Raw genomic sequence first — 230,686 nt, 5'->3', positions numbered from 1 at the left:
AGAAGGAAATCATTGGGTGCAAATTTCGAACTATTGCGGAACTGCTTCTGATACCATCAATTTTAGAGTTTCTGTGGTTCCCGTCGTTAACTTGGGATCCGACACTATATTGTGTGGAAATTTTGCATTGACTTTAGATGCCGGAAACCCTGGATTGGAATATTTGTGGATGCCTTATGGCGAAACTACTCAAAAAATTGTTGCCAAAGACCAGATTACCTATTCGGTTATAGTCACCAATGCGGATGGCTGCGAGGCTGGCGATGATTATTTTATTAGTGATAAATGTGTGAGTTTTTATCACATACCAACTTCTTTTAGTCCAAACAATGATGGATTGAATGATGAGTTTAAACCCACACTGGTAAATTTCGAAAAGTATAGCTTATCTATTTACAACCGCTGGGGAGAAGAGCTTTTTGCCACCGAAGATGCTAACACTGCTTGGAATGGAAGCTACAACGACAAACCTGTTCCTCCGGGTGTTTACATGTACACCATGCGATTTATCACCACAGAAAACGGCAAGTTTATTAGTGTAAATGGTTTAATTCATGTGGTGAGGTAAGCGGATATATATATTTATATATATTATTACGTTTTTGTGACACATTGAGTGGCATAATATTTTTGCGATACCATTTTTAAGAACTAAATTTGTTCGACAAGTAAACTAATATGAAATCAAAAAAAATCATTCTAGCTGGCTTTGGTGTATTAAGCATTGCTTTGTTAATATCATCATTTGTAAATGAAAGTAGTAGTTCACAGACATTAAACCAATATTCTGATGACCCGCCATTGGTTAAACGAGTTACTATTCAAAAGTTACCTATTATTAATCCAGATAGTACAAATCTTATTATTAGGGTTATGTATGATTACTACGAACCATTGCCAGAAACTCTTGAAGTATTTTCTTCTGGAACCAAATTTTTGCTCCACGACGATGGCCAATTAGGCGACTATTTGTCTGGTGATATGGAGTACGCTTGCTATGCAAGAGTCAATTTAAACGATTTGGTTGCCAAACTAAATGGTTATGAAAATCAAATTATATCCGATGGCTATGTAATGTATTTTGATGGACATGACGGATTTCAAGAGATAAACGTTTTACCTTTTAATGAAATAGATTTTCTTAACGGCATGGAGGTAGAGGTTGATCAACGCCTTATTCTTGCAAAGGATTGTGATAATGAGTTAATAAAGCATCAATCACTATTTATAACCGATTTATCAGTTGTTGAAGACCCGGCAAGAACCTTTAATTGTATATCAGAAACCGGAAATCCTGTTGGGTTATATACCTTTGGAAACCTAATGAAGAATATGGCCAATCAAAGTTCAACATCCGTTACTGCCAAAAATTTTGTTAAAAGCTGGCTAAAGCCATATACTCAAGATGTATATGATCCCTCATCGTATTTTTTGCACTGGAAACGCGAATTTGTACTCAAATTTCTCATTGCTCCATGGATTAGCAAAGCCGACGGACAGACAGAAGTAGACAATACAATTAACTTAGGCAATTGGGAATCTCGATGGGATGCTCAACAGGAATCAGATTTATTAAAATATGCACCTTTTAAATTAACGGCAATCGTCAATCGACTGGATCTTCGCGGGAATATGGGTTATTCATCAGCCTTAGGCAAAGCAGGTGAAACACGATTCATCTACTCACTTGTTAATATATATCAAGTTGATGCATCTGAGGATCCTGATTCAAGGGGGAGAGGAAATATTGGAGAACCGACATCAAATATGCTGCATGGTGGGTCGTCAGATTTTTTAGATTGGCAAGGTATGAATGTGATTTTTGAGTATCGAAACGTTCAGACTAGTAAATGTGCATTGCAACAGTATGCACAAGATTGGCTTGATTTGAGTGAATTAGCCATGGGAACAGAGACATATAATGCAGCTCTCGAAGACATTACCGAGACAGTAATTAATGCCAATGCCACACCCTCTAAGCCAAACGGAAGTGCAATAGGGAGAATTCGCTCCAACGAAAAAATTCTCTTTAAAACACTGGATAAGAACATATCCAGTGGGTCCTTTTCGGTAACTTGGGGGCAATCCAATTGGCAATTCAGACAATTTGAGATAAATAATTTAACACATCTGTTAGAGGAAGTATCTCTTAACAACACCCCAACACTGGAATTCTATAACTCTCCGAGAATAATAGATAGAGTTTCTCTTACGAATGGTGTGACACAAGACGTAACAGCAATGATTGCTACAGGGGGGTACAACTTTTACATTTCCAAAAACTTGACAAGTTGGGCATTTGACCCCAAAAACAAATTTCAAATATTGAGAGAAAGACATCGAATGCCCAGAACTTATGCCGGAGAGAGACTTTTAGATATAGGAGGCGAAACATTTCTTGAATACAATCATTATTTGGATTTGGATTACGGTGATGCAACATCGAACATACCGAACTTTAATTATTCTAATGAGGCAAATGGAAACAACCAAATGGCAAGAGATTTACGGCACAAACTGTCGCTAAACACCTGCCAAGGATGTCATTGTGGCGAAACCAAAACTGCATTTACCCAAGTAGCTCCTTTGGGCTATGGCCAATCGGCCAACTATTGGGGTTCGGTACCCGATTACAAAACCGGTAAAATTGATGCCGTAGGTAGAAGTCAGGTATCTGCATTACCCAATACCGGAAAAACCCTTGAAGGAGACGGAACAACTATATCCGATAATTATCCCGTTCCATCCGGCAGTAGAAACTTTGTAAATGTTTCTGCCTTTATTACCGGAAGAACCTACAATTCAGGATCGTTTCAGGATGATTTGGACAAGACAAAGAATAATAATAACTTGGTATCGACCGAGGATGACCAGTTGGATAATACTCTTGGCGGACTATACAAAGTAAACGATCCTTCCAATGCTTATCAGGCCAATATATTACAGAATCTTTTTGGCTTTGATGACCGTAAAAATGGGTTTAACGAGCTGGAAAGAAGAAAGCAGGATATGTGTAAATTGCTTCGTTCAAATTGCAATCTTATTTTTGATGATGACGAAGCACAGCTAATGGACTTTGTATTGTTCTTAGATGAAATTACCAAAAATGTGGTTGTTGAATAATCTGTTTCGAAATATTGCTTTTTTTTTGCTATTCTTTTGTCTCAATTCTCAGGCAAATTCTCAAGTATGGGAAAAGGCTTTCTTTTTTGAAACAGAATGTTCAGGGGTTACTGTTTCTGTATTGGATGCTGATGAAAATATTTATGTAGCTGGTGAATATTGTGGCAGATTGACCATCCAAAATCAGCTCATAGAGAGCAAAGGTCAAACTGATTTATTTGTTGCTAAGTTCGATAAAGACTTAAATTTAAAATCGTTGGTTTCATTTGGAGATACTGGAGTGGAGATAATAGGAAAAATTGCTTTAGACCTTGATGGCAATATACTGCTATCAGGGTATTTTACACATCAGTTGATTATTGATACACTTAACCTTTTATCGTATGGTGGATCCGATTATTTTGTAGCTAAGTTTGATACGCTATTCAAGTCCTATTGGGCCTTGTCGTTTGGAACAAAAAACGATGACGCTAAAGTAGCCGCCTTTGGTGGATTAGCAGTAGATTCAAAAAACAATATAATTTGCACTTCACAATTCACGGTCATATCAGAAACCGATACTTTGAAGGTGGCGGATACAGTTCTTTTCGGCAAATTAGAAAAAGATGCATTTTTAGCAAGTATTACACTAGATGGAAAAGTACGTTGGGCTTCAGTTTTTTCTGGTAAAGGTTATGAACATACGACTTCGGTGGATTTGGATATGGAAAATAACATCTTTTTGGCCATCGATGCAACTGGTAGAATTTATTACGACAATCAACAATACGATAATCCCCATATAGGTGAACAAAACGTGGTGTTTAAAATTGATGGAAGTACAGGAAAGGTAATTTGGCATTGGGGCTTTTATGAAAAGGAATTTGGTAGTTTATATATGCCAGGGCCTTCGCTTGATTCCTTTGGCAACGTATATGTAGTGGGTGGTTACTACTGCCGAGTGGTAGATGTGGGTGGGGTAATATTAAGCGAGCCTTTTGACCCTGGCGATTTTAAGACATTTGTGGCAAAAATTGGCTCGTCGGGAAAAACGCATTGGGTAAAGCAAATAGTAGGACACAATCCGGGAGTCGATTATGTATTTTCCAAGAACAGCAACGAAATCTTTGTATCCGGCAATTACTATGATATATGTATATATGAAGGTGATACTGTTGGGTATCTGGGGCAAAGAATTTATCAAGGCTATTTGCTTAAAATTGATTCTTTAGGCAAGCCACAATATTTTGGAACAACTTCGGGAACGGCATCGGCTAACATTTCACAGGTGTCATCCTTCCAAAACGGGGATATTTTTATTCTTGGTTCCGCCCGCAAAGGCAATTTGGCTTTCAACAATGCAACACAATTAATGATGTCATCAGACTACAATGTGTTTATTGCAGTTGGTAACACGGATAGCATTGAAGCGTCAATTAGTTCAGAAATTATAGAAAAAAATGCAAACATTTACCCGAATCCGTGCAATAATGAGTTAATAGTTGATTTTGCTCAACCATTTGGGGAAGTAGCATTTTACAACATTGTTGGACATAAAATATTAGAGACAAAGCTAAAATTTGGTAAGAACCGAATCGATACAAGTTTACTACTCAATGGAGTTTATCAAGTTGAAATTAAAGACATAGCGAATAGAATATCACATTTTTCAATCATTAAATTATGAAAACACCAATACTTTTTTTAGCCTTTTTACATTGTTCCCTTAGGTTATTCAGTCAAACAAATACTAAACCATCCCTTTGCCATTATACAATTGATGACATTGGGTATTTAGCATTAAGGGACTTCGAACCTAATTCAACTGTTAGAGCCTTTTCCAAACCCACTGGTGGCGAGTTCATTTTTTCAGAAATTGTAGATCATAGAGGGAGTAAACAAATAAAAATTAACCAAAACGAAGTTATCCCAGCCTTCGTTCTGAATACCACAAACAAAGCTATATTTAAACAACCTAATTCTTTTTCGGCATATAAATTCCCAAGTCAAAAATATGATTCGTATGGTAAAATAGGGCTAAATGTCATTAATCATCGAAAGGAGAATCTTGTTATTAGCTTTTCAGAAAGTATAGATGGGATAAATTATTTTCGAACTAAGGTAGATAGCATTTTTGGTAATGAAAGTAGAATCTCAACTTGCAACACTCAAAAAAATGTTGAGCAAATCTGGATAAAATACACTTTGACAACGGGATCAGGCATCTTGCTTTACGAAAGTGAGACTACCCGTTTCGATTTTGAAGAATTTCAAGTTTTTCCGACTTTACCAAATGATTTTGTAAAAATAACGTCTAAATATTTTCAGCACAACCTACCTGTTGTAATAAAAAATTCATCTGGTCAAGAGGTTAAAAGTTTTGATTTTTTTGGGAAGGAGTACGATTTATTCGTAAATGATTTACCAAAGGGTACATATTTCGTTCATGTTCCGAGTAAGGAGTGGGTTGATACAAGGATTTTTATCATAAATTGAGGAAATTTTACCAAACGTTATTAAAATGATACCTTCGCCCTAAAAAAGATTGCCGCTCAAAACCTTACAGCATTACTGGGGATATTCAGAATTTAGGCCACCGCAAGCCGAAATTATAGATTCGATTTTAAAAGGAAATAACACCTTAGCCTTATTGCCAACCGGGGGTGGAAAATCCATTTGCTATCAAATTCCGGCTCTACTTTTAGAGGGGGTGTGTCTTGTTGTTTCGCCATTGATTGCATTGATGCGGGATCAGGTGGAACAACTTAAAAGAAGAGGCATTAGCAGCACATTTCTGCACAGCGGACAAAGCCGAAACGAAATAAACATAGAGCTTGAAAACATAAGAAACGGAAAGTATAAGTTGGTATATGTTTCACCCGAAAGAATTCATTCACAGGCGTTTATAGAAACATTTAAACAGACCAAAATTAGCTTTTTGGCAGTAGATGAGGCTCACTGCATTTCACAATGGGGTTTTGATTTTAGGCCGGAGTATCGAAATATTGCTTCGCTGAAAGAACATCTACCAAACCTCAAAATGATGGCCTTAACAGCCTCCGCAACGCCAAAAGTAAAGGCTGATATTATTGAGCAATTACAAATTGAAAATGTACAGGTTTTTACCAAGAGTTTTCATCGCGAAAATTTGCACTACCATGTGGTTTTTGAAGAAGATAAACGTCGAAGGCTTTTGCGTTTGTGTCAAAGTCAAAAAGGTTCGGGCGTGGTTTATGTCCGCAATCGACGAAAAACGGTAGAGCTGAGTAATTATCTAAAAAGTCAAAATGTTTCTTGCGATTTTTATCATGCAGGACTTACCTCAGAACAACGCAATCAAAAGCAAGACAGCTGGGCAAGCGGTGCAACCAAAATTATTATATCCACCAACGCTTTTGGCATGGGAATAGACAAAGCGGATGTGCGGTTTGTTGCACACTATGATTTGCCAGAAAGTTTAGAAGCATATTATCAAGAAGCCGGAAGAGCAGGACGTGACGAACAAAAAGCGTGGTGCATTCTTTTTTATAACAATGCAGATTTAATAGACGTAAAAACGCAACTGCACAGCCGTTTTCCTGAGTTGCCACGAATAAACAAGATATACGAAAACCTTTGTAATTATTTCCAATTAGCCTTTCATTCAGGTTTGCACACCCGCTTCGATTTCGATTTGGCCGATTTTGTTAAAAAATTTGAAAACAATCCGATAGAAAGTTTTGCTGCTATAAAATTGTTGGAGCAACTGGGTTATTTAAGTCTATCGGAGGGGGTTTATACCCCTTCAAAAGTTAAGGTTGAAATGGATGCCACATCACTGTATGATTTTCAATTAAAAAATCCGAAGTTGGATCCGACTATAAAAATTTTACTTCGTTCATACAGCGGCATTTTTGAGCATTATGTTTCGATAAAAGAAAAGCTATTGGCATCTAAACTAAAGATAACAGAGCAACAATTTGTAGCAAATTTAAAACGCCTAAGTTCCTTAAAAATAATAGATTATGTGGAGCAATCAGACAAGCCGTATATTCTCTTTTTACGGCATAGAGTCAATGAAATTATGGATGCCGACAATATGTTGGAAAAAAATAAAACCCGAACTACAGATAGGCTTTTGGCTATGATACAATATGTGGAAGCCGAAACCTGCAGAGCAAAGATAATTTGTGATTATTTTGGTGAGCAACTACACGATGATTGTGGCCACTGCGATGTTTGCAGACTAAAACAGCGGTACGCATTTTCAGCCAAAAAATTTACGGAAATCGAAAATTTTGTTTTTCAAACTATTGATAGAGAGAATCTTGTGTTGGATGATTTATTGCATAAAAACCATACTTTTGAATTTTCGGATATAAAAAATGTTATTCGATGGCTGATGGACGATGAAAAACTCAAAATAGATGCTTCGGGATATTTGAAAAAGAGGAATTGAGCAAAATTTGTTGCACCGTTACAAACGATTTGAATTTCGATCAACGTATGATTCGAATATGTTCATCGTTGCAAAAAGCCGGAAATTCGGTAGAATTGGTCGGCCGAACCCTGCCCCAAAGTACATCTATTGCACCTCAAAATTTTAAGCAAAACCGCCTTAATTGTCGGTTTCTAAAAGGACCTTTGTTTTATTTGGAGTATAACTACCGATTGCTACAATATTTCATCAAAACTAAACCGGATGTCATAAATTCGGTGGACTTGGATACGGTAATAGCTGCCTATTTATATCGATTTTTGACCAAGTTTGTCTGGGTTTTTGATGCACACGAGCATTTTACGGAAGTGCCGGAGGTAACAGACAGGAAGTTTGTGAAATGGATTTGGCAACAAGTGGAGGTTTTGGTTTTCAGAAATGCCCAAAAATTTTATACGGTTAGTGCCTCAATATCAAATTTGTATCACAAAAAATATAAAAAGGAGGTAGAGGTGGTAAGAAATGTTCCTTTTTTGCGTTCTTTGGATGTCGTAAAACCTCGATCGGATTTTTCTGAAAGGTTTATTATTTATCAGGGTGCCTTAAACGAAGGGCGTTGCATTGAGTATTACATCAAGGCAATGAAACACATTGATGCCCATCTTTGGATAGTGGGAGAAGGAGATTTGAGCAACGAACTCCGAATTCTGGCTGCCGGAGAAGGTGTAGAGCAAAAGGTGACTTTTAAAGGAAGGGTGGCACCTGATGAATTGCGGCATTTGACACAATTGGCGTATATGGGTTTAAATGTTTTAGAAAATAGGGGGCTTAGTTATTATTACTCTTTGAGCAATAAATGCTTTGACTACGTTCAGGCCGGATTGCCCTCAATTAGCAGTAATTTTCCTGAGTATCAGTTGCTTAATGCAGAGTTTGAAACCATGATGTTGATTGAACCAACTTTAGAAAATGTTATTTTAGCCATAAACGAGCTACTGCAAAACACCTCCAAATACAACCAATTAAAAGAAAATTGCACACCTGCAGCGTTGGCTTGGAATTGGCAAAGGGAAGAACAAAAACTTTTAGCTATATATGAATAAGAGACAAAAACATATTCATGTAATTGCATTTGATGTGCCCTATCCGGCAAACTACGGCGGTGTTATTGATATTTTTTATAAACTTTCGGCATTGCACGAAAATGGGATAAAAGTGCATTTGCACTGCTATCAATACGGCCGCCCGGAAAGTGCCATGCTAAAATCTATTTGTTATAAAGTGCATTATTATCAGCGAAAGATTTTTAGAAACCCAATTTACAATTCAAAGCCCTATATAGTAGCCTCCCGCAATACAAAAGCATTGATAGAGAATTTGCTGAAAGACCAATATCCTATTTTGTTTGAAGGGTTGCACTCTACCTATTATTTGGATGACGAACGTTTGAAAAACCGATACAAAATAGTTAGAACGCACAATGTAGAACACGACTATTACAAACATTTGGAAAATGTAGAAACCAATCTTTTTAAGAAATACTTTTTTAAAGTTGAGTCTGACCGACTTCGTAAATACGAGAAAATTCTAAAATATGCTGATGCCATAGCGGCTATTTCGCCAAACGATGCAAACTATTTTGACAAAAAATATGGCAATACCTTTCAGTTACCTCCTTTTCATGTCAATCAATCCGTGAGCATAAAGCAGGGCAGGGGCAATTTTATCCTTTATCACGGCAATTTGTCGGTGGGCGAAAACAATGAAGCTGCACTTTTTTTGCTAAAAAATGTGTTGAACGATGGAAAATATCCGGTAATAATTGCAGGAAACGATCCTTCTAAAGAATTGGAGGAACTTGTAAAAAGTACTTCCAACGTTACTTTAAAGAGTAAAATTACCTCTGAAGAAATAAATCATTTGATAGCCGATGCACAAATAAATGTGTTGTTTACCAATCAGGCCACCGGAATAAAATTAAAACTGCTCAACTCGCTTTTTATGGGAAGGCATTGCATTGCCAACAGTAAAATGATTGAAAATACAGAACTGGAAGAGTTGTGCATTGAGGCCAATAAACCTAATGAGTTTAGGAAAAACATTGATTATTACTGGAATATTGAAATTTCTGAAACAGAAATAGAACAACGAAGCAAGGTCTTGAATATTCGGTTTAATAATTTAGCCAATATCGACAAACTCATTCATCGGGTTTTTGCACCCAATGAAAATATGGTTGATGAGATGAACCAGAAATAGCCTTTCGGTACATATCTTTGAGGTGGTGGTTTGGATGAAGAAATACGGAACGGTTATAAAAAGGGTATTGTTTGCCCTGGTACTTTTGGTGTTGCTTTTTGAAATTATTAGAGATAGCCAACGCCAGGGTGATTTTATGGGTTATGTAAATGCAGGAAACGCCGTGTTAAACCAAACCCCCATCTATGCTGATTATCTAAACACATGGCCACCATTTTTTTCAATTGTCAGCATACCAATTGCGGTTTTGCATAACTTCAATTTTCTGTTTGTCAGGGTTTTATGGTTGGTTTCCATCGTTGTGGTGTGGTTTTTTATTCTCAAGGTTTCTGTCAAGATGCTTTATAAATTGAATCTGGTTTTTAAAAGAAACGGAAGCAACGACATAGAACTAACTGATTGGAGGGTTTTTCTTCCTTTTATTTTGACTTTCCGATTTTTGATAGAAGAGATGCAAAACATTCAAATCAATAGTTTTTTGCTACTTATTTGTCTTTACTCCATTTATTTTTTGTTAAACAAACGACCCATATTAAGCGGAATATTGATTGGTTTGGCTGTTTCCATTAAAGTTTACCCCATATTTCTATTGCTGTTTTTTGTGTGGCAACGGCAGTTTAAATCGGTTGTAATTGGTCTAATAACCATCGGTGTGTCTGTGGGTTTATGCTTTCTTGTATTTGGTTTCAATACAACCATACAATATCATTCTGATTGGCTAACCCACAAGGCCATGGGTCAAACAATTTTTAATTTTAAAAACCAATCGGCTTGGCCGTGGTTGCAGGCTTTTTTTACCCACGAATCAAGAGGTTTGAACATCTACTACAATATTTTTGACCTTGGTTTAGAAAGGTCAAAAAAAGTAACCATGCTTCTAATTGCCGTGGCATCTATTTATCCTTTGGCAAAGTTGTTTTTACCTAAAAAATCAGCACCAATATTTTCTGATTTTGCCTTCGTTTTGGCGGCCACACCCATTTTATCTCCTTTGGCATGGAAATATTACTTTGTATTTCTGTTTCCGTTAATCCTTGTTTTGCACAAACAACTATTTAGTGATGAGACTGCCAAAAGCGTCAAGTATATTTATTATGTCGCCTTGTCGTTGCTGATTCTTTCTACAGAAGGTTTGATAGGCAAAACAGCCAGTGACATTGCCGAAATATTTGGGGCTGTAACGATTGGAACTCTGTTGCTGCTGGGTATTTTTCTACAATTTAAAAGCTCACAAAATTGACAAAAAAAAGGCCGTTGGCAAATGCAAACGGCTCCCTTTTTTTTGCTAATTTTCTCAAGTTAGCAAATGCGAACATGTGTATTATTCAAATTTTACAAATCTTTTAAAATGTTCTCGTTTATTTTCGGTAACACATACCATGTAGATTCCCTGATCGAAATTGGTTACATCCACCGAAGTTTGTTCCATAATGCTTTCACCCTCTGATGTCCAAACAACCTGTCCTAAAACGGATATAATTTCAATTTTTATAGGTTTTACTGTTTTGTCCCAGGTTACATTCAATAGGTTATTTGCAGGATTTGGGGATAAAACAATTCCTTTATTATTAGTATTTGAAACCGCAATTACATCAGTGTATTCATAGTTTCCATTGTAATCTATCTGCTTAATGCGATAGTAAAGATTGGATTGAAAGGCAGTATTATCCAGAAAGCTATATTCAATTATTCTGCTCGAATTTCCATTGCCCGAAACTGAACCTATGTCCACAAAATTTTGACCATTTTCCGAACGTTGAATTTCAAAATAATTGTTTTCAATTTCGCCTGCTGTGGCCCAATTTAACATTACAACATTGTCCGACAATCGTTTTCCATTTATAAATACAAACTCAACTGGAAGCGAATTTATTTCAGGTTGACAATCGCAACCATCAGCGTCAACCATAGAGGTATATCCAACCAAGGTAGCCGAAGCAGATGAAGTGTTAATTTTTATCCAGGCATTTTTGTTTGAAGAACTTTTTCCGGTTAGTGCGAATAGTTGCCCTGAATTATCAAAACACAAAGACTCTACGTCAGAAATTGAAATTGTACCAATAACAGTGCAATTTCCAGTATTCTTATCGATTGCTATTAATTGATTTAACCGTTCTAAAACTCCATACATTTTGCCACTTGTGGGATGTATTGCAATGTCGTCCACCCGATTGAAACTGAATTTTGTTATTTCAATGAAATCTTTATTCGTTCCAAAAGCATTTCTAATAACGCTACCATCCATTGGATTAATTTTAAAAAGCAATTCTGGTTCAAGTGAGCCGGTTCGAGAGATAGCATACATTACTTTTTCAGTGTTATCATAATACATGCCTTCTGGATAAAGACTTTCCGTTTTTAAACTTGTGCCTATATATCCTTTTCCTGATAAATTTCCTGAAAGTTTGTAATAGGAATTTTCAGATATGTCATAATAACCGAACTCGCTGTCATTTCCCACATAAATAATATTTGTATCGGTGGCAAATGCAATACATTCTATGCTTGATATGCCAGAAAATGTATATAGCAGGCTGTCTCTTCCCGTTAGTTTATCAACTTCCTTCATTGTATTTCTGTCATCGTCGTATCCAAAACAACGATACTGAGCATAAGATTGGAAGGATAAGAAAACCAGTAAATGGAATACCACTACTTTTCGAACATAATAAGAATTAGCTCGAATAAAATTAAGATAAAATTCTTTCATACACTACTATTGTATATTTCAATGGGCAAAACGTATTCCAATAAGGTAAGAAATTATTGTAGTTTAGTTATCGAAGTATCAAGTAGTTATATGAATTATCGAAACCCAAAACGACGACAAATTATATCAACTTTTATCAATCTCTAATTCCAAATTTTAGACACTTTTTAGTATTTTTTGGAAAACATTGACACGAATTTGTATCAAATAACAAAAAAAAAAGCTGCCCGTTTAACCGAGCAGCCCATAGTATAGCAATTAAGAAGTAGTTTTGTATTATTCAGATTTTATAAATCGATGAAATTGTGCGATTCCGTTCTTTTGTGTAATTTTTACTATATAAATGCCATGGCCGAAGTCGTCTAAATTTATTGAAACATGGTGAAGATTTTCTGAATTATCTGTTGACCAAATAACCTGACCATGAGTCGAAACTATTTCTATTGACTCTGTTTGTATGGCCTTATCCCAAGTTATGTTCAAAACCTTGTCCGCAGGGTTGGGGAATAAAACAACTTCATTACTAACTGATTGACTAACCGTGATTACATCGGTATATTCAAAATTGCCATTAAAGTCTATTTGCTTAATTCTATAGAACAAGTTGGGTTGATAAGCAAAATTATCCAAGAAGCTATATTCAAGAATTTGTTGTGAATTGCCATTTCCTAAAACAGTACCAATTTCTTCAAAATCAGTTCCATTTTCTGAACGCTCAATCACAAAACGGTCGTTTTCTATTTCGTTGGCAGTAGCCCAATTAATGGACACGGTATTTTCGCTAATTCTTCTTCCGTTGGCATAGACAAATTCTACCGGAAGTGGGTTGATAGAACACCAGTCTAATTCAGATATACCAATATCCAATGCATAGCTCGCATTGATGCCATTATTTCGTCGATAGATAACCACTTTTTTTGCCATTAAACCGGATTTCAAGGAAATGTCTATATCGCACCCATTGGTAGCGTAAGATTCGTTGCTGGTTATGCTATAAAAAACTTGCCCTTTTAAACCTACTCCGGGGTGTGCGGTATAATCAAAATCATCTAAATTGTATTTTGTGCCGTTTGCGGCATACATCACCACAAAAACCGAATCCATATATGAGCTACCGTTTTTGTCTAAATCTCTGATAGAAAAAGAAATATTTGACACATCACCGTTGAAAATTATCCATGCAGAGTCCCATGTCATATTGGCAAATTTTGACCATTTAACACATGTGTCGCCACCTCGAGGAAAATTTAATGTGCCACCAAGATTATGAAAACTATTTCCTGATGCTGCGGCACTTCTTCCAAATGTAGCCGTTGTTCCGGCTCCATCCGTAAATGTATAACCATTCATGTTTGTTCCCAAAGTAAGATTTCCAATTTTGGTAAAAGATGGATAGCAAGGGGCATTGAAAATAGAAATGTTGTGAGTATCACTTTTTTCACAATAACCATTGTTTACTTTGGCTTCAATTACGTAATCACCTGAGTTTGGCCACGAAATACCAACAGAATTGCCGGAACCGGTAATGCTTCCACCATCGGGTAGCCACGTGTATGATGCACCCGTTACGGTGTTCACACTAAATGTTTCTGAAACACCTGCATAAGCCGTAGTTGGACCTGTTATAGTCGGTGTTGAAAAATTGCTTCCAATTGATATCGATTTTGTTGCATTAGAATTAGAACACCCTGATTTGGATGTAGTTAACGAAATGGTTTTTGTTCCAGTAGTTGAATAAGTTACATTATGAGGGCCGATACCAGAAGCCGTTGTAGGGCTTGCACCCGATCCAAAATTCCAGGTATAAGTCACTCCAGTGCCTTGATAAACCGCAGTAATAGAGGTTGCAAGGCTAAGGCAGTTTGATGTTGGGGCAGTGATAACCGCCGTTGGACATGCCTGCACCACGTTTATTACTTGAGGACACTCTTCGCTGCAACCATTGTAGGTAACTGTAAGTGTAACATTTTTTGCCCCAGCAGTTGACCATTTAACACTGCCACTTGAAGAAGTGCTGGTTTGAGGAGTAGCATCCGAGCCAAAATCCCAAAAATAGGTAGAACCGGCAGGTGCCACTCCGGTGGCGTTGTATGTAATGTTGGTATTAGTGTTTACCGTTGTGCTTGAATAGGATACACCATTACAGTCCATAAAATCCTTTTTAACAGTATAACTCACGGCTGTGGCTTCACCACGACATTGTGTAGAAGGGTCATAGTAATAGGCATACATCGTTTTGGTTACGTCGAAACTGGTAAAGTTTGTTTCTGTATAATCAATGGTATTTCCTGTGTATTCGCCACCAATGCCACTTCCCATTCCGCAAATTTGGGCAGTTGACCATTTTGTACTATAACCAGATGGAGGAGTATTTGCACTTAAAGTAATATTACTGCCACTGCAAACCGGATCTGGTGTAGCCGTTAATCCAGAAGGTTTTCCTGTGGGTCGAGTATTAATGGTAAAACTATAAGCCAAAGAAGATGATGATAATTGACAACCTCCCGCACCCAATACAAATACATAATAATTAGAACTGGTGGCAGGAATTGGAATATAGCCACTATAAAAAGAAGCACTTCCTGTAAAGGTTGCAACCGGCGTACCAGTTCCGGTACTGTTGTCGTATATTTTAACCCCCGTTGCGGTGCCGTTTAGAGCAATCGTAAACCAAGTGGTTTGGCCAGGACAGTAACTCGTATTTTCGCAGAAAGTAGTGTTGCACGTGTAACTATTTACTGCCAGTGGAGAACATTGTGACATTCCAATCAGCGACATTCCAGTAAACATTAGGGTGAAAGCAATTCGGAAAAAGTTGTTGCTAAAAAAGTTCATAATACTATTACTTAATACTGTTGTTCGGTAATGGGCAATTAACATACCTAATATTTGTCAAAACCAACAATTGTTTGGTTATATATTTTAAGTGTATGATTGTTTTTGTAAGTGTTAATTGCAAACTTGTAACTGTGGTTAAAGTTGTAGGGAAACTAATCTAAAACGTTTTAATATTGTTTTCAAATTTGGAAAGCTATTCTAAAGTTTGGAATTTCAGTTGCAAACCATCTTTTTTGATAAGCACTGAGCCATTGGAATTGAGCCTTCTTTTTAAAAGGTGTTCAGTAGAATTTATTATCCAAATTTTTTTAATGGAATGATTTTGGTCGAGAAGCTCTGTTGCTATTGATGAGATATTATTTAAGACTTTGGGTTGTATTATTTACCTTTTTTACTTCAAAAGGGTATAGCCAGATTGCCTATAACTTTGATTTGAATGCTGGTTTTCCGAGTTTAAACATCTACGACATTTGTTTGGATAATAACAATGTTGTTTGGTTGGCCTCCGATAATGGGGTTTGCTCTTTTAACGGTTACAACGTCGAGAAATTTTCTGTAGAAAATAACGATGTGTTGTTTATTATGCACGACAACGAAAACAGGCTTTGGGGTGTCAATTCTTCGGCTCAACCTTTTTATATTAAGGACGGAAAAACTTACGACCATCACAATACCCTATGGATACCCCAAAAGCTATCGTCTATTGTGGCTTTTATGGTGGTTTACAACGAAAAGCTATACGTGGGGCACGGTGGCAATTTAATGTATTTAGAAGGCAACGTTTTCAAACAAATTGATTTGAAATTGGTAAACAGATCTGTTTGCGACATGTGGGTATCTGACAACAATTTATATGTAGTTGTAAACGAGAGTCTTTTTAAAATTAATAGTCAAAATCAGGTTCAAGAACTTCCCGAACCAAATTTTTTGGAGATGATAAGTAAGTTTGAGGTTGGTGATTCTCGAATCTATATGAATGAATCCGGAATTTACCTCCATAAAAAGAGCAACCAATCATCGAAACAATTGATGATTTTTGACGACAATATTTCATTTAGCGATGCCGAAATATTCAGAACTCAAAATGAGATGTTTGTGTTTGTAAACCAAAAACTGTATAAATATGATTTTGCAACAGAACAACTGAAAGTGTTTTTCGATGAAAAAACGAAGGTAACCAACGTTGTTAAAGATGCCTTTTCCAACTATTGGGTTACTACATTCGAAACCGGACTATTCCTTATCCCATCAAGGTTTCAGAATATTAAGTGCATCGATAAATTTGATGTTTCTCAAAAACCCGCCATAAGTTTTTTTAAGGGTAAGGCCGATATTGTTGGGTTAAATGATGGATCATTTGTATTAAACAACCAGTTGATAAAATACAATTCGCGAAATAGGTGTCTTATACGAGATTATTTGGAGGATGAAAAAGGCTGCTATATAGCCAGCGATGGAGGATTGTACAGAATAGATTATCAAACAAAAAAAACATACATGGTAATCAATGCTGCCATCAAAGATTTATCAAAAGGGGATGACGGAATATTTGTGGCCACCAATCATGGAGTTTATCACAAAGCATTGAATGATGAGAGCCACCATTTTCAGCTCATTTATTCAAGGCGGGTCTATTGTTTGTCAAATAATTTAAACGGACTGATGCTGGGCAGCGGACTTGATGGGTTGATAATTTATGAACACAATCAAATGAAACCTGTGCAAAACCTGGATGTTTTAAAAAATAAGCCACTAATGTTTATGCACTTGTTGCCTGATAATAAACTAATTACCGTTTCGAATTCAAACGAGTTGAATATTGTAGATATAAAAACAGACAAAATAATTGGGCATTATATGTTGGATGCCGATTTTAGGATAAATCATGTTACCTATAATAAAAATCAACTAATAATCTCTTCACTGAAGGGAATTCTTATCCTGACCATTAATGCCGACTTCTCTATTAAAAAAAATCAAATCTATTTTAACGACAAGATTTTTAACTCAAACATTCGGTATTTGCAGGTAATAGACAATGATATTTATTTCATTAATGATATTGGTATTTATGTTTTTCAATTAAAAAATATACCAGAACAACAATTGGTAAAACCTATTGTTTATGCGGTAAAAACCCCTGATAGCGTCTATCGAAATTTGGACAATTTGAAACTCAAATCGAAATATTCCGAAATAGTTTTTACCATATTCGACCCAAGTTATTCTTATGGCAATTTTTTGTACAAAGCCGAAAATTCGTCAAAAGATTGGTTTCAATTATCTACCAATACCGTCCGATTTCACAAGCCTGGGGTGGGTAAATATTCGCTATTTTTTGCCCAATCAGTTGGTGATAAACTGTCTCCAACAGAAGGTTTAGGTTTTTTGGTTGTCGGGCCGCTGCATGAGTATCTTTGGTTTCAATTAATCATTTCTATCATTATTTTAGGCTTAATTACCTATGCATTTTTTAGATCGTATAGGCTTCGAATGTCTGAAAAGCATTTGCAAAGAGAAGTAGAGTTGATTGATGCCAATCATAAAATTATAAGTCTTCAATCTCAGATGAATCCACATTTCTTAAGAAACTGTATGAGTTCTATCCAATCCCTAATTTATCAAGGGCAAAGGGAGTCGGCCAACAAGTATCTCAATCAGTTTACCAGTGTTATTGAGCAATTCATTGATCACTCAAAAGACAGTTTTGTGCCGCTGGATGTGGAATTAAAAAACATTGAAGATTTTGTAAAATTGGAGCAACTCCGCTTCCCAAATAAGTTTGAGTATCAATTAATTTTGCCTTCAAACGTTTCTACACATCACGAAATTCCTACTATGTTTTTGCAGCCTTTGGTAGAAAATGCCATTGAGCATGGATTAATAAGGCAAAACATTTCTCATCCAATGTTGCAAATTTCGTTAAGCGAAATAAACCAAACTCTTGTCATAAAAGTGATTGATAATGGGGTTGGAATTGACACTTCGTTGATATCAAAATCTGACTCAATAGCTTTGGGGAATATCAAAAAAAAGAATAGATGCCATCAACAGATTGGAAGAAATAAGTGTGGAATTGGATATTACCAATAATGAAATCCAAGTTGATAGCGAGTTTAAAACCGGAACCACCTGTGTATTAAAAATTACCTATAAATAGAAAGATATGAATGCGTATATTATTGAAGATGAGGCCAAAAGCATGTTATATTTAAGTGATTTACTTCGCACAAATCACCCAGAAATTAACATTGTGGGCTATGCCGACAAACTGGGAGATGCCGCATCAGATTTGCAACAACTGAAAGTGGACATTCTTTTTTGCGACATAAAGGTGCAGGGGCTGAATAGCATCAATTTTTTGGAAACATTAGAGTTGGTAAAAACAAACATAATCTTTACCACTGCCTACAAGGATTTTGCAATTAGAGCTTTTCGACTAAATGCAGTAGATTATTTGTTAAAACCCATCGACCCCGACGAATTAAGGGAAGCCATAAACAGGGTAAAGATAGAGAAAGATGCCAACCCCGAAGAAGGTTCTGAAAAAGATGAAAATGCCCTCAAGGATAAACTTATTATATCCGAAACAGGGAGTAAAATCATAATAAAAGTGGAGGATATACTGTATTTAATGGCTTCAGGTACCTACACAAAAATTCATTTGGTTGATGGAGCCTGCCATATTTCATCAAAAAATCTAAGACATTATGAGTTATGTTTGAAAGACAATCATTTTTTTAGAATTCATCATGGCACACTTGTTCAACTCGGAAAAGTGAAACAATTTGAAACAAAAAAAAATGAATTAATCTTAGAAAATGGCGATGCTCTTGTTGTTTCATACCGCAAAAAACCTGCTTTTATCGAAGCGTTGTCTAAATTTGGACTGAGATGATATTTAGAAATTTATCCGATCACGAATGGTGCCATCTTTTCGATGAATAATAACCGATGATTGATAATTTTTGGCAATTTCTTTTGCTCTGTCAATGGCATCTTCCTGATAGTTATACGAAGCGGTAATTCGCTCATTTCCTTCGCCCCGAACAGCCCAACCGTCTTCAAAAGGCACAACATGTTGATTGTGTGTTTGTTTGGTGGTAGAAATCCCTTTTCTTCTTAAAATTGATTTGAATATTTTTTTAAGAAGGTCAAGCCAAAAGGAAGAAGTTCTAATATCTGCCATTGTATAATTTTTAGACAACAAATTTAAAAGACCCCTTAGATTTTACGGGGGTAAAATAAGGGTTAAATAAAAAATCAATAGATTTGACTTTTAAAATTACAGTTATTATGAAGTCTAACATCAAATTTTTTTCTGGATTATCGCTTGGTCTTTTGATAGGATTCATGGTGTTTAATGCTCCGAAAATTATTTCTAAAAATAATGAAGCATTACCAAAAACAACGGAAACTCAAAGTTCAAACGATCCTTCAAAAGAGGGTGAATTTATTACGACGGAAGCCGCCAATGCCCTCATATCGGCCTATAAAACTGGGTTTGTGGATAAAAATGGATTGCCCTCAAACACTACCATTGGAGGAGTAATTAGTAAAAGTAATCTGAACAAAGTATGTGGTCTGGGGGCTGATGATTTGATAAAATTTAGGTTCTATCTTACGCAAAGTACCGAGGGTGCTGATCAAATCGGAGTTATATTTTACAAAAAAAGTGATGCCACAGAAGCATTGAGAACGGGAAGTGCCTCGTTTTGTCCAGTGATGTGCAATTAGCCTATTTTCATGAGATATAATCAAAGTGGTTTTATGCTTTTTGCTCGGCAAAATACATTCCTATGTTACCACGGTTTTTCATCGTTATTTTACCACGCGATTCAAATTCAAAATCATCTTGGATGAGTTGGTAGGTCTTTTCAGACACGTTTATCCGACCCGGAACTCCATTTTCTTCCATTCTTGCGGCTATATTAACGGCATCGCCCCAAATGTCGAATGCATATTTTACGCTACCTACCACTCCTGAAACCACATCGCCTGTGTGTATCCCAAATCTAAATTCAAAATGACAGCCGAACCTATTTTGCATCTCAATTTTAGATTCATCAACCGCTTTTAGCATCTGCATTGATGCTTTTACCGCATTGTGAGCATCGTTTTGGCCTCCACGAGCAAGACCGACCACGAACATATAAGCATCACCAATGGTCTTAATTTTTTCTATCGAGCCGTGATAAGATTTTATTATATCATCAAATTTGCCGAAATAAGAATCGAGCATTTTTACCAAAACTTCCGGTTTTAATGTGCTGGCTATTTTGGTAAAACTGTTTACATCGGCAAAAACGATGGTAACATTGCTATGGGCTTTTGCTCCGGCAAAACCATTTAGTTTAAGCTCTTTGGCCGTATCTTCAGGCAAAATATTGTGCAACAAATCATCCGACCTCTTGCGTTCTCTGACAATACTCTTTCTGGACACAAAAATGATTGCACCTCCAATAAAAAATGCAATGGTAAGAATCAAAAAAATGAATTGCTGTTTACTCTTGAGCAGTATTTTGGCATTGTAGTCAGCCTCTTTTTTATCAAATTCGAAATCAGCCATGAGTAATACCACGTCCGTGTTAGCGTTTTCAGCATTGGTTTGTTTTTTAAGGTCTTTCAACTCAAGCATGTGAGTGGCGGCATTTTTATAGTCTCCAATTTTGTATTCAGATTCTATAACTATATCGTAAATGGATTGTAAAGGAAAATTCATTTCAAGTTGTTGAGCCAGATTTAATGATTGAAGTGCAACTTGAACGGCCTTTTGTGTTTCGCCAAATTTGAGAAGTGCCCTGGCTTTTCCCTCTAAGGTATAACATACACCTACTTTTTCGTTGGCTTTTTGAAACCTTGTTAAAAGGGTATCATACACGGTCAGTACATTTTTATCCAGATTTTCTATCGAAGAAATATTATTTAGGTAAAGCTGCGTTTCTGAAACACGCCCCCAGTCGTTATTTTTTTTTGCAAAATGTTGCACTTTTTCCAGCATTTGCTTTGATTTTTCAAGTTCATTTTGTCTAAAAAAGCAAAGTGCTAAAAGGTATTCCTGTGTTGATGAACCAATTTGATTTTTCTGTTTTGGGTTAAAGTTGAGTGACAATTCAAAATTGGAAATAGCCTCTTCCCATTTGTTTAAGTTATACATTACTAAACCTAAACCCAAATAGGCGTTTGATTCGCTGGTCGAATCTTTCAGGTTATGAGACTCTCTCATGGAGGCGTAAAAATATTTGGTGGCATTTGCGTTGTCAGAAAGAGATAAATATACTTTACCGAGTTCGTAGGTGGATATGATAATTCCTTGGTTGTAAATGTGTTGAGTAGATAATTCGTTGGCTTTTTTCAAGAGTTTGATGGTTTCCTGTAAAGAATTTTCGTTATCAAAAAGTTGCTTTGCGGTTTTTATTTTTTCATCAATTTGCGATTTAACTTTTGGCGAAACTTTTTCTGATTTTACGGATTTTAAAAGTGGTTTGTCGCCAAAACTTCTGCCGCAGGCCACAAAAAAACAACTTGCAATGATCCATCCAATTTGTTTTAAATTCACATCACAAATAACGCATTATTTTATAACTGTGTGAAATAATGCCTTCAAGGATAGGTGATAAGGCCGGAATATGAAGAACACATTGATAGGTTTGACATTATAATTATGAAAGAAAAATGGATAAATGATAAACTAACTACCATGCCTCTTTATCAAAGTATGTCATTCAAGAGCTGAATCTGCGGACTAAAAATCTTGTTCCAAAAAATGTTGTAAAAAGAATTCAAAATGATAATTTTGCACTCCTTTTTCGGCGAGGTAGCTCAGCTGGTTAGAGCGTCGGATTCATAACCCGGAGGTCGGCAGTTCGATCCTGCTCCTCGCTACTGGTAAAAAGCCCTGCCTTTGAGTGGGGCTTTTTGTTTTTACTCAAACGAATATTGAATTTGAGACGCTTCAATCAGATGGTTTCAATCTGAAAACGCTTAAAATAATTTTTAATTTTCGTAAAGGCTTAAAAGTGCATACATTTGTTACCCATTGATTTCTATAGCTTTAGAGAGTCGAGTTAACAAAAATGAAATAATTTAAACAAATAATTACATGTTAATAACCATCAAAAATGCCGTGTTTATTGCGTTTATGTGCATCTTATCGGCTATGGCTTTTGGCCAAAAATATGATTTGAATCATTTTCAAGCAAGGTATCAGGAATACAAAGGGTTTAATCTTGATTTTGATCTAACATCTGCTGGTAAGGGGGTCGATTTTACAAGAAGCATTAATCAAAGCAGCAAAACCAATAGGTTTGGACTACATCCATCTTATTTTGTTCTAATGAATACGGATTTGGTGCAACGAAATATGAATCTTTTGGTTTTTCAGGATTTTTCAAAACACAATACCGTAATTAATAATCTAAAGGGCAATTCCGATATAACTAATTCTTCAACATTTGGAATATTAACCGACACAAGAAAATACAGAGAAAAGCGGTTTAAATATCGTGAGATTAATTTAGTATCAACATATAATTGGAGCGGTTTTGAAAATTTGGAACCACTACATATTTACTATACTTCTTATACAATCGCAATGCCCATGAGTTTTGCGTTTGGTTTTGGTAATGGACGTTTAAATATGGTTACCGATGCTGTGCAGGCCATGTTTATTTTGGAAAATTTAAAATCTAATAAGGATTTTGATTATTCAAATGAACAGATTGAATCAGTGGCAAAAGGAATTACCGAAATTAGAAATGCTCGATATCTTGATTCGAGAATAGGACTTAAAAAACAGATAAAAGCTTTGGACAGTATATTGTCGGTAAATGGAATTTCAGCTGACAAAAACATCGACTACTATTCTATTTTGTATGATAACTGGCAATTTGCAAACAGATTTTACAGATATTCGGGAAGTAGGTGGACACATTATTCTCAAATGTATGGTTATTACCAACGCAAAATAGATAATGTTTTAACTTATTCAGACACGGGCAAAGTATATTCCTATAGTGCCGAACAAAATGTTATCCCTTCATATTTTATACATTCAAAATATGAATCTTCAAGCCAAAGATCGTTGTATGAACAGTTCGGTTATTTCTTTCACTTTCAAGGTGGTGTAAACTTTCCTTTTCGAAGTAGTGATAATGTTACTCAAACTGCCCCAATACGTAAAATAGATAAAAGACTAGATGAGGATTTCTCGAATTTTTATATCGAAACAAATTTCGGTACAGGTTTTAATTATCTATTTCAACCCAATACCAGAAATATTTTTACTTCGCAAATCAGTCTTGATTTAAACCACAAGCGAATAGAAACCTTAAAATTAAGTTCAATATTTCCGAGGTTTACTTCAGTGTATTATCATTGGTTTTCGCCCCAATTAAATATAAACGCAACGGCAAGTTTCGAAACCATAATTCAAATGCTTGGCCCAGTAAAAGCCTTGAAAAAAGCATCAGACAATTACTATTACAACATCCATATTGGCCTAAGCTACCAATTATTTTAACCACTATTTCCAAATAATATACCTTTGTTCGGTATGAACAAAAACGAATTGTTTTCGGAACTCATTTGGGTATTGGGTATCTTTATTTTATGTATTGGGGTGGTTTTTACGGTAAATATTCCTACATCATATCAACTGCACGATACCTACATCGTTTTGACAAAATCTACTTTGGTAGGTTATGGTTTTATAGTTGCTACTTTTTTTGTTTTTCTAATAAAATCGGCTCTAAAATTGTTTCGTGGGGTGGAGCAAAACATCATTCTAATCTTGTTTTTTATTCTTTTCTTGGCAAGGTTTGAATTTATTCTTGATTTTGTTTCTGGGTTTTTTCCTCTTTCCAAACCCAGTAGCGGTGGTTGGACAATGTACCCACCACTTGATGCTTCCGAACAATTATATTCTCCCGAACCGTACCACCAAACCGGCGTAGTTTTTTACATAAAATTGGTTTCATATCTCGGTTTGGCTATCCTTTCTTTTTATACCGGCAGGCAAACAAAATAGGGCATTTTTTAGTTGTAATGACTTATGAATAGAAAAAAGTTTATTGCTTTAATGGCGGGAGTTCCAATAACGTTTTTTGGAATAAAAAAATTGATAGATGCCTGGAGTAATGAACCATTGGCACGCAATTCTATCATAGATACCAGTGGTGTGCAAATAGATACCATAATGGCAAATCAACCAATCATTAAAACAGACTCAACTATTCATGAAAAACAAGAACAAAAAGCAAAAAAGAACAGTATGTCTGAAAAATTGATGCCGGCTCTTTTTTTGGGTCATGGCAGCCCAATGAACGCTATTGAAGAAAATGATTTTGTGAAAACCTTTCGCTCCATTGGTCAATCGTTGCCAAAACCTAAAGCAATTTTATGTGTTTCGGCACATTGGGAAACAAAAGGAACGTTGGTTACTGCCATGCCCACACCCCGAACAATACATGATTTTGGTGGTTTCCCCAAAGAGCTTTATGAGATAAACTATCCTGCACCCGGTAGCCCTGAGTGTGCCGAAAAGGTAAAGCAAGAAGTACAGAAAACAGAAATTGGCCTCGACTATCAATGGGGGTTAGACCACGGGGCGTGGACGGTAATAAAACATCTTTATCCGATGGCGGATGTTCCGGTTTTTCAAATGAGCATTGATTATTCAAAACCCGCACAATACCATTATGAGTTGGCTACGGAGTTGCAACAGTTTAGAAAACGAGGTGTACTGATTATTGGTAGCGGCAACATGGTGCATAATTTAGGCATGGTGGCTTGGAACAAATTGCAGGAGCCTGAATATGGCTATGACTGGGCGTTGGAAGCCAACGAAAAAATGAAATCGTTCATTAAAACCAGTAATCATGCATCTTTAATCAATTTTAAAGCACAAGGAAAAGCGTTTGAACTTTCCATTCCAACACCGGAGCATTATTTACCACTTCTCTATGTTTTGGGTTTGAAAAATGACAAAGACGATGTCAAAATCTTTAACGACAAGGCCATCGGCGGCTCACTTACCATGACATCTGTGGGGGTGGGAGAGCTGTCTGTTTAGCCCAAACGGTTATTTGATGCTATCCGTAACGTCATACATTTTGTATGGTTTATCCCAATTGCTAAAAAAAGCCCGATCTTCATCTAATTCATAGTTTCCATCGAAATATTTGTTTAGCACTACTTTAAATGAATTTACAGGGCTAATACTGTCATACAGCATCGAGTAATCTTGGTCGGGGAAATAGTAGGCATTCAAAATGGAAAAACGCTCTTTAAAATCGTTGTTTTCAAAACCCAAATAATTCCTCAATTCCGAGCAACTGCCGTGGTCGCCTTGAATAATGATGATAGACGGACGCGACTTGTTGGCCAATATTTCATCAATGGCTTTCATTAGCTTTTTGTTGACAAATTTTAATTGACCAATATAGCCTTTTTTGTATTCGGCATTGTCAGAATCAGGTTTTAGTGGCTTCCATATACGATAGCTGTAGTCTATTTCTTGTGCATTGCCGTTTTCGTCAAACAAAAATGGCTGGTGAGGTGCCAAAACATGGGCATGCACAAAATGTGGTTTGTCCGATTTTGACAGCATTTCTATCTTTTCAAATGCGTTTAAAATCTTTTTTCGGTGAAAATCTTCCGGATTACCAATGGTTTTTGCTTTTTGCTTTTTATCTTTAAAAGCGGTAAGAATGGAGTTGTTTAATAACTCAACCGAAAACATGCTAAATTCGGTTCCGGGGGTGTTTATGAATTTATCAACCGAGGTAAGAAAAACCACGTCAAACATGGCGGCATCAAAGGCCACAGATTTATATCCCTGTGATTTTAAGGTGCAAAGCACTTTGTTGTTTTGCAAATAGTCGTTTATGGCCCACCTATCTTCAAAATCTTCGCCAAATGCGTTGGCTATAGAATCTAAATAACTCATATTGAGTGAAGACGGCAAGCTCAAAAACGTTTGACCATAATTTGAAATAGATTTATCTGCTAGATAAAATCCCTTTTGTTTTAAATAATCGGTAAAGGCCGAATTGTCGAAATTGAAATATTCTTTTAAAACATCGTTTCGGGTGTAGGCATCCATTACAAAATAATAAATGGTGGGTCGCAATGTTTTAACATTCTCTTTTTCAATAATTTGAGGTACATTTTGAATTGTTTGTATGGAATGTTTTTTGGAATGATATTGGATAATTTCGAAAAAAGAGAAAGAAATAAGTACCAACGAAACAATGTTTAGCAGGCCATTTATGTTTTTCAAATCAGATTTGGTTTTGTATAATCGCCATACTACTACGCAAAAAATGCCGAGGCTTGCCCATTTGTAAAAATTATAATCAAAACGAATTGAACCTGTAAAAAAGGGAATACTGAGAGTATGCAATTTTTCGTGATATAGCCCATAACTGAGCAACAAAAGTGCAGTAATTGATGCCAAGATGCCCGCTTTTATTCGGTTTTTAAAAAATAAAAAGAAAACAAATGCAACAACTGCGGTTCCCAATAAAACGAGAGTCAAAGGTTTAATTATTTCTTTTGATTTTACAATCTCTACATTGTGTGCATACAAAAACAAAACCGGATAAGCGGCAAAAAAAAGTGTATGCCACGGAAATTTTTTAAACATGTTTCTTTCTCATCAGATAGAGGGTTCGGTGCGAGTCTCCGACCTTATTTTTTTCTAAAATCTCAAAATAATTATTAAATGAATTTTCAAATCCGGTTTCATGATAATGTTCAAAAATATCCGTGCGGGTGGCAAGTAATTTTTGCACTTGAGAGTCTTGTTTTGGCACAAACTCAATAATCAAAAAATGTCCTAAAGTAGAAAAGTATTTTGCAACCATTTCTAACGAAACGTTGTTGCTAATGGCAATATGATGAATCAATGCCAATGCCATAACCACATCCGCCATACCTCTGGTGGCAAGGTTGTCTCGTTCAATGTTTGCCCAACCCAATGCCGGACTCGGATTGGTAAGATCTTGCAGCAAAGGCAGCATGGGCTTTTTTGTTTTTTTGCCTTGCATATAGTTTTTTTCAACGGCAATAGGGTCAATGTCGAAGGCAATGGTAGCAATGGCTTTATCGGCTGCAATGCGGCTGAATGTTCCATCGTTTGCACCCATATCCCACAGGCTTTTTGCATTTGTTTGGTCAATATATTTTTCTACCAATTGCTTCTTTGCATCAAAGCTATTGTCGGTATAATTGGTAAATGTATAATACTCGCCCCACTCAGTTCCTTTGGGTTTCCATTGCAACGATTTAATGCCGTTGGCTAGGTTGTCAATCAAACCAAGCATGGCCATTTTGCTCACGCCACGGCCTTTGTGTTGGTTGGTTTGTTTGTCGGCATATTTCAATTGTGATTTTGCATGCAGATGTATATGTGTGGCCAACGAAAATTTGAACTTCGTTTTTACCGGTAAAAGTTTTGATGCCAAATCAAGCGGAATGCCGTCTATATAGTTCTTTAAAAGTTGCAAACATCGAATATCAACATAAGAAGCCAAGGCAAGGGGTGCCAAAAAATGCTGACAGAATTGTTTGTATCCCACCCAGGGTTTGCCCTCTTGGTAAGGCTCAAAAGACAATGTATCAATAAAAATGGGGATACCATTGGCAAATTGAACATTATAGGCCGAGGCATCTTTCAAACTCATACCTTTTTGAATGCTTTCTTTTTGTATGTTTAAAGTCAATAAAGCTGCATCTTTAAGCATACTAAACGACCACTCGTATGGGTATGAAATAAAGCTAATTTGCTCAGGTTTTATGACCGCCGTAGTGCCATTTCGTTCCGTTTCTTCGTGCCGAACAAGATACTTTTTTTTTGCAAGTTGTTCGTAAAGACCATTTTGCATAAAACGGTCGTAGTTTTCAATGCCCGACTTGCTTATATGTCTATAAACAAAGTCATCTTTTTTAAAAACATATCCTGAAGGGTCGCGAAACGACGACGATAGTTTAATCATTTTCTACTTCTTCCGAGCTGTCATCAGTGGTTGATGATTTTCCTCTAAAAAAATTAAGAATTCGATGCCAGTATATTTTGATGGCATAGGCACCGCCTATCAATCCGGCAACAAGCATTTGTAAAATTTGACTGCCACTGCCCGGATCGAGGTAGGCATAAGCTGAATTTGTGATGCAGAATAGCAAAACAAATGTGAAATAAGAGTATTTAAACTTCACTGATTTCTAATCTATTTTGTTGCGGCAAATATAGATTTAATTAACAAAACGATAATTTTTGGGTAATACTGCCTCTTTTCAATCAAGGAAAAGAGCCCGAATAATGTCAACTTTACTTCCTATCTTTTTCCCAATTTCTTGAAATGCAGCCTTCCCTGTTTTCCGTTGTCCAATGATGCTTTGTAGCCAGTTTTATCAGTTGTTTTCTCATTTTTCTTGGGTAAAATATTTTCATATAATTTTTTCGATGACTGTATGATTTTACGATGTCAATTTGGCCTAAAATTTCGTATGCCGCCGCCCCACATCTTGTTCCAAAAAATGCGTAATCGTAGGGTGTTTTGGCCAAATATTTTTCACTAATTTTTGATAATTCTTCTTTTTGGCTGTTTGAAATAGGTATGCTCACAATCAAATATTTGCAACTGTCAGAATCTCCACCCATGATACTGTAAAAGTTATCTATGTTGTGAATGGCAAACCGACTATGTCGTTGTTTTGAGTGGGCAAAAACGTGAAATTTTCCTGAGGGCAAAAAGTTAAGAATTTTGTTGCTGTCAATCTCTATTCCTACATGTCCACCCAGTTTTCCTCCAAACCATTTCGACTCGACTTTTTCATACCCTTTGGCAGGTTTTGAGCCATACAAAAAATGCACTTTAATAAATGACGAATCTTGGGCAAACAATTGTTGGCTAAATAAAAATAGGAAAAACAGCACGGATATGTTTTTTATATTCATTTTCTTGGGTTTTGGTTAAAACGACAATTCTCAAAGTATATTACGACAGCATGAGGTGTAATGTGCCTGATTCAATTATACGATACTGGCCTTCGTCTTGTCAAAAAAATGATGATTGACGGGTATTTGCGGTGTTTAAAATAATGGTTCTAACCTGATTAAAACTATTTTTGCCGAAATGATTATTCGAAGCAAAGCTCCTTTACGTATTGGTTTGGCAGGTGGTGGCACAGACGTAAGCCCGTTTGCCGACATTTATGGTGGAAATATTTTGAATGCAACCATCAACCTTTATGCACATGCCACAATTATCCCCACTCATCAAAATCAAATAGAGTTAATTGCCAAAGACAGAAAAGAGGAACTTGTTTGTTCGTTTGACCAGTATTTGCCAATAAATGGCAAGTTGGACATTTTAAAAGGAGTATATAACCGAATTGTCAAAGATTTCGGCGAAGTGCCTTCGGGTTTTAAATTAATAACGTATGTTGATGCCCCTCCGGGTTCGGGTTTGGGCTCGTCTTCTACTTTGGTAGTGGCCATTTTGGGTGCTTTCACGCATTGGTTAAAATTGCCGTTGGGAGAATATGACATTGCACATTTGGCCTATGAAATAGAACGATTAGACCTAAAACTTGCCGGTGGAAGACAAGACCAATATGCGGCCACTTTTGGCGGTTTTAATTTTATGGAGTTTTATAAAGATGACAAGGTTATTGTTAACCCGCTCCGAATACGCCAAAAATATGTGGCAGAGTTGCAGAATAACATTGTTTTATTTTATACCGGAACCAGCAGAGAATCGGCAGAAATCATTGAAAAACAGGTAAAGGCGGTCAATAAAAATGCCACAGAACAAATTGAGGCTACGTTGATTGTAAAAGAACAAAGCATAAAAATGAAAGAAGCCTTGCTGCGAGGAGAATTGCATAAAATAGGCGAAATTTTGCATCGAGGTTGGGAAAGTAAAAAGAAAATGGCCACAGGAATTAGCAATTCTGAAATAGAAAAACTGTACGAAACGGCAATGCGAGCAGGAGCCAATGGAGGCAAAATTTCGGGTGCTGGAGGTGGCGGTTTTATGTTCTTTTATTGCCCAGAAAATACTCGATACGATGTAATAGAGGCTATTTCAAAGTTGGATGGAAGGGTCACCCCGTATGAGTTTGCAATGAACGGTTTATACAGTTATTCTATCCAAGAATGATGCAAGAGGCGGTTATATTGGCCGGTGGTAAAGGCACTCGTTTGCAATCGGTTATTAAAGATGTGCCAAAGCCAATGGCCATTGTGGCAGAAAGGCCATTTCTTACCTATTTGTTGGAAAAACTCAGCAAAAATGGCGTGCAAAAGGTTGTACTGAGCGTTGGGTATAAATATGAGGTAATCTTGGATTATTTTGGTCAAAGATATAAAAACATAACCATAGAATATGCGGTAGAAGAAACTCCATTAGGCACAGGAGGGGGCATTAAATTGGCCATGAAAAAGTGTGATACCCCCAACATTCTTGTGCTGAACGGTGATACTTTTTTTGATGTTTCTCTCAAAGATTTTTGTACGTTTCATGAAAGCCAAAATTTTGATGTTTCCATTGCTTTAAAACAAATGGAAAACCCTTCAAGATACGGCACGGTGAAGCTGGAACAAAATCATATTTCGGAATTCAAGGAAAAAGATGAGACATTGAAAATGGGGCATATCAACGCCGGAGTTTACTGTTTCAAAAAGGATTTTTTTCTAAAAAATACGCCCAACGGAAGTTTTTCGCTCGAAGAGCAGTTTTTGCAAAAGGAAGTTGCCAAATCCGGCTTTGGGGGGTATGCCGAGGAGGCCTATTTTATTGACATAGGAATACCTGAAGATTATCAAAAAGCAAATCAATATTTTGAGCAAATTAAATTTTAAAATAGATAAAACTTGGACGCTCTTTTTGGATAGAGATGGGGTAATAAACAAGCGTTTGATTGATGATTACGTAAAATCTGTTGACGAGTTCAAATTTTTGTATGGAGCCAAAAAAGCAATTGCCGCTTTTAGTCAAATTTTTGGCCGAATCATCGTTGTTACAAACCAGCAAGGCATTGGCAAAGGTTTAATGTCGGTAAATGATTTAGAGCAAATTCATCAAAAAATGAAAAATGCCATTGAAAAATCAGGAGGTCGAATAGACAAAATCTACCATTGTCCGCAATTAAAAACCGTAAAAAATAATTGTAGAAAACCCAACAATACCATGGGTTTAATGGCCAAAAAAGATTTTCCGGAAATTGATTTTAAAAAAAGTTTGATGATTGGTGATAGTATCTCTGATTTGAAGTTTGCTCAAAATTTGGGCATGCAGTCTATTTTTATCAAAACAAAAAAGGAAGAATCTGAACAAAAAATTACCAAGTTTGAGGCAACAAGTTTATACAGTTTAGCGTCATACTTCTGACAAGTTTTGACAAAGCAAAACACCAAAGTCGAATAATTTTGTTGTACTTTGTACCGTGATTGAAGATTGAGAGTTAAGTTAAGATATATTATCGTCAATTTGTTGCTCATTGCAACTTTGTCTGTTCCTGTTAGGGCTACGCACCTTATTGGGGGCTATATGAGTTATCAATTTTTAAGAACAGAAGCCAACAATAACAAGACGTTCAAAATTTCGCTTACCATGTTTAGAGACTTGGAGCAAAGCTCGGTGGATTTTGATGATGAGATAGAAATTGGTATTTATCTTAATAATACAGATCGCTCTCGAAACCAAGTGCTTAAAGCTCCACTTTTAAAAAGGCAATTGGTAAAACCTCCGGGTAGCGAGCAATGTGATTATTATGCCAATAAGCGAATAGAAATGGGGTATTATGAAAAAACTGTTACCTTAGCTCCTTATCCGCAAGGCTATCATGTATATTTTGTTAGGTGTTGCAGAAATATTCAAAACAACATAACCAGTGGTTCTGACGGACCCGATCAGGGGCAAACCTATTACTGCTTTATTCCCAATCCTGCATTAGAAAACAGCAGTCCTTTTTTTTCGGGTGTGCCAAGTCCGTATATGTGTAACAACGACACGAATTCGTTTTTGAATAGAGCTATAGATATTGACGGAGATTCTCTGGTATATCGCTTTGTTCATCCTTTTCAAGGAGGTAGCCCTGATTTGAATGGTTCTGCACCCTCTCCACCACAATACATGCCCTGGCCTATTGTTACAGTAGATTACCAAAGCGGTTATGGCACCTCGTATCCTTTTGGAGTTTCGGGATATACAAATATTAATCCTTCAAATGGCCTAACCACACTGATGGCCAGAACCCCAGGAAGCTACATTATTGCCATAGAAGTATTGGAATATCGAAACGGAGTTTTGCTGAGTTCCGTTCGGCTTGATATGCAAATATTGGTTTTGGATTGTCCGCCAAACCGCAAACCCAAATTGAGTAATACGGGAGGAAAATACTTTGAAGTAGAGGCGGGTAATAAGCTCTGTTTTACCGTTACAGGTAAGGATTTTGATGTTTCTCCGGTTCAAAATGTTACCGTTTTTGCCACCGGCGATATCCTAACTGGAGAAAATGGCATAAAACCGCCATTGGCTAAAATGACCAAATCAACCGCTCCTGGAACAGTGAGTACTGATTTTTGTTGGACTCCATCGTGCGAACAATATAGAGATAAACCCTATTTGGTTACTTTATCTGTGCAGGATGACGGTTGCCCACCGAAATACGAGAATTATAACATTGAAATTAAAGTAAACAAATTTAAAGGGGCTGACAAAATTACTGGCCCCAAACGCGTGTGTACGGGCGAGGGTTATGAGTATGAATATCGTGCTGAGGTACCTTCCGGCAAAGGAACATTTTTTTGGGCTGTAAATAAGGGCGAAATTATTGGTCGAAAAGATTCGAGCGTTGTGAAATTAAGATTTGACGGAATCAACAAAGCTCAAATAAAAATGGTAGAAATTAGCCAATTTGGTTGCCCGGGCGATACCGTGATTTATGATGTAGATTTGGTTCAATCGCCGCAACTACCTATTATTTCTGGAGAAGATACCGTTTGTTTGGGATCAATTGGAAAAAATTATACGGCTATAAATCATGCCGGATCTACCTATAATTGGTTTATTTCCGACCCCACGTTAAATCATTCAAACGGAAATGGAAATACTTTTACAACAGACTGGACAAAACTTGGTGATTTTCGAATTTCTGTAATTGAAACTAATACCGATGGTTGCAGCAGTGATACAGCCGAGTTTGACGTGAATGTCAGAAAACCCAACCCTGGGTTGGTTGGTTCTATTACGGTATGTCCAAATGCGGAAAAAATTGTTTATGTAGCAACAGGTGGCTCTGGCTCAACATACAATTGGAATGTGGTTGGTGGCACGCAGGTTTCTGGAAACAATTCAGCAAAAATTGAAATAACTTGGGGTGAAGAAGGTCTTGGTTTTGTTAAATTAATAGAGACTGATAAGTGGGGTTGTGTTAGCGATTTAATTCAAATTCCGGTCAAGAAAACCTATAATTTGGATGGATCAAAAGCCATTGGCGATACAAATGTTTGCGAGTTTGATGCCGGAGTTCCATATTATGTGATTTATTCAAGCGGCTCAGTTTATCGTTGGTCGATAAATGGAGGCATACAGGCCAGCGGAGATTCTACCTCAAAAATAACCATAAATTGGGGTGCTTTCGGCCTTGGCCGAATTGGAGTTCAGCAGTGGGCTTTTGATAAAGTGAATAATCGAGAATGTATAAGCCCTGTCGTGTATGTGAATGTTAAAATTAACCCAATACCCACAGCTAACACTATAAATGGCGATTTTGAAATGTGTCAAACCACCCAGTTGCAGACATATTCGGTCAATGGTTTTGTTGGCTCAACCTATCATTGGGAAATAAATGGAAGTGATAAAAACATCGTCGGTCAAGGAACCAATCAAATACAAGTGGCTTGGCCTCTGCCCGGAACGTATAGTATAAGGGTAACCGAGCTTTCAAAAGATTCATGCCCGGGGCAGCCAATAGACACGGTTATGATAGTGAGACCCAAGCCAACGGCAGGTCTAATTGAAGGAGAGCCAATTGTCTGTTTTCCGAATAATAATCAGATAAAATACAAATTGATGGGTTTCCCAAATTCAACCTATCAGTGGTTTGTAACAGGCGGTAGCTCCAGTGGCGGAAATGTAGATTCTATCATCATAGATTTTAATAATCAGGGATATGCGGAGGTTGCAGTTGTTGAAACTTCGGAGTATGGATGCGTTGGAGATACCATTAAATTACCGGTATATATTAATAATTTACAACTCGATTTAGACAGAGTGAGTGTTGGTTTTCCTGACGATAAAATGCACATTGAATGGAGAAATGTAACCAACGATTTAACTTCTACTGATTACAGTGTGTGGAGAAGAGCATACAACAGCGAAATTCTTTGGTCTCCGGTAGTTTCTACTAATTTTGAAAATTATCTTGAGAAACCAATAAACACGGATGAGTTTGCTTATGAATATCAAATTGAAAGCACAGACATGTGTGGCAACAAAATTTTGTCCGAAATTCACAGAAGCATTCTTTTAGAGGGCGTTCAGGATAGCAAAAACTCCAAAATTACACTCCAATTTTCGCCATACGTTGGTTGGGATAATGGTGTGGAGCGATATGAACTTTATAGAAGTTTGAACGAAGATAAAACACTTTATTTTAGCCATACCGTAGCCGAACAAGCTGATATTTTGGTTGATGTTGATAATCAAAACTACAGACAGTGCTTTAGAATAAAGGCCTACGAATTGGCTGGACAAAACAAAGTTTCTTGGAGCAACGAAATATGCTTTTTCTTTAGTCCTGACGTGTTTGTTCCAACGGCCTTTAGCCCAAATAAAGACGGACTTAATGAAACCTTCCTACCTGTTACCTTAGCGGTTAAAGATTTTGAAATGAAGATTTACAATCGGTGGGGGGAGCATATTTTTACAACCACAAATCCTGCTATTGGTTGGGATGGAACGTACAAAGGAGTTGAATCTCCATTGGGTGTCTATGCCTTCATTGTCACATTTACCGATTCCGAAAACAACTCCTATCAGCGAACAGGCACTTTCCATTTGATGAGATAGGTATAAAGCCCGATTAAATATTTGCAGCTCTTTTATTTCTTGTTTTGATGTCAAAGGTCAGGGTGCTTTAAGATTTATTATAGTTGAGTACTTTTCAACAAATTATTTGACTTTACACCTAAACCTTATTTTTGCCGAACGAAAAAAATCGCATGAAAACAGTAGTTAGCGGCATTCGCCCAACGGGCAAACTTCATTTGGGCAATTATTTCGGTGCTGTGCAGAGCTTTTTGCACATGCAGGAAAATTATAATGCCTATTTTTTTATTGCAGATATTCACTCGTTAACCACTCATCCAACACCCGAGGATTTGCACGGAAGTGTGAAACAAGTTTTGGTGGAATATTTAGCCATGGGTCTGGATCCTGAAAAATCGACCCTTTTTATTCAGAGCGATGTTCCGCAGATTTCGGAACTATATACCTATATGAACATGAATGCCTACGTTGGTGAGCTTCAACGTTCCACTTCATTCAAAGAAAAAATAAGAAAGCATCCTGACAATGTAAATGCCGGATTGTTAACCTATCCAGTGCTTATGGCGGTTGATATTTTGATTCATCATGCTGATTTTGTTCCGGTGGGAAAAGACCAGCTGCAACATTTGGAAATGACCCGTCAGTTTGCAAATCGGTTCAATCATCTATACAAAACAGCGTATTTTAAAGAACCCGAAGCATTTAGTTATTCTGGTAAATTGGTAAAGGTGCCCGGACTTACAAACAACGGGAAAATGAGCAAAAGTGGGGGAGGAGGAGAGGCCGATGCCATCTATTTTGATGATGATGAGAAGATTACGTCAAAAAAAATAATGCGTGCCGTGACCGATTCGGGGCCCGAAAAAGAAAATCAAACCAAACCGGAAGCAATACAAAACCTGTTTGACATCATGGATTTGGTGAGCGACAAATCGACTGTTGAGCATTTCGATTCGCTTTATAATTCGTGCAATATCCGATATGGAGACTTTAAGAAACAATTATCAGAAGATGTTTTGAAATTTGTAAAACCCATTAAGGAGCGAATAGATGAGATAAAATCTGATGAGACCATGTTGCAAAATGTGGCACGAAAAGGAGCTGAGAAGGCTCGGGAAAGTGCCGAGAAAACACTTAAAGAAGTCCGCCAAATAATTGGATTTAGAAAGTTTTATTGAATAGATTTGAAAAGTATAAAAAGTCGTACCTAAAATTAATAACTTGAAATGCATATTGCTGTAGCAGGAAATATTGGAGCAGGAAAAACTACCTTAACAGGATTGCTGGCCAAACATTACAGTTGGGAGCCACACTACGAATCATTAGATAATAACCCGTATATATCTGATTTTTATGAAGATATGCAGCGATGGTCGTTCAATCTGCAAGTGTTTTTCTTAAACAGCCGTTTTGCCGGAGTACAAAACATTAGAAGAAGAGGGGAGACCGTTATTCAGGACAGAACCATATATGAAGATGCTTACATTTTTGCACCCAACCTTCATTCTATGGGGCTTATGAGTACTCGCGACTTTGACACCTATCAGCAGCTTTTTAGCAGTATCCGATCAATGATAGAACCGCCTGACTTGATGATTTATCTAAGAGCAAGCATTTCTGCATTGGTAAATAGAATTCAGAAAAGGGGTAGAGATTACGAAGACAGTATAAGGCTTGATTATCTAAAAAGACTCAACGAACGATACGAAGCATGGATAAGTACCTACAATGATGGGAAACTGCTTATTATTGATGTTGACGATTTAGACTTTGAACACAATGCCGAAGATTTAGGTAAAATAATCAGCAAAATAGATTCGGAGGTACATGGCTTATTTTAATTTAAAGTATATGAAAAAGGTAATATTAATCGCATTTATGTCGGCAATGGTGTTGGCATGCAACAAAAATTCATCAAATAACGTATCTGAAGATACTAACACGACGGATAGTGTTCAAATCTCAACGTATGAATATCAACCGGACTCGACCAAATTGACTTGGACGGCTTATAAAACCACCGTGAAACTGCCGGTAAACGGCACTTTTAAGGAAATTGTGGTTACCCCGGGCAAACCCTCTGGAACAGTTAAAGAATTGATGAACCAGCTTGTTTTTGACATAGTTTCTTCGTCAATTTCTTCAAATAATGAAGAACGAGATGGAAAATTGGTAAAAACATTTTTTGGCTCAATGACCAATAGCGAAAAGATTTCAGGCAAGATAACAAGTGTTAATGGCACAGATACTTCCGGTAAGGCTCGAATCTCCATAAAAATGAATGACATTGAGCATGAAGTGGATGCAGAATATGCCATAAGTGGAAATATTTTAGAAGTAAAAACTATGCTTCATCTTGGTGATTGGAAAGCCGAGCCAAGCATTAAAGCTCTAAACAATGTGTGCCACGACTTGCACAAAGGAGAGGACGGCGTAAGTAAATTATGGCCTGAAATTCAAGTAGTTATATCAACAGAATTGAAAAATCTTTGATAAGAAAATCCACTTTTTTTCTCGTTTCGCTTTGTCTTATGGTTGGGTGTTCGTCCTCAAATTCTGAAACGGGTTCAAAAAATAATGATGCGACAACAACAAAGAAGTATGACCCACGGGTGCGAAAAATCTTAAAGAAAAAAACATGTTTGGGCTGCCATACTTTGGATAAAAAACTCAAAGGCCCATCCTTTATGGATATTTCAAAGAAGGGCTATTCGCAAGCAGAGATGGTAGAATTGATTAGAAATCCTGTTCAAGAAAACTGGCCGGACTACCCACCAATGACTCCAATAGATATTTCAGATAAGGAGGGAAAAATTATTTATGATTGGATAAGCGGTCTTGCAAAGGCAGACTCTACGAAATAAGCTCCATTCCCAAACCTTCACGCACTATGTAGGGTTCTTTTTCTGTACAATCTATAACTGTACTACCCTGATTTTTTCCGGCTCCTGCCGCTATCACAACATCCACTTTATGTTGCCATTTGTCATAGATTTCTTCGGGGTCGGTAATATATTCCAGTATCTCATCTTCAGAGTGCAAAGAACTGCTGATGATTGGGTTGCCAAGTTCCTCAATCAGTCTTTGAACAATTTCGTTGTCGGGTACCCTGATACCAACGGTTTTTTTATTGGTTTTAAAAATCTTTGAAACCTCATTTGTGGCCGTTAAAATGAAAGTAAAAGGACCCGGCAATACAGTTTTCATCAACTTAAAAACCGAATTTTGAATGGGCTTGCAATATTCGGAAAGGTGCGATAAATCTCGGCACAAAAGCGACAGGTTTGCTTTATTTACCTTTTTGCCAATCAGCCTTGAAATGGTTTCTATGCCATCCCGACTATACATATCGCACGAAATGGCATAAATGCTGTCGGTGGGAATAATGATGATTTTGCCTGCCTTATAGGCCGCCGCTATTTCCCTGATTTTTCGCATATCAGGGGTGTTCTTATGTAGCTCTATATACTCGGCAGGCATATTTAGGTTTAGGAAAGTACTTCCTTTACAGCATCGGCGGCTTGTTGCAATAATATAGCCGATTTTACTTTTAGGCCACTTTCATCGATAATCTTTTTAGCCTCTTCGGCATTGGTGCCTTGCAATCGCACAATGATTGGTACTGGAATATTTCCAATGTTTTTATAGGCATCCACAACGCCCTGTGCCACACGGTCGCATCGCACAATACCACCAAAAATATTAATCAAAATGGCTTTTACATTTGGGTCTTTCAAAATGATTCTAAAGCCAGCTTCAACCGTTTCTGCACTGGCTGTTCCGCCAACATCAAGAAAATTGGCAGGTTCGCCACCACTCAGTTTTATTATATCCATGGTGGCCATGGCCAATCCGGCACCATTTACCATACAACCCACGTTGCCGTCAAGTTTTACATAGTTTAGGTTAAATTTTTTGGCTTCTACTTCAGTTGGGTCTTCTTCACTTTCGTCACGTAATTCTAAAAAGTCTTTATGACGATATAATGCGTTGTCGTCCAAGTTCACTTTGGCATCAACGGCAATTATTCTATTGTCGGAGGTTTTTAACACGGGGTTAATTTCAAACATCGATGAATCGGTGTCGTTATATGCTTGGTAAAGGGCATTGACAAATTTTACCATTTCTTTCAGGGCTTGTCCTTCTAAACCAAGATTAAAGGCAATTTTTCGAGCCTGAAAAGGCATCAATCCGGTGGCTGGGTCAACCCATTCTTTATGAATTTTTTCAGGATGCGTTTCGGCCACTTCTTCAATATCCATGCCGCCTTCGGTGGTATAAATTATCACGTTTTTGCCCAAACCCCTGTCAAGCAAAACACTCATATAAAATTCTTTTGGTTCGCTTTCGCCCGGGTAGTAAACATCTTGGGCAATCAACACCTTATTTACTTGTTTCCCGGCAGGCCCTGTTTGTGGTGTGACCAGTTGCATACCCAAAATATTGTTTACATGCATTTTGGCATCGTCCATGTTTTTGGCAAGTTTCACCCCGCCGCCTTTTCCACGGCCTCCGGCATGTATTTGAGCTTTTACCACCACCCAGTCGGTACCGGTTTGAGCTTGAAGTTGTTTAACAGCGTTTTCGGTTTCGTTTTTATTGTCAAGCACCACGCCCTCTTGTATGGCTACACCATACGATTTTAGAATCTGTTTTGCTTGATATTCGTGAATATTCATACGTTCTATAATTTGCGGCAAAAATAAGATTTTCGGTTACTCGACAGTCCTAAAATAATCAACAGTTTGAGACAGGCCGGAGTTCTGAAATGGATTTTTGGGGAAATAAGTTGTGCCTTAAGCGTCGTTTTATCCTTGAATTGCTTTTTTTGTTTACTACAAAGTTTAATCATATTTGTGTTAAGTTGCGGCAGTATGTATTTCACCCCTCGTTTTACACTTTTGCAGAGTACCCAGTTTTTGTGATGTGAGGGTGGAGGAAATTTGCACAACACGCGGGTATATAGCTGCTTGACATAATTCTAAGACACAACACGAACAAGAAAAATATAAAATGGTTGACTTTACCTAAAGTATAAACATAGAACCGCAAACTGCTGATAACAAAATTAAAACACCAAATGATGGGACTTTTGGACTTTATTTTCGGAAAACAAATAAAACTTAAAAATGAATTCTTTGGGACTATGTTATTTCTCGAGGATAAAAATGATTCACTTAAAAGTTACTTTGAGTGCAGGCGACATTTTAAACCTTCTAACGAAATAATAGAGATTGGACTAGAGGGAGAAAAAATAGGGCCAACACAAAAGCAAATTGACTTTTTCAAAAGCATTGAGAATAATTACTCGAGAATTACGAAAGCAATTTCACCTTTAATTGAAGATGAATTTGGAAATTGGCAAGAGGGTTTTAAAATCGATAACTTTCGAAAAGAGTTCGAACCAGTTTACCTGAAACTTCCGAGATGTGAAATAAAACCAGTAGTATGGGAAATATCTTTTGAAAGCCAACATGACCGAAATTATACCATTACCTTATTTATGTCGGACTTTGACCCAAATGAAATATCAATCGATGGATAAAAATTACCGATTTTAAATCAGATTTTTCGGTGGGTAGGATGCCGTACAATCCAGATTACTTTTGAGATTGGGCGTTGTGCTTCTTGTCAGTTATGAATTGGTTAACAGAGGATTGCAAATCGACACCTTGAATAGTTGTAAAAAAATTACAGTAAGACCCGGACGACCAACGATAATATGACCAAAAGGATACAAAATATCTTTCCATTATATGATAGCCATTTTTAGAGGTATCAGAACTGATTTAATGTCCAAAAGCGAAAATTTTGACTCCTCGGAATTTGTCCTCCTTCCTTTTTGATATTAATTTCATTCTTCCCAAAACAAGACTCATTTTTCCGTTATTTGGAAAAATGACATAAAATTTCTTGTTTTTTTCTTTTCCATTTCTATTTTTGTCTTGATGAAAATTATTACTGCTACCGCGTGCCTTAGTGTGCTTTCTTTTTTTGGATTTTCTCAATCCATCCCCAATCAACTCATTACAAATTGGAAATCAATAAGTTATAAACATAATATTGTTGCCGATTCTTTTATAGATGTTTCTAAATTGGGTGCCGATTTATCGGGAAATGAACCCGCCGATAAATATGTTCAATTGGCTTTGGATAAAACCAAACAAAACGGAGCTGTCATTTATTTTCCGGAAGGAACTTATTTGCTTAATAACCCAATCGAACTTTCGTCAAATCAATTTTTGGTGGGCGATGGCAGTGGCTTAACGACTCTTCGGTTTAACCTAAACGAACAAAAAAACCTTATTTCGGCCGTGGGCGAAACAGCCTCAGATTGGGTGAAAATTGATAACGAAGCTCAGAAAAACGACAAAAAGTTGTTGGCAAAAATGGATTATTTGAATCCTGGAGATTTGATACATATTGTTGTGGATGGTAATGATAAAATAACCTCAGGTTGGGCTGCGGGCACTATTGGTCAGTTGGTAGAAGTGCAAAGCTGTGATGGAAAAAACATTGTTTTAAAAGACGATTTGAGATTGGATTTGACCGCAATGGACAATCCAAGATTGGCCAAAGTAAACCCAAAAGAAAATTTGGGGGTAATGAACATGAGAATTGTTCGCAACGATGCCACCACTGCTCAAACCGACAACATTTTATTCAAATATACCAGAAATGCTCTTGTTAGCGGAGTACACAGCGATTCATGCAATTTTTCGCATGTCAATAATATGTGTGCCTTTGTTTCCAAAATAGAAGGCTCATTGTTTACCAATGCATTTGCCTATGGCAGCGGGGGGCAGGGATATGGTATTGTTCTGGGATTTACTTCCGGAAATTGTGTTGTTGAAAATAACATATTCGACAGACTGCGGCACGCGGTTCTTTTTCAGGCCGGAAGCAACGGAAATGTGGTTTCGTATAATTACTCCAAAAGCACTTTTTGGACAGGGGTATTTAGCCCATCCGACTTTTCGGGAGATATTGTGATGCATGGCAATTATCCTTTTTTTAATTTGGTAGAAGGCAACATTATTCAGAATTTGATTATTGACGATTCGCACGGAAAAAATGGACCCGGCAATGTTTTTTTGAGAAATCGAATTGAAAACGCCGGTATTTTTATGAACAACAATCCGGCTTCTGACAATCAGGTTTTTATTGGAAATGAAGTTACCGGAAATGGAACTTCTTCCAACGGTTATGCCAATTTTCCAAAAGGATTGTATGTTTTGAACGGAAATGGACATTATCAATATGGAAATAATGCCAACGGAACATTTATTCCAGAGGCCGTGAGTGCCATGATTAATACACTCTACATTACAGCCAAACCTGCTTTTCTTTCAAATTCAAATCTTCCGTTAATCGGATTTCCAAATACGTTTAATCAAACTTCCATTCCGGCATCTGAAAGGTTTACTCAAAAAGTAAAAACCGTTGATTATCAATTCGGCAATTCGCTTCGGGTAAAGTTTGAAAAACTAAATGCTGTCAAAAAGTCATCCAGTATTTTGGTTGTTTGGAAAACCGATGATATTAGCCATTGTCAGAACTATGCGGTATATCGAAAATCGGATGGAAATGATGAAAAACAAGTAGCCTCTTTGAACTGTGGCAGCAAAATAAACACCGATGAATATAGTTTTGAAGATTTTAACTACCCGAGTTCGTCCAAAATCATAACTTATTATATTGAGCAAATGGATGACAACGGTAGAAAGACTACCTCAGAAGAATTGACGGTTTCATTAAGCGGCAATTTGGCATCAATAAGCACTGATGGTAATGGCTTAGTAGTTTGTTCAGAAATATTTAACCACATTAACGTTTATTCATTTTCGGGTAAATTGATTTATGAAAGTGACCAAATTTCTGGCTACAACCATCAGTTGAGTGGGCAAGTTGCAAAAGGAATTTATGTTGTCGAACTTGAAGGAAATGGTAATGTTTATCGCGGAAAAATCTGTAAGAATTAAGTTGTTTCGGTTGTTTGGCGAGATACTTTTACTCGTTTAACTCGTCTTCTATCAGCACTCTCCACCAAAAAAGTAAACTCTTCAAACTCAATTAAATCGCCACGTTTGGGTATGCCTTGATGAATTTCCATGAGCATACCGGCCAATGTGTCTGCCTCGCCCCGTGCGTCGTCAAAATAATCGGAGCTAAGTTCAAAAATCTTTGAAATATCGGTTAACATGGCCTTTCCTTCAAAAATATAATTGTGGTCGTCTAATTTGGAATATACCAGTTCGTCTTCGTCAAATTCATCTCTGATGTCGCCAAATATTTCTTCCAAAATATCTTCCATTGTAACAATGCCCAGCGAACCACCATATTCATCCACCACAATGGCCATGTGTATTCGTTTTTCCTGAAATTCTTCCAGCAAATCGTCAATTTTTTTGAAAGCCGGAACAAAAAATGGGTCACGCATAAATGACTGCCACTTCTTCTTGCTCTTATTGGTAAGCACTGGAAGCAAATCTTTGATATACAAAACACCAACAATTTTATCGAAGCTGCCCTCATATACCGGAACCCGTGAATATCCCCACTCTTTGATTAGGTCAATTAATTCTTGCTGCTCGGTCTCAATGTCCACCGCAGAAACATCCATACGGGGTTTCATAATTTGTTTTACGGAGATGTTTCCGTAGTTAACCAAACCTTTTAAAATGTTTTTTTCTTCAATATTGTCATCGACCGAGGCAATATCGATGGCCTGATTTAACTCTTCGAGCGATACATTTGATTGTTTTTTTGCCAGCCTTTTGTCTATTGCCACAGTGCTTTTGGCCAGCAGCCAAACAAAGGGCTGTAAAAATTTTTGGGAATAAAAAATAAATGGCGAAGTAAAGTTGACCAAAGAAAGGTTGTTTTGGGTGGCATAGATTTTAGGAATAATTTCTCCAAAAAGAACCAACAAAAAAGTAATAAAAACCACCTCGAGCGTAAATTGAAGCCATTCGGCAAGGTGTAATAAAGGCCATAAATCTTTGAATAATAACGTCATTAAAACGATTATAGAAATGTTTATGAAGTTATTCATTATCAATATGGTAGCCAGCAAATTGCGTGTGGCTGAAACCCTATCGGGATGATTAATAAGTTTTAATGCAAACTTTGAGCCGCCTGAATTTTTCTCTTCCAAATCGGCCACATCTCCTGGCGATAGGCTGAAAAAAGCATTTTCGGAACCCGACACTAAGGCCGATAAAAAAACCAAAACGAGTACTACAAAAGCAATCGAAATCTTGGGTAAAAGTGCAACAGAAACAAATACTTGTTTCAGTAGAAATAGACTGTTAAAAATCTGTTCAGGGTCTCCTTCCAAAATGTATATCTTTAAAATGGAAGATCATCCATATCGGATGTATCTTCAATCACGGTAGAATTGTCGTTGTTGGGCGGCAAATTTACATTGTTGGAAGCAACATTTCCAGAATTTTCTTCACGGCCACCCAACATTTGAAATGTTAATACCCGAATGCGGGTAGTGTTTCGCTCTATTCCCTCTTTATCTGTCCACTTGTCGGTCTTCAATTTGCCTTCCACATATATCTGCCTGCCTTTGGTTAGGTATTTTTCAGCCACTTTTGCCAAGCTATCCCATAGCTCTAACCTATGCCATTCGGTTTGCTCAATTTTGTTGCCTTGTTTATCAACATAGCTTTCATTGGTGGCTATATTAAAATTGGCCACTGTCCGGCCTCCGTCCAAATGCCTTACTTCGGGGTCGGAGCCCAAATGCCCGATAAGAATTACTTTATTTATTGACATAACTATAAGTTTTTGAATGATTTAAGATATTTTTCTATCAAAACTGAAACAGCATACTTTTGTTTCAGCTCATTAAAATCGACTTCAAATGTATCTGAAATTTGGAGATTTTTGAACGATGCAACCTTAACATTCCAAAATTGTGCATATATTTCTTGATGAGAGAGGATATGTTTTGTCTCCAAATCCTTTTGCAATTCAAAATTTTGAAGGTCATAGATGCTTTTTAAGTGGTCGAAAATGGAAGTAAATGGCAATTTTTTTTCTGATTCCAAAAGTGGAAATTCATACAAACCTTGCCATACATCCTTTTTTGTCCGTTGTTGTATAATGGTACTCTGATGTGGTGTTTCAAATACCAAATAGGCCAAAAAACGTTTCTTTTTTGGTTTTGCCGAAAGTTTAACGGGAAATTTTGAAACCATATTGGTTCTATTGGCCATGCAGGTTTCTGTAAGCGGACACAAAGCACAATTTGGATTGGCCGGACGGCATTGCAATGCACCAAATTCCATAATTGATTGGTTGTGGGTTGCGGCATTATCCTTGTCCAATATTTCTTCGGCCAAGGATTTAAAAATTTTGAGTGACGCGGTTGAATTTATCGGCTCTTCAATACCAAAGTAGCGTGACAAAAATCGAAAGACATTTCCATCGATAACGGCATTAGGATGGTTTTTGGCAAAGGAGGAAATAGCCGAAGCAGTATAATCTCCAATGCCTGGCAGTTTTATCAATACCTCATATTCTGTCGGAAAAATGCCATTATGGCAATCTCGCACCGTAGCGGCACATTTATGCATGTTTCTGCATCTGGAGTAATAGCCCAAACCCTGCCAATTCTTTAATAAATCGTCAATATCGGCATTGGCAAATTGCAAAACACTGGGGTAAGTTTCAAGAAATTTAGTGAAATAGGGCATTCCCTGCTCCACCCTTGTTTGTTGCAAAATAATCTCACTGAGCCATATAGTATATGCATCTTTTGTACCCCGCCACGGGAGGTCTCTTTTATTTTGAATATACCATTGCTGCAAAACAGCAGAAATATGGGGTGTTTTATATTTTTTTACCAAAACATTGCTAATGTAGTTGTTATACAGAATAAATAGCTATTATTGCAAGACAATTTTTTGACTGGCAAAGATTATTAATTCTTTTAAAATGACTAAAGCAGAAGTAATTAACGAAATAGCTGAGAAAACCGGAATAGAAAGGGCAGAAGTTCAACAAACAGTTGAAACCTTTTTTAAGGTGGTAAAAAGTTCTATGGCAGAAGGAAACAATCTTTATTTCAGAGGTTTTGGTAGTTTTATTTTGAAAAAAAGAGCAAAAAAAGTGGCTCGAAATATTTCAAAAAATACCCAAATCACTATTCCTGAGCATTTTATACCAAAATTTAAACCGGCCAAAACTTTTGTCGAGAAGATAAAAGGAAACGTTAAGTAAACGTCAAAAAAAGTAGTTCAAATGAAAATTAGCAAGGCCTTGCTTGTTGCTTTGGTTGTTGGCCTTGTGGCTATAGTTTTTCTTATTAAAATAAGTTCTTCAAAAAAAAGTGTCGAAATACCAGTAAATAAATCGGATAATTCTCTTGAGATAATTGCCAGTTTGATGGCCAAAAACAATTTGTCGGCAGAGGAACAGTCAGCTTTAAATAATGCTTTTGCAAATGCCTATCAAAAAAAAATACTTACCAAAGAACTTCTGTTTGAATATGGAAAGCAACAACTCAACAATCCAGAGCTTCGGCCAATGGTGGGCATAGGTATTATCCGCGATGAAGTGCTTGGTTTAGATTCAAACTACATTCCGGCCATCGAATTTTTAGCCGAAAAATCTGTTCAGAGCGGTCAATTTGACAAAGCGATACTCAGATATAAAAAATTATTATCTTTGCAGCCCGAAAACGAAAAATTCAAGCATCAACTTGATGAAGTTTTAAAAATGGAGTCTGGCAGTGCCATAAACTCGAAACAATAGGATTAAGATTAATTAAAAATATTTAGATATGCCTAGCGGTAAAAAAAGAAAACGTCACAAAATTTCTACTCACAAGAGAAAGAAAAGACTTAGAAAAAATCGTCATAAAAAGAAATAATAGTCCGTGGCAAATGAGTTGATTATCGATTTCAGCTCGGCGGGTGAGAGAATTGCACTACTTCAAGACAAAAAATTGGTTGAATTGCACGAAGAAATTCAGTCAACCAAGTTTTCTGCGGGAGATATTTATCTGGGGGTAGTAAAAAAATTTAAGCAGGAACTTAATGCTGCTTTTGTTGACGTAGGGTATCATAGAGATGCATTCCTACACTATCAGGATTTAGGACCAAAGGTTCGTTCTATAATAAAGTTAACAAAAATTGCAACACAAGGAGGAATAAAATCGGGCGACTTATCTACTTTTGGAGTAGAACCCGATACCCTTAAAACAGGAAAAATAAGCGATTTTCTGCGAAAGGGTCAAAAAATTCTTGTGCAAGTGGCTAAAGAGCCTATCTCGTCCAAAGGGCCGAAACTCAGCACAGAAATATCTATTCCGGGCAAGTATTTCATATTTGTTCCGTTTGTGGATACTATAACGATTTCAAAAAAGATTGAATCGCATGAGGAGCGTGTGCGTCTAAAAAACCTGACCCAAAGCCTGAAAGGTGCCAATTATGGTTTAATTTGCCGAACTGCCGCCGAAGGTAAATCTGTCCAAGAACTTCACAAAGACCTTCAACTGCTGTTGGATAAATGGGATTCTGTCATTAAAAATCTTAAAACGGCCAAGCCCGGAGATTTAATATTGGGAGAAGATAACCGAAGTCAGCTTGTTCTTCGAGATTTATTGAGTCAAGATTTTACGGCTATTGTTACAAACGACAATGATTTTCATGGCGAACTAAAGAAATATCTTTCGGCCATTTCGCCCGAATTGGTTAAGGTGCTAAAACTATATAAGGGTAAAGAACCCATTTTTAGCCAGTTCGGAATTGACAAACAAATAAAAATGTCGTTTGGCAAAAATGTGGCAATGCAGGGTGGCCCCTATCTTATTATTGAGCATACCGAAGCACTGCACGTGATAGACGTGAATAGCGGAAACCGACAGAAAAAAAGTGAAGAAGCTGCCGATTATGCCTTGACCGTAAATATTGAATCTGCCAAAGAAATTGCCAGACAACTGCGGCTCAGAGATATGGGAGGAATTATCGTAATTGACTTTATTGACTTGCGAAATCCTGAACATAAAAAGAAACTTTTGACCGAATTAAGAAATGCCATGGCCAATGACAGAGCCAAACACACCATACTGCCAATGAGCAAGTTTGGTTTGGTTCAAATAACCCGTCAACGCGTTCGGCCAGAGACAAACATCACCACTGCCGAGGATTGCCCAATGTGTAAAGGAGAAGGAAAGGTAGAGGCCTCCATTCTTATAACAGATGAAATTGAACACAAAATCAATCAAATTCTAAGTTATTCAAAACCCAAAAGAATAGATGTTGTAGCCCACCCTTTTGTGCATGCATATCTTACAAAGGGTTTCATAAACAAGCCAATGAAATGGTTTTTAAAACACCGAATCAAGGTAAAGGTTACACCAGACAAGAATTATCATTATGGCGAATACCATTTTTTTGATTCTAATGAGGAGGAAATCATAGTTTAACATTGGCCATTAAGGTATTCTGCATCGGGAAAACGGCACATAAGCTGTATAGAGAAGAAATAAACCATTATTTGGATAGGCTTGGTAAATATGCCCGTGTTTCGTGGATTGAGCTTGCAGATGCTAAAAGGAAAAACAACGCAACCGTTGATGACATCAGAAAGATGGAAGCCGAATTGGTTCTAAAAGATTTAAAACCTAACACTTTTTTGATAGGGTTGGATGAAAAAGGAAAAGAAATGAGTAGCCGGAATTTTTCTGAAAAATTGAATTACTGGACTGCCAACGAACCTGAAGTGGCTTTTTTGATTGGCGGTGCGTATGGTTTTCATGATAAAATGTATCATCGGATGAACGAAAAATTGGCATTGTCTCAAATGACCTTGTCTCATCAAATGGTACGATTGTTGTTAGCCGAGCAATTGTATAGAGCCTATTCAATATTGAATGGAGAACCTTACCATAACGATTGATTAAAAAATGGGTATAAATAACCCTTTGTTTTTTTGCAAACAATTATATGTTTGCATGGTTAAAAGAAATATTTAGAATGCTGTATTAGTATCAGCTATGGCGGAGAAAAAGAAAAAACAAGGAAGGCCGGCCACCAAACCGGTTGAGAAGAGAAAGGCTTATTATGTCATGGTAAAAGTTCATAACTCAATGAACAATACCAGTACAAACGTTTTGATTAGTAGAGATACTAAAGCCGAAATCAAATTGCTAATGCGAAATTCTAGCCAAAAGGTTGAGTTTTTGGGCTATTGGAATGGCAAACAGTATGAAAAAGTAAATTTGAATTAGTGAAAAAATTGGAAGATACTTCTCAAAAAAGGAGGGCACTCATAAAGGTGCCCTCTTTTTTTTCTAAATCATCAGAATTTGGCACACAATTTTGGTTGGTGTGCCTCATTACTTTTGTGTATTTTTTTGCATTTAATATGATTTTGCCAAGACTTTCACCCTATTTAGAAAGTTTGGGCGGTAAAGAATATCTTGGGTTAGTTATTACTGTTTTTGCGGCTGCCGCACTCATAACCAGACCTTTTAGCGGTAAACTTGTTGATGAAATTGGACGAAAGCCAATCGTTGTTTTTGGAATAATTGTTTCCATTGTTATTAGTTTTTTATACTCCTTTTCTAATGGAGTGATGATGTTCTTATTTCTCCGATTCATGCACGGTTTTTCTGCCGGATGCACCCCAACAGGCACTACCGCAATTTGCTCTGACGTTGTTTCGAAAAACAAACGTGGGGAAGCAATGGGGTGGGTTGGGCTGTGCAGCAATATCGGTATGGGGTTGGGGCCGGCGGTTGGCAGCGAATTGTCTGCATATTATGGAAATGATTATGTGGTATTTGTTGTTTCTGCCTTTTCGGCAGTAATTGCATTATTGCTCACTTTTAAACTGAAAGAAAGTTTGTCCGAAACTTCAACACTAACCCTAAAATCTTTCAACATTAAATGGAATGAAATTATCGAAAAATCCGTTCTGCCTCAGGGTTTTATTATGCTGCTTACAGTTTGCACTTTTGGGGCAATTTTGACTTTGATGGAAGACTATGTAGAAGTTTTCGGAATCAAAAAGTCAGGTTATTTCTTTACGGTTTTTACGGTTGTATCTATTGCTGTTCGATTTTTTAGCAGGAAACACAGCGATAAATATGGTCGGGTACTTATGATGATTTGGGGTGTATCGTTTCTTATTTTAGCTAACTTTTTTATTGCTTTCGCATCAAATGCCCCACTTTTATTTTTTGGTGGAGCTTTGTTTGGTGTTTCTACCGGTATCAATTCACCCACAATATTTGCGTGGGCTGTCGATAAAAGCAATCCGAAATTGGTTGGCAGAGGGGTGTCCACATTGTTTATATTTTTAGAAATAGGTGTGATGGTTGGTGCTTTTTTCTCTGCTCTTATTTACAGTCATAAACCAGAAAACTTTAGATGGGCATTTGTCTTTACCGGAATTTGTGCTATTTGTGCTTTGCTATTTGTGGTTTTTGAATATCGGAAAGAGCGAGTTTAATCTTTGATAAAATTCAAATGAGTTGTATGGAATGATTCTAAATAAAATATTCGTCAGTTTTTGAAGTTTAGTGTTCTGACAAACAAACGATTGTGTTAAAAACCTTGTGATTAAAATTTTGTACCAACTATTTCTACGTATTATCAAAATACTAATTTTGCCCCGTTTTGCAGAAGATGCGTTGCAATGAGTAAAGTTATAAAGATAAAAAAAGGTAAGGACATCAATTTGGTTGGAGTTGCTCAAAAAAGCACCACCAAAGTTAGTTCGCCTACCTATGCCGTTAAACCTACTGATTTCAAGAACTTTGTTCCTAAATTGGAAGTAAAGGCAGGGGCTGAAGTAAAGGCTGGAGATGTTCTTTTTCACGACAAAACAAACGAGGCAATTAAATTTACAAGCCCTGTAAGTGGGGAGGTTGCCGAAATTGTCAGAGGTGATAGACGAGCAGTTTTAGAGGTTCGTATATTGGCCGATTCAGAAATGAAGTATAAGTCATTTAACATTCCGACAACATTAAATGCAGAGAATGTTAAAGCGATTTTGTTATCATCGGGTTTATGGCCATTTATTATTCAAAGACCTTTTGGCATCATTGCCCACCCAGATGCAACACCAAAATCAATACACATTTCTTGTTTTGATTCTGCTCCATTGGCGGCTGATTTTGATTATACATTGGCCAATGAAGCTGACAGCTTTGCAAAAGGTGTAGAGGTATTAAAGAATCTTACAAGTGGAAAAATTCACTTAAATGTGAGTTCAAAAAATTCAAAACCAAGTTTTATTTCAAAAACACAGGGCGTTGAGATTACTGAATTTTCGGGGCCGCATCCTGCTGGTTTAGTTGGAGTACAGATTCATCATATCGACCCAATAAATAAGGGTGATGTGGTTTGGACATTGAATCCTCAGCACGTTGTTTTTATTGGAAGATTATTCGCCACCGGAAAAGTGGATTTACGTCAAATAATTGCCGTTGCCGGAAGTGATGTTTCAAAACCTGCTTATGTGGAGGTTATTTCTGGTACAAGCCTTGAACCGGTTTTAAAGGGAAATTTATCAGGAAACAACAGCAGAATTATTAGCGGAAACGTTTTGACTGGTACTAAAATTTCGGCTAATAGCCACTTAGGCTTTTTTGATAATCTTGTAACAGCAATTCCAGAAGGAGACGAATACGAGTTTATGGGATGGTTGCTGCCAACCTATCCGCGACCAACCATTAGTAATTCTCTGCCAATTTCAAAATTCCTAAAGAAAACGTTTAAAGTAAATACCAATTATCACGGTGAAGAACGGGCTTATGTGGTAACTGGTCAATACGAAAAGGTTTTGCCTATGGATATTTTGCCTGTATATCTTATTAAAGCAATAATGGCTCAAGACTTGGAAGCCATGGAAAATCTTGGTATTTATGAGGTTATAGAAGAAGATTTGGCACTTTGTGAATTCGTTTGTACTTCAAAAATGGAAGTTCAAAAAATATTGAGCGAAGGATTAACTATAATGGCGGAAGAAGGGTAATGTCAGAAGGTTGAAGGTATAAGGTTGAAGGTTTATTAAAAAATGGCGAGGACAGAAAATATATTTGTAAATGAGTTTAAAAATAGGACAAAGCGTTTTGCTATTGAGACTCTAAAACTTTGCGATGAATTGCCATTTAATCAAAATTCAACCCGAATTATAGCAAGCCAGTTAGGACGCTCGGCAAGCAGCACTGCTGCTAATTATAGGGCGGCTTGTGTTTCACGTTCGGCAAAGGAGTTTGTCGCTAAAATGAGTATTTCTTTAGAAGAATCTGATGAGAGTTCATTTTGGCTTGAATTATTAGATGAGGGTGATTTTTACACTAATAAAGAAAGAATAAAAAATTTGTTGGGAGAATCGGAGCAATTGACAAAAATTATAGGTAAGGCTCGGTTTACAGCCTCAAACAACCTAAATAATGGCATTAATTCCTTAAACCCTAAAAATTAGTACTTAACACTAAATGAAATTTTTAAGAAATACATTAGATAAGTTAAAACCCAATTTTGAAAAGGGCGGTAAACTTCATTTCTTACATTCCACATTTGATGGAATCGAGACTTTTCTATTTGTTCCAAATAAAACGACATCGCATGGTGCTCACATTCGAGATGGTATCGACTTAAAACGTACCATGTTTACGGTGGTTATTGCATTAATGCCGGCTTTGTTGTTTGGTATGTGGAACATTGGTTTGCAATATCACAATGCTATTGGGGCAACAGATGCAAGCCTAATGAGCAATTTCCTTTATGGTTTGTGGCAAACACTTCCCATCATTGCCGTTTCCTATATTGTTGGTTTGGGCATTGAGTTTATGTTTTGCCAAATAAAAGGTCACCCAATCAACGAAGGTTTTTTGGTTTCGGGTCTTTTAATACCAATGGTTATGCCTCCAGATGTTCCGTTGTGGATGGTTGCATTGGCCACAGCATTTGCTGTGGTTATTGGTAAAGAAGTATTTGGAGGAACGGGTATGAACTTGTTAAACCCTGCATTGTTGGCTCGTATGTTCTTATACATTGGCTATACGCCCTATATGAGTGGAAACTCTGTATGGGTGGCTATGAAAGAGGGAGCAAAACAAGTTGACGGATTTTCTGGAGCTACCTCACTTGGCAATATTTACGATGCCTCAATAGATGCAAATTATGCCGGTTGGTCGGATAAATTTTTATTCAACGGCAGCATAATGGATAGTATCATCGGTACTGTTCCAGGTTCTATTGGAGAAACCTCCGTTATAGCTATTTTAATTGGAGCTGCCATTCTTATCCTTTCCGGAATTGGAAGTTGGAAAATAATGCTAAGCACTGTTTTAGGTGGTTTATTTATGGGCTGGATAATGAACATTAGCGGAAGCGGAAACGCCTGGATGGATATGCCAGCTTGGTATCATTTGGTAATTGGTGGTTTTATGTTTGGAGCTGTGTTTATGGCAACCGACCCTGTATCCGCCGCCCAAACGGAACGTGGAAAATGGATTTACGGATTTTTTATTGGAGTTATAACGGTGCTGATTCGTATTTTCAACCCGGGTTATCCAGAGGGAATTATGATGGCTATACTTCTTATGAACGTATTTGCCCCATTGATTGATTATTACGTAGTACAAGGAAACATTAAAAGAAGATTGAAACGTGTCAAAGTTTAATAAAAATTCAAACGGATATATACTGACGTATGCCATCATTATGACGGTGGTGTTCGGTATTTTGTTGGCCTTTGTTTCGTTGGTTTTAAAGCCTAATCAAGACTTTAACCGATTGTTGGAAAAACGGGACTTCATACTCAGAGCCGCTTTGGGCGAAAAAGCCCTAGAGGGAATTGAAAAACAAGAAATCTCGGAGTTGTACGAAAAAACGGTAAAGGTGGAAGTTGTGAACTCTAAAGGCGAAAAAATGGATGTTGATGAGTCCAAAATAAGTATTTTTAAAGAATATAAAAAACCTGTGGCCGAAAGAGAATTGCCGGTTTACATTGTATATAATAAAACCGACAACAGCAAAATTGAATCCTATGTTTTTCCGCTTTATGGAAATGGTTTGTGGGATAACATTTGGGGATATTTGGCCGTTGCCGGAGATTTAGAGACAGTGAAAGGAGTGGTTTTTGACCACAAAGGCGAAACCCCAGGGTTGGGTGCCAGAATTACAGAACCTGCTGTTCAGGCAAGATTTGTAGGCAAAAAAATAGTAAATGCTTCAGGTCAAATCGAAGCTCCTCATTTTCAAAAAGGTGAGGGAAACAATTACGATAATCAACCACTTAAAGTGGATGGCATGAGTGGAGCAACCATTACAGGAAAAGGTGTTAACTCCATGCTTGATAGTTATTTAGAATTGTATAAACCTTTTATTGAAGCGAAAAAGAGATGAGTACAGAAACAATAGAAAAAACAAAAGAGGTAAAAGCAAAAGAGCCTTTTTTAACCAAAAAGGATAGAAAGTTAGTTACAAATCCTCTGGACAGCGATAACCCGATAACGGTGCAAGTATTGGGTGTATGCTCGGCGTTGGCCGTTACGGTGGCTATGAAACCAACCTTGGTAATGGCTCTTGCCGTAACCTTTGTGGTGGTTATGGCAAACGTGGTTATTTCTATGCTCAGAAAAACCATTCCAAACCGAATCCGGATTATTGTGCAATTGGTGGTTGTAGCCTCATTGGTGGCCGTGGTTGACCAAGTGTTGCAAGCGTATGTTTATGATGTTTCAAAACAACTTTCGGTTTTTGTGGGATTGATTATTACAAACTGTATTGTTATGGGGCGTTTGGAAGCATTTGCGTTGGGTAATCCTCCAAAACAATCGGCACTTGATGGCTTGGGTAATAGTATGGGATATGCTTGGATAATTCTTACAATTTCATTTTTTAGAGAATTGTTCGGCAGTGGAAAATTATTTGGAGCCACGGTTTTAAGCAAAGATTGGTATATCCCAAATGGCGTGTTGATGACTCCTGCGGGTGCATGTATCTTGTTGGGTATTTTAATTTGGGTGGTTAGAAGCCGAAACGGAATAGTGGAGGATTAATGATTAAAATGGAGAAACGTGGCTCAAGGCACGTTTAACTCATTTAACAAAAAAGAAAAAGACAAATGGAAAATTTATTACATATATTCATCAAGTCGATATTCATCGACAACATGATTTTCGCCTATTTCTTGGGAATGTGTTCCTACTTGGCGGTTTCCAAAAAATATAAAACAGCCGCAGGATTGGGTATGGCGGTAATTTTCGTGTTAGGTATCACCGTGCCATTAAACTGGTTGGCATACACTTATCTCATAAAAGAAGGGGCTTTAAAGTGGTTGAGTCCTGAGTTGGCAGGTGTTGATTTAGAGGTGTTGAAATTTATCGTGTTCATTGCCATTGTTGCCGCATTTGTTCAGCTTACAGAGATGGCCGTTGAGAAATTCTCACCTTCTTTGTACAACTCTTTAGGTATTTTCTTGCCATTGATAGCTGTAAACTGCTCCATTTTAGGAGCTGCGTTGTTCTTGCCAACACGAGATTATGAATTTGCCGAAGCCACTGTTTTTGGAATAGGTTCGGGAGTAGGTTGGTTTTTGGCCGTAGTTACTTTGGCTGCCATACGCGAGAAAATGGCTTATTCTGATGTACCAAAACCATTAAGAGGTTTGGGTATTACCTTTATTATAGTTGGTCTCATGGCTTTCGGCTTTATGAGTTTTTCAGGGTTTAAACTTCCATTTGGACAATAGACATGATTTTATTAGCAGTTAGCAATTCATCCATTATCAGCCTTTCGGCTGTTGTGTTTACCATCGTAATTATACTGTTGGTTACCATGCTTTTGGTAGCCGCAAAAAGGTTGGTAAAACAGGGTAATGTAAAGATATTAATTAACGGAGAACGTGAGGCAGAAGTAGCTGCCGGAGGTACGCTTCTATCTGCACTTCAAGGGCAAAACTTATTTCTTCCATCAGCTTGCGGCGGTGGTGGCACATGTGCCATGTGCAAGTGCCAGGTGATGGAAGGTGGAGGCGATATTTTGCCTACCGAAACAGGACATATTAAACGCAAGGATCAAAAAGACCATTGGAGATTGGCCTGTCAGGTAAAGGTAAAAGAGGACATGAAAGTGCATATACCTGAAGAGGTATTTGGTATTAAAAAATGGGATTGCGAGGTTATTCGTAATTACAATGTGGCTTCATTTATTAAAGAATTTGTGGTTCAATTGCCTCCCGGCGAAACATTGCATTTTGAGGCCGGAGGGTATATTCAAATAGACGTTCCACCCGTTACGGTTGACTTTAAAACCATTGACATTACAGCACACCCAGAGTTGGTGGCAGAGGGCAGAGACCCAATGGATTTTAAATCAGAGTGGGATAAATATGGTTTGTGGAATTTGAAAATGGTAAATGAAGAACCTATTTTCAGGGCGTATTCTATGGCCAATCACCCAGCAGAGGGCAATATTATTATGCTAAATATTCGTATTGCAACTCCGCCGTGGGATAGAAAAAACAATAAATGGATGGACGTAAATCCTGGAATTTGTTCGAGCTATGTATTTAGTAGAAAACCCGGCGACAAAGTAACTATTTCCGGCCCCTACGGAGAGTTCTTTATTAAGGAAACGGGTGCCGAAATGATTTATGTGGGCGGTGGTGCAGGCATGGCACCGATGCGTTCGCATTTGTTCCATTTGTTTCATACCGTTAAAACAGGTAGAAAGGTAACCTACTGGTATGGTGGTCGTTCTCGACGAGAGTTATTCTACCTCGATCATTTCCGTCAAATAGAAAAAGACTTCCCGAACTTTAAGTTTTTTGTGGTCTTATCTGAACCGTTACCGGAAGATAATTGGAAGCCCAAAACCGATGTAAACGATTCGGTTGGAGATGGATTTACAGGATTTGTGCACCAAGCTGTGATTGACCAATATTTGAGCAAACACGATGCACCAGAAGATATAGAATTTTATTTCTGTGGACCACCAATGATGAATCAAGCGGTTATAAAAATGTGCGATGATTGGGGTGTTCCGCCAGAAAACGTGAGCTTCGACGATTTTGGAGGATAATTTTATTACTTCGAATAAATTTAAAAAGTCCGGCAGAATTGCCGGACTTTTTTTTGTTTGAATTTTTCCGGTCAACATTCACAACCAAACATTTACTACATTTGCTCAATCATGAAAGTAGAAGAACCTATATACGAATATGGAAAGTTAGACCTAAGCGAGTCGTACACCTATTTAGACTACTTAAAATTTAGGTTTAAAGAGCGGGTAGAACTCATTAAAGGAGCTATTTATAAAATGGCACCGGCACCAAATCGTTGGCATCAGGAAACATCCATGAATCTTACTATAAGAGTAGCCAAATCATTTAAAGGAATACCGTGCAAAATGTATGTAGCTCCATTCGATGTTAGGCTGCCCATACCCAACAAAACTAGACCAAATACAGTGGTGCAGCCCGATTTGTGCATCGTTTGCGACCAAACGAAGTTGGATGATGCCGGCTGCAACGGCGTGCCTGATTTGATTGTTGAAATACTTTCCCCGGGCAATACAGAGCATGACTTAACCACTAAATTCAATTTGTACCAAGAAGTGCAACTTCCTGAATACTGGATTGTAAACCCATGGGATAAAACGGTAATTATCTATACATTAAGAGATGAAATATTTATTGGCTCAAAAATATATTCGATAAGCGAAACAGCCGAAAGCCGCATTTTTACTGAACTTAAAGTGGCATTGGAAGATATTTTTGAGGGAGTGGAGTAAATAAGTATTCATAGAGATGCAAGACCAAAGACCTTTGACAGGCCGAAAACTCATAATGGGAAAATCGAATAGTTGTCCCACAATTAATTAAACACACAAAATATGAACAAGAAAAAACATTATTTACTCGCATTCTGCATTTTAATCAGCGGAAACCTATTAGCACAAAATGAAATTGAAAAACCAACTACTGTTTCGATTGATTTTGGAAGTAATTATCGGCATTTGGGTGTACAATTCGACCGAGTTTATAAGCAGCAGGATAAAATTTCTTTTTCCTATGGTTTTGGTGGAACAATGTACAATTCTTTTAGCTGGGGTCGAAAACCTCAGGTTTCAAGTAGTTGGAGATTGCTTTTCTCCAAAAATAGAACTACACATTTTGAGCTTGGTTTCAATGGAGCAATAAGACCAGAAAATCGTATTAATTTGTCCGGTGATATTGGGTTTAGATATCAAAATCTTAGGCAGAATGGTCTGATTATGAGATACTATGTTACACTAATTAGTGTTGACGGTGATGGTTTCGGGGATTCTGATTTTTATCCCGGTTTTTCCATCGGATATACCATCAAATAAACATAAAGTCTTACAAAAATTTATTTCCAACTCCGCCGAATTTTAAGGCGGAGTTTTTTGTTTAATTTCGCAACATGAAACGAATAGTCTTTATTCTGCTTGTTGTTGCTTCTGTTATTTACGTCGGATGCAACGACGAAACAAAACCTGCCGCCAATTGTGAAATTGATGATTTAACGGTGAGCGTAGATAGTTGCACCTCCGACAGCACCTACAGTTTAACCATTAATTTTAAACCTGTAAATGCAACAGGAGATAGTTTTGATATGTACATCCGAAATTCTGTAAAAATGGGTACGTATCACAAAAATGTGTTGCCGGTTACCATTCCAAATTTCAAACGTTCTGGGTTGAGTAATGACTATATAAAAGTTTGCATGAAAGGTGGCGATTGCTGCAAAGCCATTGAGTTTGCCCCACCAAGCTGCGACACAAGCACCGACCCATGCGAAATTTATGACCTCGTGGCGGATGTTGGAGCTTGTACTTCAGATAGCACATATAAACTTACGGTAAATTTTAAAACAAAAAATCCAACCCATAGTTCATTTGATTTGAAGGTGAGAAATGGTGTAAACATTGGCTACTACAAACTTACCACGTTGCCGTTGGTTATTGAAAATTTTAAGCGAAGCGGTTACGATTACGACTTTATCAAGGTTTGTATAAACGACAATGCCGATTGTTGCAAAGCCATCGAATTTAAGCCTCCAACCTGCGAAACTTGCGAAATTTATGACTTGGTTTTGTCCAACGAGGGCTGCACCTCCGACTCCACCTACAAACTAAAAATTGATTTTAAAACCAAAAATCCGGGTAACGCTTATTTTGATGTGTATGTAAGAAATGGGGTAAATATTGGCTATTATAAAATAGCCGATTTGCCTATCATCATCAACAATTTTAAGAAAAGTGGAAAGGACTACGATTTCGTTAAAGTATGCGTTAACGACAAAGCTGATTGTTGTAAAGCCGCTGAAATTTTATCTCCAAGTTGCAAGTAACACGGTTTCTTTTTCCTGTTCTATTTTTGGGTTTGGTAATAGGTTGTACCAAGCAAAAAATTACATACGCTAAAATAGAAGGCAATGCTCTGGGTACAACATACCACATTGTTTATTCCGATAAAATAGAAGGATTGGAGCGGGCTGTAGATTCCATTTTGACTGGATTTAACCACGCTCTATCTACCTATCAAACCAATTCTATGATTACCGCTTTCAACACCAATTCAAACGAAATTTGGAACAATCCCGAAGATTTGAAATTTGCCAAAAATGACATGATACTGTTTGGCAGAATGGTGCAACAATCAAAACTAATTTGGCAACAAACCAATGGAGCTTTCGACCCGGCGGCGGCCAGTTTGTTCGAATATTATAACCAATGCAAAAAGCAAGGTGTTTTGATGGATACTGTAAAAACCAAAAACATATTGCTGCATTGTGGTATGGCTAAAATTTATATTGATGAAAGCGGCTTTCCGTCAAAAATAGATACCTTGACAACACTTAATTTTAATGCCATTGCCAAAGGTTTTTTTGTGGATATATTGGCAGAATACCTCGAAAACGAAGGGGTTGAAAACTATATGGTAGAAGTGGGAGGAGAGGTGCGAACCAAAGGAAAAAACCAACAGCAGCAAGTTTGGCAAATCGGAGTAAACCGTCCGTTAGTTGGGGCTTCGGCCACTGATTATTTTGAGGTAATCGGGCTTGAAACCAATGCCATGGCCACAAGCGGCAATTATCAGAATTTTTATTTTGTAGATAGTGTTTTAATTGGTCATACCATCGACCCCAGAACCGGAAAACCGGTTATTTCTGACCTAAAAAGTGCAACAGTAGTGCATAAAAGTTGTGCAGTGGCCGATGCCTATGCCACAGCTTGTATGGTGTTGGGCTACGAAAAATCAAAACAACTCATCGAACAAAACAACGAACTCTCGGCCTATTTTATAATCGAAAAAAATGGCAAGCTGGAAGGTGTTTTTGTGGATTGAAAAAAAACCTTAGGAATCACAAAAAATAATTGAAAGGATTATTTTTGTTGAAATCATTTATTAAGTCATGATAAAAACGGTCAACTTTTTAACAATTCTTTTATTTACAATTTTTAGTTCATGTTCGCTGTACATGAAAATGAAATACCACACTGCTCAGCCCAAAAATCAAAGCCTAATTGGGCAGAAAAGGTATTTGTTGAAGCATGGAATTGATACAAACTATATGTTCAGTTTGTCAGATTCTTTCATGCAACAATTTGCAATGGCCGAATATCCCCTTTTCCTCCATGATACCGGCGTTTTTCGCCCCATACAGTTACGATCTTTTGATTCGTTGGGCAAAACGGATTACAATTGGTCGATTTGTTATGGATTTGTTGATGACTTTATAAAAAATTGTCAAATTGGAGGAAGATACCCTTTTGATGTGGACTCTACCTTGACACTTCAGGACTTGGGCAAAATGGTAAATGAGCCGCAAAAATTTCAAAAAGAGATTATGGAAGCCGATAATGTCGATTTGTATGTGGTTACTTTTTGGGCAAAATATTTGGGTACACCTGCGGTTTGGACATTACAGTCCGTAGAATCTTTTTCGGATACTTGTCAAAAAAATGTTAGGCACATCAAATTAAATCTGGGCAAATTTTGAAAAATGTTTTAAAGCCTTCATAATGAGAAAAATAACTACATTATTTATTTGCTTGATTGGAGCAATTTTAACCCATGGTCAGTCGGCCAAAAAACTATTTGAAGAAGTAAAAAAGGCAAATACAAGCCTCTCAGACTACGATGATTCAACGATGTATATTCAATATGAGTTTGTGAACCGATTTACTGACGAGAAGACTGAATCGTCAGGAAGTTTTTTGTTTTACCAGAAAAATCATCCATATCTTTTTTTAGGAGCAGATATTTATTCGTTTAAAATCTTCAAGGCCGATTCTGTTTTTATTGTGAATAAAAATGGCGATACCACCAACAGATTTGAACCAACAACTCCTTTCGAATTTGACAAATCAAATCCCAATGGCCTTTATTGGTTGTTAACAAAAATTCCAACCGAAAAAAGGGGAAGTTTTTCAAAAAAAGAATACTCCAAACCGATGCTGGTTTACAACAATAAGGACACTTTTGCCATTGCACGAATAGATAAAAAATGGGGTAATGTACACACTTTCTATTTTACTAAAAGCCACCGAATTTTTAGATATGAAGTAGTCAATGATAATCCGGAAAGACCTGATTCTTCGTGGATATACAACTTTAACTATTTTAAACACAATTGTTTTGATAGCTTAAATCAACGTTTGCACTATGGCGAAACACCAAGGCCTCCTTATCCCCCGATAGACAACCGAAAAGATTCGCTTACCTACAACAAACACGACACCGTTTTTTTGCTCAATGACAGCATACTTACCAATTTTTCGGGTAAATTTATCCTATTTGATTATTGGTATCTTAGCTGTCATCCATGCCTGCAAATGATGCCTTTTATGAATCAACTGCATCAGGAAATAGATACTTCCAAGTTGATAATAATCGGGGTAAATCCGTATGACGACCAAGAGCATATAAATAGATATTTGGAACGGAAAGGATATCATGTGTTGCAGATGAATGCAAAAAAGATGAAACCATTCCATCACATAGACTCATTTCCGACATTAATACTTTTGGATGCGGATTTTAATGAAGTGAAGCAACAGGTAGGTTATGGTGGAACTTTTTCAGACAAGGAAATCCGCCAAATGCTGAAGGAATATGGTTTGATAAGGTAGTTAGTAGAGTAATATGAAAAAATTTAGCCCGCGTTTTTATTTGTACATCGTTCTTTTGATTGGCACCATGGTTGGGGTTTTAATAGAAATTAAGCCAATTCATAGGCCTTTGGCTTTATCAGTTTTGGTAGCGATAATGCTTCTGGTTGTTTATTTTGAGGTTAGAAAAAGAAATGTATGAAATGTCATTCAAATAGGCTAAAAATGAGCTAATATGAATGTTATATCATTCGAAGTGAGCTATTGGGAGTATTTAATTTTTTGAATTTTTTAAAGAAACAAATCATGAAAAATGCTGTGGAAGTCAAAAAGTATGTTCTTCGCAAATCATTTTTGGTCAATCCCATAGTTCGTTTTAATTTTCGCCATTCAAAACGTTTAATATGACAGACACAGCAAAAAATATTGCAGAACGCTTTATGCGATATGTGCAAATAGATACGCAAAGCGACCCATTTAGCACGTCATTTCCATCAACAGATAAACAGAAAAATTTATCCAAATTGTTGGTGGAAGAGCTAAAATACATTGGACTTGTCGATGCACAACTTGATGAACACGGCTATGTTTTTGCTACCATTCCCGGCAATTCGTCTAAAAATAATATTGAAACGGTATGTTTTTGTTCGCATGTTGATACTGCCCCCGATTGCAGTGGAAAGGATGTAAATCCCATTTTGCACAATAATTTTGATGGTAATGATATGGTGCTTCCGGATGATACATCACAAATTATTAGCACGCAAAACCACCCTTATTTAAAAGAGAGAATTGGAGACGATATTATAACTGCTTCGGGCAAAACGTTGCTGGGTGCGGACGATAAAGCTGGAGTAGCCATTATTATGGAGCTGGCAAACTATCTGACACAACATCCGGAAATTATACACGGCAACATACGAATTTTGTTTACTCCTGATGAAGAAGTGGGGCGTGGTGTGGAGAAATTGGATATGAAAAAACTCAATGCCGATGTGGGTTATACACTCGATGGTGGCGAGCGTGGCTCGCTGGAAGGTGATACTTTTTCGGCCAATGCCATGACCGTTACCTTTAGAGGAATAAGTTCGCATCCGGGCTACGCCAAAGGCAAAATGGTAAACAGTATGAAAGTTTTGGCTCACTTTATGAGTCTTTTGCCTACCGAAAATCTTTGTCCGGAAAACACTTCTGGCAATCAAGGTTTTGTGCACCCAACGGGTATAAAAGGTGATTTAGAAACCTCTTCGGTTGATTTTTTAATTCGGGATTTTACCACAGCAAATTTGGAGAAACATCAACAAGTACTCGTCGGTTTGGCTGAGCAGACAATGGCAAAATATCGCGGTGCCAAATATGAATTTGTGGTAAAAGAGCAGTACCGAAATATGCGAGAAGTGCTTAATAAACACCCGCACATTGAGGCAAACGCAGTTGAGGCAATGCAACGGGCAGGAGTGGAGCCACGGCAAGATTTGGTAAGAGGTGGCACTGATGGGTCACGACTTTCGTTTATGGGTTTGCCATGCCCCAATATTTTTACGGGCGAAATGGGTATTCACAGCAAACATGAATATGTGAGCGTTCAGGATATGGAAGCGGCAATGAAAACGCTGGTGGAGTTGGTTCAGATTTACGAAGAAAAGGCCTAAAAAATTAGTTCTCGCTTTTGCAAACCTCGCCGGGTTTGGCACCACAGGTGCTGCAAGTAACGCCTTCTTTGTTCAGCATGGGGTTTTTACCGGCACAGCCCGAACGCATTTCTCCGTTTTTTACCAATAATAGGCGTACGGCCATGCCTAAAATAGCTATTGCCAAAATTCCGAATATTAACATGAGTTTTGCCATTGTCGTGCTTTTTATAAAGCAACAAAGGTAATATGTAATTGTTTAAGGTTTAAGGTTTAGGGTTTGAGGTTTGGGGTTTGGGGTTTGAGGTTTGGGGTTTTCATTCAATATCTAAAGAAACACGAATTAACGCAAGCAAACGAACATTCATCCCCCAAATGGGGGGTTTTATCCAAAACTTTTTCGTTGTAACTTTTTTCGATTAACTTCGTACAAACTTTCAAACAGCACGAATGTTGTAGATAATACTTCTGACGTGATAAAATTTGAAAAATATGAAACGAATAATAGTAAACGCTCGACAAAAAACTTCAATTGTAATTATCTCTTTGTTGCTTTTGGCCAATTTGTTTGCGTTTGGGGTGGCTTCGAAGTTTCTAAAAAAATCTTCTTCACCCGATGTTTCTACTCAGGTTGAAAATACAACTGAGTCTGGCTGGCAAGTATTGGGCTGGGGGGCATCTATTCTCGAATATTTTACTTTCGATCCACAAAACTAAGGGGTTATATGCAGGTTGCCAATTCTGTAGCCTATCGGAAATTTACTCAATACAACCTTCATCATGTGGCATTTTGGGTGGTCTATTTTATATTTTGGGTTCTATTTTACGATTCCAGAATTTCTACACCCAAGGCAATTGTAAATGCTTTTGTAACCATTTCCGTTCACGCACTTACTGTTTATTTCAATATATATTTCCTTTTTAATCAGTTATTTAGGCAAAAGTTATATTTAAGCTATGTAATCAGCCTTTTGCTTACTGTTTTGCTTGCTTCGGTGGTTTGGATACTTGCCCTGTATTCGGCAGACGTTGTAACTCATCAAGGAGATTTAAAGGACCCATGGGAGATACGGATTTTTATAGCCAGTGCTACCAGTATAATTTATACCTTGGCCATTACCATGTCATTAAAAATGGTAAAGCAATGGTATGAACGCGAACGATTAACTGAAAACCTCGAAAGAATTAACATGGAAACAGAGTTGAAATATTTGAAAACTCAAATAAATCCACACTTTTTGTTCAATAGTTTAAACAGTTTGTATGCTCTTACACTTCAAAAATCGGATAGAGCTCCTGAATTGGTACTTCGTTTGTCAGAAATTTTACGATATGTGCTTTACGAAGGTAGTGAGAAGTGGGTTTCTTTAGAAAAGGAGATTAGTTATTTGAAAAGTTATTTAGAGTTGGAAAAGGCTAGAAATGGCGAAAGGCTTAATTTGGAATTTGTTATAAATGGTAATACAGGCGGAAAACAAATTGCTCCCATGATGTTCCTAACTTTTTTGGAGAATAGTTTTAAGCATGGCATCAACCAAAAGGCAGATGGCGGTTTTGTAAGAATTGAAATGAACATAACAGATAATCTGCTCAATTTTAACATACGCAACAGCAAACCCGAAGAAAAAGAGCAACGTTTGAACGGAAAATCTGGGGGAATTGGCCTTGATAACATAAAAAAAAGATTAGAATTGCTCTATCCAAATAAACATAAACTGATAATGGAAGACGATGGAAAAGAATATTGCGTAAACTTAGATTTAATGTTAAATTGATATGAGCAAAATGAAATGTTTGATAGTAGATGATGAGCCGCTGGCCATAGATGTTATAAAAAGTCACATATCACAATCGGTTGATTTGGAGTTGATTGGGAGCTGCAATAATGCTATTCAGGCTTCCGAAATTTTAAAAAGCCAAAAGATTGATTTGATGTTTTTAGATATTCAAATGCCCGAAATTACCGGAATTGATTTCCTAAAATCGCTTGAAAACCCGCCACTTGTGGTTTTTACCACCGCCTATGCAGAATATGCCATTGAGGGTTTTGAACTAAATGCCATTGATTATTTGTTAAAACCCATCTCGAAAGAACGATTTGACAAAGCGATTGCCAAAGCAAATGAATACTTTAAACTAAAACACAGTGATGAAGTGGATAGCACGGAGTTAGAGGATGACCATATTTTTGTAAAAGCCAATCAAAAACTAATAAAAGTGAGTTATGACGACATTTTGTACATAGAGGCCTTTGCTGATTATGTGAAAATATTTATCCCTGAAAAACGAATTGTTACCCTTCAAACGATGAAGAGAATGGAGAAAAAGCTTCCGGAGGATAAATTTTGTAGAATTCACAGATCCTATATTGTTGGGCTGAAACATATTGAATCGTATAATACAACAGAGGTGGAAATAAATCATACCAAATTGCCTATTGGCAAAAACTACAAAGATCAGTTTATGGATTTAATGAAAGATAACAGAGTGTTGTAAGAATTGGAGATATGGATGAACGACTGATTGCTTTTAAGCGATTGCTGGATATTATGGATGATTTGCGGGCTAAATGTCCGTGGGACAAGGAACAAACCATAGCCAGCATACGGCACTTGACTATTGAAGAAACCTACGAATTATCGGATGCCATTCTAAAAAATGATATGAATGAAATTGCCAAAGAACTTGGCGATTTGGCCTTGCACATTGTTTTTTATTCAAAAATTGCTTCCGAAACGAATGAATTTGATATAACCACTGTGTTGAACGGCATCTGCGAGAAATTGATTCGCCGGCATCCGCATATTTATGGCAATGTGGTGGCCTATGATGCAGCAACTGTTAAACAAAATTGGGAACAGATAAAACAAAAGGAAAGCAAGGGAGAAAAATCTGTTCTTGATGGTGTGCCCAACTCAATGCCCAGTTTGGTGAAGGCTCTTCGAATGCAGGAAAAAGCAGCCCAAGTTGGTTTTGACTGGCCAAATAAAAATCTGGTTTGGGACAAAGTGGAGGAGGAGTTAAACGAATTTAAGCAAGCCACCGCCAACGAAAAAAGTGACGAATTTGGAGACTTACTTTTTAGTTTGGTAAACTATGCCCGTTGGCAAAATATCAATCCGGATGATGCATTAGAGTCAACCAATAAAAAATTTAAGCACCGATTTGAAGCCATCGAAAATTACGCAAAGCACAACAACTTGCAACTAAAGCAAATGACTTTGGAACAGATGGAGGAGGTTTGGCAAAAAGCCAAATAGGAAAATTCTAAGATTTTATTCCAAATTGAAAGCCGTGCGGATAATCATTTTTCCATCGCTCCAAATTTCAGCAACATGATTTCCAGCCTTAAAGGCTTCATCTTGTTTGTATTTCATTTTGAATTTTTGAGAAGTTCCATCGTAGTTGAAATTTAATTTCTCAGTAAACAAACCATCCGAATCGGCCAAAACGCTATTATCTGCACCAAGCACTTCTCCTTTTGTTCCAACAATACGAAGCAAAAGCTCTTTTTCTCCTTCCTTAATTAATGGCGATTCGAGAATGGTAAAACTTACTTCAATCTGATCTACTTTAGAACTTTTGGTGGTAGGCTCTAAACCTTTCTTACGCTGTTGTTGTGGCACCGCTTTTAAATCAGATATCTTAAAAGTGGCTTGAGAAATTTTATCCTCAAGTTCACGATTTGTCTTTTCGGCATTATTCTTTTGCTCCTCAAGAGCTTTGTTTTGCTCTTTTGCTAATTCTATTTCTTTTCCGCTGTCCGCTATTGTTTGGTCAAGTTTTACCTGATATTCTACCAATTCTTTTTTCAACTTTTCATTTTCCTCACGAAGTTTTAACAAAGCACGTGGGTCGCCGTTAGACTGCGATAAAAGTTGTCGAACTCTTAGTTTTAATTGGTCAATCTCCTTGTCTTTTTCAGACATAGTAATATTGTTGTTTTCAGCATTTTGTTTTAATATGTCATACTCAAGCAGAAGTTTGTCATATTCTTCCTGCAAAGAGTCTTTTGAAAAACTCGTTTTTTCTATAACTTCCAAAAGGCGTTTATTTTCCTCTTTTAAGCTAACACCGTTTTTGAAGTTGCTTTTATAATAATTGTATGCCAAATAAGCATTGGCAAGAAGTGATAGAATCAGTAAAATCAACAATAATGGCGATCTCTTTCTATCTTCGTTTTCTGTAGAAAAATTGTAGTTTTCGTTTTCGATTTCTGACATAAATAGAATTTTGTAGTGCAATGATAATGAATATGCTAAAAACAAAAAACTCGACCAAAGTTATTTGATCGAGTTTTGTATAAAACGAATTTAAAAAAACTATCGTTTGTCGTATTTTTTCCAGTCAATCTTGCCCATAAACTCCTCTTCCAAGCAAGTCCAAGTTGTTCTATTTCTCCAAAAACCTCTTCCGTAGGCAAACCGAGCTTTTTCCCAACTATGGTATTTATCGTAATAAAATTTAAGACAGTGAATGCCGACAATCAAGTAGTTTTCTCGTGTTTTGCCACCTTCCAGTTCTAAAAAATTATACCAATGGTTAAATGTTTCGTCAATAACCTGCAAATCGCCATAATCAGAGCCACCGGAAATGGACTTGATGCAACGCCATCCGCTCTCATTTTGCCCAATTTCTCTTACCAATTCAGCCGGAATATTCAAAGAATGACAAATAGAATCTGACATTTCGAGAATTAAATCTCGCTCTGATTTCACTTTTTTCAAAAATTTTTCTGAAAATGCTTTGTTATTTGTTTGGTCATCATTAGCTTTACCGCTGTTTCTCGTGGTAAAGGCCAAAAGTACCGTTACCGAAAGGAACAAAAGGTACGTCGGGATTTTTCCTATTTTAAACTTCATTAAACCATTTAATTTAGTACGTCGTCTCGAAATAAGCGGCAATTATCGCCTTTTATTTTAAAAAAATCAAATTTATTAACAACCAATTGTCTGATAAATGCCTGATTTTAGTAACATTTTAGCCACATTTATTTTAAAGTAGAGTTCTATTCAAAGATTTTTGAACCTATACGAACCATGGTGCTACCTTGTTCAATGGCAATTTTGTAATCGCTACTCATACCCATGCTTAACTCATTAAATATTTCATTATTAGGCATTTGTGGTTTTATTTCGTCAAAAAGAGATTTTAAGGTTTTAAATTCTTGAGTTATTTGTTCAATGCTATTTGTATTGGTGGCCATGGTCATCAAACCCAAAATGTTTACATAATTATATAAGGAAAGTTGATGGCTTTGAATGATGATTCTCAATTCTTCCGGAGCAAACCCAAACTTGGTTTCCTCTTGTGCGATATGAATTTGTAACAGAATGTTAGTTTTAATTCCGTTTATTTCGGACTGTCGGTTTATTTCTTCCAACAATTTGAGACTATCAACCGAGTGTACTAAATCCACCTTTCCAACAATTGATTTGACTTTATTGGTTTGAAGGTGGCCAATAAGGTGCCAACTAATATCTTGCGGGAGTTCAGCTTTTTTCTTTAATAATTCCTGAACTCGGTTTTCCGCAAATATTCGTTGACCAGTTTTATACAGTTCTGTCAATTCTGCAAAGCTTCTGAATTTTGAAACAGCAACAAGTTTGCAATTTCTTAGCTCTTTCTTTATCGAATCAATGTTTTCTTTAATCATTGTTCTGTATTTATTCTGAAATCGGTTCAAAATTAGCCGTTGTTAATGTGTTATTTTGCATTCTATTTTACTGAAATGTATTTTAAGTTTATAAAAGTGTTGTTTTTGGTTTTGATTTTGGGGGCTTGCAAAAAAGGCTTTTCGCCCGTGCCCTCAAAAGTGATTAAACCATCAAAATTTACGGATATAATGGTGGATTTGCGTTTGGCTGAGTCTAACATGAAACAATTGAACCAAAATCATTATCGATACAACAATTTAATAGATAGCAGCTACCAGTTGGTTTATTATTTGCACAATGTTACCGCTGATAAATACGAGGAAAGCCTCCAGTTCTATATCGATCATCCGGAATGGATGGAGAAAATTTCCAACGAAGTAACTGAAAAACTCAATCAACTTACCGAATGATTTTTCCGGAAGATATAGAAGAAAAAATTGGCTTTTCGGATATAAGATCCTTAATTTTAAATGGTTGTAGAACAATCAATGGAAAGAAATTAGCCAAAAAAATGGCCTTTTCCAATAATTTTAGCGTTGTCCAAATTTGGTTAAAGCAAGTTGCAGAGTTCAAAAATTTGATTGAAAACGGAAGTCAACCAAAACTTTCGGCCACAGAAATAGGAACTCAAATAGAAAAGTTGTCTGTAAAACACTCGGTGCTAACAGTTGACGACATCTTGGAAATTCGTTCGTTGGCATTGGATGTGGTTGAACTCATTGATTTTTTTCAAACAACAAAATTGGAAGTGGTTGAGCTTAAAAAACTCATTGAGGGGATGCAGCCCCCCGAAGAACTTGTGCAAAGTATCAACAGAGTGTTTGACGATTTTGGTAATTGGCATAAAAATGCTACACCCCGATTAAGTGAACTTTTGGACGAAATTGAGGTACATCAAAAGGTAGCCCTGAGTACAGTAAAAAGAATCTATAGTCAGGCACTGGCCAAACTTTGGGTGGCAGACACAGAGGTTACCATTAAAAATGGCCGTTATGTTTTACCTGTTTTTGCCGAACACAAAAGAAAAATGAATGGAATTATTCATGATGAGTCGGGCGGGGGAAAAATATTGTATGTAGAACCCATCGAAGTGATGGAAGCCTCCAATCAACTCAAAGAATTGGAGTTGGAACGCGATAGAGAAATTCACAAAATTCTCCTGGCTTTAACCAAAGAAATTCAATTTTATTTATCTGATTTAAAGTTGTTTAGCACCAAAATCGGAATTTTTGATTTTATACGCTCGAAAGCCCAATTGGCCACAAAAATAAATGCCACATTGCCCCAACTAAAATCACAAACCGACTGCGAAATTAAAGATATGTATCATCCGGTTTTACTTTTGGCTCACAATGCCAAAAACAAAGAAACCATACCAATGAGTGTTGGATTTAGCCAAAATAACCGTTTAATCATTGTTAGTGGGCCAAATGCAGGCGGCAAATCCGTGTCGATTAAAACACTTGCACTCAATCAATATATGCTGCAATTGGGCGTATTGCCGAGTTGTTCAGAGCAATCCGTTTTTGGTTTTTTCAAGAATATTATGGTTGATATTGGCGACAATCAATCCATTGACAATGATTTGAGCTCATACAGCAGCCATTTGTCGGCCATGAAATTGTTTTTGGAAAAAGGGAACAACCAAAGCCTAATTTTTATTGATGAAATTGGAAGCGGAACCGACCCCAATTTTGGAGGGGCAATGGCCGAAGCAATTCTGATTGAGCTGAATAGAAAAAGCGTTTATGGTATGGTAACTACGCATTTTGGTAATGTAAAAAACCTTGCTGAGAAACAGGAGGGAATGGAAAATGCCAGTATGTTGTATGATACCAAAAACCTGAAACCGCTTTATCAATTTATGATGGGCAAGCCTGGCAGCTCGTTTGCTTTGGAGGTAGCCCAAAATATTGGCATCAATAAAAAAATTATTGATGCTGCCCGAAAACGATCGAATATTAAACAACAAAAAACTGACGAGTTGCTTGCCACTCTTGAGATTGAGCGAAAAGAGTTGCATGAGCAAAAACTACTATTGGATAGAGAAATTGAATATTTATCATCGGTAAAAGAAGAATATCAAAGCCTGAAAAAATCCGTAGAAAGCACCAAAAAAGATATTATAAAAGAGGCTCAACAAAAGGCCCTGCAATTGCTCGAAAATGCAAATTCAAATATTGAATCAACCATTAAAACCATTGTTGAATCGAATGCAGACAAGGGCAAAACCAAATATGCACGAGAGGGTTTGGAAAGGGCAAAGAGCGGTTTGAAAAAGGAACTTGGGTTAGTTTCTGAAAGACCCAAAATGAAGGAAAAACCTACATTGCAAGTTGGTTCTTTTGTTAAAATTCCTAACTCCAACATGACAGGAGAGGTGGTGGAATTGCGTAAAAATAAGGCCATGGTGGTGGCAGGCATTATCAAATCGAGCTACAATATTGCTGATTTGGTGGTTTTGCCCAAACCCAAAGAAAAACAAAAACAAAAAGTCAGCATTGGTTTTGTTCATAGGCAACAGCATTTTTCGATGGAAAAAGATGTGCGTGGTTTGCGACCCGAGGAGGCGATTAAAGAAATTGACCAATGGATTGATGATGCAATAATTATTGGTATCCAAAATTTAAGACTGATTCATGGCAAGGGTAATGGGGTTTTGAAAAAAATAATCCATGATTATTATAGAGGAAGAAATTACATCAAACGTATTGTTTATGAGGATGTAAGGCTTGGCGGAGAGGGTGTTAGTTTAATAGAATTGAATTGAAAAGTATTTTTGAAATAGGTGATAAAAAGGCATTTGAAAAATTGGTAACAACTGCTGATGTTGCTCAATTTGAGGCAGGGATGGTGCATCCTTTTTATGCAACTTTTGCACTGGGCCGCGATGCAGAATGGGCAGGTAGATTGTTTGTTCTGGAAATGTTGGAAAAAGACGAAGAGGGAATTGGCACATTTTTAACCATTGAACATAAATCTCCGGCTTTGGTGGGACAAACCGTTAGAATAACAGCCGAAATTTATGAATTGGTTGGTAATAGTATAAACTGCAAATTTGAAGCTGCGGTGGGCAATCGGTTAATTGCAACAGGCACCACTGGACAAAAAATTTTGAAAAAAGAGTTGGTTAAAATCATCGAACAGAAAGCAAATGGCTAAAATGCAAAAAGAAATACGAATAAAGAATCGAAAGGCTCATTTTGAGTATTTTGTTGAGCAAGAATTTACTGCCGGAATTATGCTAACAGGGGCCGAGGTGAAATCTGTTCGCGAGGGTAAAGCCTCCATTTCTGAGGCTTATTGCTATTTGTCTGCCACAGGAATTATGGTAAAAGGGATGCACATTGCCGAATTTAAAAATGCCGGATACCTGGCTCAAGAACCGCACAGAGAGCGGCAATTATTACTAAATAAAACGGAGCTTAAAAAGCTGAATACCAAGCTAAAAGATCAGGGTTATACCATTATTCCTTTAGAATTATTTTTTGCTGAATCGGGCTATGCCAAGCTGTTAATTGGGTTGTGTAGAGGTAAGAAAAACTTTGATAAACGGGAAGATTTAAAGTCGAAAGACTTAAAGAGAGAGTTGGAAAGGTTTGGCTAAAAGTTTTGGGAGAATTTTGCTCCAGCCATGAGCCAAAATGATGAAATTGCCCAACACATAAACCTGAACGGGTGGATAGTATAAAACAACCGGAGCGGACATTAGCAATATGAATATCAGGTGGTTATAAAGTTTGAAATATAGAAATGCCGCAATTGATAGTATTCCTAAAATAAACGAAATCAATCGAGGCAATAAACCAAAATCGTTCAAATAACCAACACTAAATGAGTTGATTATATTCAAAAAAGCATTTCTAAAAAATCGGTATGGCTGGGCTTTAAACTCATTTTGAACTTCGATAAAAAGCAAATTCGACATTTGGTTTTGTATGGTATCGTTGTAATAATTTCCGGAAATGTTGGCAGAATTCATCTCTTTACCTGTTTTTGCTTCGAAAAAAACCAATGCTTCTGCGTCTTCCATTGTGTTAAGTATGTCATTGTCGTAAGCTCCCATGCCTAAAAAGGCGGTGTATCTAAAATTTTTGTGAGATTGTGAATAGGTAAGAAAGAAAACAATTACAAAGGTTAGTGCAATGGGAAGAAACTTTTTGAATCTTTGAATTTGGTAAATAAGATAAAGACTAAAAAATGTTGCCAAAGCCGCTGTTTGCCTCAAATTGGTGGCCCAAGCAATAAGCATGACAAAAAACAAAAGCTGAAGGGTGGTTAGTTTTTGGTTGGAAAGCATCAAAAAAACGAATGAAACCAAAATCAAACCAAAATAGTAATATGGAAACGAAACAAAATAAATAATAAAAGGATTTGCGGCGTAAAGTGCTATAAATAAGTATTTTGAAATGAAATTATCAAAAAGAGAAAGTATAAAAATGGACATTATTAAATGCAAAATCATTTGAAACCAAACTAATTTTTGGTCGGTTTCCGATTCCCAAAATATAAGTTTTGAAGCAGCAACAAAAAAGATAAAAGCTACATTGTTGTGATGATACGTTTTGGTTTGTTGGGTTGAATTTTTTGGGTACAAAGTCTTCCCATCCACATAATCTTGAACGGAATTGGCATCAATTTGAAAACGAGTATTAAAGTTGGTAAAATAGTTACGGTCAAAGTGAATATTTTGATAACCCGAATGAAACGCTCCCAAAAATTGAGGTGGCATTTTGTTGGGATTTTTAAATGAAAAAAAGCTCAAAAAGCCCAACGCAACTGTCAGAAAATAAATGAAATAGCTGTTTTTAAATAAAGTTGTCATTTATTTGAAATAACAAAATCATACCATTTCTTGAGAACCACATCCGGATGCCAATGTTGCATTGCCCAATTGAAGCCAGTTTCTCCAATTTGTCGAGCCTCAGTTGTGTTTTCCTTAACCCAAATTATCGCATCCAGAAGCTGCTTTTCATTTTCAGGTTCTATTAAAATTAGCTCCTTTTTGTGTGCAAATAAATCAGGTATCTCTGATGATTTTGAGGCAATAATGGGTTTTTTGGTCATAAAATATTCGGTAAATTTAGAGGGGAAACCATAATCGGAATAGTCATTTTTTTCTCGAATAGCAATCAATACATCACATTTGCTTAGTTCTGAAACAATTTGATGATTTTCAATTTCTCCGAACAAAACAATGTTTTCATTCTTAAAGGTAACATTTCGTACACCGCCTACTAAATGAAGTTTTGAACTGGGAATTTGTTTTTGAAGTTTCTGGAAAACGTTTATTAATCGCTGAGTGTCGTCTTTTTTTGCAAAAGTTCCAAAATATCCAATGGTAAAATCTTGATTGTTAGTTGTTTGTGATTGTATATTTTGAAGAGCATGGTATGGAATAAAAGCTCCAATTTTGAACACTTTCTTAACCTTTGTTTGGTAATATGAAGCTAATTTAGAACTAATAACCATCAGTTTATTTGTGAAAAATGGTGAAATCAATTCATCCAGTTTATAAAGTATATGATTTACGTAGTCCTTTTTGTTTTCCAAAGGTTTTATAGAGTCCAGTTCGGTTTTTTCAATTACAAGTTCAATCCTCCGAATTTTGCAGACCAAGTAAAGACCAAAAAACAAAAAGTTGGGAGAATAAACATAAACGCATTTTGGTCTGGAACCCCAAAGCAATCTTAGGCTAAAATAAAACGGGAACTTATTAACTTTCCATCGAAATGAACTGTTTTCAATGTTAGATTTCTTCAAAAAACAAAAGCAAGGCATTAAACCTTGCTTTTGTATATAATCGTAATATCCAAGCAGTCTTGGGTTGCTACCTTTAGTTATGCAGTCGGCATAAGAAACAAGCCAAATATTTGACATTCAATTTATTGAGCAGCCTGATAGATTCGTTCGATAATATCAACTACTTTCAAACCTTCTAAGGCATTGGCTGTAATGGTATCTTTTCCGTTAAGCGTATTTACCACATTTTCAATTACATAATGATGGTTGGCGGCACTTCCCTTAAATGGGCCATAATCGTTAGGCGGATTAGTAGGAGGGAGGTCTGGTTTGGCATAGCCCTCGATGTGACAGTATTCAATTTCATTCATATATTGGCCACCGATTTTTAGGCTTCCTTTTGAACCCACAACTGTAATAGAACTTTCCATATTGGTATCCCAAACACTTGTAGAAAAATTAATACATCCCAAACCACCATTGATAAATTCAAATATGGAATTTCCACTGTCGTGAAATTCTGTATTATGCTGATGATTAAAGTTTTGCAAGTTGGTTTTTATATTTTTAATATCTCCAAACACCCAAAACATAATATCGATAAAATGACTAAATTGAGTGAATAACACACCGCCGTCCAAATTTTTCGTTCCCTTCCAGCCACCAGATTTATAGTAACGATCATCTCTGTTCCAATAGCAATTGAGTTGAACCATATACACATCGCCAATAATTTTTTGCTCAACCACTTCTTTCAGCCACTTGCTTGGCGGGCTATATCTGTTTTGTTTAACTACAAAAACTTGTCTGTTTACATTTAGTGCTTTGTGAACAAGCTGCTCGCATGCAACTTTAGATATTCCCATGGGTTTTTCAATAATAACATGATTTTTATGATTTAATGCGGTTTCAGCCAATTCAATATGAGTGCCATTTGGTGTGGCAATTACCAACACATCCAAATCTGTTTGTGATAAATAGAACTCATTAATATTTTCAAAGAATGGTATGGAAGTTGGATATAATTCATTGTCTGTGACCGATTTATCCGTGTCAATAATTGCCACCAATTCCGTGTTTTCAAAGTTTTGAATAATCACAGAATGGCGTTTGCCAATGTGGCCAAATCCACAAATAGCAAATTTTATTTTAGTCATTTCGAGATAAAAACTTAAGTTGCCCTAAATAATGTTTAACAATTACATATACCATTATTAAAACTATTAGACAAACAAAGAACAGCATACTTCCATTTTCCTCGGAATTGAAATACAAGGTGTTAATGATAATTTGAAGTACTGCATAAGTTAAGGCCACTTTATGATGTCCCCAACCTCTAATATGCACCAAATCTTGATATAAATGATTTCGGTGTGCTTCAAATATGTTTTCTCTTCGCAACAATCGGATAAATATTGTTCCAACACTGTCAACCCCATAAACCACGACCAAGGACAAAACCGACCATCCTTTTTCATTAATACCTAAATTTATTAGGGTTAATACTACCAACAAACCAAGGGAAACGCTGCCGGAATCTCCCAAAAATGCAAGTGCTTGATTTCGATAATTGAAAAAGCCGAATGAAACTAAAAAGATAAGGGCAACACAAAGACCATATTCCAAAGGTGTAAGTCTGTCGAATTCAATCCAATTGGTATATCTATTAAACAAAACTGATACAATAAAAACGATGATGTAATATCCGGTAATGCCATTTATTCCATCCATAAAGTTAATGGTATTGATAATTCCAACACCCACCAAAATTACAGGCAATAACCAAAATGGGGCTATCTCTGAATTTGTATAGTATTGAAAACCAGCAAGAATTAGAGAAAAAATGTATAAAGTTAAACGGATATTTGATTTGATTGTAAATCGGTCGTCTAAATAACCAATAATACCTGCAACTTGAAGCCCCAAGAATAAATTCCAATTTGTTGGAAATATGAAATAAAGTGGAAATAACAAAACACAAAACACAATGCCCATGCCTCGCACAGGAGTGTGTGTATGTGAGCTACGCTCGTTTGGCCTGTCAATAATTTGTTTCTTTTTTGCCCAAACATAGTACGCATAGCAAAGCAAAAAAGAAGAAAAAATGATGAGGAGTAAGATATACATTAATTTATTCGAAAGGTTTTTTCAAAGGATTCTTTGGTTTCATAGGGCATTTTATTCCAATTCAATGCCTTTAACAATTTCATATTATCAACCTCCAAACTTCCCAAAACCTTATCAAGTATGTTTTTTACTTTGTTGGGGGATATGCTTCTAACAAACCGAATCAAGCCATTGGGAATACTCACAAGATGGGGTTTTTTATTAATCCCATTTCCGATATATTGAAGCATTTGTGTGGTGGAAATTGGTGAATCGTCCGAAATAAAATAAGTTCCTGATTCGCCTTGGTTGTCAATAAGTTTTTTTATGCAAAAGGTTAAATTTTTTACATACAAAACCGAACGCTTATTGTCCCATTTCCCAAAAGGGTAGGGGATACCTTTATTTACAATAGTTTCCAAAGCTTTTAAATTCCCTTTTTGCCCTTTTCCATAAATCATTACCGGTCTTAGTATAATTTTTGTACCATTGAAATTAGATTTTTCGATGGCTCTTTCGGCCGCAAGTTTCGACCTACCGTAAACACCTTTGGCTGTACTTTTTGAGTCTTCATCTAATACATCATCAGAAGTTGAGTCAACCACGGCTTTTACACTGCTTAAGTATATAAAAGTTCTTACCTGCCAACGTGTGCAATGAGAGAGCAGTTTTTTTGTAAGTCCTTCATTTACATCAAAATAGTCTTGTTCATCACGTTTATTTTGCGTATCATGAGCAAGACCCGCAAGATGTATTACGGCATCAAATGTGCGATTAATTTTATCTAACTCATCCCAACTAAACACTTCGTCTACACCATCTATCGCTTTAACTGAAGAACTTAACGCAAATACATTTTGTGAAGAAAATTCTTCAAGAACATGTTTGCCCACAAAACCCGTAGCTCCTGTGATGAGGATGTTTTTTTTCAAAATTATCTCCTTAAAAATTCCAAAATCCTACTCGGATATTTCGAGTATATTTTCAAGTAATTAGTGGGATAATTATTTGATTTACAAATTTCTAAAATTTCTTTATTAATCAAAAAATTAGATTTCAATCCATCGGTACTTGCTCCACCCAACCGCATACAAGTGGTTGTTATTGGAACATATTTCAACTCAAATGATTTATCTAACGCTACCCTTAATATTTGGTCGTAATCAGCTGCTATTTTGTACTTTATGTTAAATGGATATTTGGTATAAATTTCTTTTTTAGCAAAAAATGAAGGATGAGCTGGCATTTTACCAATTTTCATTTTTTCCAACTTCCAATTTTTTGATGAATACCGACGAATAATTTTTTGATCATCGTTTACAAACACGATGTCTCCATAAATGGCATCTATTTCAGGGTATTTGAGAAAGGCGTCAGCAATTTTTTCAACCACCTCATTATCAAAGAAATAATCATCAGAATGCAACAAACCTAACACATCTCCTGATGCCTTGGAATATCCTTTGTTCAGTGCATCATATATTCCTTTGTCGGGTTCAGAAATAAAAAAAGCTACATGTGGGTAGCTTTTAATTATATTTTGAGTTCCATCCTTCGAATTTCCATCAATTACAATATGTTCAATGTTTGGATAAGTCTGCTTGCATACACTTTCCAACGTATCCTTAATTGTTTTTGACGAGTTGTATGTTGCAGTAATTATGGAGATTTTCATTTTAGTCATTTTGTCGATCAGACAGTTGGTCAATTTGTCGTTTAGTCAATTAGTCAATTGGTTAGTTCGTCAATTAGTCAATTAGTCAGTTAGTTTGTTAGCTTAATTGGCTAAATCGTCAAACTGACTAAGTGACTAATTGACTATATAGTCAAATTGTTTAACCTGACTTTAACAAACTACGCTGATACTTGATTAAGCCATTTAACATTTTCGATATTTCTATTGATTTCTTTCTTAATCTTTCAAATTCTTCGTCGGAAATTCTTTCCAATTCAAATAATATTTTCAGTAAAGTTATTACTTCGAAAATCGATCCACGCGAGTAATATAAAAACTGGAGAAATTCTTTTTTCGAGTTTCTACCTTTGCCTTCGGCAATGTTCATTGCAATTGAAGTTGAAGCACTTTCTAATTGTTCAACAAGTCTGAATGATTTAGAGTTAACTTTAAGTTTTTCAGAAAATTGAATTACTTCTTTTGAAAACTCAACTGCTTTTTGCCATACTTCTAAATTTTCAAAATCGAAATAACTTTCCATGATTTTTTTACGTCAGTTAGTCAGTTGGTCAGTTAGACTAATCGTCTAACTGTCTAAATCGTCTAACTGTCTAAATTGTCCAACTGTCTAAACCGTCCAACTGTCTGAATCGTCCAACTGTCTGAATCGTCAAACCGTCTACTTATCTTTCTACAACACAATTTTCTAAAACCAACACGTCCATGCTGGTACGTAAATAACAATCTAAGGCATGTTCTGGAGAATTTACAATTGGTTCATTCTCATTAAATGAAGTATTTAATAAAATGGGTACTCCCGTTTTTTTTCTAAAAGCTTCAATGAGTCCGTAATACCTTAACGACACTTCTTTATCAACACTTTGCAACCGACCGGTTCCATCTGCATGAGTAACGGCTGGGATTTTTTCTTGCATTTCTTTTTTTATCGGAAATACTTTTTCCATAAATGGAACAGTTTCATTTACCTCAAACCAATCTCCAACATATTCTTTTAAAATTGATGGGGCAAAAGGTCTAAAACTCTCTCTTCGCTTGATTTTAGCATTGAGCAAATCCTTAGCATCATTACGTCGAGGGTCTGCTAAAATGCTTCTTGCACCCAATGCCCTTGGCCCAAATTCTGCTCTTCCATTAAAAAAGCCAATGACTCCTGAATCAATTAATCGGTCAGATACATAATCAAATAACGCCTCATCTTCCATCTTTTTATACTCGATATTTCGTGACTTTAAGTAAGCCTCAATTTCGTCATTGCTAAACTTACTGCCTGTATAAGCAGAATAAACTGCTTGGCCTCTTGGCTGATTTAACGTATGGTTGTATGCATATAAAGCCGCACCCATACTAATACCTGCGTCATGACCAGCCGATGGAATATATACATTTTTGAATGGTGTATTTCGAGTAATTTTTCCGTTAGCTACTGAGTTTTGAGCTACCCCACCCGCGATAGAAATATTTTCTAATCCTGTCTTTTTGTGTAAATGAGTGAGGATATGAAAAACTAATTCTTCGGTAATTCGTTGGGCACTGCTCGCCATATCTTTATGGTATTGGGTAAGTTCTTCCCCTTTTTCTCTAACTTTTCCAAGTTTTTCTACCATATAATCAGATGGTAGATGAGCCACGTTTGGTATATGGTCGTCACCATAATTAATAATACCTAACAAGTTCTTGGTAAAGTATTTTAGATTGAGTTCAAAAAGTCCATTTTCTTTGAAAATCAAAATATCTCTGAGTTTATCAACATATTTTGGCGAACCATAAGGAGCTAATCCCATTACCTTATATTCATCGCCATAATATGGGAAACCCAATAGTTGCGTAATGGCCGTATAGAAAATTCCAACTGAATGTGGAAAATCGACTGAATCAAAAACTTCAATTTTATTTCCTTTACCCACTCCAATCATCGTGGTGCTAAAATCTCCAGAACCATCTATCGAAAGCAGTGCACTTTCATTAAAAGGTGAAGCAAAAAAAGCAGAGGCTAAATGACTTCTGTGGTGTTCAACCTGATGTATTTTTGATTGAATATCAGACTTAGAAACACTTCCATCAATCTTAAATAACTCATCTTCGATACTCATTACCTTACTGGCATTTTTAATCCGTTCGCCAATGGCTTTTAAACTGCTTCCGGGATATTTAGCCAAATATTGAATTTTTTTCATTCGTTTAGCCTTTGGATCACGACCAATGGCTATATGGTCTAATTCGGATAAGGAAATCCCAGCTTCCTTTAAACAAAATTCAACGGCTTTGGTAGGGAAGCCAGCCCAATGCTTCACTCTTGTAAAGCGTTCTTCTTCTGTTGCGGCTATCATTACCCCATCTTTAAAAATGGCTGCTGACGAATCAGCATGGTAAGCATTTATTCCTAAAATGTACATTTATTAACTATTTATCAAATTGTTATAAATTGGTGTGATTATTTCTTTATATCTTTCAAACGAAAATTGTTCTGCCAACGCTTTAGCTTGCTTTTTTCGTTCAATTAAATACTTGGTGTCGGTAATAAGACGGGTGATTTCGCTACTTAAACTATCCAAATTACCAGGTTCAATCAGATTTGTTATTCCTGAAAAAAACTCGCTGTTAGCACCCACATTTGTAGTCACTATGGCATTGCCAGCTTCCAAAGCATCTAAAATAGTAAGCGGCATTCCCTCACCATAACTTGGAAGAACCATTACATCAGCTGATTCCATTATTTCGGATTTTTTAGGTTCTTCAACATAACCATGAAAAATAACTTTGTCATCGATTTTGTTTTGAATGATTTGGGTCATTATATCAGCTCGAAAAGAATCATCAATAAAGTTTCCTGCAACATGCAAAATCCAATTTTTTTGGTTCAGTGTGGCAAGAACTTTTATTAAATCTTCAAAACCTTTATGACGAGTAATTGCCCCAATAAATATAAGTTTAATTAATGCACCATGTGCAATTGATTGAGCAGCAACTTGCTGGGTATGAAAATTTTGTATAGATTGAATTTTGGATGAATCAATTCCCAAACCAACCAAATGAGATTTTACCTTTTCGCTCAAAACTAAAATTTTGTCTGCTCCTTTGTCCAAAAGTTTTAGCTGAAACTTAACTAATCTGCGTGAAGCATAAAATTCATTGGGTTCGGCATAATGAATGTGAATTATATTTTTTGTTTGAAAAAGTTTTTTATAAAGATATGCCGACAGATATTCTTTGAGCTGGGATAGTTGAATGGAGGTGTGAATGTGTAGAATCTTTAAATTTCTTTTCCTGATAATTTTAAATGATCGAAATAGGAAAATCAAGTAATTAAAAATATTTGACACATTGAGTTTTCCTGTACTTTTATCACCTCTGTTGATATGACATGTGTTAATGAATTGAAAATCAATATTGTCTGATTCCCATTTATCCATATGGTTTAATACATTTTGCGAAAAAACTGTAATCCCACCTTTATATCTACCCTCAGGAATTGGAGCAATAAATCCTATGGTTGTAGGTTTAGTAAAAAGTCTCGTATAATTCTCCTTAAAATTTTGATTTTCAAGAAATTCCAGTGCGTAGTTTCGAGCACTTTCACTCCAAATATTGAACTCCTGTTCGCCCATTGAAGCAAAATATTCTATTGCAGTTACAAATGCTTCAGGTTCGGCCAATGATAAATCAAACCCCACTTTTTTAGGTGCTAAATCTCTCCAAGGCGTTTGATCAGAAATAATAACGGGCAAACCAGCCGATAAAGCCTCAAAAATAGAATGGCCAAAGTTTTCTCCTTGAGTGGGGAGAATATAAACGTGATACTTCTTGAGCGTGTCAAATACCTCATCAAATTTTAAGTCACCAAGAAATTGAACGTGGTTTTTCTGTGAAGTTTTGTTTATCAGATCTTTAAGTTCACTTTTATAATTGCTTTCTTCAGGGCCATATATGTCTAAACTTATTTTTAAATTAGAATCACTTTTAAGGATTACCTCCAATGCAGCCTTAAGATTTTTTTTTGCACTAATTCTAGCCACATAAATTAGCTTTAATTCGGTCTTTTCTTTTTTTGTGTCTTTTTTAAAATCTGAATTTGGAACACTTGGAATGTTAGATATTACTTGAATTCTGTTTTCTGGAACACCAAGATAAATCATACAATCTCGTTTTTCTTGGGCATCAGTGGCATGTATCCAGATATTTTTATAAATACCAAAGAATTTTAAGATTTTAATAACCGCAACTTTTTTTTTGAATTTTATGTTAATCGCCCCCTCTTGCAACATTCCTCTTGGAGCAATAATTACCTTATGTTTTTTTATAAAGAATGATTCAATGAACAAGGGATAGATTGAAAACCAAAAGGAAAAAATGCTATTAATATAAAGACAAGAAGCGGTGGAGTTTTTTAATTCTTTTATTATTTTGAAGAACATCAAAAAGTTCAAATTCAGATATAAAACCGGGGTCTCTCCGTTTTGAACCCATTTGTTGTTTACCACTTCTAATTCACTGTTTTTGCCGAAATCTTTGTTAGAGGTTACAATGTAAAAGTGATTCGACTTAAAAAAAGAAATCAAATTTACTATACTTTTTATGGGACCTCCAGCTTTATAAGCTGGCTTGTACCAGTCAATGGTAATCAGTACTTTGCTTTTTGCTGTTTTAATTTTTGTTTAAGATTTGATTGTAAATCTCTTTGTACTGATTGGCAATTGAATCGGCGTTGAACCTTTTAACATTTTCAAAACCATTTTCTATCAACTTATTCCTGAAACTTTCGTCATGAATCAATTTATTGATGCCTTCCTCTATTTCTGAATAATTATTGGCATTGCATAATAATGCCGCATTGCCAGCAACTTCGGGCATGGAGGAGTTGTTGCCAGTAATCACGGCTCTTCCAACAGCATTTGCCTCCAATATAGGCATGCCAAATCCTTCAAAGGTCGAAACGAAAAACAATAAATCGCAGAGTATGTATTCTTCAATAACCTGTTCGCTCGATATTCCAATTTTGTTTTCGTAATCAATGTTGTATTTCTCTAATAGGTTTTTGTTTTGCTCATTGATACTGCCGATGATGGATAGTTTACAATCAATGTTCTTAACTGCCTCTATTAAACCTATCAAATTCTTGTTATGAGCTCCGCCAATTTGAAGTATCCGTGGTTTTTGCTGGTTGAAAGGTCGTTCCACCCTTTTAAAGTCTTCACTTATTGGAACATATATGACTTTTATTTTTTCTTCAGGGCAATTGGTTACTTCCAGCAAATGTTTTTTTGTGTATTTGGATATAGCAGTAACGTAGGCAGATCGTGCCACAGGCATTTTAAACCAAATATTTACCAAAAGCCATCGTTTTAGACCTTCTGTTCGCAACAAAATTCCACAATCCAACATGGTCAAAATGGTTCTATTTTTTTTCATAAAAAGGTTAATGTAATTCACATCGCCCGTTATATGATTTACTTTACCCTGATTGAAGCACCCATGAACTATATTGGCAAACCTTCTTAAAACACCGGAGCTCACAAACGGACAGATAATGGTTTTAACCGAATAATCTTTTTTTATTCGCTCTCTCAAATCAGCAAAAATTTGTTCTAAACTATAATTTTTCCCGTCTCGCGGTTTTCGCTGAAAAAAGTGTATTTCACTTTGCATAGAAGTTCTTTTCGTATTCAACAGTTATCTCTTCAATTACATCAAAAAAACTTCGGTCATATTTCCAACCAAGACGTTCTTTGGCTTTGTTATTATCTCCATAAATATTTTCAATTTCAGATGGTCTATATAGCTCTGGGTCAATCACAATTTTGTCCATTGAAATATTTAGAAACCGAAATATATGTTCCACAATAGACCGAAGTGTGATTGATTTGCCGCTGCATATCATATAATCGCCCGGTTCATCTTGTTCCAACATTTTAACAATGGCCTCTATATAGTCTGGTGCATAACCAAAATCTCTTTTTATTTCAATATTGCCCAGTTTAAGCATTTCTTGTTTTCTGTTCAAAATATCAAGAGCCGATTTAATCAATTTCATGATAAAGAAGTTCTCTCTGCGAAGCACAGACTCATGATTAAACAATATTCCACTGCTGGCATGAATTTGATAAGCCTCGCGATAATTTTTAATTAAATAATGGCAAGCGGCTTTTGAAATGGCATACGGACTTTGAGGATTTAACAGTGTATTTTCATTTATAGGCAAGTTTCTTACATCTCCATACATTTCACTACTGGTGGCCTGATATATTTTTGTGTGAGGCGAAACTTTTTTTACCGACTCTAAAATGTTCAGTGTTGACTGAACATTGAATTGCATAGTTAAAAATGGATTTTTAAATGACTCAGCAACCGAACTCTGTGCCGCTAAATTATAGATTTGGTCGTATTGATGCTTTTTTATATTTTTTTCTATACTGGATCTATCTGCCAAATCTACTTTTTCAAACTCTATCTCTTTTTCAATATTCAAATATTTTAGTCCGTCAATGTTGCTGTTCTCATTTCTAATGATTCCTCGTATATCATTTCCCTGTTCTAAAAGTCTTTTAGAGAGGTACGCTCCGTCTTGTCCGCTTATGCCTGTAATGAGTATTTTCATTAAAACTGAAGGTTTACCATTTTGCCCAATCGAAAACTAATGAATATGAAGAAAATGCCTTTGAGTGCTGCGTTAAACGTTGTAACGACACTTGTTTCTACTTTTAACAGCATCAAAAAAACGATTGGGAGCCAAAGTATAATGCTCAAATTTCCATTTAAACCCGAACTAATCATCCAACGAAGCAAACCGGCATTCGCCAATCCATATAAAAAAAGAAATAGGATTCCGTAGCCATAACCAAAATTAGCCCAGGCATCGCCTATTTGGCCAATATCCATGGCCGTATTGCCATACGGTTCATAGCCCCCAAATCTTCTAATATTTTCAAAACCTCCGGCTACCGGTTTATTGGGCCACAAAAATCTAGGAACAAATGATCCAAGCAAAGAGCCAAAAATTGTTTCTCCATTGGCAAATGGTTCTTTTTTGGGAACATGCTTCAAAACCAAGGAGACTAAATACGCTTGATTGACTCTAAAAACAGCCAATTTAAATGCAGGGTTGCTTCTTGATTGATTGGTGTTTGTAAGTGCCTTGAGGGTAACATGTCCTAAAGCATGAAAACTTCCCATTTCTTGCTTATTCTTTCTCCACATAATTTGTCTGTATCCAATTTTTATGGTTTGTAGAAATGAAATGGAGAAAACAGCCAATATGATGAGCATTGATTTTTTCAAAAAACTCCAATCCCGCATCAGCATAAAATAAATGGCAAGCACAAGTCCCCACCATACCAAATCACCAAACATTCCACTAGATGCAACGGAAATGAGGGTCAAAAATCCTGCTCCCCAATATATCCATTTTTTATAAGTGTATTTTCCAAAAAAACAATACAACACCGCGATAAATACAAGTTGCGATGCCAGATAGAAGAAAAATTTTAAAGCCGAAGGCAGGAATGGTCCAATAATATATGAAAATGCCCCAATGGCAAACATTTGTAGGGGTATTTGTGTCCCTGTTTTTTCAGAAATATGTTTTTTTAATCTTTCGGTAAGTTCTTTCATGTTAATCTCCATGGGTTTTATTAGATACAAACCCAATACCATGGACAAGGTGGCAGGAATGGCAAAATGGTAGTATTCTTCTCGTTTAATGGCCAATCCATCTACGCCAAAGAGATTATAAGGAAGCAGTTTGTTAATTTCTAATTCCCAAACAAGAAGTGGGGTAGTGAGCCAAAACGTTACCGCAGAGAAGGCAATGAATTCGAGAAAAACAAATGACTTTCCGATTCGAGAAATTAAATTGACCAGAATGGCTATATCCATCGCATAAATCATTATGTCGCGAGAATCATATTTTGTAAAATACGACATCGCACCATAGGAGAGTGCATAGAGAAAGATAAGTTTAATTATTTCTTTAAACTGTATCAAGACATTCAATCATTAAATCAAGCATTTGATGTGCTTTGTCTTTGTAAGTATATGCGGAAGAAGCGGATCTCTTGATGGCAGCATCCCTTACTGAATTCGCTTCTGATTCTGACAGGTTGAGTATATAGTTACATTTATCGAGGCATTCTTTGAAGTTTTCATAGTAGAAGGCTTCCTTATCGGTTTCGAAATAGATGGAGTGTTCATCTGTTTTCGGAGCCAACATAATACCCCCAACTGCGGGAACTTCGAATGAACGCATGTTGTGGCTATTGGTATTGTGAGATCTAAAAAGGTTGAGTTGAATTCTATATTTGCGAAGCACTTCCCAAAACTGCTGACCATGAACTCGATCATGGACTTCTATCTGGCAATCCTTATCAAAAAAATCTTTCCAATTGAGTCCATAAACCGAAACTGGAATACCCTTTTTGCTGAGCTTACATAAAAAATCCGCTCGAAGGCTATCCGGATTGCCCAAAAAGCAGAGCCGATTTATTTCGCTTGCCTTTATTGAATTTTGAAGCAATTCTTCGGTGATTTCATATCCAAACGGAACCACACCGGCTTTGACTCCGTATTTGTTTTCTACATCAGTTGCAATTTTATAGCTATATGTCAAATACAAATGGTAAAAGGGTATGCTGCCACGCACAAATTTGTTGCCCGAGCCAATACCGTGAAACTCAAACGGGTGATCGGGATTGTAATTAATAAGTTTAGATCCGATTTGATGCAATGCCTTTACTGTTTCAGGAAAAATTTCCATTCCCTTAAAAATCAAAATAATATCGGCAGGATTTTTTTTTACAAAATCTAGTATTTTTTTATTTATACCGGACAAACTGAATTTTGGGAGTAGTTTGAATAAAACTTTGTTCAGTACACTTTTTTGATGCCACTCCAAAAACAAGGTGTGGTTTGCAAAAAGGTTAACCTCGTGCCCTGCTTCAATGAAATATTTAATATAGTGGTTTTCAATAGACCAAATATTGTTTGAACCAAGTACAGTTATTCTTAGTTTTTTCAATTTAGTGTTGAAAGTTTCTTAAGAATTGTATCAATCTGAGCAGCCTGTTTATTGGTCGAAAGGTTTTTTCGGGCATATTCCGCAGCTTCCAATCCGATTTTCTGGTAATCTTCAAAATCTTCAACAATTGATTTTAGCTTTGAACCCAAAGAGATTTCGTCTGCTTCCTCCGTAATAATGCCATGTGTTTGAACCAAGTCGGGTAGTGCACCGCTGTTAGAAACAATCACAATTTTTCCACATGCCATGGCCTCAGGAGCAACACGTCCGTATTGCTCCACCCATTTTTTTGTTGAAACAGAAGGCAATACCACCACATCGGCAGCATTCATAAAGGTTGCAACCTCGCTATGGTCGGCTTCAAAATATCGAACTTTATCTTCAATTTCTGCAGATTTAATCAATTGGATTATTTCTTCTTGATATGGAGTTATTTGATTGCTAAATTTATCTAATAATAAAATCCAATTCGAATTATCTTTAAGGTAAGTCAAACTGTTTATTAAATGGTGGACACCTTTTTCAGGAACCATTCTTCCAATGTAAGAGATGACAACCATATTTTCAGAAATATCAAGTTGATTTCGTCCATTTTCTCGCTTTTTTCTGTCTGGATTAAAAATGTTTGGATCAAAACCGAGCACTATCATTGAAACTGATTTAAACCCAAGAGCTTTGAATAAACCATTTCCGGCACTGTTTATTGTAAATACATGACTTACCAATTTTTTAGAAAATAAGGTCAGAATATTTTTGAAAATGGAAGTCGGAATTCCCCGAAGGCCAAGTCTTTTTAATGATTCAGACATGCCAAAACTGAGATTCTCGCACGACAAACAAATAAGCTTACTGTTATTTTTTTTTGCCCATTTTCCAATTTTTATTGCCTGCAAACTCACTGGGTCGTTGTCGAGATATATTACTTTGGGGTTGTATTGGTTTAGTATTTTTTCGGTTTCTTCAAATTGGTAAACTCTCGGATTAGACTTTGTTAATGCTTTGAAAATTACGTCAACATCCCCATTTAGCACTTTGTCGTGTTTTTGAGACATTCCTTCAACGTTCAAAACACTTGGGGCAACAATTTTAATGGTGTAACCATATTCTTTGTTTAATTGATTAAAAACCAATCGATTAACTCTTTTTAGACAGGCATGTGAAAAAACGAGTATATCAATCATTTTCAATGCAATATTGTAGAAGTCCTAAAATTTCTTCATTCAAGTCACTTTCTAATGGTATTCCTAAATTTTTGGTTTTCTCATTTACAATTTCAGGAAATTTGGAAAGTGCAGAATAGGGTGTTTGAAAAATGACCTCAGCATTTTTAGAATAGGTTTGATTATATAGTTTGACGATTTGATTAGTCAGTTCCCCGATTTCCGTGTTAATTCCAGATGAAATATTATAAACACCACTGTCAATGTTATTTTTTTTAGTAATAAAAGATTTAACCGTTTTGCAAACCGATTTTATAGAAATAAAATCTCTTGCCGTTGCAGGATTGCTCTTTAAATAAAACACATTTTTTTTGACCAAATTTTGGCAAATATCAGGTACTAATAAATGCCATTGAGTCATTTTTCTCGCCGGATATCCGACGGCGTTCGATAGCCTGAAAACATACGTTTTGAAGTTACCCGAAGAATTGGTCAAAACGAAATCTTCAGCCGCTTTATGTGTTATGGAGTAGGGGTGATTTGGTTTTGTGCAGGTTTCTTCATTAATAAACAAAATGTTCGGTTGGTTGCCATAAACATGTATGGTAGAGAAATATATAAAATTCGAAACACCTGCCTTTTTTGAGGCTTCAATCCATTTGGTTGTTCCGATAATGTTAACGTTTATTGCTTGTTCAATTTCATTTTGACAAGTTGGTGCATCAACCGCAGCTAAGTGGATTACTACATCAAAATCTTTAATAATTTTTTCTAAGTTTGGAGTGTTTTGGTGGGCTTCAATAACTTTTATTACTTTATTATTTTTTGGGTTTCTAGATGCGATAGTAACTTCAAATTCTTCAATTTCGTTCAGGTATTCACTTATCCTACCACCTAAATATCCCGTTCCACCGGTAATCAATATGCGGGTTCTTTTGGTCAAAAACGGTAATCAATAAGCTCCGAATGAATTGGCTCATTGATGCATTCAGCCGGATCATGTTCAATGCTTGCGATGTTTAACAACATATTGGGCTCATCGCTCAATCCTTGAAAAGCCATCCATAGTCTTGGGTGTATGGTGAGTCTGTTATAATTGGATTCTGAAAGGATTATTTCGTTGAACATGCCTTTGGTTTGACTATCTTCTCTATCGTCAAAAATGACAAATTTTATTTTACCTGATATAACTATAAGATTTGAAATCATTTGGGTATGCTTTTTCCAGCCCTTAATAATTCCCCCGTTGACCGTAGAAAAATAAGCTTCACCAAATTGGTGAAATTGACTTTCAGAACATTTTAACCCGTGCCTGACGCTGCCACTCTCATTGGAAATTATTTTGAGTGGTGTTAGTTCAACCCCCTCGATTAATTTGTCCATGGGTTTTTGCGTTCTTCAGCCTTTCTAATATAATCTGATATTTGTTTGGTAGTCAAATCAAGCATATCGGCATTTGATTGATGATAAAAAGTGTCATACCATCTTGCCGTAAATTCTACTGTTTCATCAAAATGAAGTGTTGGTTTCCACTGAAGATAATGCAAAGCCCTGTCACAGTTGAGTTTTAACAATCCAGCTTCATGAAACGATGTATTTGATTCTACATTATACAAATCAAATTGTTCGGTTTTAGTAATGTGTTTTCCAATTTCGACCAATAGATCCAAAACAGTTTTATTTTGGTCAGAATTTGGACCAAAATTGAATGCCAAGCCGTTTAAACTTTTGTCTTTATACAAGGCTTCCCCATTTCTCAAATAACCAGAAAGAGGTTCCAAAACATGTTGCCATGGGCGAGTGGAATAGGGGCTTCGGATGGTTACCGTTTGTTGTTTCGACCAAGATCGAAACATATCAGGAACCAATCGGCTTGCTGCCCAATCGCCGCCGCCTATTACATTCCCGGCCCGCACCGAGTTAACCCGTATCCGTGAATCAGCATGTTTAAAATAGGAATCGTAATACGTTTTTACCATTAATTCGGCGGCACCTTTCGACGCACTGTAGGGATCCTTGCCTCCAAGTGCATCGGTTTCGCGGTAACCCCATTCCCATTCCACATTGTCGTAACATTTGTCGCTGGTAATGATTATGGCCGTACACTCAAAATCGGCACAGCGAAGGCTTTCCAAAATGTTAGCCGTACCAATCACATTGGTTGTCATGGTATCAATGGGGTTTACGTACGATTCCTTAACAATGGGCTGTGCAGCGAGGTGAAACAAAAAATCAGGTTTTATCTCACCAATCAATTTTTTCATGTTTTCAAGGTTGCGGATATCCTCAAACGTGTGGTTTACCACTTTATCCAAATGTGCAATTTCAAACAACGAAGGGTTGGTCGGTATTTCGTTGGATATGCCATAAACATCGGCACCCAGTGTGTGAAGCCAAATGCTCAACCACGAACCTTTAAAACCGGTGTTTCCGGTTACCAGTACTTTTTTACCTTTATAAACTTCTGAAAACATAGTTACCATTTTTTCCATTGTGCCTTACCGCTTTCCCACATTTCATTCAAATACGTTTTATCACGCAGGGTGTCCATGCACTGCCAGAAACCCTGATGTTTATATGCGTACAGTTCACCTTCTTTTGCCAGATTTTCCAATGGCTCACGTTCAAAAATGGTATGATCACCATTTATAAAATTCATTACTTCCGGCTGGCACACAAAAAAGCCACCGTTTATCCAATTGCCGTCACCATGTGGTTTTTCAATAAAGGAAGAAACCTGGTTACCGTCGCCAATGGAAAGAGCTCCAAATCTGCCTGCAGGTTGCACCGAAGTCATGGTCAAAGCTTTCCCGTGATTTTTATGAAATTCAACCGATTTGGCAATATCAATATCAGCTACACCGTCGCCGTAGGTAACCAAAAAGGGCTGGTTGTCAATAAATCGTTCTGCACGTTTTATCCTTCCGCCGGTCATAGTGTTTTCGCCGGTATCAAGCAATGTTACTTTCCACGGCTCAGAAGCATTGTTCAAAATCTCAAGCTTGTTATTGGCCAAATCAATGGTTACATCACTTTGATGAAGGAAATAGTTTGAAAAATATTCCTTGATGTAATAGCCTTTGTAGCCCAATAAAATGACAAATTCATTAAAGCCGTAATGGGAGTAAATTTTCATGATGTGCCACAAAATGGGCTTTCCCCCGATTTCTACCATTGGTTTGGGTTTAAGGGCGGTTTCTTCCGAAATTCGGGTACCAAAACCACCGGCGAGGATTAAAACTTTCATGCTGATTTTATTAAGTTGTAAAGAAAATGGTGATACCGCTCACCGTATGAATTCCAGGTTAAATTGGGTATGGTTTTTTTTAAATCGGATACCATTTTTTTGTAAATGACAGGATGGTGATACAAATACTCAATGCAATTGGCAATGGCTTGCGAATCGCGAATTGGAACGATAAAGCCGTTTTCTTTATCTGTTATCAAATCCTCACCACCTGTGTTGGTTGTTGATATAACCGGAACTTCGCACGCCATGATTTGTGGAATAACGGTACTCAAACCTTCTTCCAGCGACGGATGCACAGCCACATGTGTTTTTGCAATTAATTCCGCCACCTCATAGTGATTTACATGTCCCCAAAACTTCCAGTTGGTTTTGTCAAATGATTTGAGTTTCTCATTCAACACCTCGTCCGAAATTGAGCCGACGAACCAAACCTCATAATCTGTAGCCGGAATATTCAGTTTATTCAAGGCTTCGAACATGTAAATAAGCCCTTTGCGAACCGATAAACTGCCCAGGTAAAGTATGGTAAACTTATCGTTTTTTGGTTGGTCTTTCGGCGGCGAAAAATAACCGCTCACACCGTAATTGTTAAGAACCAGCTTGGCGGGGTTTACACCTTTTTCAATGAATGAGTTTTTAACAAAAAGTGATGGGATACTGATGTAATCCACTTCTGCGTATTCCGCTTCTTCTTTTTTAATTACTCTTGGGTTGATGGAAAAATCAATATCAAATTTTTGGTATTCGGCACTCAATATTTCGTTTTGATAGGATATGTGCGACGAACCTCTTTCCAAAATGGTTATCATGCCTTTCTTTTTGGCAGCCCTCAACGAGTGAAGACTCATTCCGCTCCAACCAATAAAAATGCTGGCATCACTTCTTTTGATTTTCCGAGCCACCCAGCGGTCGAATAACGTATTCCAAAAGTGGCTGTAGTTGGGAAGAGCTTTTATAAAAACAGCTAACAGAATATGGGTTTTAAACCTTTGGGCATCAATGTTTTCCTTGTCAACTCGTTTGGCAATTTTTCGGAACCCGGTATTTTTTTGATAGGCGTACGAAGTGAAAAAGGTTTGTAAAACACCAAAACGATTAAGTTGTTCGCCCAACGCAAACGCGTGGAACTTGGTGGAGCAGGAAATAACGACCTTAACTTTATTCAACCAGTGATTGGAATATGGCTTCAAACGCCGCGTTACAACTCAATTCAGTTTTAAAACTTTCGATAGCTTTATGCGTAAGGCTTTGGTAGCTGGTTACAAGATGGGTGACATTTTTGAGCAGGGAATCCTGGTCGATATCGGTTGCTACCGCCCAATCGTATTCCTCAAAATTGGTTTTAAAACCATTACTCATCAGCACGGGTAAACCTTCGGCAATGTATTGAAACACTTTCCCGCTGCCACCTTTTCCCATGGTTTTTGAAATAATGTCGGCTTTGTGAAAAATGTGAATTCCAATGTGAGCAGTTCGGAGTATTTCAGGCACTTCACGCCACGGCCCGGCAGGAATAAAAGTAACTTTATCCTGTACATTGTTTTCTTTTACCAGGGCTTCCAATGATTCTTTGTAATGATCCTTTACAAAACCTTTCAGTATCAAATGGATTTCGCGACCGTCAATGGTTTTTTGTGTAAGTTTTATTAATTCTTCCAACGTATTTCCCTCACTAATTACGCCGGAGAAAATAAGTTTAACAGGCTCGTTAGCATTTAATTTTCGCTCCTCTCCGCCGTGTAACTCAATGGCGGGATAGTTGGGCAAAATGTGATATGGTTTTTTTAACAACTCAATGGGGAAAAACCGATTTCGTTTTTCCTCGGAATGTGTGAACAAATCAATGGTTGGAAACACATTATTCATAGCTTTTAGGGCAAACCATTGCTGTGAGTATTTTTTGATGGTTTCACTGTTCAACGGGTCGTAATTGTGATACCATATTTTGGTTTTTTCAGGAACAAAAGCTTTTATAATGCGATACGAAAGCAGGGCAGGAGGGTTGAATAAAACAACCAAATCATACTTGTTTTTTCGTATTAGCTTAAGCATGAGTCGGGTGTATTTGAGAAAATACATCCATTTAATATGCACCGGTTTTGCGTAAATGGTATCCCATGGAATAATTTCTTGTCGGTCGGTAATTAACCGTACGTTGTCCGGAAATTTCCAGGTGGTTTCCATTACGTTGGAGTAAAGAATATCAACTTCCGAACAATACTTGGCCAATAATTCATTGTGGTAAATGCCCGGGCCATGGGTTTCGTGGTGAGCGTAAACCGTTGATAACGCTTTTATTTTCTTCAACTTATGTAGTTATTTTTTTGAAAATTTAGATTCGATGGCGTTGGTAAGAGCGGCTTTTTTGGAGTTTGGAACCATAATGTAATCACAAGCCGTAATGTCGCCGTGAATGCCTATGTCGTCTATTTCAACGACATCAACCAATATGTTTTGTGGTTTGGAAACTTTAAAAATGCTGTAATCACATTCCTTAAAAATGCGAACTATTTCATTTTGGCGGTCGAGACGGAAAGTGTTGCCGGCCTCGTAAACAGGTAAAATCTCAATGAGTACAATTGGTTTTTGGTTTACAAATTCTTTCTGAAAGCTTTTAACCACTTCCAGTCGGCTCCTTCAACGTCAATTTTTACAACAGAGATTTCCGACAAATCAAGGGTTTTCTTCAAATCATCCACCGAAAAAAGCGGAATGTATTGCCGCCCAACCACTTTTTGTTCAGGTCTGAACTCTTCAAGAATGGAAGCCGTGTCATCGGCATCTTTGGTGTCGTAAAACTTCAATTCGCCTAACATGGTTCTATCTGCAAGCCCAACAGGAACAAGTCGGGCATTTGCAATGCCATTGCGTTTAATAAGTTTGTTCACATAATCAACGCAGGTGGGGTTTGGTTCAAAACCGATGTAATCAATTTCGGGTGAAACACTTTTGAGTTTAAGAAGTGTTTGACCCACGTTTACACCAATATCCAAAAACCGTTTGTTTTCGATGGATAGCACCAATTTCATTACGTCAATCATCCAGGGCTCTGAAATGTAGAAATTGGGCATGCCAACACCTTTCAGCAGCGGAATGTTATACGTTCTGTTGTTCAATGTTAATGTACTTGCAGTACTAACCTTGTTTACCAAACCCAAACGGTTCAGTGCTCTGACAAAAAATCTATTCATTATGGAAGTAATTGTTTAACCGCAACGGTTAAAAGCTTTTGTAAAAGTCAAAATCCGGTTCAAACTGTTCGTTTTTTTGAAGAACGATTAAACCGGAGCTGTTTTTAAACTGAAATTTCCAATGGTAAGAAGAGAATATCAAAGCGGGGTACTTGTACATCCGCCAAAGAAAGAATTTAAGTGTGGTTATTTTGGATTCGTTTCCACGCACCAGGTATTTTTTAGCAATGCTGTACTTGCGATGGCTGAGAATAAACCTAAGCACTTTTTGTTTTGAGGGAGCATACATATCGTGAAAAGCCACGTAACCACCCGGTTTTAACATTTTGTCGATCATAAAAAAATCGATTAACGTGTAGTCGAATGTATGCCAGCCGTCCACAAATGCAAAATCAAGCGTTTCTCCGCGTTCAATCAATTTGGGTATCATTATGTGACTGGGACCCTCCAGCAATTCAAATTCATTTCCATATCCGGCCTGAGTAAGGTTATAAACAGCGGCTTGGCCATACACCGAAGTTTGATTCGGATCAATGCCAAAGTGTTTGTTTTGAGCCGACGTGCTTTTACCGCCGCAAATGGCCAGGGCAGAGCCACCGTAAGCAAGACCGGTTTCAAGTGTTGTTTTAGCTTCTGTTTCTTCAACAATCCTGTTTAAAAGCTTTGCTTCATCCAGTGAAACATTGTCTGAAAATTTTCGAACCTGCAAATTTGAGTCGGTAATTTCTCCCGAATCGTAAATGAGTTGAAGAAGAGTTGGTACCACGCAGCAATTTTATATTTCCTTAAACAATTCGGCCAGTTTAGCGGCCAAATTTAATCGAGAATATGTATTCAAATATTCAGTGTCAGGAATAAATTTTTTTGTGGAAGAAAGGAAGGTAAGCAACTCATTAACAGATGTTTCTAAATTGTCTGGATCAAAGGTTACGCCTAAGCCGCTTTTATTGATAAACTCCTTTTGAATGCCTTCGGTTACAAAACCAACAATGGGTTTTTCAAGCCCAGGGTAGTCGAACAATTTAGAAGGCAAACAGTAATGTTCCTTGCCAACAATTTTCTCTGAAGTGGCCAGTACCAAATCAAAATTTTGCTGCCGTTCAAGCACCTCCGTTTTGGGTAAAAAGCCGGAAATAATAACTTTATCTGTTAAATCAAATTCGGATATCATTTCAGGTAACCATGCCGGAACGTTGCCAATAAATTCAACTTCAATTTTGGCATATACTTCCGGTGAAACATTCTTTAACATGCTCAGACACTTCAGGAAATAATAGGGTGACCGATATTTCCAGTCTTCATCTACCGGGCTGTAATGTAACTTTCGGTGTCCTTTTCGTTTCCACCAGGCAAGATTCCTGTCGTCGTTGTTTTCAGGGTAATAGTAAAAAGCACCTGTGTAACCAATCCGTATTTTATCCTTAAAAGGTGAAAATTCGAACGGTGACAAATGTTCGGTGGAGGAGTCAAAGCCGTTTTGGATAAGCCTGAATTTACTTTCTGGAAGGTTGTGGGTTGATTTGAAAATGTCAACCACCTGCGGTGTTACTGTTGTTACAAACCTGGCGTGTTTAAACAGTTTGTATTCGTTTTTTCGGGTTAAACTGTGATGGAAATAGGTGGGAAATGGCGATGTTCCGAGCATTGCCCACAAATCCCTCATATCCAACACAAACGGAATGTTGTATTTTTTTGATAGTTGATAAGCCAGTTCTCCGGCACTGAATGGTGGAACCGACGTGTAAATAATATCGGGTTTGTGTTTTTTTATTACTGAATCAACTGAGCGAAAAAAGTTGTGTTTCCAGTTTTCAGCAATTCTGTCCTTAATACTAAAAAATATTTTGAGGAAAGCGATTACCTTATTTTTAGCCGGTTTCCATTGATCGAGTTTAAAACGATAAACGGGTACCGAAGGGCTGATTTCGTCATTTAATGCCGTGTCAATTTTAGCATTGAACACAACACTTGCCTCCTGTTCATCAATAGAAACCACCACAGGTTTTACCCCAAATTGAGGCAGGTATTTAATAAATTTTATGCTTCGGAATGCACCCGTGGTATTTACAGGAGCAAACTCCATGAAAATGCATAATACCGTTGGGTGTTTCGGGTTTTCATCAACCATTTAGTAGTAAAGCTTTTTAATTGTTTCGGCCATTGTAATTCCTGATTTTCCATCGCCATACAAAGGCTTCCACGTGTTTAACGTTGGTTTTGCTGCAAAATCCTCAACCAGTTTGTTGTCTAAAATGGGGGAGAGTTTGTTCCAGTTGTTGTGCAGGGTTTCAACCCATTCGGTTTGTTCACGAATGGTAATGCACGGTTTTTTAAGCCAATAGGCTTCTTTTTGCATTCCACCGGAATCGGTTATTACACTTTCACACGCATTCAGCACTGTAAGCATTTCCAGGTACGAAAAAGGCTCACAAAGCGTGAGATTCGGCGGGATGTTATAATCCCGAATACTTTTATTGTTTCGTGGATGAACAGGCCAAATGAATGACCCATCTAGTTGAGATATCATCTCCAAAAACAAATTCATTTTTTCCGGGTGGTCTGTATTTTCAGGTCGGTGAACCGTAATAAGGTTATACTTGCTCAAACCGGTTAAGCTTTTAGTATCGTAATTTTTTGATAAGGCAATGGGTAAAAAGGTGTTTACCGCATCCTGCATTATGTCGCCAACGTCGTAAACATGATTGGTCAAACCTTCCCTGGCAAGATTTTCAACACCGGTTTCGCTACTGCAAAACAGTGCGGCAGAGAGATGGTCGGTTAAAACCCGGTTCACTTCCTCGGGCATCAGCCGATTGTAACTTCTCAGGCCGGCTTCCACATGAATTACGGGTATGTGCAATTTGGCCGCGACTAATGCTCCCGCAATGGTGCTGTTGGTGTCGCCATAAACCAATACCGCTTTTACCTGCTCATACTGTTCCAGCAAAAATTGCTCAATGGCCATCATCATTCTGCCGGTTTGTTCACCATGATTGCCGGAGCCAACGTGGAGGTTTTTTTCAACTCCCGGAAGGCCGAGTTCCGTAAAAAACACGGAGCTCATTTTATCATCATAGTGCTGACCGGTGTGGATGATTTTTTCTTTTATACCCAATTGTGAAAGAGCTCTTGACAAAACGGCTGCTTTAACAAATTGAGGTCGGGCACCAAAAACGGAAACGATCATTTATTTACGAAATAGTTTTTTATATGCTTTGGTTAACGGTTTTATGCTACGCATAATGTTGTAATAGGTTTCACGCTGGCGTTCGTCGGTTCCGTAAAATTCATGTTTTACATTGGGAAGATTCAGCACCTTGTGGAACTCCTCAACGCTGAAGCCAAGTTTTTTGGCAACAAACTCAAAATCCTGCTGAATCATTTTTGGATCGTATGGAGGCTCTTTCATTATTTCAGTCGCTTTTTCCTTGGTCATTTGTCCACCAAAAACCAGCGTTGAAAGATGTGCTTTTCGCTTGTCGATTAAAAATTTTTCGGGAAGAATGTAACCTTGATAAAACCGGGTAAAAACCGACTCCTGATGTTTGCCACCGTAATCTTTCCAGCCAAGTTCGCGGGTAATAATTTCGATTACCTCATCGCGGTTGTATTCCTGCCAGTTGAGCAACGGAACTTTTTCGATGTTTCGCACCAACTGGTAATAGGCATGTTGCCAAAGACCTAATGCAGGAAGATGCTTGAGCGGTGTATTTTCAAATTTTCGGTGAATGTTTTTAAGGTTCACCAAATCAAACTTGTTGTAGTTCCATGATTTGGGAAGTGTATGCTCAGTCCACACGTTGTTACCGCTCAACACAAATTTAAGGTTGAACTTTAGGGCCGTTTTATACAGAGCTCCGAAAATCATGTGATCGGCAGGTACGTCAAGGTCAAGCACCGAAGCTTTGAAATAGGAGCGTTGCAGGTTTTTAAACTCGGTCCAGTCCATCACCACGGTGTACAAATCAAAACCGGTTGCTTTTACCGCATTCTCTACATTTTTAGTGGCAATTTCCGAATTCCATCCGTAGTCGAAATGCACCAACAACGGGTTAAGTCCGAGTTTTTTTGCAAGAAAGGCGAGGTACGTGCTATCTGCTCCGCCACTTAATCCCAAAATGCAGTTGTATCCGTTTTTACCGGGTCTTGACTTTATGCGTTCTGCCCAAAAGCGTTGAAGATTTTCTCCTTCTTCCCCTCTTTTGGTATCCGATTTTTCGGCTTCCAGGTATTCATAGTAATAGTTGGAAATGCCTTTTTCATCGAACGTAATGTCGGGGTCGGCAATGGTATCCATTATACTAACGCCACATTGTTGGTAAGGCCGGTTAAGGTTGGCCTCCGGGTTAGACATTAGTGCAGCAGGATTATATTTTTTATACATCATAACTAATCAAAACAGCGTTGTGAGGTCGTTGAAAAACAAACATACTTCCGGCGGCCATGGCTGAAGAACCGCTTTTTTCGGCACTTGAAAAATCAGCTTTGGAGGAAGCTCCACCACAGGCAATAAGAGGAACGGAAACGGCAGCCGAAACGGCCTGGATCAGTTCCAGATCATAACCCGAGTAAGTTCCGTCGCGATCAACGGAATTCAACATTATTTCGCCGGCACCTTTGCTCTCACACAGCCTGGCAAACTCGGTTATGCTTTCCATTTTGTGTGAAACGGAAGCATGCGAAAACACTTTTTTCTTTCCAAGCAGCGATTTTTTTACATCAATGGATGCCACCACACTTTGAGCCCCGTACTTGGCAGATATTTCTTCAACCAACCCAAAACCTTTGAGTAAAACGGTGTTAAGTACTACTTTTTCAACGCCGTTGTAAAACAGCTTTTCGGCGTGCCGCAGTTGGGTTACGCCACCGCCGTAAGCAATGGGCATAAAGGCTTCGCTTACAATGTCGGTGATTAACCCAAAATCGGGTTCCTGATTTTTTTTCGATGCATCGATATCCAGCAGAATCAATTCATCAACCTCTTTATCGTTGAAAATTTTTACGGCATTTATCGGGTCACCCACATAAACAGGTTTTTGAAATCGCACGGTTTTGTACAATTGACCTTTGTGGAGTAGCAGAACAGGTATTATTCTTTTTCGGAAACTGATCATAAACGAACAAAATTTTCCATGAGTTTCATACCGAATTTGTGACTTTTTTCGGGGTGAAACTGGCAAGCATATAAATTGTCTTTTTGATACGCCACACAAAACTCGTATCCGTAGTTGGTGGTAAGCCACACATGGGCAGGGTTGTGCATTTTTAAATGGAAGGAATGCACAAAGTAAAACCGGGGTTGCTCGGGCATATCGGCCATAAGCGGGCAATCTTTTTTAACGGTAACATAGTTCCACCCCATGTGTGGTATTTTGTAACCAGCCGGTAACGCTGCATTATCAAAGAAAACGGTTTCACCATCAATCCAGCCAAGGCCTTTTTCAGTGCCTTCATCGCTGCGTTGCGTCATAAGCTGAGCCCCAAGGCAAATACCCAAAATGGGCTTTTTGTCGGTGAGAGCATGTTTTTCAATGGCGGTTATCAAACCACTTTCTTTAAGCTTGCTCATGCCGTAATCAAAGTGTCCTACACCGGGAAGAATAAGCTTATCGGCCAGTGCAATTTCCGTCGGGTCACCAGAGATTATAACGTCCGTTTCACCTGCTTTTTTAAGCATGTTTTTAACGGAGGTTACGTTACCAATGTGGTAGTCTATTATTACTATTTTAGACATTCAGGTAGGTTTTTCGGTAGTTTTCAAACTGTGAGGATTGAATGTAGCCGTTGTACTCATAGGGGCTGGTATGGAAAACAACTTGTTCTTTATCCAACTCCTTTAATACTTTGGCCGGGTTGCCGCCAATGACACAATAGCCTGAGGTAAACGATTTGGTAACTACTGACCCGGCGGCAACAATGGTATAATCGCCAAGGGAAGTTCCCGGAAGAATAATCGAATTCATACCAATCCAACAGTATTTTCCAATGCACACGTCCTTAACTACATGCTTTCGGTTATCGTATAAATCGTGATTGCCTGTGATTATTCCAACATTTGACGCTATTTGTGTGTAATCGCCGATGTAAATTTTTCCAAAAGCCTGAATGTAATTCCCTGGACTGTAACCTGGCGAGGTTTCAATGCCGCAGTAAACATTTTCAAAATTTATTACGGTGCTGCTTGTGTGTACAGGCCAGTAACAATTGCCGGAATGTCCAAGAACTTTTTGGTTATACCACATGGTAAACGTTATGGGAACCTGCGTGGAGGCCGTTTCTTTCAAAAACCGAAAACGCCTCATTCGGGGAAGCACTCGTATTAAAATCCAATTGGGAATTATCCGAAATACCAATCTTTCTGCCCTGCTGAGTCTCATAAATGTGATTTATCCTGTACCGAAAAATTGTAGCTCCTGAAAATATAGATCAAATAAATGGAAGCGTAGTTGAGAGCGAATGCCAAAAGCACACTGTTTATCGGGTACTCAAGACTAAACATAAACCAAAAAATGAACAGGTTGGAAACCAGCATCCAAACATGCCATATAAAGTCTTCCATCATTTTGTGAGCAATGAAGAAAGTATAAGACAATGGGCTAACAATGAGTTTGCCGGCAAACATTATGATAAGGATTCGGGCAAATTCCCCGGCCATACGCCATTCGTTGCCAAAAACAAAGGCGAACAAATCAGGCCCTGTAAACAATATTACCAATGTTGGAATAATGGCAATCACGCTCAATAGTTTCAAGGTTTTGATAAAAACAGGCCGGCAGCTACCGGTTGCATGGTATTCTTCGCTGGCGTTTTGTTTAAACACTTCTGTAATTGCTCCGGTAATTAAATTTATGGGCATGGCTAACATTCGGGTGCATAAGTTGTAAACCCCAACCATTCCTGGATTCAGATACCGACTAATCATAAAAACCGGAAGCTGGTTGGTAAAGTTATTGATAAATTCCGACGGAAGCACAAAGGCAGGATATCTCCAGTTTTTTTTGGCAAGCTTTTTAATTATCGAAAAATCAAAATGCCTGCTGTTAATGCCATAACGTTTACCCAACACAAATAATAAAATAACTGAAGGCAAAACCTGACTGGCCAACAAGGCAATAAAAAGCCCTAAAATATCATTGCGAACTAACCCGATGCTAATGGATAAAAAAGGAACTAAAAGCGATATTAAAACGGTGTTTGTGGTTAACAGGTTGTACTCTTTTTTTCGATTTGCATACACCCTCATTATCTCGTTTTGGCCGTTAAAAAAAACGGAAATGGGAACCAGCAAAAGCCAGGGTTTTAAGGATTCGTTGTTCAGCAAGGAGCAAATAAAATCACCCAGCAAAAGCACCAACAAAAGTGAGAATAAGCTAATACCAATGTTCAACAATCTGTTAAGCCACAGTGCCACATGGGAATCGGTATCATTTTTTTCGAGTAAAATGGTTTGGTTGTACTGCAGTGTGCTGAAAACACCAATGGTGCCAACAATAGCCATATACAATCCCAAAGTGCCATAGTGCTCTTTGCTGTAAATGCGGTAGGTAATAGGTGCACTTACAATGGCCATTACCTGTGCGATAGTGCTTCCTGTTGCCAGTTTAAAGACATTCTTGAAGTAATCATTTCGTATAATGGATTTTAGCTGCACCGAATTGGTTTTTAAGGGAGAACGTGTTAATCCAGGATGTTGACAAGCCTGTTTTTGTACTTGCCCCAACCCAATGCCAATAAAACCAGTGTTCCCAGTGTTATTGCAATTTTATATGAAACGTCGATGTCTTTAATAAGGAAAACGGTTATGGTTAGCAGCACAATGGCCGCCAACCATTTGATTTGATGATAGTTTACGTCGTTAAGCTTTTTGTAGGCTTTTACGTAGTATCCTGAAACACCCACGTACATTAAGCAGCAAAATGTGGTGACACAAGCGGCTATCGGGCCGAAAAACGGAATAAATATGATATTGAGAATCACATTTGCTATACCCGGGACAAAGGCTATTTTCCAAAGTGACGTTGTTTGGCCCGAATAGTAGAGCTTGTTTATGCTTCCCCAGTACAACGGGAAATACACATAGCTCATAAAAATGATGGTAGAAAACACATACGCATCTTTAAAAGCACTGTTGCGGTAAAGAACCGGTATTATTTCCCGGGACCACATGGCAAGTAAAAATCCGACAGATAAAAACAGTATCTGAAACAAAAAAACAAGACTTCGTATTTTGAGTTTGGAATCCTGTTCATTTTGAAACCAAAGCTTAGCCATGATAGGGCCTTGAGCCATTCCAATGGCAGTTCCGAAAAAACTGAAGTATGATCCGAATGAATAACCCACCTGATAATTACCCAATGATTGTATAGGCACATCAAGCCTGTCCATTACCATTCGGTCAGAACTATCCAAAATATACGTTGAATAATTGTGCGGTATGGTAGGAACGGCCGGTTTTAATTGGCGTTTCAGGTATTTAAGGTTAAAGTGAAACGACGGGATGACCTTATACCGCCTCACTAAGGGAACCAGGTAAAATACAAAGGTCAGAAAACTCCCGATAAAGCCTGAATAGTACCAGCCCATAAAACCCATTTTCAGGTATTTTATGGTGTACAGGTTGGCCGCAATGGTAACCAACCCCACGGTTATAGTGGTTGTGCTTATGTAAGCCGGTTTTTGCAACATCTGAAATAACCTGGCTCCAACAATGGTAGTTGCGGCAAACAACGATGACTGCAAAAAGAGAATGGTAATGATGGTGTTACGCTGTGCGGCTGCTTCCTTGGGCATTACTGCAAATATGAGTACGGCCAACAGGATGGCAAACAGTACTGACCACAACGTTAGAAACCCATAAATTTTATTCCAATGAAACTTCCATTTATCACCGGTTTGGTACTTGTAAAATGTGTTTATCAAAATGATGGATAATCCCATTTCGGTTAAGCCTGATAACAAACCGCTATACGATGTTAATACGCCGCTAATTCCATAATCGGTGGCGGTTAGGTAAGGTGTAATGAGCGGCAGAACCAGAATGCTTGCAATTTTTGAAATTTGTGGTCCAATAGCGTAAAGAACCGAGTGTGAAAGGATTTTTTTTAACAAATTTCTTTTTTAGTGCAAGGTTTCAAAGGTTTGCCAACCGGTTTCATAAACTTCGGACGAACTCACTCCAGCGATCATTCTTCAGGTATAAAAAGAAGTTGTCGGCATGGTTGCCGGTTGTATTGGTTTTATACTTCAAAAATTTTTCTTCAAGCTCTTTAACCGATCGTACATGATAAAGGCCTTCATAATCTTTTTCCATGGATGAGTCCTGATAGGAGCCAATCATGCGGAAAACCGGCCGCTCAGCAACCGCCGATTCCATGAAAACCGTCGATATTCCACTCACAAAAATTACTTCGGATGCCAGTATGTCGTCGTAAATGTTCAGTTCTTCACTCACCGTGTAGGAGTTGTTTTCCAAATTTTCTTCAAGTTCCTGCATGGTAACACCGCGAATCGGGTGATTTCGTATGGCTATTTTATACTCTGGATGTGTTGTGTTGATCGACTTTATGTAAGGAAGTTCAAGGAAAAAGAATTCTTTGTTGCTAATGCACCACAACAACCTTTTGGGTGAAGCGGAAACCACCGGCAGGTTTTGCTTTTTTCGGATAAATTGCGGATTTCCCAACGTAAGACAGCTTGCGTCGTCAGCATTGTTTTTAAGGTAAATGTTTTTAAAGTAATCACCCCAAACAACAAAATAGGTTGGTTTTGGCAAACCGTCGGTTGCCGAATTTAACGGCTGCATTTCGTTGGTGGAAATGTTGTAAACGGTATGCACATCGGTAAACTGACCATGCTGGTGGCCGATACCTTTAACTTCTTTGTGTTTAGCAATCACGTGTGAAATACATCTTCCGGTTATGTAAAACTCATCTTCATAAAAGATGACCGTTGGTTTGTTTCTTTTCCTCAAAAAATTATCCATCCATTTCATCAGAATGAGATCTGAAACCAACCCTGGAATGGAAAGCAGCATTTGTTTTTTTATAATGCCGGTGTTGAGGTAAACATTATGAACTGTGCGGTTTTCCGGTTTTATTAGCAACACCTGTAAAAAGGTTGTAATACATTGTAAACCAATGGTTATAAGTTGAAATATACCCGGTTTTGACTGTAAATATTCCTCTGAGATTTTAAAATCGGGAACTTGTGCTTGTTGAACCCAAATTCGTTGCGGAAGCATACTTAGTCTTGTGTTACGCTCTTTCTCTACAAAATGGTTAATGTCATCCACCCTTGCCACTTCATATTTTGAGTCGCTGTCAATTACAGGAAAGGAGTAAAAGAAATTTCCATCACTTTTCTCAATGTTCTCCGTATTTATGGATGAAATACGGAATTTCATAACGTCCATAACGTTTTTGGTGTAAAGCTTAATAAACGATGTAAACTTTCGGAAAGCAAAAAGTGATTGGTTGGGGGCGATAAACTCCAGTTTGTGAGCCTCGCTGCCAATGTGTTGTTTTATGGTGTCCTGAAGCTCAGGGCAATTTTCCGGCAGAGCAATTACAATTTTGTTGTACCCGCTGTAGTCCTGTTTATCTACTTTCAAATAGCTCAGCAACAAAAAGAAATTTCTGAAATGAAATTTGTACGGAAACTTAACGCCCAAGGGTGTTACCCAATAAAGCGGGAGACCATCAATTTTAACATCTCTGAAAAATTTTCGACTGTTAAATTTTTCTCTTGAAAGTTCACCTGAAAACTCAAGGTAATGCCTGGTACCCAGCTCCAGTATTTTTTCCGAATGGTTCAGATTTTTCAAGGCATCAAGCTTTATGTTATCATTGTTTAGCAAACCGCTAAAGTCAATAATCCTTTTTATGGATTTCTGATTGGTTTTAATGAAGCTGTGTAAATTTTCGGTAGGGTAATGAATATTAATTAATAGCATGGAATATGTTAGCCTGAAAACAGGGAATAATTATACAAATACGTTCCTTTTCCGATTAGGTTTTGGTTGTTGTAGCCATAAAAGGCAATGTCGTTATCAACCGATGCTTCAAAGTCATTGATCGAATCACCTATCAGCACGGTTTCATTTTTATTGTATCCTTCGTTATCAATAAGGTTTTTCACCAAGGTGTTTTTAGGCGTGGGCGAGCCCCAAATAGACTTGAAGTAGTGATCAATGTCAAGTTCCTTGCATAAAAAGCGGAGTTCGTTTTGGTCGGAGCCGGAAACGATGTGAAATATGTAATTTTTATGGTTGTTTTTAATAAAGGCCAATGTTTCCTCTATTAAATTTTCCTTATTGGTGAGTAACGATCGCATAATCACGGAATACGCGTTGGCGTACTCCATAATCTGATCTTCGGTTGTTTTCTCGCCGCGTATTTGTTCAAAAAAATGTCTGATCTTTACAAATCGCGACCAACCGCCATTGGACAAATGAAAATCTATCAATTGTTCAACTTCCTGCTGCGGAAACTGCTCAAATATCCGTCTAAAACCCTCTGTTCTGGTGGTCATCGAATCAAGGATAACGCCATCAAAGTCGAACAGTATGTTTTTGATATTTAATGTCATTGATTAACTAATTCACCGATAAAGCAGCCTCCACTTTGGCCACGTCTTCCGGAATGTCAACTGCCAGCGAAGCCTTTTGCAGTTCCACCATTTTTATGGGAATACCCAGGTCGAAGAATCGAAGAATTTCAATGTCTTCAAACTTTTCGTATTCAGCCTTTTGTGTACAATTTCCAAATGCTTCCAGTTCATGGCGATTAAAGGCATAAATGCAAATCTGTTTTTTATACTGTGGTGTTCCGGTTTTCTCCGATTTTATTCCCGGAACTGCCAGCCTCGACATATAAATGAGGTCATTGTGTTTGTTAACCAACACTTTGGGAATGTTTACATTAGCAGGGTCTTCATCTGCAAGTAAATTGCCCATTCCATTCACCACACACCCTGGGTTTTCCTTTTTGATGTTCAGTATTTTCAGAATGTCGTTTGGGTCAACCATGGGCTCGTCACCCTGAACATTAACGTAAACATCTGCCGGAATTTTTTGAGCCACTTCCCAAAGCCTGTCGGTTCCCGTTAAGTGGTTGCTGTGGGTCATAACCACTTGGTAGCCATGGCTTTCCACCAATTCTTTAATGCGGTTGTCGTCGGTAGCAACGTAAGTATTTTCTTTTCCCAGTGCTGCTTCCACCTTTTCCGCCACATGAATAATCAAGGCTTTGCCTGCAATTAATACGATTGGTTTGCCGGGAAATCGCGATGACTCGTAACGAGCGGGTATTACACCAATGCACTTCATTAAAACTTATTGCTCGTTGAGGTAGGTGAAAATATTGGACGCAATGATGTTTTTGTAACGGGTAGGAGTGAGTGAAATAAGTTGAACATCCTCGTTTTTTTGTTCGTAGTACTTGTTCACCGATTTAAAAAAACGATCCATGTTGGCATTTCGCGTTTCATCCATTAAACCATCAAAACCAATTAAAAATATTTTTTTGGCACCCATTCGCAAGGCTAAGCCAACGGCATACATTCCAGCATCATAATCCGGTATTGAAATATCCTTCCCGGTTAATTCAAATTGCCCCAAATGATAGGGCTGATGAAACAGGTTATCGTGTGGTTTAGTGTTTTCAATAAATTGCTCACCGGTGATAACACGGTGTTGTTTCTTTTGATTTTTTGCAAGGTAACCATCCAGTTTAAGTTTGTTGAGTATAACAATTTTCCGATTTATGTTTTCGGCAAGTAACCCCGAATCATTACACTCCAGTACCGCTCGGTGTTTTTGGGATAAAAAATGTTCGATAAAAAGATTGTAATTCTTTGAGCCTTTTCCTCCGCCGATTATCACAACTTCCTCCGATTTTTCCATTGGGTAAAGCGGAATTGGGGTTACTTCTCCATTTTCGGGTGCAGTGGTAACTTCAAGACAATTGTGGATAGCGTCATCCAATATCTGAGGTTTGTATGACTGTCTTTTATCATCCGGGATATTGCTTAGAATGCTGTAAATCTGCTTAGGAGTAAAACGGTTGCTGGTTTTCAGCGTTTGACAGTACATTTGATGAATGTTGTTTGCTCCACTAAACATGTAGGAGTAGGTATAACCCCATGAGTAGGTTTGTTTTAGTGGCAAAAAGTATTCGTTCATCACTTCAAGCAGTGCATCGGGAACCAGATTTGTCATGCCGTAATGCTCTTTTAAGCCTAGAAGAAATTGCTCCAGCCTCAGGTTACCTGCTCCACGTCCCATACCGGTGAGTGTACCGTCAATGATGTCAACCTCTTCTTCCATGGCCACAATGGCATTAGCATAGTCATGCAAGTGAATTCCTATTTGGCCGGTGAAATGAGCCTTAATAAGCCTGAGCAGGTGTTTAATGTCTTTAGGATAAAACGAACCGAATGAATCCGCAATGTAAAAAACATCCAATTTGGTTTCGTTTATGGCTTTTATGGATGATACCAAATCATCGTCGCTCAACAACGAGCCGCCCATAAGGTTGAAACAAACTTTATATCCTTTCTCCTTAAAGTAATGAATAAGCTGCGTACTGCGTTGCACATCACGCAAATGACTGGCAATTCGCACCCAGCTAAAAACGGAGTCTTCCTGTTTTTTAATAAGGCTGTTCAAAGATTCATGATCCAATCCGTCAGGAGTAATGAACTCACTTGCATCAACCATGAAAGCAAACTCCATTCTGTCATAATCATTCAGAAATTGCAAAAATTCTTCAGGGCAATATTTAAAACTGCCATAGAATCCTTTTTTTACTTTCGATTTGTAACCAACTTCAACTATGTCAACACCGGCGGTGTTTAGCGAGGCAATAAATTCTTTAGCCAATTCAAGGTCAAAATCCCAGTCGTTGTAGTAACCGCCGTCACGTAACGTGCAGTCCAAAATTTTAAATGGTTTTTCCATAAATAATACGTTTTAGTAGATAAAGCAATAGATCAGGTGGTTATAAGCTGCGTGGATACTGGCTTTTGGCTGTGAATCCTTGAGTGTAATGCAGCGTTATTTCTACGATCTGAGCAGAGGGGTGGAGCTCAGAAATTCATTTTGGTAAATGGCTTCTATACCATCTTTTAAATTTATTTTTTGGTTCCAGCCAAGTGCGTTCAACTTGCTGTTATCCATGAGTTTTCGTGGTGTTCCATCCGGTTTTTCGGTGTTAAATGTGAGTTCACCCTGGTAACCCACAATGTCTTTGATAAGTATCGCGAGGTCTTTAATACTTATTTCTGAGCCACTACCTACGTTTAGAAAGGCCGGACTGTTGTAGTTTTCCATAACAAAAACGCAGGCTTCTGCCAAATCGTCCACGTGCAAAAACTCGCGAAGCGGACTGCCGGTACCCCAAATTTCAACACTTGGTGAATGGTTAATCTTTGCTTCGTGGAATTTGCGAAGCAAGGCCGGTAATACGTGCGAATTATTGAGGTCGTAATTATCGTTCGGGCCATACAAATTGGTTGGCATTACCGAGGTAAAGTTGCAACCGTACTGCCGTGCATAATTTTCAACCATTTTTATTCCGGTGATTTTGGCAATGGCATAAGGCTCGTTGGTTTCTTCAAGATAACCGCTTAACAAAGCTTCTTCTTTCATGGGCTGCTCGGCAAATTTGGGATAAATGCAGGACGACCCTAAAAACAACAGCTTTTTAACGTTATTCAAATAGCTGTGATGAATAACGTTGTTTTGAATCATAAGGTTATCGTATAAAAACTCAGCCCGATAAATGTTGTTTGCCTGAATACCTCCAACCTTAGCTGCGGCTAAAAAAACATATTCAGGTTTTTCTGTTTCAAAGAAATGTGCTACTTGTTGCTGGTTTCGTAAGTCTAGCTCTTTACTAGATCGAAGAATTAGGTTTGAATATCCTTCACTTTTCAATCTACGAACGATGGCAGACCCAACCATGCCGTTGTGACCTGCAATGTAGATTTTAGAGGATGAATTCATTAGCGTTTTGTATTCCTATTCCTAATTGCATTATTCAAACTCCTTTCTCACGCTAAATCCTTCACGTCTTAAAAGCTCGTCTCTGCGGAAAAGCTCGAGGTCGGCTTCAATCATTTCGCTGCAAAGACCGGCAACATTGTATTTTGGTTTCCAGCCTAATTTAGTGTTGGCTTTAGTAGGGTCGCCTAATAATAAATCTACTTCTGTAGGTCTAAAATATTTTGGGTCTATGGACATAACCTCCTTGCCCACAGGTAAGTTAAATCTTCCATCGGAGGATTTAATTAATGCCTTCTCATTAATGCCTTTGCCTCTAAATTCAACTTCAACGCCAATGTTTTCAAAAGCCATTCTAATAAATTCTCTTATCTCCGTGGTTTGCCCGGTTGCCAACACATAGTCTTCCGCTTTGTCCTGCTGCAAAATAAGATACATGCCTTCAACATAATCTTTTGCATGTCCCCAATCACGTTTGGAATCAATGTTTCCCATCCAAATTTTGTCCTGCAAACCTAACGCGATTTTAGCAACACCACGGGTAATTTTACGTGTCACAAAAGTTTCACCCCTAAGCGGTGATTCGTGGTTAAATAAAATACCATTGCAAGCATACATATTGTAGGCCTCACGGTAGTTTACAGTTATCCAATAGGCATAAAGTTTTGCTACAGCATAAGGTGAACGAGGGTAAAACGGAGTAGTTTCAGACTGTGGCACCGCTTGAACCAATCCATATAATTCTGAGGTAGAAGCCTGATAAATGCGAGTTTTATTTTGAAGACCTAAAATACGAACCGCTTCCAAAATTCGTAATGTTCCTATTCCATCTACATCAGCAGAGTATTCGGGTTCCTCGAAGCTAACATGAACATGGCTCATTGCACCAAGGTTGTAAATCTCATCAGGTTGAACTTCCTGAATGATGCGAATAATGTTTGTGCTGTCGCTTAAATCTCCGTGATGCAAAATAAAGTTCCTACCTTCGATGTGAGGGTCCTCGTATATGTCATCAATTCTGGAGGTATTAAATAGTGAGGCTCTGCGTTTTATGCCATGTACTTCATATCCTTTTTTAAGTAAAAAGTGAGATAGATAAGCTCCATCTTGTCCTGTTACACCAGTTATTAATGTTTTTTTAGCCATTGAGTTGTTTTTCTTTTTCCAATTTTTCAAGAAACCAAAATCTGCCAATTATACCACCTAAAGCTAGTAATCCGCCAATAACTCCGCCCATTACTAAAGCCTTTGCCCTTGATTTCCCGATCGGTTGATACGGACCCACAGGACGGTCGATTACCTGAAAGTAAGGGGTTGCACTTTTTAATAAAAATTCAGCTTTCTCCTGATTTTTAACGGCCTCACCATACATGATATATAACATTTCTATTTTTCGGGTTAATTGTTGCTTAGGCAATTGGTCAACGTTTAATATTATGTTGTGCGATTGATCATTACGTCGAGCCAAAGATGACTCTCTCGAACGCAGTTCGGCATAAATTGAATCCGTTTTTTTCTTTACATGGTCGTAGGTAGCCTTGTGTTTGCCAATGGTATTTTGAATATAAAATTGACTTAAAACATCGTACTCTGTATTGGCAATTGTAGTACTTAAACTAGGAAATTCAGTTTTTGCCGTGATATTCATAAAGGTGGTTTCATCATCAAATTCTACCGATAAAATACCTTCTTTACCCTTTTGTTGATCGCCTTTTAATAGCTTTGCAAGATTAGCAATAACTTGAGATTCAATATCTTCGGTCGAAGACTTTTCGGTAAATCTGAAATTTGATACGTTTTTACTATTTATCTTTATTTCGGGTTTTAAAGAATCTAACAAAAAGTTTCCCAAAAAATCTCTCTTACCGTTTACATCTACTTTGGTTTTTAGACATTGACCCAAGATAAGTCTCGATGTTGACAATTCTACAATTTTTTCATAGTTGTGTTTACCACCTCCACCACCTTTAAAGCCCAATTCGCCTAATATGGCTCCAACACCCGAAACGCCACCGGATTCATCATTTATTGTAAAGGTTAGCGGTGCAGCATATTTTTTTGGAGTAAGCCAAGCTTGAGTTAACATTAATGCAGAAACCAAAATTCCAATGATTACTACCCACCATTTTCTCTTCCAAACTTCCTTCCAATAAACTTTTACAAGTTCAAGTAATTTGGAAATATTAAAACCTTCTTCGTTGGCCATTATTGTTTTAATTCTCTGATAATGGTTATTGTTGAGAGTGTCAGGGTCATCAAGGATGTCGATATGGTTGCCATTGTTTGTAATTCCGTCAATCTATCTATTGCAGATTTTTTCTCTTTCTTTGGTGTGTCAAATCCATTTTTGGTTTTTGTAGAGTCTTTCTCTAAATATTTATCCTTCAACACAACATGCACTTCGGATCCTTTTTTAACTTTTGGATAATTCTTGAGAAATAAGAATGTTCGAGTTTTTTTTATGTGTCCATTGGCATGTTTTACATACGTTTTGCTGCGTTTTGCTTTTTTATCAAAACCTCCGGCAAACTGGTTTACATACCATTTTGCACTTCTGTTATAGTAGGTAACCACAATATTTAAGTTTTCGCCCTTTAATTGGTTTTCTGAGTATATTTCTTCAGCATTTGTACCAGTTTTTGAAATACTCACATGGTCGATTATTTTTGGGATTGTTATTATGTCACCGTCTTTTAAAACCAAATTGTATTTTGAATAATTCCCCCTTTTTAGGGCCAAATCAATTCTTGTAACTACATTACCCAAATTATCCTCAGTTCTTAAATAAGTTCCAGCCTCTGGAAAGGCTTCTTTTGTTAGCCCACCAGCTCGTTCAATAACGCTTGAAATCCGCTCATTCGGATACATTATTGCGTACTCTCCCGGATATTTTACTTCACCTTTTAAGGTTATAAATTCAATAGGTCCCCAATCAGGTGTTGTTCTAACAACGATATGGTCATAGGGTTTCAGTATAAAGTTGATGTTATCTTGCAGAGGGTTTAACTCATGATCAATTTCAATGGTGGTGGCATACGTTTCGGTAGGTTCATTATTTTCGACTTTTAGCCTAAATATGTCAATCTTGTTGCTGGCGGCCTCCATTTTTAGTCCTCCTGCCATTACCAAAATATCTTTAATAGAAAGTGTAGAATCGTAAACAAACTCACCGGGTTTTCGTACTGCACCACTTACAGAAACAAATAATTGATCTTGATATTGGGTCATGCTTGGCACCACAATTTGATCGTTAGGTTTCAGAACGATGTTTGCAGCCGATTCTGGGTTGTTAAATGCTGTTCGTAAATCAACAACCAAATACTCTTTTTTATACGGGTTGTTTGGAGGCGAACTGATGATATATCCAAAATCTGTGGCTACATTTTGCATTCCTTGCGACATGACTAACGCATCATAAAGTGTTATGCTTTTTGAAGGATCCCAAAAATGCTCTCCAGGATTACGGACTGCACCAGAAATTCGGAACGAATAACGGTCAGTGAACTGTGCAACTGTATAAAGTCCTACTTTATCTTCATTCTTCAATAAAAAGTTGTTGGGAGAGTTTGGATTTTTTAAAATGTCATCCACATAAACTCTTTTTAACTGATAGGTGCCATCAATATTTTTTCGGGTCAAATAGGCCATATTGGCATAAGCTTCTTTTTCCACCTTTGCCTTACTCAAAAGGTCTGAAAGACGCATACTATCTTTCAATTCAAAATTGCCACTAAAACGCACAGCTCCCGAAATATTGACATAATTCTCGTACGGTTTAAGGCTGCTATGCAGAATGAACATATCACCATCAGACGGAATTGGGTTTATTCTTTTAATCTCTTCAAGATTATAGTCTTTTATTTTTTGTTGCCCGTCTTCTTTATAAATATGCTGCACTAACCCATCGTACATTGTAGAGCTGTAGCCTCCAGCCCACTTTATTACATCCTTAAAACTCTCTTTTTCAGTAAGTTCATAAGTTGCACTTCTTCTTATTCCTCCACCATTTACCGATACCCTTTTTTGATATTTTGGAACAAAAATTACATCGTTGTTATGTAGATAAAAATCGTATTGTTTTTTCGGATCTACCATGAATTGGTAAACATCAATCGTTTTATCGCCAGATGAGGACATTAATCGGATGTTTCTTAAACTTGCTTCTTCCGTTGGGCCGCCGGAAACCATCAATGCACTTAAACCGTGATTTAGAGCCGATATGGTGTAGCTACCAGGGTTGGCCACGTCTCCATAAATATGCACTGTAATGGTTCGAGCTGTTCTAAGGCTTACTTCAAATTGTTCATCACTAAACATAAAACTTTGGCTAAAACGGCTTCTCAACAAAACCTTGGCCTTGTCAATAGTTAATCCTTTAAGGTATATTTTTTGTAATCTTGATGCCCGAGACGGCCTGATAAATCCATCTTCTTCAATTTCATAAACCAGGTCGGCTTGCGATGCTCCAAAAATGTTAATAGCAATAATGTCTCCTACATCCAAAACATAGTTGCCGGGGGTGGTGGCCGGTGTTCCGTTTCGGTAAAAATCAAGAGAGTTGTTGAAGAAAATGTCCATTCCATAGACATTGCTTCTTGCCTGATAATTGTCTTGCTCTTCTTCGGTAAGTTGGTCGTAAATGGCTTCGTCAAGTGTAGCTCCATTTTTTATTCGTTCCCGAATGCGGTCGGCAGCTTCTTTGCTCATTTTTTGCATCTCCGCCTCCGAGACTTTTTTTATCGAATCTTTGGATGAAGTATTTACACCTTTTGATGTTGTTGATTTTGTTGTTTGAGCATTTTTATTTTTGGTTTGATCATCATTTTCTTCTAAAGTCTCCGATTTGGTTTCGGCGTTTACATCTTCATCTTCCAAACCATCCGTTTCTTGTTCAGCCTTCATCTCCTCAACGGTGGCCTTAATTTCTCTTTCTAATGATGGAAGCTGGTCAGGTCGGATATTATCCAAATCTATACCTTTGGCTTTCAATCTTACTTTCAGTTCGTCTTCATCAACGCCCGCTTCTGATAGTGCACTTTGGGCGGCTTCAATTTCAGCATCACTATAGGTTTGAGCCATAGTATTCTTTACATTGAAAAGAAGAAACAAGCCAAGTAATACAACTCTTATTTTATCAGAAATTCCTAACATATTATTCAGTTAAATAATTGTGATTATAATCGTCCATCCACCTCCGATTTATCCAATATGGATTTTACATCGAAAAGGATGGACTCACTTTCAAGGATTGATTTGAAGTTTAGGTTCAAAAACTCAGTGTGCGAAACCGCGAGAATAATGGCTCTATATTTTTTTTGGGGTAAAGAATTGACAATATCAATGCCGTATTCATGTTTTACTTCTTTGGCATCTGCCCAGGGGTCATATACAGTAACGTTGCCACCAAATCCCTCAAGTTCTGTAACAATGTCAATGACACGGGAATTGCGAATATCTGGGCAATTTTCTTTAAAAGTAATTCCCAAAACCAGCATGTCTGAATTTTTGATTGGAATATTTTTCCCAATCATCAATTTAATCACTTTATTGGCCACAAAAGCCCCAATGTGCTCATTTACTCTTCTGCCAGACAAAATTACCTCAGGATAATAGCCCAATTGCTCTGCTTTGTGAACCAAATAGTATGGGTCAACACCAATGCAATGTCCGCCAACTAACCCGGGTTTGTATTTCAAAAAGTTCCATTTTGTGCCCGCGGCATCTATCACATCATTGGTGTCAATGCCCACTTTGTCACAGATAAGAGCTAACTCATTAACAAAAGAAATGTTTAAATCTCGCTGACAATTTTCTACTACTTTGGCGGCCTCTGCCACTTTCATAGAGGGAGCTTTGTGGGTTCCTTTTTCTAAAATGGTATTGTATAATTGGTCAACCTGTTCGGCAATTTCAGGAGTTGAACCTGATGTAATTTTTAATATTTTGGTTAAGGTATTTACCTTGTCTCCTGGATTAATTCTCTCTGGAGAGTAGCCGCAGAAAAAATCTTGGTTAAATTTTAGACCACTGCCTTTCTCTAAAATGGGCACACATATTTCTTCCGTACATCCCGGGAATGTGGTTGATTCGTAAATGACAATATCCCCTTTTTTAAGGTATTGCGAAATAGTTTCACTTGATTTTTCCAAAGGAGTTAAATCAGGCTTTTTAAAATTATCAATAGGAGTGGGGACGGTTACAATATAGACGGTATTTTCTCTAAGTTCTTCTTTATTGGAAGTGCAGAACAACCCTTTTGAGCCATCGTTATTGGTTTTTAAAACCGATTTCAATTCATGCTCGTCCATTTCAAGGGTATGGTCTTTACCGGCCATAAGTTCAGAAATTCTTTCTTGATTGATGTCAAATCCCAAAACGGCGTACTTTTTTCCGAACTCCACAGCTAAAGGAAGCCCTACATAACCCAAACCAATAATACATATTTTATAGTCTCTCATATTTCCTTCGACCAAAGAATTAGCCCTTGATTAACCTTATCATCTTTTGACAAAAAAGAAATAGAAAGTTGGTTTGATTTCATGTTGTTATTAAGTTTCTTGGTAACTTGAGTTACAAAATCTTTGTTTACCCCTTGTCCAATTATTTTTAAATTTATCAGTACTCCCTTTTCATTAATAGATTCCATTTTTTGATCTAACACGACTTGGTCAACATCTCCACTCATCTTTGAAATGGACTCAATCAAATCTTCAATTCCGGAAGTTTTTAAAAGAATGTTGTTTATGTCACCATATAATGGATGGTTCTTATTGGCTCTATATTCTTTTCTCATACCAGAATCAACAGATACCAACAACCCAAAATCAACCATACGATTTAGCTCTGTTCTAATCGAATTTGTACTCTCTCCAAATTCATTGGCCAACCCGCGTAAATGCCCGCTGCTATCAGGATTTAAGAATAACTTATAGAGCAATTTAATTCGAGTTTTTGATGTAATTAACGAATCGAGCATTGGTTATTTTACACAGCTTCGCCACCTCAGTCACATATATTTGACATGAGTAAGATTTCTACTCGCAAAAGTATGACAAGTTAATTTTATGAAAAACAGTTTATTACATTTTTTTTCACAAGTGTTGAACATAAAAAAAGGAGAAAAAAAGCCACCCTTTTAAGGTGGCTTTTAAAATATTTTTTAGTCGGGTTATTTTACATCGCCCATGAGTTTTCTTACCATCGGAGAGATTACAATGATAACTATGCCAGCAATCAAAGCATACATCGCGAATTGGGTATATCCGCTGGAATAAACTTCCAATTTTTCAATTGCTGAGGCATTTTTATCTGGCGAAATAGCCGCACCGAAAAGTCCGGCAATGTATTGACCGTAGGCACTTGCCAAAAACCACATGCCCATCATAAAGCCTTGAAGTCTTGGAGTAGCTAATTTGGTCATTAACGACAATCCAATTGGCGAAAGTGCAATCTCGCCAAACGTGATTACCAACCACCCTAAGATGAAAATATCTTGTGGAGCAATTCCCTGATTGGCAAACATTTTGTTTACACCAAAAATATAGAAACCTGCCGCCAACATTAAAAAACCTATTCCAAATTTTACAACACTATTGGGTTCGATTTTCTTTTTGTTTGCCCACAACCAAAGCAGCCCAACAAGAGGAGCGAAAACAATAACAAAGAGCGAATTGGCGGAGTTGTTTACCATATTGGGGTCGGCACCTAATGTTCCTTTGTCCAAATGTTCGGCTGCATAAAGACTTAGAGAGCCACCAGCCTGTTCAAAAATTGCCCAAAACAATGATGAGAATACTATAAATACCAAAGCCGCAACCAATTTTAGATTAGCCGCTCTATCTAATTTGGTCATTTCAAAAATCAAATAGGCTAGACTGAAAGGGCCAATGAAATACATGAAATAATCTGTGTAAACGGTATTTGATACCATTTTAACAATAATTGGCACGCAAGCCAAAGCACCAATATAAACAGCATACATATACCATTTTTGGTTCGGATTTTTGTCATAATCAATTGGAGTGTTGCCAATTGATCCCAAATGGTTTCTTGTGAAGGTAAATATCAACAAGCTGATAAGCATGGCAACTGCAACCAAAGCAAAGGCTACGTTCCATCTCAAATTTTCAGGTACGACCGATGATAAAATTGTTCCTTTTCCGATACCAATCATTAAGATGCCACCCAAAAAAGCACCCATATTTATGCCTGAATAAAATAGGGAGAATCCCGCGTCTCTTCTGTTATCGCCGTCTTTATAGAGTTGCCCAACCATCGATGAAATGTTAGGTTTGAAAAATCCGGTTCCAACTATCAGGAAACTAATTCCAAGAAAAAACCATGCACTTGGGTTGATGGTTAAAATAACACTTCCGGTTATCATAAGAATACCTCCCCAAAACAATGATTTTTTGAATCCCAGAATTTTGTCGGCAAACATTCCTCCAATAAAGGTAAAGGCATAAACCCATGCCTGAGTAGCCCCATATTGAAGATTTGCGGCCTCCTTTTCCATGCCCATTCGATAAACCATAAAAAAAGTGAGCATGCCACGCATGCCATAAAAGCAAAACCGCTCCCACATTTCAGAGAAAAACAAATACCACAACTGTTTTGGGTATTTTCCTTCAAAGTTTTGAATTATAGCGAGTTCAGCATCGTAATTGCCCTTTATTATATCAGAATCCAATGGATCTCCATTGGCAAATGACTTTTCGTTATTTGTACTCATTATTTAATTTTAACTAATTCCTTTCTCAACCATTACTTTATTTAGTCGTTTTACCAATGAAAACATAATGGAAGTTGCTATAATCAAGAGCAGAAAATTTACAAGGAAGAAATTAGATTTGTCCTCGTATTTATCCCACATACTTGCGAGCACACCACTCAATTTATTCCCAATTGCCGTAGCCAAAAACCACCCACCCATCATTAGACCTGTAATTTTGGCAGGACTAAGTTTTGATACAAGCGAAAGACCCATTGGACTTAGAAAAAGTTCACCAATTGTGATAACTCCATAGTTGCAAATCAACCACCAAACACTTACTTTAAACTGTCCATTATGCCCAGCTTTAACCGCGGCAACCATTATTAATACAGATAAGGCCGATAACAACAAACCCAATGCAATTTTCATTGGAGTGCTTGGTTCTTTTTTCTTTCTTCTTAAAAAAGTAAAAAATGCAACCACAAGAGGTGTAAGCAAAATTACCCAACCAGGATTTATCGACTGACTTAAGTTTGTGGCCCAAACAGTAACTGTGCTTCCTTCTGTGGGGAGTTTGGCTGGTTCTACATTTCTAAAATATACCGGATAATTAAATTCTTTTAATGGCACACCATTGTTTTTTTGAATTCTAAAATACTCATCATATTTAACTACAGAATCTTGTTTATACTCCATATTTTGGGCTAATTGAAGCGAATTGAACACTTTTTCTGTATTTCCGGTTAATTGACGGTCGGTATATCTATCGGCCCAAGTGTTTAAAGCTGAACCGTTTAACTTGAAAACAGCCCAAAATAAAATTACAACAGAAAAAATGGTCAATAATGCACCAATTGGTCTTTTATCAATTGAATTTGCCGTAAAATAAAGCCGACCATAAAAAAACACGATGGGAATGCTGGCAAAAATAAATGCATCTGTGCTATCCGTGCCAAATATTGAACTTGTGGTGTTTGTGGCACTGGCTACTCCGTTTATAAACCAGCCTATTACTCCAAACGCCAAAGAGGGGAGTAGGATATAAAGTGCAATTTTTGAAAATGGAAAATCTCCTTCCTGAATGCCCTTTTTTTCATCAAACCCTTTGAAATGTTTTGTGCCAATATAAAAAATAACAACTCCCACAAACATTCCTATTCCAGCTGCAATAAATGCGGCATTCCATCCAATAAGTGTGTATAATACGGCACCAAAAAAATTGCAAATAAAAGCTCCAATATTAATGCCCATATAGAAAATATTATAGCCTTCATCTTTTTTCTGAATATACTTTTCTTGATTATAAACATTTCCCAATAAGGTTGAAATATTTGGTTTGAAAAATCCATTACCAATAATAACCAAGGTCATAGCCAAATACAAAATAGGCAAGCTATGAACACTCATAAGAATATAGCCAATACCCATTAAGACACCGCCAAACATGATGGATTTTGAGTAACCAAAATAGCGATCGGCCAGCATACCACCAATAAAGGGCGTTAAATATACAAGTGCTATAAAAGTACCATATAAATCTGCCGATTCTTTTTCGGTCATTGCAAAGCCCTGTTTTACATCTTTGAGATAAAGTGTAAAAATTCCGAGCATAAGATAGAACCCAAATCTTTCCCACATTTCGGATAGGAAAAGAAAGGGTAAAGCCTTTGGATGCTTTTTCATATCCTTAAGAATTTGGTGCGGTTTCGGCGGTATTCATCATTTTTTGAAGCCATCTACTAAGGAAAAATAAAATTCCTGCAGCTGTGCCCGTCATTATAATAAATAGCATGAAAAACTGATAAAGATTGGTTATTTCCATTCCTAAAAAAGAGGGATATTCGGTTACTGCTGATGCATCTACATTTGTTGGTGGGATGAGTGAGCTTAAAGTACCCGCAAATTTGTTAGCTGCAGCGTTAGCTAAAAACCATGTGCCCATTAACAAAGAAGATAATCTTAATGGAGCAAGTTTAGATACCATGGACAAACCTATTGGAGAAAGGCATAATTCGCCCATTGTATGTATAACGTATAGACCAACTAACCACCACATACTCACTTTCTCGCCCATTCCAAGACCTTTAACTGCAATTGCAATAACCGCATAGCCCACAGCAATAAGAGCAAGACCCCATGCCATTTTGGTCGGAGAGGAAGGTTCTTTTCCTCTTTTATGAAGTACACCCCACAAAATGGTAAATAACGGAGCTAAACTTATAACTGCCAATGGGTTTATTGCTTGAAAATATTCGGCGGGCATTGTCCAATCTCCTATTGTTCTGTCAGTCTGACGGTCGGCAAAAAGAGTCAGTGAGGCTCCTGCTTGTTCAAATGCTCCCCAAAAGAATATTACGAAAAATGCCAAAACAAAAATTACAATAATCCTATTCATTTCGGCTTTGGTAAGACTTTTGTCACTTAAAATTAATGCAGGTACGGCAATCATGGAGCCGTAAATGAAATAGCTAATAATGTCGGTATCAGAGTTAAACCATTGTTTGAAGTTAAGCATAAAGAAAACTATGGCAATTGAACCAACGGTGAGTAAAATACTCTGCAAATCCATCTTTTTCACGGAAAGACCAATTTCATTTCCTTCTTCAGAAATAAGATATTTCTTTTGGTAAAGAACAAAAGTTACTAGGCCAATAAGCATTCCAATGCAAGCCGCTAGGAAACCCCATTTGTATTCTGAAAATGAACTACAAACCAGAGGTGAGAAAAAAGCCCCAATATTGATTCCCATATAAAAAATGGTGAATGCACTATCAATTCTGCGGTCATCTTTTGGGTAAAGCTGCCCGACCATAGTTGAGATATTTGGTTTAAAAAAGCCGTTTCCAATTATAAGTGCCGTCAATCCCATCCACATGAGTGCAATCCCATCGCTACCCGCACTGGCACTTAAAAACATAAAAAATTGGCCTAAGGCCATGAGTAAACCTCCAATTACAATACTTCTTCTGTTGCCCAAAAACTTATCACACAAATACCCTCCAAGCAACGGTGTTAAGTAAACGAGTCCAGTGTAGCTACCATAAATTTGCGATGCCTCTTGATCGTTTATCAAAAGAATTTTAGTCATGAACAATATGAAAATTGCCCGCATTCCATAATAGCTAAAACGCTCCCACATTTCTGTGAAAAATAGGAAATACAGCCCTTTTGGATGACCCGATTTTGGAGCAGACATATTACTGTCTATTATTACATCTTTACTCATAAATTTCTGTTTTTTAATTTCGGTAAAAATAGATTTTTTAACTGAAAAACAAATTCTTACAGTTTTTCTAATATATAATTTGTCATTCGTGTATATAGGTGCAAACGGGTATAACCACCGCTGATTCCATGGTTTTTATTGGGATAGTATTCCGAATCGAATGGAATATTTTTCATAATCATTTTATTTACCATTTCCGCTGAGTTCTGAAAATGTACGTTATCATCAGCAGTTCCATGTATGATTAAATAATTTCCTTTCAGATTATCCACAAAATTGATGGGAGAGTTTTCGTCGTATCCCGAGGCATTTTCTTGGGGCGTTTGCATAAAACGCTCTGTATATACGTTGTCGTAATATCGCCAATTGGTAACTGGGGCTACGGCAATGGCTGTTTTAAACACATCTGCACCTTTTGTAATGCACAAACTGCTCATGTATCCGCCAAAACTCCACCCCCAAATGCCAATTCTACTTTCGTCGATATAAGACATATTGCCAAAAAATTTTGCGGCTGCTATTTGATCTTCGGTCTCATATTTTCCCAATTGCTTATACGTCATTTTTTTAAACTCTGCTCCCCGAGCTCCAGTTCCACGATTGTCAACGCAGGCAATGATATAGCCATATTGGTTGGCCAACATTTGATGATAAAAATAGTTGCTCCAAAGCCATTGGTCTTGCACTTGTTGAGAACCAGGGCCTCCGTAAACAAACATCAACAAAGGATATTTTTTATTCGGGTCAAAATCATTTGGTTTAATGGTATAGGAGTTTAGCGAAACGCCGTTTTCAAGTTTTATTTGTTCAAAAACAAGGGGAGAAATATTATAAGAATTCAGCAATTCTCTGTGTTTTGCATTGTCTTCTAACATTCTTACCAATTCGCCGTTGCTGTTTTTTATAGAGTATTGAAACGGTGTTGAGGCCGAATTATAGGTGTGAAAAAACAACGAAAAGTCGGTGGTAAATACTCCGGTATGAGTGCCTTTTTCGGTGGTAAGTTTTTTCTTGTTTTTGCCGTCAAAATCAACCACATATATATGCCGTTCCAGCGGACTAACTTCGGTTGAAGTGTAGTAAACTTTTCCATTTTTTTCATCAACTCCCAACAAACTTTCAACTTCCCAATTTCCTTTTGTGATAGTAAAAACTTCAGGGCCGTCCAATTTGTGCATGTACAAATGCCAGTATCCACTTCGTTCGCTTTTTATGATAAAGTGCTCATTATCATTTAGAAATATCAAATCGTCGTTTATGTCGATGTAATAATTGTCCGTTTCGTCAAGGCTTACAGACACACTTCTTGATTTGGCATCCACCATTAATAATTCCCAATGGTTTTGATGTCTGTTCAGACGTTGAACGCTCAATTTATTTGGGTTTTTGGTCCATTTAATTCGGGGCAAATATTGGTCATTTTCCGAACCAAGTTCTATTTTTTTACCCTTGTTTTTAAGGTTGGTTATATATACATCCACCACCGAATTTTGTTCGCCGGCTTTTGGATATTTGAATCGGTCATGTTCTGGATATAGACTTCCATAAATGGTCATATCCCATTCTTTTACACGGCTTTCGTCAAACCGATAGTAGGCAATCATGGTTCCATCGGCATTCCACTCAAAACCTCGACTCATGCTAAACTCTTCTTCATACACCCAATCAACAGCACCGTTAATAATGCTATTTTTTGCACCATCAGTTGTTAATTGCTTCGTTTTATTTTTGACTAAATCCTTGACATATAAATTATTATCCAACACATAGGCCACTTTATTCGCTTGTGGATTAAAGGTGGCATACATGATTTTTTTGTCTGAAACCTTCGATAATCGGTTCGTTGTTTTATCCCAAACATAAAAGATAGATTGTGTTGAATGTCGGTAAATGCCCTCGGTCTCTAATGGAATTAAGGCTTTAGTTTCATCTTCCGACAAATTAAACGAACCAAAAGCAAATTTTCCCAAACCATTTGCGGCGGCTATTGCTTTTCCATCAATCAAAACACTTGTTTTTGCTCCGGTTTCGTAATTGTATTGCACCACTTCCGTATTTCCTTCGGCTGATTGCTCAATCTTGCAATATGTTTTTCCATCTTTTAGGTTAACAAAACCGCTAATCATTTTTGGGTAAAATACTCCCGAAGCCCAAATATCATTAAGAGCTATTGGCTTTTTTTCTTGCGAGAACGCTTGAAAAATGACCATTAATGCTATAAAAAAGGATATACTCTTCTTCATTCTTTTAATCTTTTGCGTTCAATATTAATAATTTGATTGTAGAAACAAACTTTATCATTGGTAGATTCGGATAAATGTGAGAAACTTTGGATAAAATGCCGAGAGGTGTTTTCTTACTTTCGTATCGATTATGAATTTGATTGAAGATTTAACGCAAATTGTTGGTTCGAATCAAGTTTTTGCCGATTCGGAAACCAAACAAAAATACGGTAGAGACATGACGGAAGATTTCGTTTTTGAACCGGATGTGGTAGTAAAACCTATGTCAGTAGAGCAGGTTTCGGAACTATTGAAATATTGTAACCAGCATAAAATTGTGGTAACCCCACGCGGAGCAGGAACAGGTTTGAGTGGGGCTGCGTTGCCTATAAATAAAGGCATTTTGCTGTCTATGGAGCATTTCAACAAAATTTTAGAGATGGACGAAGCCAATATGCAGGTAACGGTGGAATGTGGCGTTATTAACGAGGTTTTGCGTAATGCAGTAGAGGAAAAAGGGTTGTTTTACCCGCCCGACCCGGCCAGCAAGGGTTCTTGTTTTATTGGTGGGAACATTGCCCACAACAGCGGTGGCCCGAAAGCCGTAAAATATGGAGTTACAAGAGATTATGTGCTGAATTTAGAAGTGGTTTTGCCCAATGGCGAAATTATTTGGACGGGTTCAAATACGCTCAAAAACTCCACTGGGTATAGTCTAACTCATATATTTATTGGCAGTGAGGGAACTCTTGGAGTGGTAACAAAAGCTGTTTTGCGGTTGGTGGCAAAGCCTAAACACAACTTGTTATTGTGGGCCAACGTTTCAAAAGCGACAACTGCATGCAACGCAGTTTCACAAATAATGCTTTCGGGTGTTGTTCCGTCAGGTTTGGAGCTAATGGAAAGAAAGGGAATTGATTTAGCTTGCAATCAGTTGGGTTTATCAAACCCAATAAGCACGGAGTTTGAGGCCTCTCTTTTGATAGAAGTTGACGGCGATGATATGGAAAAACTCTTAACAGATTGCGGGCAAATTGGAGAAATTCTTTCAGGATTTGGAATCACAGAGGTGTTATTTGCCGACAGTGCCGACCAAAAGGAGCATTGGTGGAAAATACGAAGAAGCATTGGTGAGGTGGTGAAAAATCATTCGGTATATAAGGAGGAAGACACGGTGGTGAAACGCAGTCACTTAGCGGATTTAATGGCCGGAGTAAAAGAAATAGGAGTGAGGTATGGGTTTGAGTCAGTATGCTATGGCCATGCCGGAGATGGCAATTTGCATGTAAATATTTTGAAGAATGACTTAACCGATGAGCAATGGAATGGCAGGCATTTGGAACGTGGTATTCGGGAGATTTTTCAGCTCTGCAAAAAATATGGTGGCACAATAAGCGGTGAACACGGCATTGGTTATGTTCAAAAAAAATATATGAACGAACTGTTTTCCGAGACCCATATCGGTTTGATGAAATCCATAAAACAAGCCTTCGACCCCAATGGGATAATGAATCCGGGAAAGATTTTTTGAAATAAAAAAAGGCCGCAGATGCGGCCTTTTTTGTGCACTCGAGAGGATTCGAACCCCTAACCCTCGGAGCCGAAATCCGATATTCTATCCAGTTGAACTACGAGTGCTTTTGAGGGCTGCAAATATAAAGTTTTACATTTATTGAAAATCGGTTAATTGATAAAAACAAAAAAGGCCGGATTGCTCCGGCCTCCCATTCCAATTAACTAACCAATTAATTCAAATTTACCCATTCAAATAACCCAATATTCTTAATTTTATTTTTGGAAGTAAAAAAAATGACAATTGTAATTTTACCGTCATCGAATTGGTTTGGTCAAATCAACAAACTATTTGTAAATTCATATTTCTTGTATTTTCGCGGCATAATTTTACAAAATGGAATTAAAAGACGTTGTATCTATCGGTGGAAAACCTGGCTTACATCAAATTGTAGGCAAAAGACAAAATGGATTGATTGTGGAATCGATTGATGATAAAAAGAAAAGAAGTCCAACTTCTTTAACCAGCAAAGTTTCTATTTTGGATGATATTGCCATTTATACAACGGATGAAGACGTGCCTTTGAGAGAGGTGCTTAAATCGCTCGACGAAAAAGTAAAAGGTGGTTTAGAATTGGTAACCAAAAAAGATGGTGGAGAGGTAATTAGAGATTTCTTTAGAAAAATACTTCCAAATTTTGATGAAGAACAAGTTTACACATCAGATATTGTGAAAATCTGCAATTGGTATGAAACCTTAAAAGAGCATATCGATTTTCAAAAAGTTTCGGAGGAAACCGAAGGAAAGGCCGAAGAGACAAAGGCCGATGATGAAAAGTCTGTAAAAAAATCAAAACCTAAAACGGCAAAATCAGCTGCTGTGAAGAAAACAGCCACCAAAGCTGCTCCGGCAAAAGCCCCAAAGGTTACCCAACGGAAAATGAGTTAGGATTTACTCCTCATTTTTCGCGGTTGCTTTTTTACTAATTGTAAATTTTAGTGATTCAGTTGATTTGTCTAAATCAACTTTTATGGTATCCCCATCTTGAATTTCTTGTTTTAAAATTTCTTCAGCCAAGGGATCTTCCAGATATTTTTGTATAGCCCTATTCAAAGGTCTGGCACCAAAATCTTTGTCGTATCCTTTTTCGGCCAAAAATTCGCGAGCGGCTTTTGTAAGTTTAATATTAAATCCAACACTTTCAATTCTACTCACCAATTTCAATACGTTCAATTCGAGTATTTCGGCAATGTGTTCTTTGTTTAAATTGTTGAATACGATCACATCATCGATTCTATTTAAGAATTCGGGAGAGAAAAATTTCTTCAATGCATTCTCAATAACGCCTTTCGATTCTTTGGCAATGGCATCAATTTTAGCTCCGGTACTAAAACCCATTCCGGTGCCAAAATCTTTGAGCTGACGAGAGCCGATGTTTGATGTCATGATGATAATCGTATTTCTGAAATCAATCTTTCTTCCCAAACTATCGGTCAAAAAGCCTTCATCCAAAATTTGAAGCATCATGTTAAATACATCGGGGTGTGCTTTTTCGATTTCGTCGAAAAGAACCACCGAATAAGGCTTGCGTCTAACTTTTTCGGTTAACAAGCCGCCTTCTTCGTAGCCCACGTATCCAGGAGGAGCTCCAACCAAGCGGCTCACGGCAAATTTTTCCATGTATTCACTCATATCTATACGAATGAGTGCATCTTTATTGTCAAACAAATACTTGGCTAATGCCTTTGCCATTTCTGTTTTTCCGACACCTGTAGAACCGAGGAAAATAAAGGATCCGATAGGTTTGTTGGGGTCCTTAAGTCCAGCACGCGTACGTTGAATGGCTTTCGACAATTTCACAATTGCATCGTCTTGCCCAATTACTGCCTTCTTCAAGTCCTCGCTCATATTGAGAAGTTTTGTTCCTTCGCTTTGAGCAATTCTTTTGGTTGGAACACCCGTTATCATGGCTACTACTTCTGAAACGTCATCTTCCGATACAGTATAACGTTGGTTTTTCGTATCCTCTTCCCATGTAGCTTTGGCTATTTCAAGTTGCTCAAGCAATGTTTTTTCTTTGTCTCTCAACTTGGCAGCTTCTTCATATCGTTGACTTTTTACAACTCTGTTTTTTTCTTCTTTTATTTCCTCTATCTTTTCTTCGAGTTCCAAAATATCTTTCGGCACATGAATGTTTGAAAGATGTACACGAGCTCCAACCTCATCCAAAATGTCTATGGCCTTATCTGGTAGATGTCTGTCTGTAATGTACCGAACGCTCAGTTTTACAGCTGCCTCAATGGCTTCATCTGTGTAAGTTACGGAGTGGTGATCTTCATATTTTTCTTTGATATTTTTTAATATCTGAATCGTTTCCTCTGGAGTTGTAGGCTCAACGATTACTGGTTGAAATCTTCGCTCTAACGCTCCATCTTTTTCTATGTATTGTCGATACTCGTCCAAGGTGGTTGCTCCAACACACTGCACTTCGCCACGGGCTAAAGCAGGCTTAAACATGTTGCTGGCATCTAAGCTGCCAGAGGCACCACCCGCACCCACAATGGTGTGAATTTCATCAATAAACAAAATAACATCTTTCGATTTTTCAAGCTCGTTCATCACTGCTTTCATTCGTTCTTCAAACTGGCCTCGATATTTCGTGCCAGCCACCAAAGAGGCCAAATCCAGCGTAACCACCCTTTTGTTAAAAAGCACTCTCGATACTTTTCGTTGAACAATTCTAAGAGCCAAACCCTCAGCAATCGCCGTTTTACCTACGCCAGGTTCTCCAATCAATACGGGGTTGTTTTTCTTTCTTCTGCTTAAAATCTGACTTACCCGTTCTATTTCTTTTTCTCTGCCCACAATGGGGTCGAGTTTATCTTGTTCTGCAAGTTTTGTTAGGTCACGGCCAAAATTGTCCAACACAGGTGTTTTGCTTTTTGAGGCAGATGTTCGTTTGGCATCCGAACTTCGTTTTTCTTCCTGGTAAAAATCCTCAGGAGAATCGGTGGACATATCCGATTTTATGCTTGGGGTAATATTTTCTACTGCTGATTTAAAAATGTCGTAATCCACGCCGTACTGATGCAATATAGAGCTTGCAATGTTATCCTCTTCTCTCAAAATAGAAAGCAATAAATGTTCGGTACCAATAATGTCTGCTTTAAAAATTTTTGCCTCTAAATAAGTGATTTTCAGAGCCTTTTCTGCTTGTTTGGTTAAAGGAATATTGCCAAGATTGCCACTTTTTGACGCAGTTTCTTTGATGCTGTCTTCTATCGATTTTTTTAATCTTAACAAATCTATTCCCATGCTTTTTAGGTGCAGAAGTGCTTTTCCTTCTCCCTCCCGAATAATTCCCAATAGTAAATGCTCGGTGCCTATATAACCGTGTCCAAGCCTTATGGCCTCTTCTCGGCTAAACTGAATTACTTCTTTTACTCTTGGCGAAAATTTTGCTTCCATACAAAGTTTTTAACGTATCAATCTACTGAACAAATATAAAGGCATTTTGGATTGTCCTGCATCTGCAAACTTAACATCACAAAAATTTGACCAATAAATTGGATGTGTCAATTTGTCGGGCATAGGCAAAATATCAACTTTTTAGCCGCCTTTATGTCGCAAAAATTAAAATTTTGTGGAAATTGGGTGTCTCATTTTCAGCCAATTATTTAATAAATAGATAAGTTATTAAGGATTTATTAACAGCCATCAAGATTGCGGTAAAACTTTTATCTCCCTTTAATTTTTAAGATTTATAATTTCGTGCGTTGTAAAAAAACAATGGCTTTTAGAAACGATAGTAGGACAAAATTGGATAAAAAAGGGTTAACTGTTTCTGACGAAACAAGTTTGGGGCGAAAACCGCCTCAGGCATTGGAGTTGGAAGAAGCGGTTTTGGGAGCTATGCTTTTAGAAAAAAATGCTCCAATGAGGGTGTTGGATGTTCTTATTCCTCAGGTTTTTTACCACGATTCGCACCAACTTATTTTTGGGGCTATCAAGCGTTTATTTGACGAGGGAGAACCTGTTGACTTGTTAACGGTTACTGAAAATTTGCGTAAAAATGCTGAACTCGAGGCTTCGGGTGGTGCATATTATATTACTCAGCTAACTAACAAGGTTGCCTCTTCGGCCAATTTGGAGTTTCATGCCAAAATTCTTCTTGAAAAATATATTCAGCGTGAACTAATTCGCATATCTGCTCAGATAAGTAAGGATGCTTTTGAAGTTACCTCGGATGCTTTTCAACTATTGGATGATGCCGAAAAAAAATTGTATGCCATTAAAAATGATACCATTAAGAAAAATTATGACTCGATTGATGACCTAATTCATAAAGCTATAAAGCAAATTGAGGCCATGAAAGAACAGGGGAGTGGCCTTACAGGAATACCCTCCGGTTTTACAAGCATTGACAGAATAACCAATGGTTGGCAACGCTCAGATTTGCTTATTTTGGCCGGAAGACCGGGTATGGGTAAAACGGCATTTGTGCTTAGCATTGCCAGAAATGCAGCCGTAGAACACAAAAAACCAGTAGCAATTTTCTCATTAGAAATGTCCTCTTTGCAATTGGTAACCCGTCTGATTTCGGGCGAAACAGAACTGCCCGGTGAAAAGTTTAGAAGTGGCAAATTGGCCGACTATGAGTGGGAACAACTCAACGCCAGAGTTCAAAATTTGAGTGATGCACCTATTTATATTGATGACACTCCACAGTTAAGCATTTTCGATTTAAGAGCAAAAGCCCGACGACTAAAATCGAATAAGGGCATTGAAATGATTATTATTGACTACTTGCAACTCATGCGTGCCGACGAAAGCAATTCAAAAGGAAATCGGGAGCAGGAAATAAGCTATATATCGAGGTCTTTAAAATCGTTGGCCAAAGAATTGGATATTCCGGTAATAGCATTGGCACAATTAAGTCGTGCGGTAGAACAGCGGCAGGATAAAATCCCTATTCTATCCGACCTTCGGGAGTCCGGTTCTATTGAGCAGGATGCCGACTTGGTAGGCTTTTTATATCGTGCCGATTATTATGGTTTTACTCAAGATGCCGAAGGGAATGATTTGACAGGGTTAGCCGATTTTATTATTGCCAAACATCGACATGGAAGCACCGGAAAATGTAGAATTCGATTTAAACATGAATTTGCAAAGTTTGTGGATGTTGAATATTTTGACGATGCGGACGATGATAGTGGTATGGGAAGTGTGACCATTGGGAGCAAACTCAATGACGATATTACCAATATTGCTCCAGACGAAGACGACTTTGATTTTTAAAATCTTATTGAATTAGCCCCATAAAAATATTTTTTATACATTTGTTCATTTAAAACTTATTTAAGTTGAACAAAATTCAAAACTTCTTTACTATTAATGACTTAGAAAACCTTTCTGGGGTAAAAGCTCATACTATTCGCATTTGGGAGAAAAGATACAATCTTTTATCTCCTTCAAGAACCGAAGGAAATATAAGGACATATGACATTGAGGCTCTTCAAAAGCTCCTAAATGTTGCGGCTTTAAACGAAATCGGATATAAAATTTCAAGAATTTCTGAATTAAAGGCAAACGAATTGGGAAGTAAGGTTATTTCTGAGACCTCAAATTCAAGTGGAATCGAGCATTACATTAACAAGTTCAAAATGGCCATGGTTACCTTTAATCAGAGCATTTTTGAGCAAACCTACAGCCAATTGTTGGCCGGTTTTTCTTTTCGTCAAATCTTTCTCGACATACTTATTCCTTTTTTGCATCGGGTGGGATTAGAATGGCAAAGTCAAAACATAACACCTGCTCATGAGCATTTTATCTCGAATTTAGTTAAGCAAAAATTACACATCAATATTGAAAGAGTTCAGTTTTTGCAGCCCCAAAACGGAGTTGATAACGTTTATGTTAACTTTTTGCCTGATGGCGAAATGCACGAATTGGCACTGCTTTACATACATTACGAGGCATCGGTAAAAGGATATAGATCCATTTTTTTAGGCCAAAGTGTGCCAATGCAGGATATAGTCCACATATCAAAATTGTTTAACAAAATAACTTTTGTATCTCATTTTACGGTTGAACCGGTAGAGTTGAATTCTTACTTAACGGAGTTTGATAAAGAAGTTTTGGTTAACTCGAATCATAGTTTATGGGTTTCAGGCCGAAAAGTTAAAACTTTTGAGACATCAATCTCTCCAAAAATTATTTTGTTTAACGAAATTTTAGAAATTATCAACAAAATATAATTTCCGCTTGCAATTTTGTTTAACTAAAATTAGTTTTGCTTAAACAAAATGCGAAAAGTTAATATCATTGGTTCCGGTTTTGCCTCATTGTCGGCTGCTTGTTATCTATCTCAGGCGGGTTTTGATGTAAGCGTATTTGAAAAGAATGACCAATTAGGAGGTCGGGCCAAACTGTGGAAACACGAAGGTTTTACCTTTGATATGGGGCCAAGTTGGTATTGGATGCCCGATATTTTTGAACGTTTTTTTGGGGACTTCGGCCACAAAGCTGTCCATTTTTATGAGCTTGTTCGCCTTAATCCATCCTATCGGGTGTTTTTTGAGGATAAACCCAACGTTAGTTTACCAGCCAATTATCAAGAGATTCTTAATCTATTTGAATCAATAGAAAAGGGTGCATCGGCAAAACTGCATTCCTTTTTAGAGCGGTGCAAAGAAAACTACCATGTGTCGATGCAATCTTTGGTTTACAAGCCCGGAAAATCTCCTTTTGAGCTGGTAACCAAAGAAACAGCGTTGAAACTTCAAGAATTTGTAAAAACCGTTGGTGCAGATGTTAGAAAGCAATTTAAAGATGAAAGATTGCGGCAGATTCTTGAATTTCCGGTTCTTTTTTTGGGGGCAAAACCGGCAAACACCCCATCTTTCTACAACCTTATGAACTATGCTGATATGGTGCTCGGCACATGGTATCCTATGGGTGGTATGTATGAAATAGTGAAAGCCATGGTCGCTATCGCCGAAAATAATGGTGTCAAATTTCATACGAACGCCTCTGTTGAGAGTATCAAGGTTATTGCCAACAAAACAATTGGAATTGTTTCCAACGGATTTTTTTATGAGTCGGATTATGTTTTAAGCGGAGCTGACTACCGACATACGGAACAGCTATTAGAAAAGCAATACCGATATTATTCAGATGAATATTGGAGAGGTTTAACTTTTGCTCCATCGGCATTGGTTTATTATGTGGGATTTGATAAAAAACTGCAAAACCTCGAACACCACAATCTTTTCTTTGATGCCAATTTTGAGATCCATTCGGCAGAAATTTATGATAACCCCAAGTGGCCTTCAAAACCCCTTTTTTACGCCAGTTTTCCCAGTTTAACGGACACTTCGGTTGCTCCCATGGGCAAAGAACTTGGGTTTTTTCTAATACCTATTGCCACAAAAATTGACGATACGCCAGAAATGAGAGAACGGTATTTCGAACAAATATTGAACAGAATAGAACTGCATACTAAACAAAATTTGAAAGATTCTATACTTTTTCAAAGGAGTTATTGTATAAACGATTTTAAGCAAGACTACAACGCAGCCTTTGGCAACGCCTACGGCTTGGCAAATACACTAAAACAAACTGCCTTTTTACGCCCCAAAATCAAAAGCAAAATGGTTGAAAATTTATTTTTTACTGGTCAGTTAACGGTTCCCGGACCGGGTGTTCCTCCGGCCTTAATAAGCGGAAAAATTGCCTCAAACGAGATTATTAAAACCCATAAGAAAAGTAACTATGCAACTATATAATTCGATTTCTGAACAAACGAGTAGAGCCATAACAAATGTTTATAGTACATCATTTGCCTCGGCAGTAAAAATGCTTCATTCATCCATTCGGCAAGATATATATAATATTTATGGATTTGTTCGGGTGGCAGATGAGATTGTAGATACGTTTCACGAATACGATAAAGAATTTTTGTTGAACCACTTTGAGTCGGATTTTTATTATGCTGTTGAACATGGGATAAGCGTAAATCCGGTAGTGCAAGCGTTTATTTCAACATTAAAAAAGTATTCGATAGATGTGGAGTTGGTTGAATCTTTTCTAAAAAGCATGCGGATGGATTTGTATAAAAGCAATTACCTTTCAAAAAAAGAATATGAAGAATATATCTATGGCTCTGCCGATGTGGTTGGGCTTATGTGCCTCAAAGTTTTTGTAAATGGCGATGAAGATTTATACCAAAGGTTAAAACCATCCGCCATGAAATTGGGCTCTGCTTTTCAAAAAGTTAATTTTTTAAGAGATTTGAAATCCGATACAGATATTTTGAACAGAAGTTATTTTCCGAACATTGATTTCGGAAACTTGAATGAAAATTCGATGAATGAAATAATGAAAGAAATTGAAATGGATTTTGAACAAGCTTTTGATGGAATTATCCGATTGCCAGAAACGGCCAGATTTGGCGTTTATACTGCGTATCGCTACTATAAACAATTGCTGAAAAAGCTAAAACGAACGCATCACTCAAAGATTCTTCAAAGCCGCATTCGAGTAAATGACTATGTGAAAATGGCTTTGATGATGCGTTCCTATATAAACATAAAGCTCAATTTGTTATGAAGGCGAAATTTCTAATGCTTATTTTACCTTTCCTTTTGGCTTTCACAAGTGGCACCGATGTTCGCTCCACTTTTCATGCCTCTATGCATACCGAAAATGGCCTAAAATCATTTTATGAATCAAACAAAAATGCATCGGATGCTATAACGATGGCATACGCAGGATTAGGGCGTGCCATGATGGCTGAATATGCCACTTGGCCGTCAACGAAACTCTCTTATTTCAACGAAGGCAAAGATTTAATTGAGAAATCAATTAAGCAAAGTCAGCAGCAAGTGGAGTCGAGATATTGCAGATTAATGGTGCAATTAAATATTCCTTCTATTCTAAACTATGACGGAAACATTGCTTCTGACATCGATTTTTTTATAGCCAAAATGCCTTCGGCTTCTATGCCTTTGGATTGGAAAAAAAAGTTGACAACCAATGTTATGAATACAAGCCATATTTCAAGCTCCCAAAAAAGTCGTCTTTCAACATTGTTAAACTCATTAAAATAGTCTGATGATTCTAATAGCAATACTTACATTTTTTCTGATGGAATTTGTTGCCTGGTTTATGCACAAATTTGTTATGCACGGATTTTTATGGAATCTGCATGAAGACCATCATACGCACACCAACAGTGGTTTTTTTGAAAAAAATGACTCGTTTTTTTTGATTTTTGCCATTCCGGCCATGCTACTTTTTGCTGGTGGAACCTTCTATCACATTAAGGTATTTTATCCCGTTGCCATCGGCATTTCATTGTATGGATTGTGTTATTTTTTGGTTCATGATGTGTTTATTCATCAACGATTCAAATGGCTCCGCAACTCCAACAACTTTTATTTTAGGGCTATACGGCGGGCTCATAAAATGCACCATAAACACTTGGGCAAAGAGCATGGCGAATGTTTTGGAATGCTGTTGGTGCCTCTTAAATATTTCAAAGAAAGAGGCCGTTAATGAGGTTTTATTATTTCATTTTGCTGGCCATAACCCTTACAGGGCCACTGCTCTACAGCTTCAATAAAAAACTTAAATTTTATAAAAAATGGCCATTAGTTTTGATGGCAAATGCCGGTATGATGCTGCTTTTTATACCGTGGGATGTATTTTTTACAAAACAGCATATCTGGTGGTTTGGGGCAAAATATTGCTGCGGAATCCAATTTTTAAACTTGCCCATCGAAGAGTGGCTTTTTTTTCTACTAATACCCTTTTCATGTATCTTTATCTACGAAATTTTAAAGCATTATTGGTTTCCACAAAAAGGGAGCACACTTGCATTATTGGTATTTTTAGTTTTAGTTGCAGGCATTCTTATTTTGGTAGGTATTAAGAATTCTGAACGATACTACACCATGTCTTCTTTTCTTTTGGCAGGATTATTTATCATTCTTTTGGTGCTTTTTAGGCCAACTTTTTTAAATCATTTTCTAATGATGTACGCCATCAGCTTGCTTCCATTTTTCTTTATTAATGGAGCTTTGACCGGAATGTTCAGCAGCCAGCCAGTAGTTTGTTATAATGAATCACATATTTTAGGTATCCGATTGGTAACCATACCATTAGAAGATGCTTTTTACAGTTTTTCGATGCTTTTAACCAGTGTTTACATTTATGAAAAATTAAACAAACAGGCAAAAACAGGTTGAGCTATTGGTTAAAAAAAATGATTGATTTGGTGTATTGATTATTAAACTTTTTGTGTTGCTTTGCTCAATAAAAATTTGAATGTATGAAAAACAATATGGGTTTTACCGATAAACTAATCAGAATAATGGCCGCAATACTATTTGCACTTTTAATCATCACAAAACAAGTTCATGGCACATGGGCGTGGGTTTTGGGGTTGTTTGCCGTAGTATTTTTGGCAACCTCCGTTATCAGCTTTTGCCCGTTGTATTTACCTTTTGGCATCAATACTTGCTCTAAAAAAGGAAAGTAAGAAAGGTAAATTTCTGCCACAAATAATGCCATGAAATCAAATTTTTTGCTTTTGGGATTTTTTGTCCTGATTGGCTTGCATTCAACTGCACAAGTCTCATTTTTAGGGAAATATGGGGTTGAAAAACTTCGTGAACCGCAATTGAAGTCACTTTCTAAGTTGGAGCTTGGCTTTGATTTTCAGCTTAACGACAAATGGGTTTTGGGGTTGGGTTATGGATTATCGCAACCCAAAACAGTTTATGGAAATAAAGATTTTTATTACTGCGATTCTTTTGAATACATCGGTTTTGGACAACCTATATGTGTTGGAAACGATTCAACGGTAAACAGCGATTATTCCATACGTTATAAAAAGTCGGACTTTTTTGTTTCTGTCGTAAGAATGAAGGAAATAGAAAAGCACCGATTCTATGCGGGATTAGGCATTGGTGTTGACCGTTTTACAAGAGAAGAAAAGGTATTTGACCCACTGTTAAATAGATATAAAAAAGAGGAAGCATGGGCATTTCAAACCCAGTTTTTATTTAGATATCAGCACAAATTTTTTAAAACCGAATTTTTATCGGCCTTTGCCGAGCTGCGATTGAGTTTTTTCTATTCTCCGCAACCCAATTGTGAAGATGCCGACTGCGATAATTTCTTAACCTATGCGTTTAATTCTCAATTTAATTTCATGGTTGGTTTGGCTTTAAAAGTCAATTAGAGTTGCTTATGATGTTCTACACCGCTCATAAAAGTTATCTTTTTTCGGTTTATGTCAATCACATTTACCTTGATGTTCTTTCCCACTGAATCATTTACAAAATCCTCAATAGCTAAGAAAATATCGTGGTCTATAAAGTCAACGTTTTGGCCGTCAAGTGTCAACTCATCGCCCGCTTTTAAACCACTGAAAATTTTCATCAGCTCCGCACGATTGTAAAAGAAAACATCTTTCTTAAAATCAACAATAGTGTGGTTTCCGCTCTTTTCTGCTTTAATTGTTGATTTGAAATTGGTATAAATCACATAGATAATTCCTACCAACAAACCGATAGAAACTCCAACCAACAAATCTGTAAAATATATGGCTGCAACAGTTACAATGAAAGGGATAAACTGATCTTGTCCTTCCACAAACATTTTCTTAAAAAGTGTAGGTTTTGCCAGTTTGTAACCAACCACAATCAGTATGGCAGCCAATGCCGCCTCTGGTATAGAATTCAGTATATTTGGAATAAACAGCACGCAAGCCATCAATAAAATGCCATGGACTATTGCCGAAATTTTGGTCTGTCCTCCGGCATTAATATTTGCCGAACTCCGAACAATTACCTGAGTTACAGGCAGGCCTCCAATTAATCCCGACACCACATTGCCTGTGCCTTGTGCAATAAGTTCTCTGTTGGTTGGTGTTATGTTCTTTTTGGGGTCGAGCCTATCTGTGGCTTCTACACAAAGAAGTGTTTCAAGGCTGGCAACTACGGCTATCACGATTCCGATTTTTAAAACTTCCCAATTGGTTATGGCAGAAAATTTTGGAAAGGTTAAGATACTCGAAGCTCCATCGGAAGCCGAAAAAACGGGAAGCTGAACCATGTGTTCAGAACCAAGTGCCAAATGGGGAGGAAAAAATTTGTTCATAAAAAAACCAACCAAAACGGCCAAAAGTGGTGCCGGAATGTTGGCCAATATTTTTCTCTTTTTTATATATTTTGTTTCCCAAATAAGCAAAACAGCAAAACAGGAAAGGCCAATAATCACCGCACCAAGAATCATGTGGTCAAGATTTAAAAGTTCGGTAAATGTGTTTTCGCCGTCTGGTTGGTCAAAAGATGATTCACCAACCGGGTCTTTATCTATACCAAAAAGGTGCGGAATCTCTTTTAAAATAATGATGATTCCAATGGCGGCGAGCATTCCTTTTATTACCGAAGATGGAAAATAATAGGCAATTTTTCCGGCACCAATTACCCCCAAAATAATCTGGATTATTCCGGCCACAACAACGGCCACCAAGAATATTTCGAATGCACCCAAATCTTTAATGGCCGTGCCTATAATTGAAGCTAGCCCTGCCGCAGGGCCACTCACACCCAAATTGCTTCCGCTAATGGCACCAACCACAATTCCGCCGATTACCCCCGAAATAATGCCAGCCATAGGTGGGGCATCTGAGGCGTGGGCTATACCTAAACAAAGTGGCAAAGCCACCAAAAAAACAACTAATCCGGCTGAAAAATCTTTGCCGAAATAGCTAAAATTGAATCGTTGATTCATGTCGAATTTTAATTTTTTAATTACTACAATAAATGGGAAATACTTGGCTTTCGTAGAAATTAATAAAATTCGGGAGGGGGAGTGTTAACGTTTAGAATACAAGAATTGTAACTCAATTTGGGTTCTGTGTTTTTCCAAGTTTGCTCTGTTTTGTCAAAAAAAAAGGCATCAAAATAAATCTGAATAGCATACTCAGACTCATTCTCGTTAAATTTAATTTTACCATCTTTCTCTGTTTCAGTTTCGCTGTCGGTTTCATAAATGTAAAGGTTTTCTTCCCATTTAAAAAAGGAGTTGACACGCATGGAAGAAAACAGACATATAATAGATATGCACGAGAGTAAGATATGTAAGTTGCCTTTTTTCAATGAAGATGTTTGTGCAAAACAACGAATTTAATTTTGAATTTGTTTGGATGTTCGCTAAAAGTATCCATTCTATTTAAACTGAAACGCAACTTTATACACCAGAGCTATCTATTTCAAATTCTACCTCTATCGGCTGTTTTTCTGGTGTTTGTTTAGAGCTACTCTGTTTAAGAACATACATTATCATTACGATTAAAATTAACCCGACAACCGCTGTAACTGTATGATTTGCAGTATTTTTCTTTTTACTCATTGTGGGCAAATTTAAATTCAAGTTTAATTAATTTCGCACCGTGAAACGATTGTTTGGATTGACGCTACTTTTTGTTGTGCTTTTTGGAAGTACATCGTTTTCCGAAATTTTTCGACTTCCGGCTTTGATTAATCATTATCAAGAGCATGCCTTGTTAGACAACGATTCCTCCATTCTCGATTTTTTAACCAAGCATTATCTAAACAAAGAAAATCATGAGAACGAGCATCCTGCCGATCATGACGAACTGCCTTTTTGCGGCCACTCGTTTCATATAGCTATTTCTTTTTCCACCCACAATCAACCTCCGTTTGCTATGGGTTCTGAAAGGGGAGGTAACAAAAAAAGAATGGACTATGAACCCAAAATGTTTTCTGCTGATGTTTTCAATAACGTTTGGCAGCCCCCGCGGGTGGTCTAACTTTTACTGAGCTTTTGGCTTTCTTTCTGGCATTGCCTCAACAATTAGTTGCTATTTTTTAATCATTAAAATTTAATTTTAAATGCTTTCACGGATTATTCATTTTTCCATAAAAAACAAGTTTATTGTTGCCATATTAACCGTTACATTGCTGGTTTATGGCATATACGAAACAAGCCGATTACCAATAGATGCGGTTCCCGACATTACGAATAATCAGGTTCAGGTAATAACCGTAGCTTCAGCCTTGGGAGCAGGAGATATTGAACGGTTGATTACTTTTCCGATAGAACAGGGTTTGCAAGGCACTCCCGAAATTAAAGAACTACGAAGTTTTTCTCGATTCGGTTTGTCGGTGGTCACTGTCGTTTTTGAAGATAATATCAATATTTATTGGGCTCGACAGCAAATTTCGGAACGGCTGCAACAAATGAGCCACGAAATTCCCAAAGAATTTGGTACACCATTTCTTGCTCCGGTTTCTACCGGTTTGGGCGAGATTTATCAATATACTGTTCGACCCAAAAAAGGATACGAACAAAAGTATAATGCAATGGATTTAAGAACCATTCAGGACTGGATTATAAAAAGGCAGCTTTTGGGTGTAGAAGGTGTGGCAGAGGTTAGCAGTTTTGGAGGAAGGCTCAAGCAATATGAGATTGTTATTGACCCTGCCAAGCTAAAATCTTATCAGGTCAGTGTTTCGGAGATTTTTTCGGCTCTCGAAAAAAACAATCAAAACATTGGAGGGTCGTATATCGAAAAAGGACCTATTGTGCTGTTTATAAGAACCGAGGGGCTTGCAAAAAGCAATCAAGACATTGAGCAGATGGTGGTAAAAATGTTGCCCGGAGGGATACCTTTACATATTAGTGATGTGGCTAAAGTAGAAATTGGAAATGCTACTCGTTTTGGAGCAATGACCTACAACGGAACTCAGGAGGTATCTGGTGCGGTGGTAATGATGCTTAAAGATGCAAACAGTAATACAGTTATCAAAAACATCAAAAAACGCATAAAGGAAATACGAAAAACACTCCCGGAGGGCATCGAAATAGACCCATTTTTGGATAGGTCGAAAATGGTAAACAATGCCATTGGCACGGTTTCTAAAAACCTGATAGAAGGAGCTTTAATCGTCATTTTTGTGCTTGTTTTGTTTTTAGGAAATGTTCGTGCCGGATTGTTGGTGGCATCCGTTATTCCGCTCTCCATGCTTTTTGCCATTATTTTAATGAACATTTTTGGTATCAGCGGAAATTTAATGAGCCTCGGGGCAATAGATTTTGGACTTATAGTGGATGGAGCGGTGATTATTGTGGAAGCTGTGGTGCACCGATTTTCGAAATTAAATTCCTCCGAAATGTATGCCTCAATGCCTCAATCTCGTATGGATGAAGAGGTAAAACACACTTCTTCACGAATGATGAATAGTGCGGTATTTGGTCAAATAATCATTGTGTTGGTTTATCTACCCATTTTTTCAATGAAAGGAATAGAGGGTAAAATGTTTAAACCTATGGCTCAAACAGTAGCTTTTGCCTTGCTCGGAGCTTTTGTGCTGTCACTGACTTATGTGCCTATGATGAGTGCCTGGATATTGGGAAAACAAAGAACTTCAAAAAACAATTTGTCTGACCGAATAATGGGAAAAGTGGAGACAGCCTACCACAAACAATTACTTCGATCGTTTCGCAACAAATATGTTGTTATATCAAGCGTTTTGGTATTACTTGTAATAACGCTGTTTCTTTCTACAAGGTTGGGTGGCGAGTTTATTCCCAACTTGCCCGAAGGAGATTTTGCCGTAGAAACAAGGGTTTTAACCGGAAGCAATATCAACACATCGGTAGATGGAGCCTCCAAGGCATCAAAATTACTGTTGTCAAAATTCCCAGAAATAGAAAAAATTGTTACCAAAACTGGTACAAGCGAAGTGCCTACAGACCCCATGCCTTTGGACGCATCGGACATGGTAATTGTGCTAAAAGACCGAAAAGACTGGACTTCGGCAAGCTCCTATGCCGATTTAGAGGCAAAAATGATTGAAGTGCTTGATGAGATTCCGGGGGTTACGTTTGGGTTTCAATATCCGGTGGCCATGCGGTTTAACGAACTTATTTCGGGAGCCAGGCAAGATGTGGTTTGCAAAATATTTGGTGAGAATATGGATACTTTAGAGCATTATGCCCAAAAGTTTGGTGCTATATGCAAATCGGTAAAGGGTAGCAGTGGCGTATATGTTGAGGCGGTTGCGGGAATGCCCCAAATTGTTATTTCCTATAATCGTCAGATTATATCGCAATATGGATTAGCCATTGAGGATATAAATAGTATGGTAAACGCTGCTTTTGCCGGTAGAAATTGCGGGGTGATATATGAAGGGGAAAAGCGATTTGACCTTGTTGTAAAATTGGAAAAAAGCCAACGGAGTGATGTTTCGGATGTTCAAAATCTGCTTATTGAAACTCCCAATGGTAACCACGTTCCGCTCAGTCTTTTGGCCGACGTGCAAGTAAGCAGCGGATACAATCAAATTCAACGCGAAAATTCGCAACGAAGAATTGTGGTTGGCTTCAACGTTAGAGGAAAAGATGTGCAGTCGGTGGTGCAGGAAATGCAACAAAAAGTGGAAAAACAAATAAAACTTCCGCCCGGCTATTTTATTACCTACGGCGGAGCATTTGAAAATTTAGAAGCTGCCAAATCGAGGTTGTCTATTGCCACGCCCATTGTGCTTTTTGTGGTATTTCTTATGTTATATTTTGCTTTTGGGTCATTAAAACAGAGTTTACTTATTTATACAGCCATTCCGCTTTCGGCCATTGGCGGTGTGTTGGCACTGGTGGTGCGAGGTTTGCCATTTAGCATATCTGCCGGCATTGGTTTTATTGCCTTGTTCGGTGTGGCAGTTTTAAATGGAATTGTTCTTATTTCTGAATTTAACAGACACAAACAACTCGGCTTTATAAACAATAATCGCATAGCCATTACCGCATCAAAACTACGGTTGAGGCCGGTATTAATGACGGCGTTCGTGGCCTCTTTGGGCTTTATACCCATGGCTCTGAGCACTGGCGAGGGAGCCGAGGTGCAAAGGCCTTTAGCAACAGTGGTTATTGGAGGCTTGTTGGTTTCTACTTTTTTAACCCTATTTGTATTGCCTATTCTTTACTCTTCTGTCGAGAAATCTTGGAGACCAAAAGTTAAAAAAAGTGCCTCTGTTTTGCTGCTATTGTTTGCGGTTGCCTCAACACAAGCTCAATCGCCAATAAGTTTAAAGCAGGCCATTGATACCGCTATCAAAAACAATAATTTTCTAAAAATAGAAAGGCTCAAACAAGAATACAATCATCAAATGATTGCCACAAAACGAACACTCAGCCCTACTCAGTTTTCGGTAGAGGCCGGACAAATAAACAGTTTCTATTTTGATAAGAATGTTGGTGTTTCTCAAAATTTTGCACTTCCAAACGTTTATTTGGCAAAAGGCCGTTGGCTTACTGCTGAGTGGGAGAGCAGTGTATTGCAAACTAAAGTTGAGGAAAAAATACTCGCCAAAAATGTTTCGGCAGTCTATTTTGAGCTTGTTTATCTCATAGAAAAACAAAAGACTTTGATTCGGTTAGATTCAATGTTTTCAAAATTGGTGGATGTGACTCGACAGAGATTTGAGGCCGGAGATTGTGATGCAATAGAAAAAGCGTTGGCCGAAAATCAATCGGCAAAAATGAATTTGCAATTGTTGAATATAAGCCAGAGCATTCATTTTCTTAAAAGTCAATTTCAATTGCTTCTTAATTCTGAAACAAAGTTTGAGTTGACAGATAAAATGCCTCAAAGAGCGGCGTTTAATAATTCTGACTCACTTTCAGTTTATGGGCATCCAGAAATGCAGTGGTATGAGCAGCAATTAAAAACTGCTGAACTCAACACTCAAAATGAACGTTTAAAAATGCAGCCGGAGCTGTCGCTTGGATATAATTTAATGAGTATGCAGGGATATGGTTCAAACAATCAACTATACGATAGCAAAATGCAGTTTCAGTCTGTGCAGGTAGGTGTGGGGGTGCCCATTTTTGCATCTGGTCAACGCACTCAGATAAAAGCCGCTGTTCTAAACGAAAAAATTGTTGAGCAACAATTTGTAGCCAAACAAAACCAGATGATGGTTGAGCTGCAACAAGCATTTTGGAATTATCAAAACTCGGAGGAACAATTGGCAAAATACGAACGAAATTTCAACAACAATTTCGATAAGATAATTGATTTGAGTCAAAAGCAACTAAAAGAGGGAGGGATAAGGTATGTTGAGTGGATTTGGCAAATGAATGAGGCATTAAACATCGAATTGGAATTTTTAGAATTACAGAAAAATCGAAACCAGGCAATCGTAGAGTTAAATTATTTGATAGAAAAATAGCAGTAAGAAAAATATGAAAAATATTATTATAATAACTTGTTTATCAATGCTTTTCATTTCATGTAAACGAGAAAATAAACAAGAAGAAGTACCAACAGAAAGTGAAGCGAATGTACTTGAATTGACGGCAAAACAGATAGAAAACGCCCACGTTAAACTTGGCAAATTGGAATCAAAAAAGCTTCATTCAAAAATTATATCGAATGGCAAATTGATATCTCCTGCCAAAAACAAACTATCGGTATGTATGGCCTATGCCGGTTATCTTACCAAAATGAATTTGTTTGTCGGAAAATCGGTTAAAAAAGGGCAGGTTTTGGCCGAAATTGAAGCACCTCACTATGTACAGTTGCAAGAAGATTATTTGGTGGCAAAAGTGCAGCTTGGCATGTTGCAAAAGGAGTATGTGCGACAAAAGGAACTCAACTCAACGCAGGCTTCCAGCAACAAAGCATTTGAGCAAGCTGAAACTGCATATCGCACTCAACAAATTGCCGCCAAATCATTGGAAGAAAAGTTGAAAATATTAGGTTTAAATCCACAAAATCTTTCGGTAGATAATATCTCAAAAACCATCAGTTTGCGGGCATCATCCGATGGTTTTGTTACCAAAATCAATGCGAACCCGGGTAGCTATTTTAATCCGGAGGATGTATTGTTTGAATTGATTACAGCCAATAGTTCGTATCTATCGTTATCAGTTTTTGAAAAAGATTTAGATAGAATATCCGAAGGTGTTTTGGTGATGGCCTATACCAACAATAACACTCAAAAAAAATATTCGGGAAAGGTGTTTTCTATTAACAAAACCCTTTCTGATCAGGGTGTTGCGGAGGTGCTTTGCGAGCTTCAAAACTCAAACGAACTCACACCCGGAACCTTTATGAATGCCGAAATAGAATCTGGATATGATAATGCATTTGTATTGCCGGAGCAGGCGGTGGTTTTTTATGAAGGCAAACATTACATTTTTGAAAATCAAGGTAATAACCAATTTAAAATGATTGAAATTCAAATCGGGAGTACTTCTGATGGTAAAATTCAGATAATCAATGGTCAACAGTTGATAGATAAGGAGTTTGCCGTAGAAGGAGCGTATGATTTGCTGATGGCTCTAAACAACAGCGATGAAGAATAAAAGGAAGTAATATTCCTTTTTGGTATTGTAAGATTGCTATGGTTATTTTCGCCGCAAAAAATAAAAAGTATGAAAATAGTTGGTGTAATAGGTTCGGGAACAATGGGAAATGGCATTGCACATGTTTTTGCTCAAAATGGGTATCAGGTTAATTTAATTGATATCAAAGATTCGGCATTAGAAAAAGCATTGGCCACCATTGGCAAAAATCTCGACCGACAAATAGCCAAAGGCGTTTTGACAGAGGGTCAAAAAAATGAAACACTTGGAAGAATAACCACTTTTACCAATATGGTGGATGGGGTAAGCAACTGCGATTTGGTGGTGGAAGCGGCCACCGAACAGTTGGAGTTAAAGCTCAAAATTTTTAAAGAAATGGACGATAATTGTCCGGCAGATTGCATTTTGGCTTCCAATACCTCTTCAATTTCTATCACTCAATTGGCAGCCGTTACAAAAAGACCCGAAAAGGTTATTGGAATGCACTTTATGAATCCGGTTCCGGTGATGAAATTGGTAGAAGTTATCAATGGCTACAGCACATCGAAAGAGGTAACAGAAAGCATCATTACCCTTTCAAAAAACATTGGTAAAGTGCCTGCTATGTCCAATGATTATCCTGGTTTTATTGCCAACCGCATTTTGATGCCCATGATTAATGAGGCTATTTACACCTTGTATGAAGGTGTTGGTGGGGTAGAAGAGATAGATACGGTTATGAAATTAGGTATGGCCCACCCAATGGGGCCTTTGCAGTTGGCCGATTTTATTGGTCTTGACGTGTGCAAAGCCATTTTGGAAGTGCTTTACAATGGGTTTGGAAATCAAAAATATGCTCCATGTCCGTTGTTGGTTAATATGGTAAATGCTGGAAAATTAGGCGTAAAATCAGGCGAAGGTTTTTACAATTGGACTCACGGCACCAAAGATTTGGTGGTTAGTCACAGTTTTTGTAAGCCATCGCTTGTAAGTGCCTGTAGATAGAGCCTCACAGAATTAGGGTTATTTTGGAAGTGAAAATACATACTTCAGATTTGCAGAGAATTTGAAGTATGTATTTTAAAGTGAAATAATAGCAATTCTAATGCGGTATTGGCGAATGCTTCTGGTTTTAACTCTTACTTTTCTTCGCAAAATGCCTATGCGTTTTTCTTGTGATATACTCGTTACAGAAACTCCATGATTGTTAAAACTCCAATGGCAACGTGTTGAATATTCATTGCCGTTAATCACATAGTGAAGCCCAATAACGCTGGTATCTCTATTAGGGTTAATGGTTTTTACGTATGCCGACCTGTAAAGTTTTGCTCGGATAGAATCGTTTGTCTGCTTTAATCGATAATACTCTATTCCGGTTTTTAGTGAATCAAAAGAGTTATTGGCAATCATTTCAAAACGATTGATTATCAATGTGTCAGATTTGAGCGAATGAATTTTTTGTATTTCAAGATAGCTACCATTACCGTCATAATCAAATTGTAATACGGAAGAATCGGAAGAGATTTCAAGTGCGAAAGTCATTTGGTAAACCGGATTGGAATAGCAGTAATAGGAAGCTTCTGAAGGAGTATCTTGATGGGTGACTTTTACGTAAAAAAAATCTTTTTGCGAGCCAATAAATGTATCAATAATAACCACCAAATTTCTGCTCTGCGAAAAACCTTTCAAACCAATGCCCGGAGTAATAATTAGAAAGAAGACCAAGTGGATTTTTAAGACTACCAAAATCAATGTGTGATTTGAAAACAATTTAACCGGATAGTCTTGTGTTGAATTCACTAAATTTGCCGCTTCTTCAAAAAAACGAAGATACAACATGACAAATTCATTATCCAAAAATAAAATTTACGGCGAATACAAAGGCTTTGATTTGCCTGCATTTGAAAAAGAAGTTTCAGAATATTGGGCTAAAAATAACATTTTTGAGAAGAGCATTTCCAATAGAAATGGAGCCAAACCGTATGTTTTTTTTGAAGGTCCGCCATCGGCCAATGGTATGCCTGGCATTCATCACGTTATGGCCAGAACCATCAAAGATATCTTTTGTCGATACAAAACGTTGCAAGGTTTTCAGGTACACCGAAAAGCCGGATGGGATACGCACGGTTTGCCCGTAGAATTGGGTGTTGAAAAAGAATTGGGCATAACCAAAGAAGACATTGGCAAAAAAATAACGGTAGAAGAATACAACGAAGCCTGCAAAAAGGCCGTAATGCGATATACCGATATTTGGAATAATTTAACCAAACAAATGGGCTATTGGGTAGATATGGAGCATCCCTATATTACCTATGAACCCAAATATATGGAGAGCGTTTGGTGGTTGCTCAAACAAATTTATGATAAAGGATTGATATATAAAGGATACACCATACAGCCATATTCTCCAAAGGCCGGAACAGGGTTGAGCAGCCATGAGCTAAATCAACCCGGAACGTATCAGGATGTGACCGATACCACCATTGTTGCCCAGTTCAAATACGAAAAAAGAGAAGGAATAAATCCTCCATGGAAAGAAACAAGTGGAGATGTTTTCTTTTTGGCCTGGACAACCACACCGTGGACATTGCCCAGCAATACTGCCTTAACCGTTGGAGAAAATATTGATTATGTACTGGTAAAAACGTTTAATCAATATACCAAACTCCCAATTAAAGTGGTTTTGGCAAAAACATTGGTTGCCAGTCAGTTTTCGGGTGGATTTGAAAAGGTAGAAAATGAAGTTGATTTTGAATCGACTTCGGTAAATAACAAAAAGATACCATATCTAATTCTTGATGAATTTAAAGGTAAAGATTTGGTAGGTTTGCGTTACGAACAATTGCTCAAATATGCTCAACCCTATCAAAAGGCCGAAAATGCCTTTAGAGTAATTTCGGGTGATTTTGTAACTACCGCAGATGGAACGGGAATTGTACACACCGCCCCAACCTTTGGTGCTGATGATGCTAAAGCCGCCAAAAATGCAAAGCCCGAAGTGCCGCCAATGTTGGTGTTGGATGACAATGGAAACCCAATTCCGTTGGTTGATTTGCAAGGAAAATTTACCAAACATGTCGGAGAACATGCAGGGAAGTATGTCAAAAATGAATACTACAACGAGGGCGAAGTTCCAGAAAAATCGGTGGACGTAGAAATTGCTATCCACCTGAAAGAAGAAAATAGAGCCTTTAAAGTTGAGAAATACAAACACAGCTACCCAAATTGTTGGCGGACTGATAAACCTATTTTGTATTATCCACTCGATTCATGGTTTATTAAGGTAACCGATGTGCGGGATAGAATGTATGATTTAAACCAAACCATCAATTGGAAACCGAAAGCAACAGGGGAGGGGCGGTTTGGCAATTGGCTAATAAATGCAAATGATTGGAATTTGTCCCGATCAAGATACTGGGGCATACCGCTACCTATTTGGCGAACAGAGGATGGTTCGGAAGAAATTATAATCGGTTCGGTAGAAGAATTAGTCGGTCAAATCAACAAATCCATTGAGCTTGGAAATATGACTAGCAATCCGTTTGCCCATTTTGAGGTTGGCAATATGAGCGAGGCAAACTATCAGAAAATTGATTTACACAAAAATGTGGTTGACAAAATAGTCTTAACCTCATCTACCGGAAAACCAATGCATCGCGAAAGTGATTTGATAGACGTTTGGTTTGACAGTGGCTCTATGCCTTATGCTCAGTGGCATTATCCATTCGAGAATAAAGAAAAAATTGATCAAAACACCGCTTTTCCTGCCGACTATATTGCCGAAGGAGTTGACCAAACCCGCGGTTGGTTTTATACGCTTCATGCCATCGGCACCATGGTTTTTGATTCGGTGGCATATAAAAATGTTGTTTCTAACGGCTTGGTGCTTGATAAAAACGGCAATAAAATGTCGAAACGCTTGGGCAATACAGTTGACCCATTTAAAACGATGGACTCATTTGGGGCCGATATTGTGAGGTGGTATATGCTTACAAATGCCTCGCCATGGGACAATTTGAAATTTGATGAAGCCGGGTTGGATGAAACCAAAAGGAAGTTTTTTGGAACCCTTTATAACGTTTATTCATTCTTTGCTTTGTATGCCAATATTGATGGATTTAAGGCCAATGAAAAAATTGAATCAACAGATTGGCAGGAAATTGACCGATGGATTATTTCAAAACTCAACAGCTTGATAGCCGAAGTGCAGGATGCAATGGATGATTATGAACCTACAAAGGCCACCAGAGCTATTGAAGAATTTGTGACAGACCATTTGAGCAACTGGTACATTCGGCTTTGCAGAAAACGATTTTGGAAAAACGACAATCCAAAAGACAAAGAAGCAGCCTACCAAGTTTTATATACCTGTTTACATGATATTTCGGTTTTAATGGCTTCTTTTTCACCGTTTTATGCAGATAAACTTTATGTAGATTTGACAGGGGGTAAAGAAAAAGAGTCAGTTCATTTAGCAGATTTTCCGGTGTTTACCACGGCACTCATAAACAAAGATTTGGAGCAAAAAATGCTACTCGCTCAAAGATTAACCTCCATGGTATTGGCCATTCGCAAAAAAGAAATGGTTAAAGTACGTCAACCCCTTCAAAAACTGCTTATTCCGATACAAAATGATGAGATTAAAAATCAAATTTTGTCTGTAACGGAAATAATAAAACAAGAAGTTAATATCAAAGAAATTGAGTTTTTGACAGCCGATAGCTCAATTCAGATTGTGCAAGAAGCCAAGCCTAATTTTAAACAACTTGGTCCCAAAGCCGGAGCCAACATGAAATTTATCGCAGAAGCCTGCAAGGCATTATCGCAAGAAGATATAGCCGCTCTTCAGGGTAATGGTTCAATAGAACTGCATCTATCCAATGGCAGCACATTTGAGCTGGCTTTGGAAGATGTTCAAATTGCATCTACAGACATGCCGGGTTGGCAGGTGGTGAGCGAAAATGGGTTAACTGTGGCGTTAGACATGACCATTACCGAACAACTTGAGCTGGAAGGTTTGGCCAGAGAATTGGTAAATAAAATTCAAAACCTCCGTAAAATCAAAGACTTACAGGTTACGGATAAAATTGTGGTGGAGCTCCAATCGATGCCTAAAATTAATATGGCAATCGATGAGTTTAATGATTATATTCGCGGCGAAATTTTAGCTGCCTCTATTGAGGTTTTTGATGTAGTGCAGAGCGAGGACGAAGTTGAAATTAATGAATTTAAGTTACGAGTAAATATTCATAAGGCTTAATAAACTGTTATGAGTGAACAAGAAAAAACAAGATACTCTGATGCGGAATTGGAAGAATTCAAAGAGTTAATCGAAAAAAAATTAGCCGATGCGAAAGAAGAGTTGAACAACCTTATTAAATCTTTGCAAAGCGAAAACGAAAATGGCACCGATGATACAGGTAGTTCTTACAAAACTATGGAAGACGGTTCATCTACCTTGCAAAAAGAGAGTATATCGCAAATGGCAGCTCGATTGAAAAAATATGTATTCAATTTAGAGGCGGCATTAGTACGAATTAAAAATCGGACTTATGGAATTTGTCGCGTTACTGGAAACCTTATTTCAAAAGAGCGATTAAAAGCAGTGCCTCATACCACACAAAGTATGGCCGCCAAAGTAAATCAATACAGATAATTGGAACAAGAAATAAAAAAAGGTCTTTTTGGCAAATTTGTTCTTGCCATTTTTGTGGTTCTTCTAATATTAAGTGCAGACCAGTTTTTAAAATTTTGGGTAAAAACCAATATGGTTTTGGGAGAAAATGGAGAAATACCAGTTATAGCCAATTGGTTTAAACTACATTTTACCGAAAACGATGGTATGGCTTTTGGGCTAACCTTTGGCAGACCGGATGGAAAAGGAAAACTTTTTCTAACTCTTTTTCGGTTAGTTGCAGTTTCTGGTATCATTTATTACCTTATTCATCAAATTAGAAATGGAGCAAAAAAGGGAACCATTATTCTAATTGCACTCATCCTTGCCGGAGCATTAGGCAATATTATTGACAGCGTTTTCTACGGTTTGTGGTTTACCCAAAGTCATGTGTTTGGCCTACCCGCAGAGTGGGCCGTTGATGGAAACAATTATGGAAAACTGTTTTACGGAAAAGTGGTAGATATGTTTTATTTCCCCCTTTTTCAAGGCACCTACCCAAGTTGGTTTCCTGTGGTTGGCGGGCAGCCTTTTACTTTTTTTAGTGCTATATTTAATCTGGCAGATGCTTCCATAAGCATTGGACTTATATCTATTCTTGTTTTTAAACGAGAATTGTTTGGAAATTCTTCCATTGTTCTTAATTCTGAATCAAAAGATACCGAAATGGAAGAATTTGGACAGGATACATTGACCGAGGAAACAAAATAATTAAAAATTAATCCATTAAGTTTTTGAAGTACGTTGGGTATTTATAAATTTGCCCCATACTTATAAAAAGTAGTAATATTTAAAAAAAAGATCGAAATGAGAAAACTTTCACTATTAATTGCCGCTTTTGCTTTATCGTTTGGTATGGCAAACGCACAGAACGGATTGCCTGCTAATGCAACACCGGGTAAGTGTTACGCAAAGTGTTACATTCCAGATCAGTGGAAAACTGAAACGGAAAGAGTTATGGTTAAAGAAGCTAGTACAAAACAAGTTGCTGTTCCTGCAAAATTTGAAACAAGAACAGAAAGAGTTTTAGTAAAAGAAGCTTCTAAAAAATTAACTGTAATTCCAGCTAAATACGAAACTAGAACAGAGCGTATTTTGGTAAAAGAAGCTTCTAAAAAAATTCAAACAATTCCTGCTCGTTACGAAACAAGAACTGAGCGTGTTTTGGTAGAAGAAGCTACAACAAAATGGGAAAAACAAAAAGATGCAATGTGTCGCTCAGAAAATACTGACGATTGTATCGTTTGGTGTATGGTAGAAGTTCCTGCTCAGTACAAAACGGTTACAAAACAAGTATTGGTTGAAGCTGCTAAAACAGTTGAAGTTGAAATTCCTGCCGAGTACAAAACTGTTACAAAACAAGTAATGGTAGAAGCCGCTAAAACAGTAGAAGTTGAAATTCCTGCTGAGTACAGCACTATTACAAAACAAGTTCAAGTTTCTGCTGCGACTGTTAGCACTGTAGAAGTTCCTGCCGAATACTCTACTGTAACTAAAAGAGTTTTGGTTAAAGCTGGAGGTATGGACGAATACAGAGAAGTTGTTTGTAATAAAAACATTACCAATGATTTGGTTCGTCAGGTGCAAATGGCTCTTATGGCCAAAGGTTATGATGTAGGTCCAGCAAGAGCTGACAACATCATGGGTAAAGACACAAAAAATGCTTTGATTAAATATCAGCAAGACAACGGGTTGCCAGTTGGAAACCTTAACAAAGAAACCTTGAAACATTTAGGTATTGCTGAAAGATACTGGAACTAATTACTATTGGTTCTTCAAAAAAAAAAACACCGATTTATTCGGTGTTTTTTTTTGCTTCTTTTTAAGAATTTTTTTTCCGCTTCCAACGCTTGTGCGTCCAAAGCCAATATTCTGGTAAATCTTTAATCTGTTTTTCCAACATTGAGGTATGTTTTTGGGTTATGAATTCTAGAGGTTCTACAGATGGATTATCGCTAATTAAATCCATTTTAAAAGAATAATAACCTCTTTTAACCTTACTAATGGCACCAAAAATTACCGGATAGTTATACAGCTTGGCAAATCGTTCGGTGCCCGTGGCCACCGCAGTTTCTTGATTTAAAAAGTCCATCCAATATACCGTTTTGCTATGCGTCGGACTTTGGTCGGCACCAAAAATGGTTACCGTATTCTTATGACTTTCGTTCAAAAAGTAACTCGAAGTTTCGCGAGTTGAAACAAGCCTTAGACCATATTTTCCGCGAGATTGAAGCATGATTCTATTAAAGAAATCGTTTTTAAGTTTGGAATACAATCCAACAGCTTGAAGTTCAATTTGCTGGCTAATTCCCACCGCCAAAATTTCCCAGTTATTGTAATGACCACCAACCAAAATAACAGATTGATTGTTGCGGGCATACTGATTTATTAACTCCGGATTTTGGATAGTAAAACGTTTATTTATTTCTTTTTTGGAAATGCTGAATAGTTTTACGCTTTCCACAATCAAGTCGCAAAAATGGCGATAGAATTTTTTTTCGATGCTTCTACGTTCTTGTTGATTTTTTGCTGGAAATGAATTGCACAAATTGGTTCGAACCACTTTTTTTCGATAGCCAACCAAATAGTAAATTACAAAATAAAGAATATCCGATAATCGATAAAGCACCCAAAACGGCATAAACGAAATCGGCTTGATTATAAAATAGTATAAAATCTTACTGAGCATTAGGCAGCCAATCTACACCGCATTTACAAATCAAGCAAACCTTCCGGCAAATTCATGGTAAGTATTTTTGATTTATGATCAAACGAATGGATAAATTCTTCCACCAATGGTATCAGGCACTCTTTTGATTGATATTCCAATTTTAAAATGGGATGTGCCGGATTTTCTATGACTTCTTCAATAATACCAATTTTGCCCTTTTCTACATCTACCACAGCATATCCCTCTACAAAAAGAGCCTCATTCTGATCTTCGGTTCCGGTCATAAATAGTTGCTGCCCTTGAATAAGCTGTGCTTCTTCAAATGTGTTTACATCATAGAATTTTACTACATACGGGTTAGAACCTGAAATGGATTCAATAAAAAAAGGAACCGGTTTTTGATTGATTAACAAAAACAACGGTTCCTTAAAATCTATTTCTTCGATAAATTCTACTCTCAACAAACCTTCATAGCTGTGGGTTTTGTTGATTTTACCCACCAACATAAGTGGATGAGCAGAAAATATCATTTAATGTAAATTATTCCTCAGTTGAAGTTTCTTCAGACGAAGTCTCTGGGGCAGTTTCTTCGGCTGTATCTTCTACAACTTCTTCGGTGGTTTCTTCTGCTACTTCCTCTGCAAGAGGTGAATTTTTTGCCAAAATAGCTTTTTCACGCTCTTCCCGAACTTTTGCCTCACGATCTAAAGCTTCTTTTTTAGCAGCCTCTTTAGCGTCCGCCAATCGGTCACGTTTTCCTTGAATGCGGCCTTCTTTTTGGTCTAACCAATCTTGAAATTTTGTTTCAACTTCTTCAACCGGAAATGCACCTATGGCAGCTCCTTTTAATAGGTGATGTTTATACAACACACCTCTGTAGCTCAAAATGGCTCTAACCGTGTCTGTTGGTTGAGCACCGTTTTGCAGCCATTGCACTGATTTGTCAAGGTCAAGGTCGATTGTTGCCGGGTTGGTGTTCGGATTGTACGAACCAACTCTTTCAATAAATCTACCGTCTCTTGGAGCACGTGCATCCGCCGCCACAATGTAGTAAAAAGGCTTTGATTTTCGCCCTTTTCTAACTAATCTTAATTTTACTGACATAAATCTTTTATTAATTCCCGGAGTCTCCAAATCCGGGGCGGCAAAAGTCGTTTTTTTGTTTTAGAAAAACAAGGATTGTTTTGGCTTAAATAGGAGAGAAGTATTATTGGTACTCGAATTTTGGGAAAGCAACTATCCGATTGTTTTTTGTATCGAAAAGAACAACCGAAATGTAATGCGTGCTTTCATTTTTTATTTCCACTCCATTTTTCGTAGCATTCATTTTATCGGATGAGTTTGGTTTTAACTCAAAAATAGTCTTGAATAATGACAAACTGTCGTTAATATTTAGTTCCCACTCGTTAAAACTATGGTTTGAATAATCTTTGGGTTGAATTTAACCTTTGGCTGAACGGGAGTGAATATATGCTTTAAGTTATCGGAAATGTATAGGTGATTGAAAACCTCCAATGTATCTCCATACTGAACAGCAGAAGTAGAACCAGGGGAAGCAAAGCGAGGTGTCGTTCTTTCGAAACTATCAATTAATTTTTGGTTATGAAAAACTTTAATTTTGCAGACATTAAAGGTTTCGCAATCAAAATCAATTTCGTAAAGTTCTTTAGAAAATACTTTAAACTGTTCCGAAAAAAAGAAAGTATCGCCTAAAGAGTATCTTCTAATTGTTGTATGTGCAATAAGCCTTATTCCGTTGCTGCTTAGTGCTACACAATTTCCATATTTTAGTTTTCTACCTAAATCTTTGTTTTTCAGTGGTTTAAAACCGTTGTACCTCAAATAAATACAAGTATCTGAGTTGCCAACTACGGTGTACGAGCCTGGTATTTTAATTATTTCGCCTGTTTTTTTATTGATTATTAATGACTTATGGCTTGGAATATACACATTAATAAATACAAAATACTTGGCATTTGTGTAGTCGGCTCGCAGAAAAGTATCGGTAAAAATCAGTTGTGAATCGGCATTGTTTTTAATTTCTAAATAGCAATTACGATTAAGAAAATTTTCTGTAAAAATAGCCGTTTTGTCAAAAATAAAAAACTCTTTTTTCACAATAAAATCCGGTTGATGCAACTTGTTGGTGTCAATTTTTAAGAAATAATTGCCCAATGAATCAGAAACCAAGTCCACCATGTCGCTGTAGAAATCAACTTCGTTTAGAAACTCAGGTTTTGGTTGCATGTAAGCCTCTTCCCAAGAACACTGCCCAAACAGATTTAATTGACCAACAAGTAAAGATAAAATAGCCAGCGTTTTAGTTAGATTCATATTTTTTGGTTTTCTAAGATTACCTTCAACAACATTTCCAACGCCAAATTCGCTGAGCGTTCGATGTTTTGTATGCGGTCGCCACCAAGATGATGCACTTTGCTGATAATCTCATTTTGGGTAGCCACGGCCATCCAAACCGTGCCAACAGGCTTATCCTCGGTGCCGCCACTTGGACCGGCAATACCCGAAATGGCTACGCCGTACGTCGCATTCATTTTTTGTCGTACCGATGCGGCCATTTTTTCAACCACTTCCTGGCTTACAGCTCCTTGTTTCCAAAGCATATCACTATCAACGCCCAATTGTTCGGTTTTATTTTCGTACGAATAGGTTACCACCGAACCCGGAAAATAAGTAGAACTGCCCGGAACGGAGGTAATTAAATGTGCCAAATAACCTCCGGTACAACTTTCGGCAAGGGATACGGTTTCGCCGTTATCCCTGAGCATCCTACCAACAACTTCTGCCACAGTTTCGCCTTCATCAGAAATTATAGCATCGCCCAAAATGTTCTTTATTTTATTGGCAGCCATTTTTACTTCGCTTTGTAAATGCTTTTCGTTGTTGCCTTTGGCAGTAATTCTCAGCCGAACAGAGCGGTAATGCGGCAAGTAGGCTAATTTTAATTCGTTAGGCAAATTGTCCTCAATGTCGCTTATTTGTTGGCTTATTTCTGATTCGGGAAAGCCCAACACCATCAATGTTTTGTGCAAAACCACATCGTTCGATAAATTGTTGATTTTGGGAAAAACCTGATTGGTTAAAATTTCTTTCATTTCGTAAGGCACTCCGGGCAAACTGATCAAAATGCCTCGCGGGGTATCAAACCACATTCCTGGGGCTGTTCCAAATGTATTGAAAAGCGGTATGCAATTGGCCGGAACATAAGCCTGCAACTTGTTTACCTCCGAAACCTCTCGGTTTAGCCTTTTAAAAATTTTGGAAACGTGCTGAAATGTTGGCTCATGAAAAACCAATTCTGTGCTGAAATAGGTACAAAGTGTGTGTTTGGTAATATCGTCTTTTGTGGGTCCCAAACCTCCGGTCATTATTACCAAATCAGCTCGGTTGAGCGATTCGTCTATGGCCGAAATAATTTCAGATTTCGAGTCGGAAATACTGATTATTCGATTTATTTCCCAACCATGCATATTTAGGTTTTGACCTATCCATGCGGAGTTGGTGTCAACTATTTGACCAATTAAAATTTCGTCGCCAATGGTAATTATTTCTGCTTTCAAACCGATGCAAAGATAGGTTGATGGAGCAAGAAATGTTATCAGACTTTATATTTGCCAAAAATTAATATTGATGCGAAAACTCATTTTTGTTTCGGTTCTTTTGGCGGTAATTTCTTGCGGAAATTCCTATAAGAAAGTCATTAAATCGTTGGATTTAGAAAAAGGTTTATATGCCGAACTGATGACTTCCAAAGGAAATATTTACATAAAATTAGAACCTGAACTTGCACCGGTAACCACCGCAAATTTTGTAGGATTGGCCGAAGGTAGTATCGAAAATACCATCAAAAAACTGGGTGAACCATTTTTTGACGGACTTACTTTTCATCGGGTGGTTCCGGGTTTTGTTATTCAAGGCGGAGACCCTCTTGGCAATGGAGCGGGGGGGCCGGGGTATCGATTTGGCACAGAAGTTTCGCCAAAATTAAAGCATTACAAAGAAGGAACCGTGGCCATGGCCAACAGCGGTGTGAACACCAACGGCAGCCAATTTTATATAACCATGGGAGCAACCGAGCATTTGGACGGGGCGTACAATGTATTTGGATATGTTATAAAGGGAATGGATGTGGTAAAAAGCATTACAGTGGGTGATAAGATAGAAAAGGTAAACATCATCAGAGTGGGTAAAACAGCAAAAAAATTTGATGCTGCAAGTCAAATGATTAAACTTCCATAATCTTGATTTTTAAAGAAGAAATTAGCATAAAAGGCTCAGGCAAACGTCCAATAACGTTTGATGTGAACTATAATCCGGAAATGCGAAATATGCCCATCGCATTGTTTTGTCATGGCTTTAAAGGTTTTAAAGATTGGGGAGCTTGGAATTTGGTTGCCGAAAAAATGGCAGAGGCTGGCATTTTTTTCATCAAAATGAATTTTTCTCACAATGGAGTGTCTGTCAAAAATCTTAACGATATTTCGGATGCAGAGGCTTTTGCCGAAAATACCTTCAGCCTTGAGTTGGATGATTTAGGCCTTGTGTTGGATTGGATTTGCAAAGACAATGAGGAGTATAAGTATTATTTTAATCCCGAAAACATTAGTGTGATTGGCCACAGTCGTGGGGCACCTATATGTTTGCTAAAATCCATTGAGGATGATAGAATTGGAAAGGTAATTACATGGGCAGGTGCTTTCAATCTCGGCAAATTTGTTGAAATGGAAGACGATGCCGCTTGGCAAGAAAGGGGTTTTGTAGAAGTAAAAAATGCACGAACAGGTGATGTGTACCCAATAAATTATTCATTCCGAAAAGATTATCTCGACCATGCGGAAAGGCTGAATTTGGCTAAACGAATTGCTGATTTTGATCAAGAATTAATGCTTATACACGGCAAAGATGACGAGACTGCACCAATATCGAACAGTCGAAAGATTCATGAATTTGTAAAGCATTCGGTTTATTTAGAAACCAACGGTAATCATACGTTCGGTTCGAGTCATCCGTGGACTTCCGAAAATTTACCAACCGATTTGTTAAAAGTGATGGACGAAACTTCAGAATTTGTGCTGCTGGAGTGATGAATTGATAATCGTGGGATTTAGATCTCGGTTTATGTCGAAATTCTCAGTTGGTTTCCATATTCGACTGTTTATCGGGAGTAAATATCATAATAAGATTTTGTGCTATAATGATATTTTTTCAAAAAGCATAATAACAACTTTTACCATTATGATATTTACAAATTAATCATAATTAGGCCATTCCCTATTGTAAATATTGGTTTCATATAAAACCCTCGATAAGTTTTAAGTTTTCGTACAATATTTCTAACTAATAAATGATATCCGTTTCGTAAATTCGACTTTCAATGGAAAACCCCAGATATATATCACATTCCCAATTTGCTTTTTATTTAGTTTATTTCATTTCAATGCTCTCATTGGGATTGTTAGCCATTGAAACAGTTAAAGATGAGAAATTTTGGATAATGAACTCAGGATTAATGCTAATAGAAATTTTATTCTTTTATCTCTGGTTGGATTCTGATGCGGGCGTTTATTTAAAATTTTTAGAAAAAAATAAATACAAATCGTTTGAAATTTTGGATAGCAATAATAAACCGAGTAAGAAATTTCCGATGTGGATTTACTTGATTATCAATTTTTTGTATATTATTTCTATTTGGAATTTTGGTTCGGATAACGGAAACGACCTTCGGTTAATTTTTAGCTTTAATGCTTCATTCTTCTTTGTCCCGCTTGCCTCAATGAAGCTCATTGAATTAAAATACGGGCATCAGTTCTCGGACAAGTTTATCATCGCAGAAAAATTTTGTTACATTCACTTAAATCGAACTAAGCATAAATTCATCATGGTATCAATCAATCGCGATGCTAAAAATTATACGGCAACAATAGAAAATAAAAAAACTGGAAAGAAACATATTTGCTTGCTCAACCAAAAAGAAATGGAACGGTTTATGGCACGTATTGTTGAATGCGATATAACCTACAGTTTCCCAAATCAATAAAACTGATTCCAACCAATTATTTATTAAACAACAAGTTGAAATAAAACTTGGGGTCTTTAAACTTTTTTCGGAGATCAACATTTTCAAACATCGAGGTTAAAAGTTCTCTAAAAGCAGCACTTTTATGCCCCTTGTTTGCCACAAAATTGAATAACCATGGGTATTTTACCATCTTTTGAAGTTGATGACTAATGTTTAGCTCCGGCCCCAAATGTTTGTAAACCAATTGGGTATATTCGTTTAAGTTTTCTATAGAAAAATCATTTCTCACAATGGCTTTGGCTGCCACGTCGGTGGCATATTTGGCACTAATCATGGCATTGCCAATACCTTCTCCGGTAAATGGGTCAATCAAAGATGCAGCGTCTCCGCAAAACAAAATCCGGTTGTGGGCAAGTTCTCTTTTCTTTGAGCCCAACGGAAGCCCCCAACCTTTTACCGACTCTAATGGTTTAGCATTTTTAAACCGTTTGCTTATTTCAGGGTGGTTTTCAATAATGTTTTTTAATTCGCTTTTTAGGTTGATTTTGTTTTTGGAAACGGCATCTGTCAACATGCCTATGCCCACATTAGCACGGTTGTTGGTCATCGGAAAAATCCAGAAATAGCCGGGCAAAACATTTTTTATAAAATGCAATTCAATATACCCTTCCTCGCTCAATCCGGCCACATTTTCGTAGTATTGTCTTAGTCCCGCACAGTGGTGTTTATGCTCCAATTCAAAGCCAAAATTTCGGGCAATGGGAGAGTGGGCTCCGCTGCAATCAACAATCAGGTCGGCGGTTATTGATTGGCCATTTTTTAAATTAATGGTACAATTATCTGTAATTTCAATTTTCTCTACCTCTGTGTCAAACAATGGTGTGCAATGGTTTGATTTTGTGTTTTCTACCAATAAATTATCGAAATCAAAGCGGGTAGAAATAAACCCTGGGGGGTATTGAATTTTTTCTTTGTTGGTTGTGAAAGGAATGTTTAGTCTCTTTCCGTTAGGGGCAATAAAACTTATTCCCCAGCTTGGCAAAAAGGTTTTGGATGTTTCTGCAATTTGTTTTACCACGTCAGGTTTTACTCGGTTGAGTGCATAAACCACTTTTCCGCTAAGTGCATCGCCACATATCTTGTCACGCGGAAAAGTAGCCTTGTCAATCAAAATATGATTGATTTTTTTTGAGGTAAGCCCCATGGAAACAGTCGCTCCCGCAGGGCCGGCACCAAGTATTGCAATAGGGTAATGATTAAAACTCACTATTCGCTCTCACTTTTTTTGAGCGGCAAAGTTGCGAGTTTTTTACAAATGGTTTTAGTCAATTTTAACAAGTTTTGCCATCAAACTTTCGTTTTTGGTTGCTACTTGCACTATGTAAATGCCATTGCTCAGCACACTCAAATCTACATCCAGCATAGGATTAATGTCGTTTTGGTAGATAAGTTGACCGTTGAGCGTGAAAACGTTTAAGTGAGCATTTGTTTCGCTTATGCCGTCAAAATGCACCAAGCCCGTGGTAGGATTTGGATATAGATTGAGGTATTTTTTTACCAAACCAAAACCGAGGCCCAAATTGCAGTTGCCCTCAGCATAAGCCACTTGAAACCCTCCTCGGTCGCTGCCGACAATCATATCCATTTTGCCATCGCCGTTCAAATCGCCAAAGGCAGGTTTTACGTTGGCTCCAAAACGATAATTGTAGCATTGTTGGCCAAAAGCATCCATGTAATTTATTGATTCAAGGGGAGTGAAGTTGCTAAACGACGTTTTATTTACATTTCTGTTTACATAAATTCTTCCTTTCGAATCGCCAAAAATAAACTCTGGATCTCCGTTTCCGTCAAGGTCGGCCATGGTTGGGAAAACGCCATAAGTAGGTTGAAAAAAGGTGTCTAATTTGGGGTTTTCAGGGTCTTTTGGGTCAAAAACATAGTTTATTCGCATATAACCGGGCAAAACATTACCAAACGTATCTTGTTTCAACTCAAAATTTGGGGTGGAGGTGCTGCTGGTATTTTCATAATATTGAGTGTTTCCGTTGTATGAACCCACCAACAAATCAATGTTTCCATCCAAATTTACATCTGCCAACACCGGTGCACTTGCTTCTGATACCTGAATGCCAAAGGCGTTATCTTCTATGAGTGTGGCAGTAGCATTTTTGCCTGTCCCGTTTATTTCATACAGCTTCAAGTTGCCATAAGAACTGCCGACAAGCAACTCCGATTTTCCATCTTTATCTATATCTCCAAAAGTGTAATAAATGTTGCGGATAGAGTCTTTTCTCAAACCCAAATAGTCCAATTTAGCAAACTGAAATATCGGGTTTGTTTTAGTACCAATATTTTCATACAGGTTAAGATAATCAGTAAATTCTTGGGTAATGTAGTTGTCGCCATTAGTACCCAAAATCAAGTCCAAATCGCCATCGCCATCATAATCGAACAAAACAGGGGCGGCATAACCACCGTGGTCGGCCATTTTGGAAGTGATGAAAGTGCTGTCTTTAAAAATAAAATTGGGTTTATTGTTTTTTCCCTGATTTTCGTAATACAAAATGTTTCCGGTTTCTCTAAAAATGTAACTGTTTTTGTCGAACGTATTTACTGCCACAATAAGGTCTTTAATGCCATCTCCATTCACATCCTGATAATATGCAGCCGGAAAATTATTGACCGCTACCGGACGACTTGCCGGATACATGGTGTCGTTGGAAATCATGGAATCCAATTTGAGGCCAAACTCCGATTTACCGTTTTTTAACAAATTGAGATGTCGTAGTGCAACGTTGCCCATCAGCAAGTCCATGTCGCCATCTTCATCGTTATCTAACAGCAGCAAACTAGAACCTCCTGCATGTTTTTTCTTGTATTGGTAATATTTAAAACAGTACTGTGGACGGCCAAAAAATATGCGGTTATCCTCAGCAGATTCCTGAAAATCGCCCCAACAAAAATCTACTCTTTCAAAGCTTGGTTTTGTTATTGGTTGCCCATTTTCAACACAATTATTCAAAAAACAAGTTACACCAAAACCATTGGCTTGCAAGGTCAAAAAGTCAATGTCGCCATCGCCATCCACATCTTCAATGGCCGGAATATTGGTGGTGCTGCAAAACAAACTTGTGCTGTCTATGGCAAACGAATCTAGTGCGAAGTTGATAAATACGTTTAGTTTATCACTGTATTTTTGAAATTTGGCGTATTTATCTCCGGCTTTAGTTATGTTGGTGTAAAGCGAAACCCCACTTTCTTCGGTGTTGTAAAACCACAAATCGGGTTTGTTGTCGGCATTATAATCTTTAAAAACAACCCAATGTTCAAAATTTACCGGATAAATCTGGTCGTATTCGGGTTTGTAGGTAAAGTTCCCGCTACCGTCATTAATCAACGATACAACTTTAGAACCATTTCTATCAAATACAAATAGGTCTAATTTTCCATCATTGTCGATATCAAGATTGTAAAACTGAGGCTGGTTTAACCCTCCAATGGCCGAAAAAGGTAGGCTATTTCCGAGGCTGTCCCTCACATCTACATTTGTTGCAACCTTAAACGAAACGCTCTGAGCTTGGCATAAAATGGCCGCCAAAAAAACCGCGAAAAAAGTAATGGCTCTATTCATTATGATTCAATCATTTTTCTAATAGATTCAAATGTACGTATAAATGTTGCATGGTTGAAAATTTGATTCTCCAATAAGTAGAATTCAAACAGAATTTTGGTTTTTCTTTGCTCCAATGCAACTTTTATCGTTCTACAAACTTTTTCTGCAACAGCAGCAGCGGTTTACCACCGACACAAGAAATATCAACCAGGGTGATGTATTTTTTGCCCTGAAGGGAGCCAATTTTAATGGCAATTTGTTTGCCGAAAAAGCTCTGCAATTGGGGGCATCTTATGTGGTGGTGGACGAAGAAACCGGCCAGAACGATGAGCGGATTGTGCAAGTGCCGGATGTGTTGTCGTTTATGCAGCAGTTGGCCACTCATCACCGAAAACAATTTAATATTCCGATAGTAGCCATTGCCGGGAGCAACGGAAAAACCACAACGAAAGAATTGTTAATTAGTGTGTTGCAAACCAAATTTAAGGTGCATGCCACCAAAGGAAATTTGAACAACCACATTGGAGTGCCAATGACTTTGCTCTCGATGAAACCCGAAACCGAGATGGCCCTGATAGAAATAGGCACGAACAATTTTGGTGAAATTGCCTTTTTGTGCAGTCTTCTTCAGCCAAATTATGGTTTGATAACCAACATTGGCAAAGAACATTTAGAAGGTTTTGGCGACCTTGAAGGTGTGGCCAAAGAGGAAAGCGAACTATATCAATTTCTGCTAAAAAACAACGGATTGGCTTTTGTCAATCACGATGATTTTTATTTGAATCGGATGAGCCATCGGTTATCAAAAAAAGTGGGTTATTCGGTTTTTGATAGGTCAATTGGCGTTTATTTGGTGGTAAAAAGTTTTTCTCCCAGTTTAGAATTGATGTTTGCCGATACCGAATTTTATTCTGTTTTAAACGGAAATCATAATGCCCAAAACATTGCGGCGGCTGTGGCCGTTGGCCATCATTTTGGCTTAACCAATCAACAACTAAAAGCCGGTATTGAAAGCTACGTTCCCTCCAACAATCGCTCGGAGATTAAACATATTGGCAGCAATCATTTTTTGTTGGATGCCTATAATGCCAACCCCAGCAGCATGGAAGCAGCCATCGACTCTTTTGCGGCTCTGAAATCAGACAAAAAAATCATTTTATTGGGCGATATGTTTGAATTGGGCGAGACGGCTTTTGAGGAACATCAGGCCATTGCTCAAAAAGCTCTGAGTGTGCCTCATTGCCAATGTTTTTTTGCTGGAGAAACGTTTAATAAGGTAATCAACAATGCAAATCAGGCATTTAAAACGACTTCCGAATTATCCGCGTATCTAAAAAATCAACACATCGAAAACACGTGGTTTTTGATAAAAGGCAGCCGTGGCATGAAGATGGAGCAGGTGCTTGAGGTTTTTTAACACCTTAATTTGCCTTCTTTTTTGCTCGCTTTAAATCCGGAATATTCAGCGGATTGTTTTCAAGATTTGAAATAGAATGACTCAGTAGTCGCATACTTTGGTCGTAAAACAAAATAATTACAGGTGATTCTTCCAAAATCATTTTGTCCATTTCTTCATATAGTTTAATCCGTTTTGGCTCATTTACTTCGGCCAATGATTTTTCATAGGTTTTGTCGAACAATTCATTTTTAAAGTGGGTGTAATTGGGGCCCGACGGACAGAAATTTTTGCTGTAAAAGCACGATAGGTAGTTTTCAGCATCGGGATAGTCCAAAATCCAGCTGGCACGGAAAAAGGATAACTCTGCATTGCGTTTTTTTTCTTTTAATTCTGACGATGGCAGCACATCGATGGTGCAATTGATTCCAATATCTTTAAGTTGTTTTTGTATGTATATGCAGAGGTCTAAATAATCTTTGGTAGTAGCCACAGTTATGGTTTTCGGGCTACTCAGGTAGCCGCTTTTTGCCAAATTTTCTTGGGCTTTTTTTAGGTCAAAGTGGTAGTGATACGATTGTTTTTCGGTGTGACCGCTCAATCCGGCAGGAATAAAGCCACCGTATGCCGGAATGCCGATGCTGTTTCGGAGGTTTTTTAGCATTTTTTCACGGTCGATGGCAAAGTTTATGGCCTTCCGAAAGTAGCTATTATTCAATGGTTCTAATGCATTTTCGCCAATATTTATGGCCAGATATTCGGTGTTCAAAAATGGTTTTTTCTCCAACACACATTTTTCTTTGATGTCGGGTTTTAGTTGGCCGTTTTTGTCTAAAACCACGTCTTTTACGCTGCTGCTTAGGCCATTAAACATGTCTAAATTTCCTTGCAAAAAGTGCAGCAACGCCATTTGCTTGTTGGCAATAAAAGAAATGTTTATGGCATCTAAATAAGGCAATTTTTGCCCGTTTTCGGTTTCAAAATAATGTTCATTTTTGTGCAAAATCAGGTTTACATCCTGTTCCCAAAAGGCCAATTGAAACGGGCCCGTACCCACCGGATTTTGAGCGAACGATTTTTGATAATATTCCACCGCTTCGTGTGGCACAACAGCACAATATGGCATAGATAAAATGCCAATAAAGGGAGAAAAAGGTTGGGTAAGTTCTATTTGAAATGTGCTGTCGTTAAGGGCTTTAAATCCATTTTTTACCACTTTGTCGTTAAAAATCCATGCACCGGGCGAAGCGGTTTTAGGGTCGATTATCCGGTTAAAACTATACACAAAGTCGTTGGCGGTTACCTTTCGTTTTGCAGTTTTGAAACATTTGTTCTCATGAAAATAAACATCGTTACGCAGCAAAAATGTGTATATCTTTCCGCTGCTGTCGATAACCCAAGATTGGGCAATTGCGGGCTGTGTTTTCAACTCTTTGTCAAGTTGAATAAGGCCGTTAAACAATTGATTTACAGCCCAAATGTTGTCTTGTGATGAAGCAAATGCAGGATCCAAAGAAGTGATTCCATTTTCAGAATTATAACGAAAAACGGTTTTCGGAAGACGTTTATTTGATGGATTGCAGCTTATTAACAGCCAAGTCATGTGAATAATTACCACTATCCTGTTCATTTATCCAATCTATTAACTCTTAGTTTTGAGGCTGAAATATAAGTAAAACGTGGCAAAAGTAACGTATTTGGGTCATTCGTGTTTTCTGATAGAAATGGGCGGAAAGGTGTTTCTTACCGACCCGTTTATTAGCGGAAATCCGTTGGCAAAGCATATTGACATAGCGTCTCTTCAGGCAGATTATATTTTGGTTTCGCATGGTCATGGCGACCATGTGGCTGATTTGGTGGCTTTGGCTAACCAAACCAAAGCAGAAGTGATTTGCAACTTCGAAATCTATTTGTGGCTCGAAAAACAAGGCTACCTAAATGTGAGACCCATAAATATTGGTGGGTCATGTCAGTTGGAAAATACAAAAGTAAAAGCAGTAGTGGCCATACATAGCAGCGTTTTGCCGGATGGTTCAAATGGCGGAAACCCACTGGGATTTGTTCTTTCAAACGGTCAAAAAACCATTTATTTCGCAGGGGATACGGCGTTAACCTACGACATGAAACTAATAGCGGATGAATATGCGGTGGATATGGTCATTTTACCCATTGGCGACACGTTTACCATGGGGGTAGAAGATGCTGCCAAAGCCGCAGAATTTTGCAACACTGCTCAGGTGGTGGGCATGCACTACGACACATTTGAACCCATAAAAATTGATAAAAACCGAGCCATAGAAACATTTGACAAAAAAGGTGTGAAACTTACTTTAATGCAAATAGGGCAAACACTCGATTATTGATATTAACAAGAATAAAAAATGACAAAAACGATTTGCATAGCTAATCAAAAAGGGGGAGTGGGCAAAACCACCACAGCCATTAATTTGGCTTACAGTCTTGCCATTTTGGAGTACAAAGTTCTTTTGGTAGATGCCGACCCGCAAGCCAACAGCACATCCGGTATGGGTTTTGACCCTAAAAACATCAAAATAGGATTGTATGAGGCCTTGGTGCAGGATATTTCTCCAGAAGATATTGTGTTGGAAACCATCAACAAAAATCTGACGCTGTTGCCTTCAAATATTGATTTGGTGGGAGCAGAGATAGAAATGATTGACCAACCAAACCGTGAAAAATTGATGAAACGTATTTTGAGCAAAATCGAAAATCAATACGATTTTATCATTATTGATTGTTCGCCATCGTTGGGGTTGATAACTACCAACGCACTTGCTGCGGCCAATTCGATTATTATTCCAGTACAATGCGAATATTTTGCCTTAGAGGGTTTGGGCAAATTGCTTAATACCATCAAAATTGTGCAACGAAGCATCAACCCAAATCTCGAAATTGAGGGTCTTTTGCTAACTATGTACGACAGCCGTTTGCGTCTGTCTAACCAAGTGGTGGACGAGGTAAAACTTCATTTTCAGGAGCTGGCTTTTGATACCATCATACAGCGAAATACTAAATTGAGTGAAGCCCCAAGTTTTGGATTGCCAGTGTTGGAGCATGATTCAGCCGCTAAAGGGAGTGTGAATTATTTGGATTTGGCTCGTGAAATATTGCAGAAAAACGGCCTTACAAAAATGGCAACCGCTGAAAAAGTAATGAGCTAATGGCAAAAAGAAATGCACTGGGAAAAGGGTTAGGGGCGTTATTAACCGATGATGAAAACGCAGCTGAAGGAATAAATGAGTTGTCGCCGAGTTCGGTGGCCATGATTCCGCTGACCAACATTGTTGCCAACCCATTTCAACCTCGTTTAGAGTTTGAAGACGAATCGTTGACGGAGCTGGCCGAGTCAATTTTGGTTCACGGCGTTATACAACCCATTACCGTTAGAAAAGTAGGCTATGATAAGTTTGAGCTTATCAGTGGTGAGCGACGAACCCGGGCGAGCATCATTGCTGGTTTGGACAAAATTCCGGCTTACGTTCGATTGGCAAACGATCAAGAAATGCTCGAAATGGCTCTCATTGAAAACATTCAACGGGAAGATTTAAATGCCATCGAAATTTCGCTTAGCTACAAACGTTTATTGGATGAATGTGGGCTAAAACAAGAAGAGTTGGGGGAGAGGGTAGGCAAAAAAAGAAGTACGGTAAATAATTATTTGCGGTTGCTGAAATTGCCGGAAGGCATTCAACGGGCATTGCAACACAATGAAATATCCATGGGGCATGCTCGGGCATTAATTACCATTGAAGATGAAGATGTTCAACTGTTTATTGCCAAAAAAATAGCTGCCGAAGATTTATCGGTAAGAAAGGTGGAAGATATGGTGAAACAATATCAAAGCACCGGAAGTTTGGATGGGGTAGAAGTGGTATCAAAAAATATTGGTACAAAAGCTCAAAAAGCTACTTTTAAGGAGTTTAAGCCATACCGAGATTTATTGGTAGAAAAATTGGATGCCCGAATAGAATTTAAAGCAACCGACGGCGAAAGCGGAAAGCTCCTCATTCATTTCGACGACAAACACCATCTTACAGACATACTCGAAAAACTACGACATATATAGTTTCTGAATTGGTAACCGAAAGATTATTTTGACAAAATGCTCACGGTCAATTTAAAAAAAAGCCGTTGATTTGCCTTGTGAAACCTGTCATAGTTTTAGGATGCTTAATGATGTTGTTGTCTTTTCAATCAAAGGCACAGCTCTACTTTAAGTCAGTGCAGCAAAGCAGCTATGGTTTCACGTCAAATGTTTTACCACTAAAAGATTCAAACGAGGTACACAGCCCTAAAAAGGCGGCAATTATGTCGGCGGTTATACCGGGTCTTGGTCAAATTTACAACGAAAAATATTGGAAAGCAGGGTTGCTTTATGCGGCCATTGGTGGCATGGGATATGGTTTGAAATGGAACATCGACCGATACAAAATCTATCAGCAAGCCTACTTATCAAGAATTGACAACGACAGCACCAACGATGCCCTGTATTTTCCGGGTATTTCGGATGGAAAACTGAAAAGCGATAGAAACTACTACCGTGAAAACCGAGATAGACTTATTTTGGGGCTGGGCGTTTTGTATGCCCTTCAAATCATTGATGCACATGTAGATGCCCATCTTCGGGAGTTTGATATTAATGAGGATTTAGCCTTTAAACCCGCAATTGGTTTTCAAACATTTCAAAATCAATCCTATACAACAGTAGGCGTTCGGTTGAGGTTTCGGTAGTAGCAGAAGGATAAAACACATGTGGGAGAAGGTTATCAGCTTCGAAGGCGTTGGGTATTTTTGTCAACAATGCTTCTTGGCAGGAGACGTAAATTGGGATCAATGTTAATTGCCTGCTACCCACTATTTACCATTCTTTCGGTGCATATCTAATAAATATAATTCCGCACGAAATTCATGTTTTTTATATTTGGAAATATTGGGAGCTACTGGGAACATATAAACTAAAAAATAATATGGATTCATATAGTCTCTTACCCCATCTCGATACATGCATAGAACTTCAAAACGTTTATCATTCGTTCCCGAATTTATATAATGAATTTGAATTGATAACCAATTGGTGTCCAAGAAAACTTCGTATGTCAAATATCCTCCGCTTAGCCCCAGTTCATAGTGTCCATTCCTCCGCAATTCAAATTTATACCCACAATATGTGCTACCGACAATTTGATGTAGAGAATCGCCGTTTTGAAAACGTTCTGACAAAGTATTAAGCATTTTAAAAATAACAGTATCCTCCTGAATTTTCTTTTTGGAATACCTTTTCTTAGATGCCTGATAGTAATACTTATCAAGATTATTACAGTTCGTATCAAAGCCACTGCCAAAAATTGAATCGTACTTTACTTTGTAAATATCATTTTGGGCATTCAACCTATAATTAAAAGATCCCAAAAGAAAAATGAGAAATAAAATCTGTTTTATCATGTCGAAAAAAAATCAAATAATCCCACGTTGGTGCGAGCTTCCTCCGAGGCGGACACCTGCTGCTCGTACCTTTACGTTACCCCTCAGAGTCACTCGATAGAGGACTCTGATGACAAATTTAAAAAATTTCCTAGTTGTACTAACAAACAAAAGAAGATTAACAACGCAGTTTTTTGTTTGGTGTTGAGGCTTTTTCTCCCTCTACGTCTCCCGATAGGGGACGTGGAGGTGGTTAAAACTAAGGCAACATTCTGGAGGATCAGTAAAGTCTGATAATATGAGCATAGTTGGATTAAATGAATCATTCAAAAAGATTTATTTTTAAATTTGTCATCAACGTCTCTTGACGGGAGACATTGATGGAGAGTAAATGTGGCTGCAACGCCTTTTTTGCTCGATATTTAATTCTATGGCGAAAGGCTATCAATAGACAACATCCAAAATTTTGGATGTCGGCTATTGATACATCTACAACTTTCAATGCTGGTGGAATCTCTATAATAATCACGCAGTTTCACTTTGTACTGATTTTTTGAACTAATCGGCAAATCATTTAACCAATCAGGACATGAAATACAGAGTATTACGGAATCTCCCTGCGATATTGCATAATTACTATCTAGTGCGACGGCATCAAGACATAAAACAATGCTAAAAATACCACATCCAACATTGTCTTTTGGAATATTCTTTATCACAACCGAAATACTGTCAAATTCTTCTACATTGTAATCTGTTATGGTATTCTTTCTTGAAAGACAACATAACAATGGTACAGTAAGACAAAAAAGATATAAAAATTTATTCATAATCAAATGCTTTTATCCGCAACAATGTCCCTTGCAGGAGGGGTTGCAGGAGAGAAAATTGTATGCCGACTCATAGGATAAGAATGTGCTTCACCAATGCCATAGTTTGTATCTATTACAATGCATATAGTACCTTCTGTTAAGCCAGTTACTGTTAATTTTTTGGACTATCGTCCTGATTCCCGTTTTTTTTCTTCCCCTCAGAGTCACTCGACAGAGGACTCTGATGACAAATTTAAAAAAATTTCATAGTTGAACTAACAAACAAAAGAAGATTAACAACGCAGTTTTTTATATTGTGCAGCTGCTGGGGTCAACGGTGTAACCTATGGGGTAAATCTGTTGGGATTAAAATCATTTGAATTGTCCTATTTTTGAGGAGGACTTTTTAGAAAAGTTGTTCCGGTGCAAAGTTGTGTTAGATTAAATTGGGATTAGGAATATGAAAAGATATTTAGTTTTTCTTGTGCTATTAAAATTAACGTTTAGGGTTAGTGCACAGTTTACTGGAAGTGGATTTATTGGGTTTTATTATTTCAGATATGAAATTACCCCAGCTCATTTGCAATTATCTGATTATTTAAATAGGGAACGAATCAGAAAAAGTAAAATAAAAAGCATGGAATTATTTAAAACCAACAATCCAAATGATTCGGTTAAAGATCCATTTTTAATATTTGAGTTTGATACTACAGGATTTCGAACAGAAGAAATCTCAACCATTGATAATAGAAAAATAAGGGCTGATTACACCCAAACAAATGAGTATATTATAGGTAGTTCAGATAAATGGCGTGATTCGATGGAAAAAGTAAAACAAACCTACTTTTTAAAACGACCTAGTTCGTTGAGAGGCTTAACATGGGAAGGAATGGGTACATTTTATTTTGATACTGCCGGAAGATTTCAGTATTCTAGTATAGATGGCACAAAGGGTAATAAAGTGGTTTGCTATTTAAAACCTGGGATGTATCCCGACTCTTTTGTTTATACGTTCGATTCTATCGATCAGTTGATAGGAATTGATGGATATTATTCGAAAATAAATCAACTGGTTTATAAAAAAATGAGAATTGCTACTAAGGATTCATTCGAATCCGTTTTTGTGGGCTATCAAGAATTTTATACTTGGACAAAAAGGGTAATTTATGACTCCCTTGGTTATGAAATCTATAGAGAAGACTTGTATCACAATTTTCAAAATAGTAAACAGGCCGAAAAATATTTTAGGATATACCCAAGGCCAATTTCAAAGAGAACTGTAAGGCAGTTCGACGAAAATTACAACCCAATTTCAGTTACAGAAACTTTGGAAAACGGTGAAATACAATACAAGGAGCTATGTGATTACGATGAATATGGAAATCTAGTAAAATTTGTTGTTTTTGAAGATGGTGAAACTACTTTTTATCATTACCGATATACTTATTACTAGGCAATTACCAAAAGGTTGAGGAAGTAAGTATCGACTTTTTAAATGAAAATACATTCCTAAATTGGGTATAGTCCTTATTCTTCATTTCTGGCCATCTTCTTTTACAAGACCCATTTGTAATTATCTGCTCTCCTTGAACTTTATAAAAAACAAAGTAGTATCTCAGATATGGCTCAAAAGTTTCGGTTTTTACCATGCTATCATTTACTACATAATAACCATACTTCCCGTAATTAAGATTATTTAAGTCATCACTACTAGGAGGGCTGCAATAGGCACAGCTAAAATACACTCTACCATTCGCAAAAAATCTTAAAAATCGATACCTTCTTTGTCCATTTAATTCCGATTCCAAAATATAAACACCATCAACTCTAACTTTAGTCGTATCTATTTTTAAACCTTCTTTCTTTAAGAGTTTAAATTTATACTTAGTCCTTTTGTTACAATATTCTGGGCATTCTTGACTCATCAACTTTAATGAGCCTAACAACAGAAAGATTAAATATAGCTTTTTCATATTTCCAATATTAATTACCAAGTCCTCCACTTAAGGTTGTTTCAAATCCATTATCCTGTCTTTTCTACCCCTCAAAATCACTCATAAGAGGACTCTTCTAACAAAATTAGACATTCTTTACCAACTAAGGCGGGCAGGTCGTTCGGTTGTACTGATTTTTGCTCTCTCCACTTCTCCCGCTAAGGGGGCGTGGAGGTGGCTTAAACTAAGGCTTCATTCTGAAGAATCAGTAAAGACGTATTATCTCAGCATAGTTGGATTAAATGAATTATTCAAAAAGATTTATTTTTACATTTGTCATCAACGTCCCCTGACGGGAGACATTGATTGAGAGTAAAAAAGAAGAAGACGAAAAATTTGACAAATATTTAGAAGAAATTCTTAAAGGTAAATCTCAATGAAATACTTGTTCCATATCTTTTTTTGTACAATTTATTTAGGGTGCGGGACATTAATGTCCATTCATCACCCATTTCTGACGGAAAAAGAAAAACTTCCAATGAATACGTCCGTATTTGATACTTTGTTCTTTCCAATAGATTTTATAGAAGGTGAAATTTATAATGTTTCAGAATTGAAAATTAGAGGGTCTGAAATTAATCAAGAAATTTCGCAGTTTTTATTTCAAAATATGGATACAATTGGCTTTGACGTGCATTTTAGATTTGACATATCAAATACCAAAAAATATCTTCTTTCAAGATTTTATACAGTTGACCAGCAATTTGAAATAATCTTAGCACTTGTTGAGATGAAAAATTACAAAGCCATTTATTGGTTTTCTTTTCTTGCAAAAGATACATCTTTTAGCACTTTCGACGAAGAAGAAAAACTAAATAAAGGCTATTTGACAAATCAAGGGCCACTTTCCGTGGAATATTCAAGTGATTCGGTCTTTTATAAAAGTTATACGGAATTTGTTTCCGAAAGCACCATAGTGAAAACCGAGATAATCGATGAAAATAAATTCAAAATCAAAGATTCAATAGTGCATTACCAAGAGTTATTGTACCATCCCTTTAACGATGGATTTGTCGCTAGGGAATTTGGAATATTGCATTTTCAAAATGGTGAATTAATATACAAATATGATGATTAACTAATCCCCCAAGCTGGTGCACGTTTCCACCATACTATTTGCCTCTTAAGTGTTGCAAAAAAATATCCTTAAGATTAATATAATTTGTATCTAACTGCATATCTTTCAGCGTATATTTTTTTAAATAAAAATTAGATTCATAGAGTAGATTTTGAATAATATTTGAAATATTTTTCATGTCCATTAGTTCATTTGGGTCGTCCAAATTATATATTCTTTTTTCTTCTCCTTTTCTAACATATATTTCATAACTGAAATGGGAAGTGTTGGGCAAAGTATATAGTACTCCCCAAAAAAAGGACAATTCAAAAGATTAATAAATTTGAATTGGAAAATGAGCAAAAAGCGTAGAAAATTTAGTTCGGGATTTAAGGCCAAAGTGGTCATTGAAGCCCTTCAAGAACGTCAGACATTGCAAGAACTGGCCAGTAAGTATGAGCTGCATAGCACCCAGATTGTATCTTGGAAAAAGGAGTTTTTGGAGAATGCCTCGGAAGTATTTGAGTCAAAGTCGACCAAAGAAAAAGGGTCTGAAGACACCGAGAAATTGTACAACAAAATCGGTCATATGCAAATGCAGATTGATTTTTTAAAGAAAGTCTTGGGCAAATGAGTTTGACAGAAAAACGGCAGCGAGCTGTACAAACGCGTTCAAGACTACCCTTAATGGAGCGTTGCAAATTAATGGGCATCAATAGATCTGGTGTTTATTACAAGCCCAAGATAACCAGTGCATTAAACGAGCAGTTGATGCGAACCATAGACCAATGTTTTATGGCACATCCATACTATGGTGTGGCTCGAATGACGACCTATCTCAAAGAAGACTTGGGTTATCAAATCAACGAAAAACGTGTTCGCAGACTATATCGTCAAATGCGTCTAAAAACCATTTATGCCAAGCCCAAAACCACCCTTAGAGACAAGGCAAACTGTCATTATCCCTATCTGCTTGGTGGACTCAAAGTAGAACACCCAAACCACGTTTGGCAAACAGATATAACGTATATTCCAATGTTTAGAGGCCATATGTTTATGGCAGCTATCATTGATGTGTATAGCAGAAAAATAGTGGGCTGGAGTCTGTCTAACACGATGACCGCACAGTGGTGTGCAGACTTGCTCACAGATACCATAAAACTACACGGAAAACCTCACATTCACAACTCCGATCAAGGCTCGCAATACACCAGCGAAATTTATCTAAACATTCTAAAACAAAACAACATACAAATCTCTATGGACGGCAAAGGAAGGGCTACAGACAACATTTACATCGAACGTTTTTGGCGTTCATTAAAGCAAGAAAAAATCTATCTAAACCCTCCCAACGGGGGCTTGGAATTATACCAACAAATCAACCAATACATCCAATTTTACAACACAAAAAGAAGGCATAGCTCTATAGGGAATTTAACCCCATTACAGAAATATTTTAACCCAAATAAATCAGAAAAAGTTAATTATAAGTACCTTTGATTTTGTCCTAACTTTGGGGTGTAGTTAAAATTTTCCATATTATTAACATAATAGGAGCCAGACAAATAAATATTATATTTAGATTATCTCGGAAAAATATATATCCAGATTCAAAGCTAACGACTAGTTTAAATACTATTACTAATCTAACAAATCCGATAATTTGGATAGTAGTCATAATATATTCATCCATTTTACTTCTGGACTTTCCAAAAAGAACATATGTTGTATAAAATACGTACTTCATTTTCTTTCCTTCAGAGTCTATCCTTAGAGGACTCTGAAAACAAATTTAACGAAAAACCCAAACTATTCTTACCAACAAAAAAGACCGCCAAAGCAGTCTTTTGTTTTGTGGAGAGGAAGGGCAGTATGTCAAACATGTATTCATCTTGGCCTTTTATTTTACTTGACTGAATATCCGCAAAACCATACTTTTGTTATTTCCTGAAAAATTTATGAGTCATAAAATTTTGAAATTGAGAACACTAGTGGTTAAATCCTTTCTTTTGACTTTGATCATTTGCTCGGTAACTTCCAACTTATTTGCTCAAAAAGAGGGAAATATTTGGTTTTTTGGAGATAGTGCGGCAGTTGATTTTAACTCTGGAGTTCCTATTGCTTTGGTAGGTTCCAATATGCATACCTATGAAGGTTGTGCCACAGCTTGCGATGAAAATGGAAAACTTTTGTTTTATTCAAATGGCGAGAAAATATGGAATCGAAATCATGTTGTAATGCCTAATGGGGTAGAATTGGGTGGCAATCATAGTTCAACACAATCGGTATTAATCGTAAAAAAACCTTATTCTAAAAATATCTTTTATGTATTCACAACCATAGATAAAGGGGAACAAAACGGGCTTAGATATTCCATTCTGGACATGTCCCTACAAAATGGACAAGGGGATGTTACCTCTTCCAAAAGTATTTCCATGCAAACCCCTGTTTGCGAGAAATTAACCGCAATTAAACACTCAAATGGAAGAAGTTTTTGGATTATAACACATGGCTTTCATTCTGATGAGTTCTTTTCTTATTTATTGGACTCAACCGGATTAGATTTGAACCCTGTGATAAGTAAAATTGGTCCGATAATCACTGGAGAGTATTTCAATAGTTTTGGTTATCTCAAATGCTCACCTAATGGAGAGTATCTTGCAATGGCTAATAATTACACCCAAACAGCAGACCTTTTCAAATTCAGTACAAGTTCTGGTCAAGTAAGCCAATTTCTAACAACACTTGATACCTTTTATAATGGGTCAAGAATCTTTCCTTATGGTATTGAGTTCTCAACCAATAGCCGTTACCTTTATGTTTCGGATAGAGATGGCCCTGCGTCCCATGCAGTGTACCAATTCGACTTGGGATTACAGCAAATTGACTTGATTCGAGCATCAAGTATCGAAATTGCCCAAAATATCGGTGGGGCTATACAACTGGGTCCTGATGGTAAAATCTACGTTGCTCGGCCTCAAACCCATTACCTTGCAGTAATTAATCGACCAAATGAACGGGGCGGCCTTTGTGGTTATCAAGAAGACGGAGTGTTTCTGGGAACAGGAAAACCTCTTTTAGGTCTTCCGTCATACCCGAACACAATTTATAACATAAAAATCGAAAGCCTAAACACTTGTTTGAATGATACAACAACCTTTATTGCTCATTACGCACTTGATCCAGATTCAGTATTATGGAACTTTGACGATATTGAAAGTGGATCCAATACGTCAACCCTTGATTCATCAATCCACACATTCTCTGATACCGGTACTTTCAATGTAAAGTTAATAGTATACCGAGGCGGTAGTATTGATACTGTTAGTCATTTAGTAAAAATTCATGAACCCCCTTTGGCATACATTGGGGGAGATACCACCATGTGTTTTGGAGAGCAATTAATTTTACAACCGCAACCACTTGAAAATTACATCTGGCAAGATGGCACAATGGCTCCTAGCCTGATAGCATCTCAATCCGGCTCATATTCCATTAGGCTTCATGGTTGTAATCAGGTCTTATCAGAGATAAACTTGGCTTTCAAGGATTGCTCATGTAAATTGTATTTTCCAAATGCCTTTAGCCCCAACGACCGTCCTCCTAACGAGGTATTTAAACCAACCGGATCATGTCTTGTTACCGAATATCGACTTAGCATCTATAATCGATGGGGAGAACTCCTTTTCCAAACAGAAGACATTGAAAGTGGGTGGGATGGAAAATACTCGGGCAAAGACGTTCAATCTGGCGGTTATCTCTGGCTATCTCAATATTCTGTTTCATTGGAGGATGGGAGAAAGCGTCGGTTGTATGACAATGGGATAATTACTATTGTTCGCTAGCTTAAGCTTGGCCAGCAACAGATTAAGTATTGACATACAATATCATCTTTTCACCACTTTGATTCATTTACATAATTAACCCAAAGGGAGTCGAACCCTAACTACCGGATTATCAAACCATATTAAAAACTCTTAAAAAAACAAAACTCCCTGATAATCAGGGAGTTTTTAGAATCTGTGGAGCTGCCGGGAGTCGAACCCGGGTCCGAAGAAGGAATTGAATCACGCTTTCTACATGTTTATTGTCTATTGTTTTGGTGGTAAATAGGGTTAGACAAGCACCTTTTTTTACCCTTAGCCTGCTTTGTAAACCATCGGCTAACAGACATTACCGACAATTATTCGGGCTTTTCGACCGCCTGAACTCTGCCGCAGCCCAAACATAGCAACAGCAGGCGGATGGCAATTGCTATAATCTCCTAGGATTAGGCAGCCATGGCGTAGTTATACTCGCCGTTTATATTGTTGAAGGTTTTGATTTAAGAGCAATTCCTACAACGCTCTACATGCTTACCTGTCAATTGGCCCTCCCGTCAAATCCAGTCAGCCCCTTTGAGGTTTGTTATTTCTCTGCAAAATTAGTGCCTTTGATGCAGTTTCTTTAAGCCTTTCATCAATATTGCTGTAATTTTGTCATTCGTTTAATGTATATAAATGAAAAAACTGTGCTTGGGTCTTTTGGCATTTTCGCTTTTCTTCTCAGCTCACTCATGTAAAAACAGAGGTAGCAAAAAGGATGATTCGGCAAAACCCGTGGTAAGCTACGGAAGTTTTGGCGGGTTTACCGGAGCCGAAAACCGAATTGACATTTTTAAAAATGGAGATATTTATAGAAACAGCAGCTTGTCTGGAAAATCAGAACTGGCTGGAACCATCAAAAAAGGAGAAGTTAAAAACGTATTAAAAGAAGCCAAAAAATTAAACTTCGACACACTAAGCATAAACCAACCAGGCAACATGAGTTATTTTATAAAAATTGGCGAAAATAAGGTGGTTTGGGGAAAAAACGGAGCCAATCCTCCCGAACAGGTATCCTCTATCAACACCATGTTACAAACTATTTTAGACAACATCAACACTTCAGAAAATAATGAATAACCGTTTTTTACTCTCTTCGCTAATCCTTTTTTGGGGAGGAAATTTGTTTGCACAAAATGCATTTACCGCCCGCAGTCAGAAAGACTCATCGGGCAAAAAAGCAACTTTTGCATATTCAGAAACTCGTTATGGCGGCAGTCAAAATCAAATCAACCAAATCTTTGTAAAACCCGATTCAAAATATCTGATTCAATTTGACAATAATCAAACTGTTATTCAGGTTTCGGGAAAAACAGAAAACCACGCCAAGGCCCAAATTCCGTCTCAATCAGCCATGCAGTTTATTACTTCCATATCTAATGATTTGGGAATTGCAGCTTCTGATAAGTTCACTGCTGTTTATTCGAACGTTGATGAATTGGCCATTTCGCATACCAAGGTAAACCGTCTTATTAACAACATTCCGGTTTTTTGTGGTGAAATAATTGTTCATCAATATACGGATGGAAACATCACTGCTCAAGGCATGCTTTTGCCCACGCCTAATGAAAACCCAGCCGCCCTTGTTTCAGCAGAAATTGCTATTCATTCTGCCGAAAGTTTGGTTGTTGAAAACGAACATATAGCTGCCAACAGCGAACTTTGGCAATTCTCTGCCGGAAAAGAAACGGTGGCCAATCTGTATTACGTAAACATAAACGGTGTACTGCAAAAAGTTTTTGTGGTTGATTATTTCCCTAACCATATCCATTGGTGGCGTGTTTGGGTAGATGCCTATTCTGGAAAGGTGCTAAATGCTTATGAAAAAACCTGCTCCATTGACGGCCCAAGAACTGCCACAGCTACAGACTTGAACGGAAAAAGTCAAACCATAAACACCTATCAGGTGGGGGCAACATACATGTTGATTGACGCAACTAAACCTATGTTCAATTCTGGCAGAGGCAGCATACCCAATGACCCATACGGAGCCATTTGGACCATTGACGCAAAAAATACCAATGGCAGCAGTTTAAGCCAAATTACCTCAAGCAGCAATACTTGGACGGATAAATCGGCTGTTTCAGCCCATTATCATGCCGGTTTGGTTTATGATTATTACAAATCGGTTCACAACCGAAACTCTATCAACGGAAATGGTGGAACCATGATTTCGGTGGTTAATGTTACCGAAAACGGAGCAGGTTTGGACAATGCTTATTGGAACGGGCAGGCAATGTTTTATGGCAATGGCAAAACGGCGTTTAAACCCTTGGCCGGAAGTCTTGACGTGGCCGGACACGAAATAACGCATGGCGTAATTTCAAGTACCGCCAATTTGGAATATCAAGGGCAATCGGGAGCCATAAACGAGTCAATGGCCGATGTGTTTGGCGTTTTGATAGACCGTGATGATTGGCGATTGGGAGAAGACGTTGTTAAAACTTCTGTTTTTCCAAGCGGTGCTTTGCGAGATGTAAGCAATCCGCACAATGGCCGCACATCGTTGGGGCAGAATGGATATCAGCCCATGAAAATGTCGGAAGCCTACAAAGGCACCGATGACAATGGTGGTGTACACATCAACAGTGGCATTCCAAACCATGCATTTTATTTGATTGCAAATACCGTTGGCAAAAACGATGCTGAAAAAATCTATTACCGAGCATTAACCAATTACCTAACCTCCAGTTCCAACTTTTTAGCTTTGCGATATGCCATTGTTCAAGCTGCCACCGATCTTTTTGGAGCCAATAGCACACACGTTGCCAAAGCCAAAGAGGCATTTGACACCGTAGAGATATTTGACCCCAATGCGGGCAGCACTGGCGGCGGAACCGGAAGCGAGGAAAAAGATTTGCCAAAAAACACCGGAACCGAAAATATTTTGAGCATTGATATTGACCCATTTAATAGCAACACCTTGTACCGAAGTTCTACGGCTGGAGACAATTTTAAGGCTTTTAGTCAAACAGATTTTCTCAGAAAACCATCGGTGCTTGATGATGGAAGTGTTTGTGTTTTTGTGGCGGATGACAACAATATTCACTCCGTTGACTTGAAGGGAACAAATGGCGAAAGTGTTTTAACAAGCGATGCTTTTTGGAGCAACGTGGCCGTATCGAGAGATGGAAAACGACTGGCTGGTGTGAGCACCGAAATAGATTCTGCCATTTATGTATATGATTTTACAACTAAAAAGTGGAATAAATTTACCCTCTACAATCCAACGTTTTCGGGTGTGTCTGCGGGCGGGGTTTTGTATGCCGATGCTATTGAGTTTGATTATAGTGGCGAGTACATTTTATACGATTCCCGAAATTTGATAAACAGCACCAGCGGTACGTTAGATTATTGGGACATAGGTATTATAAGAGTTTGGGATAACCAAAGCAACAACTGGGGTAATGGTAAAGTAGAAAAATTGTTTAGCCAATTGCCCTCAGATGTCAGTATTGGCAACCCAACTTATTCTAAAAATTCACCCTACATCATTGCTTTTGACTATATTGATGAATTTGCAGACGATTATGCTCTATTGGCTCTAAACACCAGTTCAGGCAAGGTTTCTACCGTATTTGATAACGTTAAGTTGAGTTTTCCAAATTACTCAAACGATGATGCCAAAATCATTTTTGACGCACAATCGAGCGGCAATGATGTGATAGGAATCATTTCTATGAAAACGGATAAAATAACTCCATCTGGCTCTGCCTCTTTACTTATAAATGATGCTAAATGGGGAGTATGGTATGCCAACGGAACGCGTAGTTTGTTTAGCAGCGAAAAAGATTTGTTGAGTTTTGCATTTCCAGCAGTGCAGGGTGCTTCAAAGGCCGTTTTTAGTGGAACAAACATTAATGTAACAGTGCCGGACAGTGTGGACGTAAAAAGCCTTATTCCAACCTTTACTCACTCGCCTAAATCAACTGTTTTGGTGGCTACAGAAGAACAGATAAGCGGTGCAAATGCCAAGAATTTCACGACCACCGTGGTTTATACAGTAAAAGCGGAAGATGGTTCGACCAAAAATTACAATGTGATTGTGACCAAAGAGATAGTGAACATTGATGACATTCTTTCGCAAAACATACTGGTTTATCCAAATCCGGCAAATGAAGTGTTGTTCGTTTCCGGAGTAAATCCTTTCAGTAAGTTTGATTTAATCGATACTAAAGGTTGCATGGTAAAATCAGGCAATATGAATAAATCTCAAATTTCATTAACTGACGTATCAGCCGGAACTTATTTCTTGATTATCCCACAACCACAAGGTTTGATAAGAAAACTCATTTTGATAGAATAGTTAATTTCTGATTAATAAAAAGCCCGCTGGCCTTTGGCCAGCGGGCTTTTGTTTTATAAAACGATTCTTTTTAAACCATCTCCATATAGTCGGTGTGGCAATAGCCTTCCACCGGATTTCCATCAATGCCCGTGCCTCTAACTATGTTCCAAGAGCTATTTACTCGTTTCACCAAAAGCAACTCGCTGTCTTTGGCAAATTTTCCGACAATTTCATCTTCTGTGCTTGCCCCTGCACGCACATTCAAGTTGCTCGATTTGGTTGCCACTTTGCATTTTATACCTTGTGAGCTAATATCGGCTACTTCGATGTTGTTAAACACATTGCTAACCGATGGTTGAGAACTCAAAAAAGCATTTACTTTTTCAAGAATCGCCCCATCTTCAACGCTGCCCGTAACAGTTACATTGCCACCGTTGTTTTGAACTTGCATATTGTGAATATTGAAGCCTGCATTTTGCATGGCTCCGTAAAGCGGATTTATTTCCTCGCTTTTTTCTTCTACTTTCTTTTTGAATGCATCAAATAATCCCATTTTTTTCTTCTTTAAATTGTTAAAAATTAATTAGCAGATAGTGTCATTTTTGCTCCGCTTCCATTGGTCAAAGTCATCCCCGTTTCAGATAACCCTGAAATTGACAGGTTGTCAGTAGTGCCATTTTCTGTCGTTTTAATGGTTGTTGCGGTTTCATCAATCTCAAATGTGCCTTCACTTTTTTTACCGGCAACGGTTGAAATCATTTTTCCTTTTTTGGTAAACTCTACCATATACCCTTCGCTGATTGTGGCTTGGATAGCAGATGCATCCATATTTGGATCTTCCATGGCTGTCACCTTCCATGCCTTGTACACCATGTTTCGTGGGTCGTTTTTCTTTTTGCAACTTGTGGCCAACACCACCAAAGAAACAAACAACACCGGAATTAATACTCTTAGTTTTCTCATTTTCTATTTTTTTGCGGCTAAATTACTTTTTTTGAGTGAAATAGTAGTTAATTACTCTCATTTTATCTGAGTTTTTGTAACACAAAACAATTTTATTTACCAATTCGTTGTTAATCAGATAAATTTGCCCAAATGCGAAATTTTTTTCTATTATTCTTTTTGGCTTTAAACCTTGTCGGTTTTGCACAAGACACCGATGAGGAGTTGGCTGCTCAATATTTTAACAACGAAGAATATGACAAAGCCGAAATACTGTATCAACGGCTTCACAAAAAAAACAGCGAATCGGTTTATATTTATCAAAACTACCTTAACTGTCTTTTAAAGCTAAACAACCTTTCGGAAGCTGAAAAAATGGTTTCGAGGCAGGTAAAAAAATATCCCGACAAACCCCTTTATGTGGTTGACTTGGGCTACCTATTTAAGGAAACCGGAAAAACAAAAGAGGCTGACGAATTGTATGAAAACGCCATTTCAAAAGCGGTTTCCTCTCTAAAAAGAGATGCCAGCACCGTAGAAGTTGAGCAACTTGCGGGTGCATTGGTAAAAAGAGATGAATATGATTTTGCCAAAAAAGCATTGCTGGAAGGACGAAAAGCAAGCGGATATTCTATCCTTTTTTCACAAAACTTAATGGACATTTACAAAGCCAAAGGCCAGTCGGAAGCGTTGGTAAACGAATGTTTGGATGTATTGGCCGAAGCACCTTCCGACTTGGAACGAGTCAAATCAAATCTCGTTTTTTTGGTTGACCGCGACATAAAAATGGACTATTTGCAAGAAAAAGCGGCTTTGTATATTCAAAAACACCCACAAAACACGTCGTTCGACGATTTGTTGATGTGGATTTTTGTTCAACAAAAGAAGTTTAACTCTGCCCTGCGGCAAGCAGCCGCCATGGATAAACGAAACAAAACGGATGGCAGAACGCTGATAGAACTTGCCGAAACCTGCCTTTCGAACGATGAGTTTGAGGTGGCCGAAAAATGTTTCGACAAGGTGCTGGAATTTGGCAATGATGGCTACTACTATCTTGTGGCAAAAGCAGGAAAACTTGAAACGGCCTATCGCAGAATAACAACCAGTCAAAACTTTTCGGAGCAGGATGTAAATAATCTTGTCGGTCAGTATGAAAACATGATTGCCACCTACGGAAAAGACCAGCACACGGCACCCAGCATTAAAGAATTGTCCGACATCTATATTTTTTACAAACACGATGCAGGCAAGGGCATTGAATTGCTCGAGGGGCTTTTGACTATTCCATATTTGCCTAGAAATGATTTGGGTGAGTACAAACTTGCCCTGGGCGATGCCTATTTGATTAAAGGAGATATTTGGGAAGCCACGTTGCTGTATGGCCAAGTGGATAAAGAATTTAAAGAGGATGCACTTGGGCAGGAGGCAAAGTTTAGAAATGCCCGATTGAGTTATTTTAAGGGAGATTTTGACTGGGCAAAAGAACAATTAGACGTGCTAAAAACGGCCACATCACAACTTATTTCAAACAATGCCATTGAGCTGACATTGCTTATTAAAGACAACACCGGACTGGACAGCAACACCGATGCAATGAAGGCATTTGCCACCTCTCAACTGTTGCTTTTTCAAAACAAATTAGATGAAAGCCTTTCTATACTCAACAAACTTCCGCTGGCCTATCCAAACCATGCCTTAGAGGATGAAATATACCTTGCAAAGGCACAAATTTTCTTTAAGCAAGGATTGTATGAAAAAGCGGAAGAATATTACCAAAACATCATTAACTATTTTGCTGATGATATTTTGGCCGACAACGCACTTTTTGCATTGGCCAAGCTATACGAACACCAGTTGAACAATCCGGAAAAAGCCATTGAAATGTACGAAAAAATCATTTTTAACTACCCGGGAAGTTTATTTGTGGTAGATGCCCGAAAACGCTACAACAAACTAAAATCAAACATTGCACCACAGTAAGGTTTGGCTTTGGTTGTTTTGCAATCTTGACGGGGAGTTTCCATGAACCCCTGAATTAACATATAGGAACGCCTTATTCTGCCAATACCCGCAAGGACGGTCAGGGTGTACTTTCTCAAACCCTTTGTTTATGCAGTCCCGATAGCTATCGGGCACCTTTTAAAGTAGCCCCTAGTATCCTTATATCGAACATTGGAATTAGCTAATGTATTGTTTTTCAATATTTTGTATTTTTGATGCCCTTGAATTTTGTGTTCGTTATTTAGAACGCACTTTTTCAAAAAAAATGTCTCAATTATATGAAACATCGAAATTCGTATCATTCAACTATCAAACTTGCTTTTGCATTAGATATTCATAAACAATGGTTACCGGATTCATTTATCAAATCTATTCCTCGATCGACTTCTTGGGCTTGGAAATTTGATACAACCGAGAAGTTTGTAGGTCATCAATATGCTATTGATATAAACGATAATGTGGAAGAACTCAAATTGTTGTATGATGATAAATTGAAGCGTGAGAAACAATTGCTCATTGCCTATGCCCGGATTAAAATCATCATACTCGAATTTTTTGGTAAAAACCAGTACAAAACTTTTCTCAAAGAAAACTTCAGAGAAATACTCCGATTCATTTATGCCTCAAAAAATACATTCGATGGGGGAGTGAGGTCAATGTGCAGATTCCTTGAAATACATCCAAGTACTTTTGCTTATTGGAGAAAATCTTTAGAAGTACACTGTGTTAATTCTCCCATTGGTGTATGTTTAAAGAAAGTTCCAAATCAGGTAACTTTAAAAGAACTTCAAACCATTAGAAGTCTTTTGAACAGAAAACGATTTCTCCATTGGCCAATTGCTTCTGTTTGGGCTTATGCCGTTCGAAACAACCATGTAAACCTTTCATTATCTTCGTGGTATGCCTACAATAAGAAGTATCATTTTCGAACACGAAAACCCAAGTTTAATAAATACAAGGATTATGATCCTTTGAGAGCCCAAAGACCCAATCATACATGGCATGCCGATGTGACTGTTGTAAAAACCCTTGACGGGTTGAAAAACTATGTTTATCTCATTGTCGATAATTTCTCTAAGTTTATCATCAACTGGAAGGTTTCTGATAAATGTAATGGTGCCATTCGCACTAAATCTATCAAAGAAGCAGTTAAACAACAATTTAGTGATGATTTGGAGGTTACTAAATCCATTGACTTAATCGTCGATGGAGGAAGTGAAAACAACAACCAAACCGTTGAAGCCTATATCAGGAAATCTCACATAGATATTACCAAAAAAGTAGCTCTTAAGGATATTGTACAATCCAACTCAATGGTAGAAGCCAGCAACAAAATCCTCAAGCACCAGTATCTTTTTAAACAACCTATTGCCAACATTAATCACTTAAGGGAGCATCTCAACGAGGCGGTGTTCGATTTTAACCATCAGAGACCGCATTGTGTTCTTGGATTATATACTCCTGCTGAAGTTCATTACAACAACAAACCTCGGATTGACAAAGACAAAATCAAGAAAGAAGTCAAAGAACGCATTAAATTAAACCTAAACAATGGTTGCGGATCAGGATGTTAATAAAATGAACCAAAATCAATTCATTTCAATCAAACAAGGGTAATCCTTTCCATTTTCAAATTCGTTTTCTTCTCAAAAGTATTTCAATTCTCTTTTTTCAAAACCAAAATTAAAAACAAGGTCATCAAAACACTTGTGTTTCTAAGTGTCTGATAATCAATATTGCCGTCCCGATAGCTATCGGGATAACGAACGACCTATTCTGCTAATACATACATTTCCAAACCCTTTGTTTATGTAGAGTTTCAATTTCATTTCTTGTTTCCGGTTTCGTATTCTAATCTTCTACCCCCATCCTAGTTGCCGGAGATTGCTTATTTCATATACTTTTTGGCCACGTATAACCTCCGTCACCTCCGGCTCTTCTGGGTTGGGTGGCGGTGTGCTGCCTATTACTAGGTTGGGCATATATTGACCCAATCGGCTGCTGCCGTATATGGGGGCTGTTTCCCACACCAAGGTGCTGCTTTCTTCTATATAGGTGCTCATTATGTTGCTGGAGGCATCACGAATATACCACGTTTTTTTGTTTGTTAGCAATGCCTTTGTTTATGAAGGGTTTTGATTTTATTTCTTGTTTCTTTGTTTTGTATTCTCGTCTCGTACTCCTGTGTTAATTGCCTCGCAGCCCCGGAGAGTACTATATTCATATATTAGAAACAAAATTAGTCCACTTATTTTTATCCTCAACCTTCATTTTCTTTCTCCATTCTACCCAAGGTTCTTCGGCTGAAACTAACTTTAGTAATTCTTCATTAAGATTGCTCTCGGTTATCGAATAAAAAATCATATTTGCTACCCAATCTTTAGATTCATCATCAAACCACTTTAAAATTGTTTTCAAAGATTCTTTACTTAATTGTGGGCTGTAAAAATTAGAAAAACTTGAACAAGAAACTACAATAACGTATGTATATACATATGTACTATCATTTATTTCGACATTCCGAGGACGACTCACTTTATAATTGATATTGTAATTGGTAATGTTATTCAGACAATCTATCGTTAAACTGTCATTATTTATTTCTATGGTCTCAACATCCTTGATGTGAGCACCAAAACTTCCAATACCTTGAACACTAAACAAAAATGCAATCAAGGTAGTAAAGGTACAGATTGGACGAACACTCTTACTCATTTCCTTTAGTAATATTGTCGTAGTTGCTTTCATATATTGCTTTTATTTCAGGATTCTGGGTCTCAATGAATGAAGCAATTAGATTTAAGCAACCTTTCCGGTCAACTATGTGTCCTTCATACTCCCCTCCCTCTTTGTACAATTTAAAAATATGCTTTATCCCTTCATAACTTCCATCATCCGCTTCAGGATTTTCATGCTGAAACTCCAAAACGTTGAACACGGCAAGAGCCTCTGCTTGAAATTGCCCAGACACATATTCTTCTTTTGTGAGAGAACCTTCTTTTGCTTTTTCATCCAGTTTATCGTACTTCGGCATATTCCCCACATTTGTAACTTCATAAACTAACGTAGTTAGTGTTCGGGGATCGTCGTTAACAGAATGTTGGGGTAGTCCAATGTAACCATTTTGACCCGAAACAACACTACTTGGAGTGTTTTTCTGGGTTTCAGTCAGATTAGCCCTTGTCCCTTTATCGTATAAGTAAATATTTTCAACATTTTCAGTACTATTTATAATGGACTGAAATACTTGTGAAGCTTCGAGCAGTTTTAAAAGACATTCCAATTGATTTTTTTCATCTGAGCTAAAACCATTTGGATTCTCTGGTCCAAAAACAACAATTGTTGGATTTTTATCATCCGAACTTTCAAGTCCATCCAAATCAATAGCATGAATGGGTTGATTCGAAGCAAACTGATACGGAGTGTACCATGGATAAGACTGCGTTAGAGGATCAACACTCAAAAACTTACCGATGGCAGGATTGTAAATTCTAAAGCCATAATCGTAAGTAGATTGGCCGCCGCCCATGCCTTCTTTGTCTTGTTCTTTGCCATTGAAGCCAAACCGATACCCCTCCCCAGTCAACGTCGCCGAGCGGCCATCCATCTGCATACCGAATGGATAGTAATCATTTGCACTTAAAAGCTCGGCATCGTAAATAGGTAAAAGGTTGGGGCAAGTAAGCATTTTACGGTCACTTACTACCGCCAACACATTGCCTAAATGATTGCTTAACTCATACATTTTTAATCCTCTTATGTCTTTTGCTTCGTCTGCCGGAATGCCTGACGAAACCGGAACACCATTGCTGCAAATAAGTTTTTCGGGTTTAAACATCCCAACCCGACTGCTTCCATACATCATGGCCTCTTTCCACACCAAATCGTTATTGGCTAACGAATAAGTAGAAATTACATTGCCCGAAGCGTCACGAATATAATAGGTTTCTTCTACTGAAACAATAGTACCCATGGCGTTTTTGGTAATAACCCGTTTCATGGCTCTGTTGCCATCGGGTGTATATTCAAACTCTAAATCGGCAAGTATTGGGGCGGTATTGTTTTTGTCTATGGATTTTATTTTGCCATACACCGTCCACTCAATATTGTCTATGCCTTCCGCTTGGTCAGAAATTAAGTTTCCAATTTCATCGTATAGGTAGTTGCCGGGAAGCTGGTCGTCAATATCGTTAGTGTAGTTGGATGAATTAACCATATCACTTACGTACTCCAGTTTGTTTGTGCCGGGGAAGTAGTGGTAGATAAAATTATCCATTTGAGTGTTTACAGCGGTAGTACCATTTCTGCTCAATGTCATTATGTTACCGTTTGCATCGTAGGTATAGTTGCATGCATAATCCTGCAATGGCCCTGAAGATGGCTGCCTCCAGTGGTTCGTGGTAACGTTTATATCATCCCATGCAGTGGCTGATTTAATTCGATTCAACTGGTCGTATGTATAAGCCATACCCATGGGCTCTCCGTTTGTGCCCATAAAGGGTTGAAGGGCGGTAATCATGTGTTTGATGTTGCCGTTAAACAAATCAGGTGAGGCCGACCCAAAATCGGAGCTGGATGTTTGCGAAAAGGCCAAGTCGCTGGAAAGAATGGAGCCAATTTCATAAAAATCACCTTCGTAATAGCCCAAGCTAAAGCCAAAAACGTCTTTGCCCACATATTCGTTTATAGAACCCGATTGACCGTCTCTGCCGATATCTCTGTCAGATTTTAAAGTATTGCTGTTTACACCTTTTAGCCAACCCTGTATGGTGTAAGCATAGTCAATGCCTTGCACCCTGAGGTCACCAATTTCTTGCCGCATCAGTGGCCCGTGCCTAAAATATTCATAGGATGCATCTTTATCCCAATGCACACCGTTGGATGAAGTGTAGGCTGCCACCAAGCGGTTGTCATCATCGTATTCGTATTTATGAATAAACTGGTCTTCCTGGTCTTTTTGGTAAGTAAAGGTATTTACGTTCCCACTGATAAGTTCGTAATCATATTCCAATAGTCGGAACTCTTGGTTGATGGAAGCTAGTGCCGTGTATTCCTGCACCAATTGTTTTACGTTTCCATGTATGTCGTAGCTGTAATGTGTTCCGTAATTGTAGGTATAATCATCGTTGTCGTAGGCGTCTTCATAAGTCATGGACACCACCCTTGATCGAAGATTGTCGGCACTAAAGTTCTTATACGAAATAGCAAACAAATCGTTGTCATAATACGAATGTGTCACCTGCTCGCGGGTGTTGGCATTGGCAATAAAGTTGGCCAAATCATTTTCGTCAAAGGCTATTTGCCAACTCATGGCATTCCAATTGGCTATTTGTCCTACTTCCGAAATTCTACCTTGTTCATCGAACACGGTGTAGCTAAACTGGGGTGGGGCCATTGCATTGTGGTTTGGAATGTCGTGTTGTTTTTGGTTTTGGCTTATGACCAATCTTCCCAAATTGTCGTACCAAAAGTTCGACTCACCACCATCGGGGGTGTTTTGCTGAACAATTTGATTTAAACTGTTTTGCGAGTAAGTGGTTATTAATTGATGGTTGTTGTAAATAGGTGAGGCAATACCACTTCGTGCAGCTTCAATTTGATTGAAATCAGCTTGAGCAGTAATAAAATCTACTCCCGCAGGTGGTACGGTTTGCACCAAGTTATTCGACAAATCGTAGTAATAAAGGGTGTAATGGTATTCGTTAAGGTCGTAGGTTCTGGTGAAGTTTTCAGACGAAAATCCGGTACGACAATGTTCTACATAGCGTTTTTCAAAATCATCTTCTAAATCCTCGATATATTTTTTATATGCACGTTTTGCATTATAGGTAGCCACTTGGTCCTTAAAGTTTCGACAAGGGTCTTCGTCAATTTCGAATTCTTGATAATAGGGTTTATTGCAGAGTTTTATACAAGGCCTTGAAATCTTTTCTTGTGCCGGAGCAGAGGTATACAAGGTCATTACAAACTCCACAGGAAATAAATTACTCATGCCGTCATCCTGCAAGGCATACACCTTGAATTTGTTCGGGAAATAACAACCTACACCATTTTGTAGGGGTTCGATAGAGGTAAAATCCACGACACTTCCAAAATCGAAATAGTAATTGCCATTGTAATATGGTGCTGTTGCGTAGTAAAGCTCAAAATTGGTGAAGTGCGTACAGTTATCGGAAATATATGAGCTTATAAAAAACTTGGAAAGGTCTAGGTTTTGAAATTTTAAGGTACTCAAACAACTTCCGTCGTACCAATCGCTGTTGTAATAGGTGGGTATGTCAGGTTGCAAATACCAGTTGCTGGTCAACAGTCTATTCGGCACGCTTCCCCATGAACCTGGGGTGGTAACAATTTCATTTAAAACTTCAAGGAAATAGAGTGCTGCCGTATCTACCTCACGACAATCGCCGGAACATCCGCTTCCGTCCAAATTAGAACAAAAACAGTCAATATAAAGATCCAAAAACATCTCCACAGGAATGTTGATGTTTGGATAATTTGGATCCGGATACGCTCCATAAAATTGTTCCATAAAATCTTCCAATAGTTCTTTGTCGCAAGTGGAACAATTAGAGATACTGTTGAGATTGCAGTAGGCTTGTAGGTTGGAAATAATGTTCGGGTCAACATTGGTTTCGTAATCCTGTAAGAACTGAGAAAAAATGGAACAATCCTCTTTGTTAAGTGGTGTTGTAAGTATGGTGATAGCACCCAAATTAGTAATAATTGGATCAGGATTAGTACAATCAAAACAAGATGGAACCATAGGTGCATTTGTTCCCGTATAGAAATATTCAATTGCCTTTTTCTGAGCAGAGCTCCAAGCGTATGTACTCGCCGGCGGAATGACATTATTAGCCGCATCGGCTAAATAGGCCTTACGGCATAGACTTTCGATGTCTTCAAAGTCAAATCCAGGCATTTCACAGTTAAGTATATTGTTTACCCAATCACTAAAAGGTGGTTTGGGTGTGGGAGCTGAATTATAGCTCTCTTTGAGTCCAATTAATTTGTTGCAAACACAATCATCCAAATCTTGCATGCCCGTTTGGATTTGCATATTGTCTTGGGTTGATGCCCATTCAATCTGCTCAATGTAGCCCTTATACCAATCAAGAGGTAAGTTCTTTTGACGAGTCGGATTGGTATTATTTTCTTTTAGTTGATACGGAACATTTAACACATCATTAAAGGCATAGCCTTCATAGTACTGAAGGTACAGTTCAATGGTAAAAGAATCCTTGATGTTTGAGTTTAGTGAAGCACATTGCTGCATAAAATCAATGTATTCCCAATAGGTAAGATTAAACTTGAGCCGTTTGTTTAGTTGTTGCTCCAGAATAACTTGATAGTTGGGTATGGTTTGTATATCCACACCATAATAGGTGTTTATCTCAACGAGTGTCTCGTAAAATTCGTAACAGTCCACGCAGGAATTGCAACTGCTGTCAGGACCGTATTGAGCAATCATGGATTTCTTTAGGTCTTCGTTGGTTTCGTTTAAAATGCAGTCATCCAGTTCAAGCGTTTCAGGATTACATCCTTCTATATCCGGTTTTTTCCATGCCAAATAATCGTGATCGTAACTCATTGGGAAGTTAATCAGGTTGACGTCACAAACTCCAGCTTGTCGACGGGTGTCGGTTGGTGGTATTACGTGGTCAAAAATATCTTCAAAAGAAGTGGCTGTTATTCCAAGTACTGATACTGATTGTCCCGTAGCTAAATCAATAGAACCAAAAGGTCGGTCAGTGTCACATCCGGCGGTACATACGGCTACAAATCCAAGTGCCAAATCGTCCTTTTCACTTGGAGTTAATGTACACTTCTCCAGTTTAAAAAGCCAAGATTCGACATTTGCCTCACAGGTGGATTGGCAGTAGTCGTCAATTTCTGTTTGAGTCTGAGATACTGCCATGCTTTTTACATCAGAAATTCTATTGTCTTCATCCACCACACTGGGGTAACGTTTTTGGTAGCCTGATGGAATGGAAGGATTGCATCCGAATGTTGTCTCAATCAATCGTTTTTTCTCCATAAGATAAATAGAGCGGAACATAATCCATATTCGATCTAGGTATGGTTCACAAATTCCTGATGGACTCCAATCCGAACCACTAAGGCAGGTTAAAATATCCGAACAAGTTCCATTTTCCATGCCACAGATATAAGTGGCCATGGCCGCTTCCCATGCACTAATATTCCTGCAATTTATGTCTTCCGGATCTGGATTCTTAAAGGCAACAAGTGCCGTTTCTAAGCTCCCTGAAACACCATTACCCGTTCCATTGGAAGCAAAAAATGGATCCAATTCGTTGATGGTCACATTTGGCACATACGAACCGCTCATCCCTAATGGATTTAAAAAACCGCGGCTATAAGCCTCGGCGTACGTTTTAGTTTCCATCATGTCTCGGTCATACTCATCACTTTCCGTTTCATTCATGCAAAACTCATACTCGCAATATTCAGGATGCAGTTTTACCAATGCGTCAATCCATTTCTCATCAAAATTCTCTACATACTCCTGAGGTGTCATAAAGATGGGTTTCGTTTTTTCACCAGCCACCATAATCCAAGGATCTACGTTGCCACCATTGGAGTAATCTGTCATGTAATTTGACCCATTCATAACGTAATATTGATAGGTAAAACCAACCGTTGACACCTCCGCTTCATCAAGCATTCCATGACCTACAAAGTTGCCATTTGCATCATATTCATATTGTGCATATTGTCCTCCCGGTCTCATATCGGCCTTTAACTGCTCTAAAAAGACTTGGCAACTTGTAAAATCTGATGAACACAGCTCATCACAATCTGCTTTAATCTGATCGAAAAGATCCTCAATGGCAGCTTGATCTTCGGCATCTGGCGTTACACCACTGTTAACCAATTCCTGAAGCTTGGCATTAACAAAGTCGGTTTTGTTTTGAGCAGTTGAATAGAGTTCGCTGCATACCTCACAATCCAACTCGCAATCATCATAATTTACTTCTGCTAAGTATTGGTCAATAAAATCTTGTTCGGATAATAAGTCATCTTTATTGGCCAAATATTGTGCTTTGTAATATTCTATCGCATCCTGACTTATTTTCAGTCGCTTGCTTATCATGTACGTTCCAGTACTAAGGGTAATAATGATGTCTTGATTATTTAAATCGGCATCGGTATCAAAACTGTAAGAAAGGCTACCATCACAGTTCACATCAAAGTCCTGACCAATTTTACCAATTAATCGTTTTATAGGCTGATTCCCGACGGTGTTTGGGTCGCCATCCAATACCTCGTTCATACATTCATCTGTTACACTTATTTCAAGCTCATATACACAATCGTAACATAAACCAATGGTGTGTTCATCTGTAAATGTAGGTATATCAATGTTGTAACTGAGCGTGTGTGCCACATCCTGATTTTCAACAATGATTTGTTTGTTTATTGTAAACTCATCCAGTCGAGACCCAAGTTCATCCGAATTTAACGTTACAGTTAGCGTTGTGGAGTTTAATGCGGTAGGCAACGCATCCAAATTATCAGGAGATTCACCGGCCAAAGCTGTTGCAATCACTCTACCCGAAAGATCCAAATAAGAAACACTTACTTGTCCATTTGGGTCAACCACCATGTTTTTTTGATAATGTTTGTAATTGCCCACATTGTTTCCGAACAATCGATCTAGCTCCACCTGTTCAGGTGTTGCATAATAATATTTTGTTTCATGGCCGGTTCCAAGTTGATGATCAATTCCCACACCTCCTTGTCGACGTACTCTTCCCGTATTGTCCGGAGTATATTCGGTAACAGCAAAGGCATATCCCAATGCATGGGGTATGTATTCATAGCCTAAATTTGAGGCTAACGGATTGTTTGACGAATAATATTTTGATGCACCACTTGTATTATCCATGGTGTTGATGCTTCGAGTGCAGTTCGCACTCATGTCAAAATCAGAACGGGTATAAGCTTCTCCAGATGTTGAACTCAGGTTAAAACCTTCATAAAATCGAAGCTTGTTTTCGAAGGCAGGTGCCGGAATTGCAGTTACAGCAGGACGACCGTTGTGATCATAAAATGTTTCTGCTACAGCCGCATCCTGCTCGGTATTTAATCGTGTTACTGTTTGTCTTTGTCTTAATGAACCATCGAAATAAGCAATTACCTCTTTTCGCAAACCATTTTCGGCATACGTTGCACTGTATTGCCAGTTTAGGTTTGGTTCATGAACTTGAATGGATGTAAAGGGTACAGGAAAAGCTTCGGCAGTTAAAACAAAGGTGTTTAAATAATTGGATCCATTGTTTGACCAGACTCCATTGACACGATGTTCAAAGTTAGCTCCTGTTTTGCCAACAGCTCTTACACGACACACCACATAGCCTTGGTCAAAGACGGATGAAAAATCGTAGTAGGTGTTGGTTAAGATAACACGTGAGGCGTTGTTTTTAAACTCAATATACAAGTCTCCGGCAGTTTTAGGAGTAGCATCAACGTCATAATCGTCAATGTACTGCCACTCCAATTCATATTCTTCGGCACCATCAACAGCATTCCAAGATACCCTAATTTGGTCGCTTAAAGCCAAGTATTGCCAACTATTAAAACTCGGTGTGAAATTAGCATCAATGTCTTGGTATCTTTCTATTGTTATGGCATTGTACAGTTTTACAAAGTTTTTATTTGTGGTGCTACTCATGTTGAGTATCTTGGCCTCAACCCAATACGCATTTTCAAATACAAAACTATGTTCATCTAAGTTGGTCTGACCTACGGTTGCATCATAATCAACATTCAACGTCTTGAGATACGTATTGTTGTTAAAGGTTTGATTGATTTCATCCCATTCCCGAGTATTTATTTCCAAATCTATAGAAAATGAAAACTGACTCGGTGGACAAGTCGAAACATCATAATCGATTTCCAATCCAATGACATTGTTAACATGCCTTAAATAATACCCTGGACTTCCAACGGGGGAGAGCGGATTTGTCATTCCGTTGGACTGATAGGTTACCACATCATAATTTAAAACGGTCCCCATCAGCGATAGACCTGTTCCAACCTGAGTTACCCTTAATTCGGGTTCTATACCTCCGAAACTTGTTAAGTAACTAACAAGAAGAACGATTGCTAAATGTAATTTCTTTAAGTTCATGTTTTTTTACTTAGGGTTTATGAAATTCTTCATAGGTTGAAAATGCGGGTTGAAGAACCCATTTATTGTCCTTGTCTTTTCGATAGTATTTAGATATGGAAAAGCTGGTATCTAGAATGTTTCCTTTGTGAGTATTTCGATACGTAATTTGCATAAATTCTTCCGCTGATCCACCTTCTTCGGTTCGATAATACACGGCCATTTTTTCAATAAGAAAAGTTGCGGAATCAATCACCATTTCAGAATGATGCAGGATTCCGGAGGTGAACTCGGTAATTTTCCATTTTCCGTTTCCGATACGCTCCACTTTTCCTCCACCCAAAAGTTTATTCAGACTGTCCGCAGTCATGGATTGAAGCATAGGAATCTCTACAGAATTATTTATCGAGGAGTCCAGTATCAAAAATTTCTCCTCATGGTCCACCGTCAAAGACAAGCCATTATTCACAAAAAATTCTGAGGTTCCCATTTTGTAGTAAATATTCGTCCCTTTGATAATGATTTTTCCTGTTTCAGTCTCCCAATCGCTTTTGTTATTCACACTTCCCATGGTAATGGTAAAATCCATAGAAACGCCCTCTGAGGAATGGTAGGTCTTCTGCACACCTATTAGTATATCTTTTAGGCTTGTTTGTGCTTGTGCAAATTTTCCTGACGAAAAAAGCAATATCACTAAAATGAATTTTTTCATAATCTTTAATTATTTGATTTGATATGACTTCTTGTTTCTTGCAATGTGGCAACCCCTTTTTCCGTTTCCTTCTTTACCCTAAGTAGGGCTCCTTCGTTGTCGTATTCGTAGAAGGTGGCGTAGTTGTTTTCATCCAATTCAGCCATTAATCTCAATGAACGGTAATCATAAACATAGGATTTCATATTTGAATTAAATGGGTGCACTCGCAGGTCATCCAACCAACCGTCAACATCACTGGCCCCATAAATGGTTATCGCCAGATTTTTATCTCCGGTCATAACTTCAAACTGTCCTTCAATCCGTTGCCAACCTTCAATTAACTTTCCATTGGTATTAATTGTATAAGTACGAAGCTGATTGTTTTGATCGGTAACAACCACTTCTATATACATTTCGTCATACGAAGTATGATATGCATCTCTTGCTTCTTTTACCCATGCCCCAACTACATATTTACCAGGTTCTGCAGGGGTAAATTCCCCAACATCATCGGTAAGTTTTACAATTTTGGTGTAATTCTCATCCGCACTGCTTGTGTGGACTGTAAAATCAGACAAGGCAACGTTACAAACCATTGACGTGGTTGGGTTTATCTTAATACTATAATTACCTGTATGCTGCTGAGTATTGTCAAAAGACAAATCCATACTATTTAACACAATGGCGTTGATATCAATTTTAGCCGCCGGACACGGGAACTCCACTGCCATCAATTCATTAAACGCATACTCCTCAAACCCATCAAAGAACATTTGACTGAATTGACTGTTGGCCGCCACGGCCGTAGGTAAGGTGTGATTGTATCCATACATCGCACTGGAGTACTGATTTAATGGGTTTTTGTTTTCTAATTCTTGACCAAATGGTGAATATTTCGTTATTTCACTCGACCAAACCCATTTAGGATCATTGTATGTTGGTTCATACTTTTGAGCGGATGAGCTAAATTTCCAGAAAGCATTGAAATCTGTCAACTTTCCATCTGTTCGAGTGTTAACTCCAGATGAATTTTGGTCTCTTTCGCTTACAAATACCCACGATTTGTAAGGTCTCCAATTACCCTTAATACCTCTAAGGAAAGGGTTGGTGGTGGCTTCGGTAAATCCGTTTCCGCAGACTGTTTCGCAATCCAAGAAAGGATCGCAGTCCGAGGTCACGTTAAGCCAAATCGTATCAACATCGCCATACTGGTCTTTTACCACCGTTTGAACCCGCATGGTATGACTGGACGTAACTTCAAAGTTCAAGAATTCAAGTATATTGTTCAAATCATGATTCTCTAAATCAATAGATACTTTGCAACTTGGTTCTAATCCTTCTTCCGTCCAACTGAAAATTACCTCAAAAGAGTTTGATTCTTCATTGTAATCTAGTTTCCAATTAGCTCCAACATTTATTATAGAACTACTTTGTTGTATGTTTGATAAGAGAGAACTATTTAAATCTGATAAATAATCTGTTTCATGATAACAATTTACCGCACAGTTTTGCTTTATTTCTTCAAATGTAATCGGTATGTAAACTTGGTGGTTGTCATCCCACACATAAAATACATCGTCAAGATATGAGGCGGAGGTACTACCAGTCAAATTATTTCCGGATGAGGCTTCATACACATGAATGTAGTTGCCATTCCCATCTTTTTGGAATAACATATCGTATTTTGGAGTATAGGTAACCTGCCACATCATCTGACCAGCTTGATTAACCTTTTCAAACTCTATTGAAGATGTAGGATTTATTCCAACATATTCTACAAGGCATGGCTCGAAATAATACGTACTTATTATTTCAGACTGAGATAGACTTTCGTCAAAGAAAGCAACGTTTTGAGGGTCTGGCCGATGATAGTTGTGCTCACATTTTCGTTCAAATCTCGATGCGTTGCCATCCATTGCTTGAAACAATGCAACAATGTTTGTATAAAAATCAGTTTCTGTATCCTCGCACTTTTCGAACGTAAAGTAATTTAATTGTGTTTTCCATTCGTCCTTAAATTCCATTGCAGACACATTCAGTACATTACTAAAAGCAAGTTTATTGGAAGCAACCGGAAGGGAGGTGGATTCAACTGTCATAACAGCAGCCCCCGGAACATTTTTTCTTCCTGATCGAATTACTTTTAAATCTGCATAGGTATTAAGTTTTATCGGATTACCTTCTCGGTCAATTAAATTTAGAATTCCGTCCGCACCTTTATATAGCCATGCATGATAACGAACCTGAGCATATCCATTTTTGGCATATATCGTTGCTCCGTTAGCATCTTTTTGGAAAGGGTATATCAATACTTCATCCCCTTCAACCAAATAATCAGAAACACTCAGGTTAAAGGGTAGGGTAGGTTTGCCATCTGTAAAAAGCACCTTACGTACATACAATTCATTGTTTTTGTATTTGTGTCCCATCCCATCATAGGCATAATAGGCTGGAATTGCCGAATTGTAAATTTTGTCTTCAAATTCGTTTTGAACACTGGTAACAAGTACCTCACCAGTTAGGGCATCATATATTTCGTTGGTAGTAGAAATTTGCGAGCCCTCTTGGAAGGCAATTACTTCTTTTAAGAGTCCTTTTCTGTTTATTACTTTTGTTGAGACTGCCGTGTAATTTTCGTTCTTCTTTTTTTTGATTCCAGGAAAAATGGTAATAACTGCGGCAATACCGACTAAGAATAAAAATCCATCTGTATTTGTATTAAAACTTCCATCAAGAGATTCACTTCTGTTTTGTCTAAAATCATTATGAAAATCTATATCAACACCAATCATACGCGATTTAATCTCTCCTTTTTGATCGACTGTTTTAACATAGTTTTCCAATTTTTCCTTTGTTCCACTTTTATTTGTATGGTAGATATACTTAACACCTGAAATGGGGTTTGTTCCACCCTCGGCATAAGACCATTGTGCTTTAGGTTTTCCATGCATATCATTCAATTCGATGACATGTCCTTGCGTTCCGGCGAAATATGTCCTCATTTTCCAATTTTGAAGTATCTTCCATTTAGGAGCCTGAACATTGGGTTTTAATTCAGTAGATTCGACAACTATTGGAAAATCTTTCGCTGTATTAAACTCATGCACTGTCCGACCGGTAGCTGTTCTTTCCACACCTGAATGAGACAAGGCTTTTACCTCAACTTTGCTATACCCCACTGAAGGACTTGGGAAATACGATTCGCCAATAGGATTGTCCATCATGTATTCATCGTTTGGGATCCATAAATTGTCAATGGTTAAAACCCTTGGCATAACATAGGGGTTTTCATCACTACCTAACATGGGTTCGTAACTGGCAACTCCGCTGCTTATTTCTGTCGTTCCTCCGTTCTCATCAGAGATTTCAGTGGTATATGAATAGGTTTGACCGTAGGCGAATGACTCCGCATTTGGGTCATCAGTATTCATCAAATCCCAATTGTCAGAAAGAGAAATTTGTTTTACCCGATGTCCACCACCTAACTTTTTACCATTGGGATTATTAAGCCTTATCCATGACTTATCCAATACAACCAACTTTCCAATTTCCTCGGATTCCATGTGTTTATACATCCCTCCTCCAAGAATTCTGAATAAGTCTCCTTGAAATGGTGACATGGAAAATGATTTTTTTGTTCTGTCTCCATCTTTATCAAGTTTTGGTGCTTTTCCTTGATACAAAATGTATGGTGTATTCATTCTAGTAAAATTCCAAATGGATAGGGCGATTGGACTTACATTTTGTTCTTTTTCTTTTCGTCTTTTCGCTACACCATCTTTCATAGGAAAATAACCAATTGTTCCATTTTGAATGACTCCAAATTTGTCCATTCTATCCCAATCAATTTCGGCATATCCTTTAACATACTCGTGTGGAGATGCGGGATCCGGACCATGATTTTTGCTTAAACGTGCATAAACCGTAAACTGAAATATTTCGATGCCCTTAAGGTAATTTTTTATCAATTCATCTTTGGCATTAGCACCGGTTATTGGTTCCTGCAAGTGAAAATACAGAATGTCGTGTTTATCTATTTCTTTGTCGTATTCATTATAAGTGTGTTCTGAACGTGTCCCTATACTTGACCCTCTGCCAAAGCCTGCTATTTTAATCATTTGCATGGCCTTCTTGTCTTGCACATAGGCATAATCATCCGCCTCATATTGAATGTCAATGGTTCCGCCTGAGGGAAGAAAAACCTTAGTTAAACACCATGATTCAGCATAATTATCTGCATCTTCCTTATCCTGTGTGGTAAATGGGTATTCCTCATTGGGCAAATTTGTGTTCAATGGGGAATAATTTCCCCAACGATCAACACCTTTTAACACGTAGCTTGGGTTGTTTGAGCTATAAACAAACGTGTAAGGTGTGGTTCTACCTTTTTCTGAAGAACCATAGGTAAAATAGACTGACTTTAGTGTCAGTTTTCCGCCAGTGCCTTGTGTGACCGAATTATCTATACCTGGGCAAAGACTATAATCATACTCAAAATGAACCGTTTTTATTGGAACTGCGGTACTTGGATTCGATAAATACTCTTGTTTTGAATAAAGAATAATTTTATCCAATTTATATGAGTTCTCTAGGCTTGACATTCCACCATGGATATCTTCAACTCCTTTTCCATCCTGACGCGTGGAAATTTTAAACACAGCAATATGATTTTTACTTTCGATAGAATGCATATACCACATTTCTTTTTCCCCATACAATACAGAACCCTTGTCATCGTCTGGATTGGTTTTAAGTCCGCCGCCGTGCGATGCTTTTAATTCATTGTAGGGTACTCTCCATTTATAATTTTCAGATGTTCGACTATAATTGATTTTTACTGCTGTTCCTATATCATCGTCAGAAATGCCATCTCCCGTTAAATCCACATAGTCGCTTGATAAAATTGCTGTTAAGAGGTAAGAATGAGCATAGGCGGGCGTTTCAATTTTTTCATAATAATTGTCCTGCCCTTTATTATTATTTACTGAGGCATCTGTTGTTGTATAGGATACTTGACCATCAGATTGGGTTACTGTATTTCCAGCAACATTGAATGTCATGGATACATCTTTGTTGTTATAGGCTGGAATGCCATAGATATATCGCATACCATCCGTTCCTGTCACAGACATTTCGCTTAAATGATGCCTTGGACGTGACAATCTTGAAACGTTCTCAACGTCAAACGCTCCATTTATGGGCGTACCATTAATAGGATATATTTCAATATCTCTTTCTAAGGCAGCTGCAACGGCATCGTTTCCAGCTAAATATGACAAATGGGTATTTCGAGGCATCCTGCCGGTTCTTACATGATTGTTATTACCCGTATAGGGGCTTCTGAAATATGCTCCTTCATTGGTTTTATAGAGGTTTCCTAAAACCGTGCCGCCCGTTAAATTTGGTTCTATAAGTGTTGTTCTATTAAAAATATCGAAGTACTGACTGTCGGCAACACTTAACTCTCCCATGGAGGCGAAAAACGAGGGTTCATAGTCAATATCTTGTGCGTTTTCTTTACTACTTATGAAATCGCCCTGATAAATCAATTTGTTATCTTCCTTCCACGCTCCTGAAGTACTTTTATTATAGTGCCACCCCCCATTCACACCAGCCTTGATAAGTGCCCCAAGTCCAAAATCTGCTCCCAATTTTCCTCCGCCGCCACCGGATTGGGTATAATCATCATGAAGTGCAGGGATGTCACTTCTCATAGGTCTATATGCTCCGGCAATACCTTGACCCGAAGCAGAGTAGATATCATAGGTATGATTTGTTACTGGTAGGTTCATACTTCCCTTTGCAAGGATACCCTCTGGCTCCCGATTAAAATCCAGTAAGACATCTAATTTTTCTAAACCACCGTCACTCAAATTATCATCTTTATGTTCTTCATATAGATACCCGTATGCTTTTTTGTTAGTTTCTTTGTTCCTTAACCATTGATTCGAATAATAACCAGAAAAGTCGGTATGAAGAGTTAAACCCCAAAGTTCGGTTCCTGGTTTAAAATTAAAAGAAACTGCTGCATTTCCATAGGAGTTTGAACCAGATGGCATCCAAGTTGACTGGGCAAAGGTCATACCTGCAAGTTGACCACCTCCTCCCATAAATTTAGAGTTAGACTTAGACTTATGCGTTTGTCTTGAGGCATGACTAAAAGAAAGTCCAACCTCTTGAAGGCCAGCCCGACTATTAAAAGTACTTCCAATTTCAAACGTACTTCCGTGTTGCTGTTTATCTTTCTCGTATTTCTGTGTAAATGAAACGGAAGGAGAGATATCGATTCCCGAGTGAGAATTTGCGGAATAATCAAATCCAAAAGAAGTAGTTGAGTTTTTTTTCTGAATGTTGAAAGCTGGAGATACACTAACTTCGGTTCCCCAACCTTTATAGCTATTATAAAACAAACCCATACCGAACCGAATATTAAATTTGCTATTCTCTGCATTCCAACCAAAAATTTCAGGGCTCGTTCCTGCATTAAAACCTAAAGTCCAATTATCTTTAATATTGAGCTCCCTATTAATGGATTCACCCATAAAATCATCCGGCACACCCCGCTTCATTCGGTTAATAGCACCAGCATTGATGTTCCAACCAAGCCCGACCCAACTGGCTTCTTGATCCATTCCAATACCCGCATGATAGCTGAGATTTACAGGATATCCTCCAACATCCAACAAGGGGATGTTGTAGTTAAAATCTCCACTAAACAAATCCACCATTTGAGTGGTTCCCGCCGGCTCAAAACTCTGAACTTCGGGTTGAGAGGGTCCTCCGGTTAAGGCCCAGGTTGTGGTGGGCAATAAAATCTCACTTAGCATTACTGCTAAACAGACATAGGCGTAGATTTTTATTCTTTTTGTCATAGCTTATTAAATACTTTCTGCTTTAATTTTATATGAATTTCGATCAAACACGCTTTTCGGCAAGGGAATTGAAGCAAATTCTCCTTGGTTGAAAAAAGCACGATTATTAATTATGATTACACTCTTTTTTGATGGTTTGAATGTTGGTTTAAAATAGCACTGAATATTTATTTCAGGCTCTAAGCCGAAGGTTCGTTCAAAATGATTCCCATTACAACAGGCAGTATCCTTTCCATCCACAAGATATACGTCACTTACAAAACCTGAACTAAAATACTCCAATCGTTTGAAATACTCCGTCTGATCTTGGAGGTTATATTTCAATATTTCCACATTTGGTTCGCTGGTTCCAATTTTAATGTTAAAGTACAGACCGTCATCGTATAGATTTTTAAAAGAATCAAGCCGATGCTTGTCAAATGATTTTCCTCTTAAGTTTAGTAAGGCCATGAATTCTTTTGGTCGATGCTGTACATAATGAACAATTTTTCCGTTCTCTGTTTTTTGACAGAACGAGCTATTTCTATTTTGAACCTCATTGTAGAATTCTTTAGCTGAATACTTCTTCCCACATGAAGCCAATAATAAGAAGGGAATAACCCAGACAATTGGTCGCATGAATATCATCTTCGCTCAATTGAGGTATACGTAAATTTCATCCTAAACTGTTTCCCTTTAGGGTTTTCAATTATTAAGTAATACAGTTTTTCGTATTCCAGATTTGCTTCATCAATCGGAAAATCTAAGTGATTGTCGCCTTGCACAATTTGGAACTCTAAACCTTTTGGGGTTATATCCGAGCCATTTTCGTCTTGAATAGTATAATTGAGTGTATGCTTACCATACTGATTTTGATACAACACTTTTAGGACATCCATACATATATGTGTGCTTAGCTGTGTTTGGTTGATATTCACATAAGGAAGTACAGGCTCTTTCTCCACCTCAAACTCCCACACTTCGCTGGTGGCTATTTGTTGCTCGCCAAGCTGAGCAGAGACCTGCCAGGCATAGTGTTCGCCTTCTTCTAAATCGGAAAGCTGATTGGGAAACATCAACGTAATATTTTTGATACCACTTTGGGTATACAATGACCTGTTGCGGCGAATGGCATCTTCTGCGGTTTGGTCGTTGAGCATTTTTACCAGTGTGTAAGTATAGGTTAAGTTTGGATTGTTGCCGATGGGCATGGGAGGAATCCATGTAAAGTTGGGTCGTTTTTCTTTGATGGTTGCTTCGTCTTCAGGAAAACTTAATAACAAAGGCGTTATGGGTTCGGCATGAGCCTCTGAACAAGCCGAATAATCCAACTCCGGATTAAACACCTCCTTGCAGGTATTCAAAGCATCCACACACCTTATATATATACAATAACTGTAATCGCCTGACGGAAGAAACTTCGTGCTGTTTTCTACCTCGGCAATGGTTTTGTTTGTCCATCGAGTTTGAGCAATATTAAAATTAGTTGGGGTAAAAGCATTGTTTCCCGTTTGTAAGGTATAGGTTGAACTCACATATTCTACCACCGGTTTGCCTTGTGCATCTTGGAGTACGGCACTAAACTGAACTTTTACGGGGAGGTCTTTTGTATAAACGACATCAAAGTTGAGCATGTCTTTGCTGGAAAACTGAAATCCGGCAATGGGGTGCGGATTAATAACGACTTCTGCTTTTGTTGTTTGAGACAAAAACAGAAAGGTGGCAAAAAAGAATAACGAAACTCTTTTACCCATTTTTTTGGATGTTCTCATTGCGGTAAAAATTTTATTGAACGCAGTTTGGCTCAATGTCAACTTGGTGGTTCTCATAACTTAATCAATTTAGGTCTAAAAGTGGTGTTAGTTTAAACGCTACTTTATGGACTATGGTAAACGCAAATACGAACAAAAAAAAATATCTACCAAATTATTTTTCTATTTTTTAGAAAAATTTTTCTTTTTTTGGGATATACATATATATGGTGTATATTTCGCCTTCCAATTTTTCATCATGTTATGAATCGAACATTAAAAAAACAGAAAAAACATTTCAAATTACTTGATGGTAATAGCCGCAGATTGTTTTGGGTATTGTGCTTTGCTTTTAGTGCAAATCTATTGTACGCCCAGCAAACAGAAACTTTGGACTCTATAAAGGGGAAAAAGGAAGAACTCAAATCTATGATTCCTTCGCAGCCTTTACTCAACAAAGACAGTTTGCTAAAATTTCAAAAACCCTCATTATGTGCCGACACTTTATCCAAACTGCGAAAGCAACTTACCGAACAATATTTAAAAGATTTAAAACCAACTATGCCGTGGAAACTTGCTTCGGATTCTGCTTCAGATTCTGCTTCAGATTCCTCCCATAGTTTTTTAAGAACCTCCTTAAAATATGTTACACTTTCGGGTGAAATTGTTTCTGAATCCTTCACCACCAATTACCAGGATCCTTTTACCGTAAGTGAAAAAAGTTACAGCCGATTGTATGGCAGCCCCATGGTGCAGGTAAAAAGCCTGCCTTTTAACATCGACTTTTTTGTAACCACCGAACCCAACACCATATATAATAGTAACAGTTTTAATATTCGGTTTAACACCCAACAGTTTAAAACCAACATCAAACAAGAAGCCTATCAAAAAATCAATCAGCTGCAAGCCAAAAAAAATGAGCTGAGCAAGCAAACCTTTAATACTGAAAAGGAAAAAGCTAAAATCGACTATCAACTTAAGAAGCAGGAACAAAAATTAGAAGGACTAAAAAAGCAATTTCCCAAAGACCAACAAGCACAGTTGCCCGACTATAAAAACAAAACAGATGAATATAAGCATCAGGTGGAAGGAAACGTTAGAGACTCCTTAGATTTTTTCAAACAAAAAGCCACACGTAAAAAAGATTCCATCGAAGGGCTAAAGAACAATTGGTCATCGGTTGATTCGGCAAGGTATGCCGATTATGAAAAAGCCATGAAGCAATATCATGAGCTCAAACAGAAATATGAATTCTTGGATTCGGTCTATACGATGGTGCGTTCGTTTGATTCGTTGTATGGAAACAAATTGGACGAAATGAAAAAACTCTATGGCAATCCGGATTTTTTTAAGGAAAAAGCTACATCCAAACTAAAGAGCAACAAGCTGGCTTCCATTGCCTCCTCGGCAGAATATTTTGAGATTGGCATTAACTATCCATACTTTTCTGAACTTTCACTCAACGGAATGCCCACAAAAGGGCTAAACACCAGTTTTAAGTTTGGTAACAACCAGCTGAAACTGGTTGGAGGAAAGACCTTTGTCAACCAGTTCAACACTTTTGGATTAAACCAGCCCAATCCGGAGTTTAATCGAAATGTAAATGGTATCTTGTTTGGGCATCAATACGACAAATTAAAAGTGGAAGTCTCGCACACTGCCTTGTGGGATGAAAAAAAATTGGAAGAGCCCAAACGAAATTTTATTCAAACCGTATCACTTGAGCGAAAGTTTGGCAATAAATTGAACATTGAACTTCGAACGGCACATTCCATTTATTCGGATAATGTATATGTATCGAAAGCCATTGAAGGGCAACCCAAACAACCGATAATTCAAACTCGATTAAATCAGGCTGCCGGACAGTTGAATGCACATTATGCCTTTAATGGACAATCCAAATTGAAAGTAGAAACCAAACGTATTTATCCGGGCTTTATCAATTTATCAAACCCTTATATGCGAAATGGCTACGATGAGTTGAAGGCTCAGTTTGATAAAAAGCTATTCAAACGAAAAATCAGCACTTCGGTTTTCTACAAACATTTCAACGACAACATTACCCATATTCAATCCTCTACCAACAGCATGCAGGGTTATGGCGTTTCGGTGCGGTCGAACTTTAAAAAAATACCGAACTTTTTTGTTCAGCATGCTCCGTATGAGCAGGGCAACAATCACCCCGATTCCATTTTTCGAACCAACAATCAGTTGAGTGTCACTACTGCTGGAATCATGTATTTCAAAAAAATGAAGTCCAAACAATTGTCGATAGTCACCAACTACACCCGAAGTCACATCGATTTTAACAAAGGGGAAGCACCCATTGAAAATACGTTTTACAATGCGTTTGTTTTGATGAAAGGTCAAAAATTGAATCTTTCTGTTAACGTTTACCGAAATCAATCGCTTCCCAAAGTAGATAGTTTAAATTATTCGGGATGTCGCTTAGAAGTGAGTCAAGATGCCAAAAAGAAGGTATATCTTTCATCTTCGTTGTTTTTGGACAAATACGATTCGGAGGCCTACCGTTACAATTGGGTTAACTCCGTAAACACTACCTTTTTAAAGAAGATTCAGATGCAGGCTAGTATTGGAATCGGTAGAATTGAAGGGCTATATGGCATCGACAAAAAGGATGTGTTTAGTGGGCAAATCATTATGCGGTATCGGTTGTAGGAAACAAGAAATTTTTAAAAAGATATATAGCGAAGTTTAAGAAAGAATTTATTTTTGAAAAAATGTTAGATATGAAAAAAACACTAATTTTAGTTGCAAGTTTTGCCTTGCTGATATTGGCAGGGTGCAAAGATGATCCGGTAACTACCGATGACACAACTCCTGTGTTAAATAAGGAATTGTTGCTTAATAAATATTGGATTAATCAATCGCAAACTGTAGATCATTACTTCAATTCGAATGGTACTTATGGGTTGAACAACGGGTTCGGAACATGGGAATGGATAAATAATTCTGATACCATGAAGATTCACTTTAGTGGAACAGGGTCTGATCAAATTTGGGTTTTTAATACCGGCAATTCCGCTGATAGAATGGAATGTAAATTGAGCGGAACTACAGGTTGGGGGGAATACCGAACAAGCTGGTAGGTCGGGCACTTTCTCAAAAATACAAATATCAATTCAGGGGTTCGGGGAAGCTCCCCGACAAGATCGCAAGTTCATTAGCGTCTACGGATGGACTTGCTATCTTGCCTTTGGCGAAAATTTTGAGTCAAAGCAGATAGGGAAGGGAACCGATGCAATTTTGCACGAGGATTTTTGATAGGAGAGAGGCAAGATAATTTTGTTAAACCAACTATAAAAATTTAAAAATCCGAGAGCAAAATTTACGCATCAAATCTCATCCAAAACTCGATGTTTTGGATGAGATTTATTTGCAATTTAATTACAAAATAAATACAACAAATTAACTACACCCCAAAGTTAGGACAAAATCAAAGGTACTTATAATTAACTTTTTCTGATTTATTTGGGTTAAAATATTTCTGTAATGGGGTTAAATTCCCTATAGAGCTATGCCTTCTTTTTGTGTTGTAAAATTGGATGTATTGGTTGATTTGTTGGTATAATTCCAAGCCCCCGTTGGGAGGGTTTAGATAGATTTTTTCTTGCTTTAATGAACGCCAAAAACGTTCGATGTAAATGTTGTCTGTAGCCCTTCCTTTGCCGTCCATAGAGATTTGTATGTTGTTTTGTTTTAGAATGTTTAGATAAATTTCGCTGGTGTATTGCGAGCCTTGATCGGAGTTGTGAATGTGAGGTTTTCCGTGTAGTTTTATGGTATCTGTGAGCAAGTCTGCACACCACTGTGCGGTCATCGTGTTAGACAGACTCCAGCCCACTATTTTTCTGCTATACACATCAATGATAGCTGCCATAAACATATGGCCTCTAAACATTGGAATATACGTTATATCTGTTTGCCAAACGTGGTTTGGGTGTTCTACTTTGAGTCCACCAAGCAGATAGGGATAATGACAGTTTGCCTTGTCTCTAAGGGTGGTTTTGGGCTTGGCATAAATGGTTTTTAGACGCATTTGACGATATAGTCTGCGAACACGTTTTTCGTTGATTTGATAACCCAAGTCTTCTTTGAGATAGGTCGTCATTCGAGCCACACCATAGTATGGATGTGCCATAAAACATTGGTCTATGGTTCGCATCAACTGCTCGTTTAATGCACTGGTTATCTTGGGCTTGTAATAAACACCAGATCTATTGATGCCCATTAATTTGCAACGCTCCATTAAGGGTAGTCTTGAACGCGTTTGTACAGCTCGCTGCCGTTTTTCTGTCAAACTCATTTGCCCAAGACTTTCTTTAAAAAATCAATCTGCATTTGCATATGACCGATTTTGTTGTACAATTTCTCGGTGTCTTCAGACCCTTTTTCTTTGGTCGACTTTGACTCAAATACTTCCGAGGCATTCTCCAAAAACTCCTTTTTCCAAGATACAATCTGGGTGCTATGCAGCTCATACTTACTGGCCAGTTCTTGCAATGTCTGACGTTCTTGAAGGGCTTCAATGACCACTTTGGCCTTAAATCCCGAACTAAATTTTCTACGCTTTTTGCTCATTTTCCAATTCAAATTTATTAATCTTTTGAATTGTCCTTTTTTTGGGGAGTACTATAGTTCAACCGCCTCGTTTTCATATGAGAGCCTATGTGTTATGCAGAGAACTGACGTATCATCGTCAATTTCTTCCAGTAGATTAATTTCCTTATTAGAATGATTGTTACACTCGAAAAATAGAGTACTAAGAATAAAGAGTGTTGCGAATTTATATTTCATTTTAGTAAACTACTATCATAAGTTAAATCTTGAGTTTTAACGAAAATCGGAGATAATCAATATAATTTCCCGATAATCCATGATTTTCTTAGGTATAGCCTTGCAGTTTTTGATTCCTAAACCCCAGCTGGTGCAAACATTCTCCACTGTTGTAAACGTTCAGCTCGTGTCCAATTATATTACACCTCTATTTTTATACATCAGAGTCACTCAATTGAGTGACTCTGATGACAAATTTAAACAAACTCTGCAAACTTAGTCGGACAGGTTGTTTGTATGTAATGCCTGCCTTTATAAAGTCAAGATAGCTATCGGGATGCTTTCATTTCTTGTTTTTATGTTTTGTATTCTAATCCTGTACCTCATGTTAATTGCCGGGTGCACTCCATATTGATTTTCAATCAATTAACCTCGAAAAGGAAGTCCATCAACATGTTTGAAACATTACCACATTACCCAACAAAGCCCGTCAACAAATCTGAAACACTACCCACCAAAGTCGTAGGAAACTGTTACCTCAGAACAGTTATTAAAGAAATTAATATACACCAAATACTCCTGTATGTACAATTCGGCGTCAACCAAAAAAGCAATGTTGTAAGTGCCTTGATCGACTATATACTCTTCAAAAGATCTTAGAATGCTTTGATTATTTATACTTTCACCAGATAACCTAATGTTGGTGAAATTACCAGAAGTGTCTATGTATAGTTTAAATACAGCATATTTTCCCTTAAATTGTGAGCAATTAAAGCCAGACTTATCTATTATTAAATTTATGTCTTCTTCTGTCTTCTTCTTACCCTTAGTGAAGAGAAAATCACCCTCTTGCTTAACTTTTGGTTTTACTTTAATAATCTCATTATTAGATGTTTCATCTTTCATCTTTTGATTGTTTGAGGCACATGACAAAGTCAAGCAAAAAATAAATAAATAAATAATCGTTTTCATACTAATTATTTTACAACGGTTTTCTTTTTAGTGGGCACCTTAAGAAGTAGCCCCTTGTATCCTTATATCGAACATTTGAATTAGCTAATGTACTGTTTTTCAATATTTTGTATTTTTATGCCCTTGAATTTTGTGTTCGTTATCCCGATAGCTATCGGGATGCCGTAATTTCTTGTTTTTATGTTTTGTTCGCCGCGTCGAATCACCTCGTACTCCTGTGTTAATTGCCCACTATTTATTCGAAAGTAATAAACTTCGGAAACTTCTCCCATGGAGGAAATGTTTTAATCTCGAAAAAATCATGTTCAAAGGCACTTCTTATGTACAAAATGTCGAAAGAAGTACTTTTTGATATCTCTTTCAGCTTGCCATATGATTCCATGTGTAAAAGCTCGCCATGATTCATAATATTGTTACAGTATAGTTTCATCGTTTCCGTGTCCGATTTAAGACATGAATAAGTTGGAATACGCAATTCTACATAGTTAGACATCCTATTCTTTGAAGATACAACCGTAATCAAATTCAAAGAGTCTCCATTAACAATTAAAATATCATTTTGAAAAGGTGAGTTGTAAAAAGTACTATTTGGCACATCTGCAATGCAATCTGGAATGCAAATACTATCCCAAGAGACAATTAGTGAAAAATAAATAGAGTCATTAAATTTTGCCCCATTCAAATCACTCGAAAAATTTATGCGTTCCACCATTGCAATAGAGTTCCAGTATAAATTAGATTCCTTACATTCCCTATAAGTATTACTATGACAACTAGCAAAAAATAAGAAAAAAAATATGCCCGACAAAAAAATTGTGTTGCTTTTATTTTTCCATTGTCCGCTATTTTGTTTCATAAAGCAAGCCTTTAGTTCTTTGTTCTTGTTTTAGCCTAATTGCAGGATCGTTTATGTTCAAAGTACAACTTTTTATTTTTTCATTATAATCCTTCCTAAAATTTTCTGAAACTATAGACCATGAATCGCCATTCGTAATTGAATAATAAAACGCATTCAAATGATTAACCATTCCTCCGTCACCATGTTCGACATCAGAATCTTTTCCACTTGGTTCAGATTCGCAATGGTTTTCCCCATGATATCTTTCATGATTCAATACTACCTCAATGTCATGAATGTTCAAAATCAATTTTTATCTCCATCAACGTCTCCTGCTAAGGGACGTTGATGACCGAAAATTTCGTTCCTCTCAATGTAACGTCAGAGTCACTCAATTGAGTAACTCTGAGGACAAATTTAAACAAACTCTGCAAACTTAGTCGGGCAGATTGTTTGTATGCCAGCACTGTGTTTATAAAGTCCCGATGCCATCGTGACCTTATCTTTTTTTTTGTTTTTGTTATCAGCGACGAGCCACACCAAATTCTAAAGAATTGCATTCTCTTTTTACCTCATCATCCTGCAGCATTCCATTATTCCCTTTGTATTAGATTTCATCATAAGTATTTATCTACCGACTTCTTAAAAAGATGTGAAAGTGTTTTTGTTTTTGGGTGGGGTAACGGGGAAGCTGAATGCTAAAAGGAACCATTGAACCACACAGATTTTTAGAGTGAATAAGAAACCCGAAAAAAACTTTTTAAATGGCTTTGTAACCTTTCGAACCTACCTTCGTATCTGTAGCATGAAGCATTTTACTAAGTTTATTTTCATCGTTTTATTTTTACAAGGTTTAACTTCTCAAAGTTATGCCCAGCTTTCACCAAAATTAAATACTTTGTTACAGGATAAATTAGAGAGTATGCAAAAATCTTATGGTTTTAAAGGATTATCAGTTGCCGTTACCATTGACAATGCAAACCCGTGGGTTTCTGCCGTTGGTATTTCCTCTGAAAATGAGCCGCTAAATCCAAATATGTTAATCGGTGTGGGTAGCAACACCAAGACATTTGTGAGTGCCACAATTCTTAAAATGGTAGAGCGTGACGAGCTTAGTCTTGATGATACCATCGGAAAATGGATTTCAACGTATGCCAATATCCCTACATCCATTAAAATCAGGCAATTACTGAATCATACAAGTGGGCTGAATTATTATTTGACTTCTACATTTTGGGAAGATGCAAGTGAGGATTTAACAAAAATTTGGACTATTGATGAAATTTTGACAAATTATGTTGGAGAACCAGTTTTTGCAGCAGGCTCGAAGTTTGATTATTGCAATACAAATTATCTTGTGCTTGGCTTGCTCATTGAAAAACTATCGGGCGAACCCTGTTATAAAATAATCAGAAAAGAAATTATCGATCCATTGCAACTCAAATCTACATTTTACCCGCCTTATGAAACTGTAGATAAACCGTATGCCCACTTTTGGTCTGACCTTTCTGGAAATGGATATCTGGACGACATCGGAAATTACAGCGACAATGATATTTTACCGAATGCAATAAACAGTATTCCCAACTCGGCTGGAGCCATTGTTTCAACAGCATCAGACAATATTAAGTTTTGGAGAAGTCTTTTTGAGGGCAGAATTATTTCAAACCAAACATTAAATAATGAAATGCTTAACTTTATACCAATTTCTTCAGGTCGTTCGGTGGGGTATGGATTGGGTATATTTAAGGATAATTACCTCGGAAACACGGTATTTTCTCATGGAGGCACGTGGCTTGGGCAAATTAATTCTAATTTGGTTGATACCAGCAGAAAGGTGTATATTACCGTTTTATCAAATCAAGATAGTTTGAAAAATAATTACACCGAGTTGGTAGTTCTTCAATTGTATAAAATCTTGCTTGATAATTGGCAATATGCCGAAATTCCTGCAATAGACTACAGCCAACGTACGGACGTTTACCCCAATCCATCTTCGGGATACTTTACTGTGGATTTGCCAGAAGGGGTTTTTAAGTCTCCAAACATTCAGGTATATGATATGTTGGGAAATGAAGTGATGAATAGCTCCTTTGATGAAATGATGGATGCTCAGATATCAATAAATCTTTCCGGTCAAAACGAGGGTATTTATTTGTTAAAAATAAGCAGCCCCCAAACCGATTCTCTCGTCTTTAAGAAAGTAGTGTTAACACACTAATTTTAATTGACTTAACATTTTGGATTACGACACCTGCTTCTTTTAAGCGGAGCGGGTAAATAAAATTAAAAATACATTTTGTTTTACTCCTCATTGGAATGCATTGAAAATTTTATTCATGGATAAAGTTATTTTCAGTATTCCAGAAAATTTGCAGTCAACTTTTCTCACAAACAAATTAAAAACGTAAATCTTTAAAATTTGTGTTCCTTTGCCGCTGGTATGAGAATAGCGTTTTATGGTGCGGCACAACAGGTAACGGGCAGTATGTATTTGCTGACATTAACAGATGGCTATAACATATTGATAGACTGTGGATTAAACTATGAAAAAGATGTAGCACGAGAAGAAAATGCCAAATTTCCGTTCGACCCACAAGATATTGATTTAGTGGTTTTAACCCATGCTCATATAGACCACTCTGGCAATTTGCCAACGCTATTTGCCCGAGGCTATGAGGGCAAAATTTTGTGTACGGAACCCACATGGAGATTGTCGGATATTTTGTTGATGGATTCGGCAAATATTGAGGCCAAAAGAACTTCCGGAAAAAAGAATAAAAAAACCGGAGCCAAACGCCTTTTTGGCCACAAACAGGTAATGGATGTGGTGCAAAGTATGGTTACCTTAAAGTTTAATAAGCCCTTCTCTATCAGAGAAAATATGAGGGTTGAGTTGGTGCCTGCTGGTCATATTTTAGGAGCTTCCAGCATTGTTTTTAGCATAGTAGAAAAGGGGGAAGAAATTAGAGTTGGATTTACTGGTGATCTTGGAAAGAACGATGCTAAAATTATTATGAAACCACAACCCATGATAAACCTAAATTACCTAATTATGGAAGGAACTTATGGTTCTCGGCTGCACAGAGACCCACGTTCGCCGGAAGATTGTTTGATTCATTACATAAAAAAAACATGTATTGAACAGCCGGGCAGACTAATTATTCCAGCGTTTAGCGTTGGTAGAACACAGGCCATCTTGTTTACCCTCAATCGTATTTTTAGAGAGGCAAAACTACCCGCAATTCAGGTATTTACGGATAGTCCTTTGGGTATTTCAAGTGGAAATATTCACGAGGATTTTGCGGAGTATTTTAATGAAGAAGCCAAAGATTTTGCCCAAAAATATGGTGATTTATTTCGTTTTAAAGACCTATTGATTGTAGAGGACAAGGAAGATGAAGAAATAATGAATCGACACTACAAGCCCAGCATCATTGTTTCATCATCGGGTATGTTAGATGGAGGCCGCATTCAAAAGCATATTGCCGATAATCTTCAAAACCCTATGTGTACAATTTTAATAGCCGGATATTGTACTGAGGGAACTTTGGGAGCCGAGCTTTTGGCGGGCAAAAAAACGGTAAAAGCCAACAACAAAATACGGGATGTATATGCCAAAATCGAATCGACGGATGTTTTTTCTGCACATCCCGATCAAATTGGTTTAACCCAATATTTTCAGAATGTTTTATCCGGTTCTCAAAATCTAAAAAAAGTTTTTTTAGCCCATGGAGATAAAGACTCTTTAGCCACATTTAAAACCGTTTTACAACCTCATTTTACACAAATAGAAATACCGGCCAGAGGCGAGGAACATACTTTTGTCTAATATAATTCACTTTCTTGTCGAATAAGAAATTTGGATTGTGAAACTATTTTTCATCTTGCCCGTATCAATGACAAAAGTGTTGGATGTATGAAAAAAAATATACTCGTTCTTCTTTTGGGCTTGCTTGCTGGTCAGCTAAAAGCCTACCAAATATCGGGTAAAGTTACCTTTGATGATCAACCATTGCCAGGAGCGGCGGTGCATATTAAAGGCACAACATACGGCGTGGCCACCAACGGAAAAGGAGAATACTTTTTGCAATTGGAAGCCGGAAACTATACGGTTTTGTGCGAATTTATTGGTATGGAATCCATCGAAAGAACCATTACCGTTTCAGGTAATATTGAATATCTAAATTTTAGCATGGTGGAGTCGCAAAATTTACTTTCCACCACAACCATTGACGCCAACTCAGAAGACCCGGCTTATGGGCTTTTACGCTCGGTAATTGCCAAAAAGGACAGTCTAAATAGAGAAGAAATGTTCAAATGCAGGTTGTATTTAAAAGTTTCACTCGAAAACGAAGACTTAAAAAAATCTGACAGCACAAACCCGGATTTAACCACACGAGAAAAGGTCAATTTTATTGAATCATACTCCGATATTTATAAAGCATACAATCGAACAAAAGAGGTAAAAAAGGCATATAGAAATTTTTCAGAAAACCAACGTATCTACGATGGCTCAAAATCAGTAGCCTTTGGTTTTTCGATGGGGGAGAAAGACCCTACTGCTGCCCGCAAAACAGAAAGTAACGATTTATTCTTTACCAGAATTTCGGAAGGAAACTTTGATTTTCTCCAAAATTTGATGCAGTTGCCCGTGTTGAGTCAAATGCCCATTACCTCTCCCATAAGCGACAATGCTTTTTCGGTTTATCGATTTAAACAAGTAGAAACGTTTTACGATGTTTCGGGTGATTTTATTGGAAAAATAAGGGTTACACCCAAAAATAAAGATGCCGCCTTATTTACTGGAGTTATTTATATATCGAAAACAACAAAAACCTTAAAATCTGTTGAACTGGAAATTAACCCAACCGCGTTGATGTATTTCAATAATTTTAGGGTTATACAAGACTACGATTTTACAAAGGATAATCAATTGATTATTACCCGACAAGAGTTTTACTACGAGAGCCACACCAGTAAAACAAAAGCCAACTACGGCCACACGTATGCCACCTATTCTGATTATGATTTTGATACAAAAATATCTGCCCGATTTATGAATGAAGGGGAGGTCGTTTTTGAGGAGGAAAGCATGGATATGAGTTCAAATTATTGGGATAGCATACGACCGATAGGTCTCAAACCTCTTGAGCAAAACTTTGTGCATACGCAGGATAGCATTGTGCAATATCACAATAGCATGGAGTATTTACTAAAAAAAGACAGCACCATAAATGATTTGAATATCTGGGATTTTTTGATTTACGGCATTGTGCATAGAAACAGTCAAAAAGGTACTCGATGGTATATTTCTCCAATTACAGGGGCATTGCTGTCGATTAATTATGTGGATGGCTGGCGACCGGAGGTTTCAGGGTCGTTTACCAAAAATTGGAAAAATGCCAAACAGATAGAATTAAGTGGTGGTATCAGCTATGGGCTTACGAATAAAACAGTAAAAGGAAGCATTGGAACCCGATATTTATACGACCCAAAAACGTTTTCGAGAGTTAGACTTTATTATGCCAACCAATATACTATGGTAAACACCAGCACCAGTATAAAGGAGTATCTTAGCCCCAGAAACTATGCCCAAAACAATGGCTACGGCATTGGCTATGAGCGGGAGTGGATAAACGGTATTTTTTCGCGTATTTATTTGGATTACAACACATTTAGTCCATACAAGGGCGAGGTTTTTGATGAATGGAAAAAGTATTTTCCAAATGTTTCAAAACCACAAGATTTTGAACCTTTTCAAGAAATGGTGCTCGACATAAATACCCGAATTACTTTTAGACAGCGGTATGAAATGTTGCCCCATGAAAAAATCATCAAAGGCTCAAAATATCCAATTGTAAATCTTCATTATGAAAAAGGGATAAAACCAATGTTAGGAAGCGATGTAAATTACGATTTTATAGAGGCTCAAAGCGGGTATAATTTTAAATTATTTAAAGTTGGACAAACTATGGCTTATGGCCAAGCAGGTAGGTTTTTGAATAACAATGCAGTGCGAATTTCTAATTTAAAATACTTTAGAGGTTCTGATAGATTCTCATTTTCAAACCCGCTAAAAACCGCTCAAACCATTGTAGATACTGGCTATAACACGTCTAAAGCCTATATTTTGATGGGTATGATGCACCATTTTAATGGTGCATTGCTCAATAAGGTTCCTATATTGAAAAAAACAAAAATTCAAACAGCAATTGGCACAAACATTCTTTATTTGGAAGAAGTGAATTTGTTGAATACCGAATTAATTGTAGGCTTGGAGCGTCCGTTTAGATTAGGGCAGCAGATGTTTCGATTTGGGGTATATTATGTAAATGGCCTAAATACCGAGACAGGAATAACTCAGAGGGTAAAATTTGGTTTCGATTTTTTAGATTTGGGAAGTTGGCTATGGAGGTATTAGGTTATTTTCAATTTACCATCTTGATATTTTACTACCACCGGATGCTCGTCAAACCGCATACAAAGTTCCGTATTATCACCAAAACCTAATCGGTCAAAACGCTTGGCATGACTGGCTTTCGACAAATAGTGCAATAGGTTCGTTTTTGAATTTTTTACCATGTCGAGGGCAATTTCAACTACATCGGAATCATAGCTAAAATGACTTTTTAACATGCTTACCAAATAGCCGGCAAAAAGGGTGTCTTCAATATTTACGGCATTTTTCCAACCAGAGCAAAATAGGAGTACATCACTATCGCACTTTTTTAAGTATTCAGCAGTGGCAGATAGATTATAAAATGAGCCCACCAATATTTCAGAGGCATCCATCGATGCATGAATACATTTGGTGCCGTTGGTGGTGGTTAGCACAACTTCTTTTCCAAGCACCATTTCTCGGGCGTATTCTGATGGTGAGTTTCCAAAATCAAAACCTTCGGCTTTTTGTCCGTTTCTTTCGCCCGCAATCAAAAAAATATCTTTATCAAATTGCAAAGCCTCATCCACCGAAACTACCGGAATAACCGAAGTTGCTCCATTATTCAGAGCCGCACAAATGGTGGATGTAGCACGCAATACATCAATCACCACCACGGTCTTATTTTTCATATCAAAAAGAGGCTGTAGTAGTGGTGATAAAATAATGTCGATGTTTCTTTGCATAGTGCAATATTGCTAAAATCAAATGGCTTTTAGTCGATTTTTCGGGCAATTATTTCGGTCATGAGCGGGCAGCACAAAAGTGTTTCTGGCGTATTTTCTAAAATTTCAATATCACGCAGCACAGCTCTCATTTCATCTTCCAACAAAAGACCGGCAGCCACTAATTTTGGAAAATAGATTTTATAAAACGAAACGGGCCATTGCCAAACCAAATCACCTGGGCGGCCTATTTTGGGCATCAGTTTGATGGAAACAATTTCAAAATTCAAATCCATCAGCATTTTTGGCAGGAGTTTTCCGGCATCTATTTCTCCGGTTTCACTTTTAAAACTTTTTAAAGCGGCAGCAATGCCTTTGGCCAAACCAGGCAATGATGGCACCATTTGGTGGGTATCCCATTGAAAATATTCATGAAAAACAAGCGTAGCTCCCAACTTCAAACTTGGTTTTAGTTTGGTCAAAACTTCCGGAATATTGTTTATCCAAGCCATTGCCCATCGGCAAAAAATGCCGTCGATACTATTTTCGGTCAGTTGAAGTTCATTGAAATCGGAATGAATCGTTTCAATATTCAACCCATACTGCTGAGCAATTTTGTCAACAAATTTTAAATATTCAGCCGACTTATCAACTGCCACAACCCTGCCCAATTTGCCAACAATAAAAGCCATTTCTTTGGTGCAAAACCCTGGGCCACAGCCCAAATCTAAAAGTGTTTGCCCCGAACGAAAGCCAGCTTTGCTATAGGCTTCTTGAACCTCTTTTGCCCATACCTGATGCTGCAAACCCAACCTGAAAAGTTCGTCGGCATCTGTTCCTAAAATGTAATCTTGATATTTCGACATACGATAATATAGAATCAAAAGTACATGCTTTTTGAGGCTTTAAATTCTCATACCCAAAAAGTTTTTAACACCCTTTAGAACAAATCGCACAAAGTTAAGTCGGCAATAAAAACTATTTTCGCCGCTTAAATTTAAAAAATGAACGAAGTATATATAGTATCTGCTGTACGAACCCCAATGGGAAGTTTTAATGGGGTTTTTAGCGATATACCTGCAACAAAATTGGGAGCCACCGCCATTAAAGGAGCCTTAGAAAAAGCCGGTATTAACCCCAATGAAGTGAACGAAGTTTTTATGGGCAATGTGTTACAGGCCGGAGAAGGGCAGGCACCTGCCAGACAGGCAGCCATTTTTGCCGGTTTGCCTTATGAAGTGGCTTGCACCACCGTAAACAAGGTATGCTCAAGTGGTATGAAGTCAGTAATGTTGGCAGCTCAAAGCATCATGTTGGGGCACAATGAATGTGTGGTAGCCGGAGGAATGGAGAACATGAGTCTTGTGCCACATTATCTTATGAACTCTCGAAAAGGATATAAATTTGGTGATGTAAAAATTATTGATGGCGTATTGCACGATGGTTTAAAAGATGTTTACAACGACTATATGATGGGTAATGCTGCGGAAAACACAGCAGCCGAGATGAACATTACCAGAGAAGAGCAAGATGAATTTGCCATAAAATCTTACAAAAAATCAGCTGATGCTTGGCAAAACGGACGTTTTAACGAAGAAATAGTTGGTGTAGAAGTGCCTCAACGAAAAGGAGATCCTCTTTTGGTTACTGAAGATGAGGAATATAAAAATGTTTTCTTTGATAAAATCCCTTCATTAAAACCTGCTTTTATTAAAGATGGAACCATTACCGCCGCCAATTCAAGCACAATGAATGATGGAGCGGCTGCATTGGTGTTGATGAGTAAATCAAAAATGGAATCGTTGGGTTTAAAGCCGTTGGCCAAAATATTAAGTTTTGCCGATGCCGGTCAGGCTCCTGAATGGTTTACAACCGCACCTTCAAAAGCATTGCCTATTGCTTTGGGCAGAGCAGGATGCAGCATAGATTCGGTTGATTTATTTGAAATAAACGAAGCATTTAGCGTGGTAAGCCTTGCCAACAACCGCATTTTGAAATTAGATGAAAGCAAAGTGAATGTAAATGGCGGAGCTATTTCTTTGGGTCATCCATTAGGGGCAAGCGGAGCCCGTATTTTGGTTACACTTATTCATGCTTTAAAACATAAGGGCGGTAAAATAGGGGCTGCCGGAATATGCAATGGCGGCGGCGGAGCCAATGCAATGGTTTTGCAAGTATAAAATACTATGAAGCACAGCTTTTGAGTTAATACATAAAAATGGCTCGAAAACGATTTATCACACTGGGTTTACTTATATGCCCTTGGTTTTTGCAATCAAAGGCCAAAGAGGTGGACACTACCTATTTCGATTCTATCCGAAATTACGAATATCAATTAGAAGGGCTGAGCCATCGCATTATCAATGGAGCCGACCAAAACGAACGGGCAACCAGTTGCTACTATTTTGTGCAAACACTCAAAAAAGCATTGGCCGTTCCGGGTAGTTTCAATTACAACTTTACACTCATCAACACGGTTTCTATTTTAAAACCTGACGATGAAAAATTCAGATTATTTACCTGGAATTTGCTTTTAGACAGTAGTAGGTTTATGTATTTTGGGGCCATCCAAATGAATAACTCCGATTCGTTGATTTTGCATGGGCTTTATGATAGTTCAGATTACATAAAAGACGTTGATTATTCTACGGTTGACTGCCGACATTGGGTAGGAGCATTGTATTATCAAATTTATCATTACAGCTACAAGAAAAAAGATTACTACCTGCTTTTTGGCTGGGATGGCGACAATGAGTTTATCAATAAAAAAATTGTAGATGTATTGGCTTTTGACGAAAGCAATACACCCTATTTTGGCTTACCCATTTTTGAAGATGAAGTAGATGACTATAAAAGTCGGATGATTTTTACGTTTGCTGAAAGGGCAACCATTCCTTGCCGTTACGATAAAGAAAAAAATCACATCGTTTTTGAAAACCTTTCTCCGCAAAACGAAATGCTTAAAGGGCGTTACCAATATTATTTGCCGGATGGAACATACAGTTATATGTCGTTTGTAAAAGGCTTTTGGCAATTGCAAAACCGCGAATTGTTTGATGATGAAGCAGAACATACCTTCGACTTACGCCCCCCCAACGGCACCGAAGGAAAAGACTATCAAAAGAAGAAAAAAGGCTTTTTTAGTTTTCTAAAACGAAAAAAGAAAGAAGCGTTTTAATTAAAACGAACGTATATATTTACTCCCCAAACTTCGACATGACCTCTTCACTAACACCTACAAAGCTGTAGCCGCCATCGTGGAAAAGGTTTTGCATCGTTACTTTTCGAGTCAAATCAGAAAATAAAGCCACACAATAGGATGCACAATCATCTGCCGTTGCATTGCCCAATGGAGACATTTTGTTGGCATAATCAATAAAGGCATTAAAACCACCAACACCCGATCCCGCAGTGGTCATGGTGGGCGATTGTGAAATGGTGTTTATTCTCACTTTTCGTTTCACACCATAATGGTAACCAAAACTTCTTGCAAACGATTCTAAAAGCGATTTGCTTTCGGCCATTTCGCCATAATCTGGGAATGTCCGTTGAGCCGCTATATAAGTAAGTGCCACTACGGAACCCCATTCGTTTATCGCATCTTTTTGATAGCAGGTTTGCAACAATCTGTGCAAGCTCATAGCACTGATATCAAAAGTTTTGTGCATAAAATCGTAGTTGGAGTCGGTGTAGGCTTTTTTCTTTCGGATATTCAAACTCATGCCCACAGAGTGAAGTATAAAATCCACTTTCCCGAATTTTGCCATAGCTGCGTCTATCAGGTTGTTCATATCTTCATCGCTGGTTACGTCACATGCAACAATATCCGAACCTGTTTTTTCGGCCAAATTGTTTATTGCTCCCATTCGCATGGCTATGGGGGCATTGGTTAAGATAAACTCCGCACCAGCCTCATGGCATTGCTCAGCCACTTTCCAAGCAATCGAATTTTCATCCAACGCACCAAATATGATTCCTTTTTTACCTGCCAAAAGTTGATTTCCCATAATGTCAAAATTTTATGGTGCAATGTTATAAAAAACTTTTAGAGCACGATAAAAATAATGCCTGATGTTTTTCGGTTCAGATATAAATCTAACCGATAAATGCCCGCTGGCAATTGATTTAGTTCGTTCAGTTTTATGCTGTTTTTCTTTGTTTGAATATCAGGTAAAATAATTTTTCCTATGACATTTTTAATCTGAATGGTTGCTGTTTCGTTTGAGTAGTTTTCGAAAAACAAAGTGCTACTTTCAGTAATAGGGTTTGGAAATAATTTTAATGCCACCGAATCAAGCGAAACCACGGTAATTTGTAAAATTTTTGATACCCCGTATTTGCCCAAGTTTATTCTAAAATAGTTTGGAACATTGTATATAAAGTCGGAGCCAACCGTGTAGGCATAACTTTCTTCTGTTGTATCGGCCCCGCAAATGCCAGGATAGATATAAATAGACCTTAGCATATTAGAATCCAAACCGTGTTCTACCTTTATGTCCTCGCACGTAAATCCCGCACTTGTACGCCAGTGAATAATTACATGTTCATTTTGTTCATTAATTCCATAATCAATTAAATAAGCATCTATTTGAGCAAAAGAATATAGACTTTTACAAATTGCCAGAACAATAATTAAAATTCGTTTCATACACCAAATGTTCCAACTTAGTCGGCCTTATCAGTCATTCCTGATAAAAATTTCGCCGCAAACATAATTAAGCAACGTATTATTGCCCCCTAAAGTTTTTGTTTTGAACAGTTCAAAGATAATATCCGAAATTTTTACACCCAACCCTGCAAAGTTTTTTGTGATGGCCGGGCCATGTGCCATTGAGGGTAAAGAAATGGCGTTTGAAATTGCCAAAAGTTTAAAAAATAGTTGCCAAAAACTTGGTATCCCATTTATTTTTAAAGGTTCTTATAGAAAGGCAAACCGCTCAAGATTAGATAGTTTTACAGGTATAGGTGATATTGAAGCATTGACAATTTTACAAAAAATAGGGGAGGAGCTTGATATACCTACTGTTACCGACATACATGAAAGTGATGAAGCCGAAATGGCTGCTAAATATGTGGATGTACTCCAAATTCCAGCCTTTTTATTTCGACAAACGGATTTGTTGGTGGCCGCAGCCAAAACCGGAAAAGTAGTGAACATAAAAAAGGGTCAATTTGCGTCATCTTCTGCCATGAAATATGCATTAGACAAGGTTTTGCAGAGTGGAAATCAGAACGTATTGCTGACAGAACGAGGCAATATGTTTGGGTATGGCGATTTAATTGTGGATTTCAGAAACATCACAGAAATGAAAAACTTTGGTAAACCGGTAGTAATGGACATTACCCATAGTTTGCAACAACCCAATGCAGGTAGTGGGGTAACTGGCGGTAAGCCAGAATTGATAGAAACCATTGCAAAAGCGGCCATTGCCGTTGGTGCAGACGGGTTGTTTGTCGAGACTCACCCTAATCCGTCTGAGGCAAAATCAGATGGAGCCAACATGCTGCCATTAAATCAATTCGAACCTTTGATGGAAAAACTGTTAAAATTAAAAGTAGCCACTTTATAGGGGTAAGTGCTTTTTATTTCAATATTTGTATTATAAAAATTTATGTTATGAGAAATTCTATTAAAATTCTAGGTTTGATTGTTATGGTCGTTTTGTCGAGTTGTTCTCGTCAATATGGGCATCTAACAGGTACGCGTTTTTTGCAAAAAAACAAAAAAGAAGCAGTGGCTTCTAACAAATCCTCGCATTATGTAAAACCAAATGTCGATGTGAAAAATGTTGAAAAACCTCAGGATGAAGTGTTGGCTGAAAAGGTTGACAAGGTTTTAGATCTTAATCAAGCAGAATCAAAAAATGTTTCGGTAAAAGAGTTGGAAAATGGTATCCAAAACGCTAAGTCAGAAGACATTGAAGTTACCAAAACATCCACTCAAACGAAAAAATCTCCCATTGCAAATGTCAAAGATTTTGGCAACAAAGTGGTGCAGAACAAGGTAAACAAAAAAGTAAATAAAATCAAATCAATTACAGAATCTAAAAAATCAAAGGGTGATTCTTCTAACCTAATTTACATAATTTTGGTTGTACTCTTAGTTCTGTTGCTAATCTATTTATTAAGAGAACTTTTAGGACCGCTGTTTGGAGTATTAATTTTGGTTGTTCTAATTATATTTATTCTGTATCTACTTGGAATGATTTAAACCTCTTATTCTGACAGAGTAAGATTGTTATTTTGACGAGTAAAGATAAAGGTTTTACCATTCTCATTCTTGTCATTTCCGATAAATGCAAATAGAGTATTGCCCGAAAGGCGATACTCTATACATTTCGGAAAGTCATGTTGCTCATTGATGCATACAAAAGAATTTTTTGAAGCCTCAACAACTTTAAATTTTGTTGGAGTTGCATTTTCTTTTGGATGAGCAATAAACACCCAACCATTCTTTTGTTTCACAAGTTCCATTATTTCGGTTATTGAACACTCTCCATTTGAAGATACTTTTTCGGTGGCTTTAAAACCATTGTCTGTTTTTTGCCAAGATTCCACCAGCACAACACTATCCTGGTCAGAAATTCTTACCCAATCTCCAATAATCCAATCACCGTTCAAGTCAGGCGATATGGTTGCTGAACAAGAAGCCAACAAAAAAAATGCTACTGAATATAAAAGTTTACTCACAGCGACATGTTAATACTACTACGTTTCAAAATTAGTATTTTATTTTAAATTTGCCTAAAAGAGAAAAGTATATGAAAAACATTTGGATTGCAGCATTTATGCTGTTTGCTTTAGGTATTCAATCATGCAAAGATGAACCAGTGGTGGATGATGGAAACAACAATACGACAGATATTAGAGACGTGATAGTGGGAGAATATACCTGTACGTATGAAGTTTTTGATGCGGTAAGCGGCGATAAAAAAGGAAGTGGTAGCATGAACTTAAAAGTTTATGCCAACTCCACAGATAAAACAATGTTCGATTTCAGAAAAGACGGTTTAACAAAATTTATGTCGGGTGCTAATCTTGTAAAGGTAAGTGACGGATATACTTTTGATATTCCCCAACAGGAAGTTGATGGATTTGGAGAGCTAAAAGGAAGACCAATTTTAAATGTTACTGGACAAACCACAAGGGTTTCAGGGTATTACACTACTGGTAATAACAACGTTACAGCTATGTGTGAATATATTAACGGTGGTGCAAGCAACAACGATTTGGTTCAGTTTGTAATGGTAAAAAAATAATTTGGTGCAACTCCTTAAGTAAATCAAGCGTCTAAAAGAATGTGAAAGCAAGAATTCGTTATTTGTGTGTGGCAGTTGCTTTAAGCTCATGGTTTTGGGCATCTGCCACCCATATAATGGGCGGAGAGTTCTATTACGAATACCTTGCAAAAGATTCATTCCGGTTTACTTTCGTTTATTACATCGACTGTGTTCATGGCAATGCCGGGGCCATTTCGGATGATAAAACGGCTTTTTTTGGCTTTTTTAATGCAAAAACAAAAGATTTAATCAAAACGGTGGAGGTAACGCGAAGCGACCCCGAGCGTGTTTCAAAATTGAACTATCTGTGCATTCAACCACCAAGCAATGCTTGTGTAGATAAATACCTTTATACATTTGAAGACAAAATTTCTATAGGGTCAGATGGTTTAGTGGTTACATTTCAGCGATGCTGTAGAAACTCCACTATCACAAACCTTATAGATCCACTTTCAACCGGTATGACCATTTTTGCAGAAATTCCCGCCGTGGTGGAAGTAAACAGTAATCCGGTTTTTAAAGACAATCCACCGAATTTTCTCTGCAACGATGCCAAATTAATCTTTGACCATTCCGCTTTCGACAAAGACGGAGATTCTTTAGTCTATGATTTATACATTCCATTTTTAGGTGCTTCCAATACTATTCCGCGGCCTACTACACCCGATGCTCCTCACTATCAAAATGTTGTTTACAAAACTGCCTATCATTTGGGAGACCTAATGGGTGGAACGGAAAAATTGAAAATTGATTCTAAAACAGGGATACTTACAGTTAAACCAGATGCAGAAGGCCAATACGTGGTTGGAATAAGGGTAAGCGAATATAGAAATGGTGTAAAAATTGGCGAAACATTGCGGGACTACCAGTTCAACGTATTGCAATGTAATTTTACGTTAGAGGCAGATTTTAAGATTCCGGAAACAATTTGCATGGATAGCATTTTATTTCTTAAAAACACCAGCCAAAACGCAAACTCATATCATTGGACAATTACCAATCCAACGCAAGGTTGTGATACTTCTGTTGAAGACAGCCCCGAAATTTCTTTTTCGCAGTCGGGAGTTTATCAAATTAAATTGGTGGCTAAAAACTTGAATTGTATTGACAGTATTACGCAAAATATTACCATAAAAAGTAGAAAAACACTGTATGCTGATTTTGATATTACCCCAGATACTATTTGCCTTGGCGACACAGCTTTTATTACCAAAATGGGAACCGAAACTCCAGACTGGTTTTGGGATGTTGGCTACGGCGAAATGCACAATTTCAATTTCAAACGTTTTGTCCCGGATGAAACGGGTGAAAGAAATATTACTCTAAAAATTGTTGACTCGGTGTATTGTCTTTCGGAAGATTCAATTACCAAGAAATTGTTTATTCAACCTATTGATACCTTTGAGTTCGATTTTGATTTTGAAGTTATTAACACGTGCGATTCAACAGGAATTTTTTTGAATAAGAAGGATGATTTCAAAGAAAATTGGAATTGGAATATTTCAGGTTTTCAAGATAATTACGAAAATTTTGGTTCTGTATTTCTTGAAAATTTAACTGCCGGAAAGATATACGATGTTTCGCTGATAGCAAAAGATTCAAGAACGGCCGGTCATTGTTTTTTTTATAAACCCAAAACAAACCAAATAAAATGGGAAATTGAAAAATTTGAATTTGAGCCAACTACGTACAATGTTTTTACACCAAATCAAGATTATTCAAATGATTGCTATTTTTTTGGAAACGACAGTTTTGAATGTGTGAAGGCCGTGATATGGATTTATAACCGATGGGGAGAATTGATGTTTACAAATGAAAAAAATGACTTTGATTGTTGGGACGGAAAATACAACGGGAAAATATGTGCCTCTGGAACCTATTTTGGCATCATCAAATACTTTAAAGGCGAAGAAGAAATTGACAACCGGAGTGTAACTATCACATTAATTGGTGATTAAAACCAAAGATTACTTTTTACGGCGTTTAATTTCATCCCTTATTTGTGCCGCCTTTGAATAATCTTCGTCCTGAAGGGCTTCGTTTAGTAAAATTTCTAAATCTGATATATCCAAACCCGAATAATCGTCACTCTCAACAATATCTTTCATAAAGTCAAAATCATCCGAATCTTCGGGTCTTCCAGGTTTTTCATCTTCGGTTTGCTGGGGTTCAATGCCCACAGCATCCAATATCTGTGGAGTGGTAAAAATTGGGCAATTAAATCGAACGGCTAATGCCACGGCATCACTGGTTCTGGCATCAATTTCTATTTCCTGATTTTCTTTAAGACACACCACTTTGGCGTAAAATACACCTTCAATTAAATTGGAAATGAATATCTGCAAAACGTCAATATCAAAGCTATCGGCCAAGTTTTTAAACAAATCGTGGGTTAGGGGTCTTTGGGGTTTTATGTCTTCCAAAACCAAGGCAATGGCTTGAGCTTCAAATGCTCCAATAACAACAGGAATACGTCTATTGCCACCCACCTCACCCAAAATCAAGGTGTATGTGGTTTGCTTGCTGGTGTGTCCAGATACTAAACCAGATATTTCCAGTTGTACCTTGTTCATTATTCAGCTTTTAGCTGTTTTGCTCTTTCAATTAGTTTTGGAAGTACCTCAAACGCATCCCCAACGATGCCATAGTCGGCAGCTTTAAAAAATGGAGCTTCAGGGTCGGTATTAATTACGCAAATAACTTTGCTACTGCTGACTCCAGCTAAATGCTGAATGGCACCTGAAATACCAACGGCAATATACAAATTCGGTTTAATAGAAATACCTGTCTGCCCAACATGTTCGTTGTGCGGTCTCCAATCCATATCAGCTACTGGTTTAGAGCAGGCAGTTGCTGCACCCAGTATGTCGGCCAATTCTTCAATCATCCCCCAATTTTCGGGGCCTTTCATTCCTCGTCCGGCAGATACTACCAACTCGGCCTCAGTTAAAGGAATCTTGCCTTGAACCTTATCAACTTTAAGTGATTTTGATTTTATGCTTGAAGTGGCATCCATATTTAGTTGGCTTACCTCGGCATTTTTGTCAAATGATTTTATTTCATAAGAGTTGGGTATAATGCTAATTACCTTTACATCTGCATGATGGCTAACGCCGGTAAAAGCTTTATTTGAAAAACACGATTTTCGAACAGCAAATCCTTGACTGGTGTCGGGCAAAGCAACCACACCCGTACTCAAAGAAGCATTCAATTTAATGGCTACTTGAGGGGCAATGCTTTTTCCGGTATATGAACCAGAGAAAATAACGACCGAGGCATTTTGTTGTTTCGCAATTTCGCTTATTACAAAACTGTAAGTTTCGGGAGTGAAAGATTCTAACCCATTTCCTGAGACACAAATAGTTTTGTCAGCCCCGTATTTTCCCAAATTTTCAGAAATGCTGCCAATGCAAATGCCACCACATTTAGTAGAAAGTTTACCGGCCAAATCAGCCCCATAGGTCAG

General features: G+C 37.6%; 198 protein-coding genes, 2 tRNA genes and 1 other RNA gene (1 of these 201 cut by a window edge). 100 read left to right on the top strand and 101 right to left on the bottom strand.

What is annotated here, in order from left to right; all coding sequences use genetic code 11:
• The 8 genes from H6607_10380 to H6607_10345 all read left to right on the top strand — a co-directional run.
• Positions 1 to 568, top strand: the 3' portion of a protein-coding gene (locus H6607_10380) for a gliding motility-associated C-terminal domain-containing protein (GenBank protein ID MCB9262769.1). It extends 3,698 nt beyond the left edge of the window; the window shows 568 of its 4,266 coding nt (coding positions 3,699-4,266); its start codon lies off the left edge, out of view; its stop codon occupies positions 566 to 568.
• A gap of 110 nt (positions 569 to 678) precedes the next feature.
• Positions 679 to 3,123 (top strand): hypothetical protein, encoded by a 2,445-nt coding sequence (locus H6607_10375; protein ID MCB9262768.1) that lies wholly within the window; start codon positions 679 to 681, stop codon positions 3,121 to 3,123.
• A complete protein-coding gene (locus H6607_10370) occupies positions 3,092 to 4,789 on the top strand; it encodes a T9SS type A sorting domain-containing protein (protein MCB9262767.1) in 1,698 nt (565 codons plus the stop codon). The genes H6607_10375 and H6607_10370 overlap by 32 nt, the downstream gene beginning before the upstream one ends.
• On the top strand, positions 4,786 to 5,598 hold the full coding sequence (locus H6607_10365; protein ID MCB9262766.1) for a hypothetical protein: 813 nt from the start codon (positions 4,786 to 4,788) through the stop codon (positions 5,596 to 5,598). The genes H6607_10370 and H6607_10365 overlap by 4 nt, the downstream gene beginning before the upstream one ends.
• 49 nt (positions 5,599 to 5,647) lie before the next feature.
• Complete coding sequence (locus H6607_10360) at positions 5,648 to 7,540, top strand: RecQ family ATP-dependent DNA helicase (protein MCB9262765.1); 1,893 nt, start codon at positions 5,648 to 5,650, stop codon at positions 7,538 to 7,540.
• A gap of 47 nt (positions 7,541 to 7,587) precedes the next feature.
• A complete protein-coding gene (locus H6607_10355; GenBank protein ID MCB9262764.1) occupies positions 7,588 to 8,622 on the top strand; it encodes a glycosyltransferase in 1,035 nt (344 codons plus the stop codon).
• Positions 8,615 to 9,778, top strand: coding sequence for a glycosyltransferase (locus H6607_10350; GenBank protein ID MCB9262763.1), 1,164 nt, complete (start codon positions 8,615 to 8,617; stop codon positions 9,776 to 9,778). The genes H6607_10355 and H6607_10350 overlap by 8 nt, the downstream gene beginning before the upstream one ends.
• Before the next feature lie 34 nt (positions 9,779 to 9,812).
• Positions 9,813 to 11,018 carry a DUF2029 domain-containing protein gene (locus tag H6607_10345; protein MCB9262762.1) on the top strand — a complete coding sequence of 402 codons (1,206 nt, stop codon included), beginning with the start codon at positions 9,813 to 9,815 and terminating at the stop codon, positions 11,016 to 11,018.
• 81 nt (positions 11,019 to 11,099) lie between these two features.
• Here H6607_10345 and H6607_10340 read toward each other — a convergent pair whose 3' ends face one another.
• Both H6607_10340 and H6607_10335 read right to left on the bottom strand, forming a co-directional pair.
• On the bottom strand, positions 11,100 to 12,488 hold the full coding sequence (locus H6607_10340; protein MCB9262761.1) for a T9SS type A sorting domain-containing protein: 1,389 nt from the start codon (positions 12,486 to 12,488) through the stop codon (positions 11,100 to 11,102).
• Between the two features lie 276 nt (positions 12,489 to 12,764).
• The gene (locus H6607_10335; protein MCB9262760.1) at positions 12,765 to 15,266 is read right to left on the bottom strand and encodes a T9SS type A sorting domain-containing protein; all 2,502 of its coding nucleotides are present in this window, start codon (positions 15,264 to 15,266) and stop codon (positions 12,765 to 12,767) included.
• A 408-nt stretch (positions 15,267 to 15,674) separates the two neighbouring features.
• On the opposite strand from H6607_10335, the gene H6607_10330 reads away from it, so the two are divergent.
• Together H6607_10330 and H6607_10325 are read left to right on the top strand one after the other, a co-directional pair.
• The gene (locus H6607_10330; GenBank protein MCB9262759.1) at positions 15,675 to 18,419 is read left to right on the top strand and encodes a histidine kinase; all 2,745 of its coding nucleotides are present in this window, start codon (positions 15,675 to 15,677) and stop codon (positions 18,417 to 18,419) included.
• Positions 18,420 to 18,492: 73 nt separating this feature from the next.
• Entirely contained in the window at positions 18,493 to 19,224 is a 732-nt protein-coding gene (locus H6607_10325) for a response regulator transcription factor (protein MCB9262758.1), read from the top strand.
• 3 nt (positions 19,225 to 19,227) lie between these two features.
• On the opposite strand, the gene H6607_10320 is transcribed toward H6607_10325, so the two are convergent.
• Positions 19,228 to 19,515 (bottom strand): DUF2188 domain-containing protein, encoded by a 288-nt coding sequence (locus tag H6607_10320; protein MCB9262757.1) that lies wholly within the window; start codon positions 19,513 to 19,515, stop codon positions 19,228 to 19,230.
• Between the two features lie 107 nt (positions 19,516 to 19,622).
• Here H6607_10320 and H6607_10315 point away from each other — a divergent pair, with 107 nt between their 5' ends.
• A complete protein-coding gene (locus tag H6607_10315; protein MCB9262756.1) occupies positions 19,623 to 20,063 on the top strand; it encodes a hypothetical protein in 441 nt (146 codons plus the stop codon).
• Between the two features lie 31 nt (positions 20,064 to 20,094).
• On the opposite strand, the gene H6607_10310 is transcribed toward H6607_10315, so the two are convergent.
• Positions 20,095 to 21,885, bottom strand: a complete 1,791-nt coding sequence (locus H6607_10310) for a hypothetical protein (protein MCB9262755.1) — start codon at positions 21,883 to 21,885, stop codon at positions 20,095 to 20,097.
• A gap of 252 nt (positions 21,886 to 22,137) precedes the next feature.
• Here H6607_10310 and H6607_10305 point away from each other — a divergent pair.
• From H6607_10305 to ygiD, 4 genes are all read left to right on the top strand, one after another.
• Positions 22,138 to 22,211, top strand: a tRNA-Met gene (locus tag H6607_10305).
• 217 nt (positions 22,212 to 22,428) lie between these two features.
• Positions 22,429 to 23,847 carry a hypothetical protein gene (locus H6607_10300; protein MCB9262754.1) on the top strand — a complete coding sequence of 473 codons (1,419 nt, stop codon included), beginning with the start codon at positions 22,429 to 22,431 and terminating at the stop codon, positions 23,845 to 23,847.
• A gap of 33 nt (positions 23,848 to 23,880) precedes the next feature.
• A complete protein-coding gene (locus tag H6607_10295; GenBank protein MCB9262753.1) occupies positions 23,881 to 24,354 on the top strand; it encodes a hypothetical protein in 474 nt (157 codons plus the stop codon).
• A gap of 168 nt (positions 24,355 to 24,522) precedes the next feature.
• Positions 24,523 to 25,398 (top strand): 4,5-DOPA dioxygenase extradiol, encoded by an 876-nt coding sequence (ygiD, locus tag H6607_10290; GenBank protein ID MCB9262752.1) that lies wholly within the window; start codon positions 24,523 to 24,525, stop codon positions 25,396 to 25,398.
• 9 nt (positions 25,399 to 25,407) lie between these two features.
• Here the strand turns inward: ygiD and H6607_10285 are convergent, their stop codons facing one another.
• From H6607_10285 to H6607_10270, 4 genes are all read right to left on the bottom strand, one after another.
• Complete coding sequence (locus H6607_10285) at positions 25,408 to 26,973, bottom strand: hypothetical protein (protein MCB9262751.1); 1,566 nt, start codon at positions 26,971 to 26,973, stop codon at positions 25,408 to 25,410.
• On the bottom strand, positions 26,966 to 28,324 hold the full coding sequence (locus H6607_10280) for an SAM-dependent methyltransferase (protein MCB9262750.1): 1,359 nt from the start codon (positions 28,322 to 28,324) through the stop codon (positions 26,966 to 26,968). The genes H6607_10285 and H6607_10280 overlap by 8 nt, the downstream gene beginning before the upstream one ends.
• Complete coding sequence (locus H6607_10275) at positions 28,317 to 28,499, bottom strand: hypothetical protein (protein MCB9262749.1); 183 nt, start codon at positions 28,497 to 28,499, stop codon at positions 28,317 to 28,319. Before H6607_10275 ends, H6607_10280 begins: the two co-directional genes overlap by 8 nt.
• Positions 28,500 to 28,656: 157 nt before the next feature.
• On the bottom strand, positions 28,657 to 29,286 hold the full coding sequence (locus tag H6607_10270) for a hypothetical protein (GenBank protein MCB9262748.1): 630 nt from the start codon (positions 29,284 to 29,286) through the stop codon (positions 28,657 to 28,659).
• Between the two features lie 178 nt (positions 29,287 to 29,464).
• Here H6607_10270 and H6607_10265 point away from each other — a divergent pair, with 178 nt between their 5' ends.
• The 8 genes from H6607_10265 to H6607_10230 all read left to right on the top strand — a co-directional run bounded on the left by H6607_10265 (position 29,465) and on the right by H6607_10230 (position 38,250).
• Complete coding sequence (locus H6607_10265) at positions 29,465 to 30,493, top strand: dehydrogenase (GenBank protein MCB9262747.1); 1,029 nt, start codon at positions 29,465 to 29,467, stop codon at positions 30,491 to 30,493.
• Complete coding sequence (locus H6607_10260) at positions 30,490 to 31,194, top strand: NTP transferase domain-containing protein (protein ID MCB9262746.1); 705 nt, start codon at positions 30,490 to 30,492, stop codon at positions 31,192 to 31,194. The genes H6607_10265 and H6607_10260 overlap by 4 nt, the downstream gene beginning before the upstream one ends.
• 1 nt (position 31,195) lies before the next feature.
• Positions 31,196 to 31,723 carry an HAD-IIIA family hydrolase gene (locus tag H6607_10255; GenBank protein MCB9262745.1) on the top strand — a complete coding sequence of 176 codons (528 nt, stop codon included), beginning with the start codon at positions 31,196 to 31,198 and terminating at the stop codon, positions 31,721 to 31,723.
• A 66-nt stretch (positions 31,724 to 31,789) separates the two neighbouring features.
• Positions 31,790 to 35,407, top strand: coding sequence for a gliding motility-associated C-terminal domain-containing protein (locus H6607_10250; GenBank protein ID MCB9262744.1), 3,618 nt, complete (start codon positions 31,790 to 31,792; stop codon positions 35,405 to 35,407).
• 152 nt (positions 35,408 to 35,559) lie between these two features.
• Positions 35,560 to 36,564, top strand: a complete 1,005-nt coding sequence (gene trpS, locus H6607_10245; GenBank protein MCB9262743.1) for a tryptophan--tRNA ligase — start codon at positions 35,560 to 35,562, stop codon at positions 36,562 to 36,564.
• 48 nt (positions 36,565 to 36,612) lie between these two features.
• Entirely contained in the window at positions 36,613 to 37,227 is a 615-nt protein-coding gene (locus tag H6607_10240; protein ID MCB9262742.1) for a deoxynucleoside kinase, read from the top strand.
• Between the two features lie 10 nt (positions 37,228 to 37,237).
• The gene (locus H6607_10235) at positions 37,238 to 37,879 is read left to right on the top strand and encodes a YceI family protein (GenBank protein ID MCB9262741.1); all 642 of its coding nucleotides are present in this window, start codon (positions 37,238 to 37,240) and stop codon (positions 37,877 to 37,879) included.
• Between the two features lie 38 nt (positions 37,880 to 37,917).
• The gene (locus H6607_10230) at positions 37,918 to 38,250 is read left to right on the top strand and encodes a hypothetical protein (GenBank protein MCB9262740.1); all 333 of its coding nucleotides are present in this window, start codon (positions 37,918 to 37,920) and stop codon (positions 38,248 to 38,250) included.
• Here H6607_10230 and H6607_10225 read toward each other — a convergent pair.
• Together H6607_10225 and sucC are read right to left on the bottom strand one after the other, a co-directional pair.
• A complete protein-coding gene (locus H6607_10225; protein MCB9262739.1) occupies positions 38,240 to 38,866 on the bottom strand; it encodes a threonylcarbamoyl-AMP synthase in 627 nt (208 codons plus the stop codon). The genes H6607_10230 and H6607_10225 overlap by 11 nt on opposite strands.
• Positions 38,867 to 38,874: 8 nt before the next feature.
• The gene (sucC, locus tag H6607_10220; protein MCB9262738.1) at positions 38,875 to 40,065 is read right to left on the bottom strand and encodes an ADP-forming succinate--CoA ligase subunit beta; all 1,191 of its coding nucleotides are present in this window, start codon (positions 40,063 to 40,065) and stop codon (positions 38,875 to 38,877) included.
• A gap of 401 nt (positions 40,066 to 40,466) precedes the next feature.
• Between sucC and H6607_10215 the strand changes: the two genes are divergently transcribed.
• Together H6607_10215 and H6607_10210 are read left to right on the top strand one after the other, a co-directional pair.
• The gene (locus tag H6607_10215) at positions 40,467 to 40,931 is read left to right on the top strand and encodes a hypothetical protein (GenBank protein MCB9262737.1); all 465 of its coding nucleotides are present in this window, start codon (positions 40,467 to 40,469) and stop codon (positions 40,929 to 40,931) included.
• A gap of 403 nt (positions 40,932 to 41,334) precedes the next feature.
• A complete protein-coding gene (locus H6607_10210; protein ID MCB9262736.1) occupies positions 41,335 to 43,368 on the top strand; it encodes a hypothetical protein in 2,034 nt (677 codons plus the stop codon).
• Here the strand turns inward: H6607_10210 and gldE are convergent.
• From gldE to mutY, 3 genes are read right to left on the bottom strand one after another with little or no spacing between them, the layout of a single operon-like run.
• Complete coding sequence (gldE, locus tag H6607_10205) at positions 43,365 to 44,726, bottom strand: gliding motility-associated protein GldE (protein ID MCB9262735.1); 1,362 nt, start codon at positions 44,724 to 44,726, stop codon at positions 43,365 to 43,367. The genes H6607_10210 and gldE overlap by 4 nt on opposite strands.
• An 11-nt stretch (positions 44,727 to 44,737) precedes the next feature.
• Entirely contained in the window at positions 44,738 to 45,172 is a 435-nt protein-coding gene (gene ssb / locus H6607_10200) for a single-stranded DNA-binding protein (GenBank protein MCB9262734.1), read from the bottom strand.
• Between the two features lie 2 nt (positions 45,173 to 45,174).
• Complete coding sequence (gene mutY, locus H6607_10195) at positions 45,175 to 46,248, bottom strand: A/G-specific adenine glycosylase (GenBank protein MCB9262733.1); 1,074 nt, start codon at positions 46,246 to 46,248, stop codon at positions 45,175 to 45,177.
• 88 nt (positions 46,249 to 46,336) lie between these two features.
• Between mutY and H6607_10190 the strand changes: the two genes are divergently transcribed.
• The 20 genes from H6607_10190 (at position 46,337) to pepT (ending at position 64,157) form a co-directional block, all read left to right on the top strand.
• Complete coding sequence (locus H6607_10190; GenBank protein ID MCB9262732.1) at positions 46,337 to 46,621, top strand: integration host factor subunit beta; 285 nt, start codon at positions 46,337 to 46,339, stop codon at positions 46,619 to 46,621.
• 21 nt (positions 46,622 to 46,642) lie between these two features.
• Positions 46,643 to 47,155, top strand: a complete 513-nt coding sequence (locus H6607_10185; GenBank protein ID MCB9262731.1) for a hypothetical protein — start codon at positions 46,643 to 46,645, stop codon at positions 47,153 to 47,155.
• Between the two features lie 124 nt (positions 47,156 to 47,279).
• Positions 47,280 to 48,830, top strand: a complete 1,551-nt coding sequence (locus H6607_10180; protein ID MCB9262730.1) for an Rne/Rng family ribonuclease — start codon at positions 47,280 to 47,282, stop codon at positions 48,828 to 48,830.
• 2 nt (positions 48,831 to 48,832) lie between these two features.
• Positions 48,833 to 49,303, top strand: coding sequence for a 23S rRNA (pseudouridine(1915)-N(3))-methyltransferase RlmH (locus H6607_10175; protein MCB9262729.1), 471 nt, complete (start codon positions 48,833 to 48,835; stop codon positions 49,301 to 49,303).
• Positions 49,304 to 49,400: 97 nt separating this feature from the next.
• Positions 49,401 to 49,634, top strand: a complete 234-nt coding sequence (locus H6607_10170; GenBank protein ID MCB9262728.1) for a hypothetical protein — start codon at positions 49,401 to 49,403, stop codon at positions 49,632 to 49,634.
• Positions 49,634 to 50,860 (top strand): MFS transporter, encoded by a 1,227-nt coding sequence (locus H6607_10165; GenBank protein MCB9262727.1) that lies wholly within the window; start codon positions 49,634 to 49,636, stop codon positions 50,858 to 50,860. Before H6607_10170 ends, H6607_10165 begins: the two co-directional genes overlap by 1 nt.
• 186 nt (positions 50,861 to 51,046) lie before the next feature.
• Entirely contained in the window at positions 51,047 to 52,387 is a 1,341-nt protein-coding gene (locus H6607_10160) for a Na(+)-translocating NADH-quinone reductase subunit A (protein MCB9262726.1), read from the top strand.
• A gap of 42 nt (positions 52,388 to 52,429) precedes the next feature.
• Entirely contained in the window at positions 52,430 to 52,840 is a 411-nt protein-coding gene (locus tag H6607_10155) for a four helix bundle protein (GenBank protein ID MCB9262725.1), read from the top strand.
• Positions 52,841 to 52,853: 13 nt separating this feature from the next.
• On the top strand, positions 52,854 to 54,044 hold the full coding sequence (locus tag H6607_10150) for an NADH:ubiquinone reductase (Na(+)-transporting) subunit B (GenBank protein MCB9262724.1): 1,191 nt from the start codon (positions 52,854 to 52,856) through the stop codon (positions 54,042 to 54,044).
• Positions 54,031 to 54,768 (top strand): NADH:ubiquinone reductase (Na(+)-transporting) subunit C, encoded by a 738-nt coding sequence (gene nqrC, locus H6607_10145; GenBank protein MCB9262723.1) that lies wholly within the window; start codon positions 54,031 to 54,033, stop codon positions 54,766 to 54,768. The genes H6607_10150 and nqrC overlap by 14 nt, the downstream gene beginning before the upstream one ends.
• A complete protein-coding gene (locus H6607_10140; protein ID MCB9262722.1) occupies positions 54,765 to 55,424 on the top strand; it encodes an NADH:ubiquinone reductase (Na(+)-transporting) subunit D in 660 nt (219 codons plus the stop codon). The genes nqrC and H6607_10140 overlap by 4 nt, the downstream gene beginning before the upstream one ends.
• Positions 55,425 to 55,489: 65 nt before the next feature.
• Positions 55,490 to 56,116, top strand: a complete 627-nt coding sequence (nqrE, locus tag H6607_10135) for an NADH:ubiquinone reductase (Na(+)-transporting) subunit E (GenBank protein MCB9262721.1) — start codon at positions 55,490 to 55,492, stop codon at positions 56,114 to 56,116.
• A gap of 2 nt (positions 56,117 to 56,118) precedes the next feature.
• Entirely contained in the window at positions 56,119 to 57,447 is a 1,329-nt protein-coding gene (locus H6607_10130; GenBank protein ID MCB9262720.1) for an NADH:ubiquinone reductase (Na(+)-transporting) subunit F, read from the top strand.
• Between the two features lie 111 nt (positions 57,448 to 57,558).
• Positions 57,559 to 58,158, top strand: coding sequence for a Uma2 family endonuclease (locus tag H6607_10125; GenBank protein MCB9262719.1), 600 nt, complete (start codon positions 57,559 to 57,561; stop codon positions 58,156 to 58,158).
• 102 nt (positions 58,159 to 58,260) lie between these two features.
• Positions 58,261 to 58,737 (top strand): hypothetical protein, encoded by a 477-nt coding sequence (locus H6607_10120; protein ID MCB9262718.1) that lies wholly within the window; start codon positions 58,261 to 58,263, stop codon positions 58,735 to 58,737.
• A gap of 74 nt (positions 58,738 to 58,811) precedes the next feature.
• On the top strand, positions 58,812 to 59,741 hold the full coding sequence (locus H6607_10115) for a hypothetical protein (GenBank protein ID MCB9262717.1): 930 nt from the start codon (positions 58,812 to 58,814) through the stop codon (positions 59,739 to 59,741).
• A 26-nt stretch (positions 59,742 to 59,767) separates the two neighbouring features.
• On the top strand, positions 59,768 to 60,739 hold the full coding sequence (locus tag H6607_10110) for an FAD:protein FMN transferase (protein MCB9262716.1): 972 nt from the start codon (positions 59,768 to 59,770) through the stop codon (positions 60,737 to 60,739).
• A gap of 139 nt (positions 60,740 to 60,878) precedes the next feature.
• The gene (locus H6607_10105) at positions 60,879 to 61,394 is read left to right on the top strand and encodes a hypothetical protein (GenBank protein ID MCB9262715.1); all 516 of its coding nucleotides are present in this window, start codon (positions 60,879 to 60,881) and stop codon (positions 61,392 to 61,394) included.
• 22 nt (positions 61,395 to 61,416) lie between these two features.
• Positions 61,417 to 62,526, top strand: a complete 1,110-nt coding sequence (locus H6607_10100) for a TlpA family protein disulfide reductase (GenBank protein ID MCB9262714.1) — start codon at positions 61,417 to 61,419, stop codon at positions 62,524 to 62,526.
• Between the two features lie 383 nt (positions 62,527 to 62,909).
• On the top strand, positions 62,910 to 64,157 hold the full coding sequence (gene pepT, locus H6607_10095) for a peptidase T (protein ID MCB9262713.1): 1,248 nt from the start codon (positions 62,910 to 62,912) through the stop codon (positions 64,155 to 64,157).
• Between the two features lie 4 nt (positions 64,158 to 64,161).
• On the opposite strand, the gene H6607_10090 is transcribed toward pepT, so the two are convergent.
• Entirely contained in the window at positions 64,162 to 64,353 is a 192-nt protein-coding gene (locus H6607_10090; protein MCB9262712.1) for a membrane or secreted protein, read from the bottom strand.
• Positions 64,354 to 64,628: 275 nt separating this feature from the next.
• Here H6607_10090 and H6607_10085 point away from each other — a divergent pair, with 275 nt between their 5' ends.
• Genes H6607_10085 through mazG form a run of 4 tightly spaced genes read left to right on the top strand, consistent with a single transcriptional unit; the run spans position 64,629 to position 67,396 of the window.
• Positions 64,629 to 64,853: a hypothetical protein gene (locus H6607_10085; protein MCB9262711.1), complete on the top strand. Its 225-nt coding sequence runs from the start codon at positions 64,629 to 64,631 to the stop codon at positions 64,851 to 64,853.
• Between the two features lie 8 nt (positions 64,854 to 64,861).
• Positions 64,862 to 65,911 carry a histidine kinase gene (locus tag H6607_10080; GenBank protein MCB9262710.1) on the top strand — a complete coding sequence of 350 codons (1,050 nt, stop codon included), beginning with the start codon at positions 64,862 to 64,864 and terminating at the stop codon, positions 65,909 to 65,911.
• A 10-nt stretch (positions 65,912 to 65,921) separates the two neighbouring features.
• Positions 65,922 to 66,632, top strand: coding sequence for a response regulator transcription factor (locus tag H6607_10075; protein MCB9262709.1), 711 nt, complete (start codon positions 65,922 to 65,924; stop codon positions 66,630 to 66,632).
• Between the two features lie 11 nt (positions 66,633 to 66,643).
• The gene (gene mazG, locus H6607_10070; GenBank protein MCB9262708.1) at positions 66,644 to 67,396 is read left to right on the top strand and encodes a nucleoside triphosphate pyrophosphohydrolase; all 753 of its coding nucleotides are present in this window, start codon (positions 66,644 to 66,646) and stop codon (positions 67,394 to 67,396) included.
• 15 nt (positions 67,397 to 67,411) lie between these two features.
• Here the strand turns inward: mazG and H6607_10065 are convergent, their stop codons facing one another.
• The 3 genes from H6607_10065 to H6607_10055 all read right to left on the bottom strand — a co-directional run bounded on the left by H6607_10065 (position 67,412) and on the right by H6607_10055 (position 69,792).
• Entirely contained in the window at positions 67,412 to 68,359 is a 948-nt protein-coding gene (locus tag H6607_10065; protein MCB9262707.1) for a hypothetical protein, read from the bottom strand.
• 99 nt (positions 68,360 to 68,458) lie between these two features.
• The gene (locus H6607_10060) at positions 68,459 to 68,998 is read right to left on the bottom strand and encodes a transglycosylase SLT domain-containing protein (GenBank protein MCB9262706.1); all 540 of its coding nucleotides are present in this window, start codon (positions 68,996 to 68,998) and stop codon (positions 68,459 to 68,461) included.
• A 146-nt stretch (positions 68,999 to 69,144) separates the two neighbouring features.
• Complete coding sequence (locus tag H6607_10055) at positions 69,145 to 69,792, bottom strand: YggS family pyridoxal phosphate-dependent enzyme (protein ID MCB9262705.1); 648 nt, start codon at positions 69,790 to 69,792, stop codon at positions 69,145 to 69,147.
• Positions 69,793 to 69,867: 75 nt separating this feature from the next.
• On the opposite strand from H6607_10055, the gene H6607_10050 reads away from it, so the two are divergent.
• The 4 genes from H6607_10050 to smpB are packed head-to-tail and all read left to right on the top strand — an operon-like array spanning position 69,868 to position 73,400.
• A complete protein-coding gene (locus tag H6607_10050) occupies positions 69,868 to 70,203 on the top strand; it encodes a DUF4296 domain-containing protein (GenBank protein ID MCB9262704.1) in 336 nt (111 codons plus the stop codon).
• A complete protein-coding gene (locus H6607_10045; GenBank protein MCB9262703.1) occupies positions 70,200 to 72,563 on the top strand; it encodes a Smr/MutS family protein in 2,364 nt (787 codons plus the stop codon). The genes H6607_10050 and H6607_10045 overlap by 4 nt, the downstream gene beginning before the upstream one ends.
• On the top strand, positions 72,560 to 72,955 hold the full coding sequence (locus H6607_10040; GenBank protein ID MCB9262702.1) for a hypothetical protein: 396 nt from the start codon (positions 72,560 to 72,562) through the stop codon (positions 72,953 to 72,955). Before H6607_10045 ends, H6607_10040 begins: the two co-directional genes overlap by 4 nt.
• A gap of 1 nt (position 72,956) precedes the next feature.
• Positions 72,957 to 73,400, top strand: coding sequence for an SsrA-binding protein SmpB (gene smpB / locus H6607_10035; GenBank protein MCB9262701.1), 444 nt, complete (start codon positions 72,957 to 72,959; stop codon positions 73,398 to 73,400).
• On the opposite strand, the gene H6607_10030 is transcribed toward smpB, so the two are convergent.
• From H6607_10030 to H6607_09810, 45 genes are all read right to left on the bottom strand, one after another.
• Positions 73,371 to 74,618: a hypothetical protein gene (locus H6607_10030; GenBank protein MCB9262700.1), complete on the bottom strand. Its 1,248-nt coding sequence runs from the start codon at positions 74,616 to 74,618 to the stop codon at positions 73,371 to 73,373. The two genes, smpB and H6607_10030, sit on opposite strands and share 30 nt — an antisense overlap.
• Positions 74,615 to 75,556 (bottom strand): glycosyltransferase, encoded by a 942-nt coding sequence (locus H6607_10025; GenBank protein MCB9262699.1) that lies wholly within the window; start codon positions 75,554 to 75,556, stop codon positions 74,615 to 74,617. The genes H6607_10030 and H6607_10025 overlap by 4 nt, the downstream gene beginning before the upstream one ends.
• 122 nt (positions 75,557 to 75,678) lie before the next feature.
• A complete protein-coding gene (locus H6607_10020) occupies positions 75,679 to 76,692 on the bottom strand; it encodes a Gfo/Idh/MocA family oxidoreductase (protein MCB9262698.1) in 1,014 nt (337 codons plus the stop codon).
• Positions 76,685 to 77,662, bottom strand: coding sequence for a hypothetical protein (locus H6607_10015; GenBank protein ID MCB9262697.1), 978 nt, complete (start codon positions 77,660 to 77,662; stop codon positions 76,685 to 76,687). The genes H6607_10020 and H6607_10015 overlap by 8 nt, the downstream gene beginning before the upstream one ends.
• Positions 77,662 to 78,573 carry an NAD-dependent epimerase/dehydratase family protein gene (locus tag H6607_10010; GenBank protein MCB9262696.1) on the bottom strand — a complete coding sequence of 304 codons (912 nt, stop codon included), beginning with the start codon at positions 78,571 to 78,573 and terminating at the stop codon, positions 77,662 to 77,664. The genes H6607_10015 and H6607_10010 overlap by 1 nt, the downstream gene beginning before the upstream one ends.
• Before the next feature lie 2 nt (positions 78,574 to 78,575).
• A complete protein-coding gene (locus tag H6607_10005; GenBank protein ID MCB9262695.1) occupies positions 78,576 to 79,325 on the bottom strand; it encodes a glycosyltransferase in 750 nt (249 codons plus the stop codon).
• A gap of 151 nt (positions 79,326 to 79,476) precedes the next feature.
• Positions 79,477 to 79,857 (bottom strand): four helix bundle protein, encoded by a 381-nt coding sequence (locus H6607_10000; protein ID MCB9262694.1) that lies wholly within the window; start codon positions 79,855 to 79,857, stop codon positions 79,477 to 79,479.
• Between the two features lie 142 nt (positions 79,858 to 79,999).
• Entirely contained in the window at positions 80,000 to 81,730 is a 1,731-nt protein-coding gene (locus H6607_09995; protein ID MCB9262693.1) for a carbamoyltransferase, read from the bottom strand.
• Positions 81,731 to 81,733: 3 nt separating this feature from the next.
• Positions 81,734 to 83,749, bottom strand: a complete 2,016-nt coding sequence (locus tag H6607_09990; GenBank protein ID MCB9262692.1) for a glycosyltransferase — start codon at positions 83,747 to 83,749, stop codon at positions 81,734 to 81,736.
• Between the two features lie 229 nt (positions 83,750 to 83,978).
• The gene (locus H6607_09985) at positions 83,979 to 85,001 is read right to left on the bottom strand and encodes a glycosyltransferase family 4 protein (protein ID MCB9262691.1); all 1,023 of its coding nucleotides are present in this window, start codon (positions 84,999 to 85,001) and stop codon (positions 83,979 to 83,981) included.
• Positions 84,970 to 85,929 carry a GDP-mannose 4,6-dehydratase gene (locus H6607_09980; protein MCB9262690.1) on the bottom strand — a complete coding sequence of 320 codons (960 nt, stop codon included), beginning with the start codon at positions 85,927 to 85,929 and terminating at the stop codon, positions 84,970 to 84,972. Before H6607_09980 ends, H6607_09985 begins: the two co-directional genes overlap by 32 nt.
• Positions 85,929 to 87,254 carry a hypothetical protein gene (locus H6607_09975; GenBank protein ID MCB9262689.1) on the bottom strand — a complete coding sequence of 442 codons (1,326 nt, stop codon included), beginning with the start codon at positions 87,252 to 87,254 and terminating at the stop codon, positions 85,929 to 85,931. Before H6607_09975 ends, H6607_09980 begins: the two co-directional genes overlap by 1 nt.
• Before the next feature lie 46 nt (positions 87,255 to 87,300).
• On the bottom strand, positions 87,301 to 88,344 hold the full coding sequence (locus H6607_09970; GenBank protein MCB9262688.1) for a glycosyltransferase family 1 protein: 1,044 nt from the start codon (positions 88,342 to 88,344) through the stop codon (positions 87,301 to 87,303).
• The gene (locus H6607_09965; GenBank protein ID MCB9262687.1) at positions 88,341 to 89,525 is read right to left on the bottom strand and encodes a glycosyltransferase family 4 protein; all 1,185 of its coding nucleotides are present in this window, start codon (positions 89,523 to 89,525) and stop codon (positions 88,341 to 88,343) included. The genes H6607_09970 and H6607_09965 overlap by 4 nt, the downstream gene beginning before the upstream one ends.
• Positions 89,518 to 90,447: an SDR family oxidoreductase gene (locus H6607_09960; protein ID MCB9262686.1), complete on the bottom strand. Its 930-nt coding sequence runs from the start codon at positions 90,445 to 90,447 to the stop codon at positions 89,518 to 89,520. Before H6607_09960 ends, H6607_09965 begins: the two co-directional genes overlap by 8 nt.
• Positions 90,444 to 90,887, bottom strand: coding sequence for a WxcM-like domain-containing protein (locus tag H6607_09955; GenBank protein ID MCB9262685.1), 444 nt, complete (start codon positions 90,885 to 90,887; stop codon positions 90,444 to 90,446). Before H6607_09955 ends, H6607_09960 begins: the two co-directional genes overlap by 4 nt.
• Positions 90,875 to 91,978 carry a CDP-glucose 4,6-dehydratase gene (rfbG, locus tag H6607_09950; GenBank protein MCB9262684.1) on the bottom strand — a complete coding sequence of 368 codons (1,104 nt, stop codon included), beginning with the start codon at positions 91,976 to 91,978 and terminating at the stop codon, positions 90,875 to 90,877. The genes H6607_09955 and rfbG overlap by 13 nt, the downstream gene beginning before the upstream one ends.
• 2 nt (positions 91,979 to 91,980) lie before the next feature.
• A complete protein-coding gene (rfbF, locus tag H6607_09945; GenBank protein ID MCB9262683.1) occupies positions 91,981 to 92,751 on the bottom strand; it encodes a glucose-1-phosphate cytidylyltransferase in 771 nt (256 codons plus the stop codon).
• Positions 92,748 to 93,866: a glycosyltransferase family 4 protein gene (locus H6607_09940; protein ID MCB9262682.1), complete on the bottom strand. Its 1,119-nt coding sequence runs from the start codon at positions 93,864 to 93,866 to the stop codon at positions 92,748 to 92,750. The genes rfbF and H6607_09940 overlap by 4 nt, the downstream gene beginning before the upstream one ends.
• Before the next feature lie 46 nt (positions 93,867 to 93,912).
• Entirely contained in the window at positions 93,913 to 95,061 is a 1,149-nt protein-coding gene (locus tag H6607_09935; protein MCB9262681.1) for a glycosyltransferase, read from the bottom strand.
• 9 nt (positions 95,062 to 95,070) lie between these two features.
• Positions 95,071 to 95,376 carry a hypothetical protein gene (locus tag H6607_09930; protein ID MCB9262680.1) on the bottom strand — a complete coding sequence of 102 codons (306 nt, stop codon included), beginning with the start codon at positions 95,374 to 95,376 and terminating at the stop codon, positions 95,071 to 95,073.
• Complete coding sequence (locus H6607_09925; GenBank protein MCB9262679.1) at positions 95,346 to 95,945, bottom strand: FkbM family methyltransferase; 600 nt, start codon at positions 95,943 to 95,945, stop codon at positions 95,346 to 95,348. Before H6607_09925 ends, H6607_09930 begins: the two co-directional genes overlap by 31 nt.
• A gap of 28 nt (positions 95,946 to 95,973) precedes the next feature.
• Positions 95,974 to 96,711 carry a class I SAM-dependent methyltransferase gene (locus tag H6607_09920; GenBank protein ID MCB9262678.1) on the bottom strand — a complete coding sequence of 246 codons (738 nt, stop codon included), beginning with the start codon at positions 96,709 to 96,711 and terminating at the stop codon, positions 95,974 to 95,976.
• A gap of 9 nt (positions 96,712 to 96,720) precedes the next feature.
• Complete coding sequence (locus tag H6607_09915) at positions 96,721 to 98,073, bottom strand: glycosyltransferase (GenBank protein ID MCB9262677.1); 1,353 nt, start codon at positions 98,071 to 98,073, stop codon at positions 96,721 to 96,723.
• On the bottom strand, positions 98,074 to 99,132 hold the full coding sequence (gene wecB, locus H6607_09910; protein ID MCB9262676.1) for a UDP-N-acetylglucosamine 2-epimerase (non-hydrolyzing): 1,059 nt from the start codon (positions 99,130 to 99,132) through the stop codon (positions 98,074 to 98,076). It abuts the gene before it with no gap.
• A complete protein-coding gene (locus H6607_09905; GenBank protein ID MCB9262675.1) occupies positions 99,133 to 100,332 on the bottom strand; it encodes an N-acetyl sugar amidotransferase in 1,200 nt (399 codons plus the stop codon). It lies immediately after the preceding gene.
• Positions 100,322 to 101,059, bottom strand: coding sequence for an imidazole glycerol phosphate synthase subunit HisF (gene hisF, locus H6607_09900; protein MCB9262674.1), 738 nt, complete (start codon positions 101,057 to 101,059; stop codon positions 100,322 to 100,324). The genes H6607_09905 and hisF overlap by 11 nt, the downstream gene beginning before the upstream one ends.
• Positions 101,056 to 101,679, bottom strand: coding sequence for an imidazole glycerol phosphate synthase subunit HisH (gene hisH / locus H6607_09895; protein ID MCB9262673.1), 624 nt, complete (start codon positions 101,677 to 101,679; stop codon positions 101,056 to 101,058). Before hisH ends, hisF begins: the two co-directional genes overlap by 4 nt.
• A complete protein-coding gene (locus H6607_09890; protein ID MCB9262672.1) occupies positions 101,672 to 102,322 on the bottom strand; it encodes an acyltransferase in 651 nt (216 codons plus the stop codon). Before H6607_09890 ends, hisH begins: the two co-directional genes overlap by 8 nt.
• A complete protein-coding gene (locus H6607_09885; GenBank protein ID MCB9262671.1) occupies positions 102,319 to 103,665 on the bottom strand; it encodes an oligosaccharide flippase family protein in 1,347 nt (448 codons plus the stop codon). The genes H6607_09890 and H6607_09885 overlap by 4 nt, the downstream gene beginning before the upstream one ends.
• Positions 103,623 to 105,053 (bottom strand): oligosaccharide flippase family protein, encoded by a 1,431-nt coding sequence (locus H6607_09880; protein ID MCB9262670.1) that lies wholly within the window; start codon positions 105,051 to 105,053, stop codon positions 103,623 to 103,625. The genes H6607_09885 and H6607_09880 overlap by 43 nt, the downstream gene beginning before the upstream one ends.
• Positions 105,054 to 105,096: 43 nt before the next feature.
• Positions 105,097 to 106,896: a hypothetical protein gene (locus H6607_09875; protein ID MCB9262669.1), complete on the bottom strand. Its 1,800-nt coding sequence runs from the start codon at positions 106,894 to 106,896 to the stop codon at positions 105,097 to 105,099.
• Positions 106,897 to 106,904: 8 nt separating this feature from the next.
• Positions 106,905 to 107,531 (bottom strand): HAD family hydrolase, encoded by a 627-nt coding sequence (locus H6607_09870; GenBank protein MCB9262668.1) that lies wholly within the window; start codon positions 107,529 to 107,531, stop codon positions 106,905 to 106,907.
• 7 nt (positions 107,532 to 107,538) lie between these two features.
• Complete coding sequence (locus H6607_09865) at positions 107,539 to 108,270, bottom strand: 3-deoxy-manno-octulosonate cytidylyltransferase (GenBank protein MCB9262667.1); 732 nt, start codon at positions 108,268 to 108,270, stop codon at positions 107,539 to 107,541.
• A gap of 6 nt (positions 108,271 to 108,276) precedes the next feature.
• Positions 108,277 to 109,881: a hypothetical protein gene (locus H6607_09860; protein MCB9262666.1), complete on the bottom strand. Its 1,605-nt coding sequence runs from the start codon at positions 109,879 to 109,881 to the stop codon at positions 108,277 to 108,279.
• A gap of 123 nt (positions 109,882 to 110,004) precedes the next feature.
• Positions 110,005 to 110,949, bottom strand: a complete 945-nt coding sequence (locus H6607_09855) for a GDP-L-fucose synthase (protein ID MCB9262665.1) — start codon at positions 110,947 to 110,949, stop codon at positions 110,005 to 110,007.
• Between the two features lie 30 nt (positions 110,950 to 110,979).
• Positions 110,980 to 112,092 (bottom strand): GDP-mannose 4,6-dehydratase, encoded by a 1,113-nt coding sequence (gmd, locus tag H6607_09850; GenBank protein MCB9262664.1) that lies wholly within the window; start codon positions 112,090 to 112,092, stop codon positions 110,980 to 110,982.
• Positions 112,085 to 113,152, bottom strand: a complete 1,068-nt coding sequence (locus H6607_09845; protein ID MCB9262663.1) for a hypothetical protein — start codon at positions 113,150 to 113,152, stop codon at positions 112,085 to 112,087. The genes gmd and H6607_09845 overlap by 8 nt, the downstream gene beginning before the upstream one ends.
• On the bottom strand, positions 113,152 to 116,097 hold the full coding sequence (locus H6607_09840) for an SLBB domain-containing protein (protein MCB9262662.1): 2,946 nt from the start codon (positions 116,095 to 116,097) through the stop codon (positions 113,152 to 113,154). Before H6607_09840 ends, H6607_09845 begins: the two co-directional genes overlap by 1 nt.
• Positions 116,098 to 116,120: 23 nt before the next feature.
• Complete coding sequence (locus tag H6607_09835) at positions 116,121 to 117,404, bottom strand: nucleotide sugar dehydrogenase (GenBank protein ID MCB9262661.1); 1,284 nt, start codon at positions 117,402 to 117,404, stop codon at positions 116,121 to 116,123.
• Complete coding sequence (locus tag H6607_09830) at positions 117,401 to 117,922, bottom strand: ArsR family transcriptional regulator (GenBank protein MCB9262660.1); 522 nt, start codon at positions 117,920 to 117,922, stop codon at positions 117,401 to 117,403. The genes H6607_09835 and H6607_09830 overlap by 4 nt, the downstream gene beginning before the upstream one ends.
• 192 nt (positions 117,923 to 118,114) lie before the next feature.
• Positions 118,115 to 119,677, bottom strand: a complete 1,563-nt coding sequence (locus H6607_09825; GenBank protein MCB9262659.1) for a peptide MFS transporter — start codon at positions 119,675 to 119,677, stop codon at positions 118,115 to 118,117.
• Between the two features lie 9 nt (positions 119,678 to 119,686).
• Positions 119,687 to 121,342: a peptide MFS transporter gene (locus H6607_09820; protein ID MCB9262658.1), complete on the bottom strand. Its 1,656-nt coding sequence runs from the start codon at positions 121,340 to 121,342 to the stop codon at positions 119,687 to 119,689.
• A 4-nt stretch (positions 121,343 to 121,346) separates the two neighbouring features.
• Positions 121,347 to 122,855, bottom strand: a complete 1,509-nt coding sequence (locus H6607_09815; protein MCB9262657.1) for a peptide MFS transporter — start codon at positions 122,853 to 122,855, stop codon at positions 121,347 to 121,349.
• Positions 122,856 to 122,941: 86 nt separating this feature from the next.
• Positions 122,942 to 125,128, bottom strand: coding sequence for a S9 family peptidase (locus tag H6607_09810; protein ID MCB9262656.1), 2,187 nt, complete (start codon positions 125,126 to 125,128; stop codon positions 122,942 to 122,944).
• Between the two features lie 130 nt (positions 125,129 to 125,258).
• Here H6607_09810 and H6607_09805 point away from each other — a divergent pair, with 130 nt between their 5' ends.
• Positions 125,259 to 126,638 (top strand): FAD-binding oxidoreductase, encoded by a 1,380-nt coding sequence (locus tag H6607_09805; GenBank protein ID MCB9262655.1) that lies wholly within the window; start codon positions 125,259 to 125,261, stop codon positions 126,636 to 126,638.
• 33 nt (positions 126,639 to 126,671) lie between these two features.
• Here the strand turns inward: H6607_09805 and H6607_09800 are convergent.
• Positions 126,672 to 126,745 (bottom strand) — tRNA-Arg (locus tag H6607_09800).
• A 271-nt stretch (positions 126,746 to 127,016) separates the two neighbouring features.
• Between H6607_09800 and H6607_09795 the strand changes: the two genes are divergently transcribed.
• Positions 127,017 to 127,568: a DUF5606 domain-containing protein gene (locus H6607_09795; protein MCB9262654.1), complete on the top strand. Its 552-nt coding sequence runs from the start codon at positions 127,017 to 127,019 to the stop codon at positions 127,566 to 127,568.
• Positions 127,569 to 127,571: 3 nt separating this feature from the next.
• On the opposite strand, the gene H6607_09790 is transcribed toward H6607_09795, so the two are convergent.
• Positions 127,572 to 130,088, bottom strand: a complete 2,517-nt coding sequence (locus H6607_09790; protein ID MCB9262653.1) for an ATP-dependent Clp protease ATP-binding subunit — start codon at positions 130,086 to 130,088, stop codon at positions 127,572 to 127,574.
• Between the two features lie 321 nt (positions 130,089 to 130,409).
• On the opposite strand from H6607_09790, the gene dnaB reads away from it, so the two are divergent.
• The 9 genes from dnaB (at position 130,410) to H6607_09745 (ending at position 137,868) form a co-directional block, all read left to right on the top strand.
• Positions 130,410 to 131,918: a replicative DNA helicase gene (gene dnaB / locus H6607_09785; protein MCB9262652.1), complete on the top strand. Its 1,509-nt coding sequence runs from the start codon at positions 130,410 to 130,412 to the stop codon at positions 131,916 to 131,918.
• Positions 131,919 to 131,983: 65 nt separating this feature from the next.
• Positions 131,984 to 132,877: a MerR family transcriptional regulator gene (locus H6607_09780; GenBank protein ID MCB9262651.1), complete on the top strand. Its 894-nt coding sequence runs from the start codon at positions 131,984 to 131,986 to the stop codon at positions 132,875 to 132,877.
• 48 nt (positions 132,878 to 132,925) lie between these two features.
• Entirely contained in the window at positions 132,926 to 134,407 is a 1,482-nt protein-coding gene (crtI, locus tag H6607_09775) for a phytoene desaturase (GenBank protein ID MCB9262650.1), read from the top strand.
• On the top strand, positions 134,394 to 135,230 hold the full coding sequence (locus H6607_09770; GenBank protein ID MCB9262649.1) for a phytoene/squalene synthase family protein: 837 nt from the start codon (positions 134,394 to 134,396) through the stop codon (positions 135,228 to 135,230). The genes crtI and H6607_09770 overlap by 14 nt, the downstream gene beginning before the upstream one ends.
• The gene (locus H6607_09765; protein ID MCB9262648.1) at positions 135,227 to 135,730 is read left to right on the top strand and encodes a hypothetical protein; all 504 of its coding nucleotides are present in this window, start codon (positions 135,227 to 135,229) and stop codon (positions 135,728 to 135,730) included. Before H6607_09770 ends, H6607_09765 begins: the two co-directional genes overlap by 4 nt.
• Before the next feature lie 37 nt (positions 135,731 to 135,767).
• On the top strand, positions 135,768 to 136,178 hold the full coding sequence (locus H6607_09760) for a sterol desaturase family protein (GenBank protein MCB9262647.1): 411 nt from the start codon (positions 135,768 to 135,770) through the stop codon (positions 136,176 to 136,178).
• Positions 136,178 to 136,870, top strand: a complete 693-nt coding sequence (locus tag H6607_09755; GenBank protein ID MCB9262646.1) for a lycopene cyclase domain-containing protein — start codon at positions 136,178 to 136,180, stop codon at positions 136,868 to 136,870. The genes H6607_09760 and H6607_09755 overlap by 1 nt, the downstream gene beginning before the upstream one ends.
• An 83-nt stretch (positions 136,871 to 136,953) precedes the next feature.
• Positions 136,954 to 137,163, top strand: coding sequence for a DUF2892 domain-containing protein (locus H6607_09750; protein MCB9262645.1), 210 nt, complete (start codon positions 136,954 to 136,956; stop codon positions 137,161 to 137,163).
• A 30-nt stretch (positions 137,164 to 137,193) separates the two neighbouring features.
• Entirely contained in the window at positions 137,194 to 137,868 is a 675-nt protein-coding gene (locus H6607_09745) for a hypothetical protein (GenBank protein ID MCB9262644.1), read from the top strand.
• Here H6607_09745 and H6607_09740 read toward each other — a convergent pair.
• The 3 genes from H6607_09740 to H6607_09730 all read right to left on the bottom strand — a co-directional run bounded on the left by H6607_09740 (position 137,865) and on the right by H6607_09730 (position 140,045).
• Positions 137,865 to 139,424, bottom strand: coding sequence for a SulP family inorganic anion transporter (locus tag H6607_09740; GenBank protein MCB9262643.1), 1,560 nt, complete (start codon positions 139,422 to 139,424; stop codon positions 137,865 to 137,867). The genes H6607_09745 and H6607_09740 overlap by 4 nt on opposite strands.
• 59 nt (positions 139,425 to 139,483) lie before the next feature.
• Positions 139,484 to 139,792 carry a hypothetical protein gene (locus tag H6607_09735; protein MCB9262642.1) on the bottom strand — a complete coding sequence of 103 codons (309 nt, stop codon included), beginning with the start codon at positions 139,790 to 139,792 and terminating at the stop codon, positions 139,484 to 139,486.
• A gap of 91 nt (positions 139,793 to 139,883) precedes the next feature.
• Positions 139,884 to 140,045 carry a hypothetical protein gene (locus H6607_09730; protein MCB9262641.1) on the bottom strand — a complete coding sequence of 54 codons (162 nt, stop codon included), beginning with the start codon at positions 140,043 to 140,045 and terminating at the stop codon, positions 139,884 to 139,886.
• A gap of 40 nt (positions 140,046 to 140,085) precedes the next feature.
• Here H6607_09730 and H6607_09725 point away from each other — a divergent pair, with 40 nt between their 5' ends.
• From H6607_09725 to H6607_09710, 4 genes are all read left to right on the top strand, one after another.
• On the top strand, positions 140,086 to 140,466 hold the full coding sequence (locus H6607_09725; protein MCB9262640.1) for a hypothetical protein: 381 nt from the start codon (positions 140,086 to 140,088) through the stop codon (positions 140,464 to 140,466).
• An 82-nt stretch (positions 140,467 to 140,548) separates the two neighbouring features.
• The gene (locus H6607_09720; GenBank protein MCB9262639.1) at positions 140,549 to 144,889 is read left to right on the top strand and encodes a CusA/CzcA family heavy metal efflux RND transporter; all 4,341 of its coding nucleotides are present in this window, start codon (positions 140,549 to 140,551) and stop codon (positions 144,887 to 144,889) included.
• A 46-nt stretch (positions 144,890 to 144,935) separates the two neighbouring features.
• The gene (locus tag H6607_09715; GenBank protein ID MCB9262638.1) at positions 144,936 to 146,027 is read left to right on the top strand and encodes an efflux RND transporter periplasmic adaptor subunit; all 1,092 of its coding nucleotides are present in this window, start codon (positions 144,936 to 144,938) and stop codon (positions 146,025 to 146,027) included.
• A 69-nt stretch (positions 146,028 to 146,096) separates the two neighbouring features.
• A complete protein-coding gene (locus H6607_09710; protein ID MCB9262637.1) occupies positions 146,097 to 147,011 on the top strand; it encodes a 3-hydroxybutyryl-CoA dehydrogenase in 915 nt (304 codons plus the stop codon).
• 75 nt (positions 147,012 to 147,086) lie between these two features.
• Here the strand turns inward: H6607_09710 and H6607_09705 are convergent, their stop codons facing one another.
• The gene (locus H6607_09705; protein MCB9262636.1) at positions 147,087 to 147,806 is read right to left on the bottom strand and encodes a hypothetical protein; all 720 of its coding nucleotides are present in this window, start codon (positions 147,804 to 147,806) and stop codon (positions 147,087 to 147,089) included.
• 37 nt (positions 147,807 to 147,843) lie between these two features.
• Here H6607_09705 and H6607_09700 point away from each other — a divergent pair, with 37 nt between their 5' ends.
• The 4 genes from H6607_09700 (at position 147,844) to H6607_09685 (ending at position 153,441) form a co-directional block, all read left to right on the top strand.
• Entirely contained in the window at positions 147,844 to 151,266 is a 3,423-nt protein-coding gene (locus tag H6607_09700; GenBank protein MCB9262635.1) for an isoleucine--tRNA ligase, read from the top strand.
• Between the two features lie 9 nt (positions 151,267 to 151,275).
• Positions 151,276 to 151,662 carry a TraR/DksA family transcriptional regulator gene (locus H6607_09695; GenBank protein MCB9262634.1) on the top strand — a complete coding sequence of 129 codons (387 nt, stop codon included), beginning with the start codon at positions 151,276 to 151,278 and terminating at the stop codon, positions 151,660 to 151,662.
• Positions 151,663 to 151,674: 12 nt separating this feature from the next.
• On the top strand, positions 151,675 to 152,391 hold the full coding sequence (locus H6607_09690) for a lipoprotein signal peptidase (protein ID MCB9262633.1): 717 nt from the start codon (positions 151,675 to 151,677) through the stop codon (positions 152,389 to 152,391).
• A 96-nt stretch (positions 152,392 to 152,487) separates the two neighbouring features.
• Complete coding sequence (locus H6607_09685; protein MCB9262632.1) at positions 152,488 to 153,441, top strand: peptidoglycan-binding protein; 954 nt, start codon at positions 152,488 to 152,490, stop codon at positions 153,439 to 153,441.
• 61 nt (positions 153,442 to 153,502) lie between these two features.
• Here the strand turns inward: H6607_09685 and H6607_09680 are convergent, their stop codons facing one another.
• The 5 genes from H6607_09680 to H6607_09660 all read right to left on the bottom strand — a co-directional run bounded on the left by H6607_09680 (position 153,503) and on the right by H6607_09660 (position 157,929).
• Positions 153,503 to 154,369 carry a hypothetical protein gene (locus H6607_09680; protein MCB9262631.1) on the bottom strand — a complete coding sequence of 289 codons (867 nt, stop codon included), beginning with the start codon at positions 154,367 to 154,369 and terminating at the stop codon, positions 153,503 to 153,505.
• A 23-nt stretch (positions 154,370 to 154,392) separates the two neighbouring features.
• A complete protein-coding gene (locus tag H6607_09675) occupies positions 154,393 to 154,881 on the bottom strand; it encodes a hypothetical protein (protein MCB9262630.1) in 489 nt (162 codons plus the stop codon).
• Between the two features lie 10 nt (positions 154,882 to 154,891).
• The gene (locus tag H6607_09670; protein MCB9262629.1) at positions 154,892 to 155,455 is read right to left on the bottom strand and encodes a 30S ribosomal protein S16; all 564 of its coding nucleotides are present in this window, start codon (positions 155,453 to 155,455) and stop codon (positions 154,892 to 154,894) included.
• A gap of 288 nt (positions 155,456 to 155,743) precedes the next feature.
• Positions 155,744 to 156,685: a hypothetical protein gene (locus tag H6607_09665; GenBank protein ID MCB9262628.1), complete on the bottom strand. Its 942-nt coding sequence runs from the start codon at positions 156,683 to 156,685 to the stop codon at positions 155,744 to 155,746.
• Positions 156,682 to 157,929: a competence/damage-inducible protein A gene (locus H6607_09660; GenBank protein ID MCB9262627.1), complete on the bottom strand. Its 1,248-nt coding sequence runs from the start codon at positions 157,927 to 157,929 to the stop codon at positions 156,682 to 156,684. The genes H6607_09665 and H6607_09660 overlap by 4 nt, the downstream gene beginning before the upstream one ends.
• Before the next feature lie 70 nt (positions 157,930 to 157,999).
• Between H6607_09660 and H6607_09655 the strand changes: the two genes are divergently transcribed.
• The 3 genes from H6607_09655 to H6607_09645 all read left to right on the top strand — a co-directional run bounded on the left by H6607_09655 (position 158,000) and on the right by H6607_09645 (position 160,406).
• Positions 158,000 to 158,608 carry a peptidylprolyl isomerase gene (locus H6607_09655; GenBank protein ID MCB9262626.1) on the top strand — a complete coding sequence of 203 codons (609 nt, stop codon included), beginning with the start codon at positions 158,000 to 158,002 and terminating at the stop codon, positions 158,606 to 158,608.
• A gap of 2 nt (positions 158,609 to 158,610) precedes the next feature.
• Complete coding sequence (locus tag H6607_09650; GenBank protein ID MCB9262625.1) at positions 158,611 to 159,453, top strand: alpha/beta hydrolase; 843 nt, start codon at positions 158,611 to 158,613, stop codon at positions 159,451 to 159,453.
• Positions 159,454 to 159,863: 410 nt separating this feature from the next.
• Entirely contained in the window at positions 159,864 to 160,406 is a 543-nt protein-coding gene (locus H6607_09645) for a hypothetical protein (GenBank protein MCB9262624.1), read from the top strand.
• A 16-nt stretch (positions 160,407 to 160,422) separates the two neighbouring features.
• On the opposite strand, the gene H6607_09640 is transcribed toward H6607_09645, so the two are convergent.
• Positions 160,423 to 161,655, bottom strand: coding sequence for a geranylgeranyl reductase family protein (locus tag H6607_09640; GenBank protein ID MCB9262623.1), 1,233 nt, complete (start codon positions 161,653 to 161,655; stop codon positions 160,423 to 160,425).
• A 54-nt stretch (positions 161,656 to 161,709) separates the two neighbouring features.
• Complete coding sequence (locus tag H6607_09635) at positions 161,710 to 164,019, bottom strand: T9SS type A sorting domain-containing protein (GenBank protein ID MCB9262622.1); 2,310 nt, start codon at positions 164,017 to 164,019, stop codon at positions 161,710 to 161,712.
• A gap of 115 nt (positions 164,020 to 164,134) precedes the next feature.
• Between H6607_09635 and H6607_09630 the strand changes: the two genes are divergently transcribed.
• The gene (locus H6607_09630; protein MCB9262621.1) at positions 164,135 to 165,418 is read left to right on the top strand and encodes a UDP-N-acetylmuramoyl-tripeptide--D-alanyl-D-alanine ligase; all 1,284 of its coding nucleotides are present in this window, start codon (positions 164,135 to 164,137) and stop codon (positions 165,416 to 165,418) included.
• A 4-nt stretch (positions 165,419 to 165,422) separates the two neighbouring features.
• On the opposite strand, the gene H6607_09625 is transcribed toward H6607_09630, so the two are convergent.
• A complete protein-coding gene (locus H6607_09625) occupies positions 165,423 to 167,027 on the bottom strand; it encodes an ABC transporter substrate-binding protein (protein ID MCB9262620.1) in 1,605 nt (534 codons plus the stop codon).
• A 49-nt stretch (positions 167,028 to 167,076) separates the two neighbouring features.
• Here H6607_09625 and H6607_09620 point away from each other — a divergent pair, with 49 nt between their 5' ends.
• The 4 genes from H6607_09620 (at position 167,077) to H6607_09605 (ending at position 170,149) form a co-directional block, all read left to right on the top strand.
• Entirely contained in the window at positions 167,077 to 167,760 is a 684-nt protein-coding gene (locus H6607_09620; protein MCB9262619.1) for a metal-dependent hydrolase, read from the top strand.
• 18 nt (positions 167,761 to 167,778) lie between these two features.
• On the top strand, positions 167,779 to 168,579 hold the full coding sequence (locus H6607_09615) for a ParA family protein (protein MCB9262618.1): 801 nt from the start codon (positions 167,779 to 167,781) through the stop codon (positions 168,577 to 168,579).
• A complete protein-coding gene (locus tag H6607_09610) occupies positions 168,579 to 169,484 on the top strand; it encodes a ParB/RepB/Spo0J family partition protein (GenBank protein MCB9262617.1) in 906 nt (301 codons plus the stop codon). Before H6607_09615 ends, H6607_09610 begins: the two co-directional genes overlap by 1 nt.
• 77 nt (positions 169,485 to 169,561) lie before the next feature.
• Positions 169,562 to 170,149, top strand: a complete 588-nt coding sequence (locus tag H6607_09605) for a hypothetical protein (protein ID MCB9262616.1) — start codon at positions 169,562 to 169,564, stop codon at positions 170,147 to 170,149.
• A 123-nt stretch (positions 170,150 to 170,272) separates the two neighbouring features.
• Here H6607_09605 and H6607_09600 read toward each other — a convergent pair whose 3' ends face one another.
• Positions 170,273 to 170,860: a hypothetical protein gene (locus tag H6607_09600; GenBank protein ID MCB9262615.1), complete on the bottom strand. Its 588-nt coding sequence runs from the start codon at positions 170,858 to 170,860 to the stop codon at positions 170,273 to 170,275.
• A 407-nt stretch (positions 170,861 to 171,267) separates the two neighbouring features.
• Positions 171,268 to 171,669 carry a hypothetical protein gene (locus H6607_09595; GenBank protein MCB9262614.1) on the bottom strand — a complete coding sequence of 134 codons (402 nt, stop codon included), beginning with the start codon at positions 171,667 to 171,669 and terminating at the stop codon, positions 171,268 to 171,270.
• Between the two features lie 442 nt (positions 171,670 to 172,111).
• Between H6607_09595 and H6607_09590 the strand changes: the two genes are divergently transcribed.
• On the top strand, positions 172,112 to 173,104 hold the full coding sequence (locus tag H6607_09590) for a hypothetical protein (protein ID MCB9262613.1): 993 nt from the start codon (positions 172,112 to 172,114) through the stop codon (positions 173,102 to 173,104).
• 4 nt (positions 173,105 to 173,108) lie between these two features.
• Here H6607_09590 and H6607_09585 read toward each other — a convergent pair whose 3' ends face one another.
• A complete protein-coding gene (locus H6607_09585; GenBank protein MCB9262612.1) occupies positions 173,109 to 173,624 on the bottom strand; it encodes a hypothetical protein in 516 nt (171 codons plus the stop codon).
• A 454-nt stretch (positions 173,625 to 174,078) separates the two neighbouring features.
• Between H6607_09585 and H6607_09580 the strand changes: the two genes are divergently transcribed.
• The 4 genes from H6607_09580 to H6607_09565 all read left to right on the top strand — a co-directional run bounded on the left by H6607_09580 (position 174,079) and on the right by H6607_09565 (position 178,547).
• Positions 174,079 to 174,723: a hypothetical protein gene (locus H6607_09580; protein ID MCB9262611.1), complete on the top strand. Its 645-nt coding sequence runs from the start codon at positions 174,079 to 174,081 to the stop codon at positions 174,721 to 174,723.
• Positions 174,724 to 175,057: 334 nt separating this feature from the next.
• Complete coding sequence (locus tag H6607_09575; protein ID MCB9262610.1) at positions 175,058 to 175,336, top strand: transposase; 279 nt, start codon at positions 175,058 to 175,060, stop codon at positions 175,334 to 175,336.
• On the top strand, positions 175,333 to 176,202 hold the full coding sequence (locus H6607_09570; GenBank protein ID MCB9262609.1) for an IS3 family transposase: 870 nt from the start codon (positions 175,333 to 175,335) through the stop codon (positions 176,200 to 176,202). Before H6607_09575 ends, H6607_09570 begins: the two co-directional genes overlap by 4 nt.
• Positions 176,203 to 176,681: 479 nt before the next feature.
• Entirely contained in the window at positions 176,682 to 178,547 is a 1,866-nt protein-coding gene (locus H6607_09565; protein ID MCB9262608.1) for a gliding motility-associated C-terminal domain-containing protein, read from the top strand.
• Positions 178,548 to 178,722: 175 nt separating this feature from the next.
• On the opposite strand, the gene ssrA is transcribed toward H6607_09565, so the two are convergent.
• Positions 178,723 to 179,098: a transfer-messenger RNA gene (gene ssrA / locus H6607_09560) on the bottom strand.
• Positions 179,099 to 179,201: 103 nt separating this feature from the next.
• Between ssrA and H6607_09555 the strand changes: the two genes are divergently transcribed.
• Both H6607_09555 and H6607_09550 read left to right on the top strand, forming a co-directional pair.
• Positions 179,202 to 179,645, top strand: coding sequence for a hypothetical protein (locus tag H6607_09555; GenBank protein MCB9262607.1), 444 nt, complete (start codon positions 179,202 to 179,204; stop codon positions 179,643 to 179,645).
• Positions 179,638 to 182,871 carry a M4 family metallopeptidase gene (locus H6607_09550; GenBank protein ID MCB9262606.1) on the top strand — a complete coding sequence of 1,078 codons (3,234 nt, stop codon included), beginning with the start codon at positions 179,638 to 179,640 and terminating at the stop codon, positions 182,869 to 182,871. The genes H6607_09555 and H6607_09550 overlap by 8 nt, the downstream gene beginning before the upstream one ends.
• 70 nt (positions 182,872 to 182,941) lie before the next feature.
• Here H6607_09550 and H6607_09545 read toward each other — a convergent pair whose 3' ends face one another.
• Together H6607_09545 and H6607_09540 are read right to left on the bottom strand one after the other, a co-directional pair.
• Entirely contained in the window at positions 182,942 to 183,406 is a 465-nt protein-coding gene (locus H6607_09545) for an SH3 domain-containing protein (protein ID MCB9262605.1), read from the bottom strand.
• A 26-nt stretch (positions 183,407 to 183,432) separates the two neighbouring features.
• The gene (locus H6607_09540; protein MCB9262604.1) at positions 183,433 to 183,816 is read right to left on the bottom strand and encodes a hypothetical protein; all 384 of its coding nucleotides are present in this window, start codon (positions 183,814 to 183,816) and stop codon (positions 183,433 to 183,435) included.
• A gap of 132 nt (positions 183,817 to 183,948) precedes the next feature.
• On the opposite strand from H6607_09540, the gene H6607_09535 reads away from it, so the two are divergent.
• Together H6607_09535 and H6607_09530 are read left to right on the top strand one after the other, a co-directional pair.
• Positions 183,949 to 185,775 carry a tetratricopeptide repeat protein gene (locus H6607_09535; GenBank protein MCB9262603.1) on the top strand — a complete coding sequence of 609 codons (1,827 nt, stop codon included), beginning with the start codon at positions 183,949 to 183,951 and terminating at the stop codon, positions 185,773 to 185,775.
• A gap of 299 nt (positions 185,776 to 186,074) precedes the next feature.
• On the top strand, positions 186,075 to 187,370 hold the full coding sequence (locus tag H6607_09530; GenBank protein MCB9262602.1) for a DDE-type integrase/transposase/recombinase: 1,296 nt from the start codon (positions 186,075 to 186,077) through the stop codon (positions 187,368 to 187,370).
• A 285-nt stretch (positions 187,371 to 187,655) separates the two neighbouring features.
• On the opposite strand, the gene H6607_09525 is transcribed toward H6607_09530, so the two are convergent.
• The 7 genes from H6607_09525 to H6607_09495 all read right to left on the bottom strand — a co-directional run bounded on the left by H6607_09525 (position 187,656) and on the right by H6607_09495 (position 206,247).
• Complete coding sequence (locus tag H6607_09525) at positions 187,656 to 187,859, bottom strand: hypothetical protein (GenBank protein MCB9262601.1); 204 nt, start codon at positions 187,857 to 187,859, stop codon at positions 187,656 to 187,658.
• Between the two features lie 157 nt (positions 187,860 to 188,016).
• Positions 188,017 to 188,511 carry a hypothetical protein gene (locus tag H6607_09520; GenBank protein ID MCB9262600.1) on the bottom strand — a complete coding sequence of 165 codons (495 nt, stop codon included), beginning with the start codon at positions 188,509 to 188,511 and terminating at the stop codon, positions 188,017 to 188,019.
• Positions 188,504 to 196,837, bottom strand: coding sequence for an RHS repeat-associated core domain-containing protein (locus H6607_09515; GenBank protein ID MCB9262599.1), 8,334 nt, complete (start codon positions 196,835 to 196,837; stop codon positions 188,504 to 188,506). The genes H6607_09520 and H6607_09515 overlap by 8 nt, the downstream gene beginning before the upstream one ends.
• Positions 196,838 to 196,961: 124 nt before the next feature.
• Complete coding sequence (locus H6607_09510) at positions 196,962 to 197,642, bottom strand: hypothetical protein (GenBank protein MCB9262598.1); 681 nt, start codon at positions 197,640 to 197,642, stop codon at positions 196,962 to 196,964.
• Between the two features lie 5 nt (positions 197,643 to 197,647).
• Complete coding sequence (locus tag H6607_09505; protein ID MCB9262597.1) at positions 197,648 to 204,451, bottom strand: hypothetical protein; 6,804 nt, start codon at positions 204,449 to 204,451, stop codon at positions 197,648 to 197,650.
• A 51-nt stretch (positions 204,452 to 204,502) separates the two neighbouring features.
• On the bottom strand, positions 204,503 to 205,114 hold the full coding sequence (locus H6607_09500) for a hypothetical protein (GenBank protein ID MCB9262596.1): 612 nt from the start codon (positions 205,112 to 205,114) through the stop codon (positions 204,503 to 204,505).
• Between the two features lie 5 nt (positions 205,115 to 205,119).
• Positions 205,120 to 206,247 carry a DUF928 domain-containing protein gene (locus tag H6607_09495; protein MCB9262595.1) on the bottom strand — a complete coding sequence of 376 codons (1,128 nt, stop codon included), beginning with the start codon at positions 206,245 to 206,247 and terminating at the stop codon, positions 205,120 to 205,122.
• Between the two features lie 243 nt (positions 206,248 to 206,490).
• On the opposite strand from H6607_09495, the gene H6607_09490 reads away from it, so the two are divergent.
• Entirely contained in the window at positions 206,491 to 208,905 is a 2,415-nt protein-coding gene (locus H6607_09490) for a hypothetical protein (GenBank protein ID MCB9262594.1), read from the top strand.
• A 71-nt stretch (positions 208,906 to 208,976) separates the two neighbouring features.
• Positions 208,977 to 209,336 (top strand): hypothetical protein, encoded by a 360-nt coding sequence (locus H6607_09485; GenBank protein ID MCB9262593.1) that lies wholly within the window; start codon positions 208,977 to 208,979, stop codon positions 209,334 to 209,336.
• Positions 209,337 to 209,683: 347 nt separating this feature from the next.
• Here the strand turns inward: H6607_09485 and H6607_09480 are convergent, their stop codons facing one another.
• From H6607_09480 to H6607_09460, 5 genes are all read right to left on the bottom strand, one after another.
• Positions 209,684 to 210,553 carry an IS3 family transposase gene (locus H6607_09480; protein MCB9262592.1) on the bottom strand — a complete coding sequence of 290 codons (870 nt, stop codon included), beginning with the start codon at positions 210,551 to 210,553 and terminating at the stop codon, positions 209,684 to 209,686.
• Positions 210,550 to 210,828 (bottom strand): transposase, encoded by a 279-nt coding sequence (locus tag H6607_09475; GenBank protein MCB9262591.1) that lies wholly within the window; start codon positions 210,826 to 210,828, stop codon positions 210,550 to 210,552. Before H6607_09475 ends, H6607_09480 begins: the two co-directional genes overlap by 4 nt.
• A gap of 702 nt (positions 210,829 to 211,530) precedes the next feature.
• Positions 211,531 to 211,995: a hypothetical protein gene (locus tag H6607_09470; protein MCB9262590.1), complete on the bottom strand. Its 465-nt coding sequence runs from the start codon at positions 211,993 to 211,995 to the stop codon at positions 211,531 to 211,533.
• Between the two features lie 235 nt (positions 211,996 to 212,230).
• On the bottom strand, positions 212,231 to 212,707 hold the full coding sequence (locus H6607_09465) for a hypothetical protein (GenBank protein ID MCB9262589.1): 477 nt from the start codon (positions 212,705 to 212,707) through the stop codon (positions 212,231 to 212,233).
• A gap of 130 nt (positions 212,708 to 212,837) precedes the next feature.
• Positions 212,838 to 213,137: a hypothetical protein gene (locus tag H6607_09460; GenBank protein MCB9262588.1), complete on the bottom strand. Its 300-nt coding sequence runs from the start codon at positions 213,135 to 213,137 to the stop codon at positions 212,838 to 212,840.
• Between the two features lie 501 nt (positions 213,138 to 213,638).
• Here H6607_09460 and H6607_09455 point away from each other — a divergent pair.
• The 3 genes from H6607_09455 (at position 213,639) to H6607_09445 (ending at position 219,257) form a co-directional block, all read left to right on the top strand.
• Positions 213,639 to 215,054, top strand: a complete 1,416-nt coding sequence (locus tag H6607_09455; GenBank protein MCB9262587.1) for a serine hydrolase — start codon at positions 213,639 to 213,641, stop codon at positions 215,052 to 215,054.
• A 222-nt stretch (positions 215,055 to 215,276) separates the two neighbouring features.
• Positions 215,277 to 216,665, top strand: coding sequence for an MBL fold metallo-hydrolase (locus H6607_09450; protein MCB9262586.1), 1,389 nt, complete (start codon positions 215,277 to 215,279; stop codon positions 216,663 to 216,665).
• Between the two features lie 87 nt (positions 216,666 to 216,752).
• The gene (locus H6607_09445) at positions 216,753 to 219,257 is read left to right on the top strand and encodes a carboxypeptidase-like regulatory domain-containing protein (protein MCB9262585.1); all 2,505 of its coding nucleotides are present in this window, start codon (positions 216,753 to 216,755) and stop codon (positions 219,255 to 219,257) included.
• Here H6607_09445 and H6607_09440 read toward each other — a convergent pair.
• Together H6607_09440 and H6607_09435 are read right to left on the bottom strand one after the other, a co-directional pair.
• Entirely contained in the window at positions 219,254 to 219,907 is a 654-nt protein-coding gene (locus H6607_09440; GenBank protein ID MCB9262584.1) for a 2-phosphosulfolactate phosphatase, read from the bottom strand. The two genes, H6607_09445 and H6607_09440, sit on opposite strands and share 4 nt — an antisense overlap.
• 83 nt (positions 219,908 to 219,990) lie before the next feature.
• The gene (locus tag H6607_09435; GenBank protein MCB9262583.1) at positions 219,991 to 220,806 is read right to left on the bottom strand and encodes a methyltransferase domain-containing protein; all 816 of its coding nucleotides are present in this window, start codon (positions 220,804 to 220,806) and stop codon (positions 219,991 to 219,993) included.
• Positions 220,807 to 220,944: 138 nt separating this feature from the next.
• On the opposite strand from H6607_09435, the gene H6607_09430 reads away from it, so the two are divergent.
• Positions 220,945 to 222,120 carry a thiolase family protein gene (locus tag H6607_09430; protein ID MCB9262582.1) on the top strand — a complete coding sequence of 392 codons (1,176 nt, stop codon included), beginning with the start codon at positions 220,945 to 220,947 and terminating at the stop codon, positions 222,118 to 222,120.
• Between the two features lie 38 nt (positions 222,121 to 222,158).
• Positions 222,159 to 223,118 (top strand): hypothetical protein, encoded by a 960-nt coding sequence (locus tag H6607_09425; protein MCB9262581.1) that lies wholly within the window; start codon positions 222,159 to 222,161, stop codon positions 223,116 to 223,118.
• A gap of 19 nt (positions 223,119 to 223,137) precedes the next feature.
• Here H6607_09425 and H6607_09420 read toward each other — a convergent pair whose 3' ends face one another.
• Together H6607_09420 and H6607_09415 are read right to left on the bottom strand one after the other, a co-directional pair.
• On the bottom strand, positions 223,138 to 223,947 hold the full coding sequence (locus H6607_09420) for an SDR family oxidoreductase (protein MCB9262580.1): 810 nt from the start codon (positions 223,945 to 223,947) through the stop codon (positions 223,138 to 223,140).
• A gap of 38 nt (positions 223,948 to 223,985) precedes the next feature.
• A complete protein-coding gene (locus H6607_09415; protein MCB9262579.1) occupies positions 223,986 to 224,588 on the bottom strand; it encodes a T9SS type A sorting domain-containing protein in 603 nt (200 codons plus the stop codon).
• A 163-nt stretch (positions 224,589 to 224,751) separates the two neighbouring features.
• Here H6607_09415 and kdsA point away from each other — a divergent pair, with 163 nt between their 5' ends.
• Together kdsA and H6607_09405 are read left to right on the top strand one after the other, a co-directional pair.
• The gene (gene kdsA / locus H6607_09410; protein ID MCB9262578.1) at positions 224,752 to 225,510 is read left to right on the top strand and encodes a 3-deoxy-8-phosphooctulonate synthase; all 759 of its coding nucleotides are present in this window, start codon (positions 224,752 to 224,754) and stop codon (positions 225,508 to 225,510) included.
• Between the two features lie 47 nt (positions 225,511 to 225,557).
• A complete protein-coding gene (locus H6607_09405) occupies positions 225,558 to 226,151 on the top strand; it encodes a hypothetical protein (protein MCB9262577.1) in 594 nt (197 codons plus the stop codon).
• 5 nt (positions 226,152 to 226,156) lie between these two features.
• On the opposite strand, the gene H6607_09400 is transcribed toward H6607_09405, so the two are convergent.
• Positions 226,157 to 226,630, bottom strand: coding sequence for a hypothetical protein (locus tag H6607_09400; protein ID MCB9262576.1), 474 nt, complete (start codon positions 226,628 to 226,630; stop codon positions 226,157 to 226,159).
• Between the two features lie 50 nt (positions 226,631 to 226,680).
• Between H6607_09400 and H6607_09395 the strand changes: the two genes are divergently transcribed.
• Positions 226,681 to 227,199: a hypothetical protein gene (locus H6607_09395; protein MCB9262575.1), complete on the top strand. Its 519-nt coding sequence runs from the start codon at positions 226,681 to 226,683 to the stop codon at positions 227,197 to 227,199.
• Between the two features lie 68 nt (positions 227,200 to 227,267).
• A complete protein-coding gene (locus H6607_09390) occupies positions 227,268 to 229,178 on the top strand; it encodes a gliding motility-associated C-terminal domain-containing protein (protein MCB9262574.1) in 1,911 nt (636 codons plus the stop codon).
• A gap of 9 nt (positions 229,179 to 229,187) precedes the next feature.
• Here H6607_09390 and H6607_09385 read toward each other — a convergent pair whose 3' ends face one another.
• Both H6607_09385 and H6607_09380 read right to left on the bottom strand, forming a co-directional pair.
• Positions 229,188 to 229,793 (bottom strand): bifunctional nuclease family protein, encoded by a 606-nt coding sequence (locus H6607_09385; protein MCB9262573.1) that lies wholly within the window; start codon positions 229,791 to 229,793, stop codon positions 229,188 to 229,190.
• The coding region (locus H6607_09380; protein ID MCB9262572.1) for an electron transfer flavoprotein subunit alpha/FixB family protein at positions 229,793 to 230,686 on the bottom strand (894 nt) is incomplete at its 5' end. The genes H6607_09385 and H6607_09380, both read right to left, overlap by 1 nt.

It is taken from the genome of Flavobacteriales bacterium, from assembly GCA_020635395.1.
Classification (GTDB): domain Bacteria; phylum Bacteroidota; class Bacteroidia; order NS11-12g; family UBA9320; genus UBA987.
Note: the sequence above shows the minus strand (reverse complement) of the source record. Positions and strands in the feature narration are given on the sequence as shown.

Coding starts and splice junctions, on each gene's coding strand:
- H6607_10375 (MCB9262768.1), top strand. CDS start 679: ATGAAATCAAAAAAAATCATTCTAGCTGGCTTTGGTGTATTAAGCATT.
- H6607_10370 (MCB9262767.1), top strand. CDS start 3,092: ATGAAATTACCAAAAATGTGGTTGTTGAATAATCTGTTTCGAAATATT.
- H6607_10365 (MCB9262766.1), top strand. CDS start 4,786: ATGAAAACACCAATACTTTTTTTAGCCTTTTTACATTGTTCCCTTAGG.
- H6607_10355 (MCB9262764.1), top strand. CDS start 7,588: ATGATTCGAATATGTTCATCGTTGCAAAAAGCCGGAAATTCGGTAGAA.
- H6607_10350 (MCB9262763.1), top strand. CDS start 8,615: ATGAATAAGAGACAAAAACATATTCATGTAATTGCATTTGATGTGCCC.
- H6607_10345 (MCB9262762.1), top strand. CDS start 9,813: ATGAAGAAATACGGAACGGTTATAAAAAGGGTATTGTTTGCCCTGGTA.
- H6607_10340 (MCB9262761.1), bottom strand. CDS start 12,488: ATGAAAGAATTTTATCTTAATTTTATTCGAGCTAATTCTTATTATGTT.
- H6607_10335 (MCB9262760.1), bottom strand. CDS start 15,266: ATGTCGCTGATTGGAATGTCACAATGTTCTCCACTGGCAGTAAATAGT.
- H6607_10330 (MCB9262759.1), top strand. CDS start 15,675: ATGAGATATTATTTAAGACTTTGGGTTGTATTATTTACCTTTTTTACT.
- H6607_10325 (MCB9262758.1), top strand. CDS start 18,493: ATGAATGCGTATATTATTGAAGATGAGGCCAAAAGCATGTTATATTTA.
- H6607_10320 (MCB9262757.1), bottom strand. CDS start 19,515: ATGGCAGATATTAGAACTTCTTCCTTTTGGCTTGACCTTCTTAAAAAA.
- H6607_10315 (MCB9262756.1), top strand. CDS start 19,623: ATGAAGTCTAACATCAAATTTTTTTCTGGATTATCGCTTGGTCTTTTG.
- H6607_10300 (MCB9262754.1), top strand. CDS start 22,429: ATGTTAATAACCATCAAAAATGCCGTGTTTATTGCGTTTATGTGCATC.
- H6607_10295 (MCB9262753.1), top strand. CDS start 23,881: ATGAACAAAAACGAATTGTTTTCGGAACTCATTTGGGTATTGGGTATC.
- ygiD (MCB9262752.1), top strand. CDS start 24,523: ATGGCAAATCAACCAATCATTAAAACAGACTCAACTATTCATGAAAAA.
- H6607_10285 (MCB9262751.1), bottom strand. CDS start 26,973: ATGTTTAAAAAATTTCCGTGGCATACACTTTTTTTTGCCGCTTATCCG.
- H6607_10280 (MCB9262750.1), bottom strand. CDS start 28,324: ATGATTAAACTATCGTCGTCGTTTCGCGACCCTTCAGGATATGTTTTT.
- H6607_10270 (MCB9262748.1), bottom strand. CDS start 29,286: ATGAATATAAAAAACATATCCGTGCTGTTTTTCCTATTTTTATTTAGC.
- H6607_10265 (MCB9262747.1), top strand. CDS start 29,465: ATGATTATTCGAAGCAAAGCTCCTTTACGTATTGGTTTGGCAGGTGGT.
- H6607_10260 (MCB9262746.1), top strand. CDS start 30,490: ATGATGCAAGAGGCGGTTATATTGGCCGGTGGTAAAGGCACTCGTTTG.
- trpS (MCB9262743.1), top strand. CDS start 35,560: ATGAAAACAGTAGTTAGCGGCATTCGCCCAACGGGCAAACTTCATTTG.
- H6607_10240 (MCB9262742.1), top strand. CDS start 36,613: ATGCATATTGCTGTAGCAGGAAATATTGGAGCAGGAAAAACTACCTTA.
- H6607_10235 (MCB9262741.1), top strand. CDS start 37,238: ATGAAAAAGGTAATATTAATCGCATTTATGTCGGCAATGGTGTTGGCA.
- H6607_10230 (MCB9262740.1), top strand. CDS start 37,918: ATGGTTGGGTGTTCGTCCTCAAATTCTGAAACGGGTTCAAAAAATAAT.
- H6607_10225 (MCB9262739.1), bottom strand. CDS start 38,866: ATGCCTGCCGAGTATATAGAGCTACATAAGAACACCCCTGATATGCGA.
- sucC (MCB9262738.1), bottom strand. CDS start 40,065: ATGAATATTCACGAATATCAAGCAAAACAGATTCTAAAATCGTATGGT.
- H6607_10215 (MCB9262737.1), top strand. CDS start 40,467: ATGATGGGACTTTTGGACTTTATTTTCGGAAAACAAATAAAACTTAAA.
- H6607_10210 (MCB9262736.1), top strand. CDS start 41,335: ATGAAAATTATTACTGCTACCGCGTGCCTTAGTGTGCTTTCTTTTTTT.
- ssb (MCB9262734.1), bottom strand. CDS start 45,172: ATGTCAATAAATAAAGTAATTCTTATCGGGCATTTGGGCTCCGACCCC.
- H6607_10190 (MCB9262732.1), top strand. CDS start 46,337: ATGACTAAAGCAGAAGTAATTAACGAAATAGCTGAGAAAACCGGAATA.
- H6607_10185 (MCB9262731.1), top strand. CDS start 46,643: ATGAAAATTAGCAAGGCCTTGCTTGTTGCTTTGGTTGTTGGCCTTGTG.
- H6607_10170 (MCB9262728.1), top strand. CDS start 49,401: ATGGCGGAGAAAAAGAAAAAACAAGGAAGGCCGGCCACCAAACCGGTT.
- H6607_10160 (MCB9262726.1), top strand. CDS start 51,047: ATGAGTAAAGTTATAAAGATAAAAAAAGGTAAGGACATCAATTTGGTT.
- H6607_10155 (MCB9262725.1), top strand. CDS start 52,430: ATGGCGAGGACAGAAAATATATTTGTAAATGAGTTTAAAAATAGGACA.
- H6607_10150 (MCB9262724.1), top strand. CDS start 52,854: ATGAAATTTTTAAGAAATACATTAGATAAGTTAAAACCCAATTTTGAA.
- H6607_10140 (MCB9262722.1), top strand. CDS start 54,765: ATGAGTACAGAAACAATAGAAAAAACAAAAGAGGTAAAAGCAAAAGAG.
- nqrE (MCB9262721.1), top strand. CDS start 55,490: ATGGAAAATTTATTACATATATTCATCAAGTCGATATTCATCGACAAC.
- H6607_10130 (MCB9262720.1), top strand. CDS start 56,119: ATGATTTTATTAGCAGTTAGCAATTCATCCATTATCAGCCTTTCGGCT.
- H6607_10125 (MCB9262719.1), top strand. CDS start 57,559: ATGAAAGTAGAAGAACCTATATACGAATATGGAAAGTTAGACCTAAGC.
- H6607_10120 (MCB9262718.1), top strand. CDS start 58,261: ATGAACAAGAAAAAACATTATTTACTCGCATTCTGCATTTTAATCAGC.
- H6607_10115 (MCB9262717.1), top strand. CDS start 58,812: ATGAAACGAATAGTCTTTATTCTGCTTGTTGTTGCTTCTGTTATTTAC.
- H6607_10105 (MCB9262715.1), top strand. CDS start 60,879: ATGAAATACCACACTGCTCAGCCCAAAAATCAAAGCCTAATTGGGCAG.
- H6607_10100 (MCB9262714.1), top strand. CDS start 61,417: ATGAGAAAAATAACTACATTATTTATTTGCTTGATTGGAGCAATTTTA.
- pepT (MCB9262713.1), top strand. CDS start 62,910: ATGACAGACACAGCAAAAAATATTGCAGAACGCTTTATGCGATATGTG.
- H6607_10090 (MCB9262712.1), bottom strand. CDS start 64,353: ATGGCAAAACTCATGTTAATATTCGGAATTTTGGCAATAGCTATTTTA.
- H6607_10085 (MCB9262711.1), top strand. CDS start 64,629: ATGAAACGAATAATAGTAAACGCTCGACAAAAAACTTCAATTGTAATT.
- H6607_10080 (MCB9262710.1), top strand. CDS start 64,862: ATGCAGGTTGCCAATTCTGTAGCCTATCGGAAATTTACTCAATACAAC.
- H6607_10075 (MCB9262709.1), top strand. CDS start 65,922: ATGAAATGTTTGATAGTAGATGATGAGCCGCTGGCCATAGATGTTATA.
- mazG (MCB9262708.1), top strand. CDS start 66,644: ATGGATGAACGACTGATTGCTTTTAAGCGATTGCTGGATATTATGGAT.
- H6607_10065 (MCB9262707.1), bottom strand. CDS start 68,359: ATGTCAGAAATCGAAAACGAAAACTACAATTTTTCTACAGAAAACGAA.
- H6607_10060 (MCB9262706.1), bottom strand. CDS start 68,998: ATGAAGTTTAAAATAGGAAAAATCCCGACGTACCTTTTGTTCCTTTCG.
- H6607_10055 (MCB9262705.1), bottom strand. CDS start 69,792: ATGATTAAAGAAAACATTGATTCGATAAAGAAAGAGCTAAGAAATTGC.
- H6607_10050 (MCB9262704.1), top strand. CDS start 69,868: ATGTATTTTAAGTTTATAAAAGTGTTGTTTTTGGTTTTGATTTTGGGG.
- H6607_10045 (MCB9262703.1), top strand. CDS start 70,200: ATGATTTTTCCGGAAGATATAGAAGAAAAAATTGGCTTTTCGGATATA.
- smpB (MCB9262701.1), top strand. CDS start 72,957: ATGCAAAAAGAAATACGAATAAAGAATCGAAAGGCTCATTTTGAGTAT.
- H6607_10030 (MCB9262700.1), bottom strand. CDS start 74,618: ATGACAACTTTATTTAAAAACAGCTATTTCATTTATTTTCTGACAGTT.
- H6607_10020 (MCB9262698.1), bottom strand. CDS start 76,692: ATGACTAAAATAAAATTTGCTATTTGTGGATTTGGCCACATTGGCAAA.
- H6607_10015 (MCB9262697.1), bottom strand. CDS start 77,662: ATGTATATCTTACTCCTCATCATTTTTTCTTCTTTTTTGCTTTGCTAT.
- H6607_10005 (MCB9262695.1), bottom strand. CDS start 79,325: ATGACTAAAATGAAAATCTCCATAATTACTGCAACATACAACTCGTCA.
- H6607_10000 (MCB9262694.1), bottom strand. CDS start 79,857: ATGGAAAGTTATTTCGATTTTGAAAATTTAGAAGTATGGCAAAAAGCA.
- H6607_09995 (MCB9262693.1), bottom strand. CDS start 81,730: ATGTACATTTTAGGAATAAATGCTTACCATGCTGATTCGTCAGCAGCC.
- H6607_09990 (MCB9262692.1), bottom strand. CDS start 83,749: ATGTTCTTCAAAATAATAAAAGAATTAAAAAACTCCACCGCTTCTTGT.
- H6607_09980 (MCB9262690.1), bottom strand. CDS start 85,929: ATGAAAATACTCATTACAGGCATAAGCGGACAAGACGGAGCGTACCTC.
- H6607_09975 (MCB9262689.1), bottom strand. CDS start 87,254: ATGTCGTATTTTACAAAATATGATTCTCGCGACATAATGATTTATGCG.
- H6607_09965 (MCB9262687.1), bottom strand. CDS start 89,525: ATGATTGATATACTCGTTTTTTCACATGCCTGTCTAAAAAGAGTTAAT.
- H6607_09955 (MCB9262685.1), bottom strand. CDS start 90,887: ATGGACAAATTAATCGAGGGGGTTGAACTAACACCACTCAAAATAATT.
- rfbG (MCB9262684.1), bottom strand. CDS start 91,978: ATGTTTTCAGAAGTTTATAAAGGTAAAAAAGTACTGGTAACCGGAAAC.
- rfbF (MCB9262683.1), bottom strand. CDS start 92,751: ATGAAAGTTTTAATCCTCGCCGGTGGTTTTGGTACCCGAATTTCGGAA.
- H6607_09925 (MCB9262679.1), bottom strand. CDS start 95,945: ATGAATAGATTTTTTGTCAGAGCACTGAACCGTTTGGGTTTGGTAAAC.
- H6607_09915 (MCB9262677.1), bottom strand. CDS start 98,073: ATGGTTGATGAAAACCCGAAACACCCAACGGTATTATGCATTTTCATG.
- wecB (MCB9262676.1), bottom strand. CDS start 99,132: ATGATCGTTTCCGTTTTTGGTGCCCGACCTCAATTTGTTAAAGCAGCC.
- H6607_09905 (MCB9262675.1), bottom strand. CDS start 100,332: ATGATGTATAAAAAATATAATCCTGCTGCACTAATGTCTAACCCGGAG.
- hisF (MCB9262674.1), bottom strand. CDS start 101,059: ATGATCAGTTTCCGAAAAAGAATAATACCTGTTCTGCTACTCCACAAA.
- hisH (MCB9262673.1), bottom strand. CDS start 101,679: ATGTCTAAAATAGTAATAATAGACTACCACATTGGTAACGTAACCTCC.
- H6607_09890 (MCB9262672.1), bottom strand. CDS start 102,322: ATGAGACTCAGCAGGGCAGAAAGATTGGTATTTCGGATAATTCCCAAT.
- H6607_09875 (MCB9262669.1), bottom strand. CDS start 106,896: ATGCTATTAATTAATATTCATTACCCTACCGAAAATTTACACAGCTTC.
- H6607_09870 (MCB9262668.1), bottom strand. CDS start 107,531: ATGACATTAAATATCAAAAACATACTGTTCGACTTTGATGGCGTTATC.
- H6607_09865 (MCB9262667.1), bottom strand. CDS start 108,270: ATGAAGTGCATTGGTGTAATACCCGCTCGTTACGAGTCATCGCGATTT.
- H6607_09855 (MCB9262665.1), bottom strand. CDS start 110,949: ATGAATTCATCCTCTAAAATCTACATTGCAGGTCACAACGGCATGGTT.
- gmd (MCB9262664.1), bottom strand. CDS start 112,092: ATGGCTAAAAAAACATTAATAACTGGTGTAACAGGACAAGATGGAGCT.
- H6607_09845 (MCB9262663.1), bottom strand. CDS start 113,152: ATGGCCAACGAAGAAGGTTTTAATATTTCCAAATTACTTGAACTTGTA.
- H6607_09840 (MCB9262662.1), bottom strand. CDS start 116,097: ATGTTAGGAATTTCTGATAAAATAAGAGTTGTATTACTTGGCTTGTTT.
- H6607_09835 (MCB9262661.1), bottom strand. CDS start 117,404: ATGAGAGACTATAAAATATGTATTATTGGTTTGGGTTATGTAGGGCTT.
- H6607_09830 (MCB9262660.1), bottom strand. CDS start 117,922: ATGCTCGATTCGTTAATTACATCAAAAACTCGAATTAAATTGCTCTAT.
- H6607_09825 (MCB9262659.1), bottom strand. CDS start 119,677: ATGAGTACAAATAACGAAAAGTCATTTGCCAATGGAGATCCATTGGAT.
- H6607_09820 (MCB9262658.1), bottom strand. CDS start 121,342: ATGAAAAAGCATCCAAAGGCTTTACCCTTTCTTTTCCTATCCGAAATG.
- H6607_09815 (MCB9262657.1), bottom strand. CDS start 122,855: ATGTCTGCTCCAAAATCGGGTCATCCAAAAGGGCTGTATTTCCTATTT.
- H6607_09810 (MCB9262656.1), bottom strand. CDS start 125,128: ATGAAGAAGAGTATATCCTTTTTTATAGCATTAATGGTCATTTTTCAA.
- H6607_09805 (MCB9262655.1), top strand. CDS start 125,259: ATGAATTTGATTGAAGATTTAACGCAAATTGTTGGTTCGAATCAAGTT.
- H6607_09795 (MCB9262654.1), top strand. CDS start 127,017: ATGGAATTAAAAGACGTTGTATCTATCGGTGGAAAACCTGGCTTACAT.
- H6607_09790 (MCB9262653.1), bottom strand. CDS start 130,088: ATGGAAGCAAAATTTTCGCCAAGAGTAAAAGAAGTAATTCAGTTTAGC.
- dnaB (MCB9262652.1), top strand. CDS start 130,410: ATGGCTTTTAGAAACGATAGTAGGACAAAATTGGATAAAAAAGGGTTA.
- crtI (MCB9262650.1), top strand. CDS start 132,926: ATGCGAAAAGTTAATATCATTGGTTCCGGTTTTGCCTCATTGTCGGCT.
- H6607_09770 (MCB9262649.1), top strand. CDS start 134,394: ATGCAACTATATAATTCGATTTCTGAACAAACGAGTAGAGCCATAACA.
- H6607_09765 (MCB9262648.1), top strand. CDS start 135,227: ATGAAGGCGAAATTTCTAATGCTTATTTTACCTTTCCTTTTGGCTTTC.
- H6607_09760 (MCB9262647.1), top strand. CDS start 135,768: ATGGAATTTGTTGCCTGGTTTATGCACAAATTTGTTATGCACGGATTT.
- H6607_09755 (MCB9262646.1), top strand. CDS start 136,178: ATGAGGTTTTATTATTTCATTTTGCTGGCCATAACCCTTACAGGGCCA.
- H6607_09750 (MCB9262645.1), top strand. CDS start 136,954: ATGAAAAACAATATGGGTTTTACCGATAAACTAATCAGAATAATGGCC.
- H6607_09745 (MCB9262644.1), top strand. CDS start 137,194: ATGAAATCAAATTTTTTGCTTTTGGGATTTTTTGTCCTGATTGGCTTG.
- H6607_09740 (MCB9262643.1), bottom strand. CDS start 139,424: ATGAATCAACGATTCAATTTTAGCTATTTCGGCAAAGATTTTTCAGCC.
- H6607_09730 (MCB9262641.1), bottom strand. CDS start 140,045: ATGAGTAAAAAGAAAAATACTGCAAATCATACAGTTACAGCGGTTGTC.
- H6607_09720 (MCB9262639.1), top strand. CDS start 140,549: ATGCTTTCACGGATTATTCATTTTTCCATAAAAAACAAGTTTATTGTT.
- H6607_09715 (MCB9262638.1), top strand. CDS start 144,936: ATGCTTTTCATTTCATGTAAACGAGAAAATAAACAAGAAGAAGTACCA.
- H6607_09710 (MCB9262637.1), top strand. CDS start 146,097: ATGAAAATAGTTGGTGTAATAGGTTCGGGAACAATGGGAAATGGCATT.
- H6607_09700 (MCB9262635.1), top strand. CDS start 147,844: ATGACAAATTCATTATCCAAAAATAAAATTTACGGCGAATACAAAGGC.
- H6607_09695 (MCB9262634.1), top strand. CDS start 151,276: ATGAGTGAACAAGAAAAAACAAGATACTCTGATGCGGAATTGGAAGAA.
- H6607_09685 (MCB9262632.1), top strand. CDS start 152,488: ATGAGAAAACTTTCACTATTAATTGCCGCTTTTGCTTTATCGTTTGGT.
- H6607_09680 (MCB9262631.1), bottom strand. CDS start 154,369: ATGCTCAGTAAGATTTTATACTATTTTATAATCAAGCCGATTTCGTTT.
- H6607_09675 (MCB9262630.1), bottom strand. CDS start 154,881: ATGATATTTTCTGCTCATCCACTTATGTTGGTGGGTAAAATCAACAAA.
- H6607_09670 (MCB9262629.1), bottom strand. CDS start 155,455: ATGTCAGTAAAATTAAGATTAGTTAGAAAAGGGCGAAAATCAAAGCCT.
- H6607_09665 (MCB9262628.1), bottom strand. CDS start 156,685: ATGAATCTAACTAAAACGCTGGCTATTTTATCTTTACTTGTTGGTCAA.
- H6607_09655 (MCB9262626.1), top strand. CDS start 158,000: ATGCGAAAACTCATTTTTGTTTCGGTTCTTTTGGCGGTAATTTCTTGC.
- H6607_09645 (MCB9262624.1), top strand. CDS start 159,864: ATGAACTCAGGATTAATGCTAATAGAAATTTTATTCTTTTATCTCTGG.
- H6607_09635 (MCB9262622.1), bottom strand. CDS start 164,019: ATGAATAGAGCCATTACTTTTTTCGCGGTTTTTTTGGCGGCCATTTTA.
- H6607_09630 (MCB9262621.1), top strand. CDS start 164,135: ATGCAACTTTTATCGTTCTACAAACTTTTTCTGCAACAGCAGCAGCGG.
- H6607_09625 (MCB9262620.1), bottom strand. CDS start 167,027: ATGAACAGGATAGTGGTAATTATTCACATGACTTGGCTGTTAATAAGC.
- H6607_09615 (MCB9262618.1), top strand. CDS start 167,779: ATGACAAAAACGATTTGCATAGCTAATCAAAAAGGGGGAGTGGGCAAA.
- H6607_09610 (MCB9262617.1), top strand. CDS start 168,579: ATGGCAAAAAGAAATGCACTGGGAAAAGGGTTAGGGGCGTTATTAACC.
- H6607_09600 (MCB9262615.1), bottom strand. CDS start 170,860: ATGATAAAACAGATTTTATTTCTCATTTTTCTTTTGGGATCTTTTAAT.
- H6607_09595 (MCB9262614.1), bottom strand. CDS start 171,669: ATGAATAAATTTTTATATCTTTTTTGTCTTACTGTACCATTGTTATGT.
- H6607_09590 (MCB9262613.1), top strand. CDS start 172,112: ATGAAAAGATATTTAGTTTTTCTTGTGCTATTAAAATTAACGTTTAGG.
- H6607_09585 (MCB9262612.1), bottom strand. CDS start 173,624: ATGAAAAAGCTATATTTAATCTTTCTGTTGTTAGGCTCATTAAAGTTG.
- H6607_09580 (MCB9262611.1), top strand. CDS start 174,079: ATGTCCATTCATCACCCATTTCTGACGGAAAAAGAAAAACTTCCAATG.
- H6607_09575 (MCB9262610.1), top strand. CDS start 175,058: ATGAGCAAAAAGCGTAGAAAATTTAGTTCGGGATTTAAGGCCAAAGTG.
- H6607_09570 (MCB9262609.1), top strand. CDS start 175,333: ATGAGTTTGACAGAAAAACGGCAGCGAGCTGTACAAACGCGTTCAAGA.
- H6607_09555 (MCB9262607.1), top strand. CDS start 179,202: ATGAAAAAACTGTGCTTGGGTCTTTTGGCATTTTCGCTTTTCTTCTCA.
- H6607_09550 (MCB9262606.1), top strand. CDS start 179,638: ATGAATAACCGTTTTTTACTCTCTTCGCTAATCCTTTTTTGGGGAGGA.
- H6607_09545 (MCB9262605.1), bottom strand. CDS start 183,406: ATGGGATTATTTGATGCATTCAAAAAGAAAGTAGAAGAAAAAAGCGAG.
- H6607_09540 (MCB9262604.1), bottom strand. CDS start 183,816: ATGAGAAAACTAAGAGTATTAATTCCGGTGTTGTTTGTTTCTTTGGTG.
- H6607_09535 (MCB9262603.1), top strand. CDS start 183,949: ATGCGAAATTTTTTTCTATTATTCTTTTTGGCTTTAAACCTTGTCGGT.
- H6607_09530 (MCB9262602.1), top strand. CDS start 186,075: ATGAAACATCGAAATTCGTATCATTCAACTATCAAACTTGCTTTTGCA.
- H6607_09525 (MCB9262601.1), bottom strand. CDS start 187,859: ATGAGCACCTATATAGAAGAAAGCAGCACCTTGGTGTGGGAAACAGCC.
- H6607_09520 (MCB9262600.1), bottom strand. CDS start 188,511: ATGAGTAAGAGTGTTCGTCCAATCTGTACCTTTACTACCTTGATTGCA.
- H6607_09515 (MCB9262599.1), bottom strand. CDS start 196,837: ATGGGGACCGTTTTAAATTATGATGTGGTAACCTATCAGTCCAACGGA.
- H6607_09510 (MCB9262598.1), bottom strand. CDS start 197,642: ATGAAAAAATTCATTTTAGTGATATTGCTTTTTTCGTCAGGAAAATTT.
- H6607_09505 (MCB9262597.1), bottom strand. CDS start 204,451: ATGCTAAGTGAGATTTTATTGCCCACCACAACCTGGGCCTTAACCGGA.
- H6607_09500 (MCB9262596.1), bottom strand. CDS start 205,114: ATGCGACCAATTGTCTGGGTTATTCCCTTCTTATTATTGGCTTCATGT.
- H6607_09495 (MCB9262595.1), bottom strand. CDS start 206,247: ATGAGAACATCCAAAAAAATGGGTAAAAGAGTTTCGTTATTCTTTTTT.
- H6607_09490 (MCB9262594.1), top strand. CDS start 206,491: ATGAATCGAACATTAAAAAAACAGAAAAAACATTTCAAATTACTTGAT.
- H6607_09485 (MCB9262593.1), top strand. CDS start 208,977: ATGAAAAAAACACTAATTTTAGTTGCAAGTTTTGCCTTGCTGATATTG.
- H6607_09480 (MCB9262592.1), bottom strand. CDS start 210,553: ATGAGTTTGACAGAAAAACGGCAGCGAGCTGTACAAACGCGTTCAAGA.
- H6607_09475 (MCB9262591.1), bottom strand. CDS start 210,828: ATGAGCAAAAAGCGTAGAAAATTTAGTTCGGGATTTAAGGCCAAAGTG.
- H6607_09470 (MCB9262590.1), bottom strand. CDS start 211,995: ATGAAAACGATTATTTATTTATTTATTTTTTGCTTGACTTTGTCATGT.
- H6607_09465 (MCB9262589.1), bottom strand. CDS start 212,707: ATGGTGGAACGCATAAATTTTTCGAGTGATTTGAATGGGGCAAAATTT.
- H6607_09455 (MCB9262587.1), top strand. CDS start 213,639: ATGAAGCATTTTACTAAGTTTATTTTCATCGTTTTATTTTTACAAGGT.
- H6607_09450 (MCB9262586.1), top strand. CDS start 215,277: ATGAGAATAGCGTTTTATGGTGCGGCACAACAGGTAACGGGCAGTATG.
- H6607_09445 (MCB9262585.1), top strand. CDS start 216,753: ATGAAAAAAAATATACTCGTTCTTCTTTTGGGCTTGCTTGCTGGTCAG.
- H6607_09440 (MCB9262584.1), bottom strand. CDS start 219,907: ATGAAAAATAAGACCGTGGTGGTGATTGATGTATTGCGTGCTACATCC.
- H6607_09435 (MCB9262583.1), bottom strand. CDS start 220,806: ATGTCGAAATATCAAGATTACATTTTAGGAACAGATGCCGACGAACTT.
- H6607_09430 (MCB9262582.1), top strand. CDS start 220,945: ATGAACGAAGTATATATAGTATCTGCTGTACGAACCCCAATGGGAAGT.
- H6607_09425 (MCB9262581.1), top strand. CDS start 222,159: ATGGCTCGAAAACGATTTATCACACTGGGTTTACTTATATGCCCTTGG.
- H6607_09420 (MCB9262580.1), bottom strand. CDS start 223,947: ATGGGAAATCAACTTTTGGCAGGTAAAAAAGGAATCATATTTGGTGCG.
- H6607_09415 (MCB9262579.1), bottom strand. CDS start 224,588: ATGAAACGAATTTTAATTATTGTTCTGGCAATTTGTAAAAGTCTATAT.
- kdsA (MCB9262578.1), top strand. CDS start 224,752: ATGGCCGGGCCATGTGCCATTGAGGGTAAAGAAATGGCGTTTGAAATT.
- H6607_09405 (MCB9262577.1), top strand. CDS start 225,558: ATGAGAAATTCTATTAAAATTCTAGGTTTGATTGTTATGGTCGTTTTG.
- H6607_09385 (MCB9262573.1), bottom strand. CDS start 229,793: ATGAACAAGGTACAACTGGAAATATCTGGTTTAGTATCTGGACACACC.